Origin of the sequence: Arthrobacter sp. CAN_A2, assembly GCF_015752045.1 — a bacterium.
Classification (GTDB): domain Bacteria; phylum Actinomycetota; class Actinomycetes; order Actinomycetales; family Micrococcaceae; genus Arthrobacter_D.
In genome coordinates, this window is sequence record NZ_JADOUS010000001.1 from 227,906 (window position 1) to 458,591 (window position 230,686).

The 230,686-nt window shown below is 70.0% G+C and carries 192 protein-coding genes, 1 tRNA gene and 1 other RNA gene (2 of these 194 cut by a window edge); 80 read left to right on the forward strand and 114 right to left on the reverse strand.

Going from position 1 to position 230,686, the window contains the following annotated elements:
• From IWX63_RS01060 to IWX63_RS01085, 6 genes are all read left to right on the forward strand, one after another.
• On the forward strand, positions 1–3,132 hold the 3' portion of the coding sequence (locus tag IWX63_RS01060) for a multifunctional oxoglutarate decarboxylase/oxoglutarate dehydrogenase thiamine pyrophosphate-binding subunit/dihydrolipoyllysine-residue succinyltransferase subunit (protein WP_199276304.1). 726 nt of this gene lie to the left of the window's left edge; 3,132 of the gene's 3,858 nt are visible here — the last part of the coding sequence; its start codon lies beyond the left edge, outside the window; the stop codon is at positions 3,130–3,132.
• Between the two features lie 124 nt (positions 3,133–3,256).
• Positions 3,257–3,856 carry a GDSL-type esterase/lipase family protein gene (locus IWX63_RS01065; RefSeq protein WP_199276305.1) on the forward strand — a complete coding sequence of 200 codons (600 nt, stop codon included), beginning with the start codon at positions 3,257–3,259 and terminating at the stop codon, positions 3,854–3,856.
• Positions 3,857–4,084: 228 nt separating this feature from the next.
• Positions 4,085–5,869: an ABC transporter family substrate-binding protein gene (locus tag IWX63_RS01070; protein WP_199276306.1), complete on the forward strand. Its 1,785-nt coding sequence runs from the start codon at positions 4,085–4,087 to the stop codon at positions 5,867–5,869.
• 102 nt (positions 5,870–5,971) lie between these two features.
• Positions 5,972–7,504, forward strand: a complete 1,533-nt coding sequence (locus IWX63_RS01075) for an ABC transporter permease (protein WP_199276307.1) — start codon at positions 5,972–5,974, stop codon at positions 7,502–7,504.
• 9 nt (positions 7,505–7,513) lie between these two features.
• Entirely contained in the window at positions 7,514–8,554 is a 1,041-nt protein-coding gene (locus IWX63_RS01080) for an ABC transporter permease (protein ID WP_334685522.1), read from the forward strand.
• Entirely contained in the window at positions 8,554–10,335 is a 1,782-nt protein-coding gene (locus IWX63_RS01085; RefSeq protein WP_199276308.1) for an ABC transporter ATP-binding protein, read from the forward strand. Before IWX63_RS01080 ends, IWX63_RS01085 begins: the two co-directional genes overlap by 1 nt.
• A 70-nt stretch (positions 10,336–10,405) precedes the next feature.
• On the opposite strand, the gene IWX63_RS01090 is transcribed toward IWX63_RS01085, so the two are convergent.
• Positions 10,406–11,371 carry a zinc-binding dehydrogenase gene (locus tag IWX63_RS01090; protein ID WP_199276309.1) on the reverse strand — a complete coding sequence of 322 codons (966 nt, stop codon included), beginning with the start codon at positions 11,369–11,371 and terminating at the stop codon, positions 10,406–10,408.
• Positions 11,372–11,541: 170 nt separating this feature from the next.
• Here IWX63_RS01090 and IWX63_RS16915 point away from each other — a divergent pair, with 170 nt between their 5' ends.
• On the forward strand, positions 11,542–11,616 hold the full coding sequence (locus IWX63_RS16915; protein WP_369299106.1) for a 50S ribosomal protein bL37: 75 nt from the start codon (positions 11,542–11,544) through the stop codon (positions 11,614–11,616).
• Positions 11,617–11,786: 170 nt separating this feature from the next.
• Here IWX63_RS16915 and rsrA read toward each other — a convergent pair whose 3' ends face one another.
• Both rsrA and IWX63_RS01100 read right to left on the reverse strand, forming a co-directional pair.
• The gene (rsrA, locus tag IWX63_RS01095; protein WP_043446197.1) at positions 11,787–12,047 is read right to left on the reverse strand and encodes a mycothiol system anti-sigma-R factor; all 261 of its coding nucleotides are present in this window, start codon (positions 12,045–12,047) and stop codon (positions 11,787–11,789) included.
• A complete protein-coding gene (locus tag IWX63_RS01100; protein ID WP_442859077.1) occupies positions 12,044–12,739 on the reverse strand; it encodes a sigma-70 family RNA polymerase sigma factor in 696 nt (231 codons plus the stop codon). The genes rsrA and IWX63_RS01100 overlap by 4 nt, the downstream gene beginning before the upstream one ends.
• A gap of 366 nt (positions 12,740–13,105) precedes the next feature.
• On the opposite strand from IWX63_RS01100, the gene IWX63_RS01105 reads away from it, so the two are divergent.
• The 11 genes from IWX63_RS01105 (at position 13,106) to IWX63_RS01155 (ending at position 22,821) form a co-directional block, all read left to right on the forward strand.
• Positions 13,106–13,654 (forward strand): DoxX family protein, encoded by a 549-nt coding sequence (locus IWX63_RS01105; RefSeq protein ID WP_199276310.1) that lies wholly within the window; start codon positions 13,106–13,108, stop codon positions 13,652–13,654.
• A gap of 5 nt (positions 13,655–13,659) precedes the next feature.
• Positions 13,660–15,030: a 3-phosphoshikimate 1-carboxyvinyltransferase gene (gene aroA / locus IWX63_RS01110; RefSeq protein ID WP_199276311.1), complete on the forward strand. Its 1,371-nt coding sequence runs from the start codon at positions 13,660–13,662 to the stop codon at positions 15,028–15,030.
• A complete protein-coding gene (gene rsgA / locus IWX63_RS01115; protein ID WP_199276312.1) occupies positions 15,027–16,157 on the forward strand; it encodes a ribosome small subunit-dependent GTPase A in 1,131 nt (376 codons plus the stop codon). Before aroA ends, rsgA begins: the two co-directional genes overlap by 4 nt.
• 162 nt (positions 16,158–16,319) lie before the next feature.
• Positions 16,320–16,523, forward strand: a complete 204-nt coding sequence (locus IWX63_RS01120) for a cold-shock protein (RefSeq protein WP_043446208.1) — start codon at positions 16,320–16,322, stop codon at positions 16,521–16,523.
• Between the two features lie 135 nt (positions 16,524–16,658).
• Complete coding sequence (gene hisN / locus IWX63_RS01125) at positions 16,659–17,468, forward strand: histidinol-phosphatase (protein WP_199276313.1); 810 nt, start codon at positions 16,659–16,661, stop codon at positions 17,466–17,468.
• Positions 17,455–18,261 carry a class I SAM-dependent methyltransferase gene (locus tag IWX63_RS01130; protein WP_199276314.1) on the forward strand — a complete coding sequence of 269 codons (807 nt, stop codon included), beginning with the start codon at positions 17,455–17,457 and terminating at the stop codon, positions 18,259–18,261. Before hisN ends, IWX63_RS01130 begins: the two co-directional genes overlap by 14 nt.
• A 31-nt stretch (positions 18,262–18,292) precedes the next feature.
• A complete protein-coding gene (locus IWX63_RS01135) occupies positions 18,293–19,216 on the forward strand; it encodes a metal ABC transporter solute-binding protein, Zn/Mn family (RefSeq protein ID WP_199276315.1) in 924 nt (307 codons plus the stop codon).
• Positions 19,213–20,022, forward strand: coding sequence for a metal ABC transporter ATP-binding protein (locus IWX63_RS01140; protein WP_199276316.1), 810 nt, complete (start codon positions 19,213–19,215; stop codon positions 20,020–20,022). The genes IWX63_RS01135 and IWX63_RS01140 overlap by 4 nt, the downstream gene beginning before the upstream one ends.
• A gap of 1 nt (position 20,023) precedes the next feature.
• Positions 20,024–20,917: a metal ABC transporter permease gene (locus IWX63_RS01145; protein WP_199276317.1), complete on the forward strand. Its 894-nt coding sequence runs from the start codon at positions 20,024–20,026 to the stop codon at positions 20,915–20,917.
• A complete protein-coding gene (locus IWX63_RS01150; protein ID WP_334685524.1) occupies positions 20,914–21,666 on the forward strand; it encodes a metal-dependent transcriptional regulator in 753 nt (250 codons plus the stop codon). The genes IWX63_RS01145 and IWX63_RS01150 overlap by 4 nt, the downstream gene beginning before the upstream one ends.
• Before the next feature lie 54 nt (positions 21,667–21,720).
• On the forward strand, positions 21,721–22,821 hold the full coding sequence (locus IWX63_RS01155; RefSeq protein ID WP_199276318.1) for a carboxylate-amine ligase: 1,101 nt from the start codon (positions 21,721–21,723) through the stop codon (positions 22,819–22,821).
• Positions 22,822–22,908: 87 nt separating this feature from the next.
• Here the strand turns inward: IWX63_RS01155 and IWX63_RS01160 are convergent, their stop codons facing one another.
• The 16 genes from IWX63_RS01160 to IWX63_RS01235 all read right to left on the reverse strand — a co-directional run bounded on the left by IWX63_RS01160 (position 22,909) and on the right by IWX63_RS01235 (position 36,180).
• Complete coding sequence (locus tag IWX63_RS01160) at positions 22,909–25,059, reverse strand: alpha-galactosidase (RefSeq protein ID WP_199276319.1); 2,151 nt, start codon at positions 25,057–25,059, stop codon at positions 22,909–22,911.
• 41 nt (positions 25,060–25,100) lie between these two features.
• Entirely contained in the window at positions 25,101–25,328 is a 228-nt protein-coding gene (locus IWX63_RS01165; RefSeq protein ID WP_199276320.1) for a hypothetical protein, read from the reverse strand.
• 127 nt (positions 25,329–25,455) lie between these two features.
• Positions 25,456–25,823, reverse strand: a transfer-messenger RNA (tmRNA) gene (gene ssrA / locus IWX63_RS01170).
• A 147-nt stretch (positions 25,824–25,970) separates the two neighbouring features.
• On the reverse strand, positions 25,971–26,345 hold the full coding sequence (locus IWX63_RS01175; protein ID WP_199276321.1) for a hypothetical protein: 375 nt from the start codon (positions 26,343–26,345) through the stop codon (positions 25,971–25,973).
• Positions 26,342–26,815, reverse strand: coding sequence for an SsrA-binding protein SmpB (gene smpB, locus IWX63_RS01180; RefSeq protein ID WP_199276322.1), 474 nt, complete (start codon positions 26,813–26,815; stop codon positions 26,342–26,344). The genes IWX63_RS01175 and smpB overlap by 4 nt, the downstream gene beginning before the upstream one ends.
• Before the next feature lie 64 nt (positions 26,816–26,879).
• The gene (locus tag IWX63_RS01185; RefSeq protein ID WP_199276323.1) at positions 26,880–28,451 is read right to left on the reverse strand and encodes a peptidoglycan DD-metalloendopeptidase family protein; all 1,572 of its coding nucleotides are present in this window, start codon (positions 28,449–28,451) and stop codon (positions 26,880–26,882) included.
• A gap of 5 nt (positions 28,452–28,456) precedes the next feature.
• Complete coding sequence (ftsX, locus tag IWX63_RS01190; RefSeq protein ID WP_199276324.1) at positions 28,457–29,371, reverse strand: permease-like cell division protein FtsX; 915 nt, start codon at positions 29,369–29,371, stop codon at positions 28,457–28,459.
• On the reverse strand, positions 29,368–30,072 hold the full coding sequence (ftsE, locus tag IWX63_RS01195) for a cell division ATP-binding protein FtsE (protein ID WP_199276325.1): 705 nt from the start codon (positions 30,070–30,072) through the stop codon (positions 29,368–29,370). The genes ftsX and ftsE overlap by 4 nt, the downstream gene beginning before the upstream one ends.
• 168 nt (positions 30,073–30,240) lie before the next feature.
• The gene (gene prfB / locus IWX63_RS01200; RefSeq protein WP_199276326.1) at positions 30,241–31,356 is read right to left on the reverse strand and encodes a peptide chain release factor 2; all 1,116 of its coding nucleotides are present in this window, start codon (positions 31,354–31,356) and stop codon (positions 30,241–30,243) included.
• 98 nt (positions 31,357–31,454) lie between these two features.
• Complete coding sequence (locus IWX63_RS01205) at positions 31,455–31,940, reverse strand: pilus assembly protein TadG-related protein (protein WP_199276327.1); 486 nt, start codon at positions 31,938–31,940, stop codon at positions 31,455–31,457.
• Positions 31,937–32,323 carry a hypothetical protein gene (locus IWX63_RS01210; RefSeq protein ID WP_199276328.1) on the reverse strand — a complete coding sequence of 129 codons (387 nt, stop codon included), beginning with the start codon at positions 32,321–32,323 and terminating at the stop codon, positions 31,937–31,939. The genes IWX63_RS01205 and IWX63_RS01210 overlap by 4 nt, the downstream gene beginning before the upstream one ends.
• A 169-nt stretch (positions 32,324–32,492) precedes the next feature.
• Positions 32,493–32,909, reverse strand: coding sequence for a TadE family protein (locus tag IWX63_RS01215; RefSeq protein ID WP_199276329.1), 417 nt, complete (start codon positions 32,907–32,909; stop codon positions 32,493–32,495).
• 3 nt (positions 32,910–32,912) lie between these two features.
• Positions 32,913–33,128, reverse strand: a complete 216-nt coding sequence (locus IWX63_RS01220; protein ID WP_199276330.1) for a hypothetical protein — start codon at positions 33,126–33,128, stop codon at positions 32,913–32,915.
• Between the two features lie 33 nt (positions 33,129–33,161).
• Positions 33,162–34,103 (reverse strand): type II secretion system F family protein, encoded by a 942-nt coding sequence (locus IWX63_RS01225; protein ID WP_334685526.1) that lies wholly within the window; start codon positions 34,101–34,103, stop codon positions 33,162–33,164.
• Positions 34,100–34,957 carry a type II secretion system F family protein gene (locus IWX63_RS01230; protein WP_199276331.1) on the reverse strand — a complete coding sequence of 286 codons (858 nt, stop codon included), beginning with the start codon at positions 34,955–34,957 and terminating at the stop codon, positions 34,100–34,102. Before IWX63_RS01230 ends, IWX63_RS01225 begins: the two co-directional genes overlap by 4 nt.
• The gene (locus IWX63_RS01235; RefSeq protein WP_199276332.1) at positions 34,954–36,180 is read right to left on the reverse strand and encodes a CpaF family protein; all 1,227 of its coding nucleotides are present in this window, start codon (positions 36,178–36,180) and stop codon (positions 34,954–34,956) included. Before IWX63_RS01235 ends, IWX63_RS01230 begins: the two co-directional genes overlap by 4 nt.
• A gap of 589 nt (positions 36,181–36,769) precedes the next feature.
• Between IWX63_RS01235 and IWX63_RS01240 the strand changes: the two genes are divergently transcribed.
• From IWX63_RS01240 to IWX63_RS01250, 3 genes are all read left to right on the forward strand, one after another.
• Entirely contained in the window at positions 36,770–39,463 is a 2,694-nt protein-coding gene (locus IWX63_RS01240; RefSeq protein WP_199276333.1) for a hypothetical protein, read from the forward strand.
• Between the two features lie 165 nt (positions 39,464–39,628).
• Positions 39,629–42,145: a GH25 family lysozyme gene (locus IWX63_RS01245; RefSeq protein ID WP_199276334.1), complete on the forward strand. Its 2,517-nt coding sequence runs from the start codon at positions 39,629–39,631 to the stop codon at positions 42,143–42,145.
• Between the two features lie 109 nt (positions 42,146–42,254).
• Positions 42,255–44,384 carry an acyltransferase family protein gene (locus IWX63_RS01250; protein ID WP_199276335.1) on the forward strand — a complete coding sequence of 710 codons (2,130 nt, stop codon included), beginning with the start codon at positions 42,255–42,257 and terminating at the stop codon, positions 44,382–44,384.
• On the opposite strand, the gene IWX63_RS01255 is transcribed toward IWX63_RS01250, so the two are convergent.
• Genes IWX63_RS01255 through IWX63_RS01270 form a run of 4 tightly spaced genes read right to left on the reverse strand, consistent with a single transcriptional unit; the run spans position 44,381 to position 47,890 of the window.
• Entirely contained in the window at positions 44,381–45,814 is a 1,434-nt protein-coding gene (locus tag IWX63_RS01255; protein ID WP_199276336.1) for a lipopolysaccharide biosynthesis protein, read from the reverse strand. The genes IWX63_RS01250 and IWX63_RS01255 overlap by 4 nt on opposite strands.
• A 2-nt stretch (positions 45,815–45,816) precedes the next feature.
• On the reverse strand, positions 45,817–46,713 hold the full coding sequence (locus tag IWX63_RS01260; protein WP_199276337.1) for a glycosyltransferase family 2 protein: 897 nt from the start codon (positions 46,711–46,713) through the stop codon (positions 45,817–45,819).
• Complete coding sequence (locus tag IWX63_RS01265) at positions 46,710–47,120, reverse strand: DUF2304 domain-containing protein (protein WP_199276338.1); 411 nt, start codon at positions 47,118–47,120, stop codon at positions 46,710–46,712. The genes IWX63_RS01260 and IWX63_RS01265 overlap by 4 nt, the downstream gene beginning before the upstream one ends.
• Positions 47,117–47,890 (reverse strand): glycosyltransferase family 2 protein, encoded by a 774-nt coding sequence (locus IWX63_RS01270; protein ID WP_334685527.1) that lies wholly within the window; start codon positions 47,888–47,890, stop codon positions 47,117–47,119. Before IWX63_RS01270 ends, IWX63_RS01265 begins: the two co-directional genes overlap by 4 nt.
• 197 nt (positions 47,891–48,087) lie before the next feature.
• Here IWX63_RS01270 and IWX63_RS01275 point away from each other — a divergent pair, with 197 nt between their 5' ends.
• A complete protein-coding gene (locus tag IWX63_RS01275; RefSeq protein ID WP_199276339.1) occupies positions 48,088–50,169 on the forward strand; it encodes a DUF6541 family protein in 2,082 nt (693 codons plus the stop codon).
• A 39-nt stretch (positions 50,170–50,208) separates the two neighbouring features.
• Here the strand turns inward: IWX63_RS01275 and IWX63_RS01280 are convergent, their stop codons facing one another.
• From IWX63_RS01280 to IWX63_RS01310, 7 genes are all read right to left on the reverse strand, one after another.
• Entirely contained in the window at positions 50,209–51,732 is a 1,524-nt protein-coding gene (locus IWX63_RS01280; RefSeq protein WP_199276340.1) for a glycosyltransferase family 39 protein, read from the reverse strand.
• 79 nt (positions 51,733–51,811) lie between these two features.
• Positions 51,812–52,843 carry an ABC transporter substrate-binding protein gene (locus IWX63_RS01285; protein WP_199276341.1) on the reverse strand — a complete coding sequence of 344 codons (1,032 nt, stop codon included), beginning with the start codon at positions 52,841–52,843 and terminating at the stop codon, positions 51,812–51,814.
• Between the two features lie 77 nt (positions 52,844–52,920).
• Positions 52,921–53,664, reverse strand: coding sequence for an ABC transporter ATP-binding protein (locus tag IWX63_RS01290; RefSeq protein WP_199276342.1), 744 nt, complete (start codon positions 53,662–53,664; stop codon positions 52,921–52,923).
• A 2-nt stretch (positions 53,665–53,666) separates the two neighbouring features.
• The gene (locus IWX63_RS01295; protein WP_334685528.1) at positions 53,667–54,545 is read right to left on the reverse strand and encodes an ABC transporter permease; all 879 of its coding nucleotides are present in this window, start codon (positions 54,543–54,545) and stop codon (positions 53,667–53,669) included.
• 8 nt (positions 54,546–54,553) lie between these two features.
• The gene (locus IWX63_RS01300; RefSeq protein ID WP_199276343.1) at positions 54,554–56,584 is read right to left on the reverse strand and encodes a glycosyltransferase; all 2,031 of its coding nucleotides are present in this window, start codon (positions 56,582–56,584) and stop codon (positions 54,554–54,556) included.
• On the reverse strand, positions 56,581–57,768 hold the full coding sequence (gene glf / locus IWX63_RS01305; protein WP_199276344.1) for a UDP-galactopyranose mutase: 1,188 nt from the start codon (positions 57,766–57,768) through the stop codon (positions 56,581–56,583). The genes IWX63_RS01300 and glf overlap by 4 nt, the downstream gene beginning before the upstream one ends.
• 114 nt (positions 57,769–57,882) lie before the next feature.
• Positions 57,883–59,934 carry an acyltransferase family protein gene (locus IWX63_RS01310; RefSeq protein ID WP_199276345.1) on the reverse strand — a complete coding sequence of 684 codons (2,052 nt, stop codon included), beginning with the start codon at positions 59,932–59,934 and terminating at the stop codon, positions 57,883–57,885.
• 204 nt (positions 59,935–60,138) lie between these two features.
• On the opposite strand from IWX63_RS01310, the gene IWX63_RS01315 reads away from it, so the two are divergent.
• Both IWX63_RS01315 and IWX63_RS01320 read left to right on the forward strand, forming a co-directional pair.
• Positions 60,139–64,680, forward strand: coding sequence for an FtsK/SpoIIIE domain-containing protein (locus IWX63_RS01315; protein WP_199276346.1), 4,542 nt, complete (start codon positions 60,139–60,141; stop codon positions 64,678–64,680).
• A 213-nt stretch (positions 64,681–64,893) separates the two neighbouring features.
• Positions 64,894–65,142: a WhiB family transcriptional regulator gene (locus IWX63_RS01320; RefSeq protein ID WP_055769355.1), complete on the forward strand. Its 249-nt coding sequence runs from the start codon at positions 64,894–64,896 to the stop codon at positions 65,140–65,142.
• Between the two features lie 136 nt (positions 65,143–65,278).
• Here IWX63_RS01320 and IWX63_RS01325 read toward each other — a convergent pair whose 3' ends face one another.
• The 4 genes from IWX63_RS01325 to IWX63_RS01340 form a co-directional block, all read right to left on the reverse strand.
• Positions 65,279–66,757: a sensor histidine kinase gene (locus IWX63_RS01325; RefSeq protein WP_199276347.1), complete on the reverse strand. Its 1,479-nt coding sequence runs from the start codon at positions 66,755–66,757 to the stop codon at positions 65,279–65,281.
• Between the two features lie 162 nt (positions 66,758–66,919).
• A complete protein-coding gene (locus IWX63_RS01330) occupies positions 66,920–71,746 on the reverse strand; it encodes an NAD-glutamate dehydrogenase (RefSeq protein ID WP_199276348.1) in 4,827 nt (1,608 codons plus the stop codon).
• A 47-nt stretch (positions 71,747–71,793) separates the two neighbouring features.
• Positions 71,794–73,125, reverse strand: a complete 1,332-nt coding sequence (locus IWX63_RS01335) for an AAA family ATPase (protein WP_199276349.1) — start codon at positions 73,123–73,125, stop codon at positions 71,794–71,796.
• Positions 73,122–73,778, reverse strand: coding sequence for an SAF domain-containing protein (locus IWX63_RS01340; RefSeq protein ID WP_334685529.1), 657 nt, complete (start codon positions 73,776–73,778; stop codon positions 73,122–73,124). The genes IWX63_RS01335 and IWX63_RS01340 overlap by 4 nt, the downstream gene beginning before the upstream one ends.
• A gap of 186 nt (positions 73,779–73,964) precedes the next feature.
• Here IWX63_RS01340 and IWX63_RS01345 point away from each other — a divergent pair, with 186 nt between their 5' ends.
• Entirely contained in the window at positions 73,965–74,192 is a 228-nt protein-coding gene (locus IWX63_RS01345) for a helix-turn-helix domain-containing protein (protein ID WP_199276351.1), read from the forward strand.
• Positions 74,193–74,246: 54 nt separating this feature from the next.
• Here IWX63_RS01345 and IWX63_RS01350 read toward each other — a convergent pair whose 3' ends face one another.
• Positions 74,247–74,807 carry a hypothetical protein gene (locus IWX63_RS01350; RefSeq protein ID WP_199276352.1) on the reverse strand — a complete coding sequence of 187 codons (561 nt, stop codon included), beginning with the start codon at positions 74,805–74,807 and terminating at the stop codon, positions 74,247–74,249.
• Between the two features lie 122 nt (positions 74,808–74,929).
• On the opposite strand from IWX63_RS01350, the gene IWX63_RS01355 reads away from it, so the two are divergent.
• Together IWX63_RS01355 and IWX63_RS16680 are read left to right on the forward strand one after the other, a co-directional pair.
• Positions 74,930–75,757 carry a LysM peptidoglycan-binding domain-containing protein gene (locus tag IWX63_RS01355; protein ID WP_199276353.1) on the forward strand — a complete coding sequence of 276 codons (828 nt, stop codon included), beginning with the start codon at positions 74,930–74,932 and terminating at the stop codon, positions 75,755–75,757.
• A 165-nt stretch (positions 75,758–75,922) separates the two neighbouring features.
• Entirely contained in the window at positions 75,923–76,489 is a 567-nt protein-coding gene (locus tag IWX63_RS16680) for an Rv3235 family protein (protein WP_334685530.1), read from the forward strand.
• Here IWX63_RS16680 and secA read toward each other — a convergent pair whose 3' ends face one another.
• From secA to mtrA, 7 genes are all read right to left on the reverse strand, one after another.
• A complete protein-coding gene (gene secA / locus IWX63_RS01365) occupies positions 76,490–79,198 on the reverse strand; it encodes a preprotein translocase subunit SecA (RefSeq protein ID WP_199276354.1) in 2,709 nt (902 codons plus the stop codon).
• Positions 79,199–79,320: 122 nt separating this feature from the next.
• On the reverse strand, positions 79,321–80,544 hold the full coding sequence (locus IWX63_RS01370) for a winged helix-turn-helix domain-containing protein (protein ID WP_334685531.1): 1,224 nt from the start codon (positions 80,542–80,544) through the stop codon (positions 79,321–79,323).
• Between the two features lie 87 nt (positions 80,545–80,631).
• Complete coding sequence (gene hpf, locus IWX63_RS01375; RefSeq protein ID WP_199276355.1) at positions 80,632–81,351, reverse strand: ribosome hibernation-promoting factor, HPF/YfiA family; 720 nt, start codon at positions 81,349–81,351, stop codon at positions 80,632–80,634.
• A gap of 125 nt (positions 81,352–81,476) precedes the next feature.
• Positions 81,477–82,553 (reverse strand): ComF family protein, encoded by a 1,077-nt coding sequence (locus IWX63_RS01380; protein ID WP_199276356.1) that lies wholly within the window; start codon positions 82,551–82,553, stop codon positions 81,477–81,479.
• Between the two features lie 63 nt (positions 82,554–82,616).
• The gene (locus IWX63_RS01385; RefSeq protein WP_199276357.1) at positions 82,617–84,392 is read right to left on the reverse strand and encodes an LpqB family beta-propeller domain-containing protein; all 1,776 of its coding nucleotides are present in this window, start codon (positions 84,390–84,392) and stop codon (positions 82,617–82,619) included.
• Positions 84,392–86,203, reverse strand: coding sequence for an MtrAB system histidine kinase MtrB (mtrB, locus tag IWX63_RS01390; protein ID WP_334685532.1), 1,812 nt, complete (start codon positions 86,201–86,203; stop codon positions 84,392–84,394). The genes IWX63_RS01385 and mtrB overlap by 1 nt, the downstream gene beginning before the upstream one ends.
• 79 nt (positions 86,204–86,282) lie before the next feature.
• Positions 86,283–86,960 carry an MtrAB system response regulator MtrA gene (gene mtrA, locus IWX63_RS01395; RefSeq protein WP_199276358.1) on the reverse strand — a complete coding sequence of 226 codons (678 nt, stop codon included), beginning with the start codon at positions 86,958–86,960 and terminating at the stop codon, positions 86,283–86,285.
• A gap of 168 nt (positions 86,961–87,128) precedes the next feature.
• Here mtrA and IWX63_RS01400 point away from each other — a divergent pair, with 168 nt between their 5' ends.
• The 6 genes from IWX63_RS01400 (at position 87,129) to IWX63_RS01425 (ending at position 94,124) form a co-directional block, all read left to right on the forward strand.
• A complete protein-coding gene (locus IWX63_RS01400) occupies positions 87,129–88,589 on the forward strand; it encodes a glycerophosphoryl diester phosphodiesterase membrane domain-containing protein (protein WP_199276359.1) in 1,461 nt (486 codons plus the stop codon).
• Positions 88,590–88,632: 43 nt separating this feature from the next.
• Positions 88,633–89,292: a DUF4129 domain-containing protein gene (locus IWX63_RS01405; RefSeq protein ID WP_199276360.1), complete on the forward strand. Its 660-nt coding sequence runs from the start codon at positions 88,633–88,635 to the stop codon at positions 89,290–89,292.
• The gene (locus IWX63_RS01410; RefSeq protein ID WP_199276361.1) at positions 89,289–90,578 is read left to right on the forward strand and encodes a DUF4350 domain-containing protein; all 1,290 of its coding nucleotides are present in this window, start codon (positions 89,289–89,291) and stop codon (positions 90,576–90,578) included. The genes IWX63_RS01405 and IWX63_RS01410 overlap by 4 nt, the downstream gene beginning before the upstream one ends.
• Positions 90,575–91,771 carry an AAA family ATPase gene (locus IWX63_RS01415; protein WP_334685533.1) on the forward strand — a complete coding sequence of 399 codons (1,197 nt, stop codon included), beginning with the start codon at positions 90,575–90,577 and terminating at the stop codon, positions 91,769–91,771. Before IWX63_RS01410 ends, IWX63_RS01415 begins: the two co-directional genes overlap by 4 nt.
• A 64-nt stretch (positions 91,772–91,835) precedes the next feature.
• A complete protein-coding gene (locus tag IWX63_RS01420) occupies positions 91,836–93,128 on the forward strand; it encodes a DUF58 domain-containing protein (RefSeq protein WP_199276362.1) in 1,293 nt (430 codons plus the stop codon).
• Positions 93,129–93,206: 78 nt separating this feature from the next.
• Positions 93,207–94,124 carry a DUF4166 domain-containing protein gene (locus IWX63_RS01425; protein WP_199276363.1) on the forward strand — a complete coding sequence of 306 codons (918 nt, stop codon included), beginning with the start codon at positions 93,207–93,209 and terminating at the stop codon, positions 94,122–94,124.
• 27 nt (positions 94,125–94,151) lie between these two features.
• Here the strand turns inward: IWX63_RS01425 and IWX63_RS01430 are convergent, their stop codons facing one another.
• The 4 genes from IWX63_RS01430 to IWX63_RS01445 are packed head-to-tail and all read right to left on the reverse strand — an operon-like array spanning position 94,152 to position 98,022.
• Positions 94,152–95,183, reverse strand: a complete 1,032-nt coding sequence (locus tag IWX63_RS01430; protein WP_199276364.1) for a hypothetical protein — start codon at positions 95,181–95,183, stop codon at positions 94,152–94,154.
• Complete coding sequence (locus tag IWX63_RS01435; RefSeq protein ID WP_199276365.1) at positions 95,176–95,619, reverse strand: chorismate mutase; 444 nt, start codon at positions 95,617–95,619, stop codon at positions 95,176–95,178. The genes IWX63_RS01430 and IWX63_RS01435 overlap by 8 nt, the downstream gene beginning before the upstream one ends.
• A 43-nt stretch (positions 95,620–95,662) precedes the next feature.
• Entirely contained in the window at positions 95,663–96,802 is a 1,140-nt protein-coding gene (gene mnmA / locus IWX63_RS01440; protein WP_199276366.1) for a tRNA 2-thiouridine(34) synthase MnmA, read from the reverse strand.
• On the reverse strand, positions 96,799–98,022 hold the full coding sequence (locus tag IWX63_RS01445) for a cysteine desulfurase family protein (RefSeq protein ID WP_199276367.1): 1,224 nt from the start codon (positions 98,020–98,022) through the stop codon (positions 96,799–96,801). The genes mnmA and IWX63_RS01445 overlap by 4 nt, the downstream gene beginning before the upstream one ends.
• A 101-nt stretch (positions 98,023–98,123) precedes the next feature.
• Between IWX63_RS01445 and folP the strand changes: the two genes are divergently transcribed.
• The 7 genes from folP to IWX63_RS01480 all read left to right on the forward strand — a co-directional run bounded on the left by folP (position 98,124) and on the right by IWX63_RS01480 (position 104,103).
• Positions 98,124–99,068: a dihydropteroate synthase gene (folP, locus tag IWX63_RS01450; RefSeq protein ID WP_334685534.1), complete on the forward strand. Its 945-nt coding sequence runs from the start codon at positions 98,124–98,126 to the stop codon at positions 99,066–99,068.
• A complete protein-coding gene (locus tag IWX63_RS01455; protein ID WP_199276368.1) occupies positions 99,065–99,808 on the forward strand; it encodes a pyrimidine reductase family protein in 744 nt (247 codons plus the stop codon). Before folP ends, IWX63_RS01455 begins: the two co-directional genes overlap by 4 nt.
• Positions 99,809–100,081: 273 nt before the next feature.
• Entirely contained in the window at positions 100,082–101,089 is a 1,008-nt protein-coding gene (locus IWX63_RS01460; protein WP_199276369.1) for a J domain-containing protein, read from the forward strand.
• Between the two features lie 9 nt (positions 101,090–101,098).
• Positions 101,099–101,566: a tRNA (cytidine(34)-2'-O)-methyltransferase gene (locus IWX63_RS01465; protein ID WP_199276370.1), complete on the forward strand. Its 468-nt coding sequence runs from the start codon at positions 101,099–101,101 to the stop codon at positions 101,564–101,566.
• 19 nt (positions 101,567–101,585) lie between these two features.
• Positions 101,586–102,443 (forward strand): class I SAM-dependent methyltransferase, encoded by an 858-nt coding sequence (locus tag IWX63_RS01470; RefSeq protein WP_199276371.1) that lies wholly within the window; start codon positions 101,586–101,588, stop codon positions 102,441–102,443.
• A gap of 180 nt (positions 102,444–102,623) precedes the next feature.
• The gene (gene sigK, locus IWX63_RS01475; RefSeq protein WP_199276372.1) at positions 102,624–103,241 is read left to right on the forward strand and encodes an ECF RNA polymerase sigma factor SigK; all 618 of its coding nucleotides are present in this window, start codon (positions 102,624–102,626) and stop codon (positions 103,239–103,241) included.
• 16 nt (positions 103,242–103,257) lie between these two features.
• Complete coding sequence (locus tag IWX63_RS01480) at positions 103,258–104,103, forward strand: anti-sigma factor (protein ID WP_199276373.1); 846 nt, start codon at positions 103,258–103,260, stop codon at positions 104,101–104,103.
• 132 nt (positions 104,104–104,235) lie between these two features.
• On the opposite strand, the gene IWX63_RS01485 is transcribed toward IWX63_RS01480, so the two are convergent.
• The 4 genes from IWX63_RS01485 to IWX63_RS01500 form a co-directional block, all read right to left on the reverse strand.
• A complete protein-coding gene (locus tag IWX63_RS01485) occupies positions 104,236–104,985 on the reverse strand; it encodes a PIG-L deacetylase family protein (RefSeq protein WP_334685535.1) in 750 nt (249 codons plus the stop codon).
• A gap of 1 nt (position 104,986) precedes the next feature.
• Positions 104,987–105,934 carry an electron transfer flavoprotein subunit alpha/FixB family protein gene (locus tag IWX63_RS01490; RefSeq protein WP_199276374.1) on the reverse strand — a complete coding sequence of 316 codons (948 nt, stop codon included), beginning with the start codon at positions 105,932–105,934 and terminating at the stop codon, positions 104,987–104,989.
• Between the two features lie 44 nt (positions 105,935–105,978).
• Entirely contained in the window at positions 105,979–106,806 is an 828-nt protein-coding gene (locus IWX63_RS01495; protein ID WP_199276375.1) for an electron transfer flavoprotein subunit beta/FixA family protein, read from the reverse strand.
• A gap of 195 nt (positions 106,807–107,001) precedes the next feature.
• Complete coding sequence (locus IWX63_RS01500; protein ID WP_199276376.1) at positions 107,002–108,573, reverse strand: S1C family serine protease; 1,572 nt, start codon at positions 108,571–108,573, stop codon at positions 107,002–107,004.
• A 371-nt stretch (positions 108,574–108,944) separates the two neighbouring features.
• Between IWX63_RS01500 and IWX63_RS01505 the strand changes: the two genes are divergently transcribed.
• The 6 genes from IWX63_RS01505 to IWX63_RS01530 all read left to right on the forward strand — a co-directional run bounded on the left by IWX63_RS01505 (position 108,945) and on the right by IWX63_RS01530 (position 116,363).
• Positions 108,945–111,056, forward strand: coding sequence for a TPM domain-containing protein (locus IWX63_RS01505; RefSeq protein WP_199276377.1), 2,112 nt, complete (start codon positions 108,945–108,947; stop codon positions 111,054–111,056).
• Between the two features lie 60 nt (positions 111,057–111,116).
• Positions 111,117–111,917, forward strand: coding sequence for a PspA/IM30 family protein (locus IWX63_RS01510; RefSeq protein WP_199276378.1), 801 nt, complete (start codon positions 111,117–111,119; stop codon positions 111,915–111,917).
• Positions 111,918–112,050: 133 nt separating this feature from the next.
• Positions 112,051–113,442, forward strand: a complete 1,392-nt coding sequence (locus tag IWX63_RS01515) for a cryptochrome/photolyase family protein (RefSeq protein ID WP_199276379.1) — start codon at positions 112,051–112,053, stop codon at positions 113,440–113,442.
• Between the two features lie 479 nt (positions 113,443–113,921).
• Entirely contained in the window at positions 113,922–114,359 is a 438-nt protein-coding gene (locus IWX63_RS01520; RefSeq protein WP_199276380.1) for a DUF7144 family membrane protein, read from the forward strand.
• A 227-nt stretch (positions 114,360–114,586) separates the two neighbouring features.
• Complete coding sequence (locus tag IWX63_RS01525) at positions 114,587–115,993, forward strand: hypothetical protein (RefSeq protein WP_199276381.1); 1,407 nt, start codon at positions 114,587–114,589, stop codon at positions 115,991–115,993.
• Entirely contained in the window at positions 115,986–116,363 is a 378-nt protein-coding gene (locus IWX63_RS01530; protein WP_334685536.1) for a DUF1622 domain-containing protein, read from the forward strand. Before IWX63_RS01525 ends, IWX63_RS01530 begins: the two co-directional genes overlap by 8 nt.
• A gap of 113 nt (positions 116,364–116,476) precedes the next feature.
• Here IWX63_RS01530 and IWX63_RS01535 read toward each other — a convergent pair.
• The 3 genes from IWX63_RS01535 to IWX63_RS01545 form a co-directional block, all read right to left on the reverse strand.
• Positions 116,477–116,550 (reverse strand) — tRNA-Met (locus tag IWX63_RS01535).
• Between the two features lie 67 nt (positions 116,551–116,617).
• Positions 116,618–119,560, reverse strand: a complete 2,943-nt coding sequence (locus tag IWX63_RS01540) for a UPF0182 family membrane protein (RefSeq protein WP_199276519.1) — start codon at positions 119,558–119,560, stop codon at positions 116,618–116,620.
• 324 nt (positions 119,561–119,884) lie between these two features.
• A complete protein-coding gene (locus tag IWX63_RS01545; RefSeq protein ID WP_334685537.1) occupies positions 119,885–120,979 on the reverse strand; it encodes a YlbL family protein in 1,095 nt (364 codons plus the stop codon).
• 356 nt (positions 120,980–121,335) lie between these two features.
• On the opposite strand from IWX63_RS01545, the gene IWX63_RS01550 reads away from it, so the two are divergent.
• Positions 121,336–122,841 carry a zinc-dependent metalloprotease gene (locus IWX63_RS01550; RefSeq protein ID WP_199276521.1) on the forward strand — a complete coding sequence of 502 codons (1,506 nt, stop codon included), beginning with the start codon at positions 121,336–121,338 and terminating at the stop codon, positions 122,839–122,841.
• A gap of 81 nt (positions 122,842–122,922) precedes the next feature.
• On the opposite strand, the gene IWX63_RS01555 is transcribed toward IWX63_RS01550, so the two are convergent.
• From IWX63_RS01555 to nudC, 3 genes are read right to left on the reverse strand one after another with little or no spacing between them, the layout of a single operon-like run.
• Positions 122,923–123,498, reverse strand: coding sequence for a M48 metallopeptidase family protein (locus IWX63_RS01555; protein ID WP_334685538.1), 576 nt, complete (start codon positions 123,496–123,498; stop codon positions 122,923–122,925).
• A complete protein-coding gene (locus IWX63_RS01560; RefSeq protein ID WP_199276383.1) occupies positions 123,485–125,638 on the reverse strand; it encodes an ATP-dependent DNA helicase UvrD2 in 2,154 nt (717 codons plus the stop codon). The genes IWX63_RS01555 and IWX63_RS01560 overlap by 14 nt, the downstream gene beginning before the upstream one ends.
• The gene (gene nudC, locus IWX63_RS01565) at positions 125,590–126,546 is read right to left on the reverse strand and encodes an NAD(+) diphosphatase (protein WP_199276384.1); all 957 of its coding nucleotides are present in this window, start codon (positions 126,544–126,546) and stop codon (positions 125,590–125,592) included. The genes IWX63_RS01560 and nudC overlap by 49 nt, the downstream gene beginning before the upstream one ends.
• Positions 126,547–126,708: 162 nt before the next feature.
• Here nudC and IWX63_RS01570 point away from each other — a divergent pair, with 162 nt between their 5' ends.
• Entirely contained in the window at positions 126,709–128,205 is a 1,497-nt protein-coding gene (locus tag IWX63_RS01570) for a phosphotransferase (protein ID WP_199276385.1), read from the forward strand.
• A gap of 174 nt (positions 128,206–128,379) precedes the next feature.
• On the opposite strand, the gene IWX63_RS01575 is transcribed toward IWX63_RS01570, so the two are convergent.
• The 3 genes from IWX63_RS01575 to IWX63_RS01585 are packed head-to-tail and all read right to left on the reverse strand — an operon-like array spanning position 128,380 to position 135,754.
• Positions 128,380–131,874: an ATP-dependent helicase gene (locus IWX63_RS01575; RefSeq protein WP_334685539.1), complete on the reverse strand. Its 3,495-nt coding sequence runs from the start codon at positions 131,872–131,874 to the stop codon at positions 128,380–128,382.
• Positions 131,874–135,215 (reverse strand): ATP-dependent helicase, encoded by a 3,342-nt coding sequence (locus tag IWX63_RS01580; protein ID WP_334685540.1) that lies wholly within the window; start codon positions 135,213–135,215, stop codon positions 131,874–131,876. The genes IWX63_RS01575 and IWX63_RS01580 overlap by 1 nt, the downstream gene beginning before the upstream one ends.
• Positions 135,216–135,271: 56 nt before the next feature.
• Positions 135,272–135,754 carry an MGMT family protein gene (locus tag IWX63_RS01585; protein WP_199276387.1) on the reverse strand — a complete coding sequence of 161 codons (483 nt, stop codon included), beginning with the start codon at positions 135,752–135,754 and terminating at the stop codon, positions 135,272–135,274.
• 75 nt (positions 135,755–135,829) lie between these two features.
• Here IWX63_RS01585 and IWX63_RS01590 point away from each other — a divergent pair, with 75 nt between their 5' ends.
• Positions 135,830–136,579 carry a 3'-5' exonuclease gene (locus tag IWX63_RS01590; protein WP_199276388.1) on the forward strand — a complete coding sequence of 250 codons (750 nt, stop codon included), beginning with the start codon at positions 135,830–135,832 and terminating at the stop codon, positions 136,577–136,579.
• Between the two features lie 13 nt (positions 136,580–136,592).
• On the opposite strand, the gene hemL is transcribed toward IWX63_RS01590, so the two are convergent.
• The 8 genes from hemL to hemE all read right to left on the reverse strand — a co-directional run bounded on the left by hemL (position 136,593) and on the right by hemE (position 145,371).
• Positions 136,593–137,939, reverse strand: a complete 1,347-nt coding sequence (gene hemL / locus IWX63_RS01595) for a glutamate-1-semialdehyde 2,1-aminomutase (protein WP_199276389.1) — start codon at positions 137,937–137,939, stop codon at positions 136,593–136,595.
• A 36-nt stretch (positions 137,940–137,975) separates the two neighbouring features.
• Positions 137,976–138,962 (reverse strand): porphobilinogen synthase, encoded by a 987-nt coding sequence (gene hemB / locus IWX63_RS01600; RefSeq protein WP_199276390.1) that lies wholly within the window; start codon positions 138,960–138,962, stop codon positions 137,976–137,978.
• A complete protein-coding gene (locus tag IWX63_RS01605; RefSeq protein ID WP_199276391.1) occupies positions 138,959–139,807 on the reverse strand; it encodes a uroporphyrinogen-III synthase in 849 nt (282 codons plus the stop codon). The genes hemB and IWX63_RS01605 overlap by 4 nt, the downstream gene beginning before the upstream one ends.
• A gap of 33 nt (positions 139,808–139,840) precedes the next feature.
• Positions 139,841–140,788, reverse strand: coding sequence for a hydroxymethylbilane synthase (hemC, locus tag IWX63_RS01610; protein WP_199276392.1), 948 nt, complete (start codon positions 140,786–140,788; stop codon positions 139,841–139,843).
• A complete protein-coding gene (locus IWX63_RS01615; RefSeq protein ID WP_199276523.1) occupies positions 140,788–141,942 on the reverse strand; it encodes a ferrochelatase in 1,155 nt (384 codons plus the stop codon). The genes hemC and IWX63_RS01615 overlap by 1 nt, the downstream gene beginning before the upstream one ends.
• Before the next feature lie 47 nt (positions 141,943–141,989).
• Positions 141,990–142,709 (reverse strand): hydrogen peroxide-dependent heme synthase, encoded by a 720-nt coding sequence (hemQ, locus tag IWX63_RS01620; RefSeq protein ID WP_199276393.1) that lies wholly within the window; start codon positions 142,707–142,709, stop codon positions 141,990–141,992.
• 71 nt (positions 142,710–142,780) lie between these two features.
• Entirely contained in the window at positions 142,781–144,307 is a 1,527-nt protein-coding gene (gene hemG, locus IWX63_RS01625; RefSeq protein WP_334685541.1) for a protoporphyrinogen oxidase, read from the reverse strand.
• A 2-nt stretch (positions 144,308–144,309) separates the two neighbouring features.
• Positions 144,310–145,371 (reverse strand): uroporphyrinogen decarboxylase, encoded by a 1,062-nt coding sequence (gene hemE, locus IWX63_RS01630; RefSeq protein WP_199276394.1) that lies wholly within the window; start codon positions 145,369–145,371, stop codon positions 144,310–144,312.
• Positions 145,372–145,553: 182 nt separating this feature from the next.
• Here hemE and IWX63_RS01635 point away from each other — a divergent pair, with 182 nt between their 5' ends.
• Positions 145,554–146,933, forward strand: a complete 1,380-nt coding sequence (locus tag IWX63_RS01635) for a glutamyl-tRNA reductase (RefSeq protein WP_199276395.1) — start codon at positions 145,554–145,556, stop codon at positions 146,931–146,933.
• Between the two features lie 54 nt (positions 146,934–146,987).
• On the opposite strand, the gene moeB is transcribed toward IWX63_RS01635, so the two are convergent.
• Positions 146,988–148,217, reverse strand: a complete 1,230-nt coding sequence (gene moeB, locus IWX63_RS01640) for a molybdopterin-synthase adenylyltransferase MoeB (protein WP_199276396.1) — start codon at positions 148,215–148,217, stop codon at positions 146,988–146,990.
• Positions 148,218–148,311: 94 nt separating this feature from the next.
• On the opposite strand from moeB, the gene IWX63_RS01645 reads away from it, so the two are divergent.
• Both IWX63_RS01645 and IWX63_RS01650 read left to right on the forward strand, forming a co-directional pair.
• Positions 148,312–148,932, forward strand: a complete 621-nt coding sequence (locus IWX63_RS01645) for a TetR/AcrR family transcriptional regulator (protein ID WP_334685542.1) — start codon at positions 148,312–148,314, stop codon at positions 148,930–148,932.
• A 48-nt stretch (positions 148,933–148,980) separates the two neighbouring features.
• Positions 148,981–149,205 carry a DUF3107 domain-containing protein gene (locus tag IWX63_RS01650; protein WP_199276397.1) on the forward strand — a complete coding sequence of 75 codons (225 nt, stop codon included), beginning with the start codon at positions 148,981–148,983 and terminating at the stop codon, positions 149,203–149,205.
• Positions 149,206–149,340: 135 nt separating this feature from the next.
• Here the strand turns inward: IWX63_RS01650 and IWX63_RS01655 are convergent, their stop codons facing one another.
• The gene (locus tag IWX63_RS01655; protein WP_199276398.1) at positions 149,341–150,180 is read right to left on the reverse strand and encodes a ferritin-like fold-containing protein; all 840 of its coding nucleotides are present in this window, start codon (positions 150,178–150,180) and stop codon (positions 149,341–149,343) included.
• 123 nt (positions 150,181–150,303) lie between these two features.
• On the opposite strand from IWX63_RS01655, the gene IWX63_RS01660 reads away from it, so the two are divergent.
• The 3 genes from IWX63_RS01660 (at position 150,304) to IWX63_RS01670 (ending at position 154,796) form a co-directional block, all read left to right on the forward strand.
• Positions 150,304–151,848 (forward strand): RNB domain-containing ribonuclease, encoded by a 1,545-nt coding sequence (locus IWX63_RS01660; protein WP_334685543.1) that lies wholly within the window; start codon positions 150,304–150,306, stop codon positions 151,846–151,848.
• A gap of 350 nt (positions 151,849–152,198) precedes the next feature.
• On the forward strand, positions 152,199–153,920 hold the full coding sequence (locus IWX63_RS01665; protein WP_442859082.1) for a DEAD/DEAH box helicase: 1,722 nt from the start codon (positions 152,199–152,201) through the stop codon (positions 153,918–153,920).
• A 6-nt stretch (positions 153,921–153,926) separates the two neighbouring features.
• A complete protein-coding gene (locus IWX63_RS01670; RefSeq protein ID WP_334685545.1) occupies positions 153,927–154,796 on the forward strand; it encodes a DNA-methyltransferase in 870 nt (289 codons plus the stop codon).
• 373 nt (positions 154,797–155,169) lie between these two features.
• Here IWX63_RS01670 and IWX63_RS01675 read toward each other — a convergent pair whose 3' ends face one another.
• A complete protein-coding gene (locus tag IWX63_RS01675) occupies positions 155,170–156,753 on the reverse strand; it encodes an HNH endonuclease (RefSeq protein ID WP_334685567.1) in 1,584 nt (527 codons plus the stop codon).
• A gap of 830 nt (positions 156,754–157,583) precedes the next feature.
• Entirely contained in the window at positions 157,584–158,426 is an 843-nt protein-coding gene (locus IWX63_RS01680; protein WP_199276399.1) for a PHP domain-containing protein, read from the reverse strand.
• Positions 158,427–158,571: 145 nt separating this feature from the next.
• Between IWX63_RS01680 and IWX63_RS01685 the strand changes: the two genes are divergently transcribed.
• A complete protein-coding gene (locus tag IWX63_RS01685) occupies positions 158,572–160,152 on the forward strand; it encodes an aminopeptidase P family protein (protein WP_199276400.1) in 1,581 nt (526 codons plus the stop codon).
• A 117-nt stretch (positions 160,153–160,269) separates the two neighbouring features.
• On the opposite strand, the gene IWX63_RS01690 is transcribed toward IWX63_RS01685, so the two are convergent.
• Entirely contained in the window at positions 160,270–161,142 is an 873-nt protein-coding gene (locus IWX63_RS01690) for a general stress protein (RefSeq protein WP_199276401.1), read from the reverse strand.
• 156 nt (positions 161,143–161,298) lie between these two features.
• On the opposite strand from IWX63_RS01690, the gene IWX63_RS01695 reads away from it, so the two are divergent.
• From IWX63_RS01695 to IWX63_RS01705, 3 genes are read left to right on the forward strand one after another with little or no spacing between them, the layout of a single operon-like run.
• On the forward strand, positions 161,299–162,579 hold the full coding sequence (locus IWX63_RS01695; protein WP_199276402.1) for a magnesium transporter MgtE N-terminal domain-containing protein: 1,281 nt from the start codon (positions 161,299–161,301) through the stop codon (positions 162,577–162,579).
• Positions 162,572–163,171: a DUF1003 domain-containing protein gene (locus IWX63_RS01700; protein WP_199276403.1), complete on the forward strand. Its 600-nt coding sequence runs from the start codon at positions 162,572–162,574 to the stop codon at positions 163,169–163,171. The genes IWX63_RS01695 and IWX63_RS01700 overlap by 8 nt, the downstream gene beginning before the upstream one ends.
• The gene (locus IWX63_RS01705; protein WP_334685546.1) at positions 163,168–164,298 is read left to right on the forward strand and encodes an Mrp/NBP35 family ATP-binding protein; all 1,131 of its coding nucleotides are present in this window, start codon (positions 163,168–163,170) and stop codon (positions 164,296–164,298) included. The genes IWX63_RS01700 and IWX63_RS01705 overlap by 4 nt, the downstream gene beginning before the upstream one ends.
• 29 nt (positions 164,299–164,327) lie before the next feature.
• Here IWX63_RS01705 and IWX63_RS01710 read toward each other — a convergent pair whose 3' ends face one another.
• Genes IWX63_RS01710 through sigE form a run of 3 tightly spaced genes read right to left on the reverse strand, consistent with a single transcriptional unit; the run spans position 164,328 to position 166,402 of the window.
• The gene (locus IWX63_RS01710; protein WP_199276404.1) at positions 164,328–164,732 is read right to left on the reverse strand and encodes a Sec-independent protein translocase TatB; all 405 of its coding nucleotides are present in this window, start codon (positions 164,730–164,732) and stop codon (positions 164,328–164,330) included.
• 33 nt (positions 164,733–164,765) lie between these two features.
• Complete coding sequence (locus tag IWX63_RS01715) at positions 164,766–165,749, reverse strand: anti-sigma factor family protein (protein WP_199276405.1); 984 nt, start codon at positions 165,747–165,749, stop codon at positions 164,766–164,768.
• A gap of 5 nt (positions 165,750–165,754) precedes the next feature.
• On the reverse strand, positions 165,755–166,402 hold the full coding sequence (gene sigE, locus IWX63_RS01720) for an RNA polymerase sigma factor SigE (protein ID WP_199276406.1): 648 nt from the start codon (positions 166,400–166,402) through the stop codon (positions 165,755–165,757).
• A 275-nt stretch (positions 166,403–166,677) separates the two neighbouring features.
• Between sigE and IWX63_RS01725 the strand changes: the two genes are divergently transcribed.
• The gene (locus IWX63_RS01725; protein ID WP_043441015.1) at positions 166,678–167,316 is read left to right on the forward strand and encodes an O-methyltransferase; all 639 of its coding nucleotides are present in this window, start codon (positions 166,678–166,680) and stop codon (positions 167,314–167,316) included.
• 17 nt (positions 167,317–167,333) lie between these two features.
• Here the strand turns inward: IWX63_RS01725 and IWX63_RS01730 are convergent, their stop codons facing one another.
• From IWX63_RS01730 to IWX63_RS01750, 5 genes are all read right to left on the reverse strand, one after another.
• A complete protein-coding gene (locus tag IWX63_RS01730; RefSeq protein ID WP_199276407.1) occupies positions 167,334–167,513 on the reverse strand; it encodes a DUF3117 domain-containing protein in 180 nt (59 codons plus the stop codon).
• A 163-nt stretch (positions 167,514–167,676) separates the two neighbouring features.
• A complete protein-coding gene (locus IWX63_RS01735) occupies positions 167,677–168,900 on the reverse strand; it encodes a hypothetical protein (RefSeq protein WP_334685547.1) in 1,224 nt (407 codons plus the stop codon).
• On the reverse strand, positions 168,897–169,550 hold the full coding sequence (locus tag IWX63_RS01740; protein WP_199276408.1) for a DNA-3-methyladenine glycosylase I: 654 nt from the start codon (positions 169,548–169,550) through the stop codon (positions 168,897–168,899). The genes IWX63_RS01735 and IWX63_RS01740 overlap by 4 nt, the downstream gene beginning before the upstream one ends.
• The gene (locus IWX63_RS01745; RefSeq protein WP_199276409.1) at positions 169,547–169,957 is read right to left on the reverse strand and encodes a DivIVA domain-containing protein; all 411 of its coding nucleotides are present in this window, start codon (positions 169,955–169,957) and stop codon (positions 169,547–169,549) included. The genes IWX63_RS01740 and IWX63_RS01745 overlap by 4 nt, the downstream gene beginning before the upstream one ends.
• A gap of 25 nt (positions 169,958–169,982) precedes the next feature.
• On the reverse strand, positions 169,983–170,882 hold the full coding sequence (locus IWX63_RS01750; RefSeq protein ID WP_199276410.1) for a TIGR00730 family Rossman fold protein: 900 nt from the start codon (positions 170,880–170,882) through the stop codon (positions 169,983–169,985).
• Positions 170,883–171,034: 152 nt separating this feature from the next.
• On the opposite strand from IWX63_RS01750, the gene IWX63_RS01755 reads away from it, so the two are divergent.
• The 4 genes from IWX63_RS01755 (at position 171,035) to IWX63_RS01770 (ending at position 174,330) form a co-directional block, all read left to right on the forward strand.
• A complete protein-coding gene (locus tag IWX63_RS01755; RefSeq protein WP_199276411.1) occupies positions 171,035–171,811 on the forward strand; it encodes an amino acid ABC transporter ATP-binding protein in 777 nt (258 codons plus the stop codon).
• A gap of 57 nt (positions 171,812–171,868) precedes the next feature.
• On the forward strand, positions 171,869–172,711 hold the full coding sequence (locus tag IWX63_RS01760; RefSeq protein ID WP_199276412.1) for a glutamate ABC transporter substrate-binding protein: 843 nt from the start codon (positions 171,869–171,871) through the stop codon (positions 172,709–172,711).
• A gap of 75 nt (positions 172,712–172,786) precedes the next feature.
• The gene (locus IWX63_RS01765) at positions 172,787–173,464 is read left to right on the forward strand and encodes an amino acid ABC transporter permease (RefSeq protein ID WP_199276413.1); all 678 of its coding nucleotides are present in this window, start codon (positions 172,787–172,789) and stop codon (positions 173,462–173,464) included.
• Entirely contained in the window at positions 173,461–174,330 is an 870-nt protein-coding gene (locus IWX63_RS01770; protein ID WP_199276414.1) for an amino acid ABC transporter permease, read from the forward strand. The genes IWX63_RS01765 and IWX63_RS01770 overlap by 4 nt, the downstream gene beginning before the upstream one ends.
• Before the next feature lie 130 nt (positions 174,331–174,460).
• Here the strand turns inward: IWX63_RS01770 and dapE are convergent, their stop codons facing one another.
• Positions 174,461–175,552, reverse strand: coding sequence for a succinyl-diaminopimelate desuccinylase (gene dapE, locus IWX63_RS01775; protein WP_442859078.1), 1,092 nt, complete (start codon positions 175,550–175,552; stop codon positions 174,461–174,463).
• 33 nt (positions 175,553–175,585) lie between these two features.
• On the opposite strand from dapE, the gene dapD reads away from it, so the two are divergent.
• Complete coding sequence (gene dapD, locus IWX63_RS01780) at positions 175,586–176,563, forward strand: 2,3,4,5-tetrahydropyridine-2,6-dicarboxylate N-succinyltransferase (RefSeq protein WP_199276415.1); 978 nt, start codon at positions 175,586–175,588, stop codon at positions 176,561–176,563.
• Between the two features lie 3 nt (positions 176,564–176,566).
• Complete coding sequence (locus tag IWX63_RS01785; protein ID WP_334685548.1) at positions 176,567–177,445, forward strand: hypothetical protein; 879 nt, start codon at positions 176,567–176,569, stop codon at positions 177,443–177,445.
• Between the two features lie 24 nt (positions 177,446–177,469).
• Here the strand turns inward: IWX63_RS01785 and IWX63_RS01790 are convergent, their stop codons facing one another.
• Entirely contained in the window at positions 177,470–178,084 is a 615-nt protein-coding gene (locus IWX63_RS01790) for a hypothetical protein (protein ID WP_199276416.1), read from the reverse strand.
• Between the two features lie 326 nt (positions 178,085–178,410).
• Between IWX63_RS01790 and IWX63_RS01795 the strand changes: the two genes are divergently transcribed.
• Entirely contained in the window at positions 178,411–180,267 is a 1,857-nt protein-coding gene (locus IWX63_RS01795; RefSeq protein ID WP_334685549.1) for a polysaccharide deacetylase family protein, read from the forward strand.
• 48 nt (positions 180,268–180,315) lie between these two features.
• Positions 180,316–181,341 carry a UDP-glucose 4-epimerase GalE gene (gene galE, locus IWX63_RS01800; protein WP_199276418.1) on the forward strand — a complete coding sequence of 342 codons (1,026 nt, stop codon included), beginning with the start codon at positions 180,316–180,318 and terminating at the stop codon, positions 181,339–181,341.
• Between the two features lie 81 nt (positions 181,342–181,422).
• On the opposite strand, the gene IWX63_RS01805 is transcribed toward galE, so the two are convergent.
• The 3 genes from IWX63_RS01805 to fdxA form a co-directional block, all read right to left on the reverse strand.
• Positions 181,423–182,703 (reverse strand): citrate synthase, encoded by a 1,281-nt coding sequence (locus IWX63_RS01805; protein WP_199276419.1) that lies wholly within the window; start codon positions 182,701–182,703, stop codon positions 181,423–181,425.
• Between the two features lie 171 nt (positions 182,704–182,874).
• Entirely contained in the window at positions 182,875–184,029 is a 1,155-nt protein-coding gene (gene dapC / locus IWX63_RS01810) for a succinyldiaminopimelate transaminase (RefSeq protein WP_199276420.1), read from the reverse strand.
• Positions 184,030–184,356 (reverse strand): ferredoxin, encoded by a 327-nt coding sequence (fdxA, locus tag IWX63_RS01815; RefSeq protein ID WP_043440973.1) that lies wholly within the window; start codon positions 184,354–184,356, stop codon positions 184,030–184,032.
• A 146-nt stretch (positions 184,357–184,502) separates the two neighbouring features.
• Between fdxA and IWX63_RS01820 the strand changes: the two genes are divergently transcribed.
• A complete protein-coding gene (locus IWX63_RS01820) occupies positions 184,503–184,739 on the forward strand; it encodes a hypothetical protein (protein WP_199276421.1) in 237 nt (78 codons plus the stop codon).
• Between the two features lie 25 nt (positions 184,740–184,764).
• On the opposite strand, the gene IWX63_RS01825 is transcribed toward IWX63_RS01820, so the two are convergent.
• Entirely contained in the window at positions 184,765–185,022 is a 258-nt protein-coding gene (locus IWX63_RS01825) for a hypothetical protein (RefSeq protein WP_199276422.1), read from the reverse strand.
• A gap of 188 nt (positions 185,023–185,210) precedes the next feature.
• Between IWX63_RS01825 and IWX63_RS01830 the strand changes: the two genes are divergently transcribed.
• Complete coding sequence (locus IWX63_RS01830) at positions 185,211–185,705, forward strand: ArsR/SmtB family transcription factor (protein ID WP_199276423.1); 495 nt, start codon at positions 185,211–185,213, stop codon at positions 185,703–185,705.
• A 31-nt stretch (positions 185,706–185,736) separates the two neighbouring features.
• Here IWX63_RS01830 and IWX63_RS01835 read toward each other — a convergent pair whose 3' ends face one another.
• From IWX63_RS01835 to IWX63_RS01870, 8 genes are all read right to left on the reverse strand, one after another.
• Positions 185,737–186,204 carry a hypothetical protein gene (locus IWX63_RS01835; RefSeq protein WP_199276424.1) on the reverse strand — a complete coding sequence of 156 codons (468 nt, stop codon included), beginning with the start codon at positions 186,202–186,204 and terminating at the stop codon, positions 185,737–185,739.
• A 22-nt stretch (positions 186,205–186,226) separates the two neighbouring features.
• Positions 186,227–188,143 carry a translational GTPase TypA gene (typA, locus tag IWX63_RS01840; protein ID WP_199276425.1) on the reverse strand — a complete coding sequence of 639 codons (1,917 nt, stop codon included), beginning with the start codon at positions 188,141–188,143 and terminating at the stop codon, positions 186,227–186,229.
• A 201-nt stretch (positions 188,144–188,344) separates the two neighbouring features.
• On the reverse strand, positions 188,345–190,162 hold the full coding sequence (locus tag IWX63_RS01845; RefSeq protein ID WP_199276426.1) for a BCCT family transporter: 1,818 nt from the start codon (positions 190,160–190,162) through the stop codon (positions 188,345–188,347).
• 336 nt (positions 190,163–190,498) lie between these two features.
• On the reverse strand, positions 190,499–192,226 hold the full coding sequence (locus IWX63_RS01850) for a dipeptide ABC transporter ATP-binding protein (RefSeq protein WP_199276427.1): 1,728 nt from the start codon (positions 192,224–192,226) through the stop codon (positions 190,499–190,501).
• On the reverse strand, positions 192,223–193,245 hold the full coding sequence (locus IWX63_RS01855) for an ABC transporter permease (RefSeq protein WP_199276428.1): 1,023 nt from the start codon (positions 193,243–193,245) through the stop codon (positions 192,223–192,225). The genes IWX63_RS01850 and IWX63_RS01855 overlap by 4 nt, the downstream gene beginning before the upstream one ends.
• Entirely contained in the window at positions 193,238–194,164 is a 927-nt protein-coding gene (locus tag IWX63_RS01860) for an ABC transporter permease (RefSeq protein ID WP_199276429.1), read from the reverse strand. Before IWX63_RS01860 ends, IWX63_RS01855 begins: the two co-directional genes overlap by 8 nt.
• A 135-nt stretch (positions 194,165–194,299) precedes the next feature.
• Entirely contained in the window at positions 194,300–195,937 is a 1,638-nt protein-coding gene (locus IWX63_RS01865) for a peptide ABC transporter substrate-binding protein (RefSeq protein WP_199276430.1), read from the reverse strand.
• A gap of 254 nt (positions 195,938–196,191) precedes the next feature.
• Positions 196,192–198,030 (reverse strand): ABC transporter ATP-binding protein, encoded by a 1,839-nt coding sequence (locus IWX63_RS01870; RefSeq protein ID WP_199276431.1) that lies wholly within the window; start codon positions 198,028–198,030, stop codon positions 196,192–196,194.
• A gap of 89 nt (positions 198,031–198,119) precedes the next feature.
• Between IWX63_RS01870 and IWX63_RS01875 the strand changes: the two genes are divergently transcribed.
• The gene (locus IWX63_RS01875; RefSeq protein WP_199276432.1) at positions 198,120–198,743 is read left to right on the forward strand and encodes a PH domain-containing protein; all 624 of its coding nucleotides are present in this window, start codon (positions 198,120–198,122) and stop codon (positions 198,741–198,743) included.
• 8 nt (positions 198,744–198,751) lie between these two features.
• Here the strand turns inward: IWX63_RS01875 and IWX63_RS01880 are convergent, their stop codons facing one another.
• The 3 genes from IWX63_RS01880 to IWX63_RS01890 form a co-directional block, all read right to left on the reverse strand.
• Entirely contained in the window at positions 198,752–199,786 is a 1,035-nt protein-coding gene (locus IWX63_RS01880) for an ABC transporter permease (RefSeq protein ID WP_199276433.1), read from the reverse strand.
• Complete coding sequence (locus IWX63_RS01885; RefSeq protein ID WP_199276434.1) at positions 199,783–201,324, reverse strand: ABC transporter permease; 1,542 nt, start codon at positions 201,322–201,324, stop codon at positions 199,783–199,785. Before IWX63_RS01885 ends, IWX63_RS01880 begins: the two co-directional genes overlap by 4 nt.
• 147 nt (positions 201,325–201,471) lie before the next feature.
• Positions 201,472–203,241 carry an ABC transporter family substrate-binding protein gene (locus tag IWX63_RS01890; RefSeq protein ID WP_334685550.1) on the reverse strand — a complete coding sequence of 590 codons (1,770 nt, stop codon included), beginning with the start codon at positions 203,239–203,241 and terminating at the stop codon, positions 201,472–201,474.
• Positions 203,242–203,678: 437 nt separating this feature from the next.
• On the opposite strand from IWX63_RS01890, the gene IWX63_RS01895 reads away from it, so the two are divergent.
• The 3 genes from IWX63_RS01895 (at position 203,679) to IWX63_RS01905 (ending at position 206,392) form a co-directional block, all read left to right on the forward strand.
• Positions 203,679–203,993 (forward strand): hypothetical protein, encoded by a 315-nt coding sequence (locus IWX63_RS01895; protein WP_199276436.1) that lies wholly within the window; start codon positions 203,679–203,681, stop codon positions 203,991–203,993.
• Between the two features lie 161 nt (positions 203,994–204,154).
• The gene (locus IWX63_RS01900) at positions 204,155–205,498 is read left to right on the forward strand and encodes a DUF1254 domain-containing protein (RefSeq protein WP_199276437.1); all 1,344 of its coding nucleotides are present in this window, start codon (positions 204,155–204,157) and stop codon (positions 205,496–205,498) included.
• Positions 205,499–205,612: 114 nt separating this feature from the next.
• On the forward strand, positions 205,613–206,392 hold the full coding sequence (locus tag IWX63_RS01905; RefSeq protein ID WP_199276438.1) for an alpha/beta fold hydrolase: 780 nt from the start codon (positions 205,613–205,615) through the stop codon (positions 206,390–206,392).
• An 88-nt stretch (positions 206,393–206,480) separates the two neighbouring features.
• Here the strand turns inward: IWX63_RS01905 and IWX63_RS01910 are convergent, their stop codons facing one another.
• Positions 206,481–208,160 (reverse strand): glycosyl hydrolase family 18 protein, encoded by a 1,680-nt coding sequence (locus IWX63_RS01910; protein WP_334685551.1) that lies wholly within the window; start codon positions 208,158–208,160, stop codon positions 206,481–206,483.
• 188 nt (positions 208,161–208,348) lie between these two features.
• Between IWX63_RS01910 and IWX63_RS01915 the strand changes: the two genes are divergently transcribed.
• A complete protein-coding gene (locus IWX63_RS01915; RefSeq protein ID WP_442859079.1) occupies positions 208,349–208,933 on the forward strand; it encodes a DapH/DapD/GlmU-related protein in 585 nt (194 codons plus the stop codon).
• A 722-nt stretch (positions 208,934–209,655) separates the two neighbouring features.
• On the opposite strand, the gene ychF is transcribed toward IWX63_RS01915, so the two are convergent.
• Complete coding sequence (gene ychF / locus IWX63_RS01920; protein WP_199276441.1) at positions 209,656–210,741, reverse strand: redox-regulated ATPase YchF; 1,086 nt, start codon at positions 210,739–210,741, stop codon at positions 209,656–209,658.
• 94 nt (positions 210,742–210,835) lie between these two features.
• Here ychF and IWX63_RS01925 point away from each other — a divergent pair, with 94 nt between their 5' ends.
• Complete coding sequence (locus IWX63_RS01925; protein ID WP_199276442.1) at positions 210,836–212,173, forward strand: DNA recombination protein RmuC; 1,338 nt, start codon at positions 210,836–210,838, stop codon at positions 212,171–212,173.
• 61 nt (positions 212,174–212,234) lie between these two features.
• Here the strand turns inward: IWX63_RS01925 and IWX63_RS01930 are convergent, their stop codons facing one another.
• Both IWX63_RS01930 and IWX63_RS01935 read right to left on the reverse strand, forming a co-directional pair.
• Entirely contained in the window at positions 212,235–213,326 is a 1,092-nt protein-coding gene (locus IWX63_RS01930) for a 4-hydroxy-3-methylbut-2-enyl diphosphate reductase (protein WP_199276443.1), read from the reverse strand.
• A 61-nt stretch (positions 213,327–213,387) separates the two neighbouring features.
• Positions 213,388–214,257: a hypothetical protein gene (locus IWX63_RS01935; protein ID WP_199276444.1), complete on the reverse strand. Its 870-nt coding sequence runs from the start codon at positions 214,255–214,257 to the stop codon at positions 213,388–213,390.
• Between the two features lie 163 nt (positions 214,258–214,420).
• On the opposite strand from IWX63_RS01935, the gene xseA reads away from it, so the two are divergent.
• Together xseA and IWX63_RS01945 are read left to right on the forward strand one after the other, a co-directional pair.
• Positions 214,421–215,776, forward strand: coding sequence for an exodeoxyribonuclease VII large subunit (xseA, locus tag IWX63_RS01940; RefSeq protein ID WP_334685552.1), 1,356 nt, complete (start codon positions 214,421–214,423; stop codon positions 215,774–215,776).
• A 125-nt stretch (positions 215,777–215,901) separates the two neighbouring features.
• On the forward strand, positions 215,902–216,138 hold the full coding sequence (locus tag IWX63_RS01945) for an exodeoxyribonuclease VII small subunit (protein ID WP_199276445.1): 237 nt from the start codon (positions 215,902–215,904) through the stop codon (positions 216,136–216,138).
• A gap of 54 nt (positions 216,139–216,192) precedes the next feature.
• On the opposite strand, the gene IWX63_RS01950 is transcribed toward IWX63_RS01945, so the two are convergent.
• From IWX63_RS01950 to IWX63_RS01990, 9 genes are all read right to left on the reverse strand, one after another.
• A complete protein-coding gene (locus IWX63_RS01950) occupies positions 216,193–217,029 on the reverse strand; it encodes a formate/nitrite transporter family protein (protein ID WP_199276446.1) in 837 nt (278 codons plus the stop codon).
• A 68-nt stretch (positions 217,030–217,097) separates the two neighbouring features.
• Positions 217,098–217,952 (reverse strand): PPK2 family polyphosphate kinase, encoded by an 855-nt coding sequence (locus IWX63_RS01955; protein ID WP_199276447.1) that lies wholly within the window; start codon positions 217,950–217,952, stop codon positions 217,098–217,100.
• 29 nt (positions 217,953–217,981) lie between these two features.
• Positions 217,982–219,199: a pyridoxal phosphate-dependent aminotransferase gene (locus tag IWX63_RS01960; protein ID WP_199276448.1), complete on the reverse strand. Its 1,218-nt coding sequence runs from the start codon at positions 219,197–219,199 to the stop codon at positions 217,982–217,984.
• 90 nt (positions 219,200–219,289) lie between these two features.
• The gene (locus IWX63_RS01965; protein ID WP_199276449.1) at positions 219,290–220,258 is read right to left on the reverse strand and encodes an ABC transporter substrate-binding protein; all 969 of its coding nucleotides are present in this window, start codon (positions 220,256–220,258) and stop codon (positions 219,290–219,292) included.
• Positions 220,255–221,001 (reverse strand): ABC transporter permease, encoded by a 747-nt coding sequence (locus IWX63_RS01970; RefSeq protein ID WP_199276450.1) that lies wholly within the window; start codon positions 220,999–221,001, stop codon positions 220,255–220,257. Before IWX63_RS01970 ends, IWX63_RS01965 begins: the two co-directional genes overlap by 4 nt.
• Entirely contained in the window at positions 221,001–221,696 is a 696-nt protein-coding gene (locus IWX63_RS01975; protein ID WP_199276451.1) for an ABC transporter permease, read from the reverse strand. Before IWX63_RS01975 ends, IWX63_RS01970 begins: the two co-directional genes overlap by 1 nt.
• Positions 221,697–221,698: 2 nt before the next feature.
• Positions 221,699–222,850 (reverse strand): ABC transporter ATP-binding protein, encoded by a 1,152-nt coding sequence (locus tag IWX63_RS01980; protein ID WP_199276452.1) that lies wholly within the window; start codon positions 222,848–222,850, stop codon positions 221,699–221,701.
• A 189-nt stretch (positions 222,851–223,039) separates the two neighbouring features.
• Positions 223,040–223,993 carry an N-acetylglucosamine kinase gene (locus IWX63_RS01985; protein ID WP_199276453.1) on the reverse strand — a complete coding sequence of 318 codons (954 nt, stop codon included), beginning with the start codon at positions 223,991–223,993 and terminating at the stop codon, positions 223,040–223,042.
• Positions 223,994–224,060: 67 nt separating this feature from the next.
• On the reverse strand, positions 224,061–225,305 hold the full coding sequence (locus IWX63_RS01990) for an MFS transporter (RefSeq protein WP_199276454.1): 1,245 nt from the start codon (positions 225,303–225,305) through the stop codon (positions 224,061–224,063).
• Between the two features lie 163 nt (positions 225,306–225,468).
• On the opposite strand from IWX63_RS01990, the gene IWX63_RS01995 reads away from it, so the two are divergent.
• Positions 225,469–225,951 (forward strand): Lrp/AsnC family transcriptional regulator, encoded by a 483-nt coding sequence (locus IWX63_RS01995; RefSeq protein ID WP_199276455.1) that lies wholly within the window; start codon positions 225,469–225,471, stop codon positions 225,949–225,951.
• A 42-nt stretch (positions 225,952–225,993) separates the two neighbouring features.
• Positions 225,994–226,872, forward strand: coding sequence for a metal-dependent hydrolase (locus IWX63_RS02000; RefSeq protein ID WP_199276456.1), 879 nt, complete (start codon positions 225,994–225,996; stop codon positions 226,870–226,872).
• Between the two features lie 16 nt (positions 226,873–226,888).
• On the opposite strand, the gene IWX63_RS02005 is transcribed toward IWX63_RS02000, so the two are convergent.
• The 4 genes from IWX63_RS02005 to galU form a co-directional block, all read right to left on the reverse strand.
• Positions 226,889–228,199: a phosphotransferase family protein gene (locus IWX63_RS02005; protein WP_199276457.1), complete on the reverse strand. Its 1,311-nt coding sequence runs from the start codon at positions 228,197–228,199 to the stop codon at positions 226,889–226,891.
• A 63-nt stretch (positions 228,200–228,262) separates the two neighbouring features.
• Positions 228,263–229,267: a hypothetical protein gene (locus tag IWX63_RS02010; protein WP_199276458.1), complete on the reverse strand. Its 1,005-nt coding sequence runs from the start codon at positions 229,265–229,267 to the stop codon at positions 228,263–228,265.
• A gap of 120 nt (positions 229,268–229,387) precedes the next feature.
• Positions 229,388–229,993: a GNAT family N-acetyltransferase gene (locus IWX63_RS02015; protein ID WP_442859080.1), complete on the reverse strand. Its 606-nt coding sequence runs from the start codon at positions 229,991–229,993 to the stop codon at positions 229,388–229,390.
• A 30-nt stretch (positions 229,994–230,023) separates the two neighbouring features.
• Positions 230,024–230,686: the 3' portion of a UTP--glucose-1-phosphate uridylyltransferase GalU gene (galU, locus tag IWX63_RS02020; protein ID WP_199276460.1), read on the reverse strand. 240 nt of this gene lie beyond the right edge of the window; the window shows 663 of its 903 coding nt (coding positions 241–903); its start codon lies off the right edge, out of view; its stop codon occupies positions 230,024–230,026.

The following is a 230,686-nucleotide window of genomic DNA, read 5'->3' on the forward strand; positions in this document are numbered from 1 at the left end:
GTCGTCGACGGCAAGCCGTCCGCGGTGCAGCCCGCACACGTGAACTTCGGCCTGGCGATCGACATGCCGAAGCCGGACGGCACGCGTTCGCTCGTCGTGCCGAACATCAAGAAGGCCGAGACCATGAACTTCTCGGAGTTCTGGCACGCCTACGAGGACCTCGTCAAGAAGGCCCGGGGCGGCAAGCTCGGCGCCGACGACTACGCCGGCACCACGGTGTCCCTGACCAATCCGGGCGGCATCGGCACGGTGCACTCGGTGCCGCGCCTGTCCAAGGGCCAGGCCTGCATCATCGGTGCGGGCGCCCTCGAGTATCCCGCCGAGTTCCAGGGCTCGAGCGAGAAGACGCTCGCCAAGCACGCCATCAGCAAGACCATCACGCTGACCTCGACCTACGATCACCGCGTCATCCAGGGTGCCGGCAGCGGCGAGTTCCTGCGCATCATCCACCAGCTGCTGCTCGGTGAGCAGAACTTCTACGACGAGATCTTCGAGTCGCTGCGCATCCCCTACGAGCCCGTGCGCTGGAGTGCGGACATCCAGGTCGATCCGATGGACCAGATCAACAAGGTCGCCCGGATCCAGCAGCTCATCCACGCCTACCGCGTGCGCGGACACCTCATGGCGGACACCAACCCGCTCGAGTACGTCCAGCGCAAGCACGCCGACCTCGACATCCGCACGCACGGCCTCACCCTGTGGGACCTCGACCGCGAGTGGCCCACGGGAGGCTTCGGCGGCCAGCCGTCGCTGAAGTTCCGCGACATGCTCGGTGTCCTCCGCGACGCCTACTGTCGCACCACCGGCATCGAGTACATGCACCTGCAGGACCCGGGAGAGCGCCAGTGGTTCCAGGACGAACTGGAGCACCCGTACTCCAAGCCGAGCCGCGAGGAGCAGCTGCGCATCCTGCACAAGCTGAACTCCGCGGAGGCGTTCGAGACGTTCCTGCAGACCAAGTTCGTGGGGCAGAAGCGCTTCTCGCTCGAGGGCGGCGAATCGCTCATCCCCCTGCTCGACGCCGTGATCTCCGGTGCGGCCGATGACGGCCTCGACGAGGTCGCGATCGGCATGGCGCACCGCGGCCGGCTGAACGTCCTCACCAACATCGCCGGCAAGACCTACGCCCAGATCTTCCGCGAGTTCGAAGGTACGCAGGACCCGCGCTCCGTCCAGGGCTCCGGCGACGTCAAGTACCACCTCGGCACCGAGGGGACGTTCACCTCCGACGCCGGCAACGAGACGAAGGTCTACCTCGCCGCGAACCCGTCCCACCTCGAGGCGGTGGACCCCGTGCTGGAGGGCATCGTCCGCGCCAAGCAGGACCTCCTGGACCAGGGCGAGACCTTCCCCGTCCTGCCGATCCTGATCCACGGCGACGCGGCCTTCGCGGGCCAGGGCGTCGTGGCGGAGACGCTCAACCTCTCGCAGCTGCGTGGCTACCGCACCGGCGGCACCATCCACGTGATCGTCAACAACCAGGTGGGCTTCACCACGAGCCCGACGTCGTCGCGCTCCTCCGTGTACTCCACCGATGTCGCGAAGATGGTCCAGGCACCCGTCTTCCACGTGAACGGCGACGACCCCGAGGCCGTGGTCCGCGTGGCCCAGATGGCGTACCAGTTCCGCCAGCGGTTCAACAAGGACGTCGTCATCGACATGGTCTGCTACCGGCGTCGCGGCCACAACGAGGGTGACGATCCCTCGATGACGCAGCCCATGATGTACAACCTGATCGAGGCCAAGCGCTCGGTCCGGAAGCTCTACACCGAGGCGCTGATCGGTCGCGGCGACATCACGCAGGAGGAAGCCGAGCAGGCCCTGCGCGACTACCAGGAGCGCCTCGAGCGCGTCTTCGCCGAGACCCATGCGGCCCAGACCTCGCCGATCCCGGTCATCGCCAAGGACCCGCAGGCGGTCTCGGACCTCGAGCGGCCCTACGCGCAGCAGTCCGACAGCGGCGCCGCGGCCCCGCCGCAGACCGCGATCAGCACGGAGACCCTGGCACACATCGGATCGGCGCACACCGCGATCCCCGACGGCTTCACGGTCCACCCGAAGCTCAAGGCACTGCTCGACAAGCGCGAGCAGATGTCCCGCGAGGGCGGGATCGACTGGGGCTTCGGCGAGATCGCGGCCTTCGGGTCCCTCCTCATGGAAGGCGTCCCCGTCCGGCTCGCGGGTCAGGACTCGCGGCGCGGCACCTTCGTGCAGCGGCACGCCGTCTTCCACGACCGCGCCACTGGTCACGAGTGGCTGCCGCTCGACGACCTCAGCGAGGACCAGGCCAAGTTCTGGATCTACGACTCCCTGCTGAGCGAATACGCGGCCATGGGCTTCGAATACGGCTACTCGGTGGAGCGCCCCGACGCCCTCGTCATCTGGGAGGCGCAGTTCGGCGACTTCGTCAACGGCGCGCAGACCATCATCGACGAGTTCATCAGCTCCGCGGAGCAGAAGTGGGGACAGCGGTCCTCCCTCGTCCTGATGCTGCCCCACGGCTACGAGGGCCAGGGCCCCGACCACTCGTCCGCGCGCATCGAACGCTTCCTCCAGATGTGCGCCGAGGAGAACATGGTCGTCGCCAACCCGAGCAACGCCGCCTCGCACTTCCATCTGCTGCGCCGGCACGCCTACACGCGTCCCAGGAAGCCGCTGGTGATCTTCACCCCCAAGCAGCTCCTCCGCCTCAAGGCGGCGGCGAGCTCGGTGGAGGACTTCACGCAGGGCACCTTCCAGCCCGTCATCCCCGACACGCTCGAGACAGCCGGGAACGACGTCGAGCGGGTCATCCTCGTGTCCGGCCGGCTCTACTACGACCTGCTGGCCTCGCGCCAGAAGCTCGACGACGGCAAGACGGCCATCGTGCGCGTGGAGCAGCTCTACCCGCTGCCGGTGGAGGACATCAGGGCTGCCGTGGCCACCTACCCCGACGCCGAGATCGTGTGGGCGCAGGACGAGCCGGCGAACCAGGGGCCGTGGCCCTTCATCGGGCTCAACCTGCCCCAGGAGCTCGACCGGCCCCTCCGGCTCGCGTCGCGTCCTGCGTCGGCTTCCACGGCGACGGGTTCGGCCAAGAACCACGCGAAGGAGCAGGAACTCCTGATCAAGCTGGCATTCGGCCGGCAATAGTAAGCCATCAGTATGATGTTGGGTGGGGCTCAGGCCCCACCCGATGTCTTTAAGGGCCTGTCCGCGGCATGCGCCGACTCATGGCAGCAGCCCTGCACCCTTCGACGAGCACACCGAGGAACCAGTGGAACAACGCAGAATCCGGCTAGCAGCAGTGGGCGACGAACTCCTCGCAGGGCTCGGTGATCCGAGGGCGCTCGGCTGGCTGGGTCGCGTGATGGCCCGGACCAGGCCCGACAACGTGTCCGTCGAGGCGTACAGCCTGGCCGCTCCCGGCGAAGGCACCGAGGCCCTCGCGAACCGCTGGCTGCAGGAGGCAGGGCGCCGCTTCGCCGACGGCTACGACAACCGCCTCGTGATCGGCCTGTCCGACCGCGACCTCGACCTGGAGCTGTCCACCGCGAGGAGCCGGCTCAACCTCGCGAACATCCTCGACGGCGCCTCGCAGACGAGCGTCAAGGCTCTCGTCGTCGGGCCTCCGCCCGGGCTCGACCCCGAGCGCAACCGCCGGCTCGCCGACCTCTCCGCTGCCTTCGGTGACGTCACCACGCGTCGCAAGCACGTCTTCGTCGACACCTTCACCCCACTGCTCGCCCACGAGCAGTGGCGCCACGACCTCGCGGCCAACGGTGGCACGCCCGGCCAGGCCGGTTACGGCCTGATGGCCTGGCTGGTGCTGCACCGCGGCTGGTTCCAATGGCTGGAAGTGCCCGCGCCAGAGTAAGGCACATACGAAGGGAAAGGCCCCGGGACACGCGGTTCCCGGGGCCTTTCCGATTATTCAGGAGCCTTATGTTTCGCCGGGGTAACAAACGGGTTATCAATGCCTTACTGAGTGTCCGAAGGCAACCATCCTTCGCTATGCTGTCCGAGTGTGATTGCCGTCACTGCAGCAATCCGCCTCGTGGGACATTCCTGCGTCCCTCGCGCCCAGCACAGTAAGGACTATCGAATGCGTAATAAGCGCACTATGACGCTCGCCGCACTGTCCATCGGAGCGCTCATGCTGAGCGCCTGTGGATCTGCAGGCGGTACGGCTGAGACCCCGGCCTCCGAAGGTGCGGAGGAGAACCTGGCGTCGACGATCAACATCGCGATCAGCCAGGCCCCCACGGCGTACAACGGCCAGACCGCGGCGACGAACGCCGTCTACAACACGTACGTGGACAACCTGACCTCGAGCGGATTCGCTGCGTTCGCCGCCAACGGCAACCTCGAACCCAACGAGGAGTTCGGGACCTACGAGAAGACCAGCGACGACCCGCTCACGATCAAATACACCATCAACGAGGATGCTGTGTGGTCCGACGGCGTGCCGATCGACTACGACGACGTCCTGCTGACCTGGGCCGCCTCGTCGGGCACGCACCCGACCGGGGAGACCGATCCCGAGACGGGCGCCGAGGCCGACCTGTTCCAGGCCGCCTCCACCAACGGCTTCGCCTCGATGAAGATGATCGAGGGCGAACCGGGTGCGAAGGAATTCGAAGCGGTCTTCGACGACCCCTACGCGGACTGGGAAGCCCTCTTCACCACCGGCGTGTTCCTGCCCGCGCACATCGCCGCCGAGCAGGGCGGGATGTCACCGGAAGGCGACGGCGCCGAGCTCGTCGAAGCCATCCAGGCGACCGACATCGAGGCCCTCACGCCCGTTGCCGAGTTCTGGAACACCGGCTGGAACTACGAGGCGGACCTCCCGAGCCTCCCCGACACCGCGCTCCTCCCCTCGTCCGGCCCGTACAAGCTGGACAACGCCGCCGATGGTACCCTGACGCTCGTCAAGAACGACGCGTACTGGGGCGAGGAGCGTGCCGGCAAGACCGACACGATCGTCTTCAAGACCATCGTCGACGAGGAGGCCGTGCAGGCACTCCAGAACGGCGACGTGGACATCATCGAGCCGTCCAGCCCGACGGTCGACACGAAGACCGCCCTCGAGCAGATCGGCGAGACCGTCAAGGTCGACACCGGGCAGTCCCTGACCTTCTCGCACGTCGACCTCGACCAGCGCCCCGGTGCCGTCTTCGAGGACCTCAAGGTCCGTCAGGCATTCGCCAAGTGCATCCCGAGGGCCGACATGGTCGACAAGTTCGTGACCCCCATCGATCCCGAGGGATCGGTCATGAACCTGCACGAGTACCAGCCCGCACAGGAGGACTACCAGACGGTCCTCGACGGCGCCGAGGCAGCCCAGGGTGACGGCACCGCCGACATCGAGGGCGCCAAGGCCCTCCTCACCGAGGCCGGCAAGACCGAGCCCGTCAAAGTGTCCATGATGTTCGCTTCCACGAGCCAGCTCCGCGCCGACCAGGTCGCCCTGGTCAAGGACTCCTGCGACAAGGCCGGCTTCGAGATCACCCCGCAGCCCGAGGCCGAGTGGAGCGCCAAGCTCTCGCAGCCCGGCGCCTGGGATGCCGTGGTCTTCGGCTGGGCGGGTTCGGGCCTCGTAGCCTCGGGCCAGTCCATCTACATCACCGGCGGTGAGCAGAACTTCGGCGGCTACACCGACTCCGAGGTCGACAGCCTCTGGGACGAGATCGTCACCACGACGGATGCCGAGGCGGTCATCCCGCTGAAGACCGACCTCGAGCAGCGCCTCGCCGAGACGCAGTACAACGTGGTCCTCTACGCCAACCCGAACATCGCCGGGTACTCCTCGAAGCTCCAGGGCGTCGAGCTGAACCCGACGCAGACCGGCATCACCTGGAATGCCTACAGCTGGACGAAGCAGAACTGATTGCAGCCTTATCGCTGACGCATGAGGACGGGCAGGCCCTCGGGCCTGCCCGTCCCTGTGCCCGGCATCGCTACAGCCTGCACCGTTTCCTAGGAGCCCCCCGTGTTCTACTTCATCGCCAAGCGATCCATCATCTCGTTCTTCATCATGCTCGCAGCCACCACGCTGATGTACTTCCTCACCATCTCCTCCGGCGACCCCTTCGAGGACCTCGGTGAGACCAGCGGCCCCGAGAAGGCCGCGACCATCGCGGCCCGCACGGCGGCCATGAACCTGGATGTCCCACCCATCCCCCGCTACTTCCTCTGGCTGCAGGAGTTCGGGTACTGCCTGGTCCCCGGCGGCATGAGCTGCACGCTCGGGCAGGACCGCACCGGTGCCGCCGTCCTCCCGCAGCTCGAGAACGCGATGGGCTCGACGCTGCGCCTCGTCATCGTGGCGACGGTCCTCGCCCTCGTCCTCGGCGTGATCGTCGGGATCGTGACCGCGATCCGCCAGTACAGCACCTTCGACTACTCGGTCACCTTCATCTCGTTCCTGCTGTTCTCGCTCCCCCTGTTCTGGCTCTCCACACTGCTCAAGCAGTACCTGGCGATCGACCTCAACACGTGGCTGGCCAATCCGCAGTTCTCCTACTTCACGATCGCCCTGATAGGGGTGATCGCCGGTGTCATCTGGGCCGTCGTCGTCGGTGGCGACCGCAGGCGCCGCCTGGCCACCTTCGGCATCGCCGCCGCAGCCACGGCCCTCGCGCTGTACCTCCTCCTCGTCACCGGCTGGTTCGTCAGCCCGGGGCTCGGCGTCCTCGGCATGCTGGTCTCCGCCGTAGGCGTCGCCGTCCTGTGGACGGCCCTGCTCGCGGGCTTCCGTCGTCGGCGCGTCCTGAACGCGGCCCTCGCGGCCGCCGGCGTCAGCTTCGCCGGCTACCTCGTCTCGCTCTTCCTGTTCGACGATCCGAGCTGGTTCGTCGTGCTGGCGCTCGTGGTCGTCACGGCGGTGCTCGCGTACGTCGTCGCCGGTGTCGTCGGCGGCCCGTTCCGCGCACAGGCCGCGAAGATCGGTGCGGTCATCGCGGTGTCGGTGAGCCTGCTGATCGTGCTGGACCGCCTCCTCCAGGCCTACCCGACACTCTCGGCCAAGGCGGGCGGCCGGCCCATCCCCACCACCGGCTCGCAGTCGGCCAACCTGGCGGGTACGTTCTGGGAGATCAACCTCGACTACGCGCTGCACCTGATCCTGCCGACCATCGCGCTGACGCTCATCTCCTTCGCCACGTACACGCGGTACACGAGGGCCAGCCAGCTCGACGTCATGAACCAGGACTACATCCGCACCGCGCGGGCCAAGGGCCTCAGTGAGCGCACCGTCCTGGTCAAGCACGCGTTCCGCAACGCGATGATCCCGATCACCACCCTGATGGCGTTCGACTTCGCCGGGGTCCTCGGCGGCGCCGTCATCACGGAGCAGGTCTTCGGCTGGAACGGCATGGGCAAGATGTTCGTGGACGGCATCAACAACGTGGATCCGGGGCCCGTCATGGCCTTCTTCCTCGTCGTCGGAACCGCCGCCGTCCTCTTCAACATGCTCGCCGACATCGCCTACGCGTTCCTCGACCCGCGCATCACCCTGAGCTAGGACACGATCATGAGCAATCACCAGAACCCGCGGGACGATTCCCGCCCGTCGGTCGAATTGTCCGAGATGACCCTGCAGAGCCAGGACACGGACATCGCCACGGCCATCCCCACGCGGGAGCAGACCGACCGTATCCGCGCTCACTCCACGGAGGCGAAGAGCCAGGGCCGCCTGGTCAGGGAACGCTTCTTCCGGCACAAGGGGGCACTGGCAGGCATCGCGCTGCTCGTGCTGATCTTCCTCCTGGCGTTCACCTCGATCGGCTTCGCCGGTATCCCCGGCTGGTGGAACAAGGACTACGACGTCCTCGCCGCCCGCTTCAACGAGGGCAAGCCCACCCTGACACTGTGGCCGTTCAGCCTCGGGGAGCACCCGTTCGGCCAGGACGTGCTGGGTCGCGACTACTTCGCACTGACGATGCGCGGCATCCAGACCTCGCTCATCATCGCGTTCATCGTCGGGATCGTGGCAATGGTCATCGGCACCACGGTGGGCGCCGTGGCCGGCTACTTCCGCGGCTGGACCGAGGCCTTCCTCATGCGCATCACGGACGTCGTCATCACCATCCCGACCGTCGTCATCGCGGCCGCGGTCGCGGGCATCGTCGCGAAGTACGGCATCATCCCCTTCGCCATCTTCCTCGGCCTCGTCACCTGGACCGGCCTCGCACGGCTGGTCCGCGGCGAGTTCCTGTCCCTCCGGGAGAAGGAGTTCGTCGAGTCCGCGAAGTCGGTCGGGGCGAGCTCGGCCCGCATCATCTTCCGCCACATCCTGCCGAACACCGTCGGCGTGATCATCGTGTCGACGACGCTCGCCATCTCCGGAGCCATCCTCCTCGAGACCGCCCTGAGCTACCTGGGCCTCGGCGTCACGGCGCCCGATACCTCCCTCGGCAAGGCCATCAACGACAACCGCTCGGCCCTCACGGTCCGGCCCTGGCTGTTCCTGTGGCCCGGGGTGTTCATCATCGGCATCGCCCTGGCCGTCAACTTCATCGGTGACGGCCTGCGCGACGCGTTCGATCCCAAGCAGACAAGGGTGAAGCAGTAATGAGTTCCAGCACCGTCATCATCTCGGACGAACAGACCACCCCGGCCGACGGCCCGATCCTCGCCGTCCAGGGCCTCGGCGTGGAGTTCAACGTCGACAACGAATGGGTCATGGCCGCCGAGGACGTCTCCTACGAGATCCACCCCGGCGAGATCCTCGCGATCGTGGGCGAATCGGGCTCGGGCAAGAGCATGTCCTCCATGGCCCTGCTCGGCCTCCTCCCCCGGAACGGGCGGTCGACGGGCAGCGCGAAGATGCTCGGGAAGGAACTCATCGGCGCCTCGCAGGGTACGCTCCGGCGCGTCCGCGGCAACGAGATCGCGATGATCTTCCAGGAGCCCATGACGGCACTGAACCCGGTGCTGACCGTCGGCGAGCAGATCCGCGAAGCCGTCGAGCAGCACACCGAGCTCTCGCCCGCGCAGGCCAAGCAGCGCTCGCTCGAGCTCCTCCGCATGGTGGAGATCCCGGAGCCGGAGCGCCGTTACGACAACTTCCCGCACCAGTTCTCCGGCGGCCAGCGGCAGCGCGCCATGATCGCCATCGCGCTGGCCAACGACCCGATGCTGCTCATCGCGGACGAGCCGACGACGGCGCTCGACGTCACCGTGCAGGCCGAGGTGCTGGACCTGCTGCGCAAGCTCAACAAGCGGCTCAACAGTGCCGTCCTCCTGATCACCCACGACATGGGGGTGGTCGCCGACCTCGCGGACCACGTCATCGTCATGGAGCGCGGGCGGATCGTCGAGGCGGCGCCGACGGCACAGCTGTTCGCGGCCCCGGCCGAGCCCTACACCAAACAGCTCCTCGGGTCCGTGCCCCACCTGGGCTCGAAGGTGGGCGGCGTCCTGACGGACCTCGAAGTGGTCGACGGCCACCCGGGCATCCACGAGGAGTACGCGGCGGCGGCCCGGCGCGCCCGGGAGTCGGACACCGCCTCCGGCGTCGTCCCGGCGCTCGAACTGACGGACGTCGACATCGAGTATCCGGGGCGCTTCCGCCAGCCGGCCTTCAAGGCGGTGTCGGGCATCTCGCTCACCATCAACCCGGGCGAGGTCATGGGCCTCGTCGGGGAGTCCGGCTCGGGCAAATCGACGATCGCGCGGGCCGTCACCGGCCTGATCAGGACCTCCGGGGGCCGGGTCAGGATCGGCGGGACGGACATCACGGAGCTCAGTGCCCGTCAGCTCATGCCGCTGCGCAAGCGTTTCGCGATCGTGTTCCAGGATCCGGCCGCCTCCCTCAACCCCCGCCTGTCGATCGGCGAGAGCATCGGCGAGCCGCTGTTCCTGCACGAGAAGCTGAACCGCGCGGACCTCGACAAGCGGGTCGCGTCGCTCCTGGAGGACGTACAGCTGCCGGTCGCCTTCCGCAACCGGTACCCGCACGAGCTGTCGGGCGGCCAGCGCCAGCGCGTCGGGATCGCCCGCGCGCTGTCGCTCCAGCCCGACCTCCTCGTCGCCGACGAGCCGACGTCGGCCCTGGACGTCTCCGTGCAGGCGAAGGTCCTCGACCTGCTGCAGGAGCTCCAGCGGGAGCGCGGCTTCGCGTGCCTCTTCGTCAGCCACGACCTCGCCGTGGTCGAACTGCTCGCGAGCCACATCGCGGTGCTCAACAAGGGCGTGCTCGTGGAGCAGGGCAGCACGGAGCAGATCCTGAAGTACCCCCGCGACCCCTACACGCGCCGCCTGCTGGCAGCCGCACCGGTGCCGGACCCGACGGAGCAGTCGCTGCGGCGCGAGCAGCGCTCGGCGATCCTCGCCGCAGGCGTGTCCGAGTAGGAGGACGCCGCACGACGGCGAAGGACCCCTCCCTGCGGAGGGGTCCTTCGTCGTCCGGCAGGGGTGTCGGTCAGTGGCGGAAGACGATCTTCCCGAACAGATCGCCGTCGAGCATCCGCTGGAACCCCTGGGCGGCGTCCTCGAGCGGAAGCACGGCGTCGATGACGGGCCGCACCCCGGTGGCCACCAGGAAGCGCGTCAGCCGGACCAGCTCGTCCCGCGTGCCCATGGTGGAACCCAGCACCCGCAGCTGCAGGAAGAACACCCGGTTGAGGTCCGCCGAGGGGGCCGCGCCGCTCGTCGCGCCGCAGGTGACCACGGTGCCGCCCGGGACGAGGGACCTCAGCGAGTGGGCCCATGTAGCCTCCCCCACGGAGTCGAAGACGACGTCGACCCGCTCCGGCAGGCGCGCACCGGCGTCGAAGGCCTGCTCGGCCCCGAGCTCGAGCGCCCGCTGCCGCTTCTCCTCGCTGCGGCTCGTCGCCCACACCCGGTAGCCTGCCGCGGAGGCGAGCGCGATGACGGCGGAGGCCACGCCTCCTCCCGCTCCCTGGACCAGCACCGTGGAGCCGGGCGCCGCGGGTGAGACCGTGAACAGCATCCGGTACGCCGTCAGCCAGGCCGTGGGCAGGCAAGCCGCTTCCTCGAAGGAGAGCTCCGCCGGCTTGGGCACCAGGTTGCGCGCGGGGACCCAGACGTAGTCGGCCATGGTGCCGGGGTGGCGCTCGGAGAGCAGGGAACGCTTCGGGTCGAGGGTCTCGTCGCCGCGCCAGCCATCGGACGAGACGACACCGTGCACGATGACCTCGTTGCCGTCGTCGTCGATCCCCGCCGCGTCGCAGCCGAGGATCATCGGCAGGCGGTCCTCCGGCAGTCCGACGCCCTTCAGCGACCACAGGTCGTGGTGGTTCAGGCAGGAGGCCACCACCTTCACCCGTACGAAGCCCTCCGGCGCGGCGGGGACGTCGAGTTCGCCGACGGTGAGGCCGGCGAGGGGTGTGTCCGCGGACTGGGTTGCGGCGTAGGCAGCGCGCATACATAAGCTCCTTCGATTACGGATGGTCCCCCAATCCTAGGCGGCGGGTCCGGCGACGCCGGCGGTCGACCGACGGGCGCGGCCGGCGGTTTAGGTGTCGCCCGTCGCCGTGTGGGAGACTTGGGGGCAGTTCTGCACGACTGCAGTGCCTGAAGAAGAAGGAGGCAGCCATGAGCAAGCGAGCACGCAAGCGTCGCGACCGGAAGCGTGGAGGCGCAAACCACGGTAAGCGCCCCAACACCTGAGTCCAGGCGTAGGACGCGTCCTCGATATCCGAGGATGCATCACCAGAGAACCTCCGGCCCCTGAGGGTGCCGGAGGTTCTCTGTCTGTCAGGTCATCGTCTGTCAGGTGGTCGTCGCCCGTCGGGTGACCACCTCGTACAGGTACAGGCCACGGACGGGGTGTCCGGAGCTCAGTGGTCCACGGTCTTGAGGTGGCTGATCCGGTCGAGGATGCTCGCCTTCAGCGTCGACGGCGCGACCTCGGTGCAGGACCGCTTCACGACCGACCGGATGACGCACTCGAGGTCATGCTCCTCCGCGCACTGCGGGCAGTCGTTGAGGTGGTCCTTGATCTCCACGAGGTCCTGGTGGGACAGCGCACCGTCCAGGTACTCGTACAGCCGCTCGATCCTCGCATCGGCGCAGTCGCCCATGTTCCCGCAATCGCTCATTTCTCCATCTCCTGTTCCTTGCCCTTCGCGCCCGCTGCGGCCTTGGCCTTCGCGTCAGCACCGGTGCTGACGCCGAGCCCGCGGTCGCGGGCATACTCCGCGAGATGCTCGCGGAGCAGCTTGCGGCCGCGGTGCAGCCGGGACATGACGGTCCCGATGGGCGTGTTCATGATTTCTGAGATCTCCTTGTACGCGAAGCCCTCGACGTCCGAGAAGTACACCGCGAGCCTGAATTCCTCGGGGATCGCCTGCAGCGCGTTCTTGACGTCCGAATCAGGCAGGTGATCGAGCGCTTCGACCTCGGCCGAACGGAGCCCGAGGGAGGTGTGCTCGGCAGCCTTGGCCAGCTGCCAGTCCTCGATGGTGTCCGAGTGCGACTGCAGGGGCTCGCGCTGCCTCTTCCGATACAGGTTGATATAGGTATTGGTGAGGATGCGGTACAGCCACGCCTTCAGGTTGGTGCCCGGCTTGTACTGGTGGAAGGCCGAGAACGCCTTGGTGTAGGCCTCCTGCACCAGGTCCTCGGCGTCGCTGGGATTGCGGGCCATGCGCATCGCAGCCGAGTAGAGCTGGTCGACGTACTGCATGGCGTCGCGCTCGAAGCGCGCCTTGCGATCGGCGTCCGACTCCGTCGACACGTCCAACTGTGCATCTTCGGCCGGGCTGCTGCCTGCTGGGGCTGTGGTATTCATCGAGCCAAAGTCTACGCGCCCCGGCCGTCGCGACGCCGTGGTGTCGACGCGCTGGACCGACGTCGACAACTGGAATTCCGGTCTTTCGACCGTCGTGATCCGTGCACCTGTCATCCCGCATCCCCTCTACCGTTCCGATGTCCGTTACCCCCGTTCCAACCCCTCTCCGCACCCCCTTATTCCTGTCCCGGCGCTCCCTCGGCCCGGACAGCGCCCCGGCCGATTCCTCGCGGCCGCGCCCGCAACCCCGCCCGCCCGCTGGGTCGCGGATCGTCGCCGCTGGAACGGCGTGCAAAACTAGAGCCAGCGTGCTTCGCACTTGAGAACCCGATGTCCGGCGGACCCGCCGGCAACCAGGAGGCAGTTGTGACCCTTGTCCGCGTAATAGCCCGACCCTTGATCGCCAGCAGCTTCGTCGTGAGCGGCGTCGATCGGCTCCGCACGGCGGGCGCCACGGCCCCGCAGCTCAAGCCCGTCCTCACCGGCGTCGCGAAGGTCATCCCCTCGGCGGGCGCGATCACCGGCAACGAGAAGCTCGTGGGCCAGGTCCTCGGCGCCACGCAGGTCGGCGCGGCCGTCCTGCTCGGCATCGGCAGGTTCTCCCGGGTGGCGGCGCTGCTGCTGACGGTCACGACCACGGTGAACGCGCTCGTCGACTACCGCTCGGCCGACGCCTCGACCCCGGAGGCCAAGAAGGCCCGCCGCTCGCAGCTGCTCAAGAACCTCTCCCTGATCGGCGCCGTCCTGCTCGCCGCCGTCGACACCAACGGACGCCCCGGTATCGCCTGGCGCGCCGAGCACCTCGCGACGGAGGCGAAGAAGAGCGCCGCCGGCCTCAGCAAGGATGCCCGGAAGCAGCTGAAGAAGGCGGACAAGGCCGTCCGCAAGACCGCCTCCGACGTCGTCGGTTCCTAGGTCCCATGACAGCGTCATCAGGCGGGGCCGCCCACCAGACCCGATGGAGGGCGCCCCGCCTGACCCGTCCCGTGGACGCCGACATCTCGGTCCCCGGCTCCAAGTCCCTCACCAACCGCTATCTCGTGCTCGCCGCCCTGGCCGACGGCCCCTGCCGCCTGCGCCGACCCCTCCACTCGCGTGACTCGGCCCTCATGATCACCGCGCTGCGCGCGCTCGGCGCCGTCATCGAGGAGGTCCCCGGGGACGGCGACTACGGCCCGGACCTCCGGGTGACCCCCCTGCAGAGCGGTGGACCGGCGTCCCGCGCCGTGGACTGCGGCCTCGCGGGCACCGTCATGCGCTTCGTGCCCCCGCTGGCGGGCCTGGTCTCCGGCACCACCACGTTCGACGGCGATCCGCACGCGCGCCGCCGCCCCATGGGCAGCATCATCGACGCCCTCCGGGGCCTCGGCCTCCGGATCGACGACAACGGCGCCGGGTCCCTGCCCTTCTCCGTGCAGGGCGAGGGAGAGGTGCGCGGTGGCCGCCTGGTCATCGACGCCTCCGCGTCCTCCCAGTTCGTGTCCGCGCTGCTGCTCGTCGGCGCGCGGTTCACCGACGGACTGCACCTCGAACACGTCGGCAAGCCCGTGCCCAGCCTCGACCACATCCGCATGACCGTCGCCACCCTGCGGGCCGTCGGCGTCGCCGTCGACGACTCCGTGCCGAACCACTGGCGCGTCTCCCCCGGCCCGATCACCGCGTTCGACGCCGCCGTGGAACCGGACCTCTCCAACGCCGGACCCTTCCTCGCGGCGGCCCTCGTCACGGGCGGCACCGTCCGCGTCCGCAACTGGCCCGGCGGCACCACGCAGGTCGGCGATGCCTGGCGGCGCATCCTGCCCCTGATGGGCGCCACGGCCGAGCTCGACGGCGAAGTGCTCACCGTCACCGGCGGGGCGTCGATCGCGGGCGGCACCTTCGCCGACACCTCCGAGCTCGCCCCCACCGTCGCCGCGCTCTGCGCCCTGGCGACGACGCCGTCGACCCTCACCGGCATCGCGCACCTCCGCGGGCACGAGACCGACCGGCTCGCGGCGCTCGTCGCGGAGATCAACGGACTCGGCGGGGACGCGGAGGAGACGCCCGACGGCCTCGTCATCCGGCCGGCACCGCTCCACGGGGGCCTGTTCAGCACGTACGAGGATCACCGGATGGCCACCGCGGGCGCGATCATCGGACTCGCGGTGGACGGCGTCGACGTGGAGAACATCGGCACCACCGCCAAGACGATGCCGGAGTTCCCCGCACTGTGGGCGGCCCTCGCACGCACGGCGGGTGGGCCGGAGGCCGACGGCGCGCCGACCACCACCGCCCCGGGAGCCCGGGCATGAGCGAGGCCGGCACCCGCCGCGGATCGCGGTCCTGGGACGAGTCGGACGTCCGCATCCGCCCCAACAAGAAGGGGACCCGTCCGCGCACCAAGAACCGCCCCGCCTACGAGGACGCCGTGACGGGCCGCGTCGTGACCGTGGACCGCGGCCGCTACACCACCGTGGTCGACGAGGGTACGCCCGACGAGCGGACGGTCATCGCCGCACGGGCCCGCGAACTGCGGCGCAACGCCGTCGTCGCCGGTGACCTCGTGGCCCTCGTCGGTGATCTCTCGGGCGGCCCCGACTCCCTCGCGCGCCTCGTGCGCATCGAGGAACGGACGACGCTCCTGCGCAGGAGCGCGGACGACACCGACCCGGTGGAACGCGTGGTGGTCGCCAATGCGGACCAGCTCGTGATCGTCGTCGCCGCGGCCAACCCCGAGCCGAGGACGGGCTTCATCGACCGTGCGCTCGTCGCCGCCTACGACGCCGGCATCGAACCCCTGCTGTGCATCACCAAGGCCGATCTCCGCGACCCCGCCGCCCTGCTCGCCAACTACGAGCACCTGGACCTCCGCGTCATCATCAGCCGGACGGATGAAGGCACGGGCATCGAGGCCACCTCCGACGACGGCGAGTCGGCGCACCTGTCCTCCGCCGCCGTCGACGCCCTGCGGGAGGAGCTCGACGGGCAGGTGAGCGTCCTGCTCGGCCATTCCGGCGTGGGCAAATCGACCATGGTCAACGCCCTGACGGGTTCCACGCGCGCCACGGGCGACGTGAACGCGGTGACGGGCCGGGGGCGGCACACCTCCTCCTCCGCGCTCGCGCTGAAGGCCGCCGACGCCGCGCCCGGCACCTGGATCATCGACACCCCCGGTATCCGGTCCTTCGGGCTCGCGCACGTGGAGCCCGACAGGATCCTCAAGGCGTTCCCCGACCTTGAGCCGGGAACCGAGCGCTGCGAACGGGGCTGCCGGCACGACGACCACGCCGTCGGGTGCGGCCTGGACAGCTACGTGGCCGAGGGCCTCGCAGGCGAGTCCGGACCCGTCCGACTGGCCTCGCTGCAGCGGCTGCTCAGCGCCGGGACGGCCGAGGCGCGAGGCAGTTCACACGACGCGAAGGAACTCGGACACCAGTGATCGGCCCGATCACTGGTAGTCTGGATCCTGTTGTTGTTTGCGCACTGAATCTCAAGCCTTGACCCTCCACCAGGAGTTCGACAGCTTTTTTGACTAAGCGGGTAACGAACTGCACGATGAGCCCCGAACGTCGGGACGCTCTCACATGGTAAGGAAATCTCAATGGCTACTGGCACAGTGAAATGGTTCAACGCCGAAAAGGGCTTCGGCTTCATCGCTCCCGAGGACGGCGGCGCTGACGTGTTCGCCCACTTCTCCGCGATCAACTCGAACGGCTACCGTTCCCTCGAAGAGAACCAGAAGGTCAACTTCGAGACCACCCAGGGTCCCAAGGGTCCCCAGGCCGAGAACATCACCGTTCTCTAATTCCTCCGACACCGCCCTGCGGTGACGGTCGGAAAGCCACCGTGCGGCGCAAGCCCGCGGTGGCTTTCTGCTGTTCCGGGCCCACTCCTCGCGCCCCGCACGGGATGCACCCGCCCAGACGATAGGTTGAACGGTATGAGTTTCACGCAGGGCTACAACGACGACCTCCGTCTCGCCCACATCATGGCCGACTCCGTGGACGACCAGACCATGTCGCGCTTCAAGGCGCTCGACCTGCGGGTGGAGACCAAGCCGGACCTCACGCCCGTGACGGACGCCGACAAGAGCGCGGAGGAGGCCATCCGCGGCCAGCTCTCCCGGGCCAGGCCCCGGGACGCGATCCTCGGCGAGGAGTTCGGCAGCACCGGGTCCGGATCCCGGCGCTGGGTGATCGACCCGATCGACGGCACCAAGAACTTCGTGCGCGGCGTCCCGGTCTGGGCCACCCTCATCTCGCTCATCGACGACGGCAAGCCCGTCGTCGGCCTGGTCAGCGCGCCCGCATTGGGCAAGCGCTGGTGGGCGGCCCTGGGCACCGGCGCCTACACCGGGAAGTCCCTCGCCGCCGCGCAGCGCCTCCGGGTCTCCAACGTCTCGCGCCTCGAGGACGCCTCGCTGTCCTACTCCAGCCTGTCCGGCTGGCGCGACCGCGGCACGCTCGCCGAATTCGTGAACCTCTCGGACCGGGTCTGGCGCACGCGCGCCTACGGTGACTTCTGGTCCTACTGCCTCGTGGCGGAGGGCGCGGTGGACATCGCGTGCGAACCCGACCTGAACCTGTACGACATGGCGGCGCTCGTGCCCATCGTCACCGAGGCAGGAGGACGGTTCACCTCCCTCGACGGCGAGGACGGCCCCTTCGGCGGCAACGCCCTCGCCACCAACGGCACCCTGCACAGCGAGGTGCTGCGGACCCTCAACCCCGATGTGGATGACCTGCTCTAGCGGACACGTGCAGCCCGGCGGTCCCGCCACGGCGAGGTTCGGGCCGCGGCTCGCGGAGGAACGCCGCAGGGACCTGGCCGGAGCCTACCTGTCCGGGGCCGGCCGCTACGATCGCGTACGCCCCGGATACCCTGCCGTCGTCGCCGACTGGATCATCCCCGACGACGCCCGCCGCGCAGCCGATCTCGGCGCCGGGACGGGCCTGTTCACGGAACTGCTGGTGGAGCGCGGAGTCGCGGTGACGGCGGTGGACCCTTCCGAGGACATGCTGGCCGTCCTCGCGGGCAGGCTGCCCGGTGTTCCCGCCGTCCGGGGCACGGCGGAGGAGTCGCACCTCCAGCACGCCTCCCTGGACCTGCTCACCCTGGCGCAGGCGTGGCACTGGTGCGATCACACAGCCACGGTCCGGGAGGCGGCCCGGGTGCTGAAGCCGGCGGGCCGCCTCGCCCTCCTCTGGAACCAGCTCGACGTCTCGATCCCGTGGGTGCACCGCCTGTCGCGGATCATGCACGCCGGTGACGTGTTCTCGCCCTCGTACCGGCCCGTGTTCGGACCCGCCTTCGACACCCCGGAGGATCTGGTGGTGCACTGGGTCCAGGAACTGGACGTCCCCGGCGTACTGGACCTCGCCCGGTCCCGCAGCTACTACCAGCGGGCAGCGCCGGCGCTGCGGGACCGCGTCGAGGCGAATCTCACGTGGTACCTCACCGACTACCTGGCCTTCGCCCCGGACGCGTCCCTCCGCCTGCCCTACTACACCCATGCGTGGCGGGCACCCCTGCGATCGACCTAGATTTCGGCATGCCTGAAGGCTAGGTTTAGGCATGCCTCAAAATGCTCGGCGCAGTGCCTTCGGGTGGGTGGTCCTCCAGTGCCTCGTCCTGGCCGTCGTGGCCACCGGCTGTTCGCTCCAGGCGGTGCCGTCCTCCTCCCCGGATGACCGCCCGCACGTGCTGACGACCTTCTCGGTCCTCGCGGACCTCGTCGACACCGTCGGCGGCGGCCACGTCCGGGTCGAGTCGATCACCAAGGTCGGAGCCGAGATCCACGGGTACGAGCCCACGCCGTCCGACCTCGTGCGGGCCCAGGACGCCGACCTCATCATCGACAACGGACTCGGGCTCGAACGCTGGTTCGAGCGGTTCCTGAACTCCGTCGACGCACCCCGCACGGTCCTGTCCGACGGCGTCGAGCCCATCGACATCCACACGGGCGACTACCGCGGACGGGCGAACCCCCACGCATGGATGTCCCCCGTCGCCGCGCAGATCTATGTGGACAACACCGTCGAGGCCCTCTCCGGGCTCGCCCCGGAGCACGCCGCCGACTTCGAGGCGAACGGCCGACAGCTCAAGGCGGAACTGGCGGGCCTGCTCACCGACTTCCGGGCGGACCTCGCCGACGTCGACGCCGCAGCACTGGTGACCTGCGAGGGGGCCTTCTCCTATCTCGCCCGCGACGCAGGGCTCGAGGAGGCGTTCATCTGGCCGGTCAACGCCGACTCCGAGGGGACGCCGCGGCAGATCCGCGGGGTCATCACCTTCGTCGAGGAGCACCGCGTCCCGACGCTCTTCTGCGAATCCACGGTCAACCCCTCCGCCCAGGAGCAGGTGGCCCTCGCCACCGGCACCCGCCTGGGCGGGACGCTGTATGTCGACTCGCTGTCCGGACCCGAGGGACCGGTACCGGGCTTCGTCGACCTCATCCGGTACGACCTGCACACCATCGCGGAAGGACTCGCACGATGACCGCCCACCGGGACCAGGAATCCGTGCCCGTCATCGACGTGCAGCACCTCACCGTCCGCTACGACGACGTGCTGGCCCTCGACGACGTGACCGTGAACCTCGCCCCCGGGACGATCTGCGGGCTCATCGGCGTCAACGGGTCGGGGAAGTCGACGCTCTTCACCGCCCTGATGGGGCTCCTCACGCCGCAGGCGGGCACCGTGGAACTCTTCGGGACCTCCATCACCCGGGCCAGGAAGAGCGGGCTCGTCGCCTACATGCCGCAGGCCGAGGGCGTCGACTGGACCTTCCCGGTGTCGGTGTCCGACGTCGTCGGCATGGGCCTGTACGGGCGGCTCGGGGCGGCACGCCGGCTGCGGGCGGCCGACAGGGCGGCCGTCGACGACGCCCTCGAACGGGTGGGGCTGTCGGAGCTGAGGAAGCGCCAGATCGGGCAGTTGTCCGGCGGCCAGCGCAAGCGCGTGTTCATCGCCCGGAGCATCGCCCAGGACGCCCGGCTCCTGCTCCTCGACGAGCCGTTGGCGGGGGTCGACCAGTCGAGCGAGCACACCATGACCGCGCTGCTGAAGGCGCTGCGGGACGAGGGGCGGTCGGTGCTCGTGTCCACGCACGACCTCGCCGGCGTGCCGGACCTGTGCGACGAGGCCATCCTCCTGCACCAGCGCGTCCTGGCGCAGGGCGAGCCGTCGCGGGTCCTGACCCACGGCAACCTCGCCCTCGCCTTCGGTCCCCTGCCCGCAGGGATCTCCTCCGCCCCTCCCCCGGGACCCACGGCGGCGCCCTCCCCTCCGACCAGGGAATCCTGACATGGACGTCCTCGCGTTCCTCCTCGAACCGCTCCAGTACGGCTTCCTCACCAGGGCCCTCGCCGTGACCGTCGCGGCGGCCGTCGTCGCCGCGGTGCTCTCCTGCTGGCTCATCCTCATGGGATGGTCGCTGATGGGCGACGCCGTGTCCCACGCCGTCCTGCCCGGCGTCGCCCTCGCCTACATCATCGGCATCCCCTTCTCCATCGGTGCCTTCGTGTTCGGTATCGGGGCCGTGGCGCTCATCGGACTCGTCCGGTCCACCACCAAGCTGAAGGCGGACACCGTGATCGGCGTGGTCTTCACCGGTCTCTTCGCCGCCGGGCTGGCCATCGTCTCGGCCACGCCGTCGCAGATCGACCTCATGCACATCCTGTTCGGCAACGTCCTCGGGGTGTCCGCGGGCGATGTCCGGCAGGTCCTGATCCTCGGCGCACTGACCCTCGCCATCCTGCTGGTGAAACGGCGTGACCTCACCCTGCTCGCCTTCGACCGCACGCATGCCCACGTGATCGGCCTGAACACGCGGTTCCTGTCCGCGCTCCTCCTCGGCCTGCTCGCGCTGACCGTCGTCGTGGGCCTCCAGGCCGTGGGCATCATCCTCGTCGTGGCCATGCTGATCACGCCCGGAGCCACGGCGTTCCTCCTCGCCCGCAGTTTCGACCGCATGCTGGTGATCGCCGTCGTGCTGACGGTGGCCGCGTCCGTGGCCGGCATCTACGCCAGCTACTACCTCGACATCTCCACCGGTGCCGCCGTCGTGCTCTGCCAGGCCCTCGTGTTCGCCGTCGTCTACCTCGTCGGCCGGCCCGACGGCGTGCTGTGGCAGGCGCGACGACGCCGCACGGCGGTCGCTCGACCCGGCACGCCGGCCATGCCGAGGGACGCCCGGTGACGGGCCGGAGGGGCGCCGTACTCAGTATCGAATCGACGAGCGTGCAGGACTACGTGAAGGCGATCTACGCGTTCACGGAGTGGCAGGCGGACCCGATCACGGCCACGCACCTGGCCGCGCGCCTGACGGTCGCGAACTCGTCCGTCACCGGGATGGTCGGCAAGCTCGTGGGCCTGAACCTGGCCGAGCACCGCAAGTACGGGCCGATCAGCCTCACGCCGTCGGGGCGGACGCTCGCCCTCGCGATGGTCCGCCGCCACCGGCTCATCGAGACCTTCCTCGTCACGGAACTGGGCTACGGCTGGGACGAGGTGCACGACGAGGCGGAACTGCTCGAGCACACGGTCTCGGATGCCTTCGTCGAGCGGCTCGACCTGAAACTGGGCCGGCCCGCGCGCGACCCCCACGGCGATCCGATCCCCGGTGCGGACGGCCGCGTCCGCTACCCCCCGGCGCACCGGCTGGACAGCCTGGACGAGGGCCACCTCGGCCGGCTCGCGAGGGTCAGCGACGACGATCCCGACGTGCTGCGCCTCCTCGACCGGCACGGCATCGCCCTCGACGCCGTCCTCCTGGTGGCCCGGAGCGGCGCGGGGCCGCTGATCGAGCTGCGCCTGGGCACCGACGCCTCGGCGCCGGGCCTCTCCGCGGACGGTGCCCTCGCGCGGTCGCTGTGGATCGAGAGTACGGCCCCGCACACGGGCTGCACCGTCGACGTCGGATCACGACGGAGCGTCAGCCCCTCCTAGACTGGGCGGGACCTGCAATGCCCCTGCACCATGCCAGCTGAACGGAGTGCCCCGATGACCACTCTCGGACTCGAAGAGGAGTACCTGCTCCTCGACCCGCAGTCGGGACTGCCCGCCCATCACGCCGCCGAGGTGGAGGGCATGCTCGAATCCCACCCGGAGGTCGGATCGGACGAGATCCAGCGCGAGCTGCTCTCCTGCCAGATCGAGACGGCCACCCCCGTCTGCTCCACCCTCACGGAGGCCGAGGAGTCGCTGCTGAACTTCCGGAGGAAGTTCGCGGACGCGGCCGCCCGCGTCGGGAGCATCGGCGCAGCCACCGGTACGGCACCGCGGATCCCCCAGGCGTATCCGGAACTCACCGACAAGCAGCGCTACGAGGACCTCCGGGCCAGCGCGCCCGGCATCGTCGGCGACCAGTTCGTCAACGGCCTGCACGTGCACGTCGGGGTGCCGGATCCCGAGCGGGGCGTGCAGGCCCTCAACCGGATCCGGCCGTGGATCCCGCTGCTGACGGCCCTCGGCGTGAACTCGCCGTACTGGCTGGGCCGTGACAGCGGGTTCGACAGCTGGCGGGTGATCCACTACCGCCGCTGGGCCGTCCAGGGGGTCGCCCCGTACTTCGCGGACGCCGCCGACTACGAACGCAGGATCACCCGGCTCGCCGCCACGGGCGCGATCCTGGACCGCGGTGTCCTCACCTGGGTCGCGCGGCTCTCCGACCACTACCCCACGCTGGAGCTCAGGGTGTGCGACGTCCAGCTCGAGGCCCAGGACTCGGTGCTGCTCGGCGCCCTGACGCGCGCGCTCGTCGTCACGGAACTCCAGGCGGCCGAAGCCGACACCCCTCCCCTCGTGCCGGACCCGGAGTTGCTGGACGCTGCCCTCTGGCAGGCCGCCCGCGACGGGATGGGGCGCCACCTCGTGGACCTCGCCGGCGCCGAGCCGGTGCCCGCCGACCGCCACCTCGAAGCCTTCCTCGACCACATCGGCCCCGCCCTCGAGGCCGAGGGCGACACGGACTGGGTGAAGGCGGGCCTCGAGACCGTCGCCGAGCGCGGCACCGGCGCCCAGCGCCAGCGCCGCGCCATGCACGACGGCGGTCCCCAGGCGCTGCTGTCCCTCTACAGGGAGACACTCACCTTCGAACCGTGAGTGGAGGGCGCCCCGCTCGTCCGGGCGGGGCAGGACCTCCCGCGGGACGACGCCGGCACGCGCCGCCGTCGTCGTGCGCGGGTATCCTCAGGCGCCGACCCCGCGGAACTCGATCAGCAGGCTCTGCTCGGGCAGCAGCACGGGCGCCTGGAGGCCGGCCTGGGCCAGGGCGCGGCCGGACAGGCGCACCGGCTCACCCTCGAGCGCCCGCTGCAGCCAGGCCAGCGGTGACTGGCCGTTGCCCGGGTGCCCCTCCTCGGGGACCGCGGGACGGACCTCGTACAGCGCATCGGGGTCCAGGCCCGGGAAGGTCAGGGGACCCGGCGGGTAGCTCGCGCTCGACGCCGTGAGCGAATAGCCGAACAGGGCGCGGCGCCGGTCCTCGGACACGATGCCCCGCACGTCCATCGCAGGGTCCGGACACTCGGCATGCACCACGCTCCCGCGGTGCAGGTCGTCGCGCCAGGCCCGGTGGAGGTTGACGTACCGGCCGAGGACCTCGTACTCCGCCTCCGTCAGGTCCGAGATGTCCCACTCGATGCCGAAATGGCCGAAGATCGCGGTGGCGGCCCGGAACGGCAGGGTATGGGCACGGCCGGTCGAGTGCGAGACCGGTCCGCCGATGTGCATGCCCAGCAGTTCAGGGGGGACCACGAGGCCCGTGTACTTCTGGTTCACCAGCCGTTCGATCGGGTCGATGCAGTCGCTGGTCCAGATGCGGTCCGTCCGTGCGAGGATCCCGAGGTCGACGCGCGCCCCGCCCGAGGCGCAGCTCTCGATCTCGAGGCCCGGGCGCCTGCGGCGCACCTCGTCGAGCAGCCGGTAGAGCGCCTCGACGTGCCGGTGGACGGCGGCCTGGCCCGTCCGCGCATCCGCGGCCTCGAGCAGGTCCCTGTTGTGGTCCCATTTGACGTACGCGATGTCGTTGGCCGTCAGGATGTCGTCGAGGCGTTCGAGGATGTACGCGTAGGCATCCGGATTCCCCAGGTTCAGCACCTGCTGCTGCCGGCCCGGGAGCGGCAGGCGGCCTTCCGCCTGCAGGATCCAGTCCGGGTGGGCGCGCGCCAGGTCGGAATCGGGGTTGACCATCTCGGGCTCGAACCAGAGCCCGAACTCCATGCCGAGGCTCCGCACGTGGTCGATGACCGGTGCCAGCCCGTCGGGCCACACCGTCTCGTCCACGTACCAGTCGCCCAGGCTGGAGGTGTCGTCGCGCCGCCCGCGGAACCAGCCGTCGTCGAGCACGAAGCGTTCCACACCGAGGGACGCTGCGCGGTCCGCGAGGGCCAGCAAGCGCGGGAGGTCCAGGGCGAAGTAGACGGCCTCCCAGGTGTTGAGCGTGACCGGGCGGGGACGCCGAGGGTGGGAGGCACGGGCCCGGAGGTCCTTGTGGAACCGGCCGGACAGCTCGTTCAGTCCGCGACCCCAGGACCCCACGGCCTGCGGGGTGGAGTAGCTCTCCCCCGGTGCGAGGACGACCTCGCGGGGCGACAGCACCTCGCCCGCCGAGAGGAACACGGAGCCGGCGGGGGTCTTCTCGGCGAGCACGTGCTGGTTGCCGCTCCACGCGAGGTGGATGCCCTGGACGAGGCCGTGTTCGAACCCGAAGCCGCGGGTGCCCGCGGCGAGGAGGACCGTAGCGTCCGCTCCCGGCCTGCCGCGCCTGCTCGTGCGCACGTAGGTGCCGGTGGTGAGGTCGTGACGCTGCGGCGACCGTTCGCGGAGGTGTCGTCCGGTCGTGTCCAGGATCTCGGCCGCCGTGTGGTGCAGCGGGAAGAAGAGGTTGAGCGCGCGCACCTCGTAGTCGTCGTCGCCCGTGTTGGTCAGTTCGAGGCTCTGCGTGAACAGGCCGGACGCCGCGAGGCCGAGGCGGGCGCGCACGGTGAGTCCGGCGTCGTCGTCGCGCGCCTCGACGAGAGCACCGTCACCGGCCGGCAGCCGGTCCATCGAGGTCACGGTGAAGCGCGGGTAGAGCTGGGCACCCGCGCGGTCGCCCGTCAGTCCCGGGGTCCCCTGCCAGCCCGCGGATTCGAGGGGTAGGAGGGTGAGGAGGGCCGGGACGTCGATCCCGCCGGACACGCGCTGGGGCTGATGTGCTGCGGTGATGCCGCGCAGCTCATCGAGGCTCACGTCACCGAGGCCCGGACCCCAGTAGGCGATGGTCGGCATGCCGTGAGGATGAGGGTTGAGCACCACGCTGGTGCCACCGCGCGCGAGGTGGAGGGGTTCGGAGGTCATGGCTTATTTTTATCGTGTAGATAAGCCCCCGGGCAACACGCCTACCGGGCGCGGGTGTCCCGCCGCAGCAGGCCGGTGATCAGGCAGAGGAGACCGAGCAGGAGCGGGATCAGGGTGTAGAGCGTATGGGTTCCGCCGAGGTAGCTCATGATGAAGATGTACACGAACGTACTCCCCACGAGGATCCAGCCGAGCACGATCAGGCCACGGCCCCGACGGGGCGGCGGTAGTGGAGGGAGCCACGACGGCGTCCTGTCAGTCCAGCTCATGGGCCCAGTGTAGTTCGCGCTCCCGGGTCCCGTTCCGCGCCCTGCGCTGTTGCCATCACGGCGCCGGCCCGCTCGAGGGGACGACGAAGCGCCCCGCCGGAGACCGGCGGGGCGCTTCGTGATGGAGCGGTGGAGATGGCGGGAATTGAACCCGCGTCCGATGCAGTGTAGTCAGGGCTTCTCCGGGCGCAGTTCGCGTCGGTTTTTCTCGGCTCCAGCCATCGTGCGAACGAGTGGCTGCCAAGCCCAGTTGTATTAGAGTCCCCCCGGTCCCTACAACGAGGACCGGGAGCAGTGGCCCTCTAAATGACGCCAGTATCCGGGGCGAGAGCAAACCCGGGCTGACGGACTAGCTAGGCTGCTTAGGCAGCGAGAGCGAAGTCAGTGCGCTTTTGTTCGGCACTTATTGTTTTACAAGGAGCGTTTACGAGATAACCCTGTATCCTCGGCCCGCTTCCCCTGTCGCGACTAACATCGTCGAAACCTGTCATCCCCATGTTCAGTTATCAAATGTGCCCAGTCATCGACTGATTCCTGCTCTGCGCGACCCACCGGCCGTCCAGTTCCTCTACTCTACCGCACCCGCGTGGTCGGCCGGCAGGGCTTCGCCGCCGGTGAACGGGGGCTCCGAACGGGGCCGGCCTACTGCCCCAGCGTGATGCCCAGGATGACGACGGGCGACTGCCAGAGGCGCACGACCACGAAGGCGAGGGTGACGAAGGCAATGCCGAGGGCAGCCAGTGCGGTGGTCGCAGCCTGCTTGCGGCGGAAGCCCCACCAGAAGATGGCCCCGTTGAGCATCAGCAGGACGGGCGAGATCCAGACGAGCACCTGCGCGAAGAAGACATAGACGAGGAAGACGAACGGGATCAGGGAGAGGATCCCCACCGGCACCACGACCAGCAGAAGGATCAGGTCCACCAGGGCGCCGAGCGTCACCCACCAGGGCCGCTTGTACCTGAGTTCCGACGGCTCGGGTCCGTCATCCTCCTGGGTCTCCCAGAAGACGTCGCTCATGCCCCGAGGTTCTTCTCACGCATCGCGCGCAGCGCTTCCCTGTTGTCCTGCTTCTCGCGCAGGGTCTGTCGCTTGTCGTAGTCGCGCTTACCGCGGGCGACGGCGATCTCCACCTTGGCTTTGCCGTTGAGGAAGTAGAGCTGCAGCGGGACGAGCGTGAAGCCGGACTCCCGGATCTTCTGCGAGATCTTGGTGAGCTCCTCGCGGTGCAGCAGCAGCTTCCTCCGGCGACGCGCGGCATGGTTGGTCCAGCTGCCCTGCGTGTACTCGGAGATGTGGATGCCTTCGAGCCAGAGCTCGTCGTTGTAGAAGACCGCGTAGCCGTCCACGAGGGAGGCGCGCCCGGCACGCAGCGACTTCACCTCGGTGCCCATCAGGGCGATCCCGGCCTCGTAGGTGTCGAGCACGGCATAGTCGTGGAAGGCCTTCCGATTGGTGGCCACCACTTTCCGGCCACTTTCCTTCGGCACGGCGGAACTCCTTCTTGCGACACTGCTGCGGACGGCGGCCCGCGGGTGGGCAGTGCCTTCCATCCTACGACCCGAGCAGGCCCAGCGGGTCCACGAGCGTACCGTTCAGCATCGTCTCGAAGTGGAGGTGGCAGCCCTGTGAGTTCCCCGTGGTGCCCGTGTAGCCGATCAGCTGGCCCGCGCTGACGCGCTGCCCTACGGAGACCACGTAGTTGGTGAGGTGGTAGTAGTTCGTGGCGAGCACGTTGCCGCCGACCACGCCGTGGTCGAGGACGATCCGGTTGCCGGCGCCGGGCAGGACGTCAGAGTCGGCGTACCAGACCTCGCCGGCGGCCGGCGCGTACAGGGGCGTGCCGCAGCCCACCCCGTAGTCGATGCCCGTGTGCACGTAGCCGCCGGTGCCGTTGAAGTCGATGGTCCCCACCGGGGTCGGGCGCCACCCGAAGCCGGAGGAGATGGGCCCACCGACCGGCGACCGCAGGCCGAACGCGGTGGGGGTCGACGGCGCGACGGCGGGAGGGTCCGGGATGACGGGCGCCACGGGGGCGACCGCCTGGGGCTGGACCGGAGCTGGCGCGGGCTTGTTCGCTGCGGCTGCCTCGGCCGCGCGACGTGCCGTCTCGGCAGCGGCGGCGGCTTCGGCCTCGGCCGTCCGGCGTTCCTCCTCGGCAGCGGCGGCGGCCTCCGCCTCGGCGCGGAGGCGTTCCTGCTCCGCCTTCTGGCGGGCCTCCTCGGCCTTGCGCGCCTCTTCGAGCTGGCGGCGCTGGCGCTCGGCGATGTCCGCGTTGACCTGCTGCTGGGCCTTCTCGACGCCGGCCAGCTTCGCCTCGATGACGGGCTTCTGTTCCTGGAGCTTCGCCGACAGGGCCGAGGTGTCGGCCACGAGCCGGTCCACCTTCGCCTTCTCGCCTGCCGCGGCGTCGCGCGCCGACTGTTCCGCGGCGAGGGCGGCGTCCGCCTTCTCCTTGAGCTTGGCGATCTCGGCCTCGACGGCGACGAGGCGCGCCTGGCTGTTCGCATTCGTCGCGTTCTGCTCCGACAGCCGTGCCATCGCCGCGTTCTGGCCGCGCAGGGCCTGGTCCACCATGTCCATGGACCGGGTGAAGTCCTCGACGCCGTCGGCACCCAGGAGCAGCGACACGTTGGTGGGGACGCCGCCGTTCTTGTAGGCCTCGGTGGCGATCTGGCCGATCACCTCGCGGGTCTCATCCATCTCCTGCCGGTCGGCGCGGAGCTCCTCGGTGATCTTCGTCTTCGTCTCCTGCGCCAGGTCGACGCGCACCGCGAGGGCTCCGACGTCGGTCGCCGCCGTCTCGACCCTGCCCTGGGCGTCCGCGAGGGACTGCTGCGCTGCGGGAAGCCGGCCCTGATAGGTCCTGAGCGCGCCGATGGTCTCGGCGATGTCGGCGTCGAGGTACTCCATGGACTGCTGGACCTCGGCGACCTCGTTCTCGAGGGCGCTCCTGCGGTCGTCGAGCTCGTCGGCGACCACCGGCGTGCCGAAGCCGAGGGCGAGAGCCACGACGAGCGCGATCGACGTCCCTGCGGTGCCGCGGACGAGATAGGTCCGCGTGTCCTGTCGGGCCCGCCACGATGATCCTGGCGGGCGCACATGTCCCCTGGCGCTGGGCGTCATTGCTGTCAGACCTTTACGTATCGTCGGAGGGTGAGCAGGGATGAGAGCCCTGCGAGGAGGGCGCCGAGCAGGATGAGCGCCGGAACCAGGAGCAGGACCTGCTGGGAGGAGATGAACGCCGTCTGCGGGAAGGTGTTCGCGAGCCAGCCGTCGATCAGGAAGCGGGAGGCCCCCCACAGCGTCGCCGACGCGAGGACCGCCCCGATCACGGCGGCGATCACCCCCTCGAGGATGAACGGCAGCTGGATGACCGCCTTGGATGCCCCGACGAGGCGCATGATGCCCGTCTCCCGCCGGCGGCTGAAGGCCGAGAGCCGGATGGTCGTGGCGATCAGCAGGATCGCGCAGAAGGTCATGATGCCGGCGATCACGAGCGCGACGACGGACGCCCAGTTCATGTAGCGGAAGATCGCCTCCAGGAAGTCCCGCTGGTCGCTGACCGCATCGACGCCCGGCTCCGACGAGAAGGCCTCGTTGATGACCTCGTACTTCTCGGCGTCGACGAGGCTGACGCGGAAGGATTCGGGGAGCTGCTCCGCGGTGACGGAGTCGACGATCGGCGAGTTCGCGAACTGGTCGCGGAAGTGGACGAGCGCCTCCTCCTGCGTCTCGTGGGTGACGGTGTCGACGTACGGGGCGAACTGCTCGGATTCCAGCCTGGCCTCGATGGCCACCCGCTGGTCCTCGGTGACCGGCCCGGTGGCGCAGCTCGTCTCCGAGGAGTTGTCCACGCAGAGGTAGATGGTGACCTGGACGCGGTCGTACCAGTAGCCCTTCATCTGGTTGATCTGCAGCTGGAAGAGCCCGGCCGCGCCGACGAAGGTCAGCGAGATGAACGTCACGAGGATCACGGAGGTGACCATGGACAGGTTCCGGCGGATGCCCGAGCCGATCTCGGACAGGATGAAGGCGACCCTCATCCGGCCATCGCTTCGGGCCGGCCCACGTAGATGCCCTGGGCGTCGTCGCGCACCACCGACCCGCCGCGGAGTTCGACGACGCGCTTGCGCATCGTGTTCACGATGTCGTCGTCGTGCGTGGCCATGACCACCGTGGTGCCGTTCTGGTTGATCGTGTCGAGGATCTTCATGATGCCCATGGAGGTGGTCGGGTCGAGGTTTCCGGTGGGCTCGTCGGCCAGCAGGATCCCGGGGCGGTTGACGATGGCGCGCGCGATCGCGACGCGCTGCTGCTCGCCGCCGGAGAGTTCGTGCGGCATCCGGTTGTTCTTGCCCTCGAGGCCCACGGTGGCGAGGACGTCGGGCACGGTGTCGCGGATGACGGCCCGGCTCCTGCCGATGACCTGCATCGCGAAGGCGACGTTCGCGAAGACCGTCTTGTTGGGCAGGAGGCGGAAGTCCTGGAAGACGACCCCGATGCCCCGACGCAGGCGCGGCACGCGCCAGCTGGGGATGTTGGCCACGTTCTGGCCGGCCACGTAGACCGCACCCCGGGAGGCCCGGTCCTCCTTGAGCACCAGACGGATGAACGTCGACTTGCCGGAACCCGAAGCGCCCACGAGGAAGACGAACTCACCGCGGTCGATGTCGAGGGAGACGGCATCGAGGGCGGGCTGCGACGTGGTGTCGTAGGTCTTCGTGACGTCGTCGAATCTGATCATGATCACTCTGCGCCCGTGGATCGCCGGGGCACGGGCATTGGCTCGGGGAAGGGAGCGCCGGCTCCTCGACTATAACGACTAGTCGGGATACGCCCTATACCTCTGCGGTGTGTCGCGGGCAAGAGCCCGAGCAGGAAACAAGTGGTTTGTGCCGGAAGACGCGTAGCCCTACGTGGTGTCGTTGCGGTTGTTCGTGCGCCAGCGGATGCCTGCGTCGATGAAATCGTCGATCTCGCCGTCGAACACCGACGACGTGTTGCCGACCTCGTGATTCGTGCGCAGGTCCTTGACCATCTGGTACGGGTTCAGCACGTAGGAGCGCATCTGGTCACCCCACGAGGCCTTGACGTCGCCCGCGAAAGCCTTCTTCTCGGCGTCCTCCTGCTCCTTCTTGAGCAGCAGGAGCCGCGACTGGAGCACCCGCATGGCGGCCGCGCGGTTCTGGATCTGCGACTTCTCGTTCTGCATGGAGACGACGACCCCTGTGGGCAGGTGGGTCAGGCGGACCGCCGAGTCCGTCGTGTTGACCGACTGGCCGCCGGGACCGGAGGACCGGAAGACGTCGACGCGGATCTCGTTGTCCGGGACCTCGATGACGTCCGTCCCCTCGATCAGCGGGATGACCTCGACGGCGGCGAAGGAGGTCTGGCGGCGGCCCTGGTTGTCGAAGGGGCTGATGCGGACGAGGCGGTGGGTCCCGGCCTCCACCGACAGCGTGCCGAAGGCGTAGGGCGCCTTGACCTCGAACGTCGCGGACTTGAGGCCCGCCTCCTCGGCGTAGGAGGTGTCGAGGACCTGCGTCGGATACCCGTGGCGTTCGGCCCAGCGCAGGTACATGCGCAGGAGCATCTCGGCGAAATCGGCGGCGTCCACGCCGCCTGCGCCGGAGCGGATGGTGACCACGGCCTCGCGCTCGTCCCACTCACCGGCCAGCAGCGTGACGATCTCCAGGTCGTCGAGGGACCTGCCGAGGGAGACGAGCTCCCGCTCGGCCTCGGCGAGGGAATCCTCGTCGTTCTCGTCCTGCGCGAGCCCGACGAGGACCTCGAGGTCGTCGATCCGGCTCTCGAGGGTCTCGAGGCGCTCGAGCGCCGACTGCCGGTGCGACAGCTTCGAGGTCACCTTCTGGCCCGCGGCGGGATCGTCCCAGAGATCCGGGGCCCCCGCTTCCTCGCTCAGCTCATCGATGTCCTTGCGGATTCCCTCGACGTCGGAGACCTGCTCGATGGACTGGTACTTGGCGCGGAGGGCGCGGATCTCTGCCGGAAAATCAGTGGTTGCCATGGTCCTTCCAGCCTACGTCATGGGCGCAGGCGGGCGGCGGAGCGTCGAGGATCGACCCCGGGGCGCACCTCGGGTCCGCTTCGTGTCCCTCGCCCCGGCTACCGGACCAGCTCGGCCCGCGCGTCTGCCTGCGCGAGGATCGGGATGCCGGCGGGCACGAGGAAGTTCACGATCGGCGGGCGGACGACGGCGGTGAGGACGACCCGCGCGGTCCGGCCGTCCTCCGCGCCGGTGGACGGGTCGATGGACAGCTGCTCGAACCGGGCTCCGGCACCGGTGGCGGCGAGGTAGCCCGCCGCCGACTCCTCCACACCGGAATCCTGCAGGGCCGGAAGCGGCGGCGTCGGATCACCTCCGCCCACGCCGACGTCGATGCTGTAGTTGTCCGCGGCTGCCAGCGCGGCGCCGTCGGCCACCGACAGCAGCTTCTTGTGCCCGATGTAGACGGCTGACACGGCGAGGACGACGGTGACGACGAGGAGGCAGACGAGGAGGTATCCGATGACCAGGACACCGACCTGCCCCTCGTCCGAGCGGTCGGCTGCCGCACCCGCGGTGCCTGCTCTCTCGGCGGGGCGTGTCATCCGAAGCGCTCGACGATCTGGGTCGACGTGGCGTCCACGGTGGCGGCCGAGGGATGGGTGCCCGCGATGGCGGGGATCAGCGGGAGCGGGACCTCGAGGCGGACGACCACGGTCACGGTCGACCCCGGCGCGAGGCATGCCTCGCTGCAGGCGATGTCCACCACGGCCTGCTCCGGTGTGAAGCCGAAATCGGCCAGGGCGATGCGGACGGCCGCCCGAGCCCTGGCATCGGCTTCCTGCGGGGTGGCCGCATCCGCATAGACCTTCGCCGCCTGGTCGGCGGCCCCGACGACAGCGAAGGATCCACCCTGGAGCTGCCCGACGGTCAGGACGAGGTAGACGACCGGCACGAGGAGCAGCACCCCCAGGAACACGAACTCCACGACGGCGCTGCCGTCCTCCGCGCCCGGACGCGGACGCCCCGGGACAGGACAGCCTGCCGCCGGGCCCGCGCCGCCTCCTGGACCGGCGCGGCGTCCGGCGCGGCGTCCGGCGCGGCCTCCTGGACCGGCGCGGTGTCCGGCGCGGCGTCCGGACCCTCCGGGGCCCGGTTCAGGACGGGAGCGCCGCATGGCCGCGCACCTCCATGATCCCCGCCGGTCCGATCAGTCCGATGACGGGCAGCGGGGCGCGAACGACCACCTCCAGGGTCCTCACGCCGCCGACCGTGCTCTCACCGACCGAGATGTCGGATCCGTAGGAATCGGCGAGCGAGCCGCGGATCAGGTCCTCCGCGCGTCCGACGGCGTCCTGCGGGGAGCGATCCGCGAGCGTGCCGTAGCGTGCCCCCGAGGCAGCGGCGTCGATGAGCGTGTTCCGCACGTGCAGGACGAGCGTCAGCTGGATGATCGCGATGAAGACGACCGTCAGCAGGCCTCCGATCAGGGCGAAGTCGACGACTGCGGCACCACGCTCGCCATCCTCGCGGCGTCCGCGACCGGCACGGGGATCCAGCACGGCCAAGACCATGGCCTAGGGCGAGACCTGATCGATCGCCTGGTTGAACAGGCCTTCGAGGGCCGGCCCGGCGATCGCCAGCAGGGCGGCGACGAGGACCGCCGACATCAGCGTGATCATCACCCAGCCCGGTACGTCGCCCCGTTCCCGGTCCCCGGACCTGCCCAGCAGGATTGCCCTGGCGCTGAGGAGCAGTTGGACGAGGCGTGCGGCGCTGGGCAGGATCTTCATGGCGTTTCCCCTTTTGTTGGTGTGGTTGCAGTGTCAGAAGCCGAGGTTGATCAGGGCGATGCCCGGGTAGACGGCGAAGAGGACGGTCAGCGGGAGGACTCCGAATACCAGCGGGACCATCATCGCGATCTCCTTCTTGCCTGCGGATTCCATCAGCTCGCGCTTCGCGAGGTCGCGGACGTCCTGCGCCTGGGCACGGAGGACGTCGGCGAGCGGCGTCCCGCGCTGGACCGCCACCGTGATGCCGTCGACGAAGCGAGCGAGCGGGGCGAGGCGCGTCCGGTGCGAGAATTCCTGCAGCGCCTCCACGAGCGGCTTGCCCGCGCGGGTCGCGGCGAGCACGAGGGCGAACTCGTCGGCCAGCTCCCCGGTCGCTGTCCTGCAGATGCGCTCGAGCGCGCCCGTCGTGCTCTCCCCCGCGGAGACGGCCAGGGCCATGAGCTCCGCGAGGCTCGGGAACTCGGCCAGCATGCGGGCCTCACGCCTCTTGATGTCCGCCGAGAGGACGTAGTCGCGGCCGACGAAGCCCATGACGGAGCAGCCGAGCACGATGACGACGGCGAGCGGCACGTTGACCGACCCCGAAGCCGCCAGGAGCACCATGACCAGTGTCGAGGCGGCGAGCCCGCCCGCAGCCCAGAGCAGTTGCTGGGCCCGGAAGTCGGCTGCCGTCTGCTCACGTCCGGCCTGTGCGAGCCTGCGCACGAGGGTCGCGGCCGCCGGGTTGAAACGGTGCGACCACGCGACGGCGTCGGCCAGCAGGGGGCGGGTGATGCGTTCGAGCGGTCCGAAGGGGGTGACGTTACCCGGCGGATCGGCGAGCAGCCTGGACCGTACGTCCACCGCGCGTAGTTGGGGCGCGATGCGCTGCGTCAGGGTTGTCGCACGCATCGCCGGGAGGCGGACGACGACCAGCCAGAGACCGGCACCGAGCAGGAGGCCGCAGAGCATCGCCAGTGCGACCGTCGGCGTCACCGGAGTACCCGCTGATCCTCGGGCAGTGCCCCGATCCGGAGCATGACGCGATAGCAGACGACGGATACCGCGAGCCCTCCCAGCAGCACCACCGCACCGCCTGCCGTGTTGTAGGCGCGCACGGCCTCCGGCCGGGTGGACAGGAGCATGAGGACGAACCAGGGAGCCGCGACGGCCAGGCGTGCCGCGTTGATCGTCCAGGACTGGCGCGCCTCCAGTTCGCTGCGGGTGCGGGCAGCGTCACGCAGGAACTCGGACAGCGTGCCGAGCAGGCGGCCGAGATCCGAGCCGCCCACCTCCCGCGTCATGCGGAGCGCCTCGACGATGCGGTCCGCGACCGGGTCCGCCAGCCGCTCCTTGAGCCGGTTGAGTGCGTCGTCGAACCGTCCGCCCGCGCGGTAGTCGGAGCCGAAGGCCCGGAAGGCCGCCCTCAGTTCGAGCGGCCCCTTCTCGCCCAGCTGGATGAGAGCCTCGGGGAGCGAAAGGCCGGCGCGGATGGCCGATCGGAGATGGTCCACGACATCGGGCCACAGCTCACGCAGCGAAGCGGTGCGTTTCGCGGCGCGCCATTTGACGATGGAGAACGGCAGGAACCCGCCGAAGAGCGCGAAGCACAGAGCGATCGGCGCCGAGCCGGTCAGCACGAACCCGACGAGCAGTACCGTCAGCCCCGTCGCACCGCAGGAGGCGAGCAGCCCGCGGGCCGAGACCCGCTCGACCCCGGCGCGCAGGAGGAGGTCTCCGAGGGGCTGCCGCCGCGTGGGCGCCCGACGTCCCCTCGCGGGCCGCTCCCAGCACGACCACCAGATCAGGAACAGGCCGACGCCGAGACCGACGCCCACGGCCGTGTTCACGCCCGCGCCCCCAGAAGGGACGCGACGTCGACGCCTGCGGCCGCGAACTTCTCCTCGGTGGGCATGCCGGTGGCCGTCAGCTCCAGGCTTCCGTCGATGCGGGTGAAGACCGGGGAGGACTCGATGACGCCGTTCTCCACGCGCCGCCCCAGTGCCATGATCTCGGTGACCCGCCGCTGTCCGCCGGGTAACCGTGCGCAGTGCACCACCAGGTCGATGCAGGAGGCGACGGTCGGCACCACGAAACTGCTGGAGATGTTCTCGCCGGCCAGGAGCGGCAGGGTGCAGATCTTGGTGATGGCGTCGTGCGCGCTGTTGGCATGGACGCTACACATCCCGGGAAGCCCACTGTTGAGGGCGATGAGCATGTCCAGGCTCTCGGCCTCGCGCACCTCGCCGACGATCAGCCGGTCGGGGCGCATCCGGAGAGCTTCCTTCACGAGGCGGCGCAGGGGGATCTCCCCCTGCCCTTCGAGGTTGGGCTGGCGGCACTGCAGACCGACGACGTCGCGCAGTGGCAGCTGGAGTTCGAAGATCTCCTCGACGGTGATGACCCTCTCCCTCGGGCCGATGGATGCTCCCAGGCAGTTGAGCATCGTCGTCTTCCCGGCCTGGGTCGCCCCGGAGACCAGGATGTTCAGGCCGCTGACGACAGCCGCCCCGAGGAACCGTGCGGCGTGGGGAGACAGCGTGCCCAGCTCCACGAGGTGCTCGAGCCTCGAGGCACGCGCGATGAACTTCCGGATGTTCACGGACCAGTGGTTGCGGGTCACATCGGGGATCACGACGTGCAGCCTCGAACCATCGGGCAGGGAGGCGTCGACGAACGGCGAGGACAGGTCGAGGCGCCGCCCGGAGGACTTCAGCATCTTCTCGACGAGGTCCCGGACCTGCTGGTCGGTCAGCGACAATGCCGTGAGCTGCGATTCACCGTCCCGCGCGATGTAGATCTCCGACGGCGCATTGATCCAGATCTCCTCGATGGTCGGATCATCGAGGAGGGGCTGGAGGGCGCCGAATCCGGCGACGGCGTCGTAGATCTGCTTCCGCGCGGAATCCAGCCGCCCGAGAGGTGGGAGGACCCCGAGCACCGACCGCTCCTCGTAGTCGGCGACCGCGTCGTGCACCAGGAGTTGCACCTCGCCGATCTGGCGGGCGGGATCGAGTCCGCGCCTGCGGATGAGTTCCCGCACCTCGCCCTCGACCAAGCGAACAGCATCCATTGATGTCCCCCATGTATTCGCCCGTCGACGCCGATCCGCCGTCCGGACGCGGAATCGCTTCCGCCGCCTTCACCCTACTGAACAGAAGCGTGCCCGAACAGAGCGGGAGAGGGATGTGCATAAACCCCGGCATGAGATGACAATCACAGCGATGCGTGGCGCGCAAGAGCAACACGCCGACACGGATACGGACATAAGCGCAGGTTTTGCCTAAGATTCCACTTTCACTTCCGAAACGTTAGTCACGTTGGTAACAGAACTGTAGTCTGCACGGGAATTCAATCAGCTGGCTGACGCCCGGAATCTGCTGGAGAAACCCGTGACTTTGCCCTTCCCCGCCCGACTCCTGTGCGCAGCCCTGCTGTCCTTCGGACTCCTGGGCAGCGCGGTTCCCGCAATGGCGACCAGCACCGTTACCACTCCGGCACCGACGGCGACAGCGACGCCGACCAGTCCGCCGACCGCCCCGACCACGCCGTCGGCTGCACCGGCGCCCGCCCCGACGCGGAGTCCCGCTCCTGCCCCGGCAGCGACGACCGCACCCGCTCCGCCGGCCCCGGCCACGGCCCCTGCCAAGGAAGCAGCTCCCGTGAAGCAGCCCGCGGCGCAGGATGAAGTCACGTCCTTCGTGCCGGACCTGAACTGGAATCCGCTCGACGATCCGGGATCGAACGCCCGCTACGGCGAACACTTCGCGGAGCCCGTCACGCCGATGAAGACGGCGTCACCCCTGACCCTCGACGGCAGCGGCGGGACCGCGGCCCTCGCGCCGCGGTCCGGGACCTTCAAGGTCACGCTGGTCACCGTGCAACTGTCGGGGAAGACGGTTGCCGACACCGATGCCATCAACATGACGGCTGCACGCAACTCGATCACGAGCGCCAATTCGTACTGGAACTCCGCCTCCGCCGGGCGGCTCTCGATGACGAAGGTCAGCGAATACCGCCACAAGTCGGCCGCGAAGATCACGGACTCCTACGGCACGATCATGGCGACCGTGACGAAGGAACTGAACTGGCAGTACCGGCCCTATGAAGCCCTCGTGATCTTCGTTCCGCACGCGGACCTGAACTACAACGGGTCGTGGGGCATCCTGGGCGGCGGCTTCACGGACGGCCCGACGAGCGGGCGAGTGATCATGCCCTACCCGTCGGCACTCACGAACAACGTCGTCACGCACGAGTTCGGGCACGTCCTGGGGCTCCACCACGCGAACTCGCTGGCCTGCACCAGCGGCCGCGCCGATGCTCCGATCTCGGGCGGATCCTGGGCGGACCCGGCGTGCTGGTCCTCGGAATACAGCGACATGTCGGACCTGATGGGCTACGCCCAGGTCGGTTCCCCGGTCGTCAACGCGTTCCTCTGGGAGTACGGGGGCTTCGGTGCCGCCTCGGACATCCGCGATATCGGGACGCCGACGGACAGTCAGCGGTTCACCCTGAGGCCGTGGGCCGGCGGTGCGCCCGCCAGGGCGTTGAAGTTCACCGATCCGGTCAGCGAGGAGGTCTACTACCTCGAACTGCGCATGCCCGTCGGATTCGACAGCTCCACCGCGGTCGGAGGCAATCAGGGCGTCAAGATCACCAAGCAGGACATCCTCGGATGGAGCGGTAACGCCTCCGTGGTCCTCACCCCGAACAGCAGGCTGTCCGGCTACTCGTATCGCGCGCTGACCTGGAAGGCTGGACAGACCTTCGTCACGCACTCGGGCACACGGGTGGAGATCAGCTCGATAGCCGTACCCGCGAACCAGCCGGGAGCCGCGAGTGCGGTTGTGACCATCACTCCCCCCGAGACGAATGCGACGCGTGCGGCGGCGGCTATCTCGGCGGTGGTCTCTGCTGCTCCGGAGCTCGGCGCTGTGACCTCCGGCGTGGTCTGTGGCCTGGTCGACGGAGGGTGCTACCAGGGATTCACCACCGGTGCGGTCATCTGGTCCTCGGGAACCGGCGCCGTGATCTCCGCCAACGGCCCGATCCGCAATGCGTGGATGGCAGCCGGAGCCCAGAACGGTGCCCTCGGATACCCGAAAGCCTCGCAGGTCTGCGGGATCCGCGACGGCGGCTGCTACCAGTCCTTCCAGAACGGCGAGGTGCTCTGGTCCAACGCATCCGGAGCGCACATCAGCAAAGCCGGCGTGATCCGCACCGCCTACCGTGCCGCAGGCGCCGAGAACGGAGCACTGGGCTTCCCCACCGGTGCACAGGCCTGCGGACTGCGCGACGGCGGCTGCTACCAGTCCTTCCAGCGAGGCGAGATCCTGTGGTCCCCGGCCTCCGGAGCCCAGATCTCCAAGGCAAGCCCGATCCGCACCGCCTACCGTGCGGCACGAGCGGAGAACGGCATCCTCGGCTACCCCATCGCCTCCGAGATCTGCGGACTCAAACTCGAAGGCTGCTATCAGGCATACCAGAACGGGGAGATCCTCTACTCGAGCAAGACCGGAGCACACATCAGCAGGCCCGGAGCGATCCGCGACCTCTACCGCAGCTCCAAAGCCGAGAACGGCGTCCTCGGCTTCCCCGACAGCGACGAGACCTGCGGACTGAAGAACGGTGGCTGCTACCAGTCCTTCCAGGGCGGCGAGATCATCTGGTCGGCCACCACCGGAGCCCAGATCACCAACAACAGCGCCATCCGCACCACCTACCGGGCAGCAGGAGCAGAGAACAGCCTCCTGGGCTACCCCGTGAACGCACAGATCTGCGGCATCCGCGACGGCGGGTGCTACCAGTCCTTCCAGGGCGGCGAGATCTTCTGGTCCACCGCCTCCGGAGCCAACATCAGCAGGCAGGGCGGCATCCGCAACCTCTACCGGTCCATCGGCGCCGAGAACGGACGACTGGGCTTCCCCACCACCGCCGAGATCTGCGGCCTGCGCGACAGCGGCTGCTACCAGTCCTTCCAGGGCGGCGAGATCTTCTGGAGCCCGAGCACCGGCGCCGAACTCGTCACCACCGGATCCATCCGCACCGCCTACCGCAGTGCCGGCGCCGAGAACAGCGCCCTCGGATACCCCCTGGCCAAAGAGACCTGCGGCCTACGCGACGGCGGCTGCTACCAGTCCTTCCAACGCGGCGAAATCCTCTGGAGCTCCAAGACCGGAGCCAGGATCACCGCCAACGGACCCATCCGCACCACCTACCGGCAGTCCGGCGCCGAAAACGGAACCCTCGGCTACCCCACCAACAACCAGGCCTGCACCACCAGCACCCGCTGCACCCAGACCTTCCAACGCGGAACCCTCACCTGGACCCCCACCACCGGCGTCAAACGAACCTGACCCACCACACCCCCACGCTCATCGATCCACCAGCACGTGTGCCTCCGGGTGCAGCCCCCCGAATACATAGGTGATCCCACTGTGACAACCAGACGAACCTCCACCCTTTCCGGCGTCGCTCTGCTGCTTGCATCGATCCTCATCGGTCCGGTGACGCCTGTGCCGATGTCGCCTGCCCAGGCGATCGAGACCACCGATGCAGCACCGCAGGTTGTTACGACCGCCGAAGGGACTCCCCCAGCCGTCGCTGAAACCCCGCTCCGCGATGGGGCACCCGCGGGTGACGGCGCCTCCACGGACGGGAAGGCCGCCGCCGTTCCGAAGGAGGTCCTCCCCCCGACCGCGGAGGAGTCGGAACAGCAGGGTCTCCCCCCGGTGGTGCCCGAGGAGCGGAACGCTTCCATGGGTCAGGGACTCGCCCGGATCGCCGAGACCGGTGATCCCCAGGTCCCTCGCGCCGCCGAGTCGCGCGACAGCCGTCCTGATGGGACGACGGGCACCGAATCCCCGCTGGACGCAGGTTCGGCCGCTACGAGCTACTGGAATCCCGGTGGAGTCCTCGGTGTGGATGTGAGCAGCCATCAGGGGAGGTTCGTCGACTGGTCGTCGGCGTCGGCGTACGGTGCCCGCTTCGCCTATGTGAAGGCGACCGAGAACGACGACTACGCCAATCCCTACTTCTCTGATCAGTACGAGGGGTCGGCCGCGTCGGGAATGTATCGGGGTGCCTATCACTTCGCCCTCCCCAACATGTCGTCGGGCTCCGAACAGGCGGATTTCTTCGTCAGGAACGGTGGGGGATGGAGCGCGGACGGCAAGACGCTCCCGCCGCTGCTCGACGTCGAGTTCAATCCCTATCCATCACTGGGCAACACCTGCTACAACATGACGCCGTCCCAGATGGTCGCGTGGATCGCCGACTTCTCACGGCAGATGCAGGTGCTGACCGGCCGTAAGCCGATGATCTACACGGCTGCCAGCTGGTGGAACCAATGCACCGGCAACTCCACGGCGTTCGGCGATCACGCGCTGCACGTGGCGCGCTACGGGACGACCACCCCCGGCACGATGCCCGCCGGCTGGACCAGGCAGGACGTCTGGCAGTACACCGACAGCGGCCCGGTGATCGGCGACTGGAACCAGTGGAACGGGGATCTCGCGAGCCTGGAGTCCTTCGTGAGGAACGACTCGGACTCGCCGGACGCGCGTGCGGCGGCGGCTATCTCGGCGGTGGTCTCTGCTGCTCCGGAGCTCGGCGCTGTGACCTCCGGCGTGGTCTGTGGCCTGGTCGACGGAGGGTGCTACCAGGGATTCACCACCGGTGCGGTCATCTGGTCCTCGGGAACCGGCGCCGTGATCTCCGCCAACGGCCCGATCCGCAATGCGTGGATGGCAGCCGGAGCCCAGAACGGTGCCCTCGGATACCCGAAAGCCTCGCAGGTCTGCGGGATCCGCGACGGCGGCTGCTACCAGTCCTTCCAGAACGGCGAGGTGCTCTGGTCCAACGCATCCGGAGCGCACATCAGCAAAGCCGGCGTGATCCGCACCGCCTACCGTGCCGCAGGCGCCGAGAACGGAGCACTGGGCTTCCCCACCGGTGCACAGGCCTGCGGACTGCGCGACGGCGGCTGCTACCAGTCCTTCCAGCGAGGCGAGATCCTGTGGTCCCCGGCCTCCGGAGCCCAGATCTCCAAGGCAAGCCCGATCCGCACCGCCTACCGTGCGGCACGAGCGGAGAACGGCATCCTCGGCTACCCCATCGCCTCCGAGATCTGCGGACTCAAACTCGAAGGCTGCTATCAGGCATACCAGAACGGGGAGATCCTCTACTCGAGCAAGACCGGAGCACACATCAGCAGGCCCGGAGCGATCCGCGACCTCTACCGCAGCTCCAAAGCCGAGAACGGCGTCCTCGGCTTCCCCGACAGCGACGAGACCTGCGGACTGAAGAACGGTGGCTGCTACCAGTCCTTCCAGGGCGGCGAGATCATCTGGTCGGCCACCACCGGAGCCCAGATCACCAACAACAGCGCCATCCGCACCACCTACCGGGCAGCAGGAGCAGAGAACAGCCTCCTGGGCTACCCCGTGAACGCACAGATCTGCGGCATCCGCGACGGCGGGTGCTACCAGTCCTTCCAGGGCGGCGAGATCTTCTGGTCCACCGCCTCCGGAGCCAACATCAGCAGGCAGGGCGGCATCCGCAACCTCTACCGGTCCATCGGCGCCGAGAACGGACGACTGGGCTTCCCCACCACCGCCGAGATCTGCGGCCTGCGCGACAGCGGCTGCTACCAGTCCTTCCAGGGCGGCGAGATCTTCTGGAGCCCGAGCACCGGCGCCGAACTCGTCACCACCGGATCCATCCGCACCGCCTACCGCAGTGCCGGCGCCGAGAACAGCGCCCTCGGATACCCCCTGGCCAAAGAGACCTGCGGCCTACGCGACGGCGGCTGCTACCAGTCCTTCCAACGCGGCGAAATCCTCTGGAGCTCCAAGACCGGAGCCAGGATCACCGCCAACGGACCCATCCGCACCACCTACCGGCAGTCCGGCGCCGAAAACGGAACCCTCGGCTACCCCACCAACAACCAGGCCTGCACCACCAGCACCCGCTGCACCCAGACCTTCCAACGCGGAACCCTCACCTGGACCCCCACCACCGGCGTCAAACGAACCTGACCCACCACACCCCCACGCTGGGCTGACAGGGGGGTGGAGGGGGATACTATGGGCTCGCGCTTGTCCGTCCGGCCAATCCGAATGACGACCCCCACCACGAGGAGACTGAGTGATCGACCATGCTGCTCGGGTCGGGCCGCCGAAACGGGCGAAGGTCGGCAAACCGCAGCGCCGCGACATCCAGGCGCTCCGGGCGCTGGCCGTCCTCCTCGTCGTCGTCAACCACTTCTGGCCGGATCTCCTCACCGGCGGTTACGTCGGGGTCGATGTCTTCTTCGTCATCTCCGGCTACCTCATAACGCAGCACCTGCTCGGCGAGCTGAAACGCACCGGCCGGATCAGGCTGGGACAGTTCTACGCCCGGCGAGCACGACGTCTCCTGCCCGCTGCACTGCTCGTCGCCCTCCTGTCCCTCCTCGTCGCGACGGTCTACCTGCCCACGGATCGGCTGATATCGATCGGACGGGAGACCATCGCCAGTACCCTGTACGTGGAGAACTGGTCCCTCGCCGCACAATCCGTCGACTACTCGGCGCTGAATAACCAGGCGTCCACGGTCCAGCACTACTGGTCGCTGTCCGTCGAGGAGCAGTTCTACCTGGTGTGGCCACTCCTCCTGATCGGCGTGTATCTCCTGGCGAGCAGGCGACGCTCACCGCAGACCTTCGTGCTGGCCGCACTCGCCGGGGTCGGCGCGGCGTCGTTCGCCTTCTCGATCTACCTCACCTACACCAGCCGGAGCGAAGCCTATTTCGTGACGCCCACCCGGGTGTGGGAGTTCGCCGCCGGCGGTCTCATCGCCGCAGCCGCCTCGACCTGGTTCTCCGACGAGCGATACCCCGTGCGCCTTCAGGTCGCGGGCCTGGCCCAGTGGACGGGGCTGGGCCTCATCGCCGCCTCCGCACTGATGTTCGACGACTCGACCTACTTCCCGGGTTATCTCGCGGCGGTTCCGGTGGTGGGTACGGCGCTCATCATCGCCTCCGGCCCCCGATCACCGCTGTGGTCCCCCAACACCCTCCTGGGTGTCACCGCCGTCCAGACGCTCGGGAACATCTCCTACTCCCTCTACCTCTGGCACTGGCCCGTCCTCATCCTGCTGCCGTGGATCATCGATCGTCCGCTGGATGCCTCCGATCTCCTCCTGGCGGTCGTGCTGTCCGTGATCCTCGCCGGACTGACGAAGAAGTACGTCGAGGATCCGGGACGGTCCCGCCTCCTGCCGGGCGCCTCGCCACGACGGATCATGGTCGTGACGGTGGCGGCGACCATGACGCTCACCCTGATCTGCGCAGGGCTGATCGTCGGTGCCACCTTCACCCAGGCGACAGAAGCACGGCGGCTCGATGCGCTGTCCGGAGGCGACTGCTTCGGCGCCAAGAGCCTGTCCGCGGTCACCTGCGAGCAACCGTTCGGGCCGCCTGCCGTGACGGGTGTCGGCGACGAAGAAGCCCCCTGGTTCACCGACGAGCAGTGCGGCCCCCACCCCGACCCGATCGTCGTCGGTGACGACAGGCTCCTGACCCTGTGCGACTTCTCGGACGGCCGGGAGGGTGCCGAGACCGTCTGGCTGATCGGCGACTCCCACGCAGAGCAGTGGAAGGCCGCGATCCTCCCCCTGGCACGCGAGAACCACTGGAGGCTCAACATCAGCCTTCTGGGCGGGTGTCCGTACGTCGATGCGAAGCGTTCCGCATTCATGGGAGCCGAGACGACCGACGGGAAAGTGCAGCAAAGGTGCCTGGAGTGGAGCCGGTCGGTCTCGGACCGCGTCCTCGCAGCGCCACCCGACGTCGTCTTCCTGTCCTCCTTCTCGGTCGGAGAAGAGATCGACGACGGCACGGGCCGCCCGCAGCTCGATCAGTACCGGACGGCTTTCTCGGACCGCGTGGTTCCCTGGACCGCACGGGGCACGGAGATCTATGTCATCAGGGACACCCCGCTCACACTGGATCGCTCGACACCGGAGTGCCTCGCCCGCAACGAGGAATCACCCCTCGACTGCGCGAACCCGACGTCGCAGGCACTGCCTCCCGATCCGGCCGCCGAGGCGGCACGCACGCTGGAGGAACCGGGCATCCGCGTGATCGACCTCTCCGACCGGTTCTGCCCGGACGACACCTGCTATGCAGCCATCGGCGGCCTCCACGTCTACTTCGACCGGGACCACGTCGCTCGGAGCTATGTCCGCTCGCTCATCCCGGACTTCGCCGAGCGGTTCGCCGCCGTCGCGTCCTAGTCCTCGGCGGAGGCCGACGACGCCTGCCGCGCCTGTCGCCGCGACCGAAGGAGGAACAGCACCACCAGCAGTGCGACGACCGCAGCAACCTCGATCAGGCCGGCGGTGAAGCTGAGCGGGACGAGGCTGAGCATCATCACGACGCCCACCTGCAGGCCGAAGCCGCCCAGGAACAACGCAAGGGGTAGGCTCCTGCCGGAAGGCGTACGGAAGACCATGGCGTAGGTCAGCAGGCCGAGGCACATGAACCCGAGCACCTGGATCACGGCCACGAGTACGAGGTCGGACTCCGAGGCCGGCCAGTAGGCGAGCAGGGTGACGACCACCAGGACACCGGGCGTCACGAAGGCGAGGCGCCGGGTCCCGTTGGCGATGTACAGCAGGTTGGAGGTCACGAGGAACAACGCGTACCCGATCGACACCAGCGGGAGCGTGATCGCGATCAGCCAGACGAGCCCGGGTTCGGTCGAGAGGACGAACGATCCCACGGCTGCTCCGGAGGACGCGAGAAGCCCGATCCCCACTGCCCACAGCACGGCTTCGCGGGACACGCGCCGTGTCTCTCCTACCAACTGGTCCTGTCCGGCGGACATCATCCGGGTGGACCAGGCGTTGTTCAGGGCGTTCAGGATCGTGATCGGGCCCAGCGCGAAGATCAGGACGGTCCCGAAATGACCTGCGTCCTCCACGGTGGCGGCAGCGGCGAGGATCAGGACGGACCCCTGCGTGAGCAGCATGAGCGCGCCCGTGTGCGGCAGCAGCGGGCCCGCGATCTTCAGCGATTCGCCGCTCGATCCGGGCACCGTCCACGGCAGGCGCGGCCGCGCGAGGACGAGCGCCGCGATTCCGGTAGCCAGGACAGCGAGGCTGTACGCGCCGAGATAGACCTCGGCGGTGGGCGCGATGAGGATGATGCCCAGCAGACCGAGGAGATTGGCCAGGACGGATGACCCGATGCTCAGCAGCACGAAACGCCCCGGACGGTTCTGTGCGCGGAGAACCGCCTGCGAGCCCAGGACCGTTCCGAGGACCCCGACGCTGACCACTGCCAGGACAGTGGTGGAAGCGACGCCCTCCTCCGTCAGGGCACCGAGGCCGACGAGGCAGAGCACCGCTGCGAGGGCCAGTGCCGCCGAGGCGATGGCCATGAAGCCGTACATCCCGCGGGAGCGGTCCTGTCCCCGCTCCTTCGCGAACCAGAGGTTCGTGATGGCGAGTGGCAGGCCCGCCGAGATGAGGACCACCAGGACCTGGATCGTCACCACCGACGTCGAGACGTATCCCCATTGCCGTTCGTCGAGGATCCTGACGGCGAAGGGCTGGATGAGCAGGAGCCCCAGGCCCTGGAGCAGCGATCCGACGAGGTACCACGTGCTGGAGACGCTCCGGTCGGCCTGCGCAGGCCGTGGCGTGGAGGACCTACTGCGCATCACTATCTGGCGAGGGCGTGAGCGGTCAGCTTGCGCATCCCGCCCCACATGCGGCGTCGCGCCACCTGAGGCAGAAGGGTCAGTGCGTGGAGCCGGGACGACGCGTGCCGGCTCGCAGCCGTCGCTGCCCGCTCCCATCCGAGCTTCCGGAAATCCTTCACGCACTCGTCGAAGAAGGCGCGTTCCTCGGCGAACCGGCGGCCGTCGAGCGCCCGCACCGAGGAATCGGATTCGCGATGGCGCCTGTAGAGGAAGCAGGTCTCCGCCAGGACGAGCATCTTCCCGCCCGACATGATGATGTCGGTCGCCAGAGCGAGGTCCTGCACGACGTCGTACTGTTCCCGGAAGCTGTGGCGCTTGATGGCTTCGGACCGCCAGGCGAGGGACGGGAAGTACAGCCAGTCCCCCGTGAGGAGGCTCGCGGCGAGCGGCTCGCCCTTCACGACCGCACTCGCACTCTCTCCCACGAGCCGACGGCGCAGGTAGCTCTTGACCCGATCACCCACCGGCTCGTAGACGGTGCCGTTCTCGTCGATGACGTCCACGCCGGGCTGGATGATGTCCACGGACTGCCCCGAGAAGCCTTCGTGCACCACGGAGAGGTAGTTCGGGAGCATCAGGTCGTCGGCACCCATGATGACGACGTAGTCGTGCTCGATGAGGGACAGGCACTTCCGGTAGTTCGCGTTCGCGCCGAGGTTGACCTCGTTCCTGAAGTACCGGACGCGATCGTCCGATCCAGTCAGCTCGTCGAAGTAGGCGGGCAGCGAATCGTCCGGGTACCCGTCGTCGACGATGGTCAGCACGAAGTCACGGTATTCCTGATCGAGGACGGACTGTACGGCCGCCTTCATCATCGCTACATCCCCGTAATAGGGGAACATCACGTCAATAGTCATTGGTCTTTCCTCTGTTGGTCAAAGTTCATCGGGTTGTCGGTCCGGTCGCGAGGGACATTGGTGGCATTCGAGCCGCTCAACCGCTCCACCGCCGAACGGAGGATCGAGACTTCTTCTGCGAGGATCCGGGTCTCGTCCTCGAGGATCGTCAGCTCGCGGGATACGTGCAGGGAGACTCCCAGGAGGAGGAGGATGGCCAGTGCGAAGAGCAGGTTGGCCGGGACGATCACTCCGACCGCGTCTGCCGCGAATTCCAACATGCTGGGGAAGAGCGCCAGGACGATCGACAGGCTGCCGATGACCAGCCACAGGATCGCATACTTCTCGCGCAGTTTCCCGTTCCGCAGCATCACGAGGACGGCCACGACGATGAGGATGGAGGAGAACAGTGAAAGTGCCACGCTCATGCTGGTACGGGTCCTTCTCCTGCTATGTCCCCGGTCGAGGGAGCCTGGTAATCACGCGGAGTCCTTCTCCGGGCGAGGGCGAAGCACAGGACCAGCCCGGACCGCGCGAGGTAGATCGCGGCTTTCCACGGGCTCTGGCTCGGGGTGCCGGCCTGACGCGGCCTCATCTCCACGGGCACCTGGGTCACCGTACAGCCCGACTTGAGCGCGACGACGAGCGAATCGACCGTGTCACCGAGGTACTCCGCCGGGAAATGATCGATGTACTGGTGCAGTCCGCGCTGGTTGACGGCCCTGAACCCGGAGGTGACGTCGGTCAGCCTGGTCCCCGCCACACGCGAGATGACCATGGCGAGAAGGGACATCGCCCAGCGGCGCGGTCCTTTCGCCTGGTAGTCCCCCTTGCCGGCGAACCTCGCTCCGATGGAGATGTCGGCCGTGTCCAGTCCCCTCACGACCTTCGCGATCTCCTCGGGCATGTGCTGACCGTCCGAGTCGACCTGGATCACGCCCGAGTAACCGTTGCGGAGTGCGTACTTGAAGCCGGTGCGCATCGCACCGCCGACTCCGAGGTTGAACGGGAGCCTCAGTACGACGGCGCCGGCCTCCGCCGCGATCCTCGCCGTGTCGTCCCGTGATCCGTCGTCGACCACGAGGATGTCCATTCCGGGTTCGACTCGTCTGATGTCCCTGATGGTGTCGCCGATCGCCTCTGCTTCATTCCAGGCAGGCATGACGATCAGGATGCCGGAAGGCGGTCTGTTACCCATGATGTGCAATCATAGCAATAGGCGTCGCGACCCCGGTGCTAAGCCCGTGGGAGCCGCGAATCATGGTCTGGTGCGCCTCGAGCAGGCCACCGGATTCCCCGGCTCGGGAGGGCCACGGAGGGTAACGATCTTCTCGTAGGGCTACCGCTGTGTCCTCCGAACGCGGCCCTCAGAACCACGACGAGGAGAATGACCATATGAGCTGGTGGGCCACTGCCCCTGCCTTCGCGAGCACGGTGCTCGTATTCTTCGGGCCGGGACTTCTCGTCCTCGCGGCAGCCGGCGTCAGGGGGCTCAGCCTCGCCGCCCTGTCGGCCCCGATCTCGATGTCGATCGGCTCGTGCCTTGCAGTGGTGCTGCCCTTCATCGGCGTGCCGTACAACCCGGTGTCCTATCTGGGCTTCTCGGTGTGCCTCGCCGCAGTGGTCCTGCTCGCGCGCCGGCTGCTCCTCACGAAGGGTTCCGCGGGCCTCGCATCGATCCGCCGTCACGGTGACCTGGAACTCGTGGACAATCGGCCGATGGTGCGTGACGGACTCCCTACCTGGATCACGAGGATGCTGGTGCCGGTAGCCATCGCGTTCCCGGCGCTGATCATCGGAGGCCGGTACATCGCGGCGTTCGGAGCCCCGGACAACTTCTCGCAGACGTTCGACAATGTGTACCACCTGAATGCGATCAAGCACATCGCGGAGACCCAGAACGGTTCGTCGCTGAGCCTCGGGAACCTGACCGAGGCCTCCCAGGCCTTCTATCCCGCCGCCATGCACGATCTCATGGCCCTCGTGGTCATGATGACCGGCACCTCCGTGCCTGTCGCCGTCAACGTCGGCACGATCATCCTCGGGGCCCTGGTGTGGCCCCTGTCCTGCGTGTTCCTGATCAGCCGCGTCATCGGATACCGCCCCATCCCCCTGCTCGCTGCCGGCGTCCTGTGCGCGGGCATGAGCGGCTTCCCCTACATGATGGTCGCGTTCGGGGTCCTCTATCCGAACCACGCGGCGATCGCCCTCCTGCCGGCTGCCCTGGGGCTGGTCGTCGAAGCCCTCGGTATGACGCCCGGGCGTCGTCGCTCACTCTCCATCTCGGCCGTGCTGCTCGCGGCCGCGGTCGTTCCGGGCCTCGCTCTCGCCCACCCCAGTACGCTCCTCGCCCTCATGGCGTTCGCCGGACCGGTTGTCGCGGGGAGGGCGGTGAGGGAGTTCCAGGGACGCCGGGACGGGACGGGCGTGCCGTCGCGCCCCGCGCTGTGGGCCATCCTCTTCGTCGTGTATTCGGGCGTCACGCTCGTCGCGTGGTTGAAGGTCCGACCATCACTGGCCTTCGCCCCGTGGACACCCTTCCAGACCAATGCCCGTGCGATCGGTGAAGTACTCGGAAGTGCGCCGATGGGTGCGACCACCGCGTGGGTACTCCTGATCCTGACCGTCGCCGGGATCTACGTCGCGGCCCGGCAGTTCCGGGACATGTGGTGGATCCTCATGATGTTCGTCATCGGCGGAGTGCTGTACATGGTCGTGTCAAGTTGGAGCCTGGGATGGTTCCGCACCTTCCTGACCGGTGTCTGGTACAACGACAGTTTCCGCCTCGCGGCGCTGCTTCCCGTCGTCACCCTTCCCCTGAGCGTCCTCGGGGCCGAATGGCTGACGGGTCTCCTAAGGCGGACCGGGACGAAGCGGATCGCGGACGGCGAGGGCATCGACAGCAGCACGGGCCCCTCGCCCGTGGGGCGGGCGCGACGCGCGGTCCCCATGGTCCTGAGCAGTCCGGTCACCGCCGTGGCGGCCGTCCTCGTCCTCGGGCTGGGGACCCAGGGCGGAACCCTCGCCGGCGTCCAGACCCGCATGGAGGAGGTCTTCGCCCTCGAGGAGGAATCTCCCCTCCTGACCACCGATGAGCTCGCTCTCCTGCAGCGTGTCCCCGATCTCGTCCCGGCCGGAGACGTGATCGTGGGCAACCCCCGGACCGGCGCGTCCCTCGTCTATGCCCTCGCGGATCGGCGCACCATCGCCCCCCATATCTTCGGTGACCGTACGGACGCCGAGCAGACCCTCCTCGATCACTGGGACGAGGCCGGTTACAGCGTATCGGTCTGTGATGCCATCACGAGCGAAGGCGCCGTCTGGGCTCTTGACTTCGGCGATCAGGAGATCGTGCCGGGCGACGAACCGTACATCGGCCTCCGGGCCCTGGAGGACGGGAGTGCCCCCGGCATCTCCCTCGTCGCGGAAGAAGGCGACGCCCGCCTCTACCGTGTCGATGCCTGCACGGAGTCGTGACGCGAAGCCCTGGCGCCCTCGTCGGGGATGCCCTTCGGGTCACGACGTCGGTGAAGACTGCACATCCTCGCGGATGAACCTGACCACCGTATTGCCTGTCCCGTCGAAGCGCTCATCCTCGCGATAGCCGAATGACTCGAGCGTCCGCTCCGAGGCGACGTCACCCCTCGCGTGCACGACCCAGACGACATCGTGCGGAAGGACCTCGTCCTTCACGGCATCGAGGTCGAACCTCTGATCGTAGATCCTGCCCCAGTCATCTGCGCTCGTCCCGACCGTGACATCGACCAGGCCGGCGAACGAATCCCGGTACGCGATTCGACCGAGGCCGGCGTCCACTGTCAGGACCACCGCTTCCCCGGCTTCGGCCTCATCCCTGAGGGTGTCCGCCACGAACCGGAAGTCGTCCCCCGGGCTCCTGCCGTACTCCGTCCGCTGGCCCAGGTAGGACGGGAGGGCCAGGACCGCGACGGCAGCCAGCACGCCCACCGCGGCCCGATGATCCCGGCTCGACGGCGTTGCCCGCCGTTCACCACGGGTGGCGGACCCATCCACGGTGAGCACCGCCGCTGCTGCCAGGAGCGGAACGGACGGGAGGACGAAGGAGAGGTAGCGCGGAAGATAGTACGGGGAACCGAGCATCAGGGACCCGCCGATGACGCAGAGCAACGGGACGACGAGCAGAGGCAACGCCAACCTCGCGGCGAAGTGTTTCCGGAGTCGCACCGCTCCCGCGATCGCCATGCCCCACAGGAGCACAGCGAGCCCGACCATGGTGATGTTCTCGCCCGGGGTCGGCACAGGGGCGATACCGCCGTCGAGCATGAGGTAGGCGTCACTGAAGAATTGGAGCAGGACGACCTCGGAGATGACGCCGCTGTCGATCGGGCGTATCCAGGCGATCTGGAACTGCTGGCTCGTGCCGATCGCGGCAAGGAGGGCCGTGGGGATCAGCCACGCCGGGCTGGTTGCCAGGAAGGGGCGCCAGTTCTCCCGCAATCTCCGGTCGAGGCAGACGGTCACGGCATGGGCCACGAAGACGAGCACGGTGTAGAAGGAGAGCAGGGTCGCCAGCAGGCCCGCCGCAGCGTAGCCGACCCAGAACCGCCGCTCCGGCACCTCGCGGGCCCGGACGAGGAAGTATGTCGCAGCAACGCCGGCGGCAAGCGCCAGGGCGTAGGAGCGGGCGTCAGTGGCGACGTACTGGGTCCTCGGCAGCAACACCATCAGTGCGGCCGCCGTCAGTCCGTACTTGAGGCTTCCGATCCGCCGTCCGATGGCGACCACCAGCCCCGCGGACACACCGACGGCCAGCAGGCTCGGTAGGCGCAGGGCGAACTCGGACAGGCCGAAGAGTGTGGCCCACCCGCGCATGAGGAGGTAGTAGAAGCCATGGACGGCATCGATGTTGCCCAGCATCCGGAACAGGTCAGGGAGGCTGCGATCGATGGCGCTGATCGTCGCCGCTTCGTCAACCCAGAAGCTAGGGGTGCGCATCCCGACCCCGGAGTAGACGGTGGCCAGGACCGCGACAAGGACAGCAGGTCGTGTTGTCCTTTGCACGTGTCAAGTAAACCATGCACCGCTGATCCACCGGCGACCAGGGTGTGTCCGACGGTGTCGGACACACCCCGGAACCGGGCTACTGGCGCACGTCGAACGCGGCCTCTGCGAGGATGGGGACGAAGTTCCGCGCCAGCCATTCGATACTGAGCGGTGACACCATGATCATCGCGGCGCCCATCTCGTCCTTCGGGGCGAGGACGGTCTGTTGGGTGGGATCGAGATCTCCCGCGAGGTCGTCCGCCAGCCCCTGGGCCCGCCGTCGTTCCGCGACGAGGACGAGGACCTGGGCGCGCAGTTCCTCCGCCCGGTCGCGGGGCCATCGGACCTGTCCGACCCGGCCGAAGACATCGTCCACCAGCTCGTCGGCCTCCTCGATGCCGGCCGGCAGCTGCGCGAGGCTCATCCCGAACTCCTCGAGGATGCTCACAGGTCCGGACGTGGCACCGTAGACCCCGAGGTCCGCCCCGGCCGCGGGGAAGGCCTCGACGACCAGGAAGGTCGTCCCGGGCAGATCCGGATAGTCGGAGACCGACGCGGTGATGCGCTGCTCCGTCTCGCGGATGAGCTCCGCACCCTGGTCGGACCGACCGAGCGCCAGTGCGACCTGCTCGACCGTCTCGCGCCAGGAGGGCTTCCCTTCGGTCATCCCGTGGACGACCGGAGCGATGCCGGACAGCCGGCTGTACTGGTCGGGCGTGAGGTCGGCACCGAGGGTGAAGATCAGGTCCGGTTCGAGGTCCTCGATCGCGGAGAGGGCCAGGTCCACCTCGTCGGGGTAGAGGACCGGCATCATGGCCTCCTCGGCGACGCGCTGCAGGTTGTACCAGGGCGTCGCGTTCGATCCCGGCATGCCGAGGGGCGCGATTCCGAGCGCGAGGCAGACATCCGCGGCCGCGAACCCGAAGGTCGCGATGCGCACCGGCCGTTCATCGACCGTGGTCACCCCGAACTGGTGCGTGACATCCACCGGGAACATATTCTTCCCGGCTCCCTGGCTCTCGTCCCCGCCGGTGCACGCGGTGGCGATGAACGGCAGTCCGAGCATCCCCAGGACGACGGCCCGTCGGCTCACCACCGGACGGATCCCGCCGGCGCTCTCATGTCTCAAAATTCTTCCCTCTCGTGAAATCCTGGCATTCCGGCCCCTCCTCGTCCCCGGCGACGACCGACGGACGATGGCGCTCCCTAATGATCGCTTGCGCGCTGTCTCAGTTCCGAGACGACGGATGCCACGTCGCCGTCCTTCACGAGCCGTCCGTTCTCGAGGAGGATCCCGCGTTCACACACACTCGACACCAGGTCGAGGTCGTGGCTCACGACGATCAGGGTCTTCCCCGCCGCGGCGAGCTCCCTGATCTTCGCCAGGCACTTCCGCTGGAACGGCTCGTCCCCGACCGCGAGGATCTCATCGACCAGGAAGATGTCCGGATCGGTGTGGACCGCTATCGAGAACGCGAGCCGAAGGTACATGCCGGACGAATAGAACTTCACCTCGGTATCGATGAACTCGCCGATCTCGGCGAACTCGATGATGGAGTCGAACCGCTCCTCGATGTCCTGTTGGGACATGCCCAGGATGGCGCCGTTGAGGTACACGTTCTCCCGCCCGCTGAGGTCGTGGTGGAAACCGGCGCCGACCTCGATGAGCCCGGCGAGGTGTCCTCGCGTGCGGATGACTCCCGCATCCGGTTGGAGCACCCCGGAGATCAGTTTCAGGAGGGTCGACTTGCCCGACCCGTTGAGTCCGAGCAGGGCGACCGTCTCCCCCGTCCGGATCGTGAATCCGACGTCGTCGAGCGCGTTGAACTTCTGGACGAGTTCGCCCCTCCGCCCGCGGACGAACCAGACGAAGGCCTCTTTCAACGAGCGGGTATGACGCAGGACGAAGCGTTTCCGCAGGCCGGTGGCGACGATCGCGTCGGTGGGCATGCTCAGAGCTCCTGGGCGAAGTTGGCCGACAGGCGTCGGAAGACGAACTGCCCGAGGACGAGGGTCAGCAGTGAGACGACCACGGCTACGGGCACCCACAGACCGAGGAGGTCGGGCATCAGCGCGGGACCCGCCGTCGGGTCCTCGAGGGTGGGGACCCAGAAGCCGAGATGGAACAGTTCGACCGCGACGGTCATGGGATTCATCTGGTACAGGAAGAACCACCGGCCCAGGGCGTCGCTGACGAGGACCCAGCTGTACAGGACCGGTGACGCCCAGGTGACCACCATGAGGATCATGTCGACGAGGTTCTCCGCGTCCCGGAAGTACACATTGACCGCCCCGAACAGCAATCCGAGTCCGCTGGCGAGACAGGCGACGATCAGGAAGCCGACGATCACCAGGAGCAGCTGCAGGAGATCCGGACGCCAGCCGACGATGAGGCAGGCGCCCGCGAGGACGAGTGCCTGCGGGACGAAGTGCACGGCCGAGACCCAGACCGCGGAGATGGGGAACAGCTCGCGAGGGAGATAGATCTTCTTGATGAGATCGCGGTTCTCCACGATCGATCGCGTGGCGTTGCCGAAGGCCTCGGTGAAGAAGTTGATGAGCACGATCCCCGAGAACAGGTAGATCGCGTAGTTCTCCGTCGTCCCCTGCAGGTCGAGGAAGATCCCCAGTGCGACGTAGTAGACGGAGAACTGCAGGAGCGGCTTCAGGTACGACCACAGGAGACCGAGGACGGATCCGCGGTAGCGGACGTGGATCTCCTTCCGGACGAGCAGACGCAGGAGGAACCGATTCTTCAGGACTGCCGCGAGCCCGCCACCAGCACCGGGTGTCTGCATGGCACTCGGCAGATCCGCTGCGGATCCTCGCATGCCGTTGCTCAATCTGCCGTGTCTCCCTCGATCTCCTTGGAGAACCGGCGGAACGTGACGTTCCAGGCCTGGCGACTGGTGAATTCGGGGAGGGCCCCGCTGTACTGTTCCCGCAGCGCGGACCAGTTGCTCACGAGCTTCCAGTGCCGGGAGAGCGTCTTGCCGAGCAGGGAGAAGAACAGCGAGCGGTCCCTGCGGTACCACGACACGCCTGTCCCGTCCGACGCGGTGACCAGCGCCGAATCGAAGCGGGTGAGGCGCCACCAGCGCGCATCCATGGCGGGCACCTCGACGGCGGGCCGATCAGCCGCATCGGCGGGGACCGGTCGCCACTGCGAGACCAGGGCGAGGCCCGCGCGGACCAGCGACTCGAGGACCGTCGCGGGCTCCTGGATGTTCTGGTGGCTCTTCCGCTCCCGCACTTCAGGGAAGTCGGAACTGTTCGGCGAGACCCGGGCATCCGTGAACTCGCGCCGGGCCGCCCTGACCCATTGCAGTCGCTCCCCCAGGGTGGCATGGAGGTGTGCGGGTCCGTCGAGGACGTCGTCGAGGGCCTTGATCCGGACGGCGACCGCGGAGTACTGCATCGAGAGGAGGTGCCGGACGTCGAGTGCGAGGCTCTCGAAGGGCATCCTTCCTCCGCGGTCGAAGGGAGAGTGGCTGAGTGCCGCGACCCAGCGGTTGCGCTGGTGGTAGTAGGCCTGCCAGTCGATCGTGTCGTCCTTCTCCGTCCAGGGCATGTGCCATACCGCTGCTCCGGGGAGGGTGACAGTGGAGAAGCCCGCCTTCTGGGCGCGCACCCCGTATTCCGCGTCGTCCCACTTGATGAAGACCGGCAGGGCGAGGCCTATCTCACGGACGATGTGCAGCGGGATCAGGCACATCCACCAGCCGTTGTAGTCGACGTCCACCCGTCGATGGATCCACGGCGTCATCCGGAGATTACGCTCGGAGAAGTCGTGGCCTTCGAGGCTCTTCGCGGCCGGTCCCCAGAAGAAGCGTCGACGGTCCACCTGTTCGCCGAACGTGTGGAGGACGGCCCGCTCGTAGAGGTTGAACATGTGACCGCCGACGATCGTGGGATCGGTCGTGTAGTTGGCGAAGTGCAGGGCGCGGAGGATGCCCTCCGTCTCGATGCTCACGTCGTCGTCGAGGAGGAGGACGTAGTCGCTGTCGTCGGCGCGCAGGGCTTCCTCCATCCCGCGTGCGAACCCGCCCGAACCGCCGAGATTCGCCTGTTCGACGAGCCGGAACCGCTCACCGAGCCGTGCCGCGGCCGCTGCGTACGCGGCCTGGCCCGTGACCCTGTCGTCGCCCTGGTCGACGATGATCAGGCGATCCAGGACCTCGAGCAGGTCCGGGTCATTCGCAAGGGTGTTCATGTGCCGCACCGCGTACTCGGGGCGGTTGAAGGTCGTGACCGCGATGGAGAGGGACCCCTGGCTGCGCGCCGAAGCGGCGGACACGGACCAGTCAGCCCGCGACAGCGTCACTTCCTCGTCGTGTGCGACGAGGTCGAACCAGTACCAGCCGCCATCGACGAACGAGGCCAGCGGCAGATCGAAGACGAGCTCGCCGCTGACCGTCGTCGTCGCGCTGTCGACCCTGTTGGAGGTACCGCGGGGACTCGAGCGGTAGACGATGACCGACGCTTCGCAGCCGGCCTCGATCTCCACCTCGACGCGAAGCCGGACGGAGCGGACGGGTGTGTGGCGGCGCCAGTAGCTGGCCGGGAACGCGTTGAAGTAGGTGCCGAGGGAGACCCGCCGATGCGCCGGCAGTTTCAGGCTCGTGCGTCCGGCGATGAAGTCGGACCTCTGGTGGCTCAGGACGGGGAATGCCGGTGTCGTCTTGGGGGCCCCGAGACGGATCGCCCGTCGGGAGGGGTCCACGACGCGACGCGCCGGGTTGAAGTCCACGTAGAGGGGCAGGACGTCGGTGTCACCTTCGACCGGGAGCACGACCTTGTGGACGACCTGGTACTCGGTGACGTCCGACCCGTCCCTGCTGCTGATGTCCTCTGCCGCTCCGATGGTCATGCGTCGACACCGCCGCTTTCGAATTTCTGCCCGCTCGTGAAGTGCGGCGTGACCTTGTTGTCGAACATGGAGAGGGCGGACCCGATCGCCATGTGCATGTCGAGGTACTTGTAGGTGCCGAGGCGGCCGCCGAACAGCACGGACTTCTCGCCCTTCGCCAGGTCGCGGTAGGCCTGGAGCTTCGCGCGGTCGTCGGAGGTGTTGATCGGGTAGTACGGCTCATCGCCCTTCTCGGCGAAGCGTGAGTACTCCCGCATGATGACCGTCGCGTCCTTGGTGTAGTCGCGCTCCGGATGGAAGTGGCGGAACTCGTGGATGCGGGTGAACGCGGAGTCCTCGTCGGGGTAGTTCATCACCGAGCATCCCTGGAAGTCCTCGACCGGGAGCACTTCCTCCTTGAGGTCGATGGTCCGCCAGGACAGGTCGCCCTCCGCGAAATCGAAGTACCTGTCCACGGGCCCGGTGTAGATGACGGGGACCTGGCCGAGCGTCGACGAGCGCGAGTACTCGTGGCCCTCGTCGAAGAAGTCGGTGTTGAGGTGGACGTCGATGTTCGGGTGGTCCGCCATGCGCTCGATCCAGGCCGTGTAGCCGTTGACCGGAAGCCCCTCGTACTTGTCGTTGAAGTACCTGTTGTCATACGTGTAGCGGACGGGGAGGCGGGAGATGATCTCTGCCGGCAGGTCCTTGGGATCGGTCTGCCACTGCTTCCCCGTGTAGTGCTTGATGAAGGCCTCGTACAACGGGCGCCCGATCAGCTGGATGCCCTTGTCGTTCAGGTTCTGGGGGTCCGTGCCCGCGAGTTCGCCGGCCTGCTCCTGGATCAGCGCCCGCGCCTCCGCGGGGCCGAGCGCGGAGCGGAAGAACTGGTTGATCGTGCCGAGGTTGATCGGCATGGGGTACACCTCGCCCTTGTGGCGGGTGTACACCTTGTGCACGTAGTTCGTGAATTCGGTGAAGTTGTGGACGTAGTCCCAGACGCGCTCGTTGGACGTGTGGAAGAGGTGCGCCCCGTACCGGTGGACCTCGATCCCGGTGCGGGCCTCGTTCTCGCTGTACGCGTTGCCACCGATGTGGTGCCGACGGTCGAGCACAGCCACCTTGAGGCCCAGCTGGGTGGCCGCTCTTTCCGCAATGGTCAGGCCGAAAAAGCCCGACCCGACAACAACGAGGTCAACGTTCACAAGTGCTCCTGAATTGATTCTGACGACGGACATGCCCGCTTAAGGCTACCCGACGGAAGCCGACGGCCTTCCAACCGGGTGGGCGGCAGGACCTCGACGGGCACGGCGGCCGCCCTACAGACGTACTGTCTCGTCGAAGCGCTGGGTGAAGATCGGCAGCATGGATCTGAGGTAGGTGGCGCTGACATGGTTGGCATCGATGTACACGAAGACATTGCCGACGACGGCCGGGCAGGTCTCGTCCCGGCACAGGTAGTCGGTGAAGTCCAGGAAGGCGACGTTCGGGGCCTGTTCGAGCAGTTCGGCGACCGGGGGCTGGTCGCCGAGGGTGGCAGCGCGGGCCGGGTTGCACGCCGGGCTCTCCGCGCCCTGTGTCTCGACGCAGAGCACCCTGCTGGTCTCGAAGCGCGGGTTGTCCCGGACGGCCGCCACCCGGATACCGCGGTCGTCGAGCATCCGTACGGTCTGGGCGAAGCCCGCCGGGAGGACGTCCTGCGGGTCGTCGCTCCGGGCGACCGTTCCGACGGTGTAGACGAGGTCGGGCGACTGCTCCAGGACGTAGTCGGTCACCGCAGCGTTCCATTGCTCGCACTCCGGCGTGCGACCCTCCGGACCGGTCCCGTACTTGCATCCTCCCAGCAGGACGAACGTCATCTTCCAGCCCCGCTCCTGGGCCATCGCGGCCAGCGGGACCGACCACTGCTGGGAATGCGAGTCCCCGACGACGATGATGTCGCGCACGGGCGTGGAGGGAGGCGTGATGACATAGCACTCACTCCGGATCAGCGCGTCGTCCGGTTCGTCCTCCCCGGCACACACCCTGTCGAGCTGGAAGTACTCCTTGCTCATCTCGGTCGTCGCGGGGATCGGCGGCACGCCCTCGGGGGCGGACAGATCGAGGAGCGGGTCCAGCACCAGCGCGCCCGGATTGTTCGTATCCGCATTCGCGGCGATGTCCCGAGCCTGCTGGGTGATGACGTGCTGCCAGCCGGCCAGGGGCGCGGCGACGAGCGCAACGGTCACGGCCAGGACCATCACCGCGCGACGACGTCGCTTGTCCGCCCATGCCAGGGCCCGCATCGGACGCTCCACGAAGCGCATGGTCAGGTAGGCGAGGACGAGCGACACCGCGATGACGATGAAGCCGCCCAGGATCCCCGGTGAGGGCCTGTCCCGCCAGACGAGGGCCAGCACCAGGACCGGCCAGTGCCAGAGGTACAGGGCGTAGGACAGGTCTCCCACCCGGACCAGGGGTTTCGCCGACAGGAAGCGGTCGGCGCCCATCGCGCTGCCGGTCTGGCCGGCGACGATCACCAGTGCTGCGGCGAGCAGCGGCCACAGGGCGACGTACCCGGGGAACTGACCCTGGACATCGAGGATGAAGCCGCCGCTGAGCATCGCGACGACACCCACCCAGCCCGCAAGGACGCGCAGTGCGCGCGGCAGTCGGATGAACGGCAGGGCCAGGGCCAACAGGGTTCCCAGGGCGAACTCCCAGAGGCGGGCACGGGTGTCGAAGTAGGCGTAGGCCTGGTTCGTGTACGTCTCCCAGATCGAGAACCCGAGCGAGGCGACGAAGACGGCCCCGAATACGAGCAGGACGACCCCGCGGACCCTGAGACGGAATCTGCGGGCCAGCAGCGCGCTGGCGAGGAACAGCAGGGGCCACAGGATGAAGACCTGGCCCTGGACCGAGAGGGACCAGAAGTGCTGCAGGGGGCTGGCGAGGCTGTGATCGTCGGCGTAGTAGTCGACCGCGTTCGAGGCCAGGACCCAGTTCTGCAGGTAGAACAGGGACGCCCATGACTGTTCGATGATGTCGGGCCACCGCGACGGCGGGACCAGGACATAGCTCGCTCCGACGACACCGACGATGACGACGACGACCGCGGGCAGGAGCCGCTTGAACTGGTGCAGCCAGTGCCGCGCGAGATCCAGGGGCTTCCCCGCCTCGACCTTCCGCAGGAACGACAGGGACAGGAGGAAGGCGGAGATCAGCAGGAAGATGTCGACGCCGCCCGAGACCCGACCGAACCAGATGTGGTAGGACACCACCATCAGCACGGCGAGCGCACGAAGGCCCTGCACCTCGGGACGGAAACCGCGGTCGGAGCCGCCGGATCCACGTCGGGGAGCAGCGGTCGGACTCGCCTCAGCGACAGCCATGGAGGTTCTTCTCGGTAGACACGATGGTCGATTGTACCGGGGCAACCCACGTCATCCGTGTACGCCGCAGTGGGTGGGCCACGAAGTGGCCAGGTCCGGGTACCCTTGGCCCGCGGCAGGGCGGTTGTCCACATCGACGGGCCCCCGATCGGGGCCCGCCCGATCCGACCATAGCCTCGGGAGGAGTCTCCCAGGAGGTTCCGGATGGATCTGCACGTCACCCTCGCGGGCGCTCCCCCCACCGCTTTCGCACCTCGGGAGATCGTCGTCGACACCGAGGCCCTCCGTACCGGCGCGGTGCTGGCGGCCCGGCTCGTGTCGGCCGGATACCAGGGGCCGTTCACGGTGGACGGACGACCGCTGGCCGCCCTCCTCCCCCACTCCGCCGAGTTCACGCAGGGTGCCGTCATCGTCTGCGGGGCGCCGCCGGGTCCCCCCGCCGTGGCATCGCTCCCCCACCTCGCGTTCGTCGTCTGCTCGGGTCCGGATGCCGGCCAGGTCATCCCCCTGACGCGTGGCAGCTACGTCATCGGACGCGCCGCGGCCGACATCACCCTCGCCGATCCGGCCCTTTCCCGGCATCACGCCCTGCTCACCGTCACGGAGGACTCCATCCTGCTCGAGGACCTCCGATCGGTGAACGGGACGTTCGTCGACGGCGAGAGGACCACGACAGCGGGCATCACCGGCGCGACGGACCTGCGGATCGGGGGCAGCCGGTGCCGTATCGCGCTGGTCGACGACCCGGGATGGACGGCAGGGGACCCCCGGGACGTCCTCGAACCCCTGTCCGTCGTGGCGGAGCTGCCGGGCAAGCCATCGCGCGTCGTCGTCCTGACAGCACTCCTGCCGCTCATCCTCGGGGCCGTCCTCGCGCTGACCACGGGCCTGTGGTTCTTCCTCGCGTTCAGCGCACTCTCCGCCGTGACCGGACTCGTACCGCTGATGACGTATCGCCGGAAGGCGGCCGCCTTCGCGAGCGCGGTGCGCGATGCCGCGGGGAAGGACCGCGCCAGGCGCGAGAGCGCAGCGCCCGATCCCGGACGGACCGGGTTCGAGGCCGTCCGTGCCGGCCGCCATCCGCCGTCGGGGGCGGTCCGGGCTGCAGGGCCGGAGCCGGAGCTCGTCCTGCTGCGGCTCGGCCTGGCGGACCAGCCGGCGAATCTCACGGCCGCACGGGCGGAGTCCACGTTCGAACCGCCGACGCTGGACGCCGTCCCGCTCCTGCTCCCGTGTTCGCGGGCCGCAGACATCACCGGCAACACCTGCACCGCCCCTTTCACGATCACCGGTGACGCCGAGGGAGTACAGGGCGTCCTGCGGGCTCTCCTGCTCCAGGCGGCCCACCCGCGGTCGGGAGCCCCGACCCTCGTGTGCTGGGGACCGGCCCGCGACCTCCCGCACCACGCACGCTTCCTGCCGAACGTGCACCTCACGCACGACGAAGGCGTCCTCGCCTCGCTCGCCGCCCGGGCCGCCCTCCTGCTGGTCTTCCAGCTCTCCGGGGACCTCCCCGGGCTCGCCGCGGCGAACGTCTGCGTCATCCGCTTCGCCACCGGCCCCCCACCCGAGCGGGCCCTCACCGGAAGCGATGCAGGCCCCGGCGGCTCGGGGATGATGCTCACGGCCGGAGCCGCCGGTGCCCGCCTGGGCGGCCGTGACTACGAGGTCCTTCCGGACGGCGTCTCGGCCCGGACCTTCGAGCGCACCGCCCGGGCGCTCGCCCGCGCGGCGGCACTGGACCCGGCCGCGTCGGCCGACCCCCGGAGAACCCGGCCCACAGCGCTGTCGGCCCTCCCGGAATCCGCCTCCCTCTGGTCGGAGGACCTGATGCCGGACACCCTCGCGGCAACGATTCCAGGCAGGTGGACCACGTCCGACGGCGAGCACGCGGCCGCCCACGTGGGACGGTCCGGGGACGGCCCGCTGTCGATCGACCTGGCGAAGGACGGTCCACACCTGCTGGTCGCCGGCACCACCGGTTCCGGGAAGTCGGAGTTCCTCCGGACCCTTGTGCTGGGACTCGCCCTGAACCAGCCCCCCGAACACCTGGCGCTGCTGCTGGTCGACTACAAGGGCGGTGCCGGTCTCGGTCCGCTGGGGTCCCTCCCGCATTGTGTCGGCAGCCTGACGGACCTGTCGTCCGAATCCACCGGACGAGCCCTGACATCGCTCCGAGCGGAACTCCGCCGGCGGGAACGCCTGTGCTCCGAGCACGGCGCCCCAGGCCTGGACGGACTTCGCCGCATCGCGCCGGGAGGCTGTCCGCCACGACTGGTGATCGTGATCGACGAGTTCCGGATGCTGAGCGATGACGTTCCGAGCGCGATCCCGGATCTCATGAAGATCGCCTCGCTCGGCCGGTCCCTCGGAGTGCACCTGGTCCTGGCTACGCAACGGGTCCAGGGCGCCGTGACCCCGGACATGCGGGCGAACATCACCTCGTCGGTCCTCCTCCGGGTCCAGGCGCCGATGGAGTCGCAGGACCTCCTCGGGACGTCGGCGGCGGCCGACATCCCCGTCGACACCCCGGGGCGGGCCTTCCTGCGCCGCGGGTCGGAGGCCCCGATCGCCTTCCAGGTCGCATCGTCGCGGGACGTGCCCGCAGCGACGCACATCACCGGCTGGCAGGACCTCGCCACCCACATCGGGGGCGCATCACCCGATCCGGCCCGGGTGGCCACCCCCGTCGGCGGGACGGCCCTGTCCCCGCGCGGCGGCACGGTGCTCGACCGGGCGGTCGATGCGCTGCGTTCCGCCGCGGGCGGGACCGCCGCCCCGCGGGCACGCCGGCCCGTCCTGCCTCCCCTGCCCGCCGCACTCGCAGCCCGGGACTGCGAAGGCTTCCTCCCCGTCACGGCGGAGAGCGGAGCCCCCGGCGCCCCCCGCGGGAGCGGTGGGATTGCACTCGGCATCGTCGACTTCCCGGACCGCCAGGAGCAGCGCCTCCTGTTCTGGCGACCGGAGCAACACTCCCACCTCGCGTTCATCGGGCTCCCGGGCAGCGGCGCGACCGAGGCCCTAGCGGCGATTTCCTCCTGCCTGCCGGTCGTCGACCCCGACGTCCACCTGTACCTCCTCGACGGCGACGGAAGTCTGGCCGGTTGCTCCGCGCGCCCGCACGTGGGTGCCTATGTCCGCTCGGACGAGACGAAACGCGCCGGCCGTGTCCTCGAGAGGCTGGTGGGCCTGGCGGATGGTCGGGCCGGAGGCGGTCCGCGGGTCGCCCTCGTCGTCACCGGGTGGGGGCGGTGGAGCAGCCAGTTCCGCCAGGGCCGCTTCGCTCGTGCCGAGGACGACCTGCAGTCACTCGTGCGGGATGGCGCTGCGCGCGGTGTCACGGTCTGCATCGCCGGAGACAGGGAGCTGACCACGGCCCGGTTCTTCGCCCTCCTCCCGAATCGTGTCTATCTTCCATTCGGGGCCCAGCCGGAGACGACGCTGACCTGGCCGAAGATGCCGCCCATGGATGCCGTCGCGGGCCGAGGCTTCGCCCAGGGCCGCCTCACCGGCAGCTGGGGTGACGGTACCTGCCAGCTCGTGCTGGTCGCCGCCGGCCGCCGGCCGCCGTCGCCTCCTGACACCCCCTGCCCGGGCGCCGTTTCCGGTCCACCCGCTGCCGCCCACCGTCGAGGTGACCCGGCTTCACCCGGGATCCACCATGGTCCCGCGGCGGGCATCGATCGATCTCCCCCTGGGCCTGTGCGGGGACGACCTGCATCCTTATGCGGTCAGCCTGCGCCCCGGCGAGATCTTCCTCGTGCTGGGCCGGCCGAAGACCGGACGCACCACGGCGATCCGGGTGCTGGAGGATTCGGCATCCCGGCTCCGGCCGTGTCCGACCGTCCTCACGCCGCCCGACCGCGGGCCGCACGCGGACCCCGTGGGGTACTGGCGGGGCCTCGCCGAGCGGGGTGCACGCCCTGCGGCGAGGGACTGTCTCCTGCTCGTCGACGACGTGGACCACCTTCCCGCGGACCTCCAGCAGTTGCTCGTCGGGTGGGTGGCGCAGGGAGCCGCCGCGGTGCTCACCGCCGTGCCGGGGCCTTCCCTGATGACGCGGGCGCCCCTGACGGCACACGCACGCGGGCTGGGGCGCGGCCTCGTCCTGTCCCCGAGGTCACCGGGCGACGGCGATTTCCTCGGGGTCCGCCTCGAACCGGACGGACCCCCGATCCCGGGCCGCGGAATCGCCTGCGACCCGTCGGGCACCGTCGACATCCAGGTGGCGGAGCTACCCGCCGACCGGTGCGGGGATTCCCCGGCGCCAGGAGCGCGCCCTCCCGCGGTGGGGCCTACAGCGTTCTTCCGGGCCCCGTCGTCCGGGTCGTGAAGTCGACGACGGGCTTCGAGAACAGCGTGACGATGACCGCGGCAGCCGGTGCGATGAGCAGGAGGCCGATGAGGGGATTACCGGCGGTGAAGAAAGGGAAAGCCAGGATCACCAGGAACAGCTGGACCACGAGGGAGGGCGATCGGGGCCAGCGGAAACCGGCCGCGAGTTTCACCGCCAGTGCCACCAGGCCCGCGGCGGCCAGCAGGAGCAGGACGGTCATGAAGACCGATCCCCCGACGGAGATGGGGTCGGCCCCGAAGACGGACAGCAGGAAACCCACCGACAGGGCGATGAAGACGATCGCCTCGAGCACCAGGACCGCGGCGATCAAAACGACGCCGGGCGGTCTGGCTGCACGCTGCGGGGCTGGATCGGTGGCCACTCTCGAACCCTACCCGACCCGCCGATGAGCGCAGTCGACAGCCATAGCAGGCATTGCTGTGACAAACCACTCACCCGTCGGTTCAATTAGACCGGTCAAGCCCTTGTTTACCGCTTGGTTACGTGACAGCCTTAATCTCAGTTGAATCCCGGGGGCCGAAATCGGCCCCTTTACTATGAGCCCCCTCGTGAATGTTTTCACAAACGCACGATGCGCGAGGCTGAAGGAGAATGTGATCACCATGGATTGGCGTAGTCGCGCGGCCTGTCTGGACAAGGACCCGGAACTGTTCTTCCCGGTCGGCAATACCGGACCGGCGCTTCTTCAGATCGAGGAAGCGAAAAGCGTCTGCCGTCGCTGTCAGGTGCAGGACACCTGCCTGCAGTGGGCGATCGAATCCGGGCAGGATGCCGGAGTGTGGGGCGGGTTGAGTGAGGATGAGCGCCGGGCGCTCAAGCGTCGGGCCGCAAGGGCCCGCCGAGCTTCATAAGGCGCTCCGGGCCGACCGGCCCGGAGCCGCGGAACCCTGCTTCACGCAGGTTCCGTCCGTACGACGAAGGGCCGCCCGGTGGGCGGCCCTTCGTCGTACGCGCCCGCTCTCCGGGCGCTGCGTCCCGCCGGCCGCCCTACGACCCCTGATTGAGGCGCAGTCCCAGCTCGAGGGCCACCGACGTGCCCCCGCCGGGACGCGTGCTCCACTTGATCGTCCCGTCGAGCTCGCTCGTCACCAGCGTCCTGACGATCTGGAGTCCCAGACCCTCTGCGTGCCCGCCGACCGGCAGGCCCACGCCGTCGTCCTCGACCGTGACTCGGAGGATGTCCTCGCCGTCGTCCTCCGTCCGCCGGTTCGCCTTGAGCCACACGGTCCCGGCACGCCCGGAGAGACCGTGTTCGACGGCGTTGGTGACGAGCTCGTTGATCACCAGGGCCAGCGGGGTCGCGAGGTCGCTGGGAAGCTCCCCGAAATCCCCGCTCCGTTCGGTCCGGACCGCCTGGGACGGTGACGCCACCTCGGCGGACAGGCGGAACTGGCGGGAGATGAGTTCGTCGAAGTCGACGCTCTGGGCGAGGCCCTGCGAGAGCGTCTCGTGCACGAGGGCGATCGTGGACACCCGGCGCATGGCCTGCTCGAGGCCGAGCTTCCCCTCCTCGCTGACCATGCGACGGGACTGCATCCGCAGCAGCGCCGCCACGGTCTGCAGGTTGTTCTTCACGCGGTGGTGGATCTCGCGGATGGTCGCGTCCTTCGACACGAGCTCCATCTCGCGGCGTCGCAGCTCGGACACGTCCCTGCACAGGACGAGGGCCCCGAAGCGCTCCTTCTCGTCCCGCAGCGGAATGGCCCGCAGGGACAGGCTGACGCCGCGGGATTCGATCTCGGTGCGCCACGGCATCCTGCCGGTCACCACCAGGGGCAGCGTCTCGTCGACCATCCGCCGGTCCTTCAGCAGGGCGGTGGTGATCTCGGCGAGCGGCCGCCCCTCGAGGGTCTCCACATCCCCGAGGCGACGGAACGCCGAGACCCCGTTGGGGCTGGCGTACTGGACGATGCCGTCGACGTCGAGCCTGATCAGTCCGTCTCCCACGCGGGGAGCGCCGCGCCGCGACCCGGTCGGAGTCGCGAAGTCGGGCCACAGCCCGAGCGTGCCCATGCGCAGGAGGTCGTAGGCGCACTGGCGGTAGGTGAGCTCGAGCCGGGACGGCATCCTCGAGCTGGACAGGTCCATGTGGGTCGTCACCACGGCCAGGGTGCGGCCGTTCCGCACCATGGGCACGGCTTCCACCCGCATCGCCATCTCGGTGGTCCAGTTGGTCTCACCCGAGCGCTCGATCTTCTGGGACGCCCAGGCGACGTCGACGAGCGGCTGGAGGTCGGCACGGATCCGCTCACCCACGAAGTCGGTGTGGAAGACGGTGTGCGACGTCGACGGCCGGGCGTGCGCCAGCGCGACGTACCCGCCGCCGTCGAGCGGGAACCACAGCGCGAGGTCGGCGAAGGCGAGATCGGCGACCATCTGCCAGTCCCCCACCAGGAGATGCAGCCACTCGGCGTCGCCGGGTTCGAACCCCTCGAACTCGCGGATCGGATCAGTGAAGATAGCCATGACGTCTTTCTGTTGCTCGGGCCGGCACGGCAGTACCACCGGTACCACCGGGCAGGCCCCTGACCGACGGCGGAGAGGCCGCACCCGGACGGAGGACCGCCGGCGGGGATGCCGGGGTCCAGTCTGTCACTCCCGGCCGGACACGCCCACCGGGAGCAACCGTCAGCGGACGATCGAGCGGAGGAGCCGCAGCGCCACCGACAGGGAGGAGATGTCGTCCTGCTCCAGCTTGTTCACCTCGGCGAACATGTTGCTGGCCCGCTGGAGCTGGTCCTCGTTCTGGTCCTGCCACGCCTGGAGCCGTTCCCCCGCATCGCGGTCCTGCATGTCGTGGGACGCGCGCATGACCGCCACGGTGATGTCCGCGGCGGTGGAGTAGAGGTCGTCCCGCAACGCCGCCCGGGCGAGAGCCTGCCACCGGTCCGTCCGCGGCAGTTTCGTGATGCGCTCCAGCAGGTTGTCGACCTCGAAGCGGTCGTACACCGCGTAGTAGACGTGGGCGATGTTCTGCACCGGCTCGTCGATCTTGCGCGTGGAACGAGCGATGTCGAGCAGGGCGAAGGACTCGAACTGCTCGGCCCAGTGCCGGCCGAGCTCTTCCGGCAGGTGCCACTCCGAGGCCCTCGCCCTCCAGCTGCGGGCCCGCTCCAGGTCACGGCCCCGGAGGTACTCGCACAGATGCATGTGGAACGGGGCGATCAGCGGCTTGAATGCGTCGATGTCCTGATCCACCGAGGTGCCCGGCTCGACATGGTTGACAAACCAGCGCACGGCACGATCCAGGAGCCGGCGCAGGTCGAGGTGCACGGTGCACCAGTGGTCCGTGGGGAAGTCCGCCGGCAGCGCCGCGAGCGCGGCCACGGTCTCGTCCAGCGAGTAGATCTCGCGCAGGGCCACGAAGGCTCGGGCGATCACCGGTTCGGGGACGGAGGTCTCCTCCATCACCCGGAAGGCGAAGGTGATCCCGCCCATGTTGATGATGTCGTTGGCGACGACGGTCGAGATGATCTCCCGGCGCAGCGGATGGGTGTCGAGCAGGTCGTCGAACCGCTCCACGAGCTGGCGCGGGAAGTAGCGCCGCAGCGTGCCGCTGAAGTACGGATCGTCGGCGAGGGTGCTCGCCGAGAGCACCCGGGTGAGTTCGATCTTCGCGTAGGCCGCGAGGACCGAGAGTTCCGGCGACGTGAGGCCCTGGCCCGCGTCCATCCGCTTGCGCAGCTCGGCCGAGGTCGGCAGCGCCTCGAGGTTCCGGTCGAGATCGACCGTCTTCTCCAGCCAGTCCATCATGCGCTCGTAGCTGGGACCCCATTCGATGACCCGCTGACGGTCGTTGAGCAGCAGCACATTCTGGTCGATGTTGTCCTGGAGGACCAGCCGGCCCACCTCGTCGGTCATGGAATGCAGGAACTCCGCGCGTTCCTCGGGCAGCAGGCGCCCGGCCCGCACCATCCGGTCGACGAAGATCTTGATGTTGACCTCGTGGTCCGAGCAGTCCACGCCAGCACTGTTGTCGATGGCGTCGGTATTGAGGATGACCCCGGACAGCGCCGCCTCGATGCGTCCGAGCTGGGTCATCCCGAGGTTCCCGCCCTCACCGACGACGCGCGCACGCAGTTCGCCGCCGTTCACCCGGATGGCATCGTTGGCGCGGTCGCCCACGTCGGCGTTCGTCTCGTCGGAGGCCTTCACGTAGGTCCCGATACCGCCGTTGTACAGCAGGTCGGCGGGGGCCCGCAGGATCGCACGCAGGAGTTCGGGCGGATTCAGCCGGGTGATCCCGACGTCGAGGCCGAGGGCCTGCCTCACCTCGGGAGAGATGGGGACGGACTTGGCCTGCCGCGGGTACACGCCGCCGCCGGAACTGATCAGCGCGGTGTCGTAGTCCTCCCAGCTCGAGCGGGGCAGCTCGAACAGGCGGCGTCGCTCGGCGAAGGACGCCGCGGCGTCCGGATTCGGGTCGAGGAAGATGTGGCGGTGGTCGAAGGCGGCCACGAGGCGGATGTGCTCGGAGAGGAGCATCCCGTTGCCGAAGACGTCACCACTCATGTCGCCCACGCCGACGACGGTGAAGTCGTCGGTCTGCGTGTCGACGTCGAACTCGCTGAAGTGCCGTTTCACGGACTCCCAGGCGCCCCGCGCGGTGATGCCCATGGCCTTGTGGTCGTAGCCGACCGATCCGCCGGACGCGAAGGCGTCGCCGAGCCAGAAGTCGTACTCGGCGGACAGCTCGTTCGCGATGTCCGAGAAGGACGCGGTGCCCTTGTCCGCGGCGACCACCAGGTAGGTGTCGTCGTCGTCGTCGTGCCGGACCACGCGGGGTGGCGGTGCCACCGTCTCGGTGGTGCCGTTCGTGAGGACGTTGTCGGTGATGTCCAGCAGCCCGCGGATGAAGGTGCGGTAGCTGGCCTGGCCCTCGCTGACCCAGGCCTGGCGATCGAGCGAGGGGTCGGGGAGCTGCTTGGCGAAGAAGCCGCCCTTGGCCCCGGTCGGCACGATCACCGCGTTCTTCACGGTCTGGGCCTTGACGAGGCCAAGCACCTCCGTCCGGAAGTCCTCGCGTCGGTCCGACCAGCGCAGGCCCCCGCGGGCCACCTTGCCGAAACGCAGGTGCACCCCTTCGACCTGCGGGGAGTAGACCCAGATTTCGAACTTCGGCCGCGGGAACGGCGCACCGTTGATCCGGGATGTGTCGAACTTGAGGCTGACGTGGCGCTTGTCCTGGAAGTAGTTGGTCCTCAGGGTCGCCTCGATGAGGTTGGCGAAGGTCCGGAGGACGCGGTCCGCGTCGAGGGTCGGGACCTGCTCCATGCCCTCCTCGAGCGTGGTCCGGGCCGCGTCGGAGACGGCGTCCCGGTCACCGGTGAGGTCGGGATCGAAGCGTGCCGTGAACAGCGCCACGAGGGCCCGGGTGACGGCCGGGTTACGGAGCAGGGTGTCGGCGACGAAACCGTACGAGTTGGTGTTGCCCATCTGGCGCATGTACTTGGCGTAGGCCCGGAGGATCACCACCTGGCGCCACCCGAGTTCCTCGCTGAGCACGAGCCGGTCGAACTGATCGGACTCGCTGTCGCCCACGACGGCCGCCGTGAACGCGTCGCGGAGCAGGGACGCGGTGTCGAGCGGCGCGATGCCGGTCGGGAACCTCAGCCCGAGGTCGTACAGGAAGAACGAGCGATCGTCCGACCGGGTGATCTCGAAGGGCCGCTCGTCCAGCACCTCGAGCCCGAGGTTGTGGAGGTAGGGCAGGATCTGCGTGAGGCTCTTCGCCTCGTTCAGGTAGAGCTTGAGACGGGCATCCTCGGCGTCCCGCCGCTGCGGCACGTACACGTGGAGCTGCGGAGCGCCGTCGCCCGCCGCGGCCAGCCGCTCGAACCGCGAGATGTCCTCCAGGGCGTCCTCGACCTCGTAGTCGACCCGGTAGCTGGGAGGGAAGGACTCCGCCCACAGCGTCGCGAGACGCTGCGCGCCGTCCTGCTCGAAGCGCTGCTGCGCGACCTCGACCACTCCCTCGGACCAGGAGCGGGCCGCGCGGACCAGGCGGTCCTCGAGCTCGGCGGTGTCGATCGCGGGGATCTCGGCTCCCCGCTGCAGCCTGATCCGGAAGAACAGCCGCGCAAGCGCGGACTCGCTCATCCGCGCCTCGAAATCGATGGACTCGGCGTTCAGCGCAGTGCGCAGCTCGCCCTCGATGCGCCGCCGGACGCTGGTCGTGTATCGGTCGCGGGGCAGGTAGACGAGGGCCGACATGAACCGGCCGTACACATCAGGGCGCAGGAATAGCCGCGTCCGCCGTCGCTCCTGCAGGCGCAGGATCCCGAGCGCCGTGGACACGAGGTCGGCGACGTCGATCTGGAACAGCTCGTCGCGCGGGTAGGTCTCGAGGATGGACAGCAGGTCCTTGCCCGAATGCGAGTCGGAGGGGAACCCGCAGCGGCGCAGCACCTCGGAGACCTTGTCGCGCACCAGGGGTACGTTGCGCACCGAACCGGTGTAGGCGCTGGTCGCGAACAGGCCGATGAAGCGGCGCTCGCCGTCGACGTTGCCCTGGGCGTCGAAGCTCTTGATGCCGATGTAGTCGAGGTACGCGGCGCGGTGCACGGTCGACCGCGAGTTCGCCTTCGTGATCACCAGGACCCGCCGCTCGCGTGCCTTCGCGCGTCCCGCCGCGGTGAGTTGCTGCAGGTGTCCGCTTCCGTGCCGGAGCAGTCCGAGACCGCTGCCCTCGCGGACGAGGAGCGCATCTGCGCCGTCCTCGTCCGTCACGAGGTCGTACTCCTTGTAGCCGAGGAAGGTGAAGTTGCCGTTGTCGAGCCACTGGAGGAGTTCCTGCGCCTGGCGTAGATCCGGAAGCTGCTCGGCACCGGCGACCGACCCGAGCGACGCTTCGACGGAGCGCACCGTACTGCGCATGGCGGGCCAGTCCTCGACCGCGGCACGGACATCGCCCAGGACCCGGTGGAGGCCGTCGATGACCGATTCCTTTGCCGCCGCGTCGGACAGCCGCGCGACCTCGACGGAGATCCACGACTCGATGTGCGTGGTGCGTCCGTCCAGGCCGGCGAGGTCACCGATGTTCGGCAGGGCCGCGGTGTCGCCGCTCGACGCGCCCGCGGTCGAGGGGACGCGCTGGAGTGCCGTGAGTGCGTGGGATTCGTCCTCCCGTACAGCCAGGAACGTGGGGTGCACCACCAGCCGGATCGCGGCATTCTGGCGGACGAGCTCGGCCGTGACGGAGTCGACCAGGAACGGCATGTCGTCGGTGACGATCATGACGATGCTCGAGTTGCCCTGATCCATGACGCCGATGGCGGCCGTCCCCGGCTGACGGGATTCGGCGAGGTCCCGGTGGGCGAACGCCCGCTGGCGGAGATCGGTGGGGAGGTATCCCACGGCGTCCTCGCGCGCGAGATGCTCGAAGTAGTGCTCTACGAATTCCTCCCGTGACGTGTCCGAGCTTGACTGATCCGTTGTCCTGGATCCAGACGACATGGGGAGGGCCTCCGTAACGAAATGAAAGGCCGCGCCGTTGCGACCTCTTACCGTGGAAGCCTAGCCGGGATGCCCGGAAACTTCACGTTGCGCGGTCGCTGTCCGGGCCGACGCCGCCGCGTGTCCCCGGCGGCGGGGACATCGGCGAGGGCGGCGATCGCGAGCCTCAGCGGGGAGGCCGGTGCGGTCTCGAGAAGGGCCGTCCCGGCGAGCAGCGCCCGGTCCGCCGCCGCATGGTCCATGGGCAGGAAGGCGGAGATCCTGACGGACGGCCCGAAGCGCTCCCAGGCCTCCCGCAGCTGCGTCTCGGGAGCGCGGCCCACCGCTGCCGCCCGCACCTTGTTGAAGACCACACGGGGTGTCGCCGTCGGGACCGCGTCGTCGAGTTCCGCGAGCGCCTTCACCAGGCGCGGCACGCCGATGGTGTCCGCCGCACCGATCGCGAGAACCGTGTCCGCGGCCTCCAGGCAGCGCAGCGCAGCCCCGTTGCGGCGCGGCGCGAGGGTGTCGAAGCTGAGCTCCTCATCGGCCTCGAGGCAGAATCCGCGGTCGATGACGGTCACCTCCGCCAGGGAGCGCCCTGCCTCGAGGACCTTGCCGAGGGCCGCGGGCCGGAGTTCGGGCCAGCCATCCGGGCGGGTGATCCCCGTCAGTACGCGCAGGCGGCCGCCCTTCACCGCTACGCTCACCGCGATCCGGCCGAGGGCCGCGCCGTCGAAACGGCCCTGGTCGGCGATGCGGCAGGCCTGCGCGAGCCCGGCCGACTCGTCGAGCAACCCGAGGGACGCGCCGACGCTCGCCCCGTAGGTGTCGGCGTCGACCAGCAGGACCGAGCTGCCCGCCGCGGCGAGTTCCGCGGCCATGTTCAGGGCCACGGTGGTGCGTCCCGGGGCGCCGGATGGTCCCCACACGGCCACGATGCGTCCGGTGCCGGGTTCCTCGGTCGCGTCGGGTGGCTGCGGGACCATGACGTCCGGCAGACCCAGCGGATCGGCATAGGCATGGGAGTCGCGCGGACGCGCGGATTCCGCCTCGAACCGGCCCACCGCCCGGGAGACGGCTGCCGCGAGCACCGCGGGCTCCACCGACGCCTCGACGTAGTCGATCCCGTCGACGACGGGATCCGCGGCTCCGGGCGGGTGGTCACGGAGCGCGATGATGACGACGCCGGTGAAACGCAGGCGGTCGACGAGGGAAGCGGTGAGGTCGGCGGCACCGGGAGCGATGATCGCCGCGCGTGCGAGGCCGGTCTGGCACGCTGCGACGAGCTCGGCGAGTTCCTCGCAGCGACGGACGACGGTCACGGGTCCGCGCAGCTGTTCCAGCCCAGGCACGAAGGCACTCGCCACGGCTCCGAGGGTGATGACCGGGATGCTCACGAACCGGCTCCCGGGTTCAGGACGACGGCGATCCGGGCGTCGTTCGACAGCGCGCCCAGCAACGCGGGCATCGCGTCGTCGTCCACGAGGACCTGGACGAGAGTGGACGAGCTCGCTCCGAGGGCGGACTCCCCCACCGTCAGCTCGGCCACCTCCGCGGCCTCGAGGAGCAGCCGCGGTTCCTCGTAGGAATTCGTGTCGGTGCGGAGCGACACCCAGACATCCACCCGGTCCCCTGCCGCCGTCCCGCTCGGCAGCGGATCCTGGACCGTGAGCCCGACCGGCTTCCGATCGAGGTCGTCGGTACTGCCCAGGGCGGCGGCGGGGACGAGTTCTCCCTGGGTGACGAGGCGTGTGGCCACCGCTCCGTCGGGGACGCCGCCGGCCACGGGCAGGTAGGCGCCGTGCCGGTCCCCCAGGCGGACCGGCACGGCCACCAGGTCCTCCTGCGTGAGCTTCGACCCCACGGCGATGTCCTCCCGGGCCGCATACACCTGCGTCGTGGAGTCCTGGCTGTCCAGGAGCGCGATCACGCCCGCTGTCGACGCGAGGACCAGGAGAAGTCCGATCAGGAGTCTCGGATCCTTCCAGGACGGCTTCCGCAGACGCGGAGCCTCGCTCGGCAACTGCACGGCGCGCGTGTCGGTACTCACTGTCGTCCCCCGCTCGACCGGTGGCGCCCCGATCGGGCCCCACTCCCCGCACGTCATTGTTGTGCACGGTGGGCCCCAAGGGAACCTGTCGACGGCAAATGGGGTCGACGTGTGGAGAACCGCTTCAATCGGGCACCGCGGTGGCAGACTGGTTACACACCCCGAACCACCAGGAAAGGCGGACCCGTGGCCGAGCGGCGTTTCCTCACCCTCGCCGACGTGGGCGAGGTACTCAACATCAGTTCGTCGCAGACGTACGCCCTGGTCCGATCGGGTGAACTGCCGGCCATCCAGGTGGGCGGTCGGGGTCAGTGGCGCGTGGAGACGCGGGTCCTCGAGGAGTACATCGCGAAAGCCTATGAGAAGACGGCGTCAGCGCTGAAGAACGGCGCCGGGAGCACCCCGCCGGCCTGACCGCTCCCGCGAAGACCCCCGCCCGTTCCCCATCCGGAGGGGGCGACGCCGTCCTCAGTCGACCGTCCCCGCCGCATCGAGGGAGTCGATGGACGCGAACGGCACCGTCAGGATGTCCTTCCCCTGCCCCGGGCGTCTCCCGGAGTCGGGTCCGGCCGTCCCGACATCGATGAAGTCCGCGCCGACCCTGTCGATGATCCCTACGTACCGGGCTTGGGGCGACCCGGTCCAGAGTGCCACGTACGCCCGGTCGCGGGAAAGGACCCGCAGCGCCGACCCCAGTCCCAGCCGCGCCCCAACGGCCGACAGCGGTCGGCCGACGCCGCGCCCCATGCCCCGGAGGAGGTGCAGTGACGACAACGGCACGATGACGGACCGCCCCTCCACCGCGACGGCGATCCACTCCGAGCCGACGTTCGTGAGGGTCCCTTCGAGCGACCGACCGCCTCGCGTCGAGACCCCGAGCGGCCGGCCGACCTGGCCGAGCAGCCTCTGGGCCAGGGTCAAGCGCGCCTGCTCGGCGCGGGTGCGCTCCCTGATCTCACCCTCCTGGACGGTGATCGCGGCCGCCTGGAGCTGCGATTCGAGGTCATTGAAGAGGGCATCCCAGCGCATCTCCCCAACCTAGGACCGCCCGCGTTCGGCGTCAATCGGCGTGATCCACAGTTCAACCGCTCTCCTCTGGACAAACTGCATCAAACTACATCAAACTGGGTTCCTTGATGAGGAGCGATGCGATGCAGAGGTCAGACACGATCCACGCCGGAATGGTCCTCGGATGTGGGGCCGTCATCTCGGGAGCAGGAGCCGCCCTGCTCGCCGGCCGGCAGGCACCGGGCGCACCCGCCCTGGAAGGCGTCCTCGGCGTGGCGCTGGCGGGCATCGGACTCGCCGTCGTCGGCGTGTGGATGCTCCTGTTCGTCGTGGCGGTGCTCGCGGAGCTACTGCAGCGACGCGGCCGATCCCGGGTGGCGGCCTTCGCCTCCGGCTGCACCCCCGCGATGATGCGGCGCCTCGCCGCCGCACTGCTCGGCGTCAATCTCCTCGCCGCTCCCGCCCTGGCACAGGCCGCGACGGTCCCCTCGGAGGGCAGGTCGGGGCAGGTCCCGGCGGCGATCGCCGTCGAACGGCCATCCGCCTCGGGCATCGGGATCGGCGCCGCGCCAGGGGGGTCCGGGGCCCCGGACCGGGTACCCCGCGCGGCGCCTGCCGGCGGCGGCCAGGCCCACCGGCACGGGGCAGAACCACCCGCATCCCTCGGGGAGTCGGAGTCCTCCGACCCTGCGCCCAGGCCCGTGTCACCGGCCTGGGAACCGGAACCGATGCAGGTCGACGGCGGGCCCCTGCTGCGCGGGGAGACCCGCACCACCGTCGATGCGGAGGAGGTCGTCGTCGCGCCGGGTGATTCCCTGTGGTCGATCGTCGCCGCCCGGCTCGGACCGCTGGCGACCGCAGCGGACATCGCCGAGGCGTGGCCCGCCTGGTACGACACCAACCGCTCCGTCATCGGGAGCGATCCGTCCCTGCTGTTCCCCGGCACGGTCCTGCACGCGCCCTCCGGCTAGGGATCCGCGCGCGCCGACCCATCAGCACACGGCAGTACCGCGCCCGTCCGGCGGGGCCGGGACGACAGCACCGTCCCGCGGGAGCCCCCGCCCACACGGCGCCGGGCAACGCGTGCCCGCCAGGCCACCAGCCAGTCGATCAGCCAGTCCACGAAAGGAACCAGCATGAACGCCGTAACCCAGCTCCGCCCCGCCGCCCCGCTCGCCGAGGCCAGCGGCGCACCGCGACCACTGCTGGCGGCGCCTCCCCGCCCGGCGGACGCGCAGGCCACCGTGATCCCGCTGAGGCCACCGGCGGAACCGGCCGCCGACCCCGGACCGGCCGCCGATCCGCTGGAGGACGGGCACGCCGCCGGGGGCGCGGATCATGAGACCGAGCGCCGGATCGCCGGGATTGCCCGATCCGTCTGCCAGGGTGCACTCGAGGTGCTGGGCGGGACACGCCCGCTGCAGCAGCTGGCCCGCTGGCTGGACACCGAGAACTACGAACGGCTGCAGATGCGCGCCAACCTGGTCCGCTGCGTCGCCGCGGGTCCGGCCAGCCGGGGCGGACACACTCCGGAGAGCGCACACCGGCACGTCCTGGTCCGTTCCGCCCGGGTCTGCCCCGTCAGTCCGGGTGTGTACGAGGCCGCGGTGGTCGCCTTCGACCGGAAACGCGTCCGCGCCGTCGCTCTTCGGATAGAGCGACGGCGCGGAGTGTGGCGGGTGACCGCCCTCGAGATCGGCTGACTACTTCTTCTTGCTCTTCCTGCCTGCCGTCGGCGCGGCCTGCGCCTTGTTCCGCTCCACGTGCACCTCGGCGTCGCCCTGTGCGTTGGGCGCGGTGAAGTTGAGCGTGGCCGGCTTGGCGGGTGCTTCGAGTCCGGCGGCCCTGATCGTCGGCGCCTGGACCACTCCGCGGCCATCGGTGACACCGGGAAGACCGGTCTGGGCCGGCGCGGAGACCTCCACCTCGAGGTTGAACAGGTAGCCGATGCTCTCCTCGCGGATCGACTCCATCATCGCCTGGAAGAGGATGAAGCCCTCGCGCTGGTACTCGACCAGCGGATCCCTCTGCGCCATCGCGCGGAGGCCGATGCCCTCCTTGAGGTAGTCCATCTCGTAGAGGTGCTCCTGCCACTTCCGCCCGATGACCGAGAGCACCACGCGGCGCTCCAGTTCGCGCATCGTCTGGTCCCCGAGCGACTCCTCACGCGCCTGGTAGGCCAGCTTGGCGTCGGAGAGGATCTCGTCGTGCAGGAAATCGCGGGTGAGCTTCGACGCCCCGCCCGCTTCCTCGATGACCTCGGCGGCCGTGAGGGTGATCGGGTACAGCGTCTTGAGGTTCGTCCACAGCAGGTCGTAGTCCCAGTCGTCGCCGTGGCCCTGTGCCGTCGCCTCATCGACCATCGCGGTGATGACGTCCTCCAGGAAGAACTGCACCTTCTCCCTGAGGTCGTCGCCCTCGAGGATCCTCCGGCGGTCCCCGTAGATCGCCTCGCGCTGGCGGTTCAGCACGTCGTCGTACTTCAGGACGTTCTTGCGCTGCTCGGCGTTGCGGCCCTCGACCTGGCCCTGCGCGCTCTCGATCGCCTTCGACACCATTTTCGACTCGAGGGCGACGTCGTCGGGCATGGTCGCGCTGTTCATGATCCGCTCGGCACCGCCCGAGTTGAACAGGCGCATCAGGTCATCGGTCAGGGACAGGTAGAAGCGGGACCGTCCGGGATCACCCTGGCGGCCGGAACGGCCGCGCAGCTGGTTGTCGATGCGGCGCGACTCGTGGCGTTCCGTCCCGAGCACGTACAGGCCACCGATCTCCCGGACTTCCTCCTGCTCGGCCTTGACCGCTTCCTTCGCGGTCTCGAGGGCCCCGGGCCACCGGGCCTCGTACTCCTCCGGGTTGTCCGCCGGGTCGAGCCCCAGCTTCTCCAGCGCTGCGACGGCGTTGAACTCCGCGTTCCCGCCGAGCATGATGTCGGTGCCGCGGCCTGCCATGTTGGTGGCGACGGTGACGGCGCCCTTGCGGCCGGCCTGCGCGATGATCGCGGCTTCGCGTGCGTGGTTCTTGGCGTTCAGGACCTCGTGGCGGACGCCCGCCTTCGCGAGCTGCTTCGACAGGTACTCGCTCTTCTCGACGCTCGTCGTACCCACCAGGACGGGCTGGCCGGTCTCGTGACGCTCGACGATGTCCTTGACGACGGCGTCGAACTTCGCGACCTCGTTCTTGTAGATGAGGTCGGAGAGGTCCTTGCGCGCCATGTCCCTGTTGGTGGGGATGGGGACGACGCCGAGCTTGTAGGTGGACATGAACTCGGCGGCCTCGGTCTCGGCGGTACCGGTCATGCCCGAGAGCTTGTCGTAGAGGCGGAAGTAGTTCTGCAGCGTGACGGTGGCGAGGGTCTGGTTCTCCGCCTTGATCTCCACGCCCTCCTTCGCCTCGATCGCCTGGTGCATGCCTTCGTTGTAGCGCCGGCCCGCGAGGATGCGGCCCGTGTGCTCGTCGACGATCATGACCTCACCGTTGAGGACCACGTAGTCCTTGTCCCGCTTGAAGAGTTCCTTGGCCTTGATGGCGTTGTTCAGGAACCCGATGAGCGGTGTGTTGGCCGACTCGTACAGGTTCGAGATGCCGAGGTAGTCCTCGACCTTCTCGATGCCGTCCTCGAGGACGCCGACCGTGCGCTTCTTCTCGTCCACCTCGTAGTCGGCGTCGACCGCGAGCTTCTGGACGACCTTCGCGAACTCGTTGTACCAGCGGTTCACGTCACCCGACGCCTGGCCGCTGATGATGAGCGGGGTACGCGCCTCGTCGATGAGGATCGAATCGACCTCGTCCACGATGGCGAAGTTGTGGCCGCGCTGCACGAGCTCCGTGGCGCTCCACGCCATGTTGTCGCGCAGGTAGTCGAACCCGAACTCGTTGTTCGTGCCGTACGTGATGTCCGCGGCGTACTGCTCGCGGCGTGTCGCGGGGTCCTGCTTCGAGAGGATGCAGCCACTGGTCAGCCCGAGGAACCGGTAGACGCGTCCCATCAGGTCCGACTGGTATTCGGCCAGGTAATCGTTGACCGTGACGACGTGCACGCCCTTGCCGCTCAGTGCATTGAGGTAGGCGGGCGCGGTGGCGACGAGGGTCTTGCCCTCGCCGGTCTTCATCTCGGCGATGTTCCCCAGGTGGAGGGCTGCGCCGCCCATCAGCTGGACGTCGAAGTGGCGCAATCCGAGCGTGCGGCTCGACGCCTCGCGGACGGCGGCGAAGGCTTCGGGGAGGAGATCGTCCAGGGTGGCGCCGTCGGCGAGGCGTTTCTTCAGCCGCTCGGTCTCCCCGCGCAGCTCTGCGTCGGACATCTCGCGGAATTCGTCCTCCAGGACATTGATCGCGTCAGCGTAGTTCCGGAGTCGCTTCAGTGTCTTCTTATCGCCGGTGCGTAGAACTCGTTCAAGAAGTGATGGCACTGGTATTTGCTCCCAATCTGATGCTGCCCAAAGATGGCGTCTCTAGTCTACGGGAGAGACGTTCGGCCCCCCGTTCCAGTTCCCGCGCGCCACGCCGCAGCGATGCGGAACTGTGTGTCCGCTCAGAGTAGCGTGCCGACCTGCGCGGAGAGCGCGGACGCCAGGTTGCCACGGTCCTCGACCACGAGGTCGTCGAGCCCCAGCCACTGTGCCAGCAGGCGCAGCTCGTCGGCGAGCTGGGCCGCCGTGTCGGCGGGGGCGCCGGGCTCCGCGTGACTTGTGCGGACCAGCAACCGTCCGGACGCACGATCCGCCTTGAGATCCACCCGCGCGACCAACGAGTCACGCAGGAGGAAGGGCAGCACGTAGTACCCGTGCGTCCGCCGTTCGGCGGGCGTGTAGATCCCGATGCGGTAGTGGAAGTCGAAGAGCCGGTGGAGCCGGTCCCGCTCGAACACCAGGGAATCGAAGGGACTGAGGAGCGCCCGCCCCTCCGCCCGGCGCGGACGGGCCGCCGCGGGGTGCAGGTACCACGGCTCCACGGCGGCGTCGACGGTCACCGTCTCCAGCGCCCCGGAGTCCACCAGGGCGTCGAGGACGGATCGTGTCTCCCGGACCGGGGTCCGGAAGTAGTCGGCGACGGAACGTGCGGATGCGACACCGAGCGCGCCCGCGGCCCGCTCGGCCAGGACCGCGAGGGACTCCGTCCTGTCCGGGGCGGCGACGGCGAGTGCGGCGTCGGGCAGCACTCGCCCGATGGGCGCGTACAGGCGTTCGAACTGGTCGGTCCGCCCGGCGGAGCCGATCTCGCCGCGGGCGAAGAGATCCTCGAGGACGCGCTTCGTGGCGGTCCACCGCCACCCCCAGCCGTCCACGGGGCGCACGGCATCCCCGCCGAGCTGCCGCTGGACGGTCGCCGCGCTGAGCGGTGTCCCCCGGTCCAGCAGATCGAGGACCGCTGATTCGAGGGGTCCGCGCAGGACGGCGGGCATGCTGCCCGCCCCCATCCAGGTCCTGCGCTGCCACGCCCTCAGGTGGGGGAACAGCTCGGGGGGTACGAGGCTCGCCTCGTGGGCCCAGTATTCGACGAGCCGGCGCGGCGACCGGGAGTAGAGGGTGTCGAGCCGGGCGCGGTCGTACGATCCGAGGCGCGAGAACAGGGGCAGGTAGTGGGACCTGGCGAGGACGTTCACCGAGTCGATCTGGATGACCTGGAGGCGCCGCGCGGCGGTCGCGACGGCACGCGCGGACGAGTGCTCCTGACGGCGGGGACGATGCAGTCCCTGGGCGGCGAGGGCGATCCGCCGCGCCTGGGCGAGGGTGAGGTTCGGCATGGTCTCCTGCATGGAACTGCCTCCGCGCGGGACGCGGAGGCAGTTCAATCGACGTCGGCGAGGGACACGGGCGGCAGGTGCCGCCCGTGGCGGACGCGGCTAGGCGGAGGCGGCTTCCTTGGCGCGGTAGGCCAGGAGCTCCTCGGTCCCTTCCGCGCCGTTCGAGTCGAGGGTGATGACTCCGTAGGTCCAGGCCTGACGCCGGTACACCACCGAGGGGGCTCCGGTAGCGGAGTCGACGAAGAGGTAGAAGTCGTGCCCGACGAGTTCCATGCTGTCGACGGCGTCGTCCAGGGTCATCGGGACACCGGAGAAGACCTTGCGGCGGATCAGGACGGGCGAGTCGCCGGCGGGAACGTCGTCGGGCGAGGCGTAGGCGTCGTCGTCCGGCTGCCGGGTGGGCTCCTGGGATGTCGGGGCGGCGGCCGCTGTCTCGAGGTAGAGGGGCTGCGCGGGATCGGCGGGTTCGAGATCGGCCGTGGCGATGCGGACGGCCACCGGGGTGTGTCGACCGTGGTGGACCTTGCGGCGATCGCGTGCGCGGCGGAGGCGCTCGAGCAGTTTCCCGTAGGCGAGATCGAAGGCGGCGAACTTGTCCGCCGCTGAGGCTTCTGCCCGGACGATCGGGCCCCTGCAGATCACCGTCAGCTCGACCGTGAGGGAGGTCTCCGCCATGCGTGCACTGGGCTCCTTGGTGATTTTCGCATCGACGCGCTGCACCTTGTCGCCGAGTTGCTCTATCTTGTCGATCTTCTCCGTCGCGTACTCACGGAAACGGTCCGATACCGCCAGGTTCCGACCATTGATCACGAATTCCATGGTGCCCTCCACATCACTAGGTGATACGACGGCGGCCGAGGCGTTTCCGCAGAGCCGCCACCGACGGGTACGTGTCGTCACTGTGTTGTACCCGTACTTCACGTTAGTTCACCCCCCTCCGTTATTCATCCCTCGCCGCTCCGGAAATTCCGGTACTTCCCCGGGGCCGGGCCTGTGTAGGGTCGGTGGAACCCTGCCCGGCCGGCCCCGTCCGGCAAGCTCCCGTCCGGCAGGGTGACCGGCGGGCTGCCGGTCACCATGCCGGTCACCGTGTCGGGGCGGGCACCGCCGGGCGAGGACGTCGCCGCGATGACGGCGGCCCCCAGCACCCGCGCCCCGCAGCCCTGCAGGACGCGATGCACCTCGCCGATCGTGGCCCCCGTGGTGAGGACGTCGTCGACGATGATGCAGTCGCGGTCCGCGAACAGCGCCCGCGCGTCCCCGCGGCCGCGCATCGAGTGCAGGACGTTCGCGCGGCGGCGGCGGCGCCCCAGGCCCTTCTGTCCGCCGCGCGGCCCGGACAGCACAGCCAGGCCGTCCCGGACGAGCCCGTCGACCCCGCCGCGGACCGGGCTCCCGGCCAGTCGCGACACCGGAGACACCTGCCGGGTCCCCGCAACGAGCCTCGTACCGGCCGGGAGGCCGCCGCCCCGGTCCAGGCGGGACAGCAGCAGCATGAGCGGATCGTAGCCGCGGCGCCGTCGCGACGAGGCGCGCGTGGGTACCGGGACGAGCAGGATCGGGCGGCCCGTGACCGGGCCGTCCCTGCCGCCGCCCAGACCGGCGACGGCCTCGTGCAGCGCCCCGGCCAGGGCTGCCTCCACGGGGGCCGCGAGGTCGACATGGCCGTGGTTCTTGAAGGCGAGCAGGACCCCCGACACCGCGCGCCCGTAGCGCCCGGCGGCGACGACGGGGAGCGGGCCGAAGACCGGGTCATGGGCGGCGGCGCCTGTCGCCCCACCCGGGACCAGGGGGACGTCGGGCAGGGATTCGGCTCCTGCTTCCGCGCGGAACGGCCGCGATGTCGCGCGCCGGAAGACCGCACTGCACGCGGCGCAGAGGGACGTGCCCCACTGCCCGCAGATCACGCAGGACGACGGCAGGACGAGCGCCGCGAAGGCGGTGAGGGCATCAGCGGTGCGCCGGTAGGGCCGTCCGAAGACGATCCGGTCCAGGACGGACGAGGGGTCGGTGAGGGGCACTCCCCCAGCCCACCAGACCGCGACCCGGACGTGGGTCCGGGCGTTGGGCTATGTGGAGATCCCCTACCCCGGGAAGGCCGGGTCCGTCACCTCGAGCTGCTCGTCAACCCAGCTGCCCCCGATGCGTCGGTACAGGGTGCTGCCCGCCTCGGCGTAGAGGGTGTCCTCCACATCGGATCCCGCACTCAGGCCGAGCACGCCGTCGAGCATCGCCATCGACTCGCGATCGCCGTCGAGGTGGAGGATCACCGGGGTCGCCTCTTCGCCCGCTCCGACGGACGAGGCGACGACGACGCTCTGGCCGGCCCACGTGGCCGTGTCGATCGACCCGTCCGTCGGCAGCGTGAGCGGCATCGTGAGCGACTGCGGGACCCCCTCCGTCGAGCGCGTGATGCCTGCCAGCAGGACCTCGCCCACCCCGCCACGATCCGTGACGATCAGCGCGCGCGACCCGTCGCGGGCGATGCGTAGCTCCCTGACGCTCCTGTCCCCCAGCCACCCGGCCGCGAGGACGGCGGCGTTCGCCTCCGTGCCGCCCGGCGGGATGGCGAGCACCTCGCTCCGCCCCCGGACCGATCGCGTGGTCCAGACCCAGTTCTCGGGGTCGAACGAGGGTTTCGTGAGGGCACTGCCGCGGACGACGGCGCGCGCCTCGCTGCCCGGCGCCGTGACGTAGAGGGTCTCCCGGTCCGGGTCGAGGAAGGAGTAGGCGCTGCCCGAGAGGGACGTGGCAGGGTCTCGCGGTTCGAGCGCCCCCACGGGCTCCAGTCCCTCGATCGCCGTGATGGCACCGTTGCGGATCCGCACCAGCTCGCCCTGCGCGACCGCCACCTGCTCGCCGCCGACGTCGGGGGTCAGGTCGGGTTTCACGAGATCGGGCGCCGTCGGTCCCAGCTGGATGGGCTGGTCGCTGGTCATCTCCACGGTGGTGACGTCGTTCAGGTCGAGCAGGTTGACCTGGAGCTGCTGGTTCATCTGCTGCAGCTTGAGGTTGGTCGCGTTCTCCAGGACCTCCGGCGAGAGTTCGACCAGTGCCTTGCCCGAGGTGATCGGGACGGAATCGCGGGCGAGGGTGACACCCTCGGGGAAGGCGCTGGTGACGGACCCCTGGAGGTAGGGCGCCGGACCGGCGAGCATCGCGCCCACGATCCGCGCGGTCACGCCGGTGCGCCGGACGAACCAGCGGGCGTCAGGCACCCAGTACCGGTAGTTGCTGCTGTAGAAGTACAGGCTGTGCGAGATCAGGAGGTCACGCGCACTGCTCTGGGCGAGCATGATGCCGTCGGGGATCTGGTCGATGCGCCACTCGCCGTCGAGCTGGACCATCCGCACGCCCAGGGTCTCCGTCGAGGGGACGACCGTGTTGGTGCGCACCCCGCGGGCATCGACGGTCCCCGCGGTCTCGAGCTGGATCTGGTAGACGCCCTCGGCCTCGCGCTTCTCGACGCGGGGATCGGAGCGGAACAGGACGATCCGCTCCTCCGGCTGCCACGTCGCGCGCAGGGCGGGGCTCAGGAACTGGCGCGCCACGCTGTAACCGTCGCTCGCGCCCGTCCCGGCGGTGATGAAGTCGCGGAGGATCTGCTCGGGCGTCGCTCCGGGCGCGGGTCCCTCGGGGTCGAACACCGGCGCCACGGCGTCCGGCTCGCCGTCGGACGCCTCGATCACGCCCACGGGCCCCGCCGTCGGAATGGCCGAACACCCCGTGAGCACGAGGAGACACGCGAGGAGCAGCATCGCGATCCTGGCGGCGCAGGCGCGGGCGTCGGCACGGGCGCGGACGCGGATGCGGGCCGGGGCGTGATCCCCCCGCCGGACGGCCATGGCGTGATCTCCCACTACTCTCCCTCGTTCGGTTCACGTGTTCGTTCCGCCTGGTGTCCGTCGGCGAACCGTTCGGGGTCGGATCCGCCGGCCGGCTGGGGCGGCAGGGCAAGGGGCGACGACGTCAGCTCCGTCCCCTGCGTCCGGGGCAGCGTCAGGCGGAAGCACGCTCCCTCCCCGGGCATGCCCCAGGCCTCCAGCCAGGCGTTGTGCAGCCGGGCGTCCTCCATGGCGATGGAGAGTCCGAGTCCGCTGCCCCCGGTCGTGCGCGCCCGGGCGGGGTCGGCCCGCCAGAAACGGTCGAACACCCGCGAGGACTGCAGCGTCGTCATGCCGATGCCATGGTCCCGGACGGCGACGGCGACCGCCTCGGGACTGCACGCTATGTGGACCTCCATGGGCTTCGCCTCGCCGTGCTCGAGGGCGTTGACGATCAGGTTGCGCAGGATGCGGTCGATCCGGCGCGCGTCGGCATCGGCGATGCACCGCGCCTCCTGCGACACGATCGTGAGCTCCGATCCGAGCCGCTCGGCCAGGGGCCGCGCCCCCTCGATCGCGTGCTGGACGAGCTGCACGATGTCGACCGATTCCGCCTCGAGGACGGCGGCCCCGGCGTCGAACCTGGAGATCTCGAGCAGGTCGGCGAGGAGGGCCTGGAACCGCTCCACCTGGTCGAACAGGATCTCGGCGGACCGCTTGTTGATGGGGTTGAACTCCGCGCGCGCGTCGTACAGGACCTCCGCTGCCATCCGGACCGTGGTGAGCGGGGTCCGCAGTTCGTGGGAGACGTCGGACACGAAGCGCTGCTGCATCTGCGACAGCTGGGCGAGCTGGGTGATCTGGTCCTGCAGGCTCCCGGCCATGTGGTTGAAGGAGACGCCGAGCCTGGCCACCTCGTCCTCCCCGCTGACCTCCATGCGCTCCTGCAACTGGCCCGCGGCGAGCTTCTCGGACACGGACGCCGCGTGGCTCACCGGCCGGACGACGCTCCGCGTCACGTACCAGGCGATCGCCCCGATGACGAGCAGGAGGACGACGCCGGCCAGCCACAGCACCCGGTGGATGTCGTCGAGGGTCGACTGCATCGCCGACAGGTCGTAGTAGACGTACAGCGCGTAGGAGGCCTGGTCCGGCGGGAGCTGCACCTGCGTGCCGAACGCGATGCCGGGAGCGTCGGTCGCCCCGCTCTCCGTGACCGGGATGGTCATCGGTGCCCAGTGGATATCGGAGCCGGCCGCGACGGCCTCCTGCAGGTCCGGTGAGAGCATGCTGGCCGTCACGCCCTGCTGGCTGACCGTGGTCGGGATGAGGACGTCCCCGGAGATCGGAACGAGGATCGCGTGGCGCGGCGCGTCGGTGTCCAGGCTGACGAGTGCCTCGACGGAGTCCAGGACGAGGCGGCTGATGGTGTCGCTGTCGGTCGCCGAGGATTCCCTGAAGACCGCCTTCGTCCGGGTCAACTCCTCGGTGGCCTCGGCGCTGAACTGGTCGAAGCGCTGGTCGTAGAGGGCGCCGGCGATCTGGTTCGAGAGGAACCCGCCGACGGCGACGAACGAGACCGAGGTGAGCAGCATCGTGGCGACGACGGTCCTGAACTGGAGGGAACGGCGCCAGCGCTGCGCCACCGCCTGCAGCATCGAGCGCGCGCGGACCGGTGCGGCTCGCAGCCTCGAGGCGACGGGACCTGTCCCGGCGGACTGCTCGTCCACGGGCCGGGTGTCCTCCGCGGCAGGCACGCCGGCGCCGCGGGAACCCGCCGTACCGGGGGCCGGATCGGCATGCACGGCCGTCGTGGACGTCACCTGCCCGGCCGCGGTGGCGGGCACGTCCGGATCCGCGCCCGTGGCCCGAGCGTCGGCTGGAGGAGTGCGGGAGCCGGAGGAGCGGCGGTCCGCGCTCCCGCCATCAGCCCTGTCCGGCCTTGTATCCGACACCACGCACCGTCAGGACGACCTCGGGCGCTTCGGGATCGCGCTCGATCTTGGAGCGGAGCCGTTGCACATGGACGTTGACGAGGCGCGTGTCGGCCGCGTGCCGGTATCCCCACACCTGCTCGAGGAGGAGTTCGCGGGTGAAGACCTGCCACGGTTTCCGGGCGAGGGCCACCAGCAGGTCGAACTCGAGGGGGGTCAGCGAGACCCGCTGGCCCGCACGAGCCACCTCGTGCCCGGCGACGTCGATGGTCACGTCGCCGATCCGGAGCGTCTCAGGGGCCTTGGATTCGGCGGGCCGCAGGCGCGCACGGACACGCGCCACCAGTTCGGCCGGCTTGAAGGGCTTGGGGACGTAGTCGTCGGCGCCCGATTCGAGGCCGCGCACGACGTCGGAGGTGTCCGACTTCGCGGTCAGCATCACGATGGGGAGGTCGGATTCAGCTCGGATCTGACGGCACACCTCGATCCCGTCCATGCCGGGGAGCATGAGGTCCAGCAGCACCAGGTCGGGATGCGATGAGCGGAAGACGCCGAGCGCCGCGGCGCCGTCGGCACAGAACACCGGGTCGAATCCGTCGTTGCGCAGGACGATGCCGATCATTTCGGACAGGGCCTCGTCGTCGTCGATGACCAGTATGCGTGCCTTCATACCCCCATACTGGCGTATCGACCACGCAAAGTCCCATCCGCCGCGGGGTGCGGGATGTCGCGTCGGAAACGGTGCTGCGCGGCTGCTTCGAATGGACGTGCGGCTCACTATGATGCAGGAGGGGGCCGCTGATCGCATGCCTCCGGGAGCATCGACCGAGGGGACGCTATGAGTGATCAGGTGGAGGGTCAGCCGGACGGCGGCCAGGCGGGCGACGGACCACCGCCCGACCGGACACCCGACCCGGCCCCCGACCGGACGCCCCCTCAGGACCGGGACCAGCCACGCAGTCAGGCGCAGCAGCGCCCCGCCCCGTGGCAGCCACCGGCTCCCGGCGGTTCGCCGTGGCAGCCCCCCGGACAGCAGCACGGTCCCGCCGCCCCGTCCGGGGGAGCGCCGCCGACCGGGCCCCCGGTGCCGGCCAACCCGTGGGGACAGCCGGCGGGACCACCGGCCGGACCACCGCGCGCCGGCAGCCCCGGCACCCCGGGCGGGTCCCCGGGCAGCGGGTTCCCGCCGCCGCTCTACGGTCCCCCCGCGGGCAGCCAGGGCTGGGGCACCGGATACCCGCCGCCCGGGCTGGGCGGCCCCGGCGTCGATCGCGCCCCCGGCTACCAGGCTCCGCCGAAGCCCGGTGTCATCCCCCTGCGGCCCCTCGGGCTCGGTGAGATCCTCGACGGCGCGTTCCAGGCCTGCCGGAAGAACCCCCTGGCGACGTTCGGCATCGCCATCCTCCTGCAGGCCGTCGTCGCCCTCGTGACGGTGCTCCTGCTCGGCAATCTCCTGTCATCCTTCGAGGTCTTCGAATCCGCCGACCCGACACCGGACAGCCTCATCAGCGCCTTCGCCGGCCTCGGCGTCTTCGCGTCGGTCGCCGGGGTCGTCTCCGCGGTCGCACTGCTCGTGCTCCAGGGGATCCTCGTGATCCCCGTCGCGCGTGCCGTCATCAACCAGGGGACGACCTTCGGCCAGGCCTGGCGGCTCGCCCGCGGACGCATCCTTCCACTGCTCGGCTTCGGCCTGCTGGCTTTCGCCGCCGGGCTCGCAGCCCTCGCCCTGCTCGTGGGCATCTCGGCGCTCGCGATCCTCGGGCTCGAGGAATACTCGGCGCTCGTCATCATCCCCCTCGTGCTCGGCGCTCTGGTGGCCATGGTGTGGGTGGGCACGAAGCTCGTCGTCGCCCCCGCCGCACTGATGCTGGAGGGTGTAGGGCCGTGGACGTCGATCAGGCGTTCATGGCAGCTGACCCGGGGCAACTGGTGGCGGACCTTCGGCATCGTGCTCCTGACGAGCATCATCGTCTCGATCATCACCTCCGTCATCTCTGCGCCCCTCTCGTTCGCGGTGACGCTCTTCTTCGGCTTCAGCACCAGCGCCTCCGCCGCCCCGGACGCGATGGAGTCACTGCCGGTCCTCGCCGCGTCCCAGGCCATCGCGGCCCTCTTCACCGCGGTCGGCTACGCGTTCCAGGCGGGGGTCACCTCCCTCCTGTACGTCGACCTCCGCATCCGCCGGGAAGGGTTCGACGTCGTGCTCATGCGCGAACACGAGCAGGCCGGTTCCGGGCGGACGGACATCCTGCCCGGCGGCACCACCTCGTTCGGACACCAGCCGGGGGGACCGGCCTGATGCCGGACGGCACCGCGACCGGGCTCCGCCCGGGGGACAGCCCATGACCGGTGGGATCTCCTTCCTCCTCACCCCCGATGCCGACGAGGCGCGGCGCCTGCTCGAGGAGGAACTGGCCAGGCCCCCGTACGTCGAAGCGCAGCCCACCATCTTCGAGCGCATCCTCGCCGAGGTCCTGCGCGCTATCGGGGGACTCCTCGACGGTGTGGGCGGGCTCGCTCCGGGACCGGGCACCCTCGTGCTGGCCCTCGGCGCCGTGCTCATCATCATCGTGGCCGTCGTGCTCATCAGGCCACGGCTGAACGCACGCGGCAGGAAGCAGGAATCCGCCGTGTTCGACGACGACGCGACGCACTCCGCAGACCATCACCGTGCCCGGGCTGCCGCCCGCGCCGCCGACCGGGACTGGAACGGGGCCGTCGCCGAAGTGCTGCGCGCCGTCATCCGGTCCGCCGAGGAACGCCTCGTGGTCGCGGACCAGCCCGGACGGACGGCCACGGAAGCCGCCGCCCAGCTCGGCGCCGTGTTCCCGCCACTGTCCGCCGACGTCGCCTGGCTGGCCGAGGTGTTCAACGAGACCCACTACGGCAGCGGTACGGCGTCCGGGGACGTGTACCGGCGCGCGGCCGGGATCGACGCGCACCTCTCCTCGGAACGCCCCTCGGCGCCCGCGGGGACGACGGCGCCGGCGGCACCGCAGTGACGCGCGGACAGCAGGTACCTGCCCCGGTGCACTCCGACGACGGCTCCTCCGACGCCGTCGTGCCGGGCGACCGCGGGACCGCCGGAACCGCCGGGACCGGGGGTGCGGCCGGACGCGAGGTCATGGGCGACGGCGGGAGCGCGCTGACGACCGCCCGCTCCGGGCTGCGGCGTTCCCGTCCCCTGATCCTCGGGGCGATCGTCCTGGCCCTGATCCTCCTGATCAACCTTCTCTCCGGTCCGGAGGAGGACTCCGGTCCGCTGTCCCCCGGCAACGCGGCGCCGCAGGGTGCGCGGGCGGTCGCGCAGGTCCTCGCCGCCGAGGGGGTCGACGTCGTACGGGCAGGCTCCTTCGACGAGGCGATCGGCGCCCTCGAGGAGGGGCCCGCGACGCTGTTCCTCGACGACGCGCAGCAGTACCTCAGCGCCGGCCAGGTGGGAGAGCTGGCCGCACTGGCGGACCGCGCCGTCCTCGCCGCGCCGGGAGAGCGCCAGCTCGCCGCCCTCGACGACGATTTCAGCCAGGTCGGCGCCGTCCCCTTCGACCTGGCCGGCGACGCGCCGGCGCTGCCCGCCGACTGCCCCGACGGGGACGCGACGGCGGCGGGCACGATCACCGCGACGGGGACCGCCTATTCCGGCGCCGTCGAGTGCTTCCCGGTCGTTGTCGAGGAGACGACGGGCGGCCTGTACACCACGAGCGCCGACGGATCGGTGGTCGTCCTGGGCGCCCCGTCGATCCTGTCCAACGAGGCCATCACGGACGAGGGCAACGCGGCCCTCGCCCTGCGCGCGCTCGGCTCCTCGGCCACGCTCGTCTGGTACGAACCCACCGGGGCGGACATCGTCTCCACGGGAGAGGGCATCGATCCGTCGACGCTCCTCCCGCCGTGGGTGAACCCGCTGCTCCTCTGGCTCCTCGCGTGTGCGGTGCTCGCCATGCTGTGGCGGGGACGACGCGTGGGACCCCTCGCAGCCGAGCCGCTGCCCGTCGTCGTCCGCGCCGCCGAGACGGCGGACGGCCGGGCCCGCCTGTACCAGGACGCCCGGGCCGTGGGGCACGCGGCGGCCACCCTGCGCGCAGCGACCCTCGCCCGGATGGCCCGCCGGCTCCGCGTGGACCGTTCGGCCCCTGCCGCGGAGGTCATCGCTGCAGCCGCCCGACACAGCGGCCGCACGCAGACGGAACTCGAGCAGCGGCTCCTCCACGTCCCGACCACCAACCACCAGCTTGTGCTCTGGGCACAGGAAATCCTCGACCTCGAGAAGGAGATCACGCCGTCATGAACCAGGCCCAAGGCTGGCAGGATGAACAGGCTGCACCGGCAGCACCCGGAGCAGCGGGAACACCGGGAACACCGTCCGGAGGCGCCCATCAGGCGACGCGCGTCGAGGACCCGACCGCGCCGTCGGACGGGCAGCCCGACGGGAGGGCCGACGGATCGGCGTACGGGCGGGCGGATGGTCGTGCGCACGGGTACACAGCCGGCCGGGCCGCCGATCCCCACGCCGACCAGGCAGCCCTCGACGGCGAATCGGCCCGGGCAGCGCTCCTGCGCGTGCGGGCCGAGGTGGGCAAATCGATCGTGGGCCAGGATGCGGCCGTCACGGGCCTCCTCATCGGTGTCCTCGCCGACGGGCACGTGCTGCTGGAGGGTGTGCCGGGCGTCGCCAAGACCCTGCTGGTCCGGACGCTGGCCACCGCCCTGGACCTCGACACGAAGCGCGTCCAGTTCACGCCGGACCTCATGCCGGGAGACATCACCGGCTCGCTCATCTACGAGTCGAAGACCTCCGAATTCACCTTCCGCGAGGGCCCGGTGTTCACGAACATCCTGCTCGCCGACGAGATCAACCGCACCCCGCCCAAGACCCAGGCGTCGCTGCTCGAGGCGATGGAGGAGCGGCAGGTCTCCGTCGACGGCGTGTCCCGGCGCCTGCCGACGCCGTTCATCGTCGCCGCCACGCAGAACCCCGTGGAGTACGAGGGTACCTATCCCCTGCCCGAGGCCCAGCTCGACCGCTTCCTGCTGAAGCTCACCCTCCCGCTCCCCGGGCGCGAGGACGAGATCGAGGTGATCCGTCGGCACAGCGTCGGGTTCGACCCCCGGAACCTGGGTGCGGCCGGCGTGCGGGCCGTCGCGGGTGCGGCGGACATCGACCGGGCGCGTGCCGCGGTGTCCCGCGTCGCCATCGCGCCCGAGGTCCTCGCGTACATCGTGGACCTGGTCCGCGCCACGCGATCCTCCCCGTCCTTCCAGCTCGGTGTCTCGCCGCGTGGTGCCACCGCGCTGCTCAACACCTCGCGGGCCTGGGCGTGGCTCTCGGGCCGCTCCTTCGTGACCCCCGACGACGTCAAGGCCCTCACCCTGCCGGCGCTCCGCCACCGGGTCGCCCTGCGGCCGGAAGCGCAGATGGACGGTGTCGGCGTGGACGACGTGCTCGGCAGCATCCTCGGCTCCGTCGCCGTCCCGCGGTAGGCCCACCACCCCGCCCGCCCCGGGCACGCTCCGGTCCACCCGGGGTCCGAGAGGAGCTCTTCCCATGGTCATCACCGGCCGCCTGGTCCTGCTGGCGCTGCTCGGCGTCGTGCCCGTCATCGTGTACCCGGGCGCGACGTCGATCCTGGTCTGGACCCTGCTCCTCGCGGTGGTCGTCGGCCTCGACCTCGCCCTGGCCGCATCTCCGCGGCGCGTGGGCCTCCGCCGGACCCTGCCGGACAGCGTGCGGCTGGGTGAACCGGGCAGCAGCGTCGTCGTCCTGCGGAACGACACCCCCCGCACCCTCCGCGCCACGGTGCGCGAGGCGTGGCAGCCCTCAGCGGGTGCCGTGGACCCGGAACAGTCCGTCGTCGTGCCCTCCGGCGAGGCGCGGCGCATGACGATCCTCCTCCGCCCCACGCGTCGCGGCATCCTGCGCGTGGAGACGGTCACGGTGCGGAGCGCCGGCCCCTTCGGCATGGCCGCGCGGCAGGTCACGGTGCCGGCGCCCGGCGTCCTGCGGGTGCTGCCACCGTTCAACTCGAAACGCCACCTCCCGTCCAAGCTGCGCCGCCTGCGTGAACTGGACGGCCAGGCCGCCGTCCAGATCCGGGGTGCCGGCACCGAGTTCGACTCCCTGCGGGACTATGTCCGGGGCGACGACGTCCGATCGATCGACTGGCGCGCCACCGCCCGTCGCCGCGACACCGTCGTCAGGACCTGGCGCCCCGAACGGGACCGGCGCGTCGTCGTCGTGCTGGACACCTCCCGCACGTCCGCGGCGAGGGTCCTCGACGAGCCCCGGCTGGACACCGGTATCGAGGCCGCGCTGCTGCTGTCCGTGCTGGCCGAGCGCGGGGGTGACAAGGTGCACTTCCTCGCCTACGACCGCCGGCTTCGCGCCCGGGTCGACTCCACCGCCAAGGGCAACCTGCTGGCCTCGCTGGTGACCGCCATGGCACCGCTCGAGCCGGAACTGATCGAGGCGGACTGGTCCCGCCTCCCCGCGCAGGTGCGCGCCGTCTCCCCGCACCGGTCCCTCGTCGTCCTGCTGACCTCGCTCGATGCCGGGGCCGTGGAGGAAGGCCTGCTGCCGGCGCTGCCGGGCCTGACCGAACGCCACGTCGTCGTGGTCGCGTCGGTGCGGGACCCACGGCTCGAGGAGATGGGCGCGGACCGCTCGACGGCGGCGGCGACGTTCCGGGCGGCCGCCGCGGAGCGCTCCCTCCTGGACCGCGGCGCGGTGGCGCAGCAGATCCGGCTGCTCGGGGCGGAGGTCGTGGACGCGACACCGGCAGACCTCCCACCGCTCCTGGCCGACACCTACATCAGGCTCAAGGCCACCGGGCGCCTCTGACAGCAGCCGTCCGCCCGGTCGGGAGGCGCTCAGGGTCTCCGGGCGATGATCGTGCGGGTTGATGATCGCGGACAGCGGATGCGCCCACTCGTCGGTCCGAGCGTGGGCCACCCTGCCGTCTCCCGCGGACGTCGAGTCCTCGTCCCGCACCTGTGCCTGCCCGGTGCTGGAGGACGGGTATCGGTGCTGCAGGCCGTCGGCGTCCTCGTCGAGGGCGTAGAGCACCGGATGGCCGTCCCGGGTGGAGGACGTGCCACCGGCGCGGAGGAGCCCTGCGACCTGGCCGCCGTGGTTGACTGGGGGTCCGGACGACGGAAGTGGGCTCACATGACCTCGATCTACCAGCAGGCGATGGGCAGCGATTTCGGCCGCCTCCAGCCCGAACTGCGTGAATACTTCGGCCTGCACGCGGAGAGCGGGGTGTCCGGCCACGGCCGGGGGATCTTCGACGTCGCCGGCTGCCCCGCGTGGTTCGCCCGCCCCGCCTTCCGCCTCACCGCCCTCGAGAACGCGTTCTTCCCCGAGTACAACAGCGACGTCCCGTTCACCATCCGCAACTACCCGCACATCGACCCGTTCGGGCGACCGGCCCTCACAGCACGCCGCGAACTGGACTTCGGCTCCGCCCTGCGCGTCTTCGAGGACACGACGTCGCTGCGCGACGGCATCCTGACCGACTACGTGGGCCGCCACCGGCGCATGGCCACGCTCCTGACCTGCTCCGCCACCGCTGACGGCCGCATCCGCATGGTGTCCTCGCAGACGCGCGTCTTCGCGGGCCTCCGCCTGCCGCTCCCCGACATGCTCGGCGCGCTCGCCTACGTGGAACAGTGGTGGGACGACGACGCCGGCCGGTTCAGGATCAGCACTCGGGTCGTCCACCGCCAGCTGGGGACCCTGCTCGTCTACGCGGGGAGCTTCGACTACGTCCTCGAGGAGTTCGACTGCGTCCTGCCCCTCGAGGTCCGGCCGCAGCGCTGGGAAGAGCGCGTCTGATCTGTCCCCCGCCGGCGTCGGCGCGGATCACCCTTCGGCGCGGACCTGGTCCAGGGCGTCGGCGACCTGCGCGAGCCGGGTGAGGGCCTGTGTGGCCCCGACCGGGGTCAGCGCGTCGAGGCCCGGCAACGCGGTAATCGTCAGCGAGGCGAGCGCCGTCGCGGGCAGTCCCACCCGGCGCCAGGCGGCCAGCACCGATTCCGCGAGGACCCTGACCTGGGGGATCCCGGTCCGGGTATCGAGGATCGCGAGCCAGAGCTGCCTCCCGGACTCGATGTCCCCGGCGAGGTCCTCCCAGCGGCGATCGGAGATGCGGCGCAGATCCAGGGACAGGGTGGGCGCCGCACTGGACCGCGCAGCATCGACGGCCACGTCCCCGTGCCCGGGCGCCAGCACCGTGCCTGCTGCGCCGGCGGCGACGACGGACGCCGTCACGAGATCCCACGCCTCGGTCGCCTCGCGGCGATCCAGCGCGCGGACGGTCCGGTAGCCGCTCGCGGTGGGCACCCTGCCGGTGAGGACGTCGTCGGCGTCGGGTTCGTCGAACTGCACCAGCACCCCAGCTCCCCTGGCCACCGCGGACACGCGGCGGACGAGGTCCGCGGCGCCGGCGGCAAGCGACTCGTAGAGCTCGCGCCGCGCGCCGTGGTCGATCAGGACGCGCTCGCCGCCGTGCAGGTGGGCGCCGGCCGCCAGCGACAGCGGTCCGTGGAGGTGCAGCTTCACCCGCGGGGCGGGGCTCTCCTCGGCGCCGGCGACGTCCCCCAGTGCATTGATGTCGGAGGACAGGGCCGATTCCGCGCGGCGCTGGTCCTTGCCGGGCCGAGGGACGAGGCGCCAGCCGTGCGGCTGCAGGTCGAAGGGCAGTTCGACGAGCACGCCGAGCGTCCGTCCGACGGCGTCGCTCCCGGGACCGCGCGCGGGCAGGGACGGCAGGAAGGGGAGGTTCGCTCCCCCGAGCTCGCCCCGCACGGCACGATTCGCCTCGTGCGGATCCGTGCCCGGCCAGTCGCCGGGAGCCGTCGACCCGACGGCGGGTCCCCGCGTCCCGTCAGGCATGCGGGCCGTGCGTCCCGGGCCCGGCGGGTGCCTTCGGGAAGGGCCCGGCCGGTGCCTCCGGGGCCCGGCCGGCGGCGTCGGCGGCGGGCCGGCGGTTCTCGGAGATGGCCTGATGGTGGCGGATCACCTCGGAGATGATGAAGTTCAGGAACTTCTCGGCGAACGCCGGATCGAGCTGCGCCTCCTCGGCGAGCATGCGGAGGCGGGCGATCTGGGCCGCCTCGCGCTGCGGATCGCCGGCGGGGAGGTCGTGTTCGGCCTTCAGGTGTCCCACCCGCTGCGTCGCCTTGAAGCGTTCGGCGAGGAGATACACGAGGGTCGCGTCGATGTTGTCGATCGAGCTCCTCACCGAGAGCAGCTCGGCCATCACCTCGGGAGCTACGTCTCCTGCGAGCGAACTGGCGGCCGGGTCGAAGCCGCTGCGTGGATGCGTCATGACTCCAGTCAAGCAGAACCCCACGGGGCTCCGTGAACTGCGACTAGCCCTGCAGCGCGGCCGGTTCGGGGCGGAGGGCGGAACGGGCGGAGTCGATGGTCGCCTGGCCGAGCACCCGCGTGCCCTGGTACAGCACCACGGTCTGCCCGGGCGCCACGCCGCGCATCGGCTCGATCAGCCGGACCACGAGCTGCTGGGCGCCGCCGTCCTCCTCGACCCTCGCGCGGGCCGCGACGGGATCGCCGTGCGCCCGGACCTGGGCCATGCAGTCGAACTCGTCGCCGGTCCGCACCTCGTCGATGGGCACGCCGGCCCAGGACACCTTGATGCCCCGCATCTCGTCGATGGCGAGCAGGTGCTCGGGGCCGACGACGACCTCGTTCTGCTTGGGCCGGATCTCGAGCACGAAGCGGGGCTTGCCGTCCGCGGCCGGGGTGCCGAGCTTGAGGCCGCGCCGCTGGCCGACCGTGAACGCGTTCGCGCCGGGGTGGCTGCCGATCTTCCCGCCGTCGACGTCGAGGATGTCCCCGTCGGTCATGTCGATGCGCTCCTCGAGCCAGCCGCGGGTGTCGCCGTCGGGGATGAAGCAGATGTCGTGGCTGTCGGGCTTGTTCGCGACGGACAGGCCGCGGCGTTCCGCCTCGGCACGCACCTCGGCCTTCGACGGCGTCTCCGCCAGCGGGAACATGGAGTGCTTCAGCTGCTCGTGGGTGAGCACGCCGAGCACGTAGGACTGGTCCTTCGCCCAGTCCGCCGCCCGGTGGAGTTCGGGGTTCCCCTCGGCGTCCTCGACCACCTTCGCGTAGTGGCCGGTGCAGACGGCGTCGAACCCGAGCGCGAGCGCCTTCTCGAGCAGCGCCGCGAACTTGATGCGCTCGTTGCAGCGCATGCAGGGGTTCGGGGTGCGGCCTGCGGCGTACTCGGCGATGAAGTCGTCGACGACGTCCTCCTTGAACCGCTCGGAGAAGTCCCAGACGTAGTACGGGATGCCGAGGATGTCGCACGCGCGCCAGGCGTCCCGCGAGTCCTCGATGGTGCAGCAGCCGCGGCTGCCCGTCCTGAGCGTCCCGGGCATGCGGGACAGCGCGAGGTGGACGCCGACGACGTCATGCCCTGCCTCGACGGCCCGTGCCGCCGCCACCGCGGAGTCGACGCCGCCGCTCATCGCTGCCAGTACCCTCATGAGAAACCCGTTCCTGCCGTCTGGATGGTCGATGCGTGTCCGGCCATTCCGGCCTTGCGGGCGCGGCCGTACGCCTCGCCTATGGCACCCACCACCGCGTCAACGTCGTCGGCCGTGGATGTATGCCCCAGGCTGAACCGCTGGGCGCCCCGGGCCTCGTCCTCCGTCAGGCCCATGGCGAGCAGCACGTGCGACGGCCTGGGGACGCCGGCGGTGCAGGCCGATCCCGTGGAGGACTCGATGCCCGCGAGGTCGAGGAGGAACAGCAGCGAGTCGCCCTCGCAGCCGGGGAAGGTGAAGTGCACGTTGCCGGGGAGCCGGGTGCCCTCGGGAGCCGGATGCGCGACGCCGCGCAGCACCGCCTCCGGGACCTCGCCGCGGATGCCCTCGATGAGGCGGTCCCGCAGGGCGGCCAGGCGGGGCGCCTCGTCCGCGAGGTGGACGACGGCGTCGTCGGCGGCGGCGGCGAATGCGGCGATACCCGCGCCGTCGAGCGTGCCCGACCGGATGTCCCGCTCCTGCCCGCCGCCGTGCTGCACGGGCGTGAGCGTCACCGCGCGTCCCACCAGCAGAGCGCCGACGCCCACAGGGCCGCCGATCTTGTGGGCGCTCACGGCCATGGTCGCGAGCCCCGAGTCGGCGAAGGACAGCGGGACGGAGCCGAACGCCTGCACGGCGTCGCTGTGGACGGGGACCCCGTACCGCGCGGCCTCCGCCGTGATGGCCCGGACCGGCTCGATGGTCCCGACCTCGTTGTTGGCCCACATGACCGTCACGAGCGCGGTCCGGTCCGGGGCCTCGGCCAGCGCGGTCCGCAGCGCCTCGAGGGAGACGAGCCCGGTGGCGTCGACGGGGAGCCACACCACCTCGGCGCCCTCGTGGCGCCCGAGCCACTCGACGGTGTCCTGGACGGCGTGGTGCTCCACGGAGCTGCACAGGATCCTCGTACGGGACGGGTCCGCCGCGCGGCGGGCCCAGAAGAGTCCCTTGATCGCGAGGTTGTCCGCCTCGGTCCCGCCGGAGGTGAAGATCACCTCCGAGGCGTGCGCCCCGGCCGCCGACGCGATCGTCTCGCGGGCTTCCTCGACCGATCGACGGGCACGCCGGCCGGAGCCGTGGAGGGAGGAAGGATTCCCGCTCCGGCTGAGTTCGCGGGTGAGGGCGGCGAGCGCGGGCGCCGAGATCGGCGTGGTCGCCGCGTGATCGACATACACGGGCATGCTCCGATTCTACGGGCGCCGCGCCGGGCCGCCGATTCCGGTGGCGTCCGTCACGCGCCGCCCAGGGCGGGGCGCCCAGCCCGCAGTGGTAGAAAGACAGGGTGGACAGTCAAACAGCGGCTCCTTCCCCCTCCGGCCCCTACCTCCCCGCTTTCCGGCACGCGGTGCACACGTTCGGCGCGCGCACCCTGGACTTCGACCGCCAGATCGCACTCATGGCCGTGATCAACCGGACACCGGACTCGTTCTACGACGGCGGAACGACGTTCGCGCTCCAGGCCGCCGTCGACGCATCCCTGCGGGCGGTCGAGGACGGCGCCGACTGGGTGGACATCGGTGGCGCGCCCTTCTCGCCGGGTGAGGCCATCCCGGCGTCGGAGGAGATCGACCGGATCGTCCCCGTGATCAGCGCCGTCCGCGCGGCGTCGGACGTCATCATCTCCGCGGACACGTTCCTGCCCGAGGTGGCCCGCCAGGCGCTGGCCGCCGGGGCCAACGTGGTCAACGACACCACGGGCCTGCGGGACCCCGACATGGCCGCGGTGGTCGCCGAGGCGGGAGCGCACCTCGTCATCACCCACAGCCTCGCCGCGCCGCGCACCGTGTACCCGCGGCCCACCTACGGCGACGTGGTCGGCGAGATCGCGGAGTTCCTCCTGCAGAAGGTCGACGACGCCGTACGGCTGGGCATTCCGGAGGACCGGATCCTCCTCGACCCCGGGCACGACCTCAACAAGAACACCCTGCACTCCCTCGAGATCACCCGCCGGTTCCCCGAGATCGCCGGGCTCGGCTTCCCCACGCTCGCCGCGGTGTCCAACAAGGACTTCATCGGCGAGACACTCGACCGTCCGAAGGGGGAACGTGTGGAGGGATCGCTCGCCGCCGCCGTGATCTGCATCCTCGGCGGTGCCCGCGTGGTCCGCATGCACAATGTGTCGGCGTCCCGGGCGGCGATCGACATCACCGAGGCGGTCCTCGGGTGGCGGCAGCCCGCGTACCTCAGGCACAACATGGGCGAGGTCAACGGGCCGGTGACGCGATGATCACCTCGCTCATCCCGGCCACCGGCGGAGCGATCGACGACGACGCCCTGCACCGCCTTTACGCCTACCCCGTCACCGACAGGCCCTATGTCCGCTTCAACTTCGTGGCCGCCGCCGACGGCGCCGCGACGAGCGGCGGCTTCTCCGCGGGCCTGGGGAACGACGGCGACAAGCGCATCTTCACCGTCCTGCGACGCCTCGCGGATGTGGTGCTCGTGGGGGCGGGCACCATCCGCGCGGAAGGGTACGGGGGCGAGCTGGTCGACGACGACGCCCGGTCGTGGCGCCGGGGCCACGGCCTCGCCGAGCACCCCGCCGTCGCGGTGATCTCGGGCAGCCTCGACCTCGACCCGTCCAGCGACTTCTTCGGCCAGGCGCCCGTCCGCCCGCTCATCCTCACCAGTACCGGGGCCGCGGCGGACAGGCGCACCGCCCTCGAGCGGGTCGCGGACGTCGTCGACTGCGGCACCGACACCGTGGAGGCGCCGGCCGCGCTCGCGGAGCTCGGCCGGCGCGGGCTGCTGAAGATCATCTGCGAGGGCGGGCCGGCCGTGCTGGGCGACTTCACCCGGTCGGGGGCCGTCGACGAGCTGTGCCTCTCGATCAGTCCATTGCTGGCGGGCGGCGACGGACCGAGGATCGCCGTGGGGCGGAGCCCAGAGGCCGCCATCGGGCTGACGCTCTCCTCCCTGCTGGCGGAGGACTCGGCCCTCTATACGCTGTACCGGCGCGCGGGCTGACCGAGGACCGCAGCGGAGCCACCGGGGCCGGTGGGCGAACTTCTCCGCCCGCCGCGGCGTTGTATCAACGCCTGCACGCGCAGGCAGTCCCGTCCGGGGACGCGTGTCGGTGGGGCGGTCCCGACGGCCGGGCAGCCGGCGGGACCGGCGCTTTTGTCCGGGCCCGGCCGTGCCTCTAGTGTCAGGGGGAAGCGCGGACGGCCGTCCAGGGGTTGCGGCCCGGGACCGGTTCCCGGTCCGCCTGGGACACAGGACACCAGAAAGGGCCGATCAATGGCAGAGGCAGTGCGGAAGTCGTACTACGACATCCTCGGGGTGCCCCCCGAGGCCGATGCCAAGGCCATCAAGGATGCCTACCGGCGTGCGGCCCGCGCTGCGCACCCGGACCTCGGTGGCAGTGCGACCCGGTTCCATGACGTCGCCGTCGCCTACGAGACCCTGAGCGACCCCCGGCGCCGCGAGCGCTACGACGCCGACACCGGGCGCGGGCGCGCCTCGACCCCCGGGACGACGGGGACTACAGGGACCGCCGGAGCCACCGGCCCGGCCCGCACCCCCGGCGCGGCGACGGCAGGCCGCTACGGGGCGCCGGGGCCTGGTGGTTCGACGCGCACGAGCGTCGAGGACGAGGATGCTGCGAGGTCCGCGGCGAACTACCTGCCGCCGTTCTCGCCGTCGTCCCCGCCCGCCGTCCCCCTGATCCTCGCCGGCCGGCAGCTCCACGGATCGCCACGACAGCCGGGCATGTTCGGGCGGCTGTCGTCCGCTGTCCGCGCGAGGATCGACGGCGAGACCAGGACCGCTGCCCTGCTCGAGCGGGGGCTCCTGGCGACCTACCCGGCCGCGCGCCTGGTCAACGGCCTCCGGTTCGACGACCGGGACGGGACGACGGCGGGCCACGTGCTGCTGGCCGGCTACCGGATCGCGGTGATCGACTCCTTCACCGCGTCCCCCGGCAACTTCTCCTGGGACGGCCGGTCCCTCCGCCATCAGGGGCGGCCGGTGGAGCTCGAGGTACCGAGGGCGGTGCGTGCCGTGCAGGACCTCTTCCCCGAGTGCAACGTGGCCGGCTGGGTGGTGATCCATGGCGCACCGGACAATCCCTTCGCCCCGGTGATCGACGTCCCGCCGGGCTTCGACCGCGCGTCGACGACCCTCGTCCAGGTGGTGAACGCGGGCACCGCCGTCCGCACCCTCCGTTCCTTCCTGTCCTCGGGACCCACGCCGAACGTCGTCCAGCTACCCGTGCTCGCGCGTCTGCTGGCCGTTGCCGGAAGCTAGGATGAAGGCGTGTTCCGCATCCTCTTCCACACGCCAGAGATCCCCGGCAACACCGGCGCCGCCATCCGACTCGCGGCCGTGGCCGGTGCCGAACTGCACCTCGTCGAACCGCTGGGTTTCAGCCTGGAGGACTCGAAGCTGAAACGGGCGGGGCTCGACTACCACGACCTCACGGTGCTGCACGTGCACCGGAACCTCGAGGACGCCTGGGCCGCGCTGCAGCCCGGCCGGGTGTTCGCCTTCACCTCCGAGGGCGAGGTGTCCTACACGGACATCGCGTACGAGCCCGGAGACGTGCTGCTGTTCGGCCGCGAATCCGACGGGCTGCCGTCCGCGGTGAAGCAGGACCGTAACATCACCTCCCGGGTGCGCGTCCCCATGCTGCCGTCACGCCGATCGCTCAACCTCGCCAACACCGCATCCATCGTCCTCTACGAAGCCTGGCGTCAGCAGGGCTTCGCAGGGGCCCAGCGATGACCCACGCCTAGGAGCCCCCATGTCCGCTCGCCATGCCGCAACACTGCCCGACGGCGGGGCCGAGGACCACGACCGCCTGGCTCCCGCCATCTGGAACCCGGTGAGCAACGCCGTGGTCGCCGCCGCCGACATCCTCGTCGGCGAGCACGTCCTCGATGTGTTCGCGGCAACAGGCACGGGGACCATCCCGGCCGCGCAGCTCACCGGGCCGGACGGACGCGTCGACGCCGTCGACCGCTCCCCGGCGATGCTGGACCTCGCGACGGCGAAGGCGGAGGCGCTCGCCCTGGACGGCGTCTTCTTCCATCGGGTGGAACCGGCGGAGTGGACGCCCGAGGGCCCGTACGATGCCGTCGTGAGCTGCTACGGCGTCCTCCTCCTCGATGACATGGATGCGGACATGGACCGGATCGTCCGCCTGCTGCGGCCGGGTGGGAGGGTCGCCCTGAGCACGTGGGACGACGGCACCCTGGAGCCGTTCGGGGAGATCCTCCTCGAGGTCCTGCGCGAGGTCCTCGGCGCCGACACGGACCAGGAGGGCATCGGCGCCGCCGGCCCGTCCGCGGCGTCGGGCCCGCCGTCGGGCCTGGCCTTCGTCGAGAACTGCAGGAGACTGGCCTCGGCAGAGCGCCTGACGGACTGGCTGCACGCACGGGGGCTGACGCACGTGCGGGTGGAACAGTTCGGACTGACGGTCCCGCTCGACGCCGACAGCGCCTGGTCGCTGGTACTCGGCAGCGGGTACCGCGCCCTGCTGCCGGACGACGCCGGGGCCCTGCAGCGCGTGCGGACGGCCTTCGTGGAGCGCCTCGGCGGCGCGTTCGTCCTCAACGCCGACTCCCTGATCGCCGTCGCGACGTACCAGCCCGTGGAGTAGGCGCGCCGCCCGGGCCATCCGTCGGCCGGGTAGCTTCGAATACCCCATGTCAGCGGATTGGTCAAAACCGGCAGGGAGCGTGGGATGGTGCTTGTTCTCGACGGGCCGAGGCGATCCACGCGCCGCACCGGCGGCGATGCCGTTCGGTCTCGGGCGGGCAGCGCTTTATGCTGGAGCCCTATGGAAACGCCACGAGTAAGCCGGGTCAGCCCAGTCGCTCCCGCATCAGACGAGTTCACCGCTGATCCCGTCGCCGGTCCTACGCTGACCGAGCTGCTGTCGAGAATCGCACGACAGGATCGCACCGCGTTCGCCCTGTTCTACGAGCAGACGTCGAAACGCGTCTACGGGCTCGCCCGGCGCGTGCTCATCGATCCGGAACTCAGCGAGGACGCCACGCAGGAGGTGTACCTCCAGGTGTGGAACACCGCGGACCGCTTCAACCCGGCCCTCGGCAGCCCGATGGCCTGGCTCATGACCCTGGCCCACCGCCGCGCCGTGGACAAGGTGCGCTCCGAACAGAGCGCCACCGACCGTGAGGCGCGGTACGGGGCCGCCACCCAGACGGTGGATCACGACGACGTCGTCGACACGGTGACCCAGCGCCTCGAGGCGGAGAGCGTGGTGCGCTGCCTGGACACGCTGACGCAGACGCAGCAGGAATCGGTGAAGCTCGCCTACTACGGCGGTCTCACCTACCGCGAAGTGGCCGAGAAGCTCGGCGTCGCGGTGCCGACGATCAAATCGAGGATCCGCGACGGATTACTCCGACTGAAGACATGCCTGGGGGTGAATTGAGATGCAGGACAAGGATATGAACCGACAGTTCGCCGATGACCTCGGCACGGACCTCGCGAGGGGCCACGTCCTCGAGTGGGCAGAGCTCTACGCGCTCGATGCCATCAGCGCGGACGAACGCCGAACCATCGATGCGTTCCTGGCGGACACCGACCCGGCCGTCGGTGCGACGTTCATGGAGCGTGTCCGCACATGCCGTGAGACGGTGACGGTCGCCTACGCGGCCGAGCAGGTGGACCCGCCGGCTAATCTCTTCGAACGCATCGTCGCCCGGCTCCCCGGGACCGCGGACGACGCGGACCCGATGCCGGGCCAGGACGGCATGCCGGCCCTGGCGTCCGCGACCGCCCACCCGGCCGCACACGACGCCGGGCAGGACGAGCTGGCGCAACGCCGCACGGCCAGGGCCTCGATGTCCTCGCGCGCCGCACGCTGGGTGGTTGCGGCCGCCGCAGCCGCCGTGTTCGCCGTCGGTGGGGTGACCATCGCCCAGAACCTGCAGCAGATCACGCTCCAGGAGCAGGTGCTCCAGGCCTCGGACGTACGGACGGCCCAGCTCTCCCTCGCGGCGGGCGGAACCGCGGACCTCGCGGTCTCCGGGGAGGAGAACGCGGCTGTCGTCACGCTCAGCGGAATACCGGCGCCGACTCCCGGGCACGTCTACCAGATGTGGCGCATCCCGGCGGACGGGACGGATCCGGTGTCCGTCGGCACGATGTCCGGCGAGGACGTCGCCGGGACGAAGGTCACGGAACTCGAGGACATCAGCGGGTTCAGCGCGATCGCGATCACCGTCGAGCCCGACGGCGGGTCCGCGACGCCCACCCTGCCGATCGTCGCTCAGATCCCGTTGGGGGCCTGAGCAGCAGCACGGACCCGATCAGACCCCGGCGATGGATTCGCCGGGGTCTGTTTTCGTCGGTGTGGCAAGCACGGAGCAGGCGCACACCACGGTGGCGCCCCTCGCCCGCCTCCGACGCCCGCGACCGTCGGGCTAGAAGCCCGCGATCGTCTCGTCGGTGTTGATGCCCACCACGTGGAAGGACTCGGCGCTGCGACCCTCCGGCAGGCCCCCGCGACGCGCGTTGTCCCGCAGGATGTCCCGGACCCGGGACCGCATCCGCTCGATATCGGGATGCTGGCTGCGGTGCGCGCTGATCGCCCCGATCTTGGTGTCCTCCGACCCCGTGACGTCGACGAAGCGGTTCTCGAGGTGCGCCGGCCCGCCGTAGAACCACAGCCAGGGCACGCGGAAGCTCCTCAGCCCCGCCGCCTCGAGTTCGGGGTACGCGAAGGGGTTCTCGACTGCCGGGTAGATGGCGCGCGTGACCGCCTCCCCACAGGCGAGGTGGTCGGGGTGGCTCTTCTGGATCCGGTCCCAGCTGCGCTCAGGGTGCATGGAGAGGACGATGTCCGGGCGGACCTCCCGCATCCGCCGGACGATCTCCCGGATGACGCCGTCCGTCGGCTGGAGGTAGCCGTCGGGCTCGCCCACGAAGGTCACGTCGGTGACGCCCACGAGCCCGGCCGCCGCGATCTGTTCCTCCCGGCGGAGCGCGGCGAGTCCGGGCCGGTCCTCGTCGGAGAACCCTCCGGCGTCGCCGTCGGTCAGGATGCAGTAGCTGACCTCCGTGCCGGCGGCGGTCCACCCGGCGATCGTGGCGGACGCGCCGAAGTCGATGTCGTCCGGGTGGGCGGCGAAGACGAGCACCCGCCCGGGAGCGGTGTCCGGTCCGGTCGGCACCCTACAGCCCGCGCTTCCGGATCTCCTCGGTGGCCTGCGGCAGCACCGTGGTCAGGTCGCCGACGATCCCGAAGTCGGCGATCTCGAAGATGGGCGAGTCGGCGTCCTTGTTGATGGCGACGATCACCTTCGAGGTCTGCATACCGGCTTTCTGCTGGATGGCTCCGGAGATGCCGGCGGAGATGTAGAGCTGCGGGGAGACGGTCTTGCCGGTCTGGCCGATCTGCGCGGAGTGCTCGATCCACCCGGCGTCGGTGGCGGCCCGCGACGCGCCGACGGCTCCGCCCAGCGCGTCCGCCAGCTCCTCCAGCGGACCGAAGTCGCCGTCGACACCGCGACCGCCCGCGACGATCACCCGGGCCTCCGTGAGTTCGGGCCGGCCGCTCACCGGCTTCTCCACCCGCCCCGTGATGCGCGCGGCGGCGCGCGGAAGCTCGACGGCGACCCGGACCTCCTCAGGGGCGGACGGGAGACCGGCCTCCACGGCCTCGAAGCTGTTCGGCTTGACGGTGAGGATCGTGACGCCGGTGGTCACCCGGCACCGGACGGTGTAGGAGCCGGCGAAATCCGACTTCGTCGCCGTCAGGTCGGGGTCCAGCGACACGACGTCCGTGATGACCCCGGCTTCGAGCTTGATCCCCAGCCGGGCGGCGATCTCCTTCGACTCGTAGGAGTTGCCGAGCAGCACGATCCCGGCGCCCGACGCCCGCACGGCCTCGGCGAGGAACGCGGCCTTCCCGGCCACCAGCACCTCCGAGACGGATGCGCTGTCGGGCCGGTAGTACCGTTGCACGCCATAGGATCCGACGCCGTCGAGATAGGCCTGCCCGGCCTCGTCGGCGAGGGCGACGGCGACATCGCCGAGCGTGGCGGCGAGTGAGAGGAGTTCACGCTCGCTCTTGGCGAGACTCGCTGCGGGGTGGTCGAGGAATACGAGGACCGAGGTCATGAGGGAACCCTCCTGGAAGGAACGGACGAGCGGGCGGGCACCGGCTAGAGGAGCTTCTGTCCGGCGAGGAAGTCGACGAGCCTGATGCCGGCGTCGCCTTCGTCGGTGATGACGATGCCCTGGCTGCGGGGCGGCCTCGGAGCGGCAGCCTCGACCCTCGTCCATGATCCGGCGACCCCGACCTCGTCCGACTGCAGGCCGACGTCGTCCAGGGACAGCACCTGGATCTGCTTCTTCTTCGCGGCCATGATGCCCTTGAAGTTCGGGTAGCGGGGATCGTTGATCTGGTCGGTCACCGATACGAGGGCAGGCAGCGAGGCCTCGATGGTCTCCGCGTACGTATCGTTGTCGCGTCGAGCGGTCAGCGTCCAGCCGCCGTCCGCGGGCGCCAGGTCGAGCGACGCCGCGAAGGTCACCTGGGGCAGGCCGAGCCGTTCGGCCAGCTGCGCCGGCACGAGCGAGGTCTCGCCGTCCGTGGACGCCATGCCGGTCAGGACCAGGTCGAAGGGCCCGACGCGCTGCACGAGGGCGGCGAGGGCCCGGGACGTGGCGGCGGCGTCGGAGCCGGTGAGGGCGTCATCGGTCAGGTGGACGCCGTCGTCGGCCCCGATCTGGAGCGATTTCTTCACCGCGCTCACCGCGGCCGCGGGGCCCATCGTGATCGCCGTAACGCGGTGCCCGGCTGCGGCTCCCCCGTGGGCCTCGACGAGCTGGAGCGCCGCTTCGAGCGCGTACTCGTCGAGCTCGGAGAGGATGCTTTCCGAGCGGACGGTCCGCAGGTCGTCGCCGCTGATGTGGCGATCGAACTGGGCGTCCGGAACATGCTTCACCAGGACCGCGATGCGCAGTCCGCTTGCTGTGGCCTCGTCCATTGATGACCTTCCTCGTCCGGGGATCTTCCCATCGACTAGCTAACCATAGTGGGGTGACACCGACCGCTGGGCTGCGGGCTGCGCCGGCCGCGAGCGCGTGCGCTCCCGCCTGTGCCCGGTCAACGAACAGGAGGCGGTCCCCGATCCGGGTCCGCCTCCTGCTGTGTCATCGACCACCGACGTGGTCGGCGCCCGCTACGGCGTCGGGGCCTGGGCCAGCGTCACCTCGACCGTTCGCGATTCGCCGCCCCGCACCACCTCGACGGGCACCTGCTGTCCGACCGTCTGGATTCGGACGGCCGCGGTGAGGGACTGGGGGTCGCTGATGGCGTAGTTGCCCACCTTGGTGATCACGTCGCCGACCTGCAGTTCGGCGCCCTCCGCGGGCGATCCCGGCTCGACCGATTCGATGAGTGCCCCGGACGAGAAGGTGGAGGTGCTCTGGGACCCGTCGCTCCCGGCCGCCGTGACGCTGACCCCGAGGAAGCCGTGCGTCGCCTCGCCGTCGGAGATGATCTCCTGGGCGATGCGGTCGGCGTAGTTGATCGGGATGGAGAAGCCCACACCGATGTTGCCCGTGGACTCCCCGGAGCCGCCCGAGGCAATCGCGACGTTGACGCCGATGATCCGGCCGTCCGCATCGACGAGCGCGCCTCCGGAATTGCCCTGGTTGATGGCGGCGTCCGTCTGGATCACGTTGAGGTAGATGGACCCCTGCGGCTGCGGCTGCTGTCCGCCCGAGCCGCCCGGGGGCAGGAAGTTGAAGCCTTCACCGTTCTCGGACTGCGAGCTGTCCGGCTGCTCCTCCGGCACGGCGGAGGACGCCACGCTGATGGTCCGGTTCAGCGTCGAGACGATGCCGTCCGTCACCGTGCCGCTGAGGCCGAGCGGCGCACCGATGGCGATCGCGGTGTCTCCGACGTTCAGTTCGTCGGAGTTGCCGAGCGTCGCGGGGGTGAGGTCCGGCGCGTCGATCTTGACGACCGCCAGATCGCTCAGCGGGTCCGTCCCGACGACCGTCGCGGGGAAGACCCGTCCGTCGTCGAGCTTGGCCTCCACGGTCGGGTCCGAGACCTGGCCGCCGAGGGTCACGACGTGCGTGTTGGTGAGGATGTGCCCGGCGGTGTCCAGGATGATGCCGGAACCCGAACCGCCGGAGGTCCCGCCACTGACCGCGAGCGTGACGACGCTGGGCGAGGCCTTGACAGCCGCTCCGGTGATGGCGTTGACGTCGTCGGTGTTGTTCACCACGATCGACTCGGGCGCCGCCTGGGAGATCCCCGCCGTGGGGCTGTCGTCGAGGACGCCGAGCCCTGCCGCCGCGGCGCCTCCACCGATCAGACCGGCAGCGAGCACGCCCGCCGCGAAGGTGGCCACGCCCACGCGCCGGCGCTCCCTGGTCCCCGTGCGACCGCCCGCGGTCGACCCGGGGTGGCCGTAACCCGGGTTCTGCTCGCCGTAGAACGGCTGGTGTCCCGCGTAAGCGGGGTGGGAGACGGGGTACGGCTGCGGTTCGTTCCCCGCCGGCCCGGCGACAGGGTGCTGCGCCGTGGGCGGTCCCGCGACCGGCTGTGTCTCCGTCGCAGGGTGGGGCGCGCCCCGGCCCTCCCCGGGTCCGTGGACACCGTCCGAGGCGCCCTGGCCCCCGGACGCGCCGTCGGTGTCGCGCCGGTCTCCCGGCTGATCGTTCCAGCCCTGACCCCAGGACGGCGGGTTCTGCGGCTGCGGAGGCAGGGGTCGGTCGGAGTTGCCCGGCTGCTCGTTCATGGGGGTCCTTTCGTTGCTGTTGACCACATCATGGCAACCTTCCCTGAGCCTTCCGCATGCGTTCGCTGTACGGGGTCTGAGAAGCCGCTGGAGATGTGCCGGTGCGGCAGTCCGCCCTCGGGTGCGTATCCCAGTATCCACCGCCGCCCGCCGGCATCCACCGTCATCCGCCACCGGGCGATGGGGGCGCGGGATGCGGCGTGACGGTCGCCCGGAGAGGCCGTGCCTTTCGCTAGGGGCATAGGTGTCGGTGGTGGACGCTCCCCCACCCCAACCATAGAATCGGGATGACAGGGAGCCTCCGGCATCCGCCGGCCTCGGTCCTGGGACCGGACAGGTCCGGAGGACGTGCTGAAGGGTCGAAAATGCGAATGATGAGCAGGCGCACCCGCGTCTCTGCTGTGCTGGGCGCCGTCGTGGCGATCCCGCTGGTCTCGGGTACTGCGGCTTTCGCCGACGAACCGATCACCTTCCCGTCCGGGGACTACGTGATCGACAACGCCGGGGTCCTCAGCGTGGACGAGGAGAGCGAGCTCGAGGCCGCCATCGCCGACCTGCAGTCCTCGCAGGGCTTCACCGTCCGGATCGCCTACGTGGACACGTTCGAGAACCCGAGCAGCGCCGAGCAGTGGGCGGCGGAGGTCGCCACCACGAACGCGGCGTCGGCCGACGAAGCAGTCCTCGCCGTCGCGGTGGACCAGCGTGATGTGGGACTCGTCGCCGGACAGCAGTCAGGCGTCTACCCGTCGGTCCAGGAGATCCGCACGAGCTACGTCATCCCGGAACTGGCGGTCGATGACTGGGCGGGCGGCGGCCTCGCAGCGGTCGAAGGGATCGACCAGGCGCTCGCCGGCGCCTCCACGGGCAGCGGGACCTCCCCGGACAGCGGCAGTACGGGCGGCAGTGGCCTCGGCGGACTCGTCCTCGTCGGCGGGCTCGTGGCCGTCGCCGGTGCCGGCGGGTACATGCTGCTCAAGAAGCGCAGCGCCGGCAGCGCCCAGCGCAAGCGTGAGGAATACGGGTACGGACCGGTGCCCTCCGCGGACGGCGGGGTCGTGGATCCGCTCGCGGCGCTGAGTGTCGAGGACCTGCGCAAACGGGCGGGGAGCCTCCTCATCGCCGCCGACGACGCCATCAAGTCGAGCGAGCAGGAGCTCGGTTTCGCGGAGGCGCAGTACGGGGCCGAGGCCATCGCCATGTTCTCGCAGGACATCGCGACCGCGAAGCAGCACATGGGTGCATCCTTCAAGCTCCAGCAGCAGCTCGACGATCACATCCCGGACACCGAGGAGCAGCAGCGCCAGTGGCTCGGTGAGATCATCCGGCGCTGCGAGGACGTCAACGCCTCCCTGCAGGAGCACAAGGAGGACTTCGACGCGCTGCGCGAACTCGAGCGGAACGCGCCCGACGCCCTGCGCCGCGCGCAGTCCGCCGCGGACGAGGCCCGCCGGCGCTTCTCCGCCGCCGAACAGGCCCTTCGGAGCCTGCAGGGCCGATACCTCGAGACGGCCACCACCCAGGTCTCCGACAACATCGAGCAGGCACGTGAGCGCCTGGCCTTCGTCGACAGCGCGGCGACCGAAGCGCAGTCGCGGATGGCGCAGGGAGACACGGGGCGCGCCGTCGTCGCCGTCCGTGCGGCCGAGGAGTCGGTGCACCAGAGCACGGTCCTGCTGGATGCGATCGACAAGCGCGCCGAGGAACTCGGCGCCGCCGAGCGTGAGCTCGAGCGTGCGCTCCCCGACAGCGAGCAGGACCTGGCGCAAGCCCAGGCGATGGACCGCACGGGGCAGTACCGCGACCTCGCCGGGCCGATCGCGGCCCTGCAGTCCACCGTGGCGACCGTGCGGCAGGAACGGCAGAACGGACGCAGCAATCCGCTCGCCCTCCTTCAGCGGCTGGAGGCGGCACACGCACAGCTCGACGCCGCCCTCGGCGGCGTGCGCGACCAGGCGGAGAACACCCGGCGTGCCCAGGACTCCCTCCAGCACGCGCTGATCGCGGCCCAGTCGAGCATCTCCGGGACCGCTGATTACATCCGCGCTCGTCGCGGCGGCGTGGGCAGCGAGGCCAGGACCCGCCTCGCCGAGGCCGAGCGCAATCTCGACTACGCCGTCGATCTCCAGCGCTCGGACCCGGTGACCGCACTGTCCCACGCCCAGCAGGCGACGATGCTCGCCGAACAGGCGGCCCAGCTCGCGGAGCAGGACGTCGACGGGTTCGGCGGCGGTGGCATGGGTATGGGCATGGGCGGCAGGTACGGAGGCCGCGGCGGCGACGGGATGGGCGGCGCCCTGCTCGGCGGCATCCTCCTCGGCGGTCTCCTCAACGGGGGTGGGTTCGGCGGCGGGCACCACGACGGCGGCGGCTTCGGCGGCGGTTTCGGGGGCGACGGCGGAAGCTTCGGCGGAGGCGGCTTCGGCGGCTTCGGCGGCGGCGGAGGCGGCTTCGGAGACTTCGGAGGCGGCGGCGGCGACTTCTAGCAGCCGAAGCCCCTCCCCTGCAGGACACAAGGATCATTCGCAGAATCGAAAGGAAAATCAATGGTAAAGCAGTCGATATTCGGCAGGATGGCTCAGCTGACCCGAGCCAACATCAACGCGTTGCTCGACCAGGCGGAGGATCCGCAGAAGATGCTCGACCAGATGGTCCGGGACTTCACCAACAGCATCGCCGAGGCGGAGAGCGCCGTCGCCCAGACCATCGGCAACCTGCGGATGATGCAGGACGACTACAACGAGGACATCGAGAACGCCCGCAGCTGGGGCAACAAGGCCCTCGCGGCCTCCCGCAAGGCCGATGAGTACCGTGCTTCCGGCGACACCGTCGACGCCCAGAAGTTCGACAACCTCGCGAAGGTCGCGATCCAGCGCCAGATGTCGGCGGAGAACGAGGCGAAGGGCGCCGAGCCGACCATCGCCTCCCAGACGGAGATCGTCGAGAAGCTCAAGGACGGCCTCAACCAGATGAGGGGCAAGCTCAGCGAGCTGACGGTCAAGCGTGACCAGCTGATCGCCCGCTCCCGTACCGCGCAGGCGCAGCAGCAGGTGCACGACGCCGTCAAGAGCATCGACTTCATGGACCCGACGAGCGAGGTGGGCCGTTTCGAGGAGAAGATCCGCCGTGAGGAGGCCAGGGTCCGCGGGCAGCAGGAACTCGCGTCGTCGAGCCTGGACGCCCAGTTCGAGAGCCTCGAGGACCTCGGAGAGCAGACCGAGATCGAAGCCCGCCTGTCGGCGCTGAAGTCCGGTTCCGGGTCGCAGTCCGCGATCGGCCAGGCGGACAGCACCGGTGACGCCACGGACACCGCCACGCCGGCGACGAAGAGCGAGACCACCTACTGATCGGTTCCTGACCGGCTCCTGATCAGCCGGCGGGCCCGACCGGGTCGAACGACAGGGGACCGCAGCCGACCGGCTGCGGTCCCCTGTCGCGTCCGCAGCCCGTAGTGTCGGACCCCGCAGGTAGATTGAACGCATGGCTGTGACTCTGGTGTGGTTCCGCGACGACCTTCGGATCTCCGACAACCCGGCGCTCGCCAGGGCTGCGGAGGACGGCGACGACGTCGTCGCCTGCTATGTGCTCGACGACCGGACCGACGGCTTCCGGCCACTGGGCAGTGCATCCCGCTGGTGGCTCCACCACTCGCTCGCGTCGCTGGCCGGGTCCCTCGCCGAACTCGGGATCCCCCTCGTCCTGCGGCGCGGCGCGGCGGCGGAGGTCCTGCCGCAACTGGTCGAGGAGTCCTCGGCAGCGTCGGTCCTCTGGAACCGACGCTACGGCCTCGCCGAACGCACCGCGGACGCGGCACTCAAGGCCTCGTTGACGGAACGGGGTGTCGAGGCGACCAGCTTCCAGGCCAACCTCATGTACGAGCCGTGGGAGGTGACGTCCGGGTCCAGTGAGGCCTACAAGGTGTTCACGCCCTTCTGGAGGGCATGTCTCACCTTCCGCACCCCGCGCACCCCCCTGCCGGCTCCGACGTCCCTCAGGGGCCCCCGGCTGGCGTCCGACGACCTCGCCGACTGGGGCCTGCTCCCGACCGCGCCCGACTGGGCGCAGGGCCTCCGGGACACCTGGACGCCGGGTGAGGCCGGCGCCCACGCCCGCCTGGACGACTTCCTGGACGGCGCCGCACAGGGCTACAAGGACAATCGGAACCTGCCGGCGGTCCAGGGCACCAGCATGCTCTCCCCCCACCTGCGGTTCGGCGAGATCAGCCCGTTCGAGGTCTGGCACGCGGCACAGGACCACAAGGACAGCTCGACAGCGGAGGACATCCGCGTCTTCGGGTCCGAGCTCGGCTGGCGCGAGTTCAGCTGGCAGCTCCTGTACTTCAACCCCGAACTCGCCACCGTCAACTACCGGCCCGAGTTCAACGCCTTCGCCTGGGAGAGTTCCACGCAGGCAGAGCTGGAAGCCTGGCAGCGCGGCCGCACGGGCTATCCCCTGATCGACGCCGGCATGCGCCAGATGTGGGAGATCGGCTGGATGCACAACCGGGTGCGCATGGCGACGGCGTCGTTCCTCATCAAGAACCTCCTGATTGACTGGCGCGTGGGCGAACAGTGGTTCTGGGACTGCCTCGTCGACGCCGATGCGGCGAGCAATGCCGCGAGCTGGCAGTGGGTGGCCGGTTCGGGGGCGGACGCCAGTCCCTACTTCCGGATCTTCAACCCGGTGCTGCAGAGCAAGAAGTTCGACCGCGAGGGCCGGTACCTCCTCCGCTTCGTCCCTGAACTCGCCGACGCCGCCAACATCCACGAGCCGTGGAAAGGGGCGGCGCCCGGCTACCCCGAGCCCATCGTGGACCTGAAGGAGAGCCGGGAGCGGGCGCTGAGCGCGTTCAAGGCCCTCTCCCAGGGCTGAGCCCGTCCCACCGGTTCCATCCCCTCCCCGCCACCCGCGGTGCCTGCGAACGTCACAGCAGGACCATGGCTTCCGGCGGGCACGACGTCCGGTCCACCCTGTGGACCGGACGTCGTCCTCGTTGCGGGGTCGGGGGTCGAACCCGTGACCCCGGAGATGAATCCCTCGATCTGCGGGTGTCCCCTCCCCTGCCACTGAACCGCCGGGTGGGTCGCGAAGCACATCCCGTCGGGAGAGGCATCATCCGGCGAGGATGACCCGGGCCCGGTCACCTGCCACGACGCCGGTGACGCCCCGCCCGCCACACTTCGGGTGCTCATCATCTTGGGGTGATGCGTGCCCTGGTTCCCTGCGGGATTCTCGTGCTGTACGCACGGTCCGCGCGGCCCGGCCTCGGACGGGGTCACGGCGGACCACCCGCAAGGGCACGACCGATAGCCGATGCGTCCCCACGGGGGCCTGACAAAGGAGTAGTCATCATGTCGAACGACAGCAGGACCTCGACCACCAACTTCGACCGATCCTCATCCCAGCCCAGCGTGGGGGCCATCGGCGTGACCGTCCTCGCGGGCACCCTGATGATCATGATCGGCGTCTTCCACGCCTTCCAGGGCATCGTTGCGCTCCTCAACGACACGTTCTACGTCGTGTTGCCCGAGTACGTCCTCGCGTTCGACATCACCACGTGGGGCTGGGTCCATCTCATCCTCGGACTCGTCGTGGCGTTCGCCGGTGCTGCCCTGTTCCGCGGTGCCGTGTGGGCCAGGACGGTCGCCGTCATCGTCGCCTGTATCAGCATGGCGGTGAGTTTCGTGTGGATGCCCTACTACCCGCTGTGGAGCCTGACCGTCATCGCACTGGACGTCTTCGTCATCTGGGCGGCCGTCCTCCACGGCCGCGACATCGTCGCCGAGTGACCGGCCGGGTGGCCTTCACGCTCAGGGACCTCGTGGAACGGGAGGGGATCCGCCGTGCCGACCTCCACGGACCGGTGGACCCCTCCCCACCCTGCCCGCTCCCGGGCCTCCCCGGTGGTCCCCGACGGAAGGGCAGTACCAGGGGATAACCCGCACGGCCCGACCGTGCCGGCGCGAATCCGAGGCGTGCTCCCACGCCATCCTCCGACTCGAGAGGCGCAGTGCAGATGGATGTCACCGAGACCCGCGACCAGGAAATCGCCCGGCTGTCGGCGGAGGTCGCCCGGCTGCAGTCGCAGCTCCGGACCGATCCGCTCGAGGCGCCACCGCCCGCACCCCGGCGCCGGACCGGACGTGGACGCGCGTTCCTCGCCGTCGTGCTGATCGCGCTCGGGGTACTCCTCGCCCCGCTCGCCGTCGTCGCGGCATGGACGAAGGCCGAAGTCACCAACACCGACCAGTTCGTCGCCACCGTGGCGCCGGTCCTCGACGACCCGGCCTTCCAGTCCTACCTGGTCGACGAGATCACCGCGGCCGTCTACGAGAGCGTCGACATCGAGACGATCACCTCCGACCTGTTCGACGGAATCGCTACCCTCGACCTCCCGCCGAGGGCTGCCGACGCGCTCCAGCTGCTCGAACAGCCCGCCGTGGAAGGAGCGCAGTCGCTGATCCGCTCGACGACCGAGCAGCTCATCGCCTCCGACGGCTTCGAACAGGTGTGGGACCAGGCGCTGCGGAGCAGCCACAGCGGGCTGACCTCCGCCATCAGCGGCGACACCTCCGGCGCCGTCGTGATCAGCGACACGGGTGAGGTGGGGATACAACTCGGACCGATCATCGCCGCGGTCAAGGAGCAGCTGACGGCGCAGGGATTCGCGCTGGCCGACCGCATCCCCGCGATCGACCGTACGGTCGTCGTCGCCCAGTCCGACGACCTCGCCCAGGCGCGCACGGCCTACCAGGCAATCGACGTGCTCGGCTTCGTGCTCCCCTGGGTGAGCATCGCCCTGCTGGCCGCGGGGGTCCTCGTCGCAAGGAGGAAGGCGAGGGCCCTGATCTGGGCCGGTGTCGGCCTGGCAGTCGCCATGGCGTTCCTCGCCCTGGGTGTGGCCATCGGGCGCATCGCCATGGTCTCTGCGCTCTCCCCGCAGTACATGCCGTCGGGCGCGGCCGAGGCGATCTACGACACGCTCGTGCCCCTGCTCTACTCGACGGCCCTCGCCGTCGGGGTGGCGGCAGTGACCACCGCCGTCGTCGCTTACTTCGCGGGGCCGTTCCGCGGCGCCGTGGCGGTGCGCCGACTGACGGTCGACGCGGCCGGACGGATGCGCACGGCCGCGGAGGGCAACGGGGCGACCACCGGCCGGTTCGGCGCATTCCTCTACCGCGCCCGCCGCTACATCCGGATCGCGATCGCGGCCATCGGTGGGGCGATCGTGCTGTTCGTAAGACCGCTGACGCCGGGGGTGACCCTCTGGACCGCGGTCGGAGCGCTGATCGCCATCCTGTTGCTCGAACTGCTGCAGCGTCCGCCGGCCGTGGAGAGCGACGCGCGCACCGATGGGGAGCGCATCGACGGCGGGCCCGTCGTCGAAGGGACCCTGCCGGCAAGGGATACCCAGCGTGTTTGAGGAGATCGTCGGCGTCTGGGTGCTCGTCATCGAGACTGTCGGCGCGCTGATCATGATCGTCGGCGCCGGATTCGCCCTCGTGGCCGCGGTGCCGTCGATGCGGCGACCGGAGGACCGGGGCAAGGCGTACGAGCGGTTACGCCGGAACGTGGGCCGCGCGATCCTCCTCGGGCTGGAGGTGCTCATCGTCGCCGACATCATCCGCACGATCCTCGTCGACCAGACCCCGCAGAGCGTGGCGGTCCTCGGCGGCATCGTCGCGATCCGGATAGCGCTCAGCTTCTCGCTCGAGGTGGAGATCGACGGCATGTGGCCCTGGGCGAAATGGCGCGTCGCGGCCGTGCGGTCCCAGGACGGGCACGAAGCATGATCGCCGTCGCGGCCGGACCCCCGGATCCCTGGGGGTCGCCCCCGGAACGGCCGTCGTAGCCCGGACAAACAAGAAGTCCGGCCCACCAGATGGTGGACCGGACTTCTCTTCCGTTGCGGGGACAGGATTTGAACCTGTGACCTCTGGGTTATGAGCCCAGCGAGCTACCGAACTGCTCCACCCCGCGGCGTGTAACTAACGTTACCGGCCGCGGGGTGGAGAAGCAAATCGAGCGGCTGCCCGGGGCGATCGGGCTACTGACCGCCCGCAGCGGCGGCCCGCTCCTCGGCGTCGAGCGCCCGCTGGATGGACTGCTGCAGGCGGTCCTGCGCCTCACCGTAGGCTGCGAAGTCGCCCGCCTCGAGGGCGGCGTTGCCATCCTGGATGGCCTCGTTCGCGTCAGCGAGCGCTGCTCGCAGATCGGCGGCCGGGTCACCGGTCGCACCACCCGGGGTGCCGCCTTCGGACGGTGTCGGCGTGGGCGTCGGGGTCGCTGCCCCGTCCCCCTCCGCCGGTGGCGCCGCCGGGTCAGCCGGGGTCTCGCCGACATTCTCCTGGTCACCGGTCGTGGCGCCCGAATTGCCGCCGAACACCTGGTCCAATGCCTCGGCGAGGGTCGGCGCGAACCCGACGGTCTCTCCGAAGCTCACGAGGACCCGCCGCAGGACCGGGAAGGACGAACTGCCCGAGGACTGGACGTAGACGGGCTGCACGTAAGCGATCCCACCGCCGATCGGCAGGGTCAGCAGGTTGCCGTTGATGACCTCTGACGCACCCTGCCGGAGCAGGTTGAGCTCCTGCGACACGGTCGTGTCCGAGTTGAAGAGGTTCTGGGCCTGACCAGGACCGACCACGGAATCCTGGCCTGAGCTGTCGAGCAGGGTCAGCCGGCCGTAGTTCTCGTTCTTGACGCCCGCCTCGCCCGTGCCGGCATCGCCGTTGGCGGCGAGGAAGCCGTACAGCACGTTCCTCGGCGTCTGGCCCACCGGCACATAGGGGATGTAGGGCGTCGTCAGGGAGAACGCCGCCTGCTCCTGGTTGGGCATCTGGAGGGTGAGGTAGAACGGCGGCTGACGCGGCGTGGACGCCGTCGTCGTGCTGTCCGACGCCGCACCCGGGTCCGCCGGCACGCTCCACGCCTCGCTGTTGTTGTAGAAGGCGTCGGTGTCGGTGACGTGGTAGCGCGCCAGGAGCTCGCGCTGCACCTTGAACAGGTCCTCGGGGTAGCGCACGTGGGCCATCAGGTCCGCCGACATATCGCTGTAGGGCTTCAGCGAGGAGGGGTAGACGTTCTGCCACGACTTCAGGACCGGGTCCTGGTCGTCCCACGCGTACAGGGTGACGGAGCCGTCGTAGGCGTCCACGGTAGCCTTCACGGCGTTCCGGATGTAGTTGACGCGCTCCGCGGGCAGCGCGGTGGCCAGGCCCTCGGCGGTCTGCGCATCCTGCGTCGCCTGCTCGAGTTCCTGCTGCATCGAGTAGGGGAAACTGGCGCTGGTGGTGTATCCGTCGATGATCCACTTCACGCGGCCGTCGACGATCGCGGGGTAGCTGTTGCCGTCGAGCGTCAGGTACGGGGCGACCTTGCGGACGCGGTCCACGGGCTCGCGGTCGTAGAGGATCTGCGAGTCGCTGTTGACCTGGTTGGACAGCAGCAGGTCCGTGGACTGGAACTTCAGGGCGTAGACGAGGCGGTTGAACATGTTGCCGACATTCGGCCCGCCGTCGCCGTCGAAGGTCGTCCGGGATTCGGCGTCGGAGTTCTCGTTCTGCGGCCGGTCGATCTCGGCAGGGGCCTGGCCCTCCGGTGCACCGACGACCGAGTACTCGGGGGATTCCTCGCCGAAGTAGATGCGCGGCTCGTACGTGGACTCGTCGCCCAGCACACCGGTCGACGGGATACCGGACTGCAGGAAGGACGGGCGGCCGTCGGGCTCCACGGTCGAACCGGCTGCCGCGACCACGCCGTACCCGTGGGTGTAGAAGACATGCTCGTTGACCCAGCCGTCGGGCACACCGTTGATATCCAGCTCGCGCACGGCGATCACCGTGTCCTGGACCTCGCCGTCGATCTCGTACCGGTCGACGTTGAGGGTCTCGGGGAACTGGTAGTACTGGCGGAACTGCTGGAGCTGGCTGAAGGCATCCGAGACGAGGTTCGGGTCGAGCAGGCGGATGTTCGCGGTGGTCTCGCCGTCCTCGTTCAGCGCGCCTGCGGTCGGGATCGACTCCGGCGCATAGGCCTCCACCTCCACCTGGTCCAGTCCATAGGCCTCGCGCGTGAGCTGGATGTTCCGCTCGATGTACTGCCCCTCGAGGCTGAGCTCCGAGGGCCGCACCTGGAAGCGCTGCACGACCGCCGGGTACACGCCGCCGGCGAGCAGCGCGGTGATGATGAGCATCGCGGTGCCGATCAGCGGCAGCCGCCAGCGACCGATGAACGCCGAGGCGACGAAAAGGACGGCGACGATGATCGCGGCCACCGCGAGGATGGCCTTGGTGGGGATGACGGCGTTGACGTCCGTGTAGAGCGCGCCGGCCCACGTGCCCTGGTTCAGCAGGGTGTCGTACCGGTCGAGCCAGTAGTTGATGCCCTGCAGCACCAGGAAGAGGGCTGCGACGACGGCGATCTGCACCCGGGCGGCCTTGGTCGTGAACAGGCCCTTCTCCTCGAGGCGGATGCCGCCGTAGAGGTAGTGGGTGAGGATCGTCGCGATGGCGCTGATGATGACCACGCTGATCAGGAATCCGACCACGAAGTTCAGGAACGGCAGCGTGAACATGTAGAAGGCGTAGTCCAGGCCGAATTCCGGGTCCTGGCGGTTGAACGGCTCCTGGTTGAGGAACAGCAGGACCTGCTGCCACTGCGAGGATGCGGCCGTGCCCGCGAAGGCGCCGAGGACCACGGGGATACCGAGCATCAGCAGGCGGCGGATCGGTTCGAGCTGCGCCTGGTACCGGTTCAGGTTGTCCTGGATGGCGCTGTCCGGCGCGTAGATCGGCCTGTTGCGGAACGCGATGCGCAGACTGAAGTACACCGCCGCCGCCATGAGGAGGAACGCGACGACGAAGAGGACGATGCGCGTCAGGTTCTCGGTCACGAAGACTTCGAGGAAGCCGAGCTGGTTGTACCAGAGCACGTCCGCGTAGACCTGCGACAGGTAGACGAAGGCGATGACGATCACCGCCACGACGATGATCGTCGGTATCAGCGGACTGCGTCGCCTGCTGGTCGTTCCACGTGCTGGGCTCGGGCTACTGCCGAACGGACGGTCTGGTCCGGATGTCACATCTACCTCATCGTTAGCTGCTGCGGGTCACGCCGACCGGTGTTCCGTATCGCTCCCCGGTCCGGGCTCGGACACAGGGGAACGTGCAGTCACGCCCTTCGTGATTTTCATTCTGCCCTGTTCACGCTTGGCCGGACCAATTAGGTTCCCGCCCCTGGTCGAGGGGGCGGTGATCTTCACCGAACCGTGTCTTCCCTGCTGTCGATCGGCTCCGTGCCATGCGCGTGCCGGTCAGCAGGCGGGTACTTCGGACGCGTCACCGCCGGCGCCCAGCGTCTCGATGGCGTCGACGGCGTCGTCGAGCGTCTCGACCCTGACCACCGTCAGTCCGTCCGGGATGTTGCCGATCACCTCGTCGCAGTTCTCGGCGGGCGCCAGGAAGAAGTCCGCCCCGCCGGAGCGGGCTCCGACGAGCTTCTGGGCGATCCCGCCGATCGGGCCGACGACGCCGGTGGAGTCGATCGTGCCGGTGCCGGCGAAGTGCCTGCCTCCCGTGAGATCGCCCTCCGTCAGGGTGTCGATGATCCCGAGGGCGAACATGGTGCCGGCCGAGGGACCGCCCACGTTGTCGAGCTGGATCGTCACATCGAAGGGGAAGTCGAACGTCGAGGCGAGCAGGATGCCCAGCTGGTACTCCCCCTCGGCCGATTCCTTCGGCGTGACCGAGACCTCGGTCTCCGCACCGTCCCGGACGATCCCCAGGGTGGCGGCAGCGCCACCCGCCTCGGCCAGCACACCGCGCAGGGTCTCGATGGTGTCGATCTCGCGGCCGTCGACGGTACGCAGGACGTCCCCCACCTGCAGGATGCCCTCCGATGCGGAATCATCCGCGAGCCCCGCGACGGACAGCTCCTCGGTGTACTCGATCCCCTCGTGGGACAGTGCGGCGGCGATCGCCGACTCCTGGGACGACGTCATGGCGACGGCGTTCCGCTCCTGGACGTCGGAGGACGTCGTGCCCTCCGGATACACCAGCTGCTCCGGCAGGACGTTCTCGTTCGGATTCGCCCAGGCCCGGAAGGTGTCGAGGACGTTCACCTGGCCGTTGGGCCCGCCGCTGACGAGGACGGTGGTGAGATCGAGTTCGCCCTCGGGTGGGAAGCTCTCCCTGCCGTCCACCTGGATGAGCGCCTGGCCGTCGACCTCCCCGATGGTGTTGAAGGTGGGCCCGGGCGATTCGATGATGTACGGAGACGGCAGGAGCACGGCGGCCCCGCACAGCACGACGGCGAGGCTCCCCGATACGGCCATGGCACGGAATCGCGGGTCCCTCGGCCGGGCGGGCTCCTCGGGGCTGTACGTCTCGAAGTGGACAGGCTGCGTCACTGTGCTTCTCTCTGTAGGCGCGTGCCGTGCGATGGCGCGATCAGCGCCTCCCGGCTTACCTAGAGTAGACGCTCCTGCCGACGTCGATCCGGGAAGATGCCGGGCGTTCGCCGCCCGGCCTCAGCGGTGGTCGCGAACCGCGGCCGGGCCCCGGGCCGGCTTTGCCCTCAGCGAACGACCGAAGGCACGCGGGACAGCGGCAATGCCGGGCCGGTAGCGTGTCTTCCACAGCCGGCGGGAGCGGGACCCCCCCTCCTGCCCGGATCCCCGAGCTACTCCCAGGACCGGTGGTATCAGTGACCAACCCATCCAACCCCTCGAACGACGACGACACACCCCAGGACCCGCTCTCCGAGATGCTGGCGAAGATGTTCGGCGGCGCGTCCGGAGGCTTCGATCCCCAGGAGATCGCGAAGGCGGCCGGGCTCCCCGCCGATCCTGCCGCGATGGCGATGATGATGCAGCAGGTCCAGGCGATGTTCTCCGCGCCGAGTGAGGGACCGGTGAACTGGCAGATGGCCCACGACCAGGCACGGCGGGTCGCGGCGTCGGACAACGATCCTTCGGTCACCTCCCTCCAGCGCCGGAGCGTCGACGAGGCACTGAAACTCGCCGAGATGTGGCTCGATCCCGTGACCGAGTTCCCGAGCACCGGACAGCTCGGCCGCGCGTGGTCCCGAGCCGAATGGGTCGAGGCCACCATGGCGACCTGGCGGCGGCTCACCGAGCCCGTGGCGACGAGCATCGCGAAGGCCCTCTCCGACGCCATCACCGGGCAGCTTCCCGACGAGATGAAGTCGATGATGGGCATGATGGGCGGTCCCGCCTCGATGCTCCAGAATGTGGGCGGCGCGATGTTCGGGATGCAGCTGGGGCAGGCCGTGGGTGCGCTGTCGAAGGATGTCGTGGGCTCCACGGACATCGGGGTCCCCCTCGCCGATGGACGGATGGCACTCCTCCCTGCCAACGTCGCCGCGTTCGGCGCGGGACTCGACATACCCGAGCAGGAGGTCCAGCTGTTCCTCGCGGTGCGCGAGGCGGCCCACGTCAGGCTCTTCACGCACATCCCCTGGCTCACGGGCCACCTCCTCGGCAGCATCGAGCGCTACGCCCGCGGCATCCACATCGACATGGGCAAGATCGAGGAAGCCGCCCGCGATATCGACCCCACCAACCCCGAAAGCCTCCAGGGTGCCCTGTCGCAGGGAGTGTTCATGCCCGAGAGGACACCCGAACAGGACGCCGCCCTCGTGCGGCTCGAGACCACCCTCGCCCTCGTGGAGGGCTGGGTCGACGAGATGACCGCCGCCGCAGCGGCGAACCTGCCGTCGGCGGGCGCCCTGCGGGAGATGCTCCGGCGGCGTCGCGCGACCGGCGGTCCGGCCGAGCATGCCTTCGCCTCGCTGGTCGGACTGGAACTGAGGCCGCGCAGGCTGCGCGACGCCGCAGCCCTGTGGGCCCTGCTCACCGAGGAGCGCGGCATCGAGAGTCGCGACGCCCTGTGGCAGCACCCCGATCTGCTGCCGACCGCCGAGGACCTGGACGATCCCGCCGGCTTCGCCGGGCGCCGTCGGCTCCTCGAGTCCTCCGACGCCGATGTCGATGCCGCCCTCCAGCGGCTCCTCTCCGGGGGCTTCGAGCAGCAGGACGGCGACGCTGCGGGCCAGGCCGGCACTGACGGCACTGACGGCACCGGTGTCACAGACGGCACCGGCGGCGGGAAGGATGCTGCGGCTGCCGGGGATCCGGGGACTCCCTCCGCGGGTTCCGACGACGGCGCGCCGGCTGATCCCTCCGGTGACGGGTCCGGTGACGAACCGCAGGGTGACGGGTCCGGTCCGGACGGCGACGCCCCGCGCTGACCCCGCCGGATGCATCCGGGGGCCACTCCACGCGCTGATCGAGGGGTCCGCCCCGTCCGAGCCCTCGGGTGACCCTCGCTCCTAGAACTCCTCCGGTGCTCCCGTGAGGTTCCGGTGTGCGGCGAAGGCGGCGCCGTCGAGGTATGCCTTGGCGGTGCCGGTGCTCGGGTAGGCGTCCAGCAGCTCCCAGAACGCCGGGCTGTGCGAGGGCTCGATGAGGTGCGCCATCTCGTGCAGAATCACGTAGTCGACGACCCACTCCGGCATGCCCTGCAGCCTGTGCGAGAGGCGGATGGAGCGGTGGGCCGGGGTGGCGGAGGCCCACCGCGTGTTCTGGTTCGTGACCCAGCCGATCGTTGCGGGCACTCCCCTGCCGCCGAGGTACTGCTGCGCCAGGGACCGGGCCCTGCGGTGCAGGGCCGGAGCGGCGCCACCCTCATCGACGACGGGCCGCGCGAGGTACTTCGCGGACATCCGCTCCACCATGCGCTCCACCCACTGGCGCTCCTGGCCCGGTGAGAAATGACCAGGGATCGAGACCCGCAGGACCCCGTCGCGGATGTCGGCGCTCACCGTGCGCTTCCGCCGCGCCGACCGCCTGACCTCGACCGGGAGCCGCGCGGGGTGCGACGGCCCGCCGGTGTCAGGCGTTGTCACTGATGATCTCCAGGACCGCCTCGCCATACCGCTCGAGTTTCGCGGAGCCGACACCGGCGAGGTCGCCGAGTTCGTCAAGGGTCTGCGGCCGCGCCTCGGCGATGGCCACGAGCGTGGCATCCGTGAACACCACGAAGGCGGGCACCTCCTTCTCCCGCGCCTCAGCGAGCCGCCAGGCGCGGAGCGCCTCGAATGTCTCCTCCTCGTAGGTGGCCGGGCATTCGCTGCAGCGACCGATCTTGCGTTCAGAGCCCGTGAGGAGGGGCCGTTTGCACACCCGGCACACGGCCGGCCCCGACGATTTGCGGGTGGCCTTCGCCCGGGGCTGGCGGAACGACGCCTGGCCGGCTGTCGCCGGGCGCAGGGCATCGAGGAAGCGCGACGGCTTCCGGGTGGCGCGTCCGCCCGGGGACCGCGACGTGGACCAGGACATCGCCAGGTGGATCCGGGCGCGCGTGATACCCACGTACAGCAGTCGCCGTTCCTCGTCGACGCCCTCCTGGGTGTCGGCGAACGAGATCGGCATGAGCCCCTCGCTCAACCCGACGAGGAAGACGGCATCCCACTCGAGGCCCTTCGCCGAATGGAGCGAGGCGAGGGTGACGCCCTGGACGGTCGGCGCATGCTGCGCGGCGGACCGTTCCTCGAGTTCGGCGACGAACGTCTGAAGGGTGAAGGCTTCGCCGCGGACCCTGCTGAGCTCGTCGGCCAGCCCTACGAGGGCGGCCAGCGATTCCCACTTCTCGCGGACGGCGCCCGAGTTCTGCGGGGCGACGGAGGTGTACCCGAGGGACGCGAGGACGTCGCGTACCTGCTGCGGGACGTCGGCGTCGCCCTGGGTGCGCGCCGCGGCCCGGAGCTGGAGCAGCCCGTCGCGGACCTCGCGCCGCTGGAAGAACCGCTCGCCGCCCCGCAGCTGGTACCCGATGCCGGCGCTCGCCAGCGCCTGCTCGTAGGCTTCCGACTGCCCGTTCGTGCGGTAGAGGATGGCGATCTCGCTGGCCTTGACGCCCTCGCCCAGCAGGATGCCGATGCGACGGGCACATTCCGCCGCCTCGGCGTCGTCGTCGGTGCACTCCGTGTAGACCGGCTCGGGGCCGGCGGGGCGTTGCGCGACGAGTTCGAGCGGAGCCGACCAGGTCGTGTCGCCGGCGCGCCGGTCCACCTCGGTACCCCGCGCGGCGAGCAGCGTATTGGCGGCGCGCACCACCTGGGGCGTGGACCGGTAGTCGCGGACCAGCCTGACCACCTGTGCGCCCTCGTAGCGCTTGGTGAAGTCGAGGAGGTGGCGTGAGGTGGCACCGGTGAAGGAGTAGATGGTCTGGCTGGCGTCCCCCACGACGCACAGATCACGACGCTCGCCCAGCCACAGATCGAGCAGGCGCTGCTGGAGCGGGGAGACGTCCTGGTATTCGTCCACCACGAACTGGCGGTACTGCGCCCGCACCGTCGCCGCCACCTTCTCGTCCTCCTCGAGGATGGCCACCGTCGTCAGCAGGACGTCCTCGAAGTCGATGAGGTTGCGGTCGATCTTCAGATCCTCGTACGCCGAGAAGATCCGGGACACTGTGATGAGGTCCATGCCCGCCGGTTCCGCCCGGCCCGCGGCGGCCGCCGTGTAGGCGTCAGGGGTGAGCATCGAGACCTTGGCCCACTCGATCTCCGCAGCGACGTCGCGGATCGCGGCGCGGTCGGTCGACAGGCGCAGGCGGCGGGCCGACTCCGCAATCAGCTGGGCCTTGTGGTCCACGAGCGCGGGCAGGGGGCCGCCGACGGCCTGCGGCCAGAAGTACTGCAGCTGGCGGAGCGCCGCCGCGTGGAAGGTCCGCGCCTGGACCCCGCCGGCACCGAGATCGCGCAGGCGGGTGCGCATCTCCGCCGCGGCCCGCGCGGTGAAGGTCACGGCGAGGACCTGCTGCGGTTTGTAGACCCCGGTATGCACGCCGTACGCGATGCGGTGCGTGATGGCACGGGTCTTGCCCGTGCCGGCTCCCGCGAGCACGCATAGCGGCCCCGACAGGGTGCTGGCCACCGTCCGCTGTTCGTCGTCGAGTCCCTCGAGGATGCTGTCCTCGAGCAGTAGTCCTGACACTAGGGACGCGCCTCCGACGGCTCCTCGTCCAGCGGCCCGCCGTACCATCGCTCGATCATGGCCCGGGCGATGGACACGCCGCCCGCCACGACGATCTTCTCGTCGCGCACGTCGGCGAAGAGCTGCTCCCGCGTGAACCACCGCAGCGACCGCATCTCCTCGCGGTCGGGCACGGCGTCGGTGTTCACGGCCCGCGCGGTGAAGCCGAGCATCAGGGACGCCGGGAACGGCCAGGGCTGCGAGCCCAGGTACTCCGGGGACCGGACCTCGATCCCGGATTCCTCGCCGACCTCACGGATGACGGCGGCCTCGAGGGACTCGCCGGGTTCGACGAAGCCGGCGAGCGTCGAATAGCGGTCCTCGGGCCAGGCGACGGCGGAGCCGAGCAGGATCCGGTCGTCGTCGTCGATGATGGAGACGATGATGGCGGGATCGGTGCGCGGGTAGTGCTCCGACCCGTCCCGCGGGCATCGGCGTACCCAGCCGGCGTGGCTCAGAACCGTGCCGGCGCCGCAGCGCGGGCAGTGGGTGTGGGTCGCGTGCCAGTTGGCGATCGCCGCCCCGGCCACGAAGAGGCCGGTGTCGCGGGCGTCGAGCGACGCCGCGATCTCACGCAGGCCGACCCACTGCCCAAGCGGTGCGACGGCGGCGTCCACCTCATCGAGGACCGCCAGGACCACCCGGCGTCCGGCGTCGGCGGATCCCTCGTCGACGCGGCCGAGGTAGACGATCACGTCCGGGCGGACCAGGTCCGCGGGAGCGAGGAGGCGGAGGGAGCCTTCGACGACCGGCGCCTTGCCGCGGGTGATCGGCAGCACCCGCGTATCCCCGGATGCCCACAGGTCGTCGAGGAAGTGCTCGCCGGTCCGGGCGTCGCCGTCCCGGTCCGTGGCGGCACGCGAGAGTGGCAGCGATCCGAGGGGAGGGAGCACGAGGGTCCGGAGTGGATCGGTCATGGTTCTACGGTACGTTCTTGCACTCCCAAAACCCATTCACCGGAACCCTGGTGGAGGAGTAGTGCGGAGCCCTACACGAGTGGTGCATCCGGCGACTCGCCGCGTTGCTGCGAGCGGCCGGAGCCGGAACGCCCTACGGTTGATCTTGTGAAACGGACACCCATGGAACTTGCAGCCATTGCCAGCGCCGCAGTACCTGGCCTCGCTCCGACCGGCGTGGCCGGCGCCCCCGACGACGCCGCGGACTTCGACTCCGCCCTGCTCGTCGATGATGCGGGGAAGCAGTGGAGGGTCCGGTCGCCCCGGCACGCGGAGGCGAGCATGCGCCTCGAGACCGAACTGCAGGCCTTGCGCGCCTTCACCCCCGCCATCAAGGCCGAGCTGCCGTTCCTCATCCCGCACATGGCCGGCAGCGTCCGCCAGGGCGAGCTCAGCACGTTCGTGTACTCGCACCTGGCCGGCACCACCCGCCCGCTCGACGGCCTCACCGCCGGCGGGCCCATGATGGCGCAGGAACTCGGCCGCGTGATCGCCGCGATCCACGCACTGCCCGCTGAGATGGTGCAGCGCGCCGACCTGCCCGGGTACGAGGCCGAGGAGTACCGTCAGCGCAAGCTGAACGAGCTGGACCAGGCCGCCACCACCGGGAAGATCCCCTCCATCCTGCTGCGCCGCTGGGAGCACGCGCTCGAGGACGTCGCCCTGTGGCGGTTCAGTCCCACCGTGGTCCACGGCGACCTCCATGAGGACCATCTCCTCGTCGCCGCCGGTCGCGTCTCGGCCGTCACCGGCTGGACCGACCTGTGCGTCGGCGACCCCGCCGAGGATTTCGCGTGGCTCGCCGCGGCCGAGGACACCGCTTTCGTCGACGCCGTGTACGCGGCCTATGCGGCCGCGAGGGCCACCACCGTCGACCCCCACCTGTCCCGGCGGGCGGCGCTTGCCGCGGAATTCGCCCTGGCACAGTGGCTGGTCCGGGGGGTGGCCCTCGACGACGCCGTCATGATCGACGAGGCGGAGGACATGCTCGCCACGCTCGAAGCGGACGTGGAGTCGATCGAACGCGAACAGCACGAAGCGGCGGAACGAGCCCGGCACGAGCACGAGCAGCGCGTTGAATGGGGTGACGACCAGGGCACGGATGCGGACGGCGTCCATCCCTCGTCGGGCGACCACGATGCACCCCATGGCGGGGAACCGAGCACCGGCGACGCAGCGCTCCCCCCGACCACCGGCGTGGGGACCGTCGATGCCGGTGACGCGGATGACGTGCAGGATGCCGGACCCGACGGTTCGGGCGGCGCGGTGGACGGGGAGCCCCACGCCGCCACCACCGCCCACGGCCGGTCCCCGGGTCATTCCGGGGGGCCGGGCGGAGACGCTGCCGCGGGTCCCGAGCGGACCGGTAGCCACGTTGTCGATCCGAAGGCGGCGGCGAACCGGGCGCACCGCCGTCCGGCGCCGACGGACGACGACGACCGGCGCCACGACCACGGGCCGTCGGGATCCTCGCTGGCGCACGCACGGCTCACGGCGGGCCGCCCGCGGCCTGCCACGACCTCCTCGAAGGTCACCCTCCTGAAAGGCAGCGAGCCCGGGGCCGGGTCCCCGGACGACGTCGCAACCTCCGCCCTGCCGATCGTCCAGATCCGCCGCTGACCCCTCCGGCCTGCCCGCCGGCCGCTGCCATCCCACCGCCCTGACGCGGGACACGGGAGCCGCGCACGGGTGCGGGCGACGGCGGCCGAAGTACGCGCTCGTCCGCGCCCCTCACTCCGGACTGCGTCCCGTCCGCGCCCGTTCGCGGCCGTCCGCGGCCGTTCGTGCTGATGATCAGGAGCCGGACGTGTCGGCCGCGCGGATGATCCTCTCGAGGTCGTCGGCGTCGGCAAGGTCGTGGGGGCGGACCACCAGGTTGTCGGCCACGTAGAAGAACGCCGCGCGCACCTTCCCGAGGGGCACCTCCTTCAGCCGTGACCAGGCGAGCCGGTAGACGGCGAGCTGGACCGCCTTGGCGGCGCGCCGGTCGGGCGACGGGGGCCTCCCGGTCTTCCAGTCGATCAGGTCCCAGCCGCCGTCGGCGTCGCGGAACACCGCGTCAACCCGGCCACGCACCACGATGCCGCCGATCTTCGTCTCGATGGGCGCCTCGATCGCTGCGGGCTCCCGGAGTGCCCATTCGGACTGCTCGAAGATCGCCGCCATGTCCGTCAGCCCCAGCGTCTCGTCGACGTGCGCGTCCGCACCGCCGGGGTACTCGCCGAGATCGAGCATCCCGCCGGCACCGTAGAACTCCTCGACCCAGGCATGGAACGCGGTGCCCTTGCGGGCGGCCGACCCCGGCCGCCGGGGCAGCGGCCGCCGCAGTTGCTGCATGACCGCTGCGGCGTCCTCGCGCAGTTCCACCAGGGTCGAGGCGGAGATGTGCGACGGCAGGGCAAGGGGCGTCCGTTCCCGTTCCCGCGCCTGCCGTGCCAGGGCGAGCCGGACCTCCCGGCCCCAGCGGCCCGCGTCCGGTTCGACCGGTGGTGACGCTGCGGCGGCCTGCTCGAGGACGGCCTGGGCTGCGCGCTCCATGGACGGCCGCCGGGCGCCGAGCGGATCGAACGGCCAGAGCGCCCGCTCGGGGCTCGCGTTCGCCGGATTCGCATCGCCCTCCTCGCCCTCCGGGAGCCAGTGCGGCAGGACGACGCCGGCCGTCCCGGACTCGGCGAGGGCGACGAGGTCCGTCAGGTAGGACGACGGCGCCGACGGCTTCGACCGCCCGCCACCCCATGCCGAGGACGTGCACACCAGCGCGTGCTTCGCGCGGGTGAAGGCCACATAGGCGAGCCGCCGTTCCTCGCGTTCCGCGTGTGCCCGGGCCTCGTCGGTGAACTCCTTCTCACTGGCGAGCCATTCCTTCTGGTCCTCCTGCTCCCAATCCCACTGCGGGAGTTCGGGCGCGTCGCCACGCAGGGGCCAGGGGATGGCGGAGTCACCGCTGCTCCAGCGCGAGTCCCTGCCGCTCGGGAACGAACCGTCGTTGAGGCCGGGCACGAAGACGACGTCCCATTCCAGGCCCTTCGACGCGTGCACCGTCAGGAGCTGGACCGCGTCCCGGCTCGCTTCGAGCTGCGTCACCGGCAGTCCGTCCTCCTCCTGGTCAGCAGCCTCGAGCCAGGCGAGGAACGCCGGGAGGTCGACGCGCTCCGCCGTGGACACGAAACCGGCGACGGCCTCGGTGAAGGCGTCGAGGTTGCGGCGCGCCTCATGGATGCTCACGCCCGGTTTCGCGGCCACCTCGATGTCCAGCAGGATCGTGCGCTCGACCTCGCCGATCATGCTCCCCAGGTCGTCCCCCATGAAGCTCCGGAGTCCGCGGAGTTCGTGGCGCAGCAGCTCGAGGCGCTGCCGGGCGGTGTCGCTCAGCATCCTGCCGGCGGACGACACCCAGTCACGGGGCGGGAGGTAGTCGACGGCCTCGACCAGGCTTCCCGCCTCGGCCAGGTCGGGGGCCACGACGGCGTCCCGGCCCTGCTCGCGGTCGAGCTCCCCGTCGGGCTCCCCGACGGACGGGCCGCCCCTGCGGAACATGGCCTCGCGCGTGCGGGCGAGCTGGCGGGACCAGTCCCCGAGGGCCATCAGGTCCGCAGGGCCGAGCCGCCACCGTGCACCGGAGAGCAACCGCAGCATCGAGTCGGAGCGGTCCGGGTCACCGAGGACCCTCAGGGTGGCCAGCAGGTCGACGATCTCGGGGGTGCGCAGCAGTCCGCCGAGACCGACGACCTGCACCGGGATCCCGGCGCGCTCCAGCTCGCGCCGGATCGGTTCGAACTGCTTGCGGCCACGACACAGCACGGCCATGGTCGGTCGGAGCGGCGATCCGTCGTCGTCGGTCTCGAAACTGCGCCGACGCTGCCGCAGGACCTCACGGGCGACGGCCTCCGCTTCGCTGAGCGCCGGCAGCGGACCGGCCGGCGGCCGCCCGTCGGCTCCTGCGGGGATGGCGGGAGCGTTCGGCGCGTGAGGCGCGTCCGGCGCGCCGGACCCGACCGTGGCCGCCTGCCCGTCCCGGTTGGTCGCGGGCGCATCCGTGAGGAAGCGACCGAGCAGGACCCCGCCGAGGGGCGCCCCGGGCCGTGCCACGAGCCCGGGGACCTGCTGGATGGTGGTGTTACGGAGCCACGGCGCCGGCACGTTGAGGGGCGCGGAGACCGTGTTCGCGGCCTCGAGGATGGAGGTCGCGTTCCGCCAGGCCACCGACAGGTGGGCCACCTCGGAGGGGGCCCGGCCCTCGGTGGTCACCCTCGGGAACGCGGTGCGGAAGGTGCCGAGCTGCCCTGCGGACGCACCCCGGAATCCGTAGATGGACTGGTGGGGATCACCGACGGCGGTGACGGACCGCCCGTCGGCGAACAGCCGCGAGAACAGGACCATCTGGGCGTGCGAGGTGTCCTGGAACTCGTCGAGCAGCACCACCCGGTACTTCTCGCGCTCCATCGCCCCGGCTTCCGGGATGTCGCGGGCGATCCTCGCTGCGAGCGAGACGAGGTCGCCGAAGTCGAGCTGCCGGCGCGCGAGCTTCGCGGCGGCGTAGTTCTCGGCCAGCTCGGTGACGGTGATACGGGTGCGCAGCTTGTCCAGCATCTCCTGGACCTTCTGCGTCGCTGCCTTGCCCGACCCTGCGACGTACGGCCGGGCGGCCACGTGCTCGATGTGGCGGCGGAGGTCGTCCCGGACCGTCGCCGGGCTGACCAGGTGTTCGGCGCACTCCCCCGCCATGTCGAGCACCGCCTTCACCAGCGTGCTCTTCGCGGCCGTGAAGTGCTCCCAGTCGCCGTCGTAGGCCTCGACGACGGCGTGCGCGAGCTGCCAGGACTGGGCGGTCCCGAGCATCACCGAGTCACGCTCCACACCGATCCGCAGCCCGTAGTCCTGGACGATCCCGTTCGCGAAGGAGTGGTAGGTGGAGATGGCGGGGTCGAGCCGGTCCAACGCGTCCCCGCCGACCGGCGCGGGCGCATCCTGTGCGAGCGCGGCGTAGAGCTGGGCCAGCCGTTGCCGGACCCTCGAGGCCAGCTCCCCGGCGGCCTTGCGCGTGAAGGTGACGCCGAGGACCTGCTCGGGGCGCACGAGGTCGTTGGCCACGAGCCAGACGACCCTGTCCGCCATGGTCTTGGTCTTGCCCGAGCCCGCGCCCGCGATGACCAGCAGGGGCTCCAGGGGCGCCTCGATGACGCGCGCCTGATCGTCGGTCGGGTACTGGACGGGGGCATCCGGGTCCGTGTGCAGCAGCTCCGCCAGTCGCCGGGCCGAATACCGCGCCGCCGGCCGTGCAGCGGCCACTACTGGGTCACCTGCTTGCCTTCTTCGCACAGGGGGCAGACTTCGGGCAGCCTGCACCCGCTGCCGCCGAACCCCGATCGGCGGGGGTCATGGATGGTGTCGAACGTGGCGGCCGACATCAGCGCGGCGGCGTCCTCGATCATGGTCCTCGCCCAAGTGTCCTCCGGACCCACCGGGGGCTGCACCTGGACCGCGACCCCCTTGGCTTTCGTGCCCAGCTGGACGAGTGCCGCACCCCCCGGCGCGGTGCTCCCCGCCTCCGTGGCATGTCCGGGCGCCGGCTGCGCAGCATCCGAGGGGTCGTCGGCGTCCTGGCCGCCGAGCTGCGCGCCCGAGGCGAGGGCCGTCTGGTAGGCGGCCAGCTGCGGGTGGCGTGGGATGTCCGCCCCGACGGGCGAACTCTTGCCCGTCTTGAGGTCGACGACGACGAAGCGACCCTCCGCGTCGACCTCCAGCCGGTCGATCTGCCCGCGCAGGCGCACGAGCCGCTCGGCGTCCCCCAGGCGGAGCTCGAGGTCGACCGCGAAGTCGACCTCCGTGGCCAGCAGGCTCCGTCCGTCCTTCCGCATGGAGAGCACATAGGCGGCGAGCTTCCGCACCATGGTCTCGGCACGCCGGAAATCGGACCGCCCTTCCCAGGTGTCCTTGATGCCCAGCTGCGGCCAGCGCCGCTCGAGCTCCTTCACGTACTCGTTCCCGGTGGCCTCCGGCAGGTCCTGGGCGATCTGGTGGACGAGCGTACCGAGGGACCGGGCGAAGTCGGTGGTCCGCTCCCCGCCCGCAGCGGAGACGAACCAGCTCAGCGGTGAGGCGAGCACGGACTCGACCTTGGACGGCGAGACCGGGATCGGCTGGTCCGCGGAGACCACCGGGTCCTCGCTGGTCAGGCCGAGCACACCCCACCACTGGGCGGGGTGTGCTCCCGGCACCGGCGGCTCCAGCACCGCCATCCGGCCGAGGTGCTGGGCCGCCTCGAGGGACAGGGCGGGGCTCGCCTGCGGGTCCTGCGCGAACTTCCGCAGCTCGGCGACGAGCGCGCGGAGGGTGACGGGGCGCAGGACCTCGGTCCGCGGCCGCAGCGCGGTTCCGGGCGGCAGGGGGTCGAGCACGTCGAGGAAGGGGGAGGGCTGCTCGTCCTGGGAGGAGACGGCACAGCACACCAGCTCCCGCGTGGCCCGGGAGACGGCGAGCGAGAAGGTCCGCAACTCGTCGAACCGGATGTCCTGCAGCAGGGACACCGGGTCGCGGTTGCTGCGGAACGATTCTCCGTAGTCGAGCAGCGCACGCAGTTCGCCCGATCCGAGGAGTTCCCCGCGCAGGCGGAGGTTCGGCCAGACGCCGTCCTGCACGCCCGCCACGATCACGAGGGGCCAGTGCCTGCCGGCGGCGCTCGCCGGCGTGAGCACCGACACCGACGCCTGGCGTGCGATGCGCGTCGTCAGCGTGTCCATGGGGATGTCCTGGCTGAGGATGTAGTCCAGGAACAGCTCCGGGTCGGCGCCGGGCATCTGTTCCACGAATCGCTCGGCGGTGTGGAAGAGGGCCATCATCGCGTCGAGGTCCCGATCGGCGCGGGTCGAGGACGGGCCCTCGGACAGGGCCGCACCCGACCACTGCTGCGCGAGCCCCGACGCGGACCAGAGCGCCCACAGGACGGTCTCGGGATCGCGTCCGGGGTCGGCGGCCGCGGACCGTCCCGCATCCAGCATGCGGGCCAGGCGCCGGACCGGCGCCCCCTCGGACGGCAGGGCGGCGATCTGCTCCGGCGCGGAGAACAGGGCCGTGAGGAGTTCGTCGCTCGTCCGCCCCCCGCCCTCCTGCAGTTCGGTCCGCCGGAGGATCTGGCGCAGGCGCCGGAGGTCCAGGCTGCCCGCCCCGCCGATCCGCGACGTGAGCAGGGAGATGCACAGCTCCGTGTCGAGTTCCGCGCGGCCCACGACGACGGCGAAGAGGTCGAGCAGGGGGCGCACGGCCGGCTCCTCCCGGATGGCGGTCTCCGCCGCGGGGACATTAACGGCGATGCCCTGGGCGGTGAGGAACCGCTGCACCGCGGACACTTGCGTCCCGTTGCGGACGATCACGGCGATGTCGTCGAGGCTGCGTTCACCGAACAGGTGCGCCTCGAGCACGCGCTGGGTGATGAAGCGCTGTTCATGGAACGCGCTGTCGAGGACATGGGCGGACACGGCCGGCCCGTCCGTCGTCGTGCCGTCCGCTCGACCGGCCTCCGGCAGGGCGTCCTGCGTGCCGGGCCCGGGCAGGACCGGATCGCCGTCCAGGTTCCTGTAGGCCGTGCTGATGCCCGTGGTCGCGATGCGGGCGGCGACGTTGCTCCACGCTGCGGCGAGCGGGCCATGGAGGGTCAGCGATCCGGGGAGTGCCACCGTCGTCAGGCCGCCGCCGCGGCGGAAGAGGGTGGACAGGCGTCCGGTGAGCTCCGGACGCGCTCCCCGGAAGCCCTGCGCGACCGTGTCGGGGCAGGAGGTGACCACGACGTCGTTGCCCGCTCCGATGAGCCCGAGGAGGGCGTGGATGGCGGGGTTCGCCTCCTGGTAGTCGTCGACGAGGATCAGCTCGAGGCGCCCCCGCTCCTGGTCGAGGAAGTCGCGGTCCGTCTCGAGGATCTCGCGTGCGGCGGTGAGGATCCCGGCCGGGTCGAAGGCCTCGGGCATGCGGAGGTCGAGGACGTCGCGGTATTCACGGTAGAGCGCGGCCGCAGAGACCCAGTCCGGGCGGTCGAACCGCTCGCCCCAGGCCGAGAGCTCCTCGGCGGACACCCCGTACTCGCTCACGCGGTCGAAGAGGTCACGGATCTCCTGCCGGAAGCCGCGCGTCGGCAGTGCGAGGGCGAGGCCCGAGGGCCAGTCGAGGTCCGGAGCGCCGTCGCGGCCGTGTCCGGAGAGGAGCTCCTTGATGATGAGGTCCTGTTCGGCGCCGGACAGCAGTCGGGGTGCACGCGTGATGGCGGGGGTGCGTCCCTCGGCCTTCGCCCGGCGGATGAGGTCGAAGGCGTAGGACGCCCATGTGCGCGCGGGAGCCGTGCTGATGCTGCGGTCCAGCTTGGCGGTCAATTCGTCGCGGAGCCGTGTCGAGGCCGCGCGGGTGGGCCCCAGGAGCAGCAACCCTTCCGGCGCCACGGATCCCGTGGCGATACGGGAGACGGCGAGGTCCGCGAGCAGGGAGGACTTGCCGCTGCCCGGCGCTCCGAGGACCAGCACCTGGCCGGTCACGCCGGCCAGCGACCGGAGCACGGCGTCGTAGCGTTCCGCGGGGGTCGCAGTGGCCGTGGCCGTGCCGGCGCCGGGGGCTGCCGCCAGGGCGTCAGGGAGAGTGCTGGTCATGGCTCAAGACCATCACACGCCACGGACAAACAGCGGCAACGCAACGGGCCCCGACGCTAGGAGCCGGCGCGTCGCAGGGACGCGCCGACGTCGTCGATGAGGACCTGTTCCTCGTCCGTGGGCCACCAGCGGGCGGAGCACAGATCCACGCGGTACTCGCCGGGGTCGGTACTCCCCCGTGACGCGGAGAGCGGCGTGCCCTCGACGTCGTAGTGCGCGCGGGCACGCAGGGCCAGGCCCCGCGGCGGGTGGCCGCCGGCGCGCAGGACGCGCCACCAGGGGACGTCCCGGGTGCTGCGGGAGAGGGCCCTGCCGACCTGTCGGGGACCTCCGCGGTCGAGGAGTTCGGCGATGTCCCCGTAGGTCAGCACCCGGCCGGCGGGGATCAGCCCGGCGACGGCGAGGACCGCGTCGCCGTAGTCGTCCGGATCGGTGTGTGGAGCGACGTCGGTGCCGGGGTCGACGGCGGGCGCAGCTCCGGGGTCCGGGTGGGCCCGGCGCCCGCCGAGGTCCTCGCCGTCGGGTGCTCGTCGATCCATGCCCTCCACCCTAGCCCGGCGGGCCCGGCGGGGCTGTCCGCCTGTTTGGTCGGAGCCCGCCCGTACGGTGGTGCCATGACGAGCTGGCATGAGGGTCCCAGGGCCGGGTTCGACCTCGAGACGACGGGGCGGGATCCGCTGACCGCGCGTATCGTCACCGCGACGATCGTCCTCGTCGACGGCGACGGCGATGTGCTCGAACATCATGAGTGGCTGGCCGATCCCGGCGTCGACATCCCCGAGGGCGCTGCGGCGATCCACGGCATCACCACCGCCCACGCGCAGGCGCACGGCCTGCCCGCCGCGGAGGTCGTCCACGGGATCTCGGCCGTGCTGACGCGCCTCTTCGCGGACGGCGTCCCCGTGCTGGCCTTCAACGCCAGGTACGACTTCACGGTGCTGGCGCAGGAGGGGCGCCGCCACGCCGCCCGGGTCCCGGTGCCCTCGCCCGTGATCGACCCGTACATCATGGACAAGCAGGCGGACCGGTACCGGCGCGGCAAGCGGACCCTGACGGCGATGTGCGAGCACTACGCCGTCCCGTTCGAGAACGCGCACACCTCCGCCGCCGACGTCCTCGCGACGCTCCGGGTGGGGGCGGTCCTCGCCGAGCGGTTCGCGTTCCTCCGGTGTCCCGCCGCGGACCTGCACGCGTCGCTCATCGTGTGGGCCGACCGGCAGGCGGCGAACTTCGAGGAGTACCTCCGCCGGACCGAGCCCGACGCCGTCATCGAGCGGGCCTGGCCCGTCGTCGGCAGCACCGCCGACCGGCCGGCCGACCGTACAGCCGGGCGACCGGGACAACGGGTCGGCCAGTACAGCTAGTCGACCCGTACAGCTAGTCCACCGGCACGGCCGCCGCCGCCCGTGCTGCCGCCGGGAGGGCGGCGTGGATGCGCTCCATCGCGGCGTCGTCGTGCGCCGCGGAGAGGAACCAGGCCTCGTACACGGACGGCGGGAGGTACACGCCCGAGTCGAGCATGGAGTGGAAGAAGGGCCCGTAGCGGAACGCCTCCTGGGCCTGCGCGTCGGCGTAGTTCCGGACGCCGTGCTCGGCGGTGCCGAACGCGACGCTGAAGAGGTTCCCCGCCCGCTGGATGGAGTGGTCGACGCCGGCCTTCGCGAGCTCGGCGGTGAGGGCGTCGCTGACCTCGAGCGAGCGCGCATCGACATGCCGGTAGACGTCGTCCGTCGCGGCCGTCAGGGTCGCGACACCCGCCGCCATGGCGATCGGGTTCCCCGACAGCGTGCCGGCCTGGTAGACCGGTCCGATCGGCGCGAGGTAGTTCATCACATCGGCGCGGCCACCCAGGGCAGCCGCCGGGATCCCGCCGCCGATGACCTTCCCGAAGGTCAGGAGGTCGGGCGTCCACGGGTGCTCGGCGTCGTCGGCGCCGCCCGTGAGCTTCCAGTACCCGCCCGGGTGGGTGCGGAACCCGGTCATGACCTCGTCCACGATGAACAGCGCGCCGTGCGCGGCGGTGATGCGGCTGAGGAAGGCGTTGAAGCCCGGCGCGGGGGTCACGACCCCCATGTTCGCGGGCGCGGCTTCCGTGATGACGGCGGCGATGTGCCCGCCGTGCGTGCGGAAGGCCTCCTCGACGGCCTCGACGTCGTTGTACGGCAGCACGAGGGTCTCCGCCGTCGTCGCCTCCGTGACGCCGGCGGAGCCGGGCAGCGCCAGGGTGGCGACACCGGATCCGGCGGCCGCGAGGAGGCTGTCCACATGGCCGTGGTAGCAGCCGGCGAACTTGACGATCAGGTTCCGCGACGTGAAGCCCCGGGCGAGGCGGACCGCGGTCATGGTCGCCTCGGTCCCGGTGGACACCATGCGCAGCAGCTCGACGGCGGGGACGCGCTCCTTGACGAGCTGCGCGAGGTCGGCCTCGGCCGGCGTCGACGCACCGAAGGTCAGCCCGTGGTCGACGGCGCGGTGCACGGCGGCGATGACGTCCGGGTGCGAGTGGCCGAGCAGTGCCGGGCCCCACGAGCAGACGAGGTCCACGTACTGGTTGCCGTCGGCGTCGGTGACGTATGCGCCGTGCGCGTCGACGAGGAAGCGCGGGGTCCCGCCGACCGAGCCGAAGGCGCGGACGGGCGAGTTGACGCCCCCGGGCATGAGGGCGCGGGCACGTTCGTAGAGGTGCTCGGACGTGCTGGCTGGTGGTGTCGCTGGGGTCGTCATCGGTGCGGTTCCTTCGCTGTGGGGGGGGGGGGGGCGTCAGTTGGCGGGCTCGTCGAGCCAGAGCGCGAGCTCCGACGCCCAGTAGGTCAGGATCATCTGGGCGCCGGCGCGCTTGATCCCGAGGACGGATTCCTCGATGGCGCGGCGTCGATCGATCCAGCCGTTCGCGGCCGCGGCCTCGATCATCGCGTACTCCCCGGAGATCTGGTACGCCGCGACGGGGACGGGCGACATGGCGGCGACGTCGGCGAGGACGTCCAGGTAGCTCATGGCCGGCTTGACCATCACCATGTCGGCGCCCTCCTCGATGTCGAGTTCGACCTCGAGGATCGCTTCGCGGCGGTTCGCCGCGTCCATCTGGTAGGTCCGGCGGTCACCGACGAGCTGGGAGTCGACGGCCTCGCGGAAGGGGCCGTAGAACGCGGAGGCGTACTTGGCGGCGTAGGCGAGCACCACGGTGTCCTGGTGTCCGGCCTCGTCCAGCGCCTGCCGGATGACGGCGACCTGGCCGTCCATCATCCCGGAGGGGCCGAGGACGTGTGCGCCGGCCCGGGCCTGCTCGACGGCCATCTGCCCGTACAGCTCCAGCGTCGCATCGTTGTCCACGGAGCCGTCGGCGGCGAGGACGCCGCAGTGCCCGTGGTCGGTGAACTCGTCGAGGCAGACGTCGCTCATGACGACGAGGGAGTCTCCCACCTCGGCGCGGACGTCGGCGATCGCGCGGTTGAGGACGCCGTCCGGGTCGATGCCCGCACTGCCGGTCGCGTCGCGGTGCTCGGGGATGCCGAACAGCATGATGCCGCCGACGCCACGCTCGACCGCTTCCGCTGCCGCCCGCTTCAGGGAATCCGTGGTGTGCTGCACCACGCCGGGCATGGAGAGGATGGGCGAGGGTTCGCTGAGGCCCTCGCGGATGAACGCGGGCAGGATCAGTTCGGACGGGTGGACGCGGTACTCGGCCACCATCCGCCGCAGGGCAGGGGTCGAACGCAACCTGCGGGGCCGGTGCTGGGGGAAACTCATGGCTGATCTCCGTTCGATGGTACGAGCTGCGAAATGGGTGCGTCGTGCTGCGCGAAGGCGGCCGCGGCCGCGCGGGCGATTCCCTGCGGCGTGGGGTCGGCGGCCGTCGCTGCCGGCGCCCATCCCTCGGACACCAGTGCCCTGGCCGTCGTGCGGCCGATGGCGATGGCCCTGAAGGACAGCGGGCCGACGTCCAGCCTGTCACGGAACTGCCGGACCGCGCTCGGGGCGGTGAAGACGACCGCGGGATGGACACCGCCCGACGCCAGGCTCCGGACGTCGCTGGGGGACAGCACGGGTGGCCTCGGCCCGTCCTCCTCGACGCCCGGGACACGGCGCGCGGAGGACGCCGGGTAGGGCACCGTACGGTAGGCCTCGATGCGGTGGACGGCCCGGCCGGCGGCCGCGAGTCCTGCACGGAGGTCGTCCGGGGCGAGGTCCGCCTGGGGCAGGAGGACCGCGCCGCGGCCGGACGGGAACGCCGTCAGGAGACCGGCCGAGGACGCCTCCCCCGGCACCAGGTCGACGACGAGACCCGCCGCGGCGAGGGTCCGCGCGGTCGCGGTGCCGACCGCGGCGACGCGCGCTCCCCCGCGGCCGACCAGGGCGGCGAGCGACGCACCGTCCGCTGCCGCGAGCATCCCGAGGGCCTGGACGGCGTTGGCACTGGTCACGACCAGCCATTCGTACCCGCCCTGCCCGAGGGTCGCCAGCGCGCGGGTGACGGCGTCGGCATCGGCGGGCAGCTCCGTGTCCGTGAGCGGCAGGGCGTAGGCCGTCATGCCGCCGGCGCGGAGGGCGTCGGCGATCCGGACCGCCCGTGCCGGGTGCCGGAGGACGACCACCGGCCGTCCCCCTGAACGGCTGACCACGTGGGCCTAGCTGTTCAGGGGCGCGACGTCCGCTGCACCGGCGGCGAGGAGTTCCTCGGCGAGTGCGAGACCGAGCCGGGCGGCAGCCACCGCATCGGTGGCCGGCGCCGAGCGGGTCAGGCGGATCATCGATCGGCCGTCCGGGCTGCACACCACGGCCTCGAGGGCGAGGTCGTCGCCCTGCAGCCGCGCGAGGGCGCCGATGGGTGCCGCGCAGCCTGCCTCGAGCTGCAGGAGGACGGCGCGCTCGGCCGTGACCGCGAGCCGTGTGGGCAGGTGGTCGTAGGCGGCCAGGGCTTCGCGCACCCCGGGGGTCGCCTCGCTCTCGCGGCACTCGACCGCGAGGGCGCCCTGCCCCGCGGCGGGCAGCATGACGTCCGTGTCGATCAGTTCGGTGATGGCCTCCTCGCGCCCGAGCCGCCGAAGACCCGCCGCGGCGAGGACGACGGCGTCGAGGTCGCCGGGTGCCCCGGGGACGAGACCGGCGACCCGCCCGAGCCGGGTGTCCACGTTGCCTCGGATGTCCACGACCTCGAGCCCGGGGCGCGCGGACCGGAGCTGCGCAGCCCGTCGCGGGGACCCGGTGCCCACGCGGGCACCGTCGGGGAGCGTGGCCAGGGTGAGGCCGTCCCGGGCGCAGAGGGCGTCACGGACGTCCTCGCGCTCGGGCACGGACGCCACCGTCAGCCCCGGGGCGGGCAGCGTGGGCAGGTCCTTGAGCGAGTGCACCGCGACGTCGCACCGCTCCTCGAGGAGGGCGTCACGGAGGGCCGCGACGAACACCCCGGTGCCGCCGATCTGCGAGAGCGAGCCCTTGAGGACATCCCCCTCGGTCCGGACCCGCACGAGGTCGTAGGGCAGGTCGGCGAGCTCGGAGACGCGCTTGGCCACGGTCGTGGTCTGCGTCATCGCGAGCGCGCTGCCCCGCGTGCCGACCCTGATGCGTGTGCTCATCACGTACCGGGGTTGGGCAGGGGCGTCCCCACGGTGGAGTCGACGGCGGCGACGGTCGGCTTCTCCCCGCGGCGGTTCGCGCAGCAGTTCGGGCGGCACACGTCGAACCAGGGCCCGAGCGCCGTCGCGGACGGGCGGTCCGCGATGTTGTTGTCGACCGTGCGTTCGAGGATGAGGTCCACCAGGCCCTCCACGAACTTCCGGTGGGTACCCGGGGTCGGCACGCGGTCCGCGACGATCCCGAGCTCGCCACAGGTCTCCATGGCCTCGGTATCGAGGTCCCAGGCGACCTCCATGTGGTCGGAGACGAAGCCGAGGGGGACGATGACGACGCCGCGGGTGCCGGCCTCGTAGCGGTCGCGGAGGGCGTCGCTGATGTCCGGCTCGAGCCACGGGATGTGCGGGGCGCCCGAACGGGACTGGTAGACCAGGGACCACTCGACGCCGGCGGCCCCGGGGATGCGGTCCAGCACGGCCTGCGCGGTCGCCAGGTGCTGCGCCACGTAGGCGCCCTCCTCGTAGGCCGGCCCGCCGTCGCCGTTGCGGGGTCCGGCGGCCTCGGCGTCCCCCATCGGGATGGAGTGCGTGGAGAACATGATGTGGACGGGTGCCTCCGGGGTGCCCTGCTCGGCGAGCCCGGCCCGGACCTTGGCGAGGCCGTCGGTGACGCCCTCGACGAAGGGCTCCACGAAGCCCGGGTGGTCGAAGTACTGGCGGACCTTGTCCACTTCGAGCCGACCCTCGAGGCCGGTCTTCACGAGCGCCATCCCGAGGTCCTCGCGGTACTGGCGGCAGCTCGAGTAGCACGAGTAGGCACTCGTGGTGACTGCGAGCACCCTGCGGTGCCCGGCGTCGTACGCCTCCTGCAGGGTGTCGGAGATGAACGGCTCCCAGTTGCGGTTGCCCCAGAAGACGGGCAGGTCGATCCCACGGCGGCGGAGCTCGGCCTCCATGGCCGCGCGGAGGGCGCGGTTCTGGCTGTTGATGGGGCTCACGCCGCCGAACGCGCGGTAGTGGTGCGAGACCTCCTCGAGGCGCTCGTCGGGGATGCCGCGCCCGCGGGTCACGTTCCGCAGGAAGGGGATGACGTCGTCCTGCCCCTCCGGTCCGCCGAAGGAGGCGAGCACGACGGCGTCGTACGCCTTCGGTGCCATCCGCCCGTTCTCGTCGACTCCGTCGAGGGGGTTGAATGCCTGTGTCGTCACTGGAGCACCTCTGCAATCTCTTCGTGGCTGATCCGCCGGCCGGTGTAGAACGGCACTTCTTCGCGGACGTGGCGCCGCGCTTCGGTCTCCCGGAGGTGGCGCATGAGGTCCACGAGATCCACGAGCTCGGGAGCTTCGAGTGCCAGGATCCATTCGTAGTCGTTGAGGGCGAAGGATGACACCGTGTTGGCGATCACCTGCGGGTACTTGCGTCCCTTCAGGCCGTGGTCCACGAGCATCTCGCGGCGCTCGTCCGTGGGAAGGATGTACCACTCGTAGGAGCGCACGAACGGGTAGACGCAGACCCATTCGGCCGGCGCGACCCCGCGCGAGAACGCCGGGCTGTGGGACTTGGAGAACTCGGCGTCGCGGTGGACGCCCATCGCCGACCACGCCACCGTGGTCGCGGCGAAGGCGTCGGTGCGGCGCAGCTTGCGGACGGCGGCCTGAAGGGCTTCCGGGCGGGGCCCGTGCAGCCAGACCATCACGTCGGCCTCGGCGCGCAGGCCCGAGACGTCGTAGAACCCGCGGAGGACGACGCCGTCCTGCTCGAGGGTGGAGAGGACGTCCGTCAGGGAGTGCGCACCCGAGTCCGTGGTCGCGGCCTCCCGCTTGAAGACGGTCCAGAGGGTGTAGAACAGCTCTCCGGGGGCTTCGGCGCCCTCTCCGGTCGGCTGTGGAGCGTGGGCGGGCGTGCTACCGGTGAGCTCAGTCATGGTACTAGTCTGCCCCCGCCCGCAGGCGAACCGAAATCGTTTTGTTCTACGACGCGTAGAAGAGACGAAGGTCACACGACGGGGGTCCGACCGCCCCCGGTCAGGGCGTCCGCGAGCGCGTCGGCGCGGGCCCGGGCGTCGTCGATCACGGCGACCAGTCCCGTCCCGGCGAGCCATCCACCGGTCACGGCGAGTGACGCCGACTGCCCCGCGACGAGGGCACGGATGCGCGCGACCCGCTCACGGTGTCCCACGGACGCGTGCGGGAGGGCGCCGGCCCAGCGCACCACGTCCCAGTCGAGCACGTCGGCCTCCCCGATGGGCACACCGAGCAGGGTCGAGGCGTCGGCGAGGGCGTGGCGGTAGAGGACGCCGTCGGGCGTCGCGAGCCCGACGGCGGTGGGCTCGTCCCCGACGCGGCCGAAGGACAGCCGGAGGACGTGCGAGCCGGGCCCGGCCTGGTCCCGCAACCACGCCCACTTGGCCGTGGCGTGGGTGAGCGCCTTCGCCGCGACCCCCGCGACCCCGCGGGCGACGAGCACCCCGGTGCCCCGCGGCCGGGCGTCGAGCTCCGGGACGTCGACGACCAGGGTGACGAGGGCGACGCCGGGCACCGCGTCGGGGCGCTCTCCCGCCAGGGCGGGAAGAGACGGGACGAGGAGATCGACGGCACTCCTGCCCTCGGTGGCCAGGAGCACGGCGTCGGCCGGGAGGCGTCGTGTGAGGGCCGAATGGTCCGTCGTCACGATCCAGCCGGCACCCGCGCGGGCAAGGCCACTGACATGCTCGTTCGTCCGCAGGTCCGCCCCGTCCTCCCGGAGCCGCTGCACGAGGGCGTCGCGGAGCTGGGCGATGCCGCCGGCGAGGCCGCCCACGGCGGCACCCGCGGGAGCGGCCCGGCGCAGGGCGCCCGCCGCGGCACCGAGCGAGCCCACACGGCCCATGGTCGCGCGCAGTCCCGGCGCCACGGAGTCGACGTCGAGGTCGTCAGGATCGGCGGAGAAGACCCCACCCGCGACGGGCGCCACGAGGCGGGTGAGGACGTCCTCGCCCATCCTCGTCCGCACCAGTTCGCCGAGGCTGACCCCGGGGCGGGTGGCGAGGGAGCCGACCGGGAGGACCGTGTCCTGGGCTGCCCGGAGGGAGCCCGCGCGGCCGAGGATCGCGCCGATCGAGGGGTCGGAGGGGTCTGCGGGGATGCCGAGGACGCCGGAGTTCGGCAGCGGCTGCGCGGCTGCCTGGAGGTCCTTGCCGGGCAGCTGCACCCAGGCACCCGAGGCGTCGGGGGTGACGATGCGCCCGCCCAGCCCGAGCTCGTCCGCGAGCGCGGGAACGGTGACGGACCGAGTGGAGAAGGATTCGGCGCCGCTGTCGAGCTGGAAGCCTCCGAGCACGCGGCTGTCCACCGTGCCGCCGAACCGGTCCGATTTCTCGAGGACGGTGACGCGCAGCCCCCGCTGCACGAGCGTCCGCGCCGCGACGAGTCCCGCCATGCCCCCGCCGACCACGACGACCGTCCGTGGGCGGGCGCGCTCGGGCGTCGCGGGCGTCCCCTCCGGTTCCGCCGGGACTCCGTCCGGCCGCGCCGCCCTCGTCACGGCTACGGCTCCACGGAGTGGATGAGTTCGACGACGCGCGTCAGGACCTCCGGATCCGTCTCGGGCGGGACGCCGTGCCCGAGGTTCACCACGTGTCCCGGAGCGGACGCCCCGGCGGCGAGGACGTCCCGGACATGCTGCTCGAGGACGGGCCAGGGGGCGGGCAGCAGGGCCGGGTCGATGTTGCCCTGGAGGGGTACCGTCCCGCCGAGGCGACGGTTCGCCTCGTCCAGCGGCAGCCGGTAGTCGACGCCGATGACGTCGACCCCGACGTCGTGCATCGCCACGAGCAGCTCCGAGGTGCCGGTCCCGAAGTGGATCAGCGGCGCGCCGAGGCCCCGGACGTGGTCGAGGGCCCTCCGGGAGGCCGGCGCCACATGGCGCCGGTAGTCCGCGAGGCCGAGGGAGCCGGCCCACGAGTCGAACAGCTGGGCGGCACTGGCACCGGCCTCCAGCTGGGCGCGCAGGAACATGCCGGAGGCGTCCGCCGCCCACTCGGTCAGGGCACGCCACGCGTCCGGGTCGGCGTGCATCATGGTGCGGGGACCGAGGTGGTCCCTGGAGGGTTTGCCCTCGACCATGTAGGCCGCCAGCGTGAACGGGGCGCCCGCGAAACCGATCAGTGGAGTGGATCCCAGCTGGGCCACCGTCAGCGCCACGGCCCGGCGGATCGGCTCCAGCGCCTCGTCCGTCAGCGTGGGCAGCGCGGCGACATCGGCGGCGGAACGGATGGGAGCACCGAGGACGGGCCCCACCCCCGGCACGATGTCGACGTCCACCCCGGCCAGCTTGAGCGGGATCACGATGTCGGAGAAGAAGATGCCGGCGTCCACGTCGTGCCGGCGCACGGGCTGGAGTGTGATCTCCGACGCCATCTCGGGATCGAGGCAGGACTCGAGCATGTTGGTGCCTTCGCGCAGGGCGCGGTACTCAGGCAGCGACCGTCCGGCCTGCCGCATGAACCAGACGGGGCGCCGATGCGGAGCCTGGCCCCGGTAGGCGGAGATGAGGGCCGATCCGGACGTGCGTCCGTCGACCAGCGGGTGCGATGCTCCAAGGTCCATACCGCCGATTCTGCCGAAGTTCCTCCCGGATGGATAACCGGAAGCGCCCGGGCGGGCCTGGCGTGGCCAACATCACCCTGTCGGCGAGGGGCAATAATCCGCGGGAGCCCGCGGAAAGCAAGCGTCGGGTAAGCCTTGCCTATTCGGTGGAGGGACCCTGTCCTCGATATGATCGGAGCGCTGTGGTACTTCTATCGCTTGTCGCGACCCATTCGAACGTGGACCTGGAAACCGTCGCCCGACTCAGTGTCGGGGCCCCCCAGGTCCCTTCCGTCGCGCTTGCCGGAGACCGGTCCGTCACGGGCGCCGTGGTCCTCGCGACCTGCAACCGCTTCGAGATCTACGCCGAGGCCCCGTCCGAGGAGGACGTCGAGGCCGCCCGCTCCGCGATCGTGGCGACCATCAGCGAGTATTCAGGGATCCCCGAGCAGTCCGTCTCCTCGTCGTTCGAGACGCATACCGGCCAGGACGTGGCCGAACACCTCTTCGCCGTCGGAGCCGGTCTCGATTCCGCGGTCATCGGCGAACGGGAGATCGCCGGCCAGGTCCGGCGGGCGCTCATCGAGGCCCAGGGCTCCGGTGCCGCCAGCGGCGGCCTCGTCCGCCTCTTCCAGGCCGCATCCCGGACGGCGAAGGACGTCGGTGCGCAGACGGCGCTCGGCAGCCGGGGACGGTCCATCGTGTCCGTCGCCCTCGAACTGGCCGGTGACCTCTCCGAGGATCCCGACTGGGCGGCCAAGACAGTGGTGCTGTTCGGGACGGGAGCCTATGCGGGCGCCACGATGGCGACCCTGAAGGACAAGGGCTGCACCGACATCTCGGTCTTCTCCTCCTCCGGCCGGGCCGAGGCGTTCGTCGCCACCCGCGCAGGAACCGCGCTCGCCGCCTCGGACCTGCCGGGTGCCATGCGCCGGGCGGACGTGGTCATCGGCTGCAGCGGCAGCGACGCCCGCATCGACGCCGCCGATATCGAGAAGGTGCGCGAGGGCAGCGACCACCCGCTCGTCATCATCGACCTCGCCCTGAGCCACGACTTCGACCCTGCCGTCGCGAACCTCGACGACGTCGAGCTCATCACGCTCGAGTCCGTCCGCGCTGCCGCCCCCGAGGAGCAGGCCGACGCCCTCTCACAGGCCGGCGACCTCGTCCGCGAGGCCGCCCGCTCCTTCGAGGAACAGCAGGCCACGCGGGCGATGAACGCGGCCATCGTGGCCCTCCGCCAGCACACGCAGACCGTCCTCGACGCCGAGATGGAGCGCGTCCGCGCCCAGCACGGCTGTACGGCCGCCGCAGAGGAGGTCGAGTTCGCCCTTCGCCGCATGGTGCGCCAGCTCCTGCACGTCCCCACCGTGCGGGCCCGCGAGCTTGCCGCCGAGGGGCGCCAGGACGAGTACACCGCGGCCCTCGAGGCCCTCTACGGCATCGATGTGATGCCCGCTCCGTCGGTCGCACCCGCCGCCCCGGTCACGGGAGCGCCCACCGGCGGTCCGCACGCAGACCACGTGCATCCCGAGGGTGCCGTGTGTCCCGTCGACCACCAGCGGCCCGCGCAAAGCGCCTGACCGCCCGAGTCGTGCGGTCCCCGAACCTCGGGTGCCGGTGGGTCCTGACGGCTCCTAGTACGTCATCTTCCGCGGTTCGATGGCCCGCACCCACTCGATGATGCCTCCGTCCACCGACCACACGTCCTGGTGGCCCCTGCTGCGCAGATGGCGGACGACCTCGGCGGAACGGACGCCGGACTTGCAGTGCACGTAGACCGTCCGGGTACTGTCCACGGCCGCTGCGCCGTCGAGGATCAGGTGTGTCGGCACCAGCACCGCGCCGTCGATGCTCACGATCGCGTACTCCTCGGGGTTCCGGACGTCCAGCAGGTCGAAATCCGCGGCACCCGCCGACCGCGCGGCGAGCAGCTCCGCGAGCTCCTCGACGGACACGGTGGGCACCTCTCCCGGATCCTGTTCCGTCTGCTCCCCCGTCGCCGCGGACGCGGACGACAGTCCGCAGAACTCCTCGTAGTCGACCAGCTCGGTGATCCGCGGAGCCGTCGGGTCCGGCCTCACGCGCACCTCCCGCCAGCTCATGTCGAGGGCGTCGAACACCAGCACCCTGCCGAGGAGCGTCCTGCCGACACCGGTGATGAGCTTGATGGCCTCGTTCACCATCACGGATCCGATCTGCGCGCACAGGACGCCCAGCACGCCGCCCTCGGCGCAAGACGGCACGGAGCCGGGCGGCGGGGCGTCCGGGTACAGATCGCGGTAGGTCGGGCCGCGGTCCTGCCAGAAGACGCTGACCTGGCCGTCGAAGCGCAGGATGGACCCCCAGACGTAGGGCTTGCCGAGGATGGCGGCAGCATCGTTGACGAGGTAGCGCGTGGCGAAGTTGTCCGTGCCGTCGACGATCAGGTCGTACCCGGCGAAGAGTTCGAGGGCGTTGGAGCGGTCGAGCCTCTCCCCGTGCAGGACCACCTCGACCAGCGGATTCAGTGCCAGGATGCTGTCGCGGGCGGATTCGGCCTTCGGCCGGCCGAGGTCCGGGACCCCGTGGATGACCTGGCGCTGCAGGTTGGAGAGTTCGACGTCGTCGTCGTCCACGATGCCGAGCATGCCGACGCCCGCCGCCGCCAGGTACAGGAGTGCGGGTGAACCCAGCCCGCCGGCACCGATCACGAGGACGCGGGCGTTCTTCAGCCGCAGCTGGGCCTCGGTGCCGAACCCGGGGATGATGAGGTGCCGCGAGTAGCGCAGCGTCTCCTCCCGCGTCAGGCTCCCGACGGCGTCGACCAGGGGCGGCAGGACCGCCGTGCTGTCGGGAGCGTGCACGGACGAAGTGGAAGCGGTCATGCCCAAGGGTATTCCGCCCCGGCGGGGCCGGGCCAGCCGGCGCGGCTGGGTAAACTGGACCGACCCCTGACCACTGAACCGAGGATCGCCCCACGTGAGTGTTGAACCGACCGCCGCAGGACGGGCCGTCCGGCTTCCGCGGGACGAGCGCCGACGCCAGCTCCTGGCGGCAGCCCAGGAGGTCTTCGTCAGCAACGGCTACCACGGGGCCGCCATGGACGACATCGCGGTGGCGGCCAGGGTGAGCAAGCCCGTGCTCTACCAGCACTTCCCGGGTAAGCGGGACCTCTATCTCGCCCTGCTGGACAGCCACCTCGCAGAATTGACGCAACTGCTCGTCGATGCGCTGCGCTCCACCGACGACAACAAGCTGCGCGTGCACGCGACCATGCGCGCCTACTTCCAGTTCATCGCCCAGGACAGCAAGGCGCACCGGCTCGTCTTCGAATCGGATATCAGCAACGAGCCCGACGTCAGCAGCAGGCTGGAGGCCTTCAACGCCCAGTTCGCAGGTGCGATCGCCGGGGTGATCGCCGGCGACACCCAGCTGTCGATGGTGGAGGCGACCCTGCTGGGCCGCGGGCTGGCCGGCATGGCGCAGATCAGCGCGCGCTACTGGCTGGAGACCGACGGCAGCCTGGACATCGATGCCGCGGCGGAGCTGATCTACCGTTTAGCTTGGCGCGGAATCAGCCGTTTCCCCAAGGAGATCTAGGGTAGGTTTCGAGACAGCAACAGGCTCACACAACAGGAGGCACGCGCCGTGGAAGTCAAGATCGGTATCCAGAACGTCAACCGGGAGATCATCCTCGAATCCTCCGAGAGTGCGGACGCCATCGCCGAGCTCGTCGGGCAGGCCCTGGGCGGCGGCACGGAGCTGCGGCTCAAGGATTCCAAGGGCCGCCTGGTGATCGTACCGACGGGCGTCCTCGGCTACGTCGAGATCGGCGCCGAAGAGACCCGCCGCGTCGGGTTCGGTGCGCTCTAGCACGGAAGCCACACCCTTGCAGGACGGCCGGCGAGGAAGAACACCGGCGACACGAAGACCCGCGGCCATCGGCCGCGGGTCTTCCCGCGTCAGGGACTTCCCGGCGTGCGGGACGTGTCGGATTGCGGGCGGGAGCTACGCCGTGAGACCCAGTGCGCTCATGCGGCGCGAATGATTGCGGGTGAGCTGGGAGAAGAGCGCCGTCGTGTGCTGCGTGTGGTCCGCCTCATCGGCGAACAGGAGGCCTGCCAGGTACTCGCGTTCGATCCCCACACGCTGCGCCTGGGTGAGCGCCTCGCCCACGAGCCGCCGGCCCCACAGTGCGAGCCGCGAGGCGAGGCGGGGATCGTCGGAGAGAGCCTCCTTCAGGCGGCGCTGCAGATGGGCAGCCCCTTCCCCGGAGTCGATGGTGCTGATGAGTTCGCGCGTCCGCGGGTCGAGGGTGTCGGCCAGGGACCGGTAGAAGTCGCCGGAGAAGGCATCGATGACATAGGCCTTCATGAGCGACTCGTACCAGTCGCCGGGGCGCGTGCGCTCGTGGAAGGCGTCGATCGAGGGCTGGAACGGTGCCATCGCCTCCTCGATCGTGACGCCGAGCTCGCCCACGAATCGTCCCACCATCTCGAAGTGCTCGAACTCCTGGACGGCGAGGCGGCCGAGGCTCGCACGGTCGCCGAGGCTCGGCGAGAAGCGTGCGTCCGAGGACAGCCGCTCGAAACCCGAGAGCTCCCCGTACGCGATGACGCCGAGCAGATCGGTGACGAACTGCGCATAGCGGGGATTCGCGAGGGCATCTTCGGCCGCACTCGCCGGAGCGGCGGGTAGGGGAGCGGCGGGTAGGGGATCGGAGGTGGTCGCTTGCACCCCCTCGGCCGCCGGCGGCGATGCCGCGGTCCGCGTCGACGGGGAGGCTGTCGCAGGGTGCTTCAGCCCCGCGGCGGGGACGGCCTTGCTGTCGGGGTAGCCGTTAGTCATTCTGCTAAGAGTACGCAATCCCGGTTTCCGGGCAAGCCGTGCGGCGGCACGCGGGACCCTCGGCCGGTCACCGCACCGCGGTGCCCCTGCCCGATGTCTGTGACGTGCATTACCGTATTGCCTGTGCCCGCACAGCATATGGACCTCAGGGATCGGGAGTCCCACCAGCGCCTCACCGAGTCGCTGCGATCCCTCCGTGAGGACCTCGGCATCCGCGAACAGTTCCCCGAGGACGTCCTGCGGGAGGCAGACGCCTCGGTGGCCGCGCATGACCTGCCGTCCGCCGACCTCCGCGCCCTGCCCTTCCTGACGATCGACCCGCCCGGCTCCACCGACCTCGATCAGGCCGTGCACCTCGCGCGTCGCCGGGGCACAGGAGTCAGCCGGGCCGGCGACGGCGACGAGGCAGCCGACGGCGAGGCCCCGGGCTACGAGGTCTGGTACGCCATCGCCGACGTACCGCTCTTCGTGAGTCCCGGTGGGGCGATCGACGCCGAGGCAAGACTCCGCGGGCAGACCCTGTATGCGCCGGACGGTCGGATCTCACTCCACCCGGAGGTCGTGTCCGAGGATGCCGCGAGCCTGCTCCCGGAACGCGACCGCCCCGCCTTCGTCTGGCATTTCCTGCTCGACGACGCGGCGACGGTCGAATCCGCGACGGTCCGCCGTGCGACGGTCCGCAGCCGCCGCCAACTCACGTACGCCCAGGTGCAGGCGGAGATCGATGCCGGTACGGCCGACCGGCAACTCGGGCTGCTGCAGGAGATCGGCCTCCTCCGGATCCGGCAGGAACTCGACCGCGGGGGCGCGAGCCTCAACCTGCCGCGGCAGGAGATCACCTACGAGGGCGGGAGCTACGGCATCGTCACGGAACCGGCCCTGCCGTGCGAGGACTGGAACGCCCAGATCTCGCTCATGACGGGCATGGCCGCGGCGCGCATGATGATCGACGGCGGCATCGGCATCCTGCGGACCATGCCCGAGCCGGACGAGGGTGCGCTGGGCAAGTTCCGGCGCCAGTCCGAGGCGCTCGAGCACCCCTGGCCCGCGCACATGCCCTACGGCGCCTTCCTCCGCACCCTCGACGTCGCCGTCCCCCGCCAGCTCGCCCTCATGCATGCGGCCGCGTCGCTCTTCCGCGGGGCAGGGTACACGGCGTTCGACGGCGAGGTGCCGGACGCCGTCGTGCAGTCGGCCATCGCCGCACCGTACGCGCACGCCACCGCTCCCCTGCGCCGGCTCGTGGACCGCTTCGTGCTCGTGACGTGCGAGTCGCTCTGCAGGGGCAGCGAGGTACCCGCCTGGGTCCGGCAGGCGCTGCCGGAACTCAATGCCCTCATGGCGTCCTCGAACCAGACGGCGTCCCGGCTGGACTCGGGGGCCATGGACGCGGTGCAGGCCGCGCTGCTGAGCAACCGCGTCGGCGAGGCCTTCTCCGCCGTCGTCCTGCAGGGCTCACCCCCGGCGATCGAGGACGCCCCGGGGAAGCAGGCACCCCGCCTGTCCGGGACCGTGCAGGTCACCGAACCCGCACTCGAGGCGACCTGCTACGGCGAACTGGTGGCCGGGGAGCGCGTCACGGTGGTCCTGCTGGAAGCCGACATCGCGCGCCGGCGCATCCGCTTCGAGGTGAAGCCGACGGACGCGCCCGCACGCAGCGCGCGATGACGCCGCGCAGGGGGCAGGCAGGGTAGGCTTGACACGTAGTAATGGATGCCCGGTCGTTATCCCTCGATAACCCGCAGTACCTCCTCGATCCCGAGTTCCCCGCAGGCGCAGGTCTCACTCCGCAGCCCGCACGCAGTCGCAAGCCCGCGATCGGCTTCCACTGGACGCCCTGCGCCCGCCGATACGCTCCGCATCGGATGAATCCCATTCGATGCGTCGAGCCTCAGCGGCCGCTCGGCCTGAATGAACGGTAGAACGTGCAGAACACACACCACGATACGAACATAGGCGCCGGCGACACCGCGGCAGCCGACGGCCACCACCTCGTCGCGGACAACTCCCCCGACGCCATCGACGTCGAGGAGACGCTGGTCACCACCGCGGAGCCGCACGCGGCCGTGCCGGAGACCTTCGCGGACTTCAACGTCCGCCCCGACATCGTCGAGTCCCTCGCCGACGCCGGCATCATCCACCCGTTCCCGATCCAGGCGATGACCCTGTCGATCGCCCTGGGTGGCCACGACATCATCGGCCAGGCGAAAACCGGCACGGGCAAGACCCTCGGATTCGGCATCCCGGCGATCCAGCGCGTCGTCGGCCCGGAGGACGAGGGCTACGACCGGCTCCCGGTCCCCGGTGCCCCGCAGGCGCTCGTCGTCGTGCCGACCCGTGAGCTCGCGGTCCAGGTCGCGAACGACCTGATGACGGCGGCGAAGAAGCGCAACGCGCGCATCGTCACGATCTACGGCGGACGCGCGTACGAGCCCCAGATCGAGGCCATCAAGAGGGGCGTCGAGATCGTGGTCGGCACGCCCGGACGCCTGATCGACCTGTACAAGCAGAAGCTGCTCGTCCTGAAGAACGTTAAGATCGTGGTGCTGGACGAGGCCGACGAGATGCTGGACCTCGGCTTCCTGCCGGACGTCGAGACGCTCATCGCGGCGACTCCCCCGGTGCGCCAGACACTCCTGTTCTCCGCGACCATGCCCGGCCCCGTCATCGCGATGGCCCGCCGCTACATGACGCAGCCCACGCACATCCGGGCCGCGGATCCCGAGGACGAGGGCATCACCAAGAAGGACATCCGCCAAGTCATCTACCGCGCACACAACCTGGACAAGGCCGAGGTGGTCGCCCGGATCCTCCAGTCCCGCCATCGCGGACGCACGATCATCTTCTGCAAGACCAAGCGCACCGCCGCGAAGCTCTCCGAGGAGCTGATCGACCGCGGCTTCGCGGCCGGCGCCATCCACGGCGATCTCGGCCAGGGCGCCCGCGAGCAGGCGCTGCGCGCCTTCCGCGGAGACAAGATCGACGTCCTCGTCGCCACCGAGGTCGCAGCCCGCGGCATCGATGTCGAGGACATCACCCATGTGATCAACTACCAGTGCCCCGAGGACGAGAAGGCCTACCTGCACCGGGTCGGCCGCACGGGCCGCGCCGGCAAGAAGGGTACGGCGGTCACCTTCGTCGACTGGGACGACCTCCCGCGCTGGGGGCTCATCAACAAGGCTCTCGGACTGGATTCGCCCGAGCCTGTGGAGACCTACTCGTCATCACCGCACCTGTACGCCGAGCTCGACATCCCCGAGGGCACCAAGGGACGCCTCCCCCGCAAGGACCGCAGGCTCGCGGGCATCAACGCCGAAGTACTCGAGGACCTCGGTGAGACCGGCAAGCGCGGCGGTCGCCCGGATGGACGCACCGACGGCAGGAACGACAGCAGGAACGACGGCAGGAACGACGGCGGGCGTGACGGCGGACGCGGGCGTTCGCAGTCGGGCGGACGCAGTGGCCAGCGCCGCGACAGCGACGCCGGCGAAGGGTCGAGCGATGGCTCACGCGGGTCGCGCCGCGCCCGCGGGGGCAACCGGAGCCAGGACGCCGACGCACCGGCCGCGCAGAGCGCTCCGGCAGCATCGTCGTCCGTCGCGTATGGCGCCACGGACGGCGGGGGACGCCGTCGTGCCGCCGAGGGCGACGCACCGTCGGGTGACCGGCCGCGGCGCAGCCGGACCCGCCGACGCAACGGCGAGGTCGTCGCGAATCCTGCCGGCGGCGCAGACGACTAGCGCTCGGTGACCGATCTTCCCGTTCCGTCCGTGGCTCCCGACTGGAGCGCGGACGGCGCCAACCTCGTGGTGCACGCGGACAATGCGGAGTACCTCTTCTTGCTGCCCGACGCCGCCTTCACGATGATCTACGTGGATCCGCCGTTCAACACCGGGCGGGTGCAGCGCCGCCAGCAGACCACCATGGTGCGGGCGGTCGAGGGGGCCGGGGACCGCGTGGGCTTCAAGGGCATGTCCTACTCGACGGTCAAAGGAGTGCTCGCGAGCTACGACGACGCCTTCGAGGACTACTGGGACTTCCTGGCGCCACGCCTCGCCGAGGCCTGGCGGCTCCTGGCCGACGACGGAACCCTCTACCTGCATCTGGACTACCGCGAGGTGCATTACGCCAAGGTGATGCTGGACGCCCTCTTCGGGCGGGACTGCTTCCTGAATGAGATCATCTGGGCCTACGACTACGGTGCCCGGGCCAAACGCAGGTGGCCCGCGAAACACGACAACATCCTCGTGTACGTCAAGAATCCGGCGGGTTACCACTTCAACAGCGACGAGGTGGACCGCGAGCCGTACATGGCGCCGGGCCTGGTGACGGCCGAGAAGGCGGCCCTCGGCAAATTGCCGACGGATGTCTGGTGGCACACCATCGTGTCCCCCACTGGTCGGGAGAAGACGGGCTATCCCACCCAGAAACCTGAGGGCCTGCTGCGTCGTGCGGTGGCAGCGAGCAGCCGTGAGGGCGACTGGGTGCTGGACTTCTTTGCGGGGTCCGGCACGCTCGGCGCCGTCGCGGGGAAGCTCGGCCGCCGTTTCGTGTGCGTGGACAGCAATCCGCAGGCCGTCGACGTCATGCGCGCACGCCTCGCGCCCTGGACCTGACGCCTTCGGTTTCGGGCACCGGGTCCACGGCCTCCTTGGAATGTCGGCTGCGGCGGCCGACGGATAGGTCCTGATCGTGATGAGCGCCAGGGGTCCACGTTCGTCCACGGTCCCGTGCGGCGATGCGTGCGGACGTGGCTAGCGCCGATGGACCCCTCGATCGTCGGTTTGGCGGCTTGGCTGCTGATTCTTCGACGCGCGTCTGTCCTTACCAGGCACTCTCCTGGACCGCTGTTACTGCAGGCCGGGTCCGGCGAGGAGCAGTTCTGCGCGTTCAGCCCGCTGTGCCTGTCGTAGCGCTTTCATCCTGCGTCGGTCGGTCCGGCGAGGAACAGTTCTGCGCGTTCAGCCCGCTGTGCCTGTCGTAGCGCTTTCATCCTGCGTCGGTCGGTCCGGCGAGGAGCAGTTCTGCGCGTTCAGCCCGCTGTGCCTGTCGTAGCGCTTTCATCCTGCGGCGGTCGGTCCGACGCTGGTGTGCGGGTGGGTCATCGGGTGTGCTGGAACTGCTGTGGCTGGTGCCGGGGAGGGGTGGTGCTGTGGAGTGGTAGGTGTGCCCCGTTGGCGTGTGGACCTCAACGACATGCCGGGCGGTGCTGGTCACGGAATTTGGGTGCGGTCTAGCCTTCCAGCCCGGGAGTTCCTTGGTGTGATTGCAGGCCTCACACAGTCCAGCGCCGTTGGTGAGGTTCGTGGGCCCGTTGGTGTGCCAGGGGATGATGTGGTCGTAGTGGCGGATCGGCGCGTCACAGTACGGGGTCCGGCAGAGATGGTCGCGGGCCTGGATGAACCGCCGCTGCCCGGGAGTGAACAACCGTGCCCGGGAGTCGACGGCCACCAGCTCCCCACTCCCAGGAGCGGTATAGAGACGCCGGAGCCACACCTCGAACCCTTGACGGGTTGATGGATCGGACGCGTTACCTGATGCGGATCCGGCGGCCTGACCGATCAGCGGGTCGCTTGCCGGTGGGGAGGCGTGCTCGGCGTCGTCGCCGCGGTCCTGCCCGCCTGCCTGCCCGCCGGGTTGCGTCCCAGGCTGCAGGGCGGACCGCACCGATGAGCGCTGGAACGCTGGGCCGGTCGAGGGCCCGGTGGGCTCAGTCGCTGCACGCTGGAACGCGTTTCCGTCTGCGGGCCGCCCCGCCTCCCAAAGGAGGAGGTCCCTCGCCCTGCGGGCGGGGACGATGCCGTAGCCGGGCAGCCGGGCCGGTTCGCTGTCGCCCTGGAGCAGGGTCCTATCCGTCATGATCAGCTGCACCTCGACCCGGGAGAAACCACCCGGGGTGCCCGTGGTCCGCTCCACCAGCGCATCCGCCATCAACTGCCCCCGGCTGCGCTGATCGCCTTCCGCCCGGCAGGCGTCGGCGTGCCGGGAAAGCTCCGCGTGCACCGCCACCCCCTCGGCCACGGGCAGCAGGGCGGTCAGATAGGTCATGGTGTCCGGGGCCGGACGCAGACTCACATGCCGCTCCGACGCCGCGTGACTGGCCCGCTGGGTGACCGAGCGGGGATCCCGCCGATACGCCGCCGCCCGCGCCGCGGCGGCGATCTGCCGGTCCCCGGCACCCTCGAACGTCCCCGTGTCCGGCGCCAACTCCTCATCGACCGCGCACCGATCCGCCGCCGACAGGCAGCCAATCTCCCGCACCAGCAGGGTCGCCCGCCACTCGTTCAACAGTCCCGCCTCCAAAGCGGCCTGAGTGTGGGGCATCTCCGTGACCAACGCCCTCGCCATCCCCAGCAACCGCCCACCGCGAGCCGGGGACTCACGCCGGGCGAGGGCGATCTGCGCGGCCACACCCTTGCCCTGTTCGGCGACCGGGACACCGGCGGCGGCCTGGGACCGACGCTGGTCGAGGTCGAACGCGACCGCATCCCGGGCCTGCCGAGCGGCGAGCATGGACTTCAACTCCTCCAGGTCCCGAACCTCATCGATCAACCCCGAACCATCCGACGGCATCGGGAAGGAGGCCAGCGCGACGATCAGGTCCCGCACACAACCCACCCGCACGAAACCCGCCGGGACAACACCAGCGAGGCCAGCGGCGGACGGGACAGCATCAGAAGAGATCGCGGCAAAGGCGCTCCGGGTGGACGGGGCACGGTCCGACGGGACAGAGTGCGACGGGACAACAGCAGGTGCGACGCGGTCCGACGGGACAGAGGCCGACGGGACAACAGCAGGTGCGACGCGGTCCAGCGGAACAGAGGCCGACGGACCAACACCCGGTGAGACGCGGTCCGACGGGACAGAGTGCGACGGGACAACAGCAGTTGCGACGCGGTCCGGCGGGACAGAGGCCGGCGGGCCGTCACCCTCGTGCGCAGCACCACCGGACCCGGTAGCGCTGAACTGATGAATCAATTCGCGCAGCTGCCGGATGAGTTCAGCACGCCCCGGGCCCATCGGAAGGGACGCCACCAGGTCGATCAGATCCTGCACAGAGTCACCGGGAAGCATCGCCGCCGGGACAACGACGGATGGGACAGCAATCGACTGGATCAGATCGGACGAGGCGCCGGCCCGCCGCGATAGCCCACCCGTATCGGTGGTGTCGAGTGGAGCATTCCTGCTGCTGTCCATACTGAATTCTCCCCGCCGCCACCGACATTATGAGGTCGCTACGAGTACTCACGGGAGACATGATTCATCGATGCTCAGGGTCTCCAGGATCCGGATTCTTCGATGGCACCATGGCGCGTCAGATGTGGGGAAAGGACGCCGAAGCGGGCGTGCAGCGCGTCGAGACCCTCATCGGAGGACCACCGCACCTACTGCCGAACCGGGCCTTAGGCGACCGACGCACCCGTGGCGAGGGCCTGGATGGCGTCGAGGGTCTCGGCCGTGGTGGTGTTCTCGCCGAGCAGGTTCGGCTTCCCGAGCCCGTGGTAGTCGCTCGAGCCGGTCATGAGGAGCCCGCGGTCCCGCGCGATCGCCCGCAGCTTCACGCGCGCGCTCTCCGGGTTGTCCCGGTGCTCCACCTCGAGGCCCAGCAGGCCGGCGTCGATCATCTCGTCGAGGACGGCCCCACCCGCCACGGCCCCGCGGGTGAAGGCCGACGGGTGGGCGAAGACAGGGACGCCCCCGGCGTCGCGGATGAGGGCGACGGCGAGCGCGGGATGCGGTGCGTAGTGGCTGACCCAGTAGGGCGAGCGCGCGGTCAGGATGCGCTCGAAGGCCTCGGAACGCGTGGTGACGATGCCGAGCGAGATCAGCGCATCGGCGATGTGGGGCCGCCCCACGGTAGCGCCCTCCGTCACATGCTGCTCCACGAGCTCCCAGGTGATCGGGAAGTCCTCCGCCATCAGTTCGACCATGCGGCGTGCACGCGTCAGGCGAGCCGTCCGTGATTTCCCGATCTCCGTGAGCAGCCCGGTGTGCAGCGGGTCATGCAGGTAGGAGAGCACATGCACGCTGATGCCCGTGTCCGTCTGGCAGGACACCTCCATTCCCGGGATGAAGGCGATCCCGCGGGACGCGGCTGCGGCCAGGGCCCGGTCCCAGCCGGCAGTCGAATCGTGATCGGTCAGCGCGACGGCGTCGAGGCCCGCGGCTGCCGCCGACGCGATGAGGACCTCCGGGTCCTCGGTGCCGTCCGAGACGTTGGAATGCGTGTGCAGATCGATTCTCACCGGACCAATCTACGCTGGAACTCCTCCGCCCCGGCGCGCGCCGCATCGAACGGCGTGACGATCAGTGCCAGTGCATCGAGCGGAGCGAAGCCGACGGTCCCGCTCGGACTTTCCCGTGGCGCAGTCGCGGTGGGAGGATGACGGGGTGAGCTCTGACGACACCGCCCCCGCATCCCTGAATCCCACCGACTCCCCCGAAGGCCAGCCCCTGTCGGACCGGAACGACAACCGGTCCCAGCGGCCCGACTCCGAGGCCTTCAAGGCCTTCATGGCGAGCAACTGGGCACCGGCTGAAGAGCAGCTTCCGGGCGCCTCGCCTGTCGCCCCGCACGCGGCACGTCGCCGTCGCGCCATCTCCGACCGCTTCCCCGGCGAGCGCGTCGTCGTCCCCGCGGGCCCCTTCAAGGTCCGCTCGAACGACACGGACTACCGCTACCGCCCGCACTCCGGCTTCGCACACCTGACCGGCCTCGGCCTGGACCACGAGCCCGACGCCGTGCTCGTCCTCGAGCCCGTGGAGCAGGGAGCGGGCGACGACGGCGGCAACCACACCGCCACGCTGTACTTCCGCGAACCCGCCGGGCGCGACAGCGACGAGTTCTACGCGAACGCGCGCTACGGCGAGTTCTGGATCGGTCAGCGCCTGTCGATGGCGCAGATCGAGGCCCAGCTCGCGCTGCGGACCGCCGATCTCGCCGGGCTCGAGGTGGCCATCACGAAGGACGCCGGCGTGGTCGAGATCGGCGGCGTCGGCATCCGGCTGCTCCGCGAGGTCGACTTCAACGCCGACGCCCTCGTGGACACCTCGCGCATCAACACCGGGGTGGACCTCGAGAAGGCCGACGCCCTCGACGCAGTGCTGGCCGAGGTGCTCTCCGAGCTGCGTCTCGTCAAGGACGCCTGGGAGATCGAGCAGATGGAGGCGGCGGTCGCCGCAACCGTGGAGGGCTTCCACGAGGTGGTCCGGACCCTCCCTCGCGCGATCACCCACCCCCGGGGCGAGCGCGTCATCGAAGGCGCCTTCTTCACCCGCGCCCGTGAGGAGGGCAACGATCTCGGATACGACACCATCGCCGCCTCCGGCAACAACGCCACCACGCTGCACTGGATCCGCAACACCGGGCACGTCCGGGCCGGCGAGCTGATCCTGCTGGACGCCGGCGTCGAGGCCGAGAGCCTCTACACCGCCGACATCACCCGCACCCTGCCGGTGAACGGGCGCTACACCGAGGTGCAGCGCAGGATCTACCAGGCGGTGCTCGACGCCGCCGACGCCGGTTTCGCGGCCGCCCGGCCCGGCCGGAAGTTCCGGGAGATCCACCTCGCCGCGGTCACCGTGCTCGCCGAGAACCTCGACAGCTGGGGGCTTCTGCCCGTCACGCTCGAGGAGGCACTGGCACCCGAGGGCCAGCACCACCGGCGGTGGATGCCGCACGGCACGAGCCACCACCTCGGCATGGACGTCCACGACTGCGCACAGGCGAAGCGTGAGCTCTACCTCGACGGGGTCCTCACCGAGGGCATGGTGTTCACCATCGAACCGGGCCTCTACTTCAAGGCCGAGGACCTCGCGGTGCCCGAGGAGTACCGCGGGATCGGCGTGCGCATCGAGGACGACATCCTCATGACGGCCGACGGCCCGGTCAACCTCAGCGCGGCCCTGCCGCGCACCCCCGGGGACGTCGAGGACTGGATGGGCGGCATCTGGGGCAGCACCGGCGAGTAGCCACCCGACCCACGGCCGGACAGGACGAAGGCAGGGACCCGGACCGGGTCCCTGCCTTCGTCCTGTCCCCGCGACAGGCGCCGTCGCTGGTGCCGACGTCCGCCGTCGCCCGAGGATCTAGCGCTGTCCGCCCGCCGCGCTCGAGCCGTGCCCGCCGTCGTCGTCCGCGCGGGGTCCGGGCTCTCCGGTGGAGGGGTTTCCGCTCGGCGCCGAGGGTTCTCCGGGCTGCTGGCCCTCCAGCCGTACGCCGTACTGCGGCCGTCCATCCGGAAGGTCGGGGAACTGTCCGCGCCGGGGGCCGGTGGTACCGGGTCCGGCGGTCTGGCTCTCGTCGGTGACGGGCTGCTGCTGCTGAGGCTGCGGCTGCTGGGGCTGCTGGGGCTGCGGCTGCTGCGGGCCCGCGTAGGGGTCGTTCCACGAAGCGGGGCGCTGCGGCGGCTGCTGGCCCGGCGCCTGCCCCCAGCCCGACGGGTTGGCGCCCGGGTGCTGTGCCTGGCCGTTCATGGGCAGCTGCTGCAGGAGCCTGCGGGCTTCCGCGGCGAGCTCCGGTTCCACGATCACGTCATAGCTCGTGGCGATCACCTGGCTGGTCGAGGTGAAGTCGCGCTTGCCCCGCTGGAACGCATAGGTGATGACACCGAAGAGCAGCCAGAAGATGGCACCGAGGGCGATCGACGAGAAGATCGTGATCCCCGACTCGCTGTCCGCGAACAGGCTCAGGATCAGTCCCACGAAGAGCCCGAACCAGGCTCCGGTCGCCGCACTGCCGAGCGCCACCCGGGGGTAGCTGAGGCGTCCGGTCACACGCTCCACGGTCTTCAGGTCGTTGCCGATGATCGCTACCCGCTGCACGGCGAACTTGTTGTCGGCGAGGTAGTCGACGGCCTTCTGGGCGTCGAGATAGCTGGTGTACCGGCCGATCGGCTCGCCCGTGGGAAGTACCCGGCCGAGGTCGCGAGAGGCGGTGGTTCCAAGTGGTGGTGTCGACATACCCCCCATTCTTGCCTAACGCCCCCGCCGATGGGAGGCATATCGCCGGGAGAGAACTGCCAGTCCGCTGATGGTGCGCTGACCGCCGGCTGGACGGCCGCCGCCCCGATCGATCCTGATGCCCCCGTGTCGTGCCACGCCCGATAGCCTAGGGAGGTGACTACCAACTCGACCCGCGTCTTCGTCGCCCGGCTCCTGGGCCTCGATGTCTTCGATCCGCTCGGCGACCGTCTCGGCCGCCTGCGGGACGCCGTCGTGCTCGATCGCGGTCCGGCCAAACCGCCGCAGGTCATCGGCCTCGTCGTCGAGGTCCCCGGCAAGAAGCGCGTCTTCGTGCCCATGACGCGCATCACCTCCATGGACCCGTCACAGATCATCTGCACCGGCCTCGTCAACCTGCGCCGCTTCGAGCAGCGCGGCGCGGAGATGCTCATGGTCGCCGAACTCTTCGACCGCCGCCTGACCCTGCGCGACGGGAGCGGGAACGCCGTCGTCGAGGACGTCGCGATGGAGCGCAACCGTACGGGCGACTGGCACGTGTCGCAGCTCTTCGTGCGCCGCGGCGGCTCGTCGGCCCTGCGCGGGCTGCGCCGCGGCGGCGAACGGCTCATCATCGACTGGCTCGACGCCTTCCACGGCACCACGGACGAACCGCAGGGAGCCACCCAGTTCGTCGCGCAGCACGACGACCTCAAGGCTGCCGACTTCGCGGACGCGCTGCACGAGATGACCGACAAGCGGCGCATCGAGGTGGCGGGCGAACTGCAGGACGACCGGCTCGCCGACGTGCTGCAGGAACTGCCCGACGACGACCAGGTCCAGATCCTGACGTCGCTGACGCGCGAGCGGGCGGCCGACGTCCTCGAGGAGATGGACCCCGACGACGCCGCCGATCTCCTCAACGAGCTCCCAGAGGCGCAGAAGGAAGAGCTGCTCCAGCTCATGGAGCCCGACGACGCCGAGGACGTGCGCCGCCTGCTCGAGTACGAGGAGGACACCGCGGGTTCCCTCATGACCACCGTGCCGGTGATCCTGTCTCCGGAGGCGACCGTCGCCGAGGCCCTCGCCCATGTGCGGCGCGAAGAGCTGACCCCCGCGCTCGCGTCCTCGATCTTCGTGTGCCGCCCGCCCCTCGAGACGCCGACCGGCCGCTACCTGGGGGTCGTGCACATCCAGCAGCTGCTGCGCTATCCCCCGCCGGAGCCGCTCGGCAACATCATCGACACCGATCTCGAGGCGATCGGTGACCAGTCGAATGTCAGCGAGGTGTCGCGCATCCTCGCGACCTACAACCTCAACTCGCTGCCCGTCGTCAACACGGAGGGCCGGCTCGTCGGCGCCGTGACCGTCGACGACGTGCTGGACCACCTGCTGCCCGACGACTGGCGGGCGCAGGACGACGCACCGGGACAGAAGCGAGGCGACCGCCGTGGTTGAGAAGATCAGGTCGAGTTCGCGTGGACTGGACACGCCCCGGGTGGTGCGGAAGCGCTTCCTCCTGAGGCCGCGGCCCAACCCCGACCGCTTCGGCAGCGCGACCGAGAACTTCGCCCGCTTCATGGGCACGCCCCAGTTCCTGCTGTACATGACCGTGTTCTGCATCCTCTGGCTGTGCTGGAACAGCTTCGCGCCGGAGGACGTCCGCTTCGACAACGCGGCGCTCGGGTTCACCGCGCTCACGCTGATGCTGTCCCTGCAGGCCTCCTACGCTGCACCCCTGCTGCTGCTCGCACAGAACCGTCAGGACGACCGCGACCGGGTCTCGCTGCGGCAGGACCGCCAGCGGGCCGAACGGAACCTGTCCGACACCGAGTACCTGACCCGGGAGATCGCGGAGCTCCGTATCGCGCTGCGCGAGGTCGCCACGCGCGACTATGTGCGCTCGGAGCTCCGCTCCATCCTCGAGGAACTGCTCGAGACGACGGACGGGCAGGAACTCACGCTGCAGAAGAGGAAGCCGCGGAAGCCGTCCGAGGCCACGGTCGCCCTGCCGAAGGTCCAGTCCGCCGGGAGGAAATCGTCCCGGTGAGCCGCGACCTGCCCACCGAGGAGGCCGTGCGCTCGGCCCTGGCCACGGTCATCGATCCCGAACTCCGCCGCCCCATCACCGAGCTCGGCATGCTCGAGTCCGTGGAGATCGTCGGACGGACCGTGCGCATCCGCGTCCTGCTGACCATCGCGGGCTGCCCGCTGCGCGACACCATCACGCACGACGCCGAGGCTGCACTCTCCGCCGTCGACGGCGTGGACGCCGTCGAGGTGGCTCTCGGGGTCATGGACCAGGGACAGCGCGATACGTTGAAGGAGCAGCTGAAGGGTGCGGGTGGCCGGCGCGGCATCCCCTTCAACGATCCGGAATCGCTCACGAGGGTCTACGCGGTGGCGAGCGGCAAGGGCGGCGTCGGCAAGTCGAGCGTCACGGTCAACCTCGCCGTCGCCATGGCCGCGCAGGGACTGCGCGTGGGCATCGTGGACGCCGACGTCTACGGGTTCTCCGTCCCCGCCCTCATGGGCATCACGCAGCAGCCCACGCGGGTGGACGAGCTCATCCTGCCGCCTGTCGCCCACGGCGTGAAGGTCATCTCCATCGGTATGTTCGTCGAGGGCAACCAGCCCATCTCCTGGCGCGGACCGATGCTGCACCGCGCCCTCGAGCAGTTCCTCACGGATGTGTACTTCGGCGACCTCGACGCACTCTTCCTGGATCTCCCCCCGGGCACCGGTGACATCGCGATCTCCGTCGCGCAACTGCTCCCGTCCTCCGAACTCCTGGTCGTCACGACACCGCAGAGCGCTGCCGCTGACGTCGCCGAACGGGCCGGCGCCATGGCGGCGCAGACCGGGCAGGGTGTCGCGGGTGTCATCGAGAACATGTCCTGGCTCGAACTGCCCGACGGGACGCGGCTGGAGCTGTTCGGTGCCGGTGGTGGCAGTGCTGTCGCAGCGCGGCTGTCGACGACGCTCGACTCCACGATCCCGCTGCTCGGCAGCATCCCGCTCGATGTGGCCCTCCGCGAGGGCGGCGACGCCGGTACGCCGCTCGTCCTGCAGGAGCACGACTCGGCGGCCGGCGCGGAACTGAGGTCCATCGCGTCCGCCCTCGCCCGGCGGCCGCGCGGCCTGGCGGGACTGAGACTTCCGGTCAGCGTCCACTGACGCCTGCGGGGCAGGTGTCGGGAACGGCCCTAGGTGGCCTCGAGGTCGTACGGTGCGGGCTGGCCCGCCGAGAGCCGGGGGCCGAGCGGAGCGGAGAGGGCCGGGCGGACGGCGGCGGACGCCGCAGCCGGCGGAACAGCCCTGGGGGCGCCGTCGCTCAGGGGTTTGAAGGCGTCCTCGACGTCGTCGAGCAGCGCTTCCTTGATGATGCGGCGGGGGTCGTACTGACGCGGATCGAGCTTCCGCCAGTCCACCTCGTCGAGTTCGGGGCCCACTTCCTCACGGAGCTGCTCCCGAGCCCCACTCGCCATGCGGCGGAGCCCCTTCACGAGGCGGGCGAGCTGGGCAGCGTACTCCGGAAGGCGCTCCGGCCCGAGCACCATCACGGCGATCAGGGCCAGGACCACGAGTTCGAGACCGTTGATTCCCAACACGTGAAAAGACTACCTTCCCGTCCCGTGCCGGACCTATCCGACGTCGTCCTGGGGGTCGGTGATCATCGACAGGCCTCGGATGATGCGTTCCACCATCGAGTCCTCCTGCGCCTGCGGGGCGAGGGATAGCTGCGCGTGCTCCGTGGTGACCAGCTGGATGAGAGTCTTCGGCATGGCGGCCGGGGGGAGGTCCGAGACCACCGTGTACGTGACCGACGGCGAATCGAGGACCGCCTGCCAGGGGGCGCCGGCACGGACCCAGACATCCCGGTCCGCACCACCGATGTGCTCGAAGCCGTCCGACGCCACGCTGTTGCCGGTCACGGCGTTGACGGGCGCCGGGGCAGCCCGCCGGTCCACACTCGTGCCGCCGACCTTCCGCTGCTCGTAGACGGTCACCGTGTCGCCGTCGTTCTCGAGGACCAGTTCGAGGGTGGGCCGTCCGCCTACGGTGATGCCCTCCGCGCTCTGCAGCGTGAATCCGAGGGCCTCGAGTTCCGGGCAGTACCAGCCGCCGGCCCGCAGCGTCTCGAGCTGGTCCGTGTCGAGATAGGTGGGCGTCTGGGGCGCGACCGATTCCCAGCCCGACTGCAACGCCGCCGTCCCGCTCGAGGGGGCCGCCGCCACCGGTCGGGCCTCTGCGCCCACCACGTAGGCTGAGGCGAGGATGGCGACGGCGACCACGGCGGAGCCGCCGGCGGCGGCGAGGACCGGGTGACGGCGTCGACGGGGGTCGGCGCGCTCGTGGTGGTCACGCACGAAGACCGCACTCGAGCCCGCAGGGAGGGTGCGGGGCTCCGGGGAGCGTCCGGCTCCGGACGAGAGCAGACTGCGCTGGAAGTCCGGGTGCGGGTGCGGACGGTTCAGGCCGAGCAGCGTGCTCTTCAGTCCGCGGATCCGCACGAGGGCGGCCGCGCAGGACGAACAGCGGGAGACGTGCCGTTCCACGGCGATGCGCCGTCGATCGGTCAGCTCACCGTCCACGAGGTCCTGGAGGGAACGATGGGGATGGAGCATCGCTTTCAGCCCAGGCCCGCGATCCGTGGGACCCCCAGGGCGGAACCGCTCTTGCCTGCCGTGCGGGGGTCCATGTGGGCGAGCTTCTCCCGCAGCATCGTCCTGCCCCGATGGATGCGCGAGCGGACGGTGCCGAGCTTGACCCCGAGCACCCGGGCCACCTCGTCGTACGCCAGGCCTTCGAGATCACAGAGCACCACGGCCGCGCGGAAGTCCGGCGGCAGTTCCTCCAGGGCAGCCTGCACGTCGATGTCGAGGTTGTTGAACTCGAAGCTGCGCTCGGGGCCCGGGTGCTTGCTGGGCAGGCGGCTCTCCGCTTCCTCCGTCAGGCCGTCGAAGCGGATGCGCGTCTTGCGGCGCGCCTGGTCGAGGAACAGGTTCGTGGTGATGCGGTGCAGCCACCCGTCCAGCGTGCCCGGCTTGAAGTTCGCGAGTGACCGGAAGACCCTGACGAAGACCTCCTGGGTGAGGTCCTCGGCGTCGAACCTGTTGCCGGTGAGCCGGTAGGCCAACCGGTAGACCTTGGGCGAGTAGTTGGTGACGACTTCTTCCCACGACGGCGCAACCCAGGGGTTGCCATGCTCGTCGAGGATCGGCGCCTCCGCCGCGGGGATGGCCTCCCCGGCTGCCTGGGCCGCCTTCACACTGGACATCTTGTTCCCCTCTTCGCCTCGACTTCCGGACCTGCGCCGCCCGGAGCCGTGGGGCTCGAACGGTGGTGTCAGGGATTCGAGACTGTGCTCGCGCCGGATGTCCCGAGGAAAAAGTCTTTCCCACCAAGCTGGGAACTCGCTGGCAGGGCGGCGCCGGGGCGGCGCCCTACCCGGTCCCGGCATGGAAGTGCGCCCGCGCCGCACAGTAGTGTTGGGGCGGGGCTCCGGCCTGCCGATGGCCCCCTCAATCTCCCGCGCTCACAGAATGGATGTCCATGGCCGCCGACAAACACAGCAGTTGGTCCTACACCGAAGGACTCCCGGAGGAGGACGACACCCTGCTCAGGGCGCGCGACCGGTCGCACGAGCTCGGCGTGACCCCGGTGACGCCGGCCGTCGGGGCGGCACTCACCGTCCTCGCAGCCGCGTCCAAGGCCACGACGGCCGTCGAGGTCGGCGCAGGCGCGGGTGTCTCCGGAGTCTGCCTGCTGCGCGGCCTGGGCCGGAACGCCGTCCTGACGACCATCGACTCCGACGTGGACCACCTCCGTGCCGCGCGGGAGGCTTACGCGGAGGCGGGCATCCCCTCGAACCGCACGCGGACCATCTCGGGCCGCGCAGCGGACGTACTCCCCCGCCTCACCGATGCGGCCTACGACCTGGTGTTCATCGACGCCGACAAGCCGGGCCTCCCCGCGTACGTGGAGCAGGCCACACGCCTCCTGAAGGACGGCGGCATCATGATCGTCAATGACGCGCTGGACCAGGACCGCGTGGCGGAGCCCGCCGTGCGCGAGCAGTCGACCAACACCCTGCGTCAGGTCGGCCGGATGGTCCGCGAGAACGATGCCCTCGTGTCGGCGCTCCTGCCCACCGGCAGCGGACTCCTCCTGGCGGTCAAGCAACGCGCCTGACGGCGCGGGCCCGGTACCTAGCGCGCGAGCTGGTTCGTGACGTCGAGCAGGCAGTCCTTGAGGCGGCTTGCCTCCTCGGCGTTGAGTTCGACCACGAGGCGTCCGCCGCCGTCGATCGGCACCCGCATGATGAGGCTGCGCCCCTCCTTGGTGACTTCCATCGGTCCATCGCCGGTACGCGGTTTCATGGCAGCCATGGGGGTGTCCCTTTCAACAGGGCGCGACCGCGATCAGCGGCAGCGCAACAGTAAACGGTGCTCCACCGCAGCGACCTGTACAGGGCCCCGATGTGCACGTCATCACCTTTATTATTCAGCACAAGTCCTGCACCTGCTAATTCAGGTGCGGCGTGGATCACACTCAGGGTGGATAATCCCCGTCCGGGCGGGTCGGGGTCCACGCCCACAGCCAGTCCACCCACAGGAACTGGAGCACCACGCACACCGGCAGGAGCACCCAGAGGAGGCGCCCCCTGCGCAGAGTCGCGACAGCGAGCGCCAGGGGGAACAGTGGCAGCAGGATGCGCCAGGTGCTCGACTGCGGGTCCCAGAACGCGGCGAGGTAAAGCAGGTATCCGGCGCACCAGGCGCCGGGCACGAGACCGATCGAGCGCACGGACGGAGCCAGGAACATCCCGATCGCCCCGATGACGAGGGCGGCAACCACGAGCGCCCCCGCCGCGGGCCCGACGACGGCGGCCGGAGCCTCGAACCAGGGCACGAACGGCACCAAGGTCTCGCCCCGCCAGGCCGTCTCCGTCGCGACGTAGGCCGTGTACTGGCCCGTCGCAGCCCAGGCGATGAGCGGCCAGGCGACCGCCGCGACGGACGAGACCACGCCGAGCAGGAACAGCGGGAGCATGCGTCCCGCCGCGTCGCTGCGTACGCCCGGATCACCCGCCCGGCGCGCAGTCCACAGCGCGTGGAGGAACAGGATCCCCGTCGCGATCGCGAAGGGCACCCCCGCAGGGCGTGCCAGGCCCATGAGCACGACGACGGGCATGGCTGCGTAGTACCGGCCGCTCGAGACGAGGTACAGCGCCGAGGCCAGCAGCAGCAGGTGGAGCGACTCCGCATACGGCACCTGCAGGATGGCCGCGACGGGGGCGAAGGACACGACGGCGACCCCCGCGAGCGCCGTCCGATGGTCCGACCGCAGCCTGAACAGGCGGTAGATGACGAGCGACGCCGCCGCCGCCGCGACCACCGAGACCACCGGGGCGAGGGTCCCCCACCCCAGGCCGGTGACCGCAGCCAGGCCGCGGACCAGTCCCGGGTAGAGCGGGTGGAACGCCCACTGGTTGTGGCTGACGACGCCCAGTGCATCCCGCGGCAGTTCGGACGGATAGCCCTCCAGGAAGATGCGTTCGTACCAGCCGCTGTCCCAGAAGCTGATGAACGCGCCGTACCCGGGTGCAGGGCCGGACCACGGGCTGGGACCCTGGCGTGTCGCGGCGAGCAGGAAGATCGCGGTCGACACGAGGCGACCGGCGCAGAAGACCGCCAGCACCTGCAGGACCCAGTGGACCTGCAGCCGGACCGGCCGCGCGGTGGCGGCGGTCGCGGCGGACCTCGTCCGGCTCACGCGGCGCCGTCGTCGGACGCAGTCCTGACATCCACGCCGGCGTCCGCGGCCGGCCCCGCCTCGATGGTCTCTCCCGCGGAGGCGCGGATCCAGCAGTCCTGCAGGTGGTCGTCGACGTACCCCGTGGCCTGCAGCATGGCGTACGCCGTCGTCGGGCCGACGAAGCGGAAGCCGAGGCCGCGGAGGTCGCGGGCCAGTGCCGTGCTCTCGGTCGTGATCGCCGGGACGTCGGCGAGGGTGGCGGGGGCAGGGCCCGGCCCGGGGCGGTGACGCCCGAGGACCGCGCCGAGCGTGGTGCCCTCCGGGAGTGCGAGCAGGGCCCTGGCATTGGCGATCGTCGCATCGATCTTCTGCCGGTTCCGGACGATCCCGGCGTCGGCCATGAGCCGCTCGACGTCGTGCTCGTCGAACGCCGCCACCGCCTCGGGGAGGAAGTGGGCGAAGGCGCTGCGGAACGCGTCCCGTTTCCGCAGGATGGTGATCCAGCTGAGGCCGGACTGGAAGGCCTCGAGGCTCAGCCGTTCGAAGAGTCCGGCCTCGTCCCGGACGGGGCGGCCCCATTCGAGGTCGTGGTACCGCTCGTAGTCGACGCTGGAGACCGCCCAGCCGCACCGCAGCCGGCCGTCGGAGCCGGGGACCGCCCCGCTCATCGTCGGGCGTCCTGCGCCGCGAGCTGCGAGCGCAGCGCTCCGATGAGGGCGTCCCGCTCGGCGAGGGCCGCCGCCAGCCGGTCGAGCACCTCGTCCACCTGGTCCATGCGGTAGCCGCGGAGGCCGAGGCCGAACCGCACGGCGTCGACGTCCGGCGCGGAGGGGTACTCGGGCAGCAGGACGGGGGGCAGGCTCGCCACCGGCTCGACCAGCCCGAGGCCGTCCTGCCGGGACGGTGCGTCCCTGCCGCCGTCGTCGCCCGGCTGCCCGTCGGCCGGGTGGGCACCCGAGCCCGTCCGGGCAACGGCGCCGAACCGCCGGAGCGGCGCCGGAAGCGGGCGCCCCGACGCGAGGATTGCGGTTCCTCCCACGAGCAGGACGGCGAGGATCACCAGGAAGATAGTCACACCGTAATGGTGCCAGAGTCGCCTCTCAGCGGTGCCCGGACGCAGCACTCGGGGTTCGGTCGTGCCCCGACGAGGCCGCGACGATCCGCACGGCCTCCTCGGCCGTGTCGACGAGCTGCAGCAGCGAGAGGTCCTTCTCCGAGATGGTCCCCTCGGCGAGCAGGGTGCCCTCCACCCAGTCGAGGAGCCCGCGCCAGTAGTCGACGCCGATGAGCACGATCGGGAAGGAGGTGACCTTGCCGGTCTGGACGAGGGTCATCGCCTCGAACAGCTCGTCGAGGGTGCCGAAACCACCCGGCAGCACGATGAACCCGTTGGCGTACTTGACGAACATCGTCTTGCGCGCGAAGAAGTACCGGAAGTTGATCCCGAGATCCACCCACTCGTTCATGCCCTGCTCGAAGGGCAGTTCGATGCCGAGACCCACCGATACCCCGCCCGCCTCGCACGCACCCTTGTTCGCGGCCTCCATGGCGCCGGGCCCTCCCCCGGTGATGACGGCGTACCCGGAGTCCGCGAGTCGCCGACCCACCTCCTGGCCGATCGCGTAGAAAGGCGAGTCCCGCGGCGTGCGCGCCGACCCGAACACGCTGATGGCCGGGCCGAGATCGGCCAGCGTGCCGAATCCCTCGACGAATTCGCTCTGGATGCGCAGCACGCGCCACGGATCCGTGCGGGTGAAGCCGCCGCCGGGATCGGAGTCCAGCAGCATGTTGTCGGACTGCGGAGCGGCCGCCTGGCCCCGCCGCAGTTCCACCGGACCCTTGCGGCGGGCAGGCCGGGCAGGTGCGCCGTTCGCGCGCGCACGGGCTGTGCCGTCCGGGGCCTGCGCGGCGGGACCGGCGTGCGCCGCCTGCACCGCGCCGTCGTCCGCGATGGAGGGCCCGGGGTGAGCACCGGCCGGGGGCTGCTGGGAGTGAGACATTGTCCTAGGCTAACCAATGCTCCGGGCAGTCAGGGGAGGCCCGCAGCAATATCCCGAGGCAACATACAGGGCACTGATTGCACTTGAATCACAATCATCCCCATTACACCCGGGTGTATTGCTGGAGAGGAATAGTTCGCTACATTTCTCCCATGACAAGTGAACCGCAACCGACTACGCCCGCGTCCTCGGGAAGCCCCCTCGTCTCGCTCAAGAACGTGAACAAGCACTTCGGGGATCTCCACGTCCTGCGCGACATCAACCTCGAGGTCGGCCGCGGAGAGGTCGTGGTGGTCATCGGGCCCTCCGGGTCCGGGAAGTCGACCCTGTGCCGCGCCATCAACCGCCTCGAGACCATCGACGACGGCGAGATCGCCATCGACGGCAAGGTGCTCCCCGCGGAGGGCAAGGCCCTCGCGCACCTGCGCGCCGACGTCGGCATGGTGTTCCAGTCGTTCAACCTCTTCGCGCACAAGTCGATCCTCGAGAACGTGACCCTCGGTCCGATCAAGGTCCGGGGCATGAAGGGCGGCGAGGCCAAGGAGCTCGCGATGTCGCTGCTGAAGCGCGTCGGCGTCGACAACCAGGCGCAGAAGCTCCCCGCCCAGCTGTCCGGCGGCCAGCAGCAGCGCGTGGCCATCGCACGGGCCCTCGCCATGAAACCGAAGGTGATGCTGTTCGACGAACCGACCTCCGCCCTCGACCCGGAGATGATCAACGAGGTCCTCGACGCGATGGTCGCCCTCGCGAAGGAGGGGATGACCATGATCGTCGTGACCCACGAGATGGGCTTCGCCCGCCGCGCCGCCGACCGCGTGATCTTCATGGCCGACGGCCAGATCATGGAAGAGGCCACGCCCGAGGAGTTCTTCACGAATCCGCAGAGCGATCGTGCCAAGGACTTCCTAGGCAAGATCCTCTCGCACTGACCCCCGCACCGCCAGAACCCACGAGGGCCTTCCGAGGCCGCGACGCAAGGAGAACCAATGCGAAACACCCGATACGCAGCAGCCGCGGTGGCTGCGATTGCCGCACTCACACTGTCCGCCTGTGGCGGCGGCGAGAGCGCCGAGACCGAGGGCGGCGGTGAGAGCGGCGGCGGCGAGAGCCTCCGCATCGGCATCAAGTTCGACCAGCCGGGCCTCGGCTACGACGAGGGCGGCTCCTACTCCGGCTTCGACGTCGACGTCGCGAAGTACGTGGCGGGCGAGCTCGGGGTGTCCGAGGAGAACATCGAGTTCGTCGAGGCGCCGTCCGCGAACCGCGAGAACCTGCTGTCCAACAACCAGGTGGACATGATCTTCGCGACGTACTCGATCACCGACACCCGCAAGGAGACCGTGGACTTCGCGGGACCCTACTTCGTCGCCGGCCAGGACCTCCTCGTCCCGACGGACAGCGACATCATGGGCCCCGAGGACCTGGAGGGCAAGAACCTCTGCTCGGTCACGGGCTCGACGTCGGCCCAGAAGATCAAGGACCAGTACCCGGGCGTGCAGCTCGTCGAGCAGCCCGGCTACGCCGAGTGCGTCACGGCGATGGGCGGCGGCCAGATCGACGCCGTCACCACCGACGACATCATCCTCGCCGGCCTCGCCGCGCAGGAGTCCAACGCCGGCAAGTTCAAGGTCGTCGGCAACACGTTCTCCGAGGAGAAGTACGGGGTCGGCCTGCCCAAGGGCAGCGACAGGTGCGAGGACATCAACGCGGCGATCACGAAGATGATCGACGACGGCGCCTGGGAAGAGGCGATCACCAGCAACACCGAGGGTGCCGACTACACCTTCAACGCGGAGCTGAACCCGCCCACGCCGGAGCCCTGCGCCTAGCATCGCCCCCATTGGCGGGGTGGTCCCCCGGACCACCCCGCCAATGCCATGTCCCCACCAGGAAAGAGGTGAACCGTGGAGGACTACCTGTCGCTGTTCGAGACCTATGACGTGCTCGCCGCGTTCTGGGTCAACATCCAACTGTCGTTCTGGGCCGCCATCTGGGCGCTCGCCATCGGCACGGTGCTGGCCCTGTTCCGCATCTCCCCCATCCCGAGCCTGCAGTGGTTCGGCGCGGCGTACGTGAACATCTTCCGCAACACGCCGCTGACCATCATCCTGGCCTTCGGCTTCCTCGGACTGTTCTCCGTCATGCAGATCAGCCTCGCGGCCGACCTGAACGCCAGCCTGTTCCGCATCGCCATCGTGGGCCTGTCCGTGTACCACGCGGCCTTCGTGTGCGAAGCGATCCGCAGCGGCGTCAACACCGTCCCGCTCGGACAGGCCGAGGCCGCACGGGCCATCGGCCTGAGCTTCCTCCCGGCGGCGCGCCTCATCATCCTCCCCCAGGCCTTCCGCGGGGCCATCGCGCCTCTCGGGAACGTGCTGATCGCCCTCATCAAGAATTCGACGGTCGCCGCAGCGGGCTCGGTGGCCACCGAGGCCTCAGGCCTCATGAAGACCATGATCGAGTTCCGCTCGGACCTGGTGATCCCCATCTTCTTCACCTTCGCCCTCGGTTTCGTGGTCCTGGTGATCCCGATCGGACTGCTGACCACCTGGGCCTCACGGAAACTGGCGGTGGCACGATGAGCGCGCAGCAGGTCCTCTTCGACGCCCCGGGTCCCCGCGCACGCCGGAACATCCTGATCGGCAACATCGTGGGCGTGCTGGTCGGTCTCGGCATCCTCGCCTGGATCGTCTCGACGCTGGCGGAGAAGGGTCAGCTCGAGGCGAGCATGTGGACACCCTTCCTCGAGTCCAGGACCTGGGAGTTCTTCATCCTCCCGGGGCTCGCCAACACGCTGAAGGCCGCTGCGATCGCCATCGTCACCTCGGTGGTGTTCGGCCTGATCTTCGGCGTGGGCCGGCTCTCGCACCTGACACCCGTCCGGTGGGTCGCCGGCGTCGTCGTCGAGTTCCTGCGTGCCGTCCCCGTGCTGCTGATGATGATCTTCTTCTGGCTGGCACTCGGCAGTTCGGGTGCGGTACAGCCCGAGAATGCGCCGCTCATCGCGGTGGTCATCGCCCTGACGCTCTACAACGGCTCCGTGATCGCGGAACTGGTCCGGTCGGGGGTCGAGGGACTGCCGAGTGGACAGCGCGAGGCGGGCATGGCCATCGGCCTCACGGCCAACCAGTCGCTGCGCAGCATCGAGGTGCCGCAGGCCCTCATCGCCATGCTGCCCGCCCTGATCAGCCAGTTCGTGGTGATCCTGAAGGACTCGGCGCTCGGCTTCATCATCACGTACCCCGAACTCCTGCAGTACATGCGCCGGCTAGGGGTCGGCGAGGGCAACATCATCCCTTCGCTGATGGTCGCCGCCACGATCTTCATCATCATCAACTTCGGGCTGTCCACCCTCGCGACCCGGCTCTCCGTGCTCCTGAGCTTCAGGACCAAGGGCCGCAAGCCCGTCGCGGAGGGGGCGATCGCCCTGGACGCGGCCTCCACCTGAGCCGTCCCAGCAGCAGCAACGACGAAGGACCCGGCGGATGCCGGGTCCTTCGTCGTCGGCGGACCGGGCGGTACGCCGGGGCGACGCGGGTCCGGACGGACAGCCAGGACGGAGGGTCAGGACGGCCGGGTCAGGACAGCCAGGTCATCAGGGCGCCCAGGCATGCGCGGATGGCGTCGGCGTGGACGTGCTCGTCGTCCGTGTGCGCGAGGAGGGCATCGCCGGGCCCGAAGTTGACCGCCGGCACCCCGAGCGCGCTGAACCGCGCGACGTCGGTCCAGCCGTACTTCGGCTTCGGGTCCGCGCCGACGGCCGCGACGAACGCGGCCGCAGCGGGGTGCTGCAGGCCCGGCCGCGCCCCGGCCGCCACATCGGTCCGTTCGACGTCTAACCCCTCGAGCAGCGCCCTGACGTACTCCTCGGCCTGCTCCGGCGTCTTGTCCGGGGCGAAGCGGTAGTTCACCTCGATCACCGCGCTGTCCGGGATGACGTTGCCGGCCGTGCCACCGGTGACCATCACCGCGTTGAGGCTCTCCCTGTAGTCCAGGCCGTCCACGTGGACGGTGGCCGGCGCGTGGTCCCGCAGACGGACGAGGACCTCGGCGGCACCGTGGATCGCGTTGACACCCCGCCAGGCGCGCGCCGAGTGCGCCGCCTTGCCGGTGACCCGGACGTCGAAGCGCGCGGTGCCGTTGCAGCCGCCCTCCACGGTGCCGTCCGTCGGTTCCAGGAGCACCGCGAAGTCCGCCGCCAGCCACCCGGGGTAGGACGCCGCCACCCGGCCGAGTCCGCTGAGGGACGCCTCGACCTCCTCGTGGTCGTAGAAGATGAACGTGATGTCCCGCGTGGGCTCGGTGAGGGCTGCCGCGAGCGCGAGCTGGACGGCGATGCCGCCCTTCATGTCGGTGGCTCCCCGTCCGTACAGGACATCGCCGTCCCAGGCGGACGGCACCGTCCCCCGCGAGCCGGGAGCCGTGGGGAGGGGCACGGTGTCGATGTGCCCGGCGAGGATGACCCGCTCGGACCGTCCGAGGCTGGTCCTCGCCATGACGCAGTCGCCGTCGCGCACCACCTCCAGGTGGTCCAGGCGCCGCAGGGCCTGCTCGATGGCGTCCGCGATGCCCGCCTCGTTGCCGGAGACACTCTCGACGTCGAGCAGTCGCGCGGTCAGGAGGGCTACGTCGGAGGTCGGATCGAGGGCCGTGGAGGGGGTGGGCATCATGCTGCAACACTATCGCTCGGTAGACTTGCACCCATGACTGCTCCTACGCCCAGCCCGTCCATGTCCGCTTCCCGGCGGCCGGCCGGAGGCCTCGGCCTCGCCACCGTCGCCACCGACGGGACCGTCCTGGACACCTGGTACCCCGCACCCTGGATCGGCGAGCCCGGAATGGACGACGCCGCGGCTGCCGACCTGCGGGACACGCTGGAGGCGCTGGCGGAGTCCGGCGTGGACGACGCCCGGCACGTCACGCAGCGGGTCGTCGACCTGACCGTGGACCTCGACGTCGCCCCCGCCGGGACCGAGGACGCGTACCTGAGGCTCCACCTCCTCTCCCACCGGCTCGTGCAGCCGAACACCATCTCCCTCGACGGCATCTTCGGGCTGCTGGCGAACGTGGTGTGGACCAACTACGGGCCGGTCCCCGTGGACGGATTCGAGACGGTCCGGGCCGCGCTGCGTGCCCGGGGTCCCGTGGCCGTCCACGGCGTCGACAAGTTCCCGCGCATGGTCGACTACGTGGTCCCGGCAGGCGTGCGGATCGCCGATGCCGACCGTGTCCGCCTCGGCGCCCACCTCGCCGACGGCACCACCGTGATGCACGAGGGCTTCGTGAACTTCAATGCGGGGACCCTCGGCCACTCGATGGTCGAGGGCCGGATCTCGGCAGGGGTCGTCGTGGGGGACGGCTCGGACATCGGCGGAGGAGCCTCGATCATGGGGACGCTCTCGGGCGGCGGGAAGGAACGCATCACCATCGGCGAGCGGTGCCTGCTGGGCGCCGAGTCCGGCGTCGGGATCTCCCTCGGGGACGACTGCGTCGTCGAGGCCGGGCTCTACCTCACGGCGGGCACCAAGGTGACGCTGCAGGACGGGACGCTCGTCAAGGCCACGACGCTCTCCGGGGAGCCCGGCATCCTCTTCCTGCGCAACTCCGCCACCGGAGCCGTCGAAGCCCGTCCCCGCAGCGGCGAGGGCATCGCCCTCAACCCTGCCCTGCACGCCAACTAGCGCATGGCCCCGCGGACCCCGTCGGCCGCCGTCCGGCGCCGACGGCGGCGGCTCCGTACCGGTGCCATGCTCGCCGGACTCGCCGTCGTCGTCGTCGGCGGTACCGCCATCGCCGTCCACCAACTGGACGAGAGCGAGGTCCTGGTCCGGGAGCGGTGCAGCGCGACCGTGGGAGCGGACACCTTCGAACTCACCCCGGAGCAGACCGGCAACGCCGCCCTCATCTCGGCGGTCGCCGTGAGCCGGGGGCTGCCGGCCCGCGCGGCGTCGATCGCCATCGCGACGGCGATCCAGGAGTCCCGGCTGGAGAACATCGACTACGGGGACGACGCCGGACCGGACTCCCGGGGACTGTTCCAGCAGCGCCCCTCGCAGGGCTGGGGGACGGAGGAGCAGATCATGACCCCCGTCTACGCCGCGGGCGCCTTCTACGACGCCCTGGTCAGGATCCCGGGGTACGAGACGCTGCCGATCACCGAGGCCGCCCAGACGGTCCAGCGCTCCGCCTACCCGACGGCGTACGCCGACCACGAGCCGGAAGGCCGCGCGTTCGCCTCCGCGCTGACCGGTCACTCACCCGCAGCCCTGGACTGCACACTCCGCGAGCCCTCCGCCGCCGGCGACCCGCTCGCCGTCCCGATCGCGGCCGAGGAGGTCTTCGGTCCGCTCGGCGGGACGGTGGACGGGACCCGCCTCACGCTGGACGCCGCGGACACCACGGGCTGGGCCGTCGCGCAGTGGGCGGTCGCGAACGCATCCGCCCTGCAGATCACCTCGGTCGCGTTCTCCGGGCTCGAGTGGGTCCGGGCGGACGGCGGCTGGTCGTCGACCACGACGGAAGCCGGGACGGTGAGCATCACCGTCGCGGGGGCGACACCCTGATCCACGGCGCGAGGCGTCCCGGACTCAGGCGAGCACCCTGATGATCGGCTCCACGTAGCTGCGGAAGGAGTGCTCGTCGTCGAACAGGTCCTGGCACGTCAGGAGCTTGTCCGGTTCCACCCACCAGGCCCGCCGGCCACCGAGCGGCAGTTCGACGACCTCGAGCGTGAAGGGGCGGGCCGGCCGCCCCAGTTCGAACTCGCGTTCCTGGATGATCCGCGCGAGCAGGTGATCCATGCTGTCCGCACCCCTGGCCCCGGCGCGGAGGGCGTACTCGGCGCATCGCTCCGCCGCCCAGTCCATCGCGGTCCCGAAGTGCGCCCGCAGCAGGGCCTTCAGCGCCGCCATGCCGTCCAGCGCCTCGAACAGCGGAGGAAGCGGCAACTCCGCGTCCGTCACGCGGTGCTGGAGCAGGCTGTGCCACCAGGCCTCCCACTCGACGCGCAGCGTCGCCCGTCCACCCACCGGCCGGGTCAGGCGCCGTGTCTCGACCCTCCGCACGGTGGGGAGCAGGGGCGGAAGGGCCGGTCGGCCGGTACCCTGCAGCCCCGCACAATCCCTGAGGTACAGCGCCACGAGCAGCACTTCCGAGGTGTCCACCGTGAAGTACGCGCTGTAGCCGGATTCGGCGTGCGACATGGGCCTCCTTCGGAGCCGGTCGGGTTCACTTCTACAGTAAGCCCAAGATCCCGGCTGCTCCAGAGGCATCGGTGGCAGGCCCGGGCCCGGGCCCGGCGGACGGACCCTCCGCTGCAGGCACCGGACCGAGTGTCGCCGCCCGAAGAACGGGTAGTCCGAGCTGGTCCGGCCGGTACGGGGGCGACGTAGAGTGGGCCGTCTCGCGCCCCTGAAGCTCCCCCCACCGGCGGCGGGCAGGTTGTCCGAACCGCTGATCCCGCACGACGCGAGGCCGGAAGCCCCCGTTCGGAAAAGAGCCAGATGCCATGACACCCTCATCAGGATCCATGTCCACGCCCAGCCGGCGGCCCCGCCGGACGTCCTGGGCCAGGCGGGCGGCCACGGGCCTGCTGGCTCTGGCCATGGCGGTCACGGGCGCGGGCATCGTCTCCGCGCCGGCCGCTCAGGCGGCCGGACCCACCGTGGTCAGCCTGACGTTCGACGACGGCAACGCCGACCAGCTCATCGCGGCCCAGACCCTGAACAGGTACGGACTCAAGGGGACGTTCTACGTCAACTCGGGGACCATCGACACGGCGGGCTTCCTGTCGCTGTCCGACCTCCGGACGCTGGCCGCCGCGGGACACGAGATCGGCGGCCACACCGTGACCCATCCCGACCTGGTCACCCTGCCGTCCGCCGAGGCGACCCGCCAGATCTGCAACGACCGCGTCAACCTCACCACCTGGGGCTTCCGCACCACGAGCTTCGCCTATCCGTTCGCCTCGAGCACCCCTGCGGTCGAGACGATCGCGAAGAACTGCGGGTACAACAGTGCCCGCGGGCTCGGGGACATCCAGACGCGGTTCAGTTGCGCCGGCTGCCCCCTGGCCGAGCGGATCCCCCCGGCGAACCCATGGAACACCGCCGCCCCGGACCAGGTCGAGAACACCTGGACGCTCGCGGACCTGCAGAACGCCGTGACGCGGGCCGAATCGGTGGGCGGCTGGATGCAGCTCACCTTCCACCGCTTCGCGAGTCCCGCCACCGATCCGCTGGCGGTCACCCCGGCCCTGTTCGACCAGTTCGCCGCGTGGCTGAAGACCAGGCCGTCGACCACGACCGTGAGGACCGTGGACCAGGTCATCGGTGGAACGGTCAAGCCGGCGGTCGCCGGTCCGGCCGTCCCCCCTCCGCCGGTGGGAGGGAACCTCGTGAAGAACCCGGGACTCGAGACGCTCACCAACGGTGTGCCGCAGTGCTGGAACGAGGGGGGCTACGGGACCAACACCCGCACCTTCTCCGTCGTCGCCGGCCGCACCGGCGCCAGGGCGGAACGACTGGTGGTGAGCGGATACGTGGACGGCGACGCGAAGCTGCTGCCGGCGCTGGACCTCGGCGGGTGTTCACCGTCGGCCACGGCGGGACGTACCTACAACCTCGGCGCCTGGTACAAATCCACCGCGAACACCCAGTTCGCCCTCTACTACCGCACCGGGGTCGGGTCCTGGAAGTACTGGACCTCCAGCCCCTGGTTCGCGCCGTCCAGCACCTTCCAGAAGGCCACCTGGACGACGCCCCCGTTGCCTGCGGGCGCCAACGGGCTCAGCTTCGGCCTGAACCTGTTCAGCAACGGCACCCTGACCACCGACGACTACGAGATGTTCGACGTCGCCAGCGTCCCGACCCCGCCGCCCCCGGCGGCCGGAACCAACCTCGTCCAGAACCCGAGCCTCGAGACCGCCGGGTCGGGCACCTTCCCCCAGTGCTGGCAGGCGGCCGGATTCGGCACCAACACCCCGGTGTTCAGTACCGTGCCCGCCGCACGCACGGGTACCAAGGCCGAGAAGCTCACGATCACGAACTACGCCAGCGGGGACGCGAAGCTGATGCCCCTGCTGGATACCGGGACGTGCGCGCCGAAGGCCGTCGCCGGCCGGACCTACTCGGTGCGCGCCTGGTACACCTCCAGCGCCGTCACCCAGCTGGCGCTCTACTACCGCAACTCCGCCGGCACGTGGGTGTACTGGACCTCCGGACCCTGGCTGGCCCCGGCCGGCACCTACACCCAGGCGAGTCTCACCACACCGGGCCTGCCCGCCGGCGCCACAGCGATCAGTTTCGGGATGAGCCTGTTCGGCAACGGGACCGTCACCACGGACGACTACGCCATGTACGACACCGTCGGGGCGCCGCCGCTCTAGGCTCGTCGCAGCGCGTTCCACCCACAGGGAAGCACCTAGGATGGGAGCGTGAAAATACTCGTTACCGGAGGCAGCGGCTACATCGGCTCGCACACCGTCCTGACCCTGCTCGACCACGGCCACGACGTCGTCGTCGTCGACAACCTGCTGAACTCCACGGAGACCTCGCTCGAACGCGTCGCAGCCCTCGCCGGGCGCACACCGACCTTCCACCGGGCCGACCTCCTCGACGAACCCCGGCTGCGTGCCATCTTCGCCGAGGAGAAGGTCGACGCCGTCATCCACTTCGCGGGCCTGAAGGCGGTCGGCGAGTCGGTGGAGAAGCCGCTGTACTACTACCACAACAACGTCGGCGGCACCCTGAACCTGCTGCGGGTCATGGACGACGCCGACGTGCGCACCCTGGTCTTCAGTTCGTCGGCGACGGTCTACGGCGCCTCCGAGGAGGTGCCCCTGACCGAGAAGCTCCCCCTCGACGCGGTGAACCCCTACGGACGCACGAAGGAGCAGATCGAGGACATCCTGACGGACCTCGGTGCCGCGGACCCCCGCTGGAACATCGCGCTGCTGCGGTACTTCAACCCCGTCGGCGCACACTCCTCGGGCACCATCGGCGAGGACCCCACGGGCATCCCCAACAACCTCCTGCCGTTCGTGGCCCAGGTGGCGGTGGGCCGCCGCGAGAAGGTCATGGTCTTCGGCAACGACTACCCCACGCCGGACGGCACCGGGGTGCGCGACTACATCCACGTAGTGGACCTGGCCCAGGGCCACCTCGCCGCCCTCGACTACCTCGTCGCCCGCGGCGGGGTGCACACCTGGAATCTCGGCACGGGCAACGGCTCCTCGGTCCTCGAGGTCCTCGGGGCGTTCTCCGCGGCGGCGGGCCGCGACATCCCCTACGAGTTCGCTCCCCGCCGGCCGGGCGACTCCGCGGTCAGCTACGCCGACCCGTCGTCGGCCCTCGCCGACCTCGGCTGGTCGGCGACCCGGACCCTCGCGGAGATGTGCGAGGACCACTGGCGCTGGCAGAAGAACAACCCGCAGGGCTACGCCTCCGCCGGCGGGAACTGACCCGCCCCTGCACCGACGTCGACGGCCGCCCACCTCATGGAGGTGGGCGGCCGTCGTTCAGCCGGGCGGGACCGGTGCGGGTCAGCTCGCGGGGTAGTGGCGCTCGCCCTCACCCGTGTACAGCTGGCGCGGACGGCCGATCTTCGTCTGCGGGTCCTGCATCATCTCGCGCCACTGGGCGATCCAGCCCGGGAGGCGACCGATCGCGAAGAGGACGGTGAACATCTTCTCCGGGAAGCCCATGGCCTTATAGATCAGGCCCGTGTAGAAGTCCACGTTCGGGTAGAGCTTCCGCTCGATGAAGTAGTCATCGGCGAGGGCCTTCTCCTCGAGCCGCATCGCGATGTCGAGCAGCTCGTCGTTGCCGCCGAGCTTGCTGAGGATGTCGTGGGCCGTGGCCTTGACGATCTTCGCGCGCGGATCGTAGTTCTTGTAGACGCGGTGCCCGAAGCCCATGAGCTTCACGCCGTCTTCCTTCTTCTTGACCTTCTCCATGAAGGCCTCGGGCTGCATGCCCTGGGCCTTGATGTCGCGGAGCATGTTCAGCACGGCCTCGTTGGCGCCGCCGTGCAGCGGGCCGAAGAGCGCGTTGATCCCGGCGGACACGGAGGCGAACATGTTCGCGTTGGAGCTGCCCACGAGGCGCACGGTCGACGTCGAGCAGTTCTGCTCGTGGTCGGCGTGCAGGATGAGCAGGAGATCCAGCGCCTTCACCATCATGGGGTCGAGGTCGTACGGCTCGGCGGGCAGGCCGAAGGAGAGCCGCAGGAAGTTCTCGACCAGGTTCATGGAGTTGTCCGGGTACAGCATCGGCTGGCCGATCGACTTCTTGTGCGCGTAGGCGGCGATGACGGGCAGCTTCGCCATGAGGCGGAAGGTCGAGAGCTCCACCTGCTCGTCGTCGAACGGATCGAGCGAGTCCTGGTAGAAGGTGGACAGCGCCGAGACGGCGGAGGACAGCACGGGCATCGGGTGGGCGTCCCGCGGGAAGCCTCCGAAGAAGCCCTTGAGCTCCTCGTGCAGCAGGGTGTGCCGGCGGATGCGTCCGTCGAAGCCCGTCAGCTCCTCCGGCGTCGGCAGGTTCCCGTAGATCAGGAGGTAGGAGACCTCGAGGAAGCTGGAGTTCTTCGCGAGTTCTTCGATCGGGTACCCGCGGTGGCGCAGGATCCCCGCGTCGCCGTCGATGTAGGTGATCGCCGAGGTCGTGGCCGCGGTGTTCATGAAGCCGGGGTCGAAGGTGACCTGGCCCGTCTGCTTCAGCAGTTTCGACACGTCGTAGCCGTGGTTGCCCTCGGCTGCGCGTACGAGCGGCAGGCTGAGTTCGCCGCCATCGTAGTGCAGTGAGGCATTCTGCTCGGTCATTGATTCTCCTTCAGGAGCTGGAGCGCGGTCATCGCCACAAATCATCGCTTCCCACGGGGGCGGAGATCGCCTCGGGGTCAGCACATTCCCGCCAAACGCTACCGTCAGCGGCCCCCCGATCACTAATCCTGCGGCCCTCCGGCGGTCGACGGCAAGGACGAAGGCGGCGGCTCAGCGCGGAGCGTCCGCGAGACGCGTGACCGCGGCCCGGATCCGCTCGTCGCTCCCCGTGAGCGCCATCCGGATGAACCCCTCCCCGGCGTCGCCGTAGAACGTCCCCGGACCCGCGAGGATCCCGAGCCCGGCAAGCCAGTCGATGGTGTCCCAGGTGGGCTTCCCGTTCGACGCCCAGAGATACAGGCCCGCCACCGAACCGCCGATCGTGAAGCCTGCGGCCTCGAGCGCCGGGACCAGCAGGGCGCGACGACGACGGTACAGGTCCTTCTGGGCGGCCACATGGGCGTCGTCCCCGAGGGCCACCCGCATGGCCTCCTGGACGGGGTACGGCACGATCATGCCGGCGTGCTTGCGGGAGTTGACGAGATTCGCGATGATCACCGGGTCCCCGGCCGTGAACGCGGCCCGGTAGCCGGCCAGGTTGGACTGCTTGCTCAGGGAGTAGACGGCCAACAGGTTCTCGTGGGATCCGCCGCAGACCCGCGGGTCGAGGACGCTGGGCACGGGCTCGCCGCCCTCCGCGGGATCCCAGCGCCCCCAGCCCAGCTCGCCGTAGCATTCGTCGGACGCCACGACCGCGCCGAGCGAGCGGGCGTCCTCGACGATGGTCCGCAGGCCCTCGACGTCGAGCACCTCACCCGTCGGATTTCCGGGCGAGTTGATCCAGACCAGGCGGACCCGGGCCCGTACGTCCGCGGGAAGGTCCGCGAGGGAGTCTGCGGCGACCGCGGTGGCACCTGCGAGGTGGGCGCCGACGTCGTAGGTGGGGTAGGCGACGGAGGGCCGGACGACGACGTCGCCCTCGCCCAGTCCCAGCAGCAGGGGAAGCCACGCGACGAGCTCCTTGGAGCCGACGGTCGGCAGGATGTCCGCCGGGTCGAGTCCGGGCACTCCCCTGCGCCGCGCGAACCAGGTGCTGATCGCCTCACGGAGCGCCGGCGTGCCGTGGGTGGTCGGGTATCCGTGCGCGTCGGCAGCGGTGGCCAGCGCCGCCTGGATGAGTTCCGGGGTCGGGTCCACCGGCGTACCGATGGACAGATCCACCACGCCCCCGGGGTGGCGGGACGCAGTCTCCCGGTACGGCACGAGGGCGTCCCACGGGTAGTCGGGCAGGTGCAGGCCGAACGGCTTCGGCTCCCCGGCCCCCACCTAGGCCGGCTGGTTCTGGGGCGGCAGGACCGCGATGATGGGGTGGTCGAAGCCCGTGTTGCCGACCTTCGCCGCGCCGCCGGGCGACCCGAGGTCGTCGAAGAACTCGACATTGGCCTTGTAGTACTCGGCCCACTGCTCGGGGGTGTCGTCCTCGTAGTAGATCGCCTCGACCGGGCACACGGGCTCGCACGCGCCGCAGTCCACGCACTCGTCGGGGTGGATGTAGAGCGACCGCTCGCCCTCATAGATGCAGTCGACAGGGCACTCCTCGATACAGGCCTTGTCCTTGACATCCACGCATGGCTGCGCGATTACGTAGGTCACTTCCCACGCCTTTCCTGGTGACTGGGGTCGGGCTGACGCACCCGGGGTGCGGGTTCCAGCTTAACGCAACGGCCCGCCCCGGCAGGACCAGGGCTGCCCGGGGCCGGCCACCGCGACGGTGAGCCGCCAGGGCCTACCCTTGAGGCGTGCAGACACCCGCCGCCCTCCTCGCGTCGCTCCCCCTCGAGACGAGGGTCGTCGTCCGCCGTCGCGTCGACACCGGGTTCACGGATTCTCTCGGCGACCTCGTCGCCATCGACGGGACCACCTGCACGGTGCGCACCCGCAGGGGCGACGACGTCGTGCTCCTCGCCGACGTCACGGCGGCCCGACCGGTACCGCCGCCACCCCCGCGCCGTGCGCCCCGCAGGTCCTCGCGGTGAGGTGAGCCTTGGGACCCCGGTCCTGTCAGTGCCCCGACTCCCGGCGGAGGGCGTCCGAAGCCGCCGATGCGAGGGCTTCGGCGTGGCGCATCACCAGCGCCGCGCCCACGAGGGCGGCGGAGAACGGGAGGAGGACCGAGGGGATGATCGACACCAGCACCGTCGCCGCCGTCGAGACCGGCGACGCCCCCTCGAGGGTCGTCGTCCCGACGTTGGCGACGATCACCGGGCTCAGCACGAGGAGTGCTACCGCGACCACCCCGAGGATGATCCCCCATCGCACGACGACTTCCCACGTCCTGACACCGGCCATACCGTCCCCCTGGAGCTCTCGAAGTGTGCTCAGGCTACGGAAACACCGATCGGCGGGGATGACAAGGACCGCGGGCGCCTGCCGCCGGCCGTGTCCTGGCGCCACCCCAGTGATTGGGACCTGTCAATCCCGCGGGCGATCTCCCGTACAATCGGCGCATGGACTCAGACGAGGATCTCCAGGCCCGCGGCCGGGCGCTCAGCGCTCCCGTCAGGCTCCGCATCCTGCGATTGTGCCTGCACAAGGCCAGGACCAACAAGGAGATCGCGGAGGCCCTGGACCTCAATCCGGCGACGACGCTCCACCACGTCCGGACCCTGCTCACCACGGGGTTCCTCGCCGCCGAGGACGCCCGTGCCGGCAACCGCGGGGCGAAGGAGATCCCGTACCGCGCCACCGGGCTGTCATGGAACAGCCGTGTACCGAATGCCGCGCCCGTGCTGGTGGAGACGTTCCTGCAGGAGATCGAGGGCCTGCAGCCGTCCGAGATCGATGTCTGGCGCGTCGGGGTCCGGCTCAACGACGAGCATCGCGCCGAGATGATGGGGCGCATCCGCGCGGTCCTCGAGGACTACGCGCTCCGCGGACCCGACGAGGACGGCACGGCGACCTCCATCATGCTGGCCCACCACCTCGACCGCACCGCCGACTGACGCCACGCCGCCCGCCCGGTGCCTCCGGGACCTAGCGCCGCTTCCGCGGCCGCAGCACGGCGACGCCCCGCACCACCGCGGCCAGCGTCACGACGAGCACGCCGAAGAGCCAGAGATTCCCCGCGAGCGCCGTGCCCGGGGCGACCGTCGACGAACCGGTGAGGATGAGCGTGCTCGACGACGTCGAGAGCAGCGCCACCATCCCGTACGCGACCGCGCCCGCCACCGCCGTCATCATCACGTTCCGCGCCCAGAGCCCGCACAGCAGGAACAGGCTGCCCGCCAGGAGCAGGGCGGCCAGCGCGCCGACGGGAAGGGCTGCCCCGCCCACGAAGAGCAGGTGTGCGTGCAGGGCCGTCCCGAAGACCGCCGCCGCCACCCCTGCCGCCACGGCACCCGCGATCGCGGCGGGGCGCCGCGGGCCGGCGAGAGAGGGTGCCGGGAACGGCGGACGCCGGCCCCTCCCGGCAGGGGAGGGACCGGCGTCGTCGTGGGTCACGGTGCTGACGGAGCCGTCGGGACTAGGCCCGGGCGCGCGAACGCGAGGCGCGCATGCGCTCGTTGGCATCGAGGATGACCTTGCGGATGCGGATGGTCTCCGGGGTGACCTCGACGCACTCGTCCTCGCGGGCGAACTCGAGGGATTCCTCGAGGGTGAGGTTGCGCGGAGGGGTCAGGTTCTCGAAGGTGTCGGAGGAGGCCGCACGCATGTTGGTGAGCTTCTTCTCCTTCGTGATGTTGACGTCCATGTCGTCGGCGCGGGAGTTCTCTCCGACGATCATGCCCTCGTAGACCTCGGAGGTGGCCTGCACGAAGAAGGAGCCTCGTTCCTGCAGGTTGATCATCGCGAACGGGGTGACGACGCCGGAGCGGTCGGCGATCATGGAGCCGTTGGTGCGGTACTCGATGTCACCGGCCCATGGCTCGTAGCCCTCGGAGATCGACGCCGCGATGCCGGCGCCGCGCGTGTCGGTCAGGAAGCGGGTGCGGAAGCCGATCAGGCCGCGCGCGGGGACGATGAACTCCATGCGGACCCAGCCGGTGCCGTGGTTCGCCATGTTGGTCATGCGGCCCTTGCGGGCGGCCATGAGCTGGGTGACGCCGCCGAGGTACTCCTCGGGGACGTCGATGGTCATGTGCTCCATCGGCTCGTGGATCTTGCCGTCGACGGTCTTGGTGACCACCTGCGGCTTGCCGACGGTGAGCTCGAAGCCCTCGCGGCGCATCTGCTCCACCAGGATGGCGAGCGCCAGCTCGCCACGGCCCTGGACTTCCCAGGCGTCGGGGCGGGCCGTGGGCAGGACGCGGAGCGAGACGTTGCCGATGAGCTCCTTGTCGAGGCGGTCCTTGACCTGGCGTGCGGTGACCTTGGCGCCCTTGACCTTGCCGGCGAGCGGCGAGGTGTTGATGCCGATGGTGACGGAGATCGCGGGGTCGTCGACGGTGATCAGCGGCAGCGGCTGCGGGTTGTCGACGTCGGTGAGCGTCTCACCGATGGTGATGCCCTCGATACCGGCGACGGCGACGATCTCGCCAGGGCCGGCGGAATCGGTGGGGACGCGGTCCAGCGCCTTGGTGGCGAGGAGCTCGGTGATCTTGACGGTCTTGAGCTCACCGTTCTGGCGGGCCCACGCGACGGTCTGGCCCTTGCGCAGCGTGCCGTTGAAGATGCGCAGCAGCGCGAGGCGGCCCAGGAACGGCGAGGCGTCGAGGTTGGTGACGTGCGCCTGCAGGACGCCGTTGGGGTTGTAGCGGGGCGCGGGGATGTGCTCGATGATCGTCTGGAACAGGGGCTCCAGGTTGTCATTGGCGGGCGCGCTGCCGTTGGCCGGCTGCTCGATCGACGCGGCACCGACGCGGGCCGCGGCGTACACGACGGGCACGTTCAGGATCAGGTCGAGGTCGAGGTCGGGGACCTCGTCCGCGAGGTCCGACGCGAGGCCGAGGAGGAGGTCCATCGATTCGCTGACGACCTCCTCGATGCGGGAGTCGGGGCGGTCCGTCTTGTTGACCAGCAGGATCACGGGGAGCTTGGCCGCGAGGGCCTTGCGGAGCACGAAGCGCGTCTGGGGCAGCGGGCCCTCGGACGCGTCGACGAGGAGGACGACGCCGTCCACCATGGAGAGGCCGCGCTCCACCTCGCCGCCGAAGTCGGCGTGGCCCGGGGTGTCGATGACGTTGATCGTGATGGTCTCGCCCTTGGCCGAGGGTCCGTCGTAGAACACCGTGGTGTTCTTCGCGAGGATGGTGATGCCCTTCTCGCGCTCGAGGTCGCCCGAGTCCATGACGCGGTCGGCGACGTCGCCGTGCGCAGCGAACGAGTTGGTCTGCTTCAGCATGGCGTCGACCAGGGTGGTTTTTCCGTGGTCAACGTGGGCCACGATGGCTACGTTGCGGAGGTCGCTGCGAACAGCGGTGTTGCCTGTGGTTTCAGACATGCGTTATTACTCAATTCGGTATCTACTGCAGGGAAATTGGCGGCGGCTGCACTGCACGCCCTCTTACCAGTCTAGGCGCTGGGCAAAAACAGACCTAATGCGGCCTGTCAAACGGCGTCCGGGGGCGCTGTGGACGGACGACGGCGGCGGTCCTCCCGGGGAAGGACCGCCGCCGTCGTGGGTGTGGCGCGGGGTGCGCGGCTACGGCCGGCGGGGCCGCCGAAACCGCGGAGCCGCACCCTGGCCGGCGCCCCGGACGGCGTCGGTAGAGCCGTCCGACGGCAGGTCCGAAGGCAGGTCCGACGGCGTGTCCGCCGCGTGATCGGCGAGGTGTTCCTGCACCTGCCGCTCCACCTGCCCGGACATCGACTCGTGGACCTGATCGGTCACGCGGTCCGCCATGGCCGTCGCGGCGACCCGTCGCTGGGTCTCCTGCCAGGCGCGGTGCTCCCCGTGGAACGCCTTCGCCGTGGCGACGCACATGGCGAGCATCACCACGCTGAAGGGGAGGGCCGTGAGGATCGCCGCCGTCTGGATGGAGCTCAGCCCGGTGTCACCCACCAGGAGCAGGGCGATGGCGACCAACGCTGCGAGGACTGCCCAGAAGATCCGGATCCAGTGCCGGGGATTCGGGTCGCCCCCGGTGGAGATCATGCTCATCACCAGGGCGCCCGAGTCGGCGGACGTGATGAAGAAGATCGCGATCAGGAGGATGGCACCGATGAGCAGCGCGGGCCCGCCGGGCAGTCCTGCCAGGAGGCCGAACAGCGCGTTCTCGGTGTCCACCGAGCCGTCCTCGGCGATCAGGCCGCCCTGGCCGAAGATCTCGCGGTAGATGGCCGAGCCTCCGAGCACGGAGAACCACAGGAACCCCAGCGTGGTGGGGACGAGGAGGACACCGGCCACGAACTCGCGGACGGTGCGTCCCTTCGAGATCCGGGCGATGAAGATCCCGACGAAGGGTGCCCAGGACATCCACCAGCCCCAGTAGAACGTGGTCCAGGCCGCCTGCCAGGCCTCGCCCTCCGCGCCGGAGAACGCCAGCGTGTTGAAGGTCAGGCCGACGACGTTCTGGAAGTAGTTGCCGATGGACTGGACGAACTCGCGCAGGAGGAAGAGCGTGGGCCCGGCGAAGAGCACCACGAGCAGGAGTACCCCGGCGAGGACGAGGTTGATGTTCGAGAGCCATTTCATGCCCTTGCCGACACCGGAGATCACGGACACGATGGTCAGCGCGGTGATGCAGAGGATGAGCCCTACCTGCGTGGCTTCCGTGGCGGCGAGGATGTTGGCGCTGTCGAGCCCCGAGGAGATCTGCAGCACGCCGAGGCCGAGCGAGGTGGCGACACCGAACAGCGTGCCCACGAGCGCGACGACGTCGATGGCGTGGCCCCAGGCCCCCTTGACGCGGTCCCCCAGCAGGGGCTCGAGGGTCCAGCGGATGGAGATGGGACGGCCGCGCCGGTGCACGGCGTAGGCGATCGAGAGGCCGACGACGACGTAGATGCTCCAGGCGTGCAGCCCCCAGTGGAGGAAGGTCTGGGTGATGGCCTGCTGCCCGATCTGCACCTCGGTGCCGGTGACGCCGGGTCGGGGGCTGGCGAAGTGGTTCAGCGGCTCGGCCACACCCCAGAACACCAGTCCGATGCCCATGCCGGCGGCGAAGAGCAGGGCGAACCAGGACATGGTCGAGAACTCGGGCGTGTCGTCGTCCTTGCCGAGGCGGATGTCGCCGTAGCGGCTGAATCCCACCCACAGCGAGAACACCACGAAGAATGCCACGATGGCCACGTAGTACCAGCCGAAGGCTCCGATCACGTTCTCCTGGATGCCCGCGAACAGCACGGACGCGGTATCCGGCGAAACGAGGGCGAACGCGACGAAGAGCACGATCAGGACCGAGGCCGGCACGAACACCGGCAGGGCCAATCGAGCTCTGTGTCCCGTGCCCGTTCCATCCGCGCGGTCCTGCGGCCTGGGCGGGCCGGTCACAGCCTCTTCCCCGTGCTTGATACTCATGTACCTTCTCCTTCGATGTCGCGACGTGACGCGCCGCGGAGGCGACGGGTCACAGGGCAGCTGCCAACCCTACCGATGGCCGTCCCGTCAAGAGGCGGAAGACAGGAGTCCGACGGCGGTTCCGGCGTCGTGCGCTGCTCCGTCGGAACCCGTCGGATCGGCGCCAGGACAGGGCTCCCGGGCGGTCGTCACCCCGTGGGCGCGCGGCCACGCATCGTGAACGCATCGTTATCTTCGTGCCTGGTCCCACCCCCCCTGCACAGCAGGCGGCCCCCGGATCGGGGACCGCCTGCTGGGGCCACCCGGCCTGCGCGACGACGCGCGCCCGTCCGGGACTCAGGCGACCTCGGGAGGCAGGACCAGTCCCGCACCCGGGATCGCCGCGAGCAGTGCCTGCGTGTAGGCGGTCCGGGGGTTGTCGAACACCTCGTCGGTGGTGCCCTGCTCCACGAGCCTGCCCTTCTCCATGACGGCCACGTGGTCGGCGATCTGCCGGACCACCGCGAGGTCGTGGGTGATGAACAGGTAGCTGAGGCCGAGTTCCGACTGCAGATCGGCGAGCAGGTTGAGGATCTGGGCCTGCACCAGCACATCGAGCGCCGAGACGGCCTCGTCGCAGATGACCACCTCGGGGTCGAGTGCCAGCGCACGTGCGATCGCCACGCGCTGCCGCTGCCCGCCCGAGAGCTCGTTCGGGAAGCGCTGCATCATCGCGGACGGCAGCGCCACCTGGTCGAGCAGCGTACGGACCTTCTTCTCCCGGCTCCTCGCGTCCCCGATGCCGTGGACGCGGAGCGGCTCCTCGATGGTCCGGTAGATGTTGTACATCGGGTCGAGCGAGCCGTACGGGTCCTGGAAGATCGGCTGCACGCGGCGGCGGAAGTCGAACATCTCCTTCCGACCGAGCGTGGTGATGTCCACGCCGTCGAACCGGATGCTGCCCGACGTCGCGTCCTCCAGTCCGAGGACCATCTTCGCCACGGTCGACTTGCCGGACCCGGACTCCCCCACCACCGCGGTGGTGGTGCCACGGGCGATGGAGAAGGACACCTTGTCCACCGCGGTGAAGTCGGTGGACCTGCCCCAGCTACCGCGGATCCTGAAGACCTTCGTCAGGTCCTCGACCTCGATCACCTTGTCCGGGACGGCGCCCGTCGGTGCTGCCGGCGCGAGGAGGTCGCCCGTCACGACACCGGCCTTCTTGGCGGACTCGATGCGGCGCGAGGCGATCGACGGCGCGGACGCCACGAGCTTCTGCGTGTAGGGGTGGCGCGGATCGGTGAGCAGTTCGAGGGCCGGTCCGGCCTCCACGATCTGCCCCCTGTACATGACGATCACCTTGTGCGCGCGCTCGGCGGCGAGGCCGAGGTCGTGGGTGATGAGGAGCACGGCGGTGCCGAGCTCCTCGGTCATGGTGTCGAGGTGGTCCAGGATCTGCCGCTGGACCGTGACGTCCAGGGCGGACGTCGGCTCGTCGGCGATGAGCAGGCGCGGACGGCAGGACAGCCCGATCGCGATGAGTGCGCGCTGGCGCATACCCCCGGAGAACTCGTGGGGGTACTGGTTCGCGCGCGCCGCGGCGTCGGGCAGGCCCGCCTCCGACAGCACCTTCGCGACGTCCTGTGGACCGCTGGGCAGCCCGTTCGCCTTCAGCGTCTCCCGGACCTGGAACCCGATCTTCCAGACGGGGTTCAGGTTGGACATCGGGTCCTGGGGCACCATGCCGATCGAGGACCCGCGGAGTTCGACGATGCGCCGCTCCGGGGCGTGGGTGATGTCCTCGCCGTCGAAGATGATGCTGCCGTTGGACACCCGGCCGTTGGCGGGGAGCAGCCCGATGGCGGCGAGCGCCGTCGTCGACTTGCCCGAGCCCGACTCCCCCACGATCGCGACGGTCTCGCCGGGCATCACGGTCAGGTGCGCGTTGCGCACCGCCGGGACGTCCCCGTTCGACGTCGAGAAGGTGATGGCGAGGTCCCGGAGCTCGAGCAGCGGACGGGGCGCACCCGTGCCGTCCGGGGCTGCCGGGCGCGCACTCGTCACGGTGTCTGTGCTGTGGCTCATCGTTTGCGTGCCTTCGGGTCGAGAGCGTCACGCAGGGCGTCGCCCAGCATGATGAAGCTCAGAACGGTGATCGACAGGGCGAGGCCCGGCCAGAAGATCGCCATGGGGTTGCTGCGCAGCGACGGTTTCGCCGAGAAGATGTCATTACCCCAGGACATGACGTCCGGCGGGAGCCCGATGCCGAGGAAGGACAGCGTCGACTCCGCCACGATGAACGTGCCGAGCGAGATCGTCGCGATGACGATGACCGGCGCGAGCGCATTCGGGATGACGTGCTTGACGAGTGCTCCCAGCGGGGAGACACCCAGCGAGCGTGCCGCGGTGACGAAGTCCGCGTTGCGTACCTCCATCACGGCCGCACGCGTGATGCGGGCGATCTGCGGCCAGCCGAACGCCACGAGGATGACGACGAGCGTCCATACGTTCCGGTTCTGCTGGAACACGGGCAGCTGCACCACGACGATGGCTCCGAGGATCAGCGGGAGGGCGAAGAAGATGTCGCCCACCCGGGCGAGGATCGCATCGACCCAGCCGCCGAAGAAACCGGCCAGTGCGCCGATGAGGCCGCCGATCAGCACGACGCCGAGCGTGGCGAACAGGCCGACGGTCAGCGAGGACTGCGTGCCGTGCACCACGCGGGAGAGGATGTCGCAGCCCTGCACGGTGAAGCCGAGCGGGTGGCCGGGGGCCGGTCCGCCGTCGGAGTTCTCGAGCAGGCAGTTCTCGTTGGGCGGCTCGCTCGTGAAGAGGCCGGGGAACAGCGCCACGAAGATGACCGCGAGGATCAGGATCGCGCTGATGATGAACAGCGGCTGCTTCCGCAGGCTGCGCCACGCCTCACCCCACAGGCTGCGGGGGGCGGCGTCGGACACCGCGCTGTCCGTGGCCCGGACCGGCGTCTCGTCGAGGTCGGCGACGAAGTGCTCGATCGGGTAGGCGGAGGTCTTGGTGCGTGCCACGGGCGCGGGGTCCACGGTGAGGGCCCCGGCGGTGGCGGAGGAAGATGTTGGTTCAGGCATATCGAATCCTTGGGTCCAGCCACGCGTACAGGAGATCCACCAGCAGGTTCGCGAGGCAGAAGATGAGGATCAGGAACGTGACGATCGAGACGACCATCGGTCCGTCACCGTTCAGCACGGCGCGGTACAGGGTGTTGCCGACGCCGTTCACGTTGAAGATGCCCTCGGTCACGATCGCGCCGCCCATCAGGGCTCCGAGGTCGGCGCCGAGGAAGGTCACGACGGGGATCAGGGAGTTCCGGAGGACATGCACGACGACGACGCGCCGGCGGCTGAGGCCCTTGGCGGTCGCGGTGCGCACGTAGTCGGCGTTGACGTTCTCGATGATGCTGGTCCGGGTCAGGCGCAGCACGTACGCGAAGGACACCAGTCCGAGGACCACGGCCGGGAGCAGGAGCTCCGTGAAGGTGGCGTCGCCGCTCACGGTCGGGTTGGTCCACTGGAGCTTGACGCCGATCAGGAACTGCATCAGGAAGCCGAGCACGAAGATGGGGACGGCGATGACGATCAGGGACAGGACGAGGACCGACGAGTCGAAGATCCGGCCCTTGCGGAGACCGGCGATGAGGCCGAAGACGATGCCGAAGACGGCCTCGATGACCAGGGCCATGATCGCGAGCTTCGCGGTGGTCGGGAACACCTCGGCGATGATCGTAGCGATCGGGCGCCCGGAGAAGTTCGTGCCGAGATCGAAGGTCAGCACGCCCTTGAGGTACAGGAGGTACTGGATCCAGAACGGCTGGTCGAGGTTGTACTGCTCGCGCAGTCCGGCGACGACGGCGGGCGTGCAGCCGCGCTCGCCGCAGATGGCGGCGGTGGCGTCACCCGGGAGGCTGAAGACGAGGAAGTACACCAGCAGGGTCGCGCCGAGGAAGACGGGGATCAGCTGCAGGAAGCGTCGGACGATGTACCAGGCCATCAGTGCGCACCTCCCGGTGCGGCGTGCATCCGGACGGGATGCGGGTGGGGGTAGCTCATGGGGTGTCGGACCTTTTCGTTGGAGCACGGAAAAGGGGCCTGCCCTGTGCCGGGCAGGCCCCGAGACCGTGACGGGTTACTTGCCGGTGATGGCGTAGTAGAGCGGGACGCCGTTCCAGCCGAACTCGACGTTGTCCACGTTGTTGCTCCAGCCGCCCTGGGCGACCTGGTACCACAGCGGGATGGCCGGGAGGTCTTCCAGGAGCTGTTCCTGGGCCTTGTTCATGGCCTCGTTGCCCTCTTCGACGGAGCCGGCGGCGAGACCGTCGGTCAGCTGCTCGTCGAATTCGGGGTTGCTGTAGCGGGCATCGTTGGACCCGGCGCCGGTGGCGTAGATGGGTCCGAGGAAGTTGTACAGCGACGGGTAGTCGGCCTGCCAGCCGGCGCGGAGGGCGCCCGTGAGCGTCTCGTCCGTCGCCTCGGTGCGGGCTTCCTTGAAGGTCGCGTAGGGCTTGCCCGCGACCTCGATGCCGAGGTTGTTCTTGATGTTGTTCACCACGGCCTCGACCCACGTCTTGTGGTCGCCCTTGTCGGCGTTGTAGCCGATGGTCAGGGGCTGCGACTCGTCGTACGGCGAGATCTTCTCGGCGTCGGCCCAGAGCTTCTTGGCCTGGTCCGGGTTGTACTCGAGGTTCTCGCTGCCCGTGAGTTCCTCGCTGAAGCCCTCGAGGACGGGAGCCGTGAAGTCCTTCGCCGGTTCGCGGCCGCCGTTGAAGATGACCTCGGTGATCTCCTCGCGGTTGATGGCCATCGACAGCGCCTGGCGGCGCAGCTTGCCGGCCTCGCCCTCCCAGTTCGGGAGGTAGTACGGCACGGCGATCGTCTGGTTGCCCGCGTACGGCGACTCGATGGAACGCTCGCCGAGATCGCTCTTGAAGTTCTTGATGTCGCTCGTCGGGATGGTCTTCAGGACGTCGAGGTTGTCCGAGATCAGGTCCTGGTAGGCCGTCGTGTCGTTCTGGTAGATCTTGAACGTCACGCCGCCGTTCCGGGCGGCCTGGGGGCCCTCGTACTCGTCGTTGGGCACGAGCTCGATCTGCTGGTTGTGCTGCCAGGCACCCTCGGAGGCGAACTTGTAGGGTCCGTTGCCCACCGGGTTCTCACCGAACGTGGCGGGGTCCTCGAGCGCGGCGGCGGGCAGCGGGAAGAACGCGCTGTACCCCAGGCGCAGCGGCCAGTCGGATTCGGGCTGGGACAGCGCCACGGTGAACGTCCGGTCGTCGACGACCTTCAGTCCGCTCATGGTCTCCACGGTGGAGCCCTCGGCACTGGCCTCGTCATAGCCTTCGATGCTCTCGAAGAAGTAGCTCGAGAGCTGGGCGTTCTTCGCGGCGGCACCGTAGTTCCAGGCGTCGACGAAGGAGCTCGCGGTGACGGGGTCGCCGTTGGTGAAGGTCTCGCCCTCCTTGAGCGTGATCGTGTAGTTCTGGGCGTCCTCGGTCTCGATGGACTCGGCCATCTCGTTCTGGGCCTTGCCGTCGGCGTCGTAGCTGACGAGGCCCGCGAAGATGAGGTCGAGGATCGCTCCGCCGCCCACCTCGTTGGTGCTGGTGGGGATCAGCGGGTTCTGGGGCTCGGAGCCGTCCACCACGATGACGGCTTCGGCGTTGTCACCCTCGGTGCCGGCTTCGGTGTCTCCGCCGCCGCATGCGCTGAGCGACAGCGCGGCGATGGCCGCGACGCTGAGCATTCTGGAAGTGCGCGTGAAACGCATTCCGCCTCCTAAAGATCGGTTCGTACCGGCCCGGATCTGGCCGGTTCAGTGGCCCCGCAGAGAGCGAGAGCCAACTCACACCGAGAAATCATATGCCCGTTTTGTTGCTTCTCTGAACATCAGGGGGGGTCGGGTATCCGGCGACGCCCCCGCTCCGGCGGCGGACCGCACTGTTCGCACACGGGAAAGCCCGCTCTGCGACGGCAGGGCGGGCTGTTCCGTGCGTCCGGGCGCGGGGCGGATCCGTCCGTCGGTCAGTCGGTGGTGGCCAGCAGCTTGGCGCGGAGCTCGCGGCGTTCCCGCTGCTTCTCGGGATCGGGCAAGGGGACCGCAGCGAGCAGTCGCTGCGTATACGGGTCCTGTGGGTTGCGCAGGATCTGGTCCCGCGGCCCCTGCTCCACGATCCGGCCGCGCTGCATCACGCAGATGTAGTCGGCGAGGACGTCCACGACCGCCAGGTCGTGGGTGACGAACAGGCAGGCGAAGCCGAGCTCGCGCTGCAGATTCTGGAACAGTTCCAGGACCCTGGCCTGCACGGAGACGTCGAGGGCCGACGTCGGCTCGTCCGCGACCATCAGCTTCGGCTTGAGCGACAGCGCGCGGGCGATCCCCACCCGCTGCTTCTGACCGCCCGAGAGCTCGTGCGGATACCTGTTGCGGTAGGAGCGCGGCAGCTCCACCTGGTCGAGGAGCGCCTCGATGCGATTCTGCAGCTCGCTGCCCTTCGCCTCGCCGGCGAGGTACATGGGCTCGCCGATGCTCTCGCCGATGGGCAACCGCGGGTTCAGGGACGACGACGGGTCCTGGAACACCATGCCGACGTGGCGGCGGACCTTGGCGAGCTCCTTGGAGGTGGGGCGGAATCCCGAGATGTCCGTGCCGACGACCTTCATGGACCCCGCAGCGACGGGCAGCAGCCCGACCGCGGCCCGGCCGATCGTCGTCTTCCCCGAACCCGACTCCCCGACGAGGCCGATGACCTGGCCGGGGTAGACCGTCAGGTTCGCACCCTCGACGGCACGGAACGCGGGGACACGCCCCTGCTTCGGATACTCGATGGCGACGTCGATCAGCTCCAGGACGGGCTCGACGCCGGGCGTCCGGTGCTCGGCCGCCTGCTGCGCACCGGCGAGCTGAGCGAGCACCTCCTGGGCGCGCCGCTCCAGCTCGTCGTGATCGACCGTCTGGAGATCCGTGTGGGTCGCCGCCGCGAGCGCCGCGGTGACGTCGACGTCGTCGTTCCCGTCCCCCTGCCCGAGGTGGGGCACCGCGGCGAGAAGCGCCTTGGTGTACTCGTGCTGCGGGTTTTTGAAGATCTGCTCCGCCGTGCCGGTCTCCACGATGCGGCCCTGGCGCATCACGGCGATGCGGTCGGCGAGGTCCGCGACCACGCCCATGTCGTGGGTGATCAGGACGATCGCGCTGTTGAGCTGGGTCCTGAGGTTGCGCATGAGGTCGAGGATCTCGGCCTGCACCGTCACGTCGAGGGCCGTGGTGGGCTCGTCGGCGATGAGGAGTTTCGGGTCGCAGGACAGGGACTGGGCGATCATGGCGCGCTGGCGCTGACCGCCGGAGAGCTGGTGCGGGTAGGACCGGAACGCCTTGTCCGGATCCGGCAGCTCGACCATCTGCAGGAGGCGCAGGGCACGCTGTTTCGCCTCGTCGGGCGAGATCTCGTTGTGCAGGCGCAGCGTCTCGACGATCTGGAACCCGACGGTGTAGACGGGGTTCAGGGCCGTCATGGGTTCCTGGAAGATGACGGCGACGTCGTTGCCGCGGATCTGGCGCAGCTTGGCGGGGGACATCGTGAGCACCGACTTGCCGTTGAGCAGCACCTCGCCCGTGACCCGGCTGTTCGAGGGCAGCAGCCCGAGCAGCGACATCGAACTCGCGCTCTTGCCGGAGCCGGACTCCCCCACGATCGCGAGCACCTCGCCGGCCCTGACCTCGTAGTTGAGGTCGATGGCCGCGGGGACCCACTTCTTGTCGACGCCGAAATCCACGCTGAGGTTCCGGACCTCGAGCACGGGGCCCTGGGGTGCCGGCAGGCCCGCTCCGGTGTCTCCGGTGCCGCCGATGACCTGGGTACTCATGAGGGGTCCTCCTTCGTGATGGAGGCTCCGCGGGATCGCGGCCCCTCCTGGATTGCCGCGAGCGGCTGCCGTGCTGGGATCATTGAGCCATGAAGAGCTCGAGGGTGGCCGGGGCCACCGTGTTCAGGCCGCGGACCAGTTTCTGGTTCACGGGCGTCGCCGTACTGGTCGCGCTCGGCGGACTGGCGACCGTCGTCGCCGAGCAGGGCCCCGCCGGCCTGCTCGCCGGCTGGCCGCTGATCGGCGTCGCCTACGCGGGCTGGTGGCTGTTCTGGTACCCCGCGGTGGTGTTCGCCGAGGACGCCGTCACGCTCCGCAACCCCCTGGCGACCATCCGGGTCCCGTGGTCCGCGCTGATCGACGTCGACACCAAGTACGCCTTGAAGCTCGTCACGCCGTCGGGGGCGTACACCGCCTGGGCCGCGCCGGCTCCCGGGGTGTGGGGAACCCATGCCGGCAAACCCGAGCATGTCACGAACCTGCCCTCGACGAGCTACGGTCCCGGCGGCTCCATCCGCCCCGGCGACCTGAAGAACACCGACTCGGGGTACGCCGCCTACGAGGTGCGCACGCGCTGGCAGGCCCTCGTGGAGAGCGGCGGGATCGACGTCGACCACCCGGGCGGCGTCCGACGTCACTGGAACTGGCCCTGCATCGCCGGTGCGGTCCTGCTGGTGGTGGCCGGCGCCGTCTCGTTGAACCTTGGCTCCTAGGGACCTGTTCACGCGCTTGCAGGCTTCCCTGATTCCTTGGCCCGGCTCGCGCTGAACTTCTTCTGCCGCGGGTCGAAGGCGTCGCGGAGGCCGTCGCCGATGAAGTTGATGCACAGGCAGATCAGCACGATGAACAGGCCGGGGAACCAGAACAGCCACGGCCGCGTCTGGAACGCCTCCTGGTTCTGGCTGATGATCAGGCCCAGGGAGACGTCCGGCGCTTTCACGCCGAAGCCGATGTAGCTCAGTGCGGTCTCGAGCAGGATGGCCGAGGACATGAGCAGGGTGGTGTTCACGATGATGACGCCCACGGCGTTCGGCAGGATGTGCTTGAAGATGATCCGGGTGTTCGAGGCTCCGGCGATCTTCGCCGCATCGACGAATTCGCGCTCGCGCAGCGTCAGGAACTCGCCGCGGACGAGTCGCGCGAGGCCGGTCCAGAGCACCAGCCCGAGGAAGAGCCCCAGGAGCCAGATCTGCGCGCCGGGCCCGACGACCCTGTTGACCGCCTGCCCGAGGGTCGCTGCGGCGAGGACCACGGGGATGATGATGATGACGTCGGTGAAACGCATCAGCACGGCCTCGGGCCAGCCGCGGAAGTACCCGGAGCAGGCGCCGATGATGACCCCGACCAGGCCCGCGAGGGCCCCGATGATGAACATGATGATGATCGAGTTCTGGGTACCGCGCATCGTCATGGCGAAGTAGTCGCGGCCGATCGAATCCTGGCCGAACGGGTGTTCCCCCCAGCTGAAGGGGCCGGTGACGGTCGGGGCGCCCCCGTTGAGCAGGGGGAGGAATTCGGTGTGGTTGTACTTCCACCATCCGGGGATGCCGGCGAACCCGACGGACGTGAACGCGAGGACGAACACGATGGCGAAGACGACGAGGCTGATGATCGCCGCGGTGTTGTCGAAGAACTTCTTCCGGACGATCTGGCCCTGCGACAGGCCCTTCGCCTCGGGTTCGGCCTCCGGGCGCTCGGGTCCGGTGACGGTTGCCGTCTCACTGTTGGGAAAATCGGAGGGGGTCTGGATGCTCATGCTTTTACCCTTACGCGAGGATCGAGGACCGAGTACGCGATGTCGGCGACGAGGTTGAAGACCAGTGCCAGGATGCCGGCCACCAGGAAGAAGCCCATGATGGGGTCGGGGTCCGTGCGCTGGAGGGCCTGGACGAAGAGCTGGCCCATGCCCGAGAAGGCGAACACCTGTTCGGTGATGATGGCGCCGCCGATCAGCGCTCCGATGTCGAAGGCCACGAGCGTCGCGAGCGGGATCAGCGCGTTGCGGAACGCGTGCCGCATGACGACCGTCCGCTCACTGAGGCCCTTGGCCCGGGCGGTGCGGATGTAGTCCATGTTCATGATCTCGAGCATGGACGCGCGCGAGTAGCGGCTGTAGCTGGCGAGGGACGCGAGCAGCAGCGCGAGGGTGGGGAGCAGCAGGTGCGTGAAGGTGTCCAGGCCGTTGATCCAGAACGTCCCGTCCAGCCCGGGGGTCTCGGCGCCGACCGTGGCGATCGGCCTTCCGCGGACGCGCGGGTTGCTCACGTAGGACGGCCACGTGACCATGAAGCGGTCCACGACGATCAGGAACCCCATGAGCACTCCGGTGAGGGCCGCGGCGCGCATGCTCTGGCTGCGGTCGTAGCCGCCCATGGCGTAGCCGACGCCCATGCCGACGAGCACCGTGGTGACCGCGAGGATGATGATCATCCAGATGGTCGCGGCGTTGAGGATCGGGTTGACCACGTAGTAGGCGACGAGGCCCAGGGCCACCATGATCAGCGAGGAGTACAGGGCCTTGCGGTTGCGGAGGCCCGCCGTGAGCAGGACGATGCCGAAGGCGATACCGACCCCGGTGACGAGGATGACGATCGGCCCGAGGCCGGGATTCGCGAACCAGCCCACGAGGTCGAGGATGGAGAGCAGGGCCGCGGCGACGGCGGCGCCCAGGAGGAACGCGACCCCCTTCCGTTTCCAGGACGTGCTGGCGAAGAGCGCCCAGATCAGTCCGCTCGCGATGGCGACGACGGCGATGGTGGACGCCGGTATGTCGGGGTCGTCGAGGAAGTTGTTGAACCCGATGGCACCGAATTCCTTGAGGAGGACGGCCAGCCAGAAGATCGGGAGGGAGAAGAACAGGAAGGACATGAACGTCACGCCGTAGTCGAGGCCGCTGTACTGGCGCAGTGCGGTGATGATGCCCAGCGAGATCCCGATGATGATCGCGAGCACCGTGGCGGTGGCGACGAGCGTGATGGTGTTGCCCATCGCGCGGCCGAGCGAGGTGGTGACGGCTTCACCCTGGATGCTGGCCCCGAGGTCGCACGTCGCGGCGAAGGGGATGATGCACTTCGCAGCCCCGGCGAGCCAGCCGAAGTACCGCAGGGGCGCCGGCGTATTGAGATCCAGCAGCTCGGTGCGCGCCTGGATCAGCTGGTCCCGGTTCGGGGCGTTGCTCGCGCGCAGGTCCTCGAGGGGATCACCGGACAGGGCGGTGAGCTGGTACACGACGAACGATGCGCCGAACAGGATGAGGACGGCAGTCACCAGACGCCGAACGATGTAGGTCACCATAGGTCTCAGGCCTCAAGATTGGATCGGGTAGGGGGTTCCCGTAATAACGCAGATTCTAGTTCAGTGGCATAGAAGAAGGCGCCGGGACGGGCGAGTCCCCCGTCCCGGCGCCTTCCTTCTACGGTCGAGCGTGTTCCGACGTCGGAACTACTGGACGACCTGCCAGTCCCAGAAGTTCCACCAGACACCGGTCTGGTTCGGCATGTACTCGATGCCGGTGACGTTGTCGCTGAAGGCGTCGACGCCGGGCACCTGGAACAGCGGCAGTCCGTACTTCGAGTCCCAGATCAGCTTGTCGATCTGGATCTGGATCTTGTCCTGCTCGGCCGGATCCGTGGTCACGATGAGCTCGTCCATCAGCTTGTCCGCCTCGGGGCTCGAGAACCCGTTGAAGTTGGAGCCGTTGGCCGTCTTGAAGATCTGCGGCACACCGGACACGCCGACGCCCGAGTTGATCCAGCCGAAGATGGTGGCGTCGTAGGTCCCGTTGCCGAGCGCTGCTCCCCAGTCCGAGGATCCGAGGCCGCCGTCGACGATCTTGAACCCGGCCTGAGCGGCGGATTCAGCGATCAGCGTGTACGAGTTGAGGCGGTTCGGGTTGTCGCGGTTGTACATGATGCGGACCTCGGGGGTCGCTCCGGCAAGGAGTTCCTTCGCGCCCTCGATGTCGACCTCTCCGTAGGCTTCCGACCCGTTGTTGGCGGCGGACTCCTCGTAGGGCTCCTGATCCGTGAGGAACAGCTGCGAGTCGAGCGGCGTGGCGTCAGGGTTGATCTTCTTGACGATCGTGTCCACGAGCTGCTGACGCGGCACGGTCTTCATGAACGCCTCGCGGACCTTCTCGTCCTCGAACACGCCACTGAAGTTGAGGTCGAGGTGGTCGTAGGAGAGCTGGTTGCCCTGCTCCACCGTGACACCCTCGAGGCCCTCGAGCTGCTCGACCGTGTCGGCCGACGCCTGCGGGGCGATGATGTCCACCTCGCCGTTCTGCAGGGCCTGCACCTGGGCGGGAGCTTCACCGATGTAGCGGACGGTGATCTCGTCGACCTTCGGGGTGGGGCCCCAGTCGTAGTCCTCATTGCGGGTCAGCGTCATCGACTGGTCCGGTGTGATGGCCGAGGCGATGAAGGGACCGTTGGAGAGGAAGAGCGACGGGTCGGTGGGAAGCGACTTGGTGTCGAAGCCCGTGTTCCAGAAGTCCGCCAGCGCCTGGACCTCGGGACGCTCCACGGGAGCCTCCGGATCACCGGCGGGCGTCGTCTTGATGATCTCGATCAGCGCATCCTCGTCGGCCAGGCCGCCCTTCTCGGCGAGCACGTGGGCGGGCGTATCGATGCCACCCTCGCTCATCAGGCCGAAGGCGACTTCGTAGTCGGCGAAGGGCTCGGAGTAGTTCAGGGTGATGGAGCGGCCGTCCTCGCCGATCTCCGGGAGTTCGGTGAGCCCGAGGCCACCGGTATCGCCCGCGTAGTCGAAGTAGGTGGCGCCGGAGACGACCTCACCCGCGTCGTCTGTCTTGGCGTCGTTGAAGTAGCCGGACTCGATGGCCCAGGCCAGCATCAGGTCTCCGCCGTCGACCGGTTCGCCATCGGACCAGTTGACACCCTCGTTGACCGTGTACTTGACGCTCAGTGGGTCCTCGGAGAGGACCTCCATCGTGCCGAAGTCCTCGTTCTTCACAACCTCGAGGTCGTTGTTGATGTAGACGAAGCCGGAGTGGGTCGCGTAGGCGATCTTTCCGTTGATGTCCACATTGCCTTCGGACGTGCTCGAGTTGAACGAGCTGAAGGCATTGACTTCGACGACGCGGATGTTTCCGCCGGTTGCTTCGCCCTCGGTGCCTTCTTCGGTGGTTTCAGTTCCCGTGTTGGCAGCGCAGGCGCTCAGTGCGAGTGCTGCGACAGCAGCAACTCCCACAGCTTTGGAAGTACGTCCGAAACGCATTCCGCCTCCTCTTTCATAGTGTGGTTCCAGCTTCACGCGGTGTTGCATGACAGCCGGCACGTCACCCCCAGGGGTGACGCTACTCACGTGAGCAAAAGCCTAAGTGGACATCGTTACCAACAGGTATCCGAGGGAGGGGGCAGTTAGGTGTTGTTACCGAGCTGCAACCAAAGCTTCACAGGTAGTCCCCAGGAGTTCCCCAGCAACCTGTGGTCGTCGAGCGGTACGGTCCCGGCGGAGCGCCCGGACTGCGGTCGTGTTTCCCCGGGGCCGGCGCCGCTCACGGACCGGCGCTTGATAACGCCGTCGCCGCAGTGCTTTGCTAGGGAGACGGCCGCCGGACCGATGCCCGGCGGACGCGGACCGGGTGGACCCCCGGGACCTGGCACGCGGTACGGACGAGGAGCACCATGGCCTGGCTGTTCGTGGACAAGCACGCGGCGGTCTGGGACGACGACGAGAACGTCCAGGCGGCGATCGGAGCCCTCAAGGCGCGCCTCGACGAGCACTCCGAGGTGCACCTGTCCATTCAGAGCAAGGGCCTGAAGGGACCGGTGTTCGTCATCACCCGGGACACCGTGCTCAGCTCCCCCGAACTCAGCAACCGTTTCAACGCGGACCTGTTCGCCGAGCTCACGACGCCGACGGCGCGCAACAGCCCGACGATCCACTGGTTCTCGGACGGGCGCGGCTTCGTGTCGGAGACCACCAGCCGGATGTGGTGACCCGGCCGCCAACACGACCGGGTGCGCAGGTGTGGTGGGTCCGCCAGCCGTGGACCCACGACGACTGCGCGACGGCCTCGGCGCCGTCAGCCCGTCGCGGCGCGGGCCTCATCCTGTCCGGGTGATGCCGCGGGGTCTGACGCTCCCCGAGACTCGACCCCATGACAACCGATATGCCTGCCGAGCCCCAGTTCGACCTGCGTCGGATCGCACGCGAGGGATATGCCTATTTCTATCCCCTGCTGACGATGGAGCTGACGAGACGGCAGGTGACGAACAGTCCGTTGGGCCAGGGAATGGGCCACGGGCCGAAGAACACCTTCGTCCATGTCCGTCGGTTCCCGGACGCGGAGTTCCGGGCCGTGGTCCGTCCGAACTTCGACACCCTGTACTCCTCGGCGTGGCTGGACCTCACCACCGGGCCGGTCGTCGTGACGGCACCGGTCACTGACGGACGCTACTACCTGCTGCCCATGTACGACATGTGGTCCGACGCCTTTGCTGCTCCGGGCTGGCGCACGTCCGGTACCGGTGCCGCGCACTGGGGCGTCATCCCGCCGGGCTGGACGGGAGAGCTGCCGGACGGGGTCTCGGCCATTCACGCACCGACGCCCGCAGTGTGGGTCATCGGACGGACCCAGACCAACGGGCCGGCCGACTACGACGCCGTGAGCCACGTGCAGGACGGCTTCGTCGTCACACCGCTGGACCAGTGGGGCGGCGAGCCGAAGCCGGTGACCGTCGACGTCGATCCGACCGTCGACATGGACACGGAACCGTTGCGCCAGGTCAACGCGCTGAGTGGTGCGGCCTACTTCGCGCTGGCGGCCGAACTCCTGAAGTCCCATCCGCCGCACGTGACCGACTGGTCGATGCTGGCGCGCCTGAGGCGTCTCGGCATCGTGGCGGGTGAGACGTTCGACCCGAGCCGGGTGCCCGAGGCCGTCGCCGCAGCCATCGAGGGTGTGCCCGCCGAGATGCAGGAGCGCATGACGGCGTTGTTGCCGACCCTTGCCCGTGTTGCGAACGGGTGGGGGATGAACACCGACACGATGGGCGTCTACGGCAACTTCTACCTCAAGCGCGCCATCGTCGCGATGATCGGGCTCGGTGCCAACAACGTGGACGACGCCATCTACCCGCTGCAGTTCGCCGACGCCGACGGCAACCCGACCGATGGGTCCCACAAGTACGTCCTGCACTTCGATGCCGGGCAGCATCCGCCCGTCGACGCGTTCTGGTCGGTGACGGTGTACGACCAGGAGGGGTTCCAGGTCGCCAACGCCATCGACCGGTACGCGATCGGCGACCGTGACGGCCTCCGATCCGCGGACGACGGCTCCCTCGAGATCCTCATCCAGCACGAGTCCCCCGGCCCGGAGGCCGAGACCAACTGGTTGCCGGCACCGAAGGGGCCGTTCAACCTCTGCATGCGCCTGTACGCCCCGCAACCCGCGGCACTCGACGGGAGCTGGAACCCGCCGCCGCTACGGGCCGCCCCCTAGGTGGTCGCCCTGATCTGATGGTCCGGCGGTGAGACAGAACCCCGGCACGGCGTCCGACCACGGGATATCAGCGGTGGGTCTCGCGGGAGCCTCCCGCGACAGGAGGGTTCGGCGATGAGTAGTCGCCTGGCCGCGTACCGGCGGGCGGGTCGTCCTCCGACCGTACTGCTCCTGCACGGCGTCTTCATGGATCACACCCTGTGGGACGACGTGCTGAAACTCCGATCCGACATCCGGGCCGTGATACTCGACATGCCCGGACACGGCACCAGCGACCCGGCCGGCCTGACCAGTCTCGATGCGGCGATGGACGCCGTCACAGCGACCCTGACAGCCGAGGACGCCCCGCCGGTGGTGATCGTCGGCCACAGCTGGGGCGGCATGGTGGGGCTACGCCTGGCTGTGGCCCGCCCGGATCTTGTCCGTGGTCTCGTGCTGTCCAACACGCCCCTTGTCCGAACCCATGGACCGACACGAATCGGGTTCCAGGCCCAACGGGCTCTCCTCGCCGCGGGATTCCCGCCAACCGCATACGGACGCATGGCCGCCCGATCCCTGATCGGCCCCGAGTACCTCGTGGATCATCCCGACGTGGCCGGCCGGATGGCCGCACGGGTGTCGGCCATGGGCCGGACCCGCATCCGGCAGACGCTGACCTCTGTCCTGCTGGCCCCCCGCGACGCAGTGCACCTGGTGGGAGAACTCCAGATCCCGTGGCGTGCCGTGGGCGGCGCCCGGGACTACGTCCTGGCGGGAGGCGTCGCGGACGTGATCCGCCAGAAGGGCGATCTCCTGATCGCCCCCGGCGGCCACACCAGCCCGCTTGAAGCCCCGCACGTGATCGCTGACGCTCTGGGCGCCGTCCTGGACGACATCCATCGGCCTCACGGTTGAGGATGGCCAGCTCTGGAACGACGGGAAGCCTCAGTCCTGACCAGGGGTCCGAGTGGTCGACGGTCGGCTCTGCCCCGACCCTCGGCGGTCAGCCGTCCGCCGGCCTCCACGGGCCCCACTGCTCGACGCCGGGAACATCACCGCGGGTCCACCATTGCGTCCGGTACACCTCGCCCTCGAAGATCACCCGACGGCCCTCGGTGTAGACGCCGTCCTCGTCCCAGGCCACGGGCTCGGCGTCCGCAGCCTCCTGGGCGGACAGTGAGGCTACGCCTGCCGGCGTGGCACCCGGCGTACCCGGCGCCGCCTTCGGCGTACCGGAAGGCTGGACCGCGATCTCCGGCGTCACCCGGTCGCGGGCCGGGCCTCGGGGAGCATCGCGCAGCCGATCGGACAGCACGGCCAGGAGCGAACCGTCCCGGTTGCCCGCCAGGTCCCACCACATGCCACCGCCGAGCCCCTTCTCCAGGATGTAGTCGCTCTTGAGGCGCACGGTTTCCGGGTTGTCATAGCTCCACCACTGATCGCCGTCGAACCGCCAGGCCGCCCCGAGTGCGGGGTCGGTGAACTCCTCGCCGACCTCGCGCACTTCGTCGTAATCCTGGAGGCCGGGCTCTTCGACGCCCGGCGCGGGTGCCGTGGCTGCGCCCCAGGGCTCCGCGGAGTCGGCACCCACCCAGCCCCTGCCGAACATCGCGAGGCCGAGCCCCAGCTGGGCGGGATCGATTCCGGCATCGAGATAGGCCTTCACTGCCTGGTCCGCGGAGAATCGCTCACGGTCGGGGCGCGGATCCTGCGGATCGTCGAAGAGGTTTGCCTGATGGCCGGTGAGCCCCGGATCCCAGGTCCCCCACAGGTCGTAGCCCTGGATGTTTCCGAAGTCGAGATACTCGAACAGTTCCGGGTCGTTCCAGCCGCCGACCTCGATATCCACCGGATTCGCGGGAAGGAAGGCACTCAGGGAATAGGAAGCCCCCGTGCGGGCACCATAGGCATCGAGCTGCTCCCGGAACTCCCTCAGCAACAGCCGGAAGTTCTCGGCGTCGTTCTCGGCGTCCACGCCGTTCCCGTCGAGACCGTTGTCGCTGCCGGGCCACTCCCAGTCGATGTCGATCCCGTCGAAGATGCCGGCCGCAGCCCCGCTCCCTCCCCTGCCGTCTATCACCGGAAGATTTCCCTTGATATACAGGTCGATACAGGAGGCGACGAGCGCCTTGCGGGATTCGTCGGTGGCCGCGGCGCGCGAGAAGTTCTTCGACCAGGTCCACCCGCCGAGGGAGATCACCGCACGCAGCCCCGGGTTGGCTGCCTTCAGCTGCCGGAGCTGGTTGAAGGACCCGGCCAACGGCTGGGTGGCCGTGTCGCCGATGCCGGCAACGGAGCCGGCGGCGTCGTACGCCATGCCGTAATCCGCCCACGCATCGGAGGCGCCGTCGGAGCCGTCCGGACCGCTTCCTTGAGCCTTGTTCGCCTCGAAGCAGGTCAGCGTCTCGTGGTGGATGTTGCCGAAGGCGTAGTTGATGTGGCTCATGTTCTCGACGGCACCCGAGTCCTGGAGGGCCTTCATCGGGAATTGGCGCGCATAGATCCCCCACTGGGGGAAGTAGCCGACGTTCCGGTAGCCGTTGATACGGGCCGGGGTTGTGGCGGGAGCCTCGGAACGGGTTCCCTCCGAGGCGTCCTGAACGGCGCAGGAGGCGATGCCGGTGATTCCCAGCAGGGCCACGACGATCAGGATACCGATCAGCAGCGATCGGCGCGGGCGCACTCGTTTCATTCTTCTCCCCGGTCTGTGGGACCAGCAGCGGCCCCCTCAGGCTACGGTATGAAGCTTGGCCACGGGTGGAATCGGCGCCGAACTCGTCGAAGCAGACCGCCCCCGGCAATCAGGGTGCTTCTGTTGAATCCATCTGCTTGCGCCCTCAGGGTGCGGCACGGGCACGATACCGTTGGTGCATGGCCGAAATACCGGGTCTCGACGAGCTCCTGACCGCTTTGAACGCCGGGGAGACGATCCCCGGAGGTTCACCGCACCATGAGGCTATGCACGCCGCGAGCCAGGAGTCGCTGCGCATCACCGCCGAGCTCAATGGGCGGTACCACTCCCCCGACGAGGTGCGCGCCCTGATGAGCGAGCTGACCGGGCGCGAGGTCCCCGGGTCCTTCCAACTTTTTCCGCCGTTCAGCGCTGACTTCGGCAAGAACATCCGCTTCGGCGCGGAGGTGTTCGTCAACAGCGGCTGCCGGTTCCAGGACCAGGGCGGTATCGACATCGGTGATGGCTCCCTCATCGGCCACAATGCCGTGATCACGACCCTGAACCACGACATGTTGCCGAGCCGACGGGCCGACATGCACCCGGCCCGCGTTGTGATCGGCTCGGGCGTGTGGTTCGGTGCCAACGTGACGGTGTTGCCGGGCGTGACGATCGGCGATGGGGCCGTGGTGGGCGCCGGGGCGGTCGTCACGAAGGACGTTCCCGCAGGGGCAGTGGTCGTGGGTGTGCCAGCACGGCAGGTAGGCACCGTTCCGGAAGGGTGATCGTCCGGCCGGGACGGGAGTGTCCTGCAGATCCGACCAGACGGGCGGTGGACCCCGAACCGGCGCTCACCGAGAAAAGCGGTGGGCGGTGGTGCGCCTCGTTGCTGACTGGCCCCTCAGCGGACACCGTTATGCGGGCGCCTGAATGGGGCGGGCCACCACCAGCGATGTCGTGATTGGTGCTCAGCCCTGCGACGGGCAGTGTCCAGATAATCCTCGCGCGCCGGATCAAAGACCGACTCAGGCAGAGTCAGCGGTGCACGGCCCAACTCACGTCCTGCCAGTAGATCGCTGATTGCCCTCGGTATCAGCCGCATCCCCCCAGAACCCTTCACGGACCGCCGGAGCTGTCCGCCCTCCTCCGTGAGCCGCATCCCCCAGGATGAGTCCACCTCAGCAAGGCCGGAGCCGACCAGGATCGAGATTGCCGTCTCCATCTGTTTCCGTGAAGGGACGTCGGCCTGCAGCATGTCCCATCCCGACAGCAACCCACGTATCGATGAGGGGTGCTTCCCACGACGCAGCAGGGTCATGAGCGTCGCGGCATCATCCATGTCTCTCCGGTCCATGACGTTCAGGCTAGCGCGCTTCGAGCCCCCACCGAGGCGGGAGCAATCACCGTCACGGAAGTGAGTTGCGTTCCCATCCGCCGATGCAGCGACGACAGGAAAGCCCGGGATGCAATCAGCACCCCGGGCCTTCCTCAAGCAATTGGTCGAGACCTAGACATTGAATCTGAATTCGACCACGTCGCCGTCGGACATGACGTATTCCTTGCCCTCGATGCGCACCTTGCCCCGGGACTTGGCCTCGGCCATGGTCCGGGCAGCCATGAGGTCCTCGAAATGCACCACCTCGGCCTTGATGAACCCCCGCTGGAAATCGGAGTGGATGACGCCTGCGGCCTCCGGCGCCGTCGCACCCTTCCTGATCGTCCAGGCCCGGGTTTCCTTCGGGCCGGCGGTGAGGTAGGTCTGCAGGCCGAGCGTGTGGAAGCCGACGCGGGCGAGCTGGTCGAGGCCCGACTCGTCCTGGCCGTTCATCTCGAGCATCTCGCGGGCCTCGGCCTCGTCGAGCTCCACGAGGTCGGCTTCGAGCTTGGCGTCGAGGAAGATGGCGTCGGCGGGGGCGACGAGCTGCTGCAGCTCGGCCTGTCGGTCCTTGCTGCCGAGCACGGCGTCGTCCACATTGAACACGTAGATGAAGGGCTTGGCCGTGAGCAGGCTGAGCTCGCGGAGGTGCTCCATCTCCAGCTTGTCGCTGGTGACCGACGCGAAGATCGTGTCGCCACGTTCGAGGACGGACTGCGCGGCCTGCATGGCGGTCAGCTGCGCGGCCTCGCGCTTCTTGATCTTCACTTCCTTCTCGACGCGCGGGATGGCCTTCTCGAGCGTCTGCAGGTCGGCGAGGATCAGTTCGGTGTTGATGGTCTCCATGTCGGAGCGCGGGTCCACCTTGCCGTCGACGTGGATGACGTCGGGGTCGTCGAACACCCGGATGACCTGGGCGATCGCCTCGGCCTCGCGGATGTTCGCCAGGAACTGGTTGCCGAGGCCCTCGCCCTCGGACGCGCCCTTCACGATGCCGGCGATGTCCACGAAGGACACGGTCGCCGGCAGGATCTGCTTGGACCCGAAGACCTCGGCGAGCTGCGCCAGGCGCGGGTCGGGCAGGCTGACCACGCCGACGTTCGGCTCGATCGTCGCGAACGGGTAGTTCGCCGCCAGCACGTTGTTGCGCGTCAGCGCGTTGAAGAGGGTTGATTTGCCGACGTTGGGCAGTCCGACGATGCCGATAGTAAGAGCCACGGGAGACAAGTCTACCGGGCATCGAGCGGCAGTCCCGCGGTGTCGTCGATGGGCGATGGCGAGGAATGTCGGAGCTTCCTGCGACAGTGTGGGCATGAGCACAACCACCGTCCTCCTCGACATTCTCGCCTTCGTCCTCGGGTGCGCCGTCGGCGCCTTCCTGGTGGCACGCTCCCTCCGGGCCCGCGCCGAGGAGCTCCGTGCGGAGCTCGACGACGCGACCGCCCGCCTCGGAAGCACGACGACGGGCCTCGCGGCGGCCGCAGCGCAGCGGGACCTCCTGCAGCAGCACAACCGCGAATTGACCGGCCGGACGTCGACGGACAACGACGTCCTGCGTGCCCTCGCCCCGGTCGCCGAGAAGCTCACGCACGTCCAGCAGCAGGTGGGCCTGCTGGAGCGCGACCGCGTGGAGCAGTACGGGCAGCTCGCCCGGCAGCTCGAGGAGTCACGGGAAGCGGACGCCCTGCTGCTGTCGACGACGCACTCACTCGCGGGCGCGCTGCGCAGCAACAGTGCGCGCGGCCAGTGGGGCGAGATCCAGTTGCGGCGCGTCGTCGAGGCGGCGGGCATGCTGTCACGGGTCGATTTCCTGGAGCAGGTCTCGGTCTCGGCCGGCAGTGACGGCGAGACGGCGCGGCCCGACATGGTGGTGCAGCTTCCGGGCGACAAGCAGATCGTCATCGACGCCAAGGTGCCCCTGAGCGCCTTCCTCGCCGCCCAGGAACTGGCGGGCGCGGGCGACGCGTCCACGGACGCCGGCGCCGCTGCCGGTTTCGAGGCACGGCGCGCGGAGTTGCTGAAGCAGCACGGGAAGGCGCTCCGGGCGCACGTCGACGCCCTGGCCCGTAAGAAGTACTGGGAGGGGGCGACGAACTCCCCCGAGCTCGTCATCTGCTTCATCCCGGTCGAGTCCGTCCTGTCGGAGGCCCTCCGCGCGGATCCTGAACTGCTGGACTACGCCTTCAGTCGCAGCGTCGCCCTCGCCTCGCCGGTGTCGCTGCTCGGCATCCTCAAGGGGGCTGCCTTCAGCTGGCGCCAGGCCGTCCTCACCGATAACGCGCGGGAACTGTTCGACCTGTCCAAGCAGCTGTACGAGCGCCTCGGCACCATGGGCGGGCACGTCACCCGCCTCGGGGCGTCCCTGAAGACATCGGTGGAGCGGTACAACTCCTTCGTCGGCGCACTCGAGTCGAGGGTCCTGCCGACCGCCCGGCGCATCGGCGCCTTCGATTCGGCGTCACTCGACGTCGTCGACGCGGCGGCCGAAGGATCCGACGCCGCCGGACACAGCGCCGACGTGAGCCTGCTCGGCACCGCGCGGGCGCAGCGGGTGGGCAGTGCGGCGGCCTCCGGTGAGGCGGCCGCCTCCATCGACGCGACGCCGCGATCCCTCACCGCCCACGAACTCCTCGACGGCACGGCGGGCTAGGACCACTGCACCCGGCGCTGCGGTCGGACGGCCTGTCGCCGCTCCGCACTGCGCGGGGAGGTCAGTTCAGCGAGGTCCGGTCCGGCCCGCGTCCACCCCGGCCCTGCGACGGGTCCCCCATCGCCTTGAGGGCTGCGCGGATCTCCTTCGGCAGGGAGAAGATGATGTCCTCCTGCGCTGTCACGACTTCCTCGACCTCGCCGTAGCCGTACTCCGCGAGCAGCCGCAGGACGTCCTGCACGAGGTTCTCCGGCACGGAGGCTCCGGAGGAGATGCCGACGGTCGCCACGCCCTCGAACCAGGACTCGTCCACCTCGTTCGCGAAGTCGACGCGGTACGCAGCCTGAGCACCGTACTCGAGCGCGACCTCCACCAGGCGGACGGAGTTCGAGGAGTTGGCCGACCCCACCACGATGACGAGGTCCGTCTGCGGTGCGATCTTCTTGATGGCCGCCTGCCGGTTGGACGTGGCGTAGCAGATGTCGTCGCTCGGCGGATCCTGGAGCGTGGGGAAGCGCTCCTTGAGGAGGTTCACGGTCAGCATGGTCTCGTCGACGCTCAGCGTGGTCTGCGAGAGCCAGATGAGCCGCTCGGGGTCGCGCACCTGGACCTTGTCGACGTCCTCCGGCCCGTTCACGATCTGGATGTGGTCGGGGGCCTCGCCGGCCGTCCCCTCCACTTCCTCGTGGCCCTCGTGGCCGATCAGCAGGATGTCGAAGTCGTCCTTGGCGAAGCGCTGGGCCTCCTTGTGCACCTTCGTCACGAGGGGGCAGGTGGCATCGATGGTGCGCAACCCGCGGTCCTCCGCCGACTGCACGACCGCGGGTGAGACGCCGTGGGCCGAGAAGACGACGAGCGCCCCCTCGGGGACCTCGTCCGTCTCGTCGACGAAGATGGCACCCTTCGCCTCGAGCGTCGAGACGACGTGGAGGTTGTGCACGATCTGCTTGCGCACGTACACCGGGGGCCCGTAGTGCTCGAGGGCCTTCTCGACGGCGATGACCGCCCGGTCCACGCCTGCGCAGTACCCGCGAGGGGCTGCGAGCAGCACCTTCCTCTCCCCCGCGACAGGCGCGGCGGCGAGCACGTCCGCAGGCGTGCGGCGCCTGCGCGGGATGGTGGGCATGGGGACCTGAACGGTGGTGCTGGTCATGCGGCGATTCTACCGGCTCGGCGAGCCGGGCCCGCGTGATCCGGAGCCGGTCCGCTGTGAGCTAAGCCCGGCGCCTGCGACCGGAGGCGAGCTGCGCCACAACGCCGAGGGCGATCGCGGCGAGTCCGGCGACGACCACCGGCACGCTGTCGGCCGCGATGCCGGCGCCGACCCGGTCGGCGAGGCCGCCGAGGAACACGTCGGCGACAGCACCCGTCCCTGGTACCCGGCCCGCTGCGGTGGGGACCCAGCCCACGGCGAGGGTCCCGATGATGCCGATGACCACCACCCCGAGTCCCAGCAGGGCGAGGGTTGTTCCGCGCCGTCGCGCCACCACCAGGGCCAGCACGGCCAGCACGCCCGCACCGGCGAGGTACAGGGGCCAGGACTGCACCGTATCCACCACGACGCCGAGCGCTCCGCTGCGTTCGATGGAACCGATGGCGATGGTGGTGTCCTCGGGGACCGGGACATCGATCCCCAGGCTTCCGCCCACGCTGTCGGCCACGAGACCCGCGACCGGCGCCAGGTCGAGCGTCAGGAGAGCCGGCCCCGGTTCCGTCGGGTCCGCGGCGTGGGCCATGGTGAAGGCGTGGGAGCGGCGAAGAACCTCGGCCCAGGCTGCCGGATAGCCGGTGGACGCCGTGACCGCCGCCGTCGCGTCCCTGACGAGCGGTTCCACGAGGGTGTCGAACTGGTCCGGAAGACCGCTGCGCGTGGTGAAGTCCTCGGCGACGGAAGCCGTGAGGGCCTCCTGGAACTGGGCATCCTGACCGAGCGGTGCGGCGAGTGCGATGAACCCCGACTCCTCCACGAGGTTCCCGTCCACCCAGGCGCACGCCAGGCCGCCGGCGGTGGCGATGAGCGCGAGCAGGGCCAGCAGGGCAGAGGCGACGGTCCGCATGGATTCCTTACCGTGGGGTGAGGTCACGATTATGCCTGCTCCGACCTCACCGGGGTCCCGTGCCGGTGTCACCGTCCCGCGGGCGCACATACCCCGGCGGTCGCTGCCTCCGGGGGTGAGGGATGGTAGAGATGGACAGTGCGGACTCCACGATCAGACGCCGCAGCACCCATTCGAGGACAGGACACCCATGACGAGCGAGGGAATGCGGGCGCGGCCCGGCGGTGGCTCCGGTGACTCCGGTGACTCCGGTGGCTCCGGTGACTCCGGCGACTCCCCTGACGCCGGTGGGGCACGGGCGACGTCGACCGTCCCCGCCACGGCGGCGGAGACGTCGCCGGACTCCCCGTGGCCGCTCCACCTGCTCTCGGAGAAGCTGAAGGCGCACATCGACAGGGCCCCTGCGGCGTGGGTCGAGGGGCAGGTCATCGAGCTCAACCGCCGTGCCAGCATGTGCTACATCACCCTCCGGGACGTCGACACCGAGGTGTCGCTCTCCCTGTCGGTCTACGGCAGCGTCATGGATCGCGTGTCCTCCCCCCTGGACCGGGGTTCCCGTGTGGTGGCGCGCCTCAAGCCGGACTTCTGGGTCAAGACCGGGCGTCTGTCGATGCAGACCATCGACATCCGGCCGGTCGGGATCGGTGACCTCCTGGCCCGGATCGAACGACTGCGGCAGTCGCTGGCGGCGGAGGGCCTGTTCGCGCCGGCCCGCAAGAAGCGGTTGCCGCTGCTCCCCCACCGCATCGGACTCATCACCGGACGCGATTCGGACGCCATGAAGGACGTGATGCGGAACGCAGCGCTGCGGTGGCCCGCCGTCGAGTTCGACGTCAGGGAGGTCGCCGTCCAGGGCGTGAACAGCGTGGCGCAGGTGACCGGGGCCCTGGCGGCGCTCGACGCGGACCCGCACGTGGACGTGATCATCATCGCCCGGGGCGGCGGCGCCCTCGAGGATCTCCTGCCCTTCAGCGACGAGTCCCTGGTCAGGGCCGTCGCCATGGCCACCACGCCCGTGGTCAGCGCCATCGGGCACGAAGCGGACCGGCCCCTGCTCGACGAGGTGGCGGACCTTCGGGCCTCCACGCCCACGGACGCCGCGAAGCGCGTGGTCCCCGACGTCACGGAGGAGCTCGGGCGGATCGGCCAGGCCCGTGCGGCACTCGAGCGGTCCATCCGCGTCCTCGTGCACCGCGAGGGCGAGAGCCTCGCGAACCTGCGCTCCCGCCCCTCCCTGGCACGGCCCGAGGGGATGATCGACGTCCGGCAGGCCGACGTCGAGCGCCTGCGGTCGCGCGCCCTGCGGTCCACCACGGCCGCAGTGGAACGCGACGCCGACGCGGTCCACCACCTCCGCGAGCGCGTGCGCTCCCTTTCGCCCCAGAACACCCTCGACCGTGGGTACGCCGTCGTGCAGCGCCCGGACGGGCACGTGGTGAGGACCCCCGACGACGTGGAGCGCGGCGATGCCGTGCGGATCCGCGTCGCCGGCGGGCTGCTCGGCGCCGCCATCGGTGACCTGCCGGCGCCGCCGGAAGCGTCGTGACGCGGCGTGCAGGACGGCGCACGCCGCGGTCCTGACCGCACGCGCCGAGCCGGACCACCCCCAGACAATCCCCTGATACACACCGAGGCCCGGACACGGGCCATCCAGCAGACGAGGACCATGCCATGTCGGACAACCAGCAGCCGGACCCCAGCCCCGCCACAGTGGACACGCTGTCCTACGAACAGGCCCGGGAGGAGCTCGTCGCCGTCGTCTCCCGGCTGGAGGCCGGGGGCGTGAGTCTCGAGGAGTCCCTCGCGCTCTGGGAACGCGGCGAGGCCCTGGCCGACCGCTGCGAGGCGTGGCTCGAGGGCGCCAAGGCCAGGCTGGCCGCGGCCCGGGACAAGGCCGAGGGCAAGTAGCGCCGGGATACCGCGCGGACAATCCGAGGGCGAGGACCCGTCGGGTCGAAGGACTCACCGGCCGTGTGGTGCCTCGGGATCGGTGGGTGCTTCCGCACGGCGCTCCTGGATCAGTTCCTTCGTGCGCACGAGCCGCAGCAGGGTGACAAGGACGAGTCCGCCCAGCATGTTGAACAGCAGGGTGTAGCCGAAGAAGCCGAGCCACTGGTCGTAGCCGATGTCCGCTCCGGAGTGGATGGCGGCGAAGATCAGGAGGGAATCGAGGATCGAGTGGAAGAGCTGCAGGCCCGCGAGCAGGAACCCGCCGATCATCGTCGCCACGATCTTCGCGACATCGTTCGACGTGCCCTGCTGCATGCGGCTCATCAGGGTGATCGTGCTCCCGCCCAGGACGGCCAGGGCCACGGTCTGCAGGGAGAACGGCGCGTCGACGAAGTGGTGGGCGCTCCTGCTCACGGTCCCGGACCACTGGGGGAAGGCCTGCATGACGATCCAGACGAAGATCCACCCGCCGGCCAGGTTCGCAACGAGCGTGCCGCCCCACAGCTTCGCGAGCTGGGCGATGCTGCCCTCCTTGGCCACGACCGCGGCGACCGGCATCAGGAAATTCTCGGTGAACAGCTCGCTGTGCGCGAGGAGCAGCGCGACGAGCCCGACGCCGAAAGCGAGCCCCGCAAGGAGCTCGTTCCCGGTCTCGTGCAGCACGGCGAGATACGCCATGATGCCGAGCCCGATCTCGAACCCGCCGAACAGCCCGGTGACGATGATGTTCCTCAGGGTCCGCTGGAGCCGATCGGCACCCTCGTCCACGGTCCTGTCGAACGACTCCTTGAGTTCGTCCTCGACCGGGGCGTCCGAATCGCCGAGTTCCCGCCTGCGTGCCTCGCTCATGTGTCCTTCCGGGCTCCGTCGTTGGTCCTCACCTGCCCCCGCGCCGTCGGCCTCAGCGGGTCAGCAGGTCAGGACGAGTGCAGCCGCTGCTGCTCCGCTGCGACATCGAACGATGCCCGCGGCCAGCTCAGCTGCATGTCCTCCAGCGTCGCGGTGAGCAGGTGCTGCACGGCGAGCCTGGCGTACCACTTGCGGTCGGCGGGTACGACGTACCAGGGGGAATCCGCCGCGCTCGTCCGCTCGACGGCCACCTGGTAGGCGTCCTGGTACTGCTGCCAGAGCGCGCGGTCCTCGATGTCGTCGGGGCTGTACTTCCAGAACTTGTCCTTGCGGTCGAGGCGGTCGGCGAGCCGCGCCTTCTGCTCGTCCTCGCTGATGTGCAGCATCACCTTGACCACCCGGGTGCCTGCGCCCACCACCTGGTCCTCGAACTTCCGGATGGCCGCGTACCGCTTCTCCACCTCGGCCGCCGGCGACAGCGCACGCACGCGGTGGATCAGGACGTCCTCGTAGTGCGACCGGTCGAAGACCCCGATCATGCCCGGGGCCGGCAGCCGGCGGCGGACGCGCCAGAGGAAGCTGTGCCGCTGTTCCTCCTCCGTCGGGGCCTTGAAGGCGTGGTGCTGGACCCCCTGCGGGTGCACCTGCCCGACGACGTGGCGGACGACCCCGCCCTTGCCGGAGGTGTCCATCCCCTGCAGGATGAGCAGCACGGCGAGGTCGCTGCCGGCCCGGCTCTCGGCGAAGAGCTTCTCCTGCAGCGACGCGAGTGCGTCCGCTCCCGCGGCGAGGGCCTCGGCGCCCTGCTTCTTCCCGCCGTCGAAGCCGGGCGTGGAGCGGGGGTCGACGGCCGCGAGCGAGAAGTCCGGTCCCGCCAGCAGGAGCCGGCGCGTCTCAGCGGTGGTGTCGGTTCCTGACGGCATGGGGCCTCCTGCGGGTCGGGCGGAACTGCTCAGGGCTTGTAGGTGGACAGGAAGTCCGCGAGGCGCCCGACGGCGTCCTCGATCACCTCGACGCTCGGCAGCGTCACCATGCGGAAGTGGTCGGTGTTGACCCAGTTGAAGGCGCTGCCGTGCGAGATGAGGATCTTCTGCTGCTTGAGGAGGTCCAGGGCGAACTGCTCGTCATCCTTGATCGGGTAGACCTCCGGGTCGAGCTTGGGGAAGAGGTACAGGGCGCCCTGCGCCAGTTCGCAGCTGACGCCGGGAATCGCATTGAGCATCTGCGCGGCCTTGTCACGCTGCTGACGCAGGCGACCCCCGGGCAGGATGAGGTCGTTGATGCTCTGGTGGCCGCCGAGCGCGGTCTGGATGGCGTGCTGGGCCGGGACGTTCGCGCACAGGCGCATGTTGGCGAGGAGGTTGATGCCCTCGATGTAGTCGGCGGCGTCGCGCTTGGGCCCGGAGATGGCCATCCAGCCGCTGCGGAAACCGGCGATGCGGTACGCCTTCGAGAGTCCGCTGAAGGTCAGGCAGAGGACGTCGTCGCCCGTGACGGACGCGGCGTTGATGTGCACGGCGTCGTCGTAGAGGATCTTCTCGTAGATCTCGTCCGCGAACACGATGAGTTCGTGCTCTCGTGCCAGCCGCACGATCCCCTCGAGGATGCTCCGGGGGTACACCGCCCCGGTCGGGTTGTTCGGGTTGATGAGGACGATGCCCTTGGTGTTGGGCGTGATCTTGGACGCGATGTCCTCGAGGTCGGGCCACCAGTGGTTGTCCTCGTCGCAGAGGTAGTGGACGGGGGTGCCGCTGGCGAGGGCCACGGACGCGGTCCAGAGGGGGTAGTCCGGCGTGGGGATCAGGATCTCGTCGCCCGCGTTCAGCAGGGCCTGCATGGACAGCGTGATGAGTTCGCTGACGCCGTTGCCGAGGTACACGTCGTCGACGTGGATCGAGTTGATGCCGCGGCTCTGGTAGTACTGCACGACGGCCGTGCGCGCCGAGAAGATGCCGCGGGAGTCGCTGTAGCCCTGCGCCTCGGGAAGATTGCGGATCATGTCCACGAGGATGGCGTCGGGCGCCTCGAAACCGAACGGCGCGGGGTTGCCGATGTTGAGCTTCAGGATGCGGTGCCCCTGGGCCTCCATGGTCATGGCGTGCTCGAGCAGCGGCCCCCTGATGTCGTAGAGGACGTTCTGGAGTTTGCCGGACTGCTTGTACGTGGCCATCTCTTCAGGATGCCACAGCAGGGGCCCACTGCGCGGCTTAGCAATGCCGTACAGCGGGCCCCTGCCGGGATGGAACGGCCTGCCGGAGGACTAGCCGGCGAGGCCCTTCTCGGCGAGCCAGTCGGCCGCCGCGTCCGCGGGGTTCCGCTTCTCGTCGCCGCTGACCTCGCGGTTCAGGGACAGCAGGTCATCCGTGGTCAGCTGGGCCGACACCTCGTTGAGGACGTTCTGCGCCTCCTCGTTCACCGTGTCGGTGTTGATGAGCGGAAGGACCTGCTGCGCGATGAAGTTGTTCTCCGGGTCCTCGAGGACCACGAGATCGTTGTCGTCGATCGACGGCGTCGTCGTGTAGATGTCCGCCGCCTGCACGTCGTCGTTCAGGAGGGCCTGCAGGGTGATGTCCCCACCGCCGTCGTTGATGGCCTCGAACCCGCCGGGCTCGCAGTCGTACTTCGCCTTGAGGCCGGGCAGGCCGTAGGCGCGCTCCTGGAACGTGCTGGGCGCGCCGATGACGATCTCACCGCACACCTTCGCGAGGTCCTCGATCGAGCTGAGGCTGTACTTCTCGGCGGTCGCCGCGGTCACCACGAGGGCGTCCTTGCTCTCCGCCTCCGAGGGTTCCAGCACCGAGAGGTTCACGTCGGGCGACTTCGCGGACAGGGCGTCCGGGAGGGCGGCGAAGATGTCCTCGGCGGACTCGGCGGTCGCCTCCGGGTCGGCGAAGAGCAGCAGGTTGCCGCTGTAGTCCGGGATGATGTCGACCGACCCGTCCTCCAGTGCGGTGTAGTAGATCTCCCGCGAGCCGATGTTGAGCTTGGTCGTGGCCTCGACACCGGCGGCGTTGAGCGCTCCCGCGTAGATCTCGGCGACGATCTGGCTCTCGGGGAAGTCGGCCGAACCGACGACGACGGAGCCGCCGTCCGCAGCGGCCGTGTCCTGTGTCTCACCCTGGGGGTCGCTGTTGGCACCGCAGGCAGTCAACGCCAGCGCGGCCGTCAGGCCGCCAGCCAGTCCCATCAAAGCGCGCCGTCCGGCGCGTTGTGCTGACAGGTTCTTCATGTTGTTCCTCCTTGTGCACTGGCGACGGCCTTCTGCCGGCCAGATCCTTGAGCCCTCACCCGATCCGAGGTCCGGAGTCCGGGTGAGATGACGATTCTCTGCAGCAGTCCCATGAGCAGATCGACGGCGATCGCCAGGACCGTGATGACCACGGCGCCGCCGAAGAGACGCCCGTAGTCGGCGAGCTGTGTCCCCTCGACGAGGTAGACCCCGAGCCCGCCGAGGTTGATGAAGGCGACGACGGCGACGGTCGCGATGACCTGCAGCAGGGCCGCGCGCACTCCCCCGAGGATCACCGGGAGCCCGTTGGGCACCTCGACCCGCAGCAGGATCTGCCGTTCCCCCATGCCCATGCTCCGCGCGGCGTCCACCACCGTGCGGTCCACCGAGGAGATCCCGGCGTAGATGCCGCTGAGCAGGGGCGGTACGGCGAGCAGCACGAGCGCCCAGATGGGCGGCATGAGGCCGAGGCCGGCGAGCAGGACGAACAGGAAGACCAGGCCGAGCGTCGGCAGGGCGCGGAGGATGCCCACGCCCGAGACGATCACGATGCGTCCGCGCCCGGTATGGCCCACGTAGAGGCCGATCGGGACGGCGATCACGAGGGCGATGAGCATCGTCAGGCTGGTGTAGCCGAGGTGCTCGACGACGCGCACCGGGATGCCGCGCTCACCCTCCCAGTTGGCGGGCGCGGTCAGCCACTCCCACATCTGCACGAAGAGGTTGTCACTCGTGTAGTCCATCAGGCACCCGCAACTTTCGCCTCGAGGGCCACGATCTCCGCGTCCGGTGCACCGCCGGCCGAGACCTTCCGCGTCCACGGCGTCAGGAGCCGCTCCGCGAGCACGAGCAGGAGGTCCATCACCAGCGCGAGCAGCAGGATGATGATGATCCCGACGGCGATCTCGGTCGGGAAGGACCGGAACAGGCCGTCCGTGAACAGCGTCCCGAGGCTCGGCACGCCGATCAGCGCGCCGACGCTGACGAGCGAGATGTTGGTGACGGAGACGACGCGCAGCCCGGCGAAGAGCACGGGCAGCGAGAGCGGGAGGTCCACGGTCAGGAACCGGCGGACAGGCGTGTAGCCCACGGCGACGGCTGCCTGCCGGACGCCGTCGTCGATCGAGTTCAGCGCGTCGAGCGTGGACCGCACGAGCAGCGAGAAGGCGTAGATCGCGAGGGCCACGATGACGTTGACCGGGTCGATGACCCGGGTGCCCAGCACCACGGGCAGGAACACGAACATCGCCAGGGACGGGATCGTGTAGAGGATCGAGGACCCGGTGAGCAGGATCGATCCGACGACGGGGTTGAGCCGTGCGAGCTGCGCGAACGGCACCGCGGCGAGCAGCCCGAGGAGCAGTGGCACGATGGCCTGGAAGAGGTGCAGGCGCGTGTGCAGCCAGACGAAGTCGAGGTTTGCGAGGAACCAGTCCATGGCTAGACCGCCGTGTTGTGGTCGGCGCGGCCCCGGTCGAGCCGGGCGGCCTCGATGAGCTCGAAGACCTCGGCCGCATGGACGACGCCGACCGCACGGCCGTCGTCGTCGACCGTCACGCCCAGGCCCGACGGCGACGAGAGCGCGGCGTCGAGCGCCCGCCGCAGGGTGTCGCCGCGCGTGTAGAGGGATCCCCCGGGGACGGCGTCGGCCTGCCGGGCGATGCTGTCGCGGGTGGCCTGCGGCACCCACCCGTGCGGGCGTCCGTCGGCGTCGACCAGCAGCGTCCACGGCGAGCGCACCGACACGGTCGGATCGGCGAGCTGATCGGCCTCGATGGTCTCCACAGGATGGACGGTGACGCCCGCGCCAGGCTGGAAGGAGAGGTGGCGGAAGCCGCGGTCGCGCCCTACGAACCCGGCCACGAAGTCGTCGACGGGGGCGCGGAGGATCTCCTCGGGGGCTGCGTACTGCGCGAGGCGTCCGCCGACGGCGAAGACGGCCACCTTGTCGCCGAGGACGGTCGCCTCGTCGATGTCGTGGGTGACGAAGACGATGGTCTTGGCGAGGTCCCGCTGCAGGCGCAGCAGCTCCTCCTGCAGTTCGGCGCGGACCACGGGGTCGACGGCGCTGAAGGGCTCGTCCATGAGGAGGATGGGAGGATCGGCCGCGAGCGCCCGTGCGACGCCGACGCGCTGCTGCTGCCCGCCGGAGAGCTGCCCGGGGTACCGCCCGCCCAGCTCGGGCGCGAGGCCGACGACGGCGAGGAGCTCCTTCGCGCGTGCCCGGGCCTCGGCCTTCCGGACGCCGTTGAGGCGCGGGACCGTCGCGATGTTGTCGAGCACGGACCGGTGCGGCAGGAGGCCCGAGGACTGCATGACGTACCCCATGGAGCGCCGCAGCTCGGAGGCCTTCTGCTGGGAGACGTCCTGGCCGTCCACCAGGATCAGGCCCGACGTCGGCTCGACCATGCGGTTGATCATGCGCAGGGAGGTCGTCTTGCCGCAGCCCGAGGGTCCGACGAAGACGGTGATCTTCCCGCGCTCGATGTCCATGGTGAGGTCGTCCACCGCGGGGCGGCCGCCGTCGTACGTCTTGGTGACGCCGCGGAATTCGATCTGGTGCCGGGTGCCGGCCTGCTCGGGGGGTGTCATGGCAGCTGTGCCTTTCGTGGCAGGAGCTTCTCGGCCGGGCTGCGCCCACGGACCGCACCCATGCGGTTCCTGCTTGCCGTCTGGTAGGTCGCTGCACAAGGCGCGCAGCGGGTCAGTTCAAGCTGTCGAAGGTTCTGAGTCTAACCATGCCTTCGGAGCAGACAACACCGCGGGTTGGTGATGCCTGCGTCACACGAGGAACCGGACACCCATCACGGGGTCCTCGTCGAGGACCACGAGGTCGGTGATGCCCTCCTCCGCGAGCCGCGTCCGGAGGCGCTCCTGCAGTGCCGGCTGATGCATCGCGAGCCCGCCGCCCAGCACCACGGGTCCTGGCACCCCGATCACGGAGGCGACGTCGAGCACGAGGCGCGCGAGGTCGGTGGCCACGCGGTCGAGGATGGCCGCGGCGTCGTGGTCGCCGTCCCGTGCGGCGTCGAACACCGCACGGGACTGCGCCGCCCAGTAGGTGCGCCCGGCGCCCGAGTGGAACATGCCGATGAGTTCGGTGGGGGTGGCGACGCCGTTGAGGGCGAGCACCGCGGTGTCGAGGGCGTCGGGGGCCTGCCCGACGTCGTGCCGGTGCAGGGCCCGGCGGACCGCCTCACGGGCCACCCAGTACCCGCTGCCCTCGTCACCGAGGAGGTAGCCCCAGCCCCCGGAGCGTGCCTGCCGGCCGTCACGGGTGACGCCCCAGGCCACGGAGCCGGTACCGGCGATGACGGCGATGCCCGCGTGGGCCCCTCCCGCCGCGAGGATGAGGCGGGTGTCGTGGACCACCTCGATGACGGCGTGCGGCGCGTGGGGTGCGATCAGTGCGCGGAGGCGGTCGGCGTCCGCGGCCGTGTCCACCCCGCCGGAGCCTGCGACGACCCGCGCGATTGCGCCCGCGTCAGCGCCCTCCAGGAGTGCGTGGAACAGCTTGCCCAGGCTGCGGGCGGCGGTCTCCGTGGTGACGTTCTGGACGTTGGCACTTCCCGCCTTCGCCTCGGCGACGAGCCGCTCGCCGCGCCAGAGCGCGCCGTGCGTCTTGGAGCCACCGATGTCGAGGCCGACGACGAGCGGCGCGGAATCGGTGCCCGTGCCCGGACCCCCGCCGGTGGTGGACGGGGGCTGAACGGGTGGCGCGGGGGTCTCGGACATGCCTACAGCCTACAAACAGGCCGGGACGAGGCCGCCGGGGCCGGCAGGGTCAGTGGGGCCGGCAGGGTCAGCGCGGAGCCCTGGACCGGAGGACCAGCGAGCCCGCGGCGAGGAGGGCGCAGACCGCGCAGATCGCCAGCGCGAAGACGGTGACCGAGGCGTTCAGGCCCCAGGTGCCCGCGGCAGCGCCGAGGCCGAGGACCGGGACGGCGCTGCCGAGGTAGGTGATGACGTAGACGGCGCTGACCGTCTGCGCGTGCAGGGCCGGGTCGACCTTCACGGATACCTCGTTGAAGACCACCCGGAAGGCCATGCCCTGGCCGAACCCGGCGACGACGCACGCCCCGATGAGCAGGGGGAGGCTGCCGGTCTGCTGTGCGACGGGCAGGAGGCCCACGCCCACCGCCATCCCGGCGAGTCCCGCGGGGACCACGAACCGTCCGCGCGGCGAGACCAGCTGGCTGACGGCGGAGGAGCCGAGCACGAGCGCGGCGAGGAGGCCGATCAGCGGACGGGAGGTCGTCCCGGCGATGCCCGCGAACCAGGTGGGCGCGAGGCTGAGGGTGAACCCGAACACCGCGAAGCTCAGGAACCCGACGGACGACGCCGTCCAGAAGGAGCGGCGCGCCTCCCTCGACACGGCCGGCCTGCGCGGCCGCAGGACGGCCAGGGGCTTCCCGGCCGCTACGGGCTTGATCGCCGGGCGCGCGCGGAGCAGCACCAGCGGGATCAGGAGGCTTGCGAGCGCCACGAGGTACACGACGAACGGGGTCCTCGTGGGCGAGGGCAGGAGTGAAAGCAGTCCACCGATCACCGGGCCGGCAGCGACCCCGCCGGCCGAGGCCATGAGCGTGAACCGGGAGGCCCAGTCCGGGCGGGCCGGCAGCAGGTCGCGGAGCGCGGCAGCACTGGCGCCCGTCGCCAGGGCGACGGCCCCGCCCTGGAGCATGCGTCCGGCGGCGAGCATCGGCAGCGAGGTGGCGATGGCAAAGAGCGCGGCGCCGGCGAGCCCGAGGATGACGGCGAGGACGAGTGCGGCCCGCCGTCCGATGTGGTCCGACCAGTGGCCGGCGTGGACCAGCCCGCCGATCAGGGCCACGACGTAGGACGCGAAGGCGACCGTGACGGCGAAGGGGGACAGGCCGAGCTCGGCCTGGATGAGCGGGTAGAGCGGGGTGGCCAGGTTGGCGCCGATCAGGAGGGTCGAGATCACGGTCACGGCCAGCACGAGCCGGACAGCGAGCGACGCGTCCCACCGCCGTGCCCCGACCGCCGCCGCAGGCCTCATCCGCAGCTCGTCGATGACGCTCATCCCACCCCTTGTCCTCTCGTGCGCCCGGAGCGGGCGCTTCCTGGCACGCTCATGCACGGCCCCCTATAGGATGGGGCGGATTGACCGCGGTGCTCCGTTGCAGCTCTGATATTTGAGCGCGGTGCGCAACACAGCGGAGACCGACTGATGGGAAGTGAGCGTCGTGAGCAAGCTGGACAACCTCGATCTGCGACTGCTGCTCGAGCTCGTGAGGGATCCCCGGGCGCAGGTGAGCGAACTGGGTGAGCTGCTCGGTGTGGCCCGCAACACGGCGCAGAGCCGCATCCGCAGGCTCCTGCGGACCGGCACGCTGCGCCGCAGCGGGCGTGAACTCGATCTGGAGGCGCTCGGCTACGACGTCGTCGCGTTCGTCACCCTCGAGGTGTCCCACCGCGAGCTCGACGGCGTCATCGCCGGTCTCCGCACCCTGCACCAGGTCCTCGAGGTGCACGAGATCTCGGGGCGGGGCGACGTCTGGTGCAGGGTCACCGCCACCGACACCCACAACCTGCAGTCCGCGCTGCGGTCCGTCCTGAGGATCAAGGGCGTCATCCGCACCGAGACCGTCCTCGCCCTGCACGAGCACATCCCCTACCGCACCGAGCCCCTGCTCGAGCGCCTCGCCCAGCGTCCCGCGGACGCCTGAGCGACGTGGCGCCCGAGCACGAACCACGTCGAGGAGACCCCGATGACCCTGCCCACCACCGACACCCGCGTCACCTACCCCTCCGGGGCCACCGAAGCGGCCTCCCGGATCCTGCACGTGGAACAACGCGGCGGCCGACACGCGGTCCTGCTCGACACCACCGCCTTCCACCCGGTGGACCATGCCTGGCCGGACCAGGGCGCGGACCGCGGCGTGCTCGAGGTCGCTGACCGCAGCTGGGCCGTGACCGACTGCGTCGTCGGAGCGACCGACGGCACCAGCCTGTACCTCGGTGCGGATTCACCCGTCCGCAAGGGCACCGAGGGGTGGGCGTTCGTCGTCGTCCATCTGATCGACGGGGCGGAGGGTGACGGTCCGGCGGAGGGCGACGACGCCGTCGTCCGGGTCGAGGCCGCCCAGCGAGCCGCCGTGTCCGCCGGACACACCGGGTGCCACCTCGCCTCACTGGCCCTGAACCGGGCGCTGGCCGGCCGCTGGAAGAAAGACGTGGCGGCCGACGCCCTCGGCGCACCGAATTTCGACGCGCTGGCGATCGACACGACGGTGATCAGCGAGTTCGCGTCCGTCGACCGGTACCGCCTCGGCAGATCCCTGCGCAGGAAGGGCTTCTCCCTCGAGGACCTCGACGCCGGGGCCACGGCCGCAGCGGTGAATGCCACGCTCGCCGGATGGACGGCCACCGGCGCCCCCATCAGCATCGGGACCGACGGCGGCGGACTCACCGACCGGCGCCGCTGGGTCTGCGACCTGCCCGGGGAACGCGCCGAGATCCCCTGCGGCGGCACCCACCTGACCTCACTGGCCGGCGTGGACGTCACCGTCCGGCTCGAACTCTCCGAGGAGGACGGGACACCGGTCCTGCAGATGGATACCCGGGTCGGCGTCCCGGCGTCCGCCTGAGGACCCCTCCGGGACGCTAAGTCCGGCGCCGGCGGGGCGCGACACGGAGTTGCTGCGCCCCGGCCAGGAACTGCTCGGCCACCTCCAGCCGCGACACCGCCTCGGGCGTGCCGTCGTCCCCGGCCGCTGCGCCCTCGCTGCCATCCGCACGGCGTCGTGCTCCCGCGACGAGGGTGAGGCTGACGGCGGCCGCACGGCTCCTGAGGGCCACGGGGTCGACGCGGCGGTCGAAGGCCGCCAGGAAGCGCCGCAGCGCCTCCGGCACCTGCGCGTATCCGGTGTGCAGCGCGGGCAGGACGGCGAGGTGCCCCAGGAAGCAGGCGAGGTCGTCCACGAGGTGGCCAGGCCCCAGCGCGTCGACGTCCAGGAGCCCGGACACCGCCCCATCCTCGATCAGGAGGTTCCCCTCGTAGAAGTCGCCGTGCGTCGGCACGACGGGGCCGCCGTCGCTGGCGCGGACGACGGCGTCGATGGCCGCAGCGAGGCGGCGGATGCGATCGGCCTCCTTCGGCAGCGCCGCTACGGCGCCCTCCCCGTAGTCCCGGACCCTGGACGCCCACGGCGGGCGCGCCGGGAGCGAGAGGACCTCGGTCGGCAGCGAGGCGAGGACCCGCAGCAGCGCATCGGGTTCGACGCCGGCCGCGCCGTCGCGCATGAGGAGTTCCGCGAGCGGGGTGCCGGGAGCCGCGTGCATGGCGACGACGTCCCGCACCGGTCCGGCGGCGAGGGCGGGAGCGGGGACGCCGGCCGCCCGCAGCATCCGGTGCCGCTCGGCGAGCGGCCCCGCCGCGTGCTGCCGGAGCACCTTGAGATAGCGTCGCTCATCCCCGTTACGTGCCAGCACCACGGCACGACGTAGCGGCCGGTAGCTCCTGAGCTCCACCCGTGTCGCCCCGGCCCCGTACCCGTTCCCGAAGGCGAACCGCGTGACCGCGTCGGGGTCGAGTGCCGAGGGGAGCCCCGGCAGGAGCGGATCGTCGGGGTGCACCCACGCCGAGAGGGTCCCGACGCCGCGCCGGTGGAACACGGTGACTCCGCCGGGAGGATGCGGGAGCGGGCAGGAGGTGATGCAGGCGTGGGTGGGCGCGGGCCCGGGAGGCGCCCCGGGGCCGTTGCCGGGCATGCCGCCGTCCGGGGTGGTGACCTCGACGGAGAAGACGCCCGTCGCCCCGGCCCCCGGCCGGTGGTGCAGGGACGCGAGCTGCCAGGTGCCGAGCTCCCATCCGGCGGCGGCGAGGACGCGCCGCAGGAAGTCCTCGGGCGCGTCCGAGCCCAGGAGTGCGATGGCTTCCTGCTCCCGGGTGACGTGGATGTCCCGTGCCCTCATGCGATCCCGGCCGGACGCTACGCGCGCAGGTCCGGGGTCGCTGCCGGTGTCATGCCGGGTCCGTCAGGCGCGCCGACGCTGCAGCACGTCGTCGAGGTTGATGCGACCCGTCGCGGGGGCGGCGTCGTCCGTTGTCACCGTGGTGTCAGCGGTGTCCGTGGTCCCGGCCGTGCTCGCGGCGACGCGGGCTGCGGCCTCCGACGCCTTGATGGGCGTCCTGGATACGGCCTTCGGGGCCTCGGGCAGATCGAGGGGCGCGGGGGCCTGGCGTTCGGCCTTCGCGGCATCGACATACGTGGGACGCGGTACCTCGACCGGAGCCCACGCCGTGGACCCCTGCGCCGGGGCGGCGAGCGTGGGCTCGGTCGGCACCGCGGCGGGTGCAGCCACGACCGGTCCCGCCTGACGGACCTCCACGGCGGATGAGCCGTGGGCACCGGCGAGCGCGGCTGTCCGCCGCTCCATCGCGGTGAGGGGGCGGGCGGGGGTCTGCTGGGCGTCGAACAGGAGGGTCGGTCGCGGGGGCGCGGCGGGGGTCTGCGGGTGCATCGGGGCCGCCCGAGGGGCGTCCTCGGGCGCGGGGCCCCGGACAGGTGCCATCGCTTCGGCGAATGCACGGTTCACGCGGTCCCGCCGGGCGCGGACGGCGAGCAGCCTCAGCGCGGCGACGGATGCGACCGTCCCGCCGAGGCATGCCAGCGGGACGAGGAGGGACACGAAGCCGATCGCGCCGAGCACGAGGGTGACGACGGTGCCGATGAGGCACAGGAGACCGGCCAGGGCGACGGCGATGCGTCCCCATCGCGGGGTAAAGGACTGCTGGCCGGACGCCGTCGTGGTGCCGGCCCGGACCACGGCCGTGCCCGGCCTCGTCCCGGGCGCGTCCCGGGTGGTCTCCGGGTGGCGTGCATCGTCCTGCGGCGCGGTCATCGTCATCATGCTCCCCCCGGGACGACGGGTCCCGGTCTTCAGCGTTGGGCGTCTGGTCCCGGCGAGGGCCGGAGTGGTCCTGCCGAGGAGGAACGGTGCTACCCACACCAGCCACATGCCGACGATTGCTGCGAGCACCAACGAGCTATCCAGAGAGAAGACCACACTCAGAACCGTAGAAGCACTTGCTGCCCGCCCCCCGCATTGGGGCCGGTGTGTCGGCGGCTGATATGCCTCCGGCGGCATCCAGTGCCGCGCTCACTCCCGCGGTGCCTCCCGGTTCTCGAGCCAGGGGCCGAGCAGACCCCGTGGCACATCCTCGGCGGTCAGCGCGAAACTCCTGTGGTCCGCCCACTGTCCCGCGATATGCAGGTAGCGCGGGCGGAGGCCCTCGTCGCGGAACTGCAGCTTCTCCACGACGCGCAGGCTCGCCCGGTTCTCGGGCCGGATGTTGATCTCCATCCGGTGGAGGCCGAGATCCCGGAAGCAGTAGTCGGTCGCCAGCGCGACCGCCGTCGGCGCGATCCCCCGGCCGGCCCGGTCGGCGTCGACCCAGTAGCCGAGGGTCGCCGTCATCGCGGAGCCCCACGTGATGCCCGATACCGTCAGCTGTCCCACGAGGCGTGCATCCCGGGACCCGGGCTGCTGCTCCGTGATGAGGAACGGCAGCGCGGCCCCGGCCCGCGCCTGGGACGTCAGGGAGCGCACCATCTGGTGGTAGGTGGGCAGGAAGCCCTCCGGGTCCGGGTTGGAGGCCTCCCAGGGCGCGAGCCAGGCGGCGTTGCGGTGCCGCAACGCCGTCCAGGCTGCCTTGTCCCTGTGGCGGATGGGCCTCAGGACCAGCGATCCGGTCCTGAGGTTCACGGGCCAGCTGGTTGCCGACCACACGGCGGACTACTCCGGGATGTTCTTGCTGAAGTCCTTGATCCAGGCACGGAGGTCCGGACCGAGGTCTTCACGCTCCGACGCGAGGGTCACCACGGCCTTCAGGTAGCTCAGCTTGTCACCCGTGTCGTAGCGGCGTCCGCGGAAGACGACTCCGTACACGCCGGACCCCTCGCCCTCGGCACTGGCGAGGGTCTGCAGGGCGTCGGTCAGCTGGATCTCGCCGCCGCGGCCCGGCGCGGTGGTCTCGAGTACGTCGAACACACGGGGGTGCAGGACATAGCGGCCGATCACGGCGAGGTTCGACGGCGCGTCCTCGACGGCCGGCTTCTCGACGAGGTGGTTCACACGGACGTGGCCTTCACCCTCGATCTCGGTGATGTCCGCACAGCCGTAGGCGCTGATCTGCTGGGGATCCACCTCGATCAGGGCGACGACGGATCCACCGGTCTTCGCCTGCACCTCGATCATGGTGGTCAGCAGGGGGTCGCGCTCGTCGATCAGGTCGTCACCGAGCAGGACGGCGAACGGCTCGTTGTTGACGTGCAGCTTGGCGCGCAGCACGGCATGGCCGAGGCCCTTCGGGTCGCCCTGGCGCAGGTAGTGGATGTCCCCGAGCTCCGAGGGGCGCCGCACGGCGGCGAGCTTGTCGTGGTCGCCCTTGTCCTCGAG

What these genes read in the sequence shown, in the direction of transcription:
- IWX63_RS01275 (WP_199276339.1), top strand. Translation starts at nt 48,088, where the DNA reads ATGAGCTGGTGGGCCACTGCCCCTGCCTTCGCGAGCACGGTGCTCGTA.
- hemB (WP_199276390.1), bottom strand. Translation starts at nt 138,962, where the DNA reads ATGAGTTTCCCCCAGCACCGGCCCCGCAGGTTGCGTTCGACCCCTGCC.
- IWX63_RS01930 (WP_199276443.1), bottom strand. Translation starts at nt 213,326, where the DNA reads ATGACCAGCACCACCGTTCAGGTCCCCATGCCCACCATCCCGCGCAGG.
- IWX63_RS01080 (WP_334685522.1), top strand. Translation starts at nt 7,514, where the DNA reads ATGAGCAATCACCAGAACCCGCGGGACGATTCCCGCCCGTCGGTCGAA.
- IWX63_RS02000 (WP_199276456.1), top strand. Translation starts at nt 225,994, where the DNA reads ATGACCCTGCCCACCACCGACACCCGCGTCACCTACCCCTCCGGGGCC.
- IWX63_RS01755 (WP_199276411.1), top strand. Translation starts at nt 171,035, where the DNA reads ATGACAAGTGAACCGCAACCGACTACGCCCGCGTCCTCGGGAAGCCCC.
- IWX63_RS01945 (WP_199276445.1), top strand. Translation starts at nt 215,902, where the DNA reads ATGTCGGACAACCAGCAGCCGGACCCCAGCCCCGCCACAGTGGACACG.
- IWX63_RS01830 (WP_199276423.1), top strand. Translation starts at nt 185,211, where the DNA reads ATGGACTCAGACGAGGATCTCCAGGCCCGCGGCCGGGCGCTCAGCGCT.
- IWX63_RS01270 (WP_334685527.1), bottom strand. Translation starts at nt 47,890, where the DNA reads ATGGGTAACAGACCGCCTTCCGGCATCCTGATCGTCATGCCTGCCTGG.
- IWX63_RS01770 (WP_199276414.1), top strand. Translation starts at nt 173,461, where the DNA reads ATGAGCGCGCAGCAGGTCCTCTTCGACGCCCCGGGTCCCCGCGCACGC.
- IWX63_RS01435 (WP_199276365.1), bottom strand. Translation starts at nt 95,619, where the DNA reads ATGACGCATCCACGCAGCGGCTTCGACCCGGCCGCCAGTTCGCTCGCA.
- IWX63_RS01855 (WP_199276428.1), bottom strand. Translation starts at nt 193,245, where the DNA reads ATGCCTGAACCAACATCTTCCTCCGCCACCGCCGGGGCCCTCACCGTG.
- IWX63_RS01120 (WP_043446208.1), top strand. Translation starts at nt 16,320, where the DNA reads ATGGCTACTGGCACAGTGAAATGGTTCAACGCCGAAAAGGGCTTCGGC.
- mtrA (WP_199276358.1), bottom strand. Translation starts at nt 86,960, where the DNA reads ATGAAGGCACGCATACTGGTCATCGACGACGACGAGGCCCTGTCCGAA.
- hemQ (WP_199276393.1), bottom strand. Translation starts at nt 142,709, where the DNA reads ATGACTGAGCTCACCGGTAGCACGCCCGCCCACGCTCCACAGCCGACC.
- IWX63_RS01795 (WP_334685549.1), top strand. Translation starts at nt 178,411, where the DNA reads ATGTCCACGCCCAGCCGGCGGCCCCGCCGGACGTCCTGGGCCAGGCGG.
- IWX63_RS16680 (WP_334685530.1), top strand. Translation starts at nt 75,923, where the DNA reads ATGAACGCCGTAACCCAGCTCCGCCCCGCCGCCCCGCTCGCCGAGGCC.
- IWX63_RS01960 (WP_199276448.1), bottom strand. Translation starts at nt 219,199, where the DNA reads ATGGCCACGTACAAGCAGTCCGGCAAACTCCAGAACGTCCTCTACGAC.
- IWX63_RS01885 (WP_199276434.1), bottom strand. Translation starts at nt 201,324, where the DNA reads ATGGTGACCTACATCGTTCGGCGTCTGGTGACTGCCGTCCTCATCCTG.
- IWX63_RS01160 (WP_199276319.1), bottom strand. Translation starts at nt 25,059, where the DNA reads ATGACCTCCGAACCCCTCCACCTCGCGCGCGGTGGCACCAGCGTGGTG.
- IWX63_RS01265 (WP_199276338.1), bottom strand. Translation starts at nt 47,120, where the DNA reads ATGAGCGTGGCACTTTCACTGTTCTCCTCCATCCTCATCGTCGTGGCC.
- IWX63_RS01175 (WP_199276321.1), bottom strand. Translation starts at nt 26,345, where the DNA reads ATGAGCGACGTCTTCTGGGAGACCCAGGAGGATGACGGACCCGAGCCG.
- dapD (WP_199276415.1), top strand. Translation starts at nt 175,586, where the DNA reads ATGACTGCTCCTACGCCCAGCCCGTCCATGTCCGCTTCCCGGCGGCCG.
- IWX63_RS01415 (WP_334685533.1), top strand. Translation starts at nt 90,575, where the DNA reads ATGAACCAGGCCCAAGGCTGGCAGGATGAACAGGCTGCACCGGCAGCA.
- xseA (WP_334685552.1), top strand. Translation starts at nt 214,421, where the DNA reads ATGACGAGCGAGGGAATGCGGGCGCGGCCCGGCGGTGGCTCCGGTGAC.
- IWX63_RS01290 (WP_199276342.1), bottom strand. Translation starts at nt 53,664, where the DNA reads ATGCCCACCGACGCGATCGTCGCCACCGGCCTGCGGAAACGCTTCGTC.
- IWX63_RS01310 (WP_199276345.1), bottom strand. Translation starts at nt 59,934, where the DNA reads ATGGCTGTCGCTGAGGCGAGTCCGACCGCTGCTCCCCGACGTGGATCC.
- IWX63_RS01875 (WP_199276432.1), top strand. Translation starts at nt 198,120, where the DNA reads ATGAAGAGCTCGAGGGTGGCCGGGGCCACCGTGTTCAGGCCGCGGACC.
- IWX63_RS01785 (WP_334685548.1), top strand. Translation starts at nt 176,567, where the DNA reads ATGGCCCCGCGGACCCCGTCGGCCGCCGTCCGGCGCCGACGGCGGCGG.
- dapE (WP_442859078.1), bottom strand. Translation starts at nt 175,552, where the DNA reads ATGATGCCCACCCCCTCCACGGCCCTCGATCCGACCTCCGACGTAGCC.
- IWX63_RS01525 (WP_199276381.1), top strand. Translation starts at nt 114,587, where the DNA reads ATGGATGTCACCGAGACCCGCGACCAGGAAATCGCCCGGCTGTCGGCG.
- IWX63_RS01235 (WP_199276332.1), bottom strand. Translation starts at nt 36,180, where the DNA reads ATGGATGCTGTTCGCTTGGTCGAGGGCGAGGTGCGGGAACTCATCCGC.
- IWX63_RS01760 (WP_199276412.1), top strand. Translation starts at nt 171,869, where the DNA reads ATGCGAAACACCCGATACGCAGCAGCCGCGGTGGCTGCGATTGCCGCA.
- typA (WP_199276425.1), bottom strand. Translation starts at nt 188,143, where the DNA reads ATGTCTGAAACCACAGGCAACACCGCTGTTCGCAGCGACCTCCGCAAC.
- IWX63_RS01850 (WP_199276427.1), bottom strand. Translation starts at nt 192,226, where the DNA reads ATGAGCCACAGCACAGACACCGTGACGAGTGCGCGCCCGGCAGCCCCG.
- hpf (WP_199276355.1), bottom strand. Translation starts at nt 81,351, where the DNA reads ATGGAATTCGTGATCAATGGTCGGAACCTGGCGGTATCGGACCGTTTC.
- IWX63_RS01715 (WP_199276405.1), bottom strand. Translation starts at nt 165,749, where the DNA reads ATGCTCCATCCCCATCGTTCCCTCCAGGACCTCGTGGACGGTGAGCTG.
- IWX63_RS01900 (WP_199276437.1), top strand. Translation starts at nt 204,155, where the DNA reads ATGACAACCGATATGCCTGCCGAGCCCCAGTTCGACCTGCGTCGGATC.
- IWX63_RS01560 (WP_199276383.1), bottom strand. Translation starts at nt 125,638, where the DNA reads ATGGTACGGCGGGCCGCTGGACGAGGAGCCGTCGGAGGCGCGTCCCTA.
- IWX63_RS01615 (WP_199276523.1), bottom strand. Translation starts at nt 141,942, where the DNA reads ATGGCACCGAAGGCGTACGACGCCGTCGTGCTCGCCTCCTTCGGCGGA.
- IWX63_RS01420 (WP_199276362.1), top strand. Translation starts at nt 91,836, where the DNA reads ATGGTCATCACCGGCCGCCTGGTCCTGCTGGCGCTGCTCGGCGTCGTG.
- IWX63_RS01925 (WP_199276442.1), top strand. Translation starts at nt 210,836, where the DNA reads ATGAGCACAACCACCGTCCTCCTCGACATTCTCGCCTTCGTCCTCGGG.
- nudC (WP_199276384.1), bottom strand. Translation starts at nt 126,546, where the DNA reads ATGACCGATCCACTCCGGACCCTCGTGCTCCCTCCCCTCGGATCGCTG.
- IWX63_RS01870 (WP_199276431.1), bottom strand. Translation starts at nt 198,030, where the DNA reads ATGAGTACCCAGGTCATCGGCGGCACCGGAGACACCGGAGCGGGCCTG.
- IWX63_RS01405 (WP_199276360.1), top strand. Translation starts at nt 88,633, where the DNA reads ATGACCGGTGGGATCTCCTTCCTCCTCACCCCCGATGCCGACGAGGCG.
- IWX63_RS01455 (WP_199276368.1), top strand. Translation starts at nt 99,065, where the DNA reads ATGATCACCTCGCTCATCCCGGCCACCGGCGGAGCGATCGACGACGAC.
- IWX63_RS01550 (WP_199276521.1), top strand. Translation starts at nt 121,336, where the DNA reads ATGCTGGCGAAGATGTTCGGCGGCGCGTCCGGAGGCTTCGATCCCCAG.
- IWX63_RS01895 (WP_199276436.1), top strand. Translation starts at nt 203,679, where the DNA reads ATGGCCTGGCTGTTCGTGGACAAGCACGCGGCGGTCTGGGACGACGAC.
- IWX63_RS01970 (WP_199276450.1), bottom strand. Translation starts at nt 221,001, where the DNA reads ATGGACTACACGAGTGACAACCTCTTCGTGCAGATGTGGGAGTGGCTG.
- IWX63_RS01135 (WP_199276315.1), top strand. Translation starts at nt 18,293, where the DNA reads ATGCCTCAAAATGCTCGGCGCAGTGCCTTCGGGTGGGTGGTCCTCCAG.
- IWX63_RS01585 (WP_199276387.1), bottom strand. Translation starts at nt 135,754, where the DNA reads ATGGATCGACGAGCACCCGACGGCGAGGACCTCGGCGGGCGCCGGGCC.
- IWX63_RS01330 (WP_199276348.1), bottom strand. Translation starts at nt 71,746, where the DNA reads ATGTCGTCTGGATCCAGGACAACGGATCAGTCAAGCTCGGACACGTCA.
- rsgA (WP_199276312.1), top strand. Translation starts at nt 15,027, where the DNA reads ATGAGCGAGGCCGGCACCCGCCGCGGATCGCGGTCCTGGGACGAGTCG.
- IWX63_RS01350 (WP_199276352.1), bottom strand. Translation starts at nt 74,807, where the DNA reads ATGCGCTGGGATGCCCTCTTCAATGACCTCGAATCGCAGCTCCAGGCG.
- rsrA (WP_043446197.1), bottom strand. Translation starts at nt 12,047, where the DNA reads ATGAGCGATTGCGGGAACATGGGCGACTGCGCCGATGCGAGGATCGAG.
- IWX63_RS01100 (WP_442859077.1), bottom strand. Translation starts at nt 12,739, where the DNA reads ATGAATACCACAGCCCCAGCAGGCAGCAGCCCGGCCGAAGATGCACAG.
- IWX63_RS01460 (WP_199276369.1), top strand. Translation starts at nt 100,082, where the DNA reads ATGGCAGAGGCAGTGCGGAAGTCGTACTACGACATCCTCGGGGTGCCC.
- IWX63_RS01205 (WP_199276327.1), bottom strand. Translation starts at nt 31,940, where the DNA reads ATGACACGCCCCGCCGAGAGAGCAGGCACCGCGGGTGCGGCAGCCGAC.
- IWX63_RS01730 (WP_199276407.1), bottom strand. Translation starts at nt 167,513, where the DNA reads ATGGCTGCCATGAAACCGCGTACCGGCGATGGACCGATGGAAGTCACC.
- IWX63_RS01865 (WP_199276430.1), bottom strand. Translation starts at nt 195,937, where the DNA reads ATGCGTTTCACGCGCACTTCCAGAATGCTCAGCGTCGCGGCCATCGCC.
- IWX63_RS01245 (WP_199276334.1), top strand. Translation starts at nt 39,629, where the DNA reads ATGTCGCCTGCCCAGGCGATCGAGACCACCGATGCAGCACCGCAGGTT.
- IWX63_RS01520 (WP_199276380.1), top strand. Translation starts at nt 113,922, where the DNA reads ATGTCGAACGACAGCAGGACCTCGACCACCAACTTCGACCGATCCTCA.
- IWX63_RS01295 (WP_334685528.1), bottom strand. Translation starts at nt 54,545, where the DNA reads ATGCGAGGATCCGCAGCGGATCTGCCGAGTGCCATGCAGACACCCGGT.
- IWX63_RS01130 (WP_199276314.1), top strand. Translation starts at nt 17,455, where the DNA reads ATGACCTGCTCTAGCGGACACGTGCAGCCCGGCGGTCCCGCCACGGCG.
- IWX63_RS01990 (WP_199276454.1), bottom strand. Translation starts at nt 225,305, where the DNA reads ATGAGCGTCATCGACGAGCTGCGGATGAGGCCTGCGGCGGCGGTCGGG.
- IWX63_RS01255 (WP_199276336.1), bottom strand. Translation starts at nt 45,814, where the DNA reads ATGCGCAGTAGGTCCTCCACGCCACGGCCTGCGCAGGCCGACCGGAGC.
- aroA (WP_199276311.1), top strand. Translation starts at nt 13,660, where the DNA reads ATGACAGCGTCATCAGGCGGGGCCGCCCACCAGACCCGATGGAGGGCG.
- IWX63_RS01085 (WP_199276308.1), top strand. Translation starts at nt 8,554, where the DNA reads ATGAGTTCCAGCACCGTCATCATCTCGGACGAACAGACCACCCCGGCC.
- IWX63_RS01090 (WP_199276309.1), bottom strand. Translation starts at nt 11,371, where the DNA reads ATGCGCGCTGCCTACGCCGCAACCCAGTCCGCGGACACACCCCTCGCC.
- IWX63_RS01505 (WP_199276377.1), top strand. Translation starts at nt 108,945, where the DNA reads ATGATGAGCAGGCGCACCCGCGTCTCTGCTGTGCTGGGCGCCGTCGTG.
- hemL (WP_199276389.1), bottom strand. Translation starts at nt 137,939, where the DNA reads ATGACGACCCCAGCGACACCACCAGCCAGCACGTCCGAGCACCTCTAC.
- IWX63_RS01165 (WP_199276320.1), bottom strand. Translation starts at nt 25,328, where the DNA reads ATGAGCTGGACTGACAGGACGCCGTCGTGGCTCCCTCCACTACCGCCG.
- IWX63_RS01515 (WP_199276379.1), top strand. Translation starts at nt 112,051, where the DNA reads ATGGCTGTGACTCTGGTGTGGTTCCGCGACGACCTTCGGATCTCCGAC.
- IWX63_RS01580 (WP_334685540.1), bottom strand. Translation starts at nt 135,215, where the DNA reads ATGACCAGCACTCTCCCTGACGCCCTGGCGGCAGCCCCCGGCGCCGGC.
- IWX63_RS01185 (WP_199276323.1), bottom strand. Translation starts at nt 28,451, where the DNA reads ATGACGCCCAGCGCCAGGGGACATGTGCGCCCGCCAGGATCATCGTGG.
- IWX63_RS01445 (WP_199276367.1), bottom strand. Translation starts at nt 98,022, where the DNA reads ATGCCCGTGTATGTCGATCACGCGGCGACCACGCCGATCTCGGCGCCC.
- IWX63_RS01950 (WP_199276446.1), bottom strand. Translation starts at nt 217,029, where the DNA reads ATGAGCGAGGCACGCAGGCGGGAACTCGGCGATTCGGACGCCCCGGTC.
- IWX63_RS01880 (WP_199276433.1), bottom strand. Translation starts at nt 199,786, where the DNA reads ATGAGCATCCAGACCCCCTCCGATTTTCCCAACAGTGAGACGGCAACC.
- IWX63_RS01980 (WP_199276452.1), bottom strand. Translation starts at nt 222,850, where the DNA reads ATGACACCCCCCGAGCAGGCCGGCACCCGGCACCAGATCGAATTCCGC.
- IWX63_RS01495 (WP_199276375.1), bottom strand. Translation starts at nt 106,806, where the DNA reads ATGGACGAGGCCACAGCAAGCGGACTGCGCATCGCGGTCCTGGTGAAG.
- IWX63_RS01325 (WP_199276347.1), bottom strand. Translation starts at nt 66,757, where the DNA reads ATGGCTATCTTCACTGATCCGATCCGCGAGTTCGAGGGGTTCGAACCC.
- moeB (WP_199276396.1), bottom strand. Translation starts at nt 148,217, where the DNA reads ATGACCGCTTCCACTTCGTCCGTGCACGCTCCCGACAGCACGGCGGTC.
- IWX63_RS01975 (WP_199276451.1), bottom strand. Translation starts at nt 221,696, where the DNA reads ATGGACTGGTTCCTCGCAAACCTCGACTTCGTCTGGCTGCACACGCGC.
- IWX63_RS01425 (WP_199276363.1), top strand. Translation starts at nt 93,207, where the DNA reads ATGCGCCCACTCGTCGGTCCGAGCGTGGGCCACCCTGCCGTCTCCCGC.
- IWX63_RS02005 (WP_199276457.1), bottom strand. Translation starts at nt 228,199, where the DNA reads ATGAGGGCACGGGACATCCACGTCACCCGGGAGCAGGAAGCCATCGCA.
- IWX63_RS01315 (WP_199276346.1), top strand. Translation starts at nt 60,139, where the DNA reads ATGGATCTGCACGTCACCCTCGCGGGCGCTCCCCCCACCGCTTTCGCA.
- IWX63_RS01155 (WP_199276318.1), top strand. Translation starts at nt 21,721, where the DNA reads ATGACCACTCTCGGACTCGAAGAGGAGTACCTGCTCCTCGACCCGCAG.
- sigK (WP_199276372.1), top strand. Translation starts at nt 102,624, where the DNA reads ATGGAAACGCCACGAGTAAGCCGGGTCAGCCCAGTCGCTCCCGCATCA.
- mnmA (WP_199276366.1), bottom strand. Translation starts at nt 96,802, where the DNA reads ATGAGGGTACTGGCAGCGATGAGCGGCGGCGTCGACTCCGCGGTGGCG.
- IWX63_RS01915 (WP_442859079.1), top strand. Translation starts at nt 208,349, where the DNA reads ATGGCCGAAATACCGGGTCTCGACGAGCTCCTGACCGCTTTGAACGCC.
- IWX63_RS01490 (WP_199276374.1), bottom strand. Translation starts at nt 105,934, where the DNA reads ATGACCTCGGTCCTCGTATTCCTCGACCACCCCGCAGCGAGTCTCGCC.
- sigE (WP_199276406.1), bottom strand. Translation starts at nt 166,402, where the DNA reads ATGTCCAGTGTGAAGGCGGCCCAGGCAGCCGGGGAGGCCATCCCCGCG.
- IWX63_RS01300 (WP_199276343.1), bottom strand. Translation starts at nt 56,584, where the DNA reads ATGACCATCGGAGCGGCAGAGGACATCAGCAGCAGGGACGGGTCGGAC.
- IWX63_RS01220 (WP_199276330.1), bottom strand. Translation starts at nt 33,128, where the DNA reads ATGAAGATCCTGCCCAGCGCCGCACGCCTCGTCCAACTGCTCCTCAGC.
- IWX63_RS01725 (WP_043441015.1), top strand. Translation starts at nt 166,678, where the DNA reads ATGGCCGCCGACAAACACAGCAGTTGGTCCTACACCGAAGGACTCCCG.
- IWX63_RS01370 (WP_334685531.1), bottom strand. Translation starts at nt 80,544, where the DNA reads ATGCAGGAGACCATGCCGAACCTCACCCTCGCCCAGGCGCGGCGGATC.
- IWX63_RS01145 (WP_199276317.1), top strand. Translation starts at nt 20,024, where the DNA reads ATGGACGTCCTCGCGTTCCTCCTCGAACCGCTCCAGTACGGCTTCCTC.
- IWX63_RS01215 (WP_199276329.1), bottom strand. Translation starts at nt 32,909, where the DNA reads ATGGTCTTGGCCGTGCTGGATCCCCGTGCCGGTCGCGGACGCCGCGAG.
- IWX63_RS01355 (WP_199276353.1), top strand. Translation starts at nt 74,930, where the DNA reads ATGCAGAGGTCAGACACGATCCACGCCGGAATGGTCCTCGGATGTGGG.
- IWX63_RS01985 (WP_199276453.1), bottom strand. Translation starts at nt 223,993, where the DNA reads ATGTCCGAGACCCCCGCGCCACCCGTTCAGCCCCCGTCCACCACCGGC.
- IWX63_RS01845 (WP_199276426.1), bottom strand. Translation starts at nt 190,162, where the DNA reads ATGAGTATCAAGCACGGGGAAGAGGCTGTGACCGGCCCGCCCAGGCCG.
- hisN (WP_199276313.1), top strand. Translation starts at nt 16,659, where the DNA reads ATGAGTTTCACGCAGGGCTACAACGACGACCTCCGTCTCGCCCACATC.
- IWX63_RS01480 (WP_199276373.1), top strand. Translation starts at nt 103,258, where the DNA reads ATGAACCGACAGTTCGCCGATGACCTCGGCACGGACCTCGCGAGGGGC.
- IWX63_RS01320 (WP_055769355.1), top strand. Translation starts at nt 64,894, where the DNA reads ATGGATTGGCGTAGTCGCGCGGCCTGTCTGGACAAGGACCCGGAACTG.
- ftsE (WP_199276325.1), bottom strand. Translation starts at nt 30,072, where the DNA reads ATGATCAGATTCGACGACGTCACGAAGACCTACGACACCACGTCGCAG.
- IWX63_RS01805 (WP_199276419.1), bottom strand. Translation starts at nt 182,703, where the DNA reads ATGACCGAGCAGAATGCCTCACTGCACTACGATGGCGGCGAACTCAGC.
- IWX63_RS01570 (WP_199276385.1), top strand. Translation starts at nt 126,709, where the DNA reads ATGGAACTTGCAGCCATTGCCAGCGCCGCAGTACCTGGCCTCGCTCCG.
- hemC (WP_199276392.1), bottom strand. Translation starts at nt 140,788, where the DNA reads ATGAGCACACGCATCAGGGTCGGCACGCGGGGCAGCGCGCTCGCGATG.
- IWX63_RS01740 (WP_199276408.1), bottom strand. Translation starts at nt 169,550, where the DNA reads ATGAGCGGGGCGGTCCCCGGCTCCGACGGCCGGCTGCGGTGCGGCTGG.
- IWX63_RS01860 (WP_199276429.1), bottom strand. Translation starts at nt 194,164, where the DNA reads ATGGCCTGGTACATCGTCCGACGCTTCCTGCAGCTGATCCCCGTCTTC.
- IWX63_RS01905 (WP_199276438.1), top strand. Translation starts at nt 205,613, where the DNA reads ATGAGTAGTCGCCTGGCCGCGTACCGGCGGGCGGGTCGTCCTCCGACC.
- IWX63_RS01955 (WP_199276447.1), bottom strand. Translation starts at nt 217,952, where the DNA reads ATGCCGTCAGGAACCGACACCACCGCTGAGACGCGCCGGCTCCTGCTG.
- IWX63_RS01655 (WP_199276398.1), bottom strand. Translation starts at nt 150,180, where the DNA reads ATGACTAACGGCTACCCCGACAGCAAGGCCGTCCCCGCCGCGGGGCTG.
- IWX63_RS01470 (WP_199276371.1), top strand. Translation starts at nt 101,586, where the DNA reads ATGTCCGCTCGCCATGCCGCAACACTGCCCGACGGCGGGGCCGAGGAC.
- hemE (WP_199276394.1), bottom strand. Translation starts at nt 145,371, where the DNA reads ATGGACCTTGGAGCATCGCACCCGCTGGTCGACGGACGCACGTCCGGA.
- IWX63_RS01260 (WP_199276337.1), bottom strand. Translation starts at nt 46,713, where the DNA reads ATGACTATTGACGTGATGTTCCCCTATTACGGGGATGTAGCGATGATG.
- IWX63_RS01500 (WP_199276376.1), bottom strand. Translation starts at nt 108,573, where the DNA reads ATGAACGAGCAGCCGGGCAACTCCGACCGACCCCTGCCTCCGCAGCCG.
- IWX63_RS01140 (WP_199276316.1), top strand. Translation starts at nt 19,213, where the DNA reads ATGACCGCCCACCGGGACCAGGAATCCGTGCCCGTCATCGACGTGCAG.
- IWX63_RS01790 (WP_199276416.1), bottom strand. Translation starts at nt 178,084, where the DNA reads ATGTCGCACGCCGAATCCGGCTACAGCGCGTACTTCACGGTGGACACC.
- IWX63_RS01750 (WP_199276410.1), bottom strand. Translation starts at nt 170,882, where the DNA reads ATGTCTCACTCCCAGCAGCCCCCGGCCGGTGCTCACCCCGGGCCCTCC.
- IWX63_RS01675 (WP_334685567.1), bottom strand. Translation starts at nt 156,753, where the DNA reads ATGCCGTCGGATGGTTCGGGGTTGATCGATGAGGTTCGGGACCTGGAG.
- IWX63_RS01400 (WP_199276359.1), top strand. Translation starts at nt 87,129, where the DNA reads ATGAGTGATCAGGTGGAGGGTCAGCCGGACGGCGGCCAGGCGGGCGAC.
- IWX63_RS01510 (WP_199276378.1), top strand. Translation starts at nt 111,117, where the DNA reads ATGGTAAAGCAGTCGATATTCGGCAGGATGGCTCAGCTGACCCGAGCC.
- IWX63_RS01965 (WP_199276449.1), bottom strand. Translation starts at nt 220,258, where the DNA reads ATGAAGAACCTGTCAGCACAACGCGCCGGACGGCGCGCTTTGATGGGA.
- IWX63_RS01070 (WP_199276306.1), top strand. Translation starts at nt 4,085, where the DNA reads ATGCGTAATAAGCGCACTATGACGCTCGCCGCACTGTCCATCGGAGCG.
- ftsX (WP_199276324.1), bottom strand. Translation starts at nt 29,371, where the DNA reads ATGAGGGTCGCCTTCATCCTGTCCGAGATCGGCTCGGGCATCCGCCGG.
- IWX63_RS01430 (WP_199276364.1), bottom strand. Translation starts at nt 95,183, where the DNA reads ATGCCTGACGGGACGCGGGGACCCGCCGTCGGGTCGACGGCTCCCGGC.
- IWX63_RS01690 (WP_199276401.1), bottom strand. Translation starts at nt 161,142, where the DNA reads ATGTCGACACCACCACTTGGAACCACCGCCTCTCGCGACCTCGGCCGG.
- IWX63_RS01590 (WP_199276388.1), top strand. Translation starts at nt 135,830, where the DNA reads ATGACGAGCTGGCATGAGGGTCCCAGGGCCGGGTTCGACCTCGAGACG.
- prfB (WP_199276326.1), bottom strand. Translation starts at nt 31,356, where the DNA reads ATGGCAACCACTGATTTTCCGGCAGAGATCCGCGCCCTCCGCGCCAAG.